The 228,751-nt window shown below is 63.1% G+C and carries 208 protein-coding genes, 2 other RNA genes, 4 pseudogenes and 1 riboswitch (2 of these 215 cut by a window edge); of the genes and pseudogenes, 97 read left to right on the top strand and 117 right to left on the bottom strand.

The genetic code is table 11. The annotated features are described in order from the left end of the window. The 3 genes from RB548_RS11825 to RB548_RS11835 form a co-directional block, all read left to right on the top strand. Window positions 1-798: the 3' portion of a hydroxyacid dehydrogenase gene (locus RB548_RS11825; RefSeq protein ID WP_331371506.1), read on the top strand. The gene continues 234 nt to the left of window position 1, outside the view; 798 of the gene's 1,032 nt are visible here — the last part of the coding sequence; its start codon lies beyond the left edge, outside the window; the stop codon is at window positions 796-798. A 136-nt stretch (window positions 799-934) separates the two neighbouring features. Further along, window positions 935-1,906: an aldo/keto reductase gene (locus RB548_RS11830; RefSeq protein ID WP_331371507.1), complete on the top strand. Its 972-nt coding sequence runs from the start codon at window positions 935-937 to the stop codon at window positions 1,904-1,906. A gap of 188 nt (window positions 1,907-2,094) precedes the next feature. After that, window positions 2,095-2,349 (top strand): hypothetical protein, encoded by a 255-nt coding sequence (locus RB548_RS11835; protein ID WP_331371508.1) that lies wholly within the window; start codon window positions 2,095-2,097, stop codon window positions 2,347-2,349. A gap of 120 nt (window positions 2,350-2,469) precedes the next feature. Here the strand turns inward: RB548_RS11835 and RB548_RS11840 are convergent, their stop codons facing one another. From RB548_RS11840 to RB548_RS11865, 6 genes are all read right to left on the bottom strand, one after another. Further along, complete coding sequence (locus tag RB548_RS11840) at window positions 2,470-3,246, bottom strand: sulfite exporter TauE/SafE family protein (protein ID WP_331371509.1); 777 nt, start codon at window positions 3,244-3,246, stop codon at window positions 2,470-2,472. A 268-nt stretch (window positions 3,247-3,514) separates the two neighbouring features. Next, on the bottom strand, window positions 3,515-4,018 hold the full coding sequence (locus RB548_RS11845) for a GrpB family protein (protein ID WP_331371510.1): 504 nt from the start codon (window positions 4,016-4,018) through the stop codon (window positions 3,515-3,517). Between the two features lie 247 nt (window positions 4,019-4,265). Beyond that, entirely contained in the window at window positions 4,266-5,285 is a 1,020-nt protein-coding gene (gene ilvC, locus RB548_RS11850; RefSeq protein WP_173509929.1) for a ketol-acid reductoisomerase, read from the bottom strand. 112 nt (window positions 5,286-5,397) lie between these two features. Beyond that, the gene (locus tag RB548_RS11855) at window positions 5,398-6,045 is read right to left on the bottom strand and encodes a TetR/AcrR family transcriptional regulator (RefSeq protein WP_331371511.1); all 648 of its coding nucleotides are present in this window, start codon (window positions 6,043-6,045) and stop codon (window positions 5,398-5,400) included. A 160-nt stretch (window positions 6,046-6,205) separates the two neighbouring features. After that, entirely contained in the window at window positions 6,206-7,414 is a 1,209-nt protein-coding gene (locus tag RB548_RS11860) for a ZIP family metal transporter (RefSeq protein ID WP_331371512.1), read from the bottom strand. Beyond that, window positions 7,411-8,544, bottom strand: coding sequence for a multicopper oxidase domain-containing protein (locus tag RB548_RS11865; protein ID WP_331371513.1), 1,134 nt, complete (start codon window positions 8,542-8,544; stop codon window positions 7,411-7,413). Before RB548_RS11865 ends, RB548_RS11860 begins: the two co-directional genes overlap by 4 nt. Before the next feature lie 175 nt (window positions 8,545-8,719). Here RB548_RS11865 and mntR point away from each other — a divergent pair, with 175 nt between their 5' ends. Further along, a complete protein-coding gene (gene mntR, locus RB548_RS11870) occupies window positions 8,720-9,190 on the top strand; it encodes a manganese-binding transcriptional regulator MntR (RefSeq protein WP_331371514.1) in 471 nt (156 codons plus the stop codon). A 24-nt stretch (window positions 9,191-9,214) separates the two neighbouring features. Here the strand turns inward: mntR and RB548_RS11875 are convergent, their stop codons facing one another. Further along, complete coding sequence (locus tag RB548_RS11875; protein ID WP_331371515.1) at window positions 9,215-10,066, bottom strand: LysR family transcriptional regulator; 852 nt, start codon at window positions 10,064-10,066, stop codon at window positions 9,215-9,217. Window positions 10,067-10,151: 85 nt separating this feature from the next. Here RB548_RS11875 and RB548_RS11880 point away from each other — a divergent pair, with 85 nt between their 5' ends. The 3 genes from RB548_RS11880 (at window position 10,152) to RB548_RS11890 (ending at window position 14,123) form a co-directional block, all read left to right on the top strand. Then, entirely contained in the window at window positions 10,152-10,763 is a 612-nt protein-coding gene (locus tag RB548_RS11880; RefSeq protein ID WP_331371516.1) for an isochorismatase family protein, read from the top strand. 145 nt (window positions 10,764-10,908) lie between these two features. Then, window positions 10,909-12,171, top strand: a complete 1,263-nt coding sequence (gene macA / locus RB548_RS11885; protein WP_331371517.1) for a macrolide transporter subunit MacA — start codon at window positions 10,909-10,911, stop codon at window positions 12,169-12,171. A gap of 8 nt (window positions 12,172-12,179) precedes the next feature. Continuing rightward, on the top strand, window positions 12,180-14,123 hold the full coding sequence (locus tag RB548_RS11890; RefSeq protein ID WP_331371518.1) for a MacB family efflux pump subunit: 1,944 nt from the start codon (window positions 12,180-12,182) through the stop codon (window positions 14,121-14,123). A 30-nt stretch (window positions 14,124-14,153) separates the two neighbouring features. On the opposite strand, the gene RB548_RS11895 is transcribed toward RB548_RS11890, so the two are convergent. Beyond that, window positions 14,154-15,119, bottom strand: coding sequence for a hypothetical protein (locus RB548_RS11895; RefSeq protein WP_331371519.1), 966 nt, complete (start codon window positions 15,117-15,119; stop codon window positions 14,154-14,156). 514 nt (window positions 15,120-15,633) lie between these two features. Between RB548_RS11895 and RB548_RS11900 the strand changes: the two genes are divergently transcribed. After that, entirely contained in the window at window positions 15,634-16,077 is a 444-nt protein-coding gene (locus RB548_RS11900) for a TIGR02594 family protein (RefSeq protein ID WP_331371520.1), read from the top strand. A 103-nt stretch (window positions 16,078-16,180) separates the two neighbouring features. On the opposite strand, the gene RB548_RS11905 is transcribed toward RB548_RS11900, so the two are convergent. Beyond that, on the bottom strand, window positions 16,181-16,747 hold the full coding sequence (locus tag RB548_RS11905; protein ID WP_331371521.1) for a transglutaminase-like cysteine peptidase: 567 nt from the start codon (window positions 16,745-16,747) through the stop codon (window positions 16,181-16,183). Between the two features lie 402 nt (window positions 16,748-17,149). On the opposite strand from RB548_RS11905, the gene RB548_RS11910 reads away from it, so the two are divergent. Then, complete coding sequence (locus tag RB548_RS11910) at window positions 17,150-18,214, top strand: hypothetical protein (protein ID WP_331371522.1); 1,065 nt, start codon at window positions 17,150-17,152, stop codon at window positions 18,212-18,214. 444 nt (window positions 18,215-18,658) lie between these two features. On the opposite strand, the gene RB548_RS11915 is transcribed toward RB548_RS11910, so the two are convergent. Then, complete coding sequence (locus RB548_RS11915; RefSeq protein WP_331371523.1) at window positions 18,659-19,450, bottom strand: hypothetical protein; 792 nt, start codon at window positions 19,448-19,450, stop codon at window positions 18,659-18,661. 354 nt (window positions 19,451-19,804) lie between these two features. On the opposite strand from RB548_RS11915, the gene RB548_RS11920 reads away from it, so the two are divergent. Then, entirely contained in the window at window positions 19,805-20,533 is a 729-nt protein-coding gene (locus tag RB548_RS11920) for a thermonuclease family protein (protein ID WP_331371524.1), read from the top strand. A 31-nt stretch (window positions 20,534-20,564) separates the two neighbouring features. Here the strand turns inward: RB548_RS11920 and RB548_RS11925 are convergent, their stop codons facing one another. Then, entirely contained in the window at window positions 20,565-21,449 is an 885-nt protein-coding gene (locus RB548_RS11925) for an aminoglycoside phosphotransferase family protein (protein WP_331371525.1), read from the bottom strand. Window positions 21,450-21,799: 350 nt separating this feature from the next. Between RB548_RS11925 and ccoN the strand changes: the two genes are divergently transcribed. The 6 genes from ccoN (at window position 21,800) to RB548_RS11955 (ending at window position 26,376) form a co-directional block, all read left to right on the top strand. Beyond that, complete coding sequence (gene ccoN, locus RB548_RS11930; protein ID WP_331374947.1) at window positions 21,800-23,452, top strand: cytochrome-c oxidase, cbb3-type subunit I; 1,653 nt, start codon at window positions 21,800-21,802, stop codon at window positions 23,450-23,452. A 1-nt stretch (window position 23,453) separates the two neighbouring features. Continuing rightward, on the top strand, window positions 23,454-24,188 hold the full coding sequence (ccoO, locus tag RB548_RS11935) for a cytochrome-c oxidase, cbb3-type subunit II (protein WP_331371526.1): 735 nt from the start codon (window positions 23,454-23,456) through the stop codon (window positions 24,186-24,188). A gap of 16 nt (window positions 24,189-24,204) precedes the next feature. Next, complete coding sequence (locus tag RB548_RS11940; protein ID WP_331371527.1) at window positions 24,205-24,381, top strand: cbb3-type cytochrome c oxidase subunit 3; 177 nt, start codon at window positions 24,205-24,207, stop codon at window positions 24,379-24,381. Next, the gene (ccoP, locus tag RB548_RS11945) at window positions 24,369-25,271 is read left to right on the top strand and encodes a cytochrome-c oxidase, cbb3-type subunit III (protein ID WP_331371528.1); all 903 of its coding nucleotides are present in this window, start codon (window positions 24,369-24,371) and stop codon (window positions 25,269-25,271) included. The genes RB548_RS11940 and ccoP overlap by 13 nt, the downstream gene beginning before the upstream one ends. After that, a complete protein-coding gene (locus tag RB548_RS11950) occupies window positions 25,268-25,498 on the top strand; it encodes a hypothetical protein (protein WP_331371529.1) in 231 nt (76 codons plus the stop codon). The genes ccoP and RB548_RS11950 overlap by 4 nt, the downstream gene beginning before the upstream one ends. A 104-nt stretch (window positions 25,499-25,602) precedes the next feature. Continuing rightward, window positions 25,603-26,376, top strand: coding sequence for a DUF2189 domain-containing protein (locus RB548_RS11955; RefSeq protein WP_331371530.1), 774 nt, complete (start codon window positions 25,603-25,605; stop codon window positions 26,374-26,376). A gap of 24 nt (window positions 26,377-26,400) precedes the next feature. On the opposite strand, the gene RB548_RS11960 is transcribed toward RB548_RS11955, so the two are convergent. Further along, the gene (locus RB548_RS11960; protein ID WP_331371531.1) at window positions 26,401-27,669 is read right to left on the bottom strand and encodes an NAD(P)/FAD-dependent oxidoreductase; all 1,269 of its coding nucleotides are present in this window, start codon (window positions 27,667-27,669) and stop codon (window positions 26,401-26,403) included. 205 nt (window positions 27,670-27,874) lie between these two features. Further along, entirely contained in the window at window positions 27,875-28,339 is a 465-nt protein-coding gene (locus tag RB548_RS11965; protein ID WP_180938312.1) for an Lrp/AsnC family transcriptional regulator, read from the bottom strand. A 220-nt stretch (window positions 28,340-28,559) separates the two neighbouring features. Between RB548_RS11965 and RB548_RS11970 the strand changes: the two genes are divergently transcribed. Beyond that, window positions 28,560-29,279, top strand: coding sequence for an aspartate/glutamate racemase family protein (locus tag RB548_RS11970; protein WP_331371532.1), 720 nt, complete (start codon window positions 28,560-28,562; stop codon window positions 29,277-29,279). A gap of 310 nt (window positions 29,280-29,589) precedes the next feature. Here the strand turns inward: RB548_RS11970 and RB548_RS11975 are convergent, their stop codons facing one another. Further along, window positions 29,590-29,994 carry a winged helix-turn-helix transcriptional regulator gene (locus tag RB548_RS11975; RefSeq protein ID WP_331371533.1) on the bottom strand — a complete coding sequence of 135 codons (405 nt, stop codon included), beginning with the start codon at window positions 29,992-29,994 and terminating at the stop codon, window positions 29,590-29,592. A 166-nt stretch (window positions 29,995-30,160) separates the two neighbouring features. On the opposite strand from RB548_RS11975, the gene RB548_RS11980 reads away from it, so the two are divergent. Further along, window positions 30,161-31,048, top strand: coding sequence for an SDR family oxidoreductase (locus RB548_RS11980; RefSeq protein WP_331371534.1), 888 nt, complete (start codon window positions 30,161-30,163; stop codon window positions 31,046-31,048). A gap of 119 nt (window positions 31,049-31,167) precedes the next feature. After that, window positions 31,168-31,779, top strand: coding sequence for a 2-hydroxychromene-2-carboxylate isomerase (locus RB548_RS11985; RefSeq protein WP_331371535.1), 612 nt, complete (start codon window positions 31,168-31,170; stop codon window positions 31,777-31,779). 217 nt (window positions 31,780-31,996) lie between these two features. Here the strand turns inward: RB548_RS11985 and RB548_RS11990 are convergent, their stop codons facing one another. The 4 genes from RB548_RS11990 to RB548_RS12005 all read right to left on the bottom strand — a co-directional run bounded on the left by RB548_RS11990 (window position 31,997) and on the right by RB548_RS12005 (window position 34,851). After that, window positions 31,997-32,503: a DoxX family protein gene (locus RB548_RS11990; RefSeq protein WP_408642372.1), complete on the bottom strand. Its 507-nt coding sequence runs from the start codon at window positions 32,501-32,503 to the stop codon at window positions 31,997-31,999. 224 nt (window positions 32,504-32,727) lie between these two features. Further along, complete coding sequence (locus RB548_RS11995; RefSeq protein ID WP_331371536.1) at window positions 32,728-33,519, bottom strand: DNA-binding domain-containing protein; 792 nt, start codon at window positions 33,517-33,519, stop codon at window positions 32,728-32,730. Beyond that, entirely contained in the window at window positions 33,506-34,435 is a 930-nt protein-coding gene (gene bufB / locus RB548_RS12000) for an MNIO family bufferin maturase (RefSeq protein WP_331371537.1), read from the bottom strand. The genes RB548_RS11995 and bufB overlap by 14 nt, the downstream gene beginning before the upstream one ends. Before the next feature lie 92 nt (window positions 34,436-34,527). Beyond that, entirely contained in the window at window positions 34,528-34,851 is a 324-nt protein-coding gene (locus tag RB548_RS12005; protein WP_331371538.1) for a BufA1 family periplasmic bufferin-type metallophore, read from the bottom strand. A 255-nt stretch (window positions 34,852-35,106) separates the two neighbouring features. On the opposite strand from RB548_RS12005, the gene RB548_RS12010 reads away from it, so the two are divergent. Next, window positions 35,107-35,640: a sigma-70 family RNA polymerase sigma factor gene (locus RB548_RS12010; RefSeq protein WP_331371539.1), complete on the top strand. Its 534-nt coding sequence runs from the start codon at window positions 35,107-35,109 to the stop codon at window positions 35,638-35,640. Window position 35,641: 1 nt separating this feature from the next. Next, window positions 35,642-36,280 carry an NrsF family protein gene (locus RB548_RS12015; RefSeq protein ID WP_331371540.1) on the top strand — a complete coding sequence of 213 codons (639 nt, stop codon included), beginning with the start codon at window positions 35,642-35,644 and terminating at the stop codon, window positions 36,278-36,280. A gap of 10 nt (window positions 36,281-36,290) precedes the next feature. On the opposite strand, the gene RB548_RS12020 is transcribed toward RB548_RS12015, so the two are convergent. The 4 genes from RB548_RS12020 to RB548_RS12035 all read right to left on the bottom strand — a co-directional run bounded on the left by RB548_RS12020 (window position 36,291) and on the right by RB548_RS12035 (window position 41,743). Then, a complete protein-coding gene (locus RB548_RS12020) occupies window positions 36,291-36,716 on the bottom strand; it encodes a DUF983 domain-containing protein (protein WP_331371541.1) in 426 nt (141 codons plus the stop codon). A gap of 358 nt (window positions 36,717-37,074) precedes the next feature. Further along, window positions 37,075-38,472 carry an aminotransferase-like domain-containing protein gene (locus RB548_RS12025; protein WP_331371542.1) on the bottom strand — a complete coding sequence of 466 codons (1,398 nt, stop codon included), beginning with the start codon at window positions 38,470-38,472 and terminating at the stop codon, window positions 37,075-37,077. Window positions 38,473-38,614: 142 nt separating this feature from the next. Continuing rightward, complete coding sequence (locus RB548_RS12030; protein WP_331371543.1) at window positions 38,615-40,552, bottom strand: acyltransferase family protein; 1,938 nt, start codon at window positions 40,550-40,552, stop codon at window positions 38,615-38,617. Window positions 40,553-40,990: 438 nt separating this feature from the next. Then, the gene (locus RB548_RS12035) at window positions 40,991-41,743 is read right to left on the bottom strand and encodes a pyridoxine 5'-phosphate synthase (protein WP_331371544.1); all 753 of its coding nucleotides are present in this window, start codon (window positions 41,741-41,743) and stop codon (window positions 40,991-40,993) included. Window positions 41,744-41,938: 195 nt separating this feature from the next. Here RB548_RS12035 and RB548_RS12040 point away from each other — a divergent pair, with 195 nt between their 5' ends. The 5 genes from RB548_RS12040 (at window position 41,939) to RB548_RS12060 (ending at window position 45,965) form a co-directional block, all read left to right on the top strand. Beyond that, window positions 41,939-42,643 (top strand): DUF899 family protein, encoded by a 705-nt coding sequence (locus RB548_RS12040; RefSeq protein ID WP_331371545.1) that lies wholly within the window; start codon window positions 41,939-41,941, stop codon window positions 42,641-42,643. A 245-nt stretch (window positions 42,644-42,888) separates the two neighbouring features. Further along, entirely contained in the window at window positions 42,889-43,998 is a 1,110-nt protein-coding gene (locus RB548_RS12045) for a hypothetical protein (RefSeq protein ID WP_331371546.1), read from the top strand. 391 nt (window positions 43,999-44,389) lie between these two features. Further along, window positions 44,390-45,064 (top strand): MerR family transcriptional regulator, encoded by a 675-nt coding sequence (locus RB548_RS12050; RefSeq protein WP_331371547.1) that lies wholly within the window; start codon window positions 44,390-44,392, stop codon window positions 45,062-45,064. A gap of 290 nt (window positions 45,065-45,354) precedes the next feature. Continuing rightward, window positions 45,355-45,594: a hypothetical protein gene (locus RB548_RS12055; RefSeq protein ID WP_331371548.1), complete on the top strand. Its 240-nt coding sequence runs from the start codon at window positions 45,355-45,357 to the stop codon at window positions 45,592-45,594. A 17-nt stretch (window positions 45,595-45,611) separates the two neighbouring features. After that, complete coding sequence (locus tag RB548_RS12060; protein ID WP_331374949.1) at window positions 45,612-45,965, top strand: CREC-EF hand family protein; 354 nt, start codon at window positions 45,612-45,614, stop codon at window positions 45,963-45,965. Between the two features lie 289 nt (window positions 45,966-46,254). Here RB548_RS12060 and RB548_RS12065 read toward each other — a convergent pair whose 3' ends face one another. The 3 genes from RB548_RS12065 to RB548_RS12075 form a co-directional block, all read right to left on the bottom strand. After that, window positions 46,255-47,115 carry an SDR family oxidoreductase gene (locus tag RB548_RS12065; RefSeq protein ID WP_331371549.1) on the bottom strand — a complete coding sequence of 287 codons (861 nt, stop codon included), beginning with the start codon at window positions 47,113-47,115 and terminating at the stop codon, window positions 46,255-46,257. A gap of 220 nt (window positions 47,116-47,335) precedes the next feature. Next, entirely contained in the window at window positions 47,336-47,962 is a 627-nt protein-coding gene (locus RB548_RS12070; RefSeq protein WP_331371550.1) for a pyridoxamine 5'-phosphate oxidase family protein, read from the bottom strand. Between the two features lie 163 nt (window positions 47,963-48,125). Then, window positions 48,126-49,253 (bottom strand): ATP-dependent DNA helicase, encoded by a 1,128-nt coding sequence (locus RB548_RS12075; RefSeq protein ID WP_153436479.1) that lies wholly within the window; start codon window positions 49,251-49,253, stop codon window positions 48,126-48,128. Window positions 49,254-49,563: 310 nt separating this feature from the next. On the opposite strand from RB548_RS12075, the gene RB548_RS12080 reads away from it, so the two are divergent. The 4 genes from RB548_RS12080 (at window position 49,564) to RB548_RS12095 (ending at window position 52,605) form a co-directional block, all read left to right on the top strand. Continuing rightward, window positions 49,564-50,652 carry an AbrB family transcriptional regulator gene (locus tag RB548_RS12080; protein ID WP_331371551.1) on the top strand — a complete coding sequence of 363 codons (1,089 nt, stop codon included), beginning with the start codon at window positions 49,564-49,566 and terminating at the stop codon, window positions 50,650-50,652. Window positions 50,653-50,883: 231 nt separating this feature from the next. Then, window positions 50,884-51,258, top strand: a complete 375-nt coding sequence (locus RB548_RS12085; RefSeq protein WP_331371552.1) for a COG4315 family predicted lipoprotein — start codon at window positions 50,884-50,886, stop codon at window positions 51,256-51,258. Beyond that, window positions 51,242-51,796: an RNA polymerase sigma factor gene (locus RB548_RS12090; protein ID WP_331371553.1), complete on the top strand. Its 555-nt coding sequence runs from the start codon at window positions 51,242-51,244 to the stop codon at window positions 51,794-51,796. The genes RB548_RS12085 and RB548_RS12090 overlap by 17 nt, the downstream gene beginning before the upstream one ends. After that, entirely contained in the window at window positions 51,793-52,605 is an 813-nt protein-coding gene (locus RB548_RS12095) for an anti-sigma factor family protein (protein WP_331371554.1), read from the top strand. The genes RB548_RS12090 and RB548_RS12095 overlap by 4 nt, the downstream gene beginning before the upstream one ends. 55 nt (window positions 52,606-52,660) lie before the next feature. Here the strand turns inward: RB548_RS12095 and RB548_RS12100 are convergent, their stop codons facing one another. The 4 genes from RB548_RS12100 to RB548_RS12115 form a co-directional block, all read right to left on the bottom strand. Beyond that, window positions 52,661-53,005, bottom strand: a complete 345-nt coding sequence (locus RB548_RS12100) for a nitrile hydratase accessory protein (protein WP_331374950.1) — start codon at window positions 53,003-53,005, stop codon at window positions 52,661-52,663. Between the two features lie 67 nt (window positions 53,006-53,072). Beyond that, window positions 53,073-53,732, bottom strand: a complete 660-nt coding sequence (gene nthB / locus RB548_RS12105) for a nitrile hydratase subunit beta (protein ID WP_331371555.1) — start codon at window positions 53,730-53,732, stop codon at window positions 53,073-53,075. Continuing rightward, the gene (gene nthA, locus RB548_RS12110) at window positions 53,729-54,373 is read right to left on the bottom strand and encodes a nitrile hydratase subunit alpha (protein WP_331371556.1); all 645 of its coding nucleotides are present in this window, start codon (window positions 54,371-54,373) and stop codon (window positions 53,729-53,731) included. Before nthA ends, nthB begins: the two co-directional genes overlap by 4 nt. A 103-nt stretch (window positions 54,374-54,476) precedes the next feature. Further along, window positions 54,477-54,851 carry a GNAT family N-acetyltransferase gene (locus tag RB548_RS12115; protein WP_331374951.1) on the bottom strand — a complete coding sequence of 125 codons (375 nt, stop codon included), beginning with the start codon at window positions 54,849-54,851 and terminating at the stop codon, window positions 54,477-54,479. A gap of 26 nt (window positions 54,852-54,877) precedes the next feature. Here RB548_RS12115 and RB548_RS12120 point away from each other — a divergent pair, with 26 nt between their 5' ends. From RB548_RS12120 to RB548_RS12130, 3 genes are all read left to right on the top strand, one after another. Then, entirely contained in the window at window positions 54,878-55,096 is a 219-nt protein-coding gene (locus RB548_RS12120) for a hypothetical protein (protein ID WP_331371557.1), read from the top strand. Window positions 55,097-55,172: 76 nt separating this feature from the next. Beyond that, window positions 55,173-56,453, top strand: coding sequence for an SDR family oxidoreductase (locus RB548_RS12125; protein ID WP_331371558.1), 1,281 nt, complete (start codon window positions 55,173-55,175; stop codon window positions 56,451-56,453). After that, the gene (locus RB548_RS12130; RefSeq protein ID WP_331371559.1) at window positions 56,453-56,932 is read left to right on the top strand and encodes a DUF2269 family protein; all 480 of its coding nucleotides are present in this window, start codon (window positions 56,453-56,455) and stop codon (window positions 56,930-56,932) included. The genes RB548_RS12125 and RB548_RS12130 overlap by 1 nt, the downstream gene beginning before the upstream one ends. Here RB548_RS12130 and RB548_RS12135 read toward each other — a convergent pair. After that, complete coding sequence (locus RB548_RS12135; protein ID WP_331371560.1) at window positions 56,924-57,517, bottom strand: LysE family translocator; 594 nt, start codon at window positions 57,515-57,517, stop codon at window positions 56,924-56,926. The two genes, RB548_RS12130 and RB548_RS12135, sit on opposite strands and share 9 nt — an antisense overlap. A 370-nt stretch (window positions 57,518-57,887) precedes the next feature. On the opposite strand from RB548_RS12135, the pseudogene RB548_RS12140 reads away from it, so the two are divergent. Next, window positions 57,888-58,615, top strand: a pseudogene (locus RB548_RS12140) (class I SAM-dependent methyltransferase). Window positions 58,616-58,636: 21 nt separating this feature from the next. Here RB548_RS12140 and RB548_RS12145 read toward each other — a convergent pair. Continuing rightward, window positions 58,637-58,867: a hypothetical protein gene (locus RB548_RS12145; RefSeq protein WP_331371561.1), complete on the bottom strand. Its 231-nt coding sequence runs from the start codon at window positions 58,865-58,867 to the stop codon at window positions 58,637-58,639. Between the two features lie 258 nt (window positions 58,868-59,125). After that, a complete protein-coding gene (locus tag RB548_RS12150) occupies window positions 59,126-59,335 on the bottom strand; it encodes a cold-shock protein (protein ID WP_331371562.1) in 210 nt (69 codons plus the stop codon). 442 nt (window positions 59,336-59,777) lie between these two features. Here RB548_RS12150 and RB548_RS12155 point away from each other — a divergent pair, with 442 nt between their 5' ends. Next, window positions 59,778-60,623 carry an aldo/keto reductase gene (locus RB548_RS12155; RefSeq protein ID WP_331371563.1) on the top strand — a complete coding sequence of 282 codons (846 nt, stop codon included), beginning with the start codon at window positions 59,778-59,780 and terminating at the stop codon, window positions 60,621-60,623. A gap of 158 nt (window positions 60,624-60,781) precedes the next feature. Here RB548_RS12155 and ilvN read toward each other — a convergent pair whose 3' ends face one another. Both ilvN and RB548_RS12165 read right to left on the bottom strand, forming a co-directional pair. Then, entirely contained in the window at window positions 60,782-61,354 is a 573-nt protein-coding gene (gene ilvN / locus RB548_RS12160; protein WP_331371564.1) for an acetolactate synthase small subunit, read from the bottom strand. 22 nt (window positions 61,355-61,376) lie between these two features. Next, window positions 61,377-63,155: an acetolactate synthase 3 large subunit gene (locus RB548_RS12165; RefSeq protein WP_331371565.1), complete on the bottom strand. Its 1,779-nt coding sequence runs from the start codon at window positions 63,153-63,155 to the stop codon at window positions 61,377-61,379. Between the two features lie 328 nt (window positions 63,156-63,483). On the opposite strand from RB548_RS12165, the gene RB548_RS12170 reads away from it, so the two are divergent. The 4 genes from RB548_RS12170 (at window position 63,484) to RB548_RS12185 (ending at window position 70,037) form a co-directional block, all read left to right on the top strand. Further along, complete coding sequence (locus tag RB548_RS12170; protein ID WP_331371566.1) at window positions 63,484-65,523, top strand: ATP-binding protein; 2,040 nt, start codon at window positions 63,484-63,486, stop codon at window positions 65,521-65,523. A gap of 277 nt (window positions 65,524-65,800) precedes the next feature. Continuing rightward, window positions 65,801-67,936 (top strand): gluzincin family metallopeptidase, encoded by a 2,136-nt coding sequence (locus RB548_RS12175; RefSeq protein ID WP_331371567.1) that lies wholly within the window; start codon window positions 65,801-65,803, stop codon window positions 67,934-67,936. 10 nt (window positions 67,937-67,946) lie between these two features. After that, window positions 67,947-69,491 (top strand): MBL fold metallo-hydrolase, encoded by a 1,545-nt coding sequence (locus RB548_RS12180; RefSeq protein ID WP_331371568.1) that lies wholly within the window; start codon window positions 67,947-67,949, stop codon window positions 69,489-69,491. 114 nt (window positions 69,492-69,605) lie between these two features. Continuing rightward, window positions 69,606-70,037, top strand: coding sequence for a nuclear transport factor 2 family protein (locus RB548_RS12185; RefSeq protein ID WP_331371569.1), 432 nt, complete (start codon window positions 69,606-69,608; stop codon window positions 70,035-70,037). 51 nt (window positions 70,038-70,088) lie between these two features. Here the strand turns inward: RB548_RS12185 and RB548_RS12190 are convergent, their stop codons facing one another. The 4 genes from RB548_RS12190 to miaA all read right to left on the bottom strand — a co-directional run bounded on the left by RB548_RS12190 (window position 70,089) and on the right by miaA (window position 72,677). Then, window positions 70,089-70,739: a glutathione S-transferase family protein gene (locus RB548_RS12190; protein ID WP_331371570.1), complete on the bottom strand. Its 651-nt coding sequence runs from the start codon at window positions 70,737-70,739 to the stop codon at window positions 70,089-70,091. A gap of 31 nt (window positions 70,740-70,770) precedes the next feature. Further along, window positions 70,771-71,196 (bottom strand): SRPBCC family protein, encoded by a 426-nt coding sequence (locus tag RB548_RS12195; protein ID WP_331371571.1) that lies wholly within the window; start codon window positions 71,194-71,196, stop codon window positions 70,771-70,773. Continuing rightward, entirely contained in the window at window positions 71,193-71,552 is a 360-nt protein-coding gene (locus RB548_RS12200) for an ArsR/SmtB family transcription factor (protein WP_331371572.1), read from the bottom strand. Before RB548_RS12200 ends, RB548_RS12195 begins: the two co-directional genes overlap by 4 nt. A 213-nt stretch (window positions 71,553-71,765) precedes the next feature. Beyond that, on the bottom strand, window positions 71,766-72,677 hold the full coding sequence (gene miaA / locus RB548_RS12205) for a tRNA (adenosine(37)-N6)-dimethylallyltransferase MiaA (RefSeq protein WP_331371573.1): 912 nt from the start codon (window positions 72,675-72,677) through the stop codon (window positions 71,766-71,768). On the opposite strand from miaA, the gene serB reads away from it, so the two are divergent. Together serB and RB548_RS12215 are read left to right on the top strand one after the other, a co-directional pair. Next, complete coding sequence (gene serB, locus RB548_RS12210; RefSeq protein WP_331371574.1) at window positions 72,676-73,563, top strand: phosphoserine phosphatase SerB; 888 nt, start codon at window positions 72,676-72,678, stop codon at window positions 73,561-73,563. The two genes, miaA and serB, sit on opposite strands and share 2 nt — an antisense overlap. Then, a complete protein-coding gene (locus RB548_RS12215; protein WP_331371575.1) occupies window positions 73,560-74,132 on the top strand; it encodes a GNAT family N-acetyltransferase in 573 nt (190 codons plus the stop codon). The genes serB and RB548_RS12215 overlap by 4 nt, the downstream gene beginning before the upstream one ends. A gap of 26 nt (window positions 74,133-74,158) precedes the next feature. Here RB548_RS12215 and RB548_RS12220 read toward each other — a convergent pair whose 3' ends face one another. After that, window positions 74,159-75,073: a LysR substrate-binding domain-containing protein gene (locus RB548_RS12220; RefSeq protein WP_331371576.1), complete on the bottom strand. Its 915-nt coding sequence runs from the start codon at window positions 75,071-75,073 to the stop codon at window positions 74,159-74,161. Window positions 75,074-75,367: 294 nt separating this feature from the next. Here RB548_RS12220 and RB548_RS12225 point away from each other — a divergent pair, with 294 nt between their 5' ends. Further along, window positions 75,368-76,009, top strand: a complete 642-nt coding sequence (locus tag RB548_RS12225; RefSeq protein WP_331371577.1) for an alpha/beta hydrolase — start codon at window positions 75,368-75,370, stop codon at window positions 76,007-76,009. A 58-nt stretch (window positions 76,010-76,067) separates the two neighbouring features. On the opposite strand, the gene RB548_RS12230 is transcribed toward RB548_RS12225, so the two are convergent. The 8 genes from RB548_RS12230 to RB548_RS12265 all read right to left on the bottom strand — a co-directional run bounded on the left by RB548_RS12230 (window position 76,068) and on the right by RB548_RS12265 (window position 82,807). Then, window positions 76,068-77,570, bottom strand: a complete 1,503-nt coding sequence (locus RB548_RS12230; RefSeq protein WP_331371578.1) for a Do family serine endopeptidase — start codon at window positions 77,568-77,570, stop codon at window positions 76,068-76,070. Between the two features lie 250 nt (window positions 77,571-77,820). Continuing rightward, the gene (locus tag RB548_RS12235) at window positions 77,821-78,207 is read right to left on the bottom strand and encodes an ACT domain-containing protein (protein ID WP_331371579.1); all 387 of its coding nucleotides are present in this window, start codon (window positions 78,205-78,207) and stop codon (window positions 77,821-77,823) included. Window positions 78,208-78,213: 6 nt separating this feature from the next. Then, window positions 78,214-78,399: a DUF2065 domain-containing protein gene (locus RB548_RS12240; protein WP_173509813.1), complete on the bottom strand. Its 186-nt coding sequence runs from the start codon at window positions 78,397-78,399 to the stop codon at window positions 78,214-78,216. A gap of 7 nt (window positions 78,400-78,406) precedes the next feature. Continuing rightward, window positions 78,407-79,339, bottom strand: coding sequence for a protease modulator HflC (gene hflC, locus RB548_RS12245; protein WP_331371580.1), 933 nt, complete (start codon window positions 79,337-79,339; stop codon window positions 78,407-78,409). Continuing rightward, entirely contained in the window at window positions 79,336-80,421 is a 1,086-nt protein-coding gene (gene hflK, locus RB548_RS12250; RefSeq protein ID WP_331371581.1) for an FtsH protease activity modulator HflK, read from the bottom strand. Before hflK ends, hflC begins: the two co-directional genes overlap by 4 nt. Before the next feature lie 263 nt (window positions 80,422-80,684). Next, a complete protein-coding gene (locus RB548_RS12255) occupies window positions 80,685-81,233 on the bottom strand; it encodes a dihydrofolate reductase (protein ID WP_331371582.1) in 549 nt (182 codons plus the stop codon). Continuing rightward, window positions 81,226-81,831: a glutathione S-transferase gene (locus RB548_RS12260; RefSeq protein WP_331371583.1), complete on the bottom strand. Its 606-nt coding sequence runs from the start codon at window positions 81,829-81,831 to the stop codon at window positions 81,226-81,228. Before RB548_RS12260 ends, RB548_RS12255 begins: the two co-directional genes overlap by 8 nt. A 181-nt stretch (window positions 81,832-82,012) precedes the next feature. Further along, window positions 82,013-82,807: a thymidylate synthase gene (locus RB548_RS12265; RefSeq protein WP_331371584.1), complete on the bottom strand. Its 795-nt coding sequence runs from the start codon at window positions 82,805-82,807 to the stop codon at window positions 82,013-82,015. Between the two features lie 358 nt (window positions 82,808-83,165). Between RB548_RS12265 and RB548_RS12270 the strand changes: the two genes are divergently transcribed. Continuing rightward, window positions 83,166-83,618 (top strand): DUF2267 domain-containing protein, encoded by a 453-nt coding sequence (locus RB548_RS12270; RefSeq protein ID WP_331371585.1) that lies wholly within the window; start codon window positions 83,166-83,168, stop codon window positions 83,616-83,618. Between the two features lie 138 nt (window positions 83,619-83,756). Here the strand turns inward: RB548_RS12270 and RB548_RS12275 are convergent, their stop codons facing one another. After that, window positions 83,757-84,065: a DUF2853 family protein gene (locus tag RB548_RS12275; RefSeq protein WP_331371586.1), complete on the bottom strand. Its 309-nt coding sequence runs from the start codon at window positions 84,063-84,065 to the stop codon at window positions 83,757-83,759. A 149-nt stretch (window positions 84,066-84,214) separates the two neighbouring features. On the opposite strand from RB548_RS12275, the gene ssrA reads away from it, so the two are divergent. From ssrA to RB548_RS12295, 4 genes are all read left to right on the top strand, one after another. After that, window positions 84,215-84,576: a transfer-messenger RNA gene (gene ssrA / locus RB548_RS12280) on the top strand. Window positions 84,577-84,740: 164 nt separating this feature from the next. Continuing rightward, on the top strand, window positions 84,741-85,253 hold the full coding sequence (locus RB548_RS12285; RefSeq protein ID WP_331374952.1) for an SspB family protein: 513 nt from the start codon (window positions 84,741-84,743) through the stop codon (window positions 85,251-85,253). 17 nt (window positions 85,254-85,270) lie between these two features. Then, the gene (locus RB548_RS12290; RefSeq protein WP_331371587.1) at window positions 85,271-85,495 is read left to right on the top strand and encodes a DUF4169 family protein; all 225 of its coding nucleotides are present in this window, start codon (window positions 85,271-85,273) and stop codon (window positions 85,493-85,495) included. A 100-nt stretch (window positions 85,496-85,595) separates the two neighbouring features. Continuing rightward, window positions 85,596-85,829, top strand: coding sequence for a ribbon-helix-helix domain-containing protein (locus RB548_RS12295; protein ID WP_331371588.1), 234 nt, complete (start codon window positions 85,596-85,598; stop codon window positions 85,827-85,829). Between the two features lie 185 nt (window positions 85,830-86,014). On the opposite strand, the gene RB548_RS12300 is transcribed toward RB548_RS12295, so the two are convergent. The 3 genes from RB548_RS12300 to RB548_RS12310 all read right to left on the bottom strand — a co-directional run bounded on the left by RB548_RS12300 (window position 86,015) and on the right by RB548_RS12310 (window position 92,369). Next, window positions 86,015-86,890: a GGDEF domain-containing protein gene (locus tag RB548_RS12300; RefSeq protein ID WP_331371589.1), complete on the bottom strand. Its 876-nt coding sequence runs from the start codon at window positions 86,888-86,890 to the stop codon at window positions 86,015-86,017. Between the two features lie 254 nt (window positions 86,891-87,144). Further along, entirely contained in the window at window positions 87,145-90,894 is a 3,750-nt protein-coding gene (locus tag RB548_RS12305; protein ID WP_331371590.1) for an AsmA family protein, read from the bottom strand. Between the two features lie 68 nt (window positions 90,895-90,962). Continuing rightward, window positions 90,963-92,369: an FAD-binding oxidoreductase gene (locus RB548_RS12310; protein ID WP_331371591.1), complete on the bottom strand. Its 1,407-nt coding sequence runs from the start codon at window positions 92,367-92,369 to the stop codon at window positions 90,963-90,965. A 570-nt stretch (window positions 92,370-92,939) separates the two neighbouring features. Between RB548_RS12310 and RB548_RS12315 the strand changes: the two genes are divergently transcribed. The 3 genes and pseudogenes from RB548_RS12315 (at window position 92,940) to RB548_RS12325 (ending at window position 94,080) form a co-directional block, all read left to right on the top strand. Continuing rightward, entirely contained in the window at window positions 92,940-93,374 is a 435-nt protein-coding gene (locus RB548_RS12315) for a DUF1772 domain-containing protein (RefSeq protein WP_331371592.1), read from the top strand. A gap of 23 nt (window positions 93,375-93,397) precedes the next feature. Continuing rightward, window positions 93,398-93,552 (top strand): annotated as a pseudogene (locus RB548_RS12320) (transcriptional regulator); the annotation flags it as partial. A gap of 78 nt (window positions 93,553-93,630) precedes the next feature. Further along, window positions 93,631-94,080 carry an arsenate reductase ArsC gene (locus RB548_RS12325; protein ID WP_408642416.1) on the top strand — a complete coding sequence of 150 codons (450 nt, stop codon included), beginning with the start codon at window positions 93,631-93,633 and terminating at the stop codon, window positions 94,078-94,080. Between the two features lie 41 nt (window positions 94,081-94,121). On the opposite strand, the gene RB548_RS12330 is transcribed toward RB548_RS12325, so the two are convergent. Together RB548_RS12330 and RB548_RS12335 are read right to left on the bottom strand one after the other, a co-directional pair. Beyond that, entirely contained in the window at window positions 94,122-97,265 is a 3,144-nt protein-coding gene (locus tag RB548_RS12330; protein ID WP_331371593.1) for an efflux RND transporter permease subunit, read from the bottom strand. Continuing rightward, window positions 97,262-98,455, bottom strand: a complete 1,194-nt coding sequence (locus RB548_RS12335; protein WP_331371594.1) for an efflux RND transporter periplasmic adaptor subunit — start codon at window positions 98,453-98,455, stop codon at window positions 97,262-97,264. Before RB548_RS12335 ends, RB548_RS12330 begins: the two co-directional genes overlap by 4 nt. A gap of 294 nt (window positions 98,456-98,749) precedes the next feature. Here RB548_RS12335 and RB548_RS12340 point away from each other — a divergent pair. The 3 genes and pseudogenes from RB548_RS12340 to RB548_RS12350 all read left to right on the top strand — a co-directional run. Continuing rightward, a pseudogene (locus RB548_RS12340) lies at window positions 98,750-99,196 on the top strand (cyclase family protein); the annotation flags it as partial. Between the two features lie 46 nt (window positions 99,197-99,242). Continuing rightward, window positions 99,243-99,653, top strand: coding sequence for a carboxymuconolactone decarboxylase family protein (locus tag RB548_RS12345; protein WP_331371595.1), 411 nt, complete (start codon window positions 99,243-99,245; stop codon window positions 99,651-99,653). A gap of 113 nt (window positions 99,654-99,766) precedes the next feature. Then, window positions 99,767-102,340 (top strand): ATP-dependent helicase, encoded by a 2,574-nt coding sequence (locus tag RB548_RS12350; protein WP_331371596.1) that lies wholly within the window; start codon window positions 99,767-99,769, stop codon window positions 102,338-102,340. 81 nt (window positions 102,341-102,421) lie between these two features. On the opposite strand, the gene RB548_RS12355 is transcribed toward RB548_RS12350, so the two are convergent. From RB548_RS12355 to RB548_RS12365, 3 genes are all read right to left on the bottom strand, one after another. Then, complete coding sequence (locus RB548_RS12355) at window positions 102,422-102,883, bottom strand: GNAT family N-acetyltransferase (protein WP_331371597.1); 462 nt, start codon at window positions 102,881-102,883, stop codon at window positions 102,422-102,424. 64 nt (window positions 102,884-102,947) lie between these two features. Beyond that, the gene (locus RB548_RS12360; RefSeq protein ID WP_331371598.1) at window positions 102,948-103,595 is read right to left on the bottom strand and encodes a cysteine hydrolase; all 648 of its coding nucleotides are present in this window, start codon (window positions 103,593-103,595) and stop codon (window positions 102,948-102,950) included. Window positions 103,596-103,686: 91 nt separating this feature from the next. Further along, window positions 103,687-104,352 carry a phosphoribosyltransferase gene (locus RB548_RS12365; protein ID WP_331371599.1) on the bottom strand — a complete coding sequence of 222 codons (666 nt, stop codon included), beginning with the start codon at window positions 104,350-104,352 and terminating at the stop codon, window positions 103,687-103,689. 181 nt (window positions 104,353-104,533) lie between these two features. On the opposite strand from RB548_RS12365, the gene RB548_RS12370 reads away from it, so the two are divergent. Then, window positions 104,534-105,781 carry a GGDEF domain-containing protein gene (locus RB548_RS12370; RefSeq protein WP_331371600.1) on the top strand — a complete coding sequence of 416 codons (1,248 nt, stop codon included), beginning with the start codon at window positions 104,534-104,536 and terminating at the stop codon, window positions 105,779-105,781. A gap of 119 nt (window positions 105,782-105,900) precedes the next feature. After that, a complete protein-coding gene (locus RB548_RS12375; protein ID WP_331371601.1) occupies window positions 105,901-106,398 on the top strand; it encodes a CreA family protein in 498 nt (165 codons plus the stop codon). Window positions 106,399-106,466: 68 nt separating this feature from the next. Here RB548_RS12375 and RB548_RS12380 read toward each other — a convergent pair whose 3' ends face one another. The 4 genes from RB548_RS12380 to RB548_RS12395 all read right to left on the bottom strand — a co-directional run bounded on the left by RB548_RS12380 (window position 106,467) and on the right by RB548_RS12395 (window position 110,260). Continuing rightward, a complete protein-coding gene (locus tag RB548_RS12380; protein WP_331371602.1) occupies window positions 106,467-106,772 on the bottom strand; it encodes a hypothetical protein in 306 nt (101 codons plus the stop codon). Window positions 106,773-107,124: 352 nt separating this feature from the next. Further along, window positions 107,125-107,460, bottom strand: coding sequence for a hypothetical protein (locus RB548_RS12385; RefSeq protein ID WP_331371603.1), 336 nt, complete (start codon window positions 107,458-107,460; stop codon window positions 107,125-107,127). A 257-nt stretch (window positions 107,461-107,717) separates the two neighbouring features. Next, entirely contained in the window at window positions 107,718-108,182 is a 465-nt protein-coding gene (locus tag RB548_RS12390; RefSeq protein ID WP_136509137.1) for a chemotaxis protein CheW, read from the bottom strand. A 2-nt stretch (window positions 108,183-108,184) separates the two neighbouring features. Then, a complete protein-coding gene (locus RB548_RS12395; RefSeq protein ID WP_331371604.1) occupies window positions 108,185-110,260 on the bottom strand; it encodes a methyl-accepting chemotaxis protein in 2,076 nt (691 codons plus the stop codon). A gap of 245 nt (window positions 110,261-110,505) precedes the next feature. On the opposite strand from RB548_RS12395, the gene RB548_RS12400 reads away from it, so the two are divergent. From RB548_RS12400 to RB548_RS12415, 4 genes are all read left to right on the top strand, one after another. Next, window positions 110,506-110,664: a hypothetical protein gene (locus RB548_RS12400; RefSeq protein ID WP_331371605.1), complete on the top strand. Its 159-nt coding sequence runs from the start codon at window positions 110,506-110,508 to the stop codon at window positions 110,662-110,664. 131 nt (window positions 110,665-110,795) lie between these two features. Beyond that, entirely contained in the window at window positions 110,796-111,398 is a 603-nt protein-coding gene (locus RB548_RS12405; RefSeq protein WP_331371606.1) for an SCO family protein, read from the top strand. 181 nt (window positions 111,399-111,579) lie between these two features. Further along, on the top strand, window positions 111,580-112,455 hold the full coding sequence (locus RB548_RS12410; protein ID WP_331371607.1) for a 50S ribosomal protein L11 methyltransferase: 876 nt from the start codon (window positions 111,580-111,582) through the stop codon (window positions 112,453-112,455). Between the two features lie 602 nt (window positions 112,456-113,057). Further along, window positions 113,058-114,893 carry an aminopeptidase P family protein gene (locus RB548_RS12415; protein WP_331371608.1) on the top strand — a complete coding sequence of 612 codons (1,836 nt, stop codon included), beginning with the start codon at window positions 113,058-113,060 and terminating at the stop codon, window positions 114,891-114,893. 505 nt (window positions 114,894-115,398) lie between these two features. On the opposite strand, the gene RB548_RS12420 is transcribed toward RB548_RS12415, so the two are convergent. From RB548_RS12420 to RB548_RS12450, 7 genes are all read right to left on the bottom strand, one after another. Beyond that, window positions 115,399-115,638, bottom strand: a complete 240-nt coding sequence (locus RB548_RS12420) for a hypothetical protein (protein ID WP_331371609.1) — start codon at window positions 115,636-115,638, stop codon at window positions 115,399-115,401. A 128-nt stretch (window positions 115,639-115,766) separates the two neighbouring features. Further along, window positions 115,767-116,075, bottom strand: coding sequence for an AzlD family protein (locus RB548_RS12425; RefSeq protein WP_331371610.1), 309 nt, complete (start codon window positions 116,073-116,075; stop codon window positions 115,767-115,769). A gap of 3 nt (window positions 116,076-116,078) precedes the next feature. Next, window positions 116,079-116,798 carry an AzlC family ABC transporter permease gene (locus RB548_RS12430; protein WP_331371611.1) on the bottom strand — a complete coding sequence of 240 codons (720 nt, stop codon included), beginning with the start codon at window positions 116,796-116,798 and terminating at the stop codon, window positions 116,079-116,081. 280 nt (window positions 116,799-117,078) lie between these two features. Then, complete coding sequence (gene panB, locus RB548_RS12435; protein ID WP_331371612.1) at window positions 117,079-117,900, bottom strand: 3-methyl-2-oxobutanoate hydroxymethyltransferase; 822 nt, start codon at window positions 117,898-117,900, stop codon at window positions 117,079-117,081. Window positions 117,901-117,902: 2 nt separating this feature from the next. Then, window positions 117,903-118,778, bottom strand: coding sequence for a pantoate--beta-alanine ligase (gene panC, locus RB548_RS12440; protein ID WP_331371613.1), 876 nt, complete (start codon window positions 118,776-118,778; stop codon window positions 117,903-117,905). A 205-nt stretch (window positions 118,779-118,983) separates the two neighbouring features. Further along, window positions 118,984-119,583 carry an NADPH-dependent F420 reductase gene (locus tag RB548_RS12445; protein ID WP_331371614.1) on the bottom strand — a complete coding sequence of 200 codons (600 nt, stop codon included), beginning with the start codon at window positions 119,581-119,583 and terminating at the stop codon, window positions 118,984-118,986. A 36-nt stretch (window positions 119,584-119,619) separates the two neighbouring features. Beyond that, window positions 119,620-120,366 carry a 3-oxoacyl-ACP reductase family protein gene (locus tag RB548_RS12450; RefSeq protein ID WP_331371615.1) on the bottom strand — a complete coding sequence of 249 codons (747 nt, stop codon included), beginning with the start codon at window positions 120,364-120,366 and terminating at the stop codon, window positions 119,620-119,622. Between the two features lie 105 nt (window positions 120,367-120,471). On the opposite strand from RB548_RS12450, the gene RB548_RS12455 reads away from it, so the two are divergent. Both RB548_RS12455 and RB548_RS12460 read left to right on the top strand, forming a co-directional pair. Further along, complete coding sequence (locus RB548_RS12455) at window positions 120,472-121,401, top strand: LysR family transcriptional regulator (RefSeq protein ID WP_331371616.1); 930 nt, start codon at window positions 120,472-120,474, stop codon at window positions 121,399-121,401. Between the two features lie 117 nt (window positions 121,402-121,518). Then, window positions 121,519-121,923: a VOC family protein gene (locus RB548_RS12460; protein ID WP_331371617.1), complete on the top strand. Its 405-nt coding sequence runs from the start codon at window positions 121,519-121,521 to the stop codon at window positions 121,921-121,923. Between the two features lie 120 nt (window positions 121,924-122,043). On the opposite strand, the gene ligA is transcribed toward RB548_RS12460, so the two are convergent. The 25 genes from ligA to RB548_RS12585 all read right to left on the bottom strand — a co-directional run bounded on the left by ligA (window position 122,044) and on the right by RB548_RS12585 (window position 152,508). Next, the gene (ligA, locus tag RB548_RS12465; protein ID WP_331371618.1) at window positions 122,044-124,197 is read right to left on the bottom strand and encodes an NAD-dependent DNA ligase LigA; all 2,154 of its coding nucleotides are present in this window, start codon (window positions 124,195-124,197) and stop codon (window positions 122,044-122,046) included. Window positions 124,198-124,366: 169 nt separating this feature from the next. Further along, a complete protein-coding gene (gene recN, locus RB548_RS12470) occupies window positions 124,367-126,040 on the bottom strand; it encodes a DNA repair protein RecN (RefSeq protein WP_331371619.1) in 1,674 nt (557 codons plus the stop codon). A gap of 36 nt (window positions 126,041-126,076) precedes the next feature. Beyond that, entirely contained in the window at window positions 126,077-126,943 is an 867-nt protein-coding gene (locus RB548_RS12475; RefSeq protein ID WP_331371620.1) for an outer membrane protein assembly factor BamD, read from the bottom strand. Between the two features lie 265 nt (window positions 126,944-127,208). Then, window positions 127,209-128,162, bottom strand: coding sequence for a UDP-3-O-acyl-N-acetylglucosamine deacetylase (gene lpxC, locus RB548_RS12480; RefSeq protein WP_331371621.1), 954 nt, complete (start codon window positions 128,160-128,162; stop codon window positions 127,209-127,211). Window positions 128,163-128,517: 355 nt separating this feature from the next. Then, window positions 128,518-130,299, bottom strand: coding sequence for a cell division protein FtsZ (gene ftsZ / locus RB548_RS12485; protein ID WP_331371622.1), 1,782 nt, complete (start codon window positions 130,297-130,299; stop codon window positions 128,518-128,520). 101 nt (window positions 130,300-130,400) lie between these two features. Then, window positions 130,401-131,732, bottom strand: a complete 1,332-nt coding sequence (gene ftsA / locus RB548_RS12490) for a cell division protein FtsA (RefSeq protein ID WP_331371623.1) — start codon at window positions 131,730-131,732, stop codon at window positions 130,401-130,403. Next, window positions 131,729-132,658 (bottom strand): cell division protein FtsQ, encoded by a 930-nt coding sequence (gene ftsQ / locus RB548_RS12495; RefSeq protein ID WP_331371624.1) that lies wholly within the window; start codon window positions 132,656-132,658, stop codon window positions 131,729-131,731. The genes ftsA and ftsQ overlap by 4 nt, the downstream gene beginning before the upstream one ends. After that, window positions 132,646-133,572, bottom strand: coding sequence for a D-alanine--D-alanine ligase (locus RB548_RS12500; protein ID WP_331371625.1), 927 nt, complete (start codon window positions 133,570-133,572; stop codon window positions 132,646-132,648). The genes ftsQ and RB548_RS12500 overlap by 13 nt, the downstream gene beginning before the upstream one ends. Before the next feature lie 453 nt (window positions 133,573-134,025). Next, on the bottom strand, window positions 134,026-135,000 hold the full coding sequence (gene murB, locus RB548_RS12505) for a UDP-N-acetylmuramate dehydrogenase (RefSeq protein WP_331371626.1): 975 nt from the start codon (window positions 134,998-135,000) through the stop codon (window positions 134,026-134,028). A gap of 2 nt (window positions 135,001-135,002) precedes the next feature. Beyond that, window positions 135,003-136,412 carry a UDP-N-acetylmuramate--L-alanine ligase gene (gene murC, locus RB548_RS12510; RefSeq protein ID WP_331371627.1) on the bottom strand — a complete coding sequence of 470 codons (1,410 nt, stop codon included), beginning with the start codon at window positions 136,410-136,412 and terminating at the stop codon, window positions 135,003-135,005. Then, window positions 136,409-137,533 (bottom strand): undecaprenyldiphospho-muramoylpentapeptide beta-N-acetylglucosaminyltransferase, encoded by a 1,125-nt coding sequence (gene murG, locus RB548_RS12515; protein ID WP_331371628.1) that lies wholly within the window; start codon window positions 137,531-137,533, stop codon window positions 136,409-136,411. Before murG ends, murC begins: the two co-directional genes overlap by 4 nt. A gap of 3 nt (window positions 137,534-137,536) precedes the next feature. Further along, on the bottom strand, window positions 137,537-138,691 hold the full coding sequence (ftsW, locus tag RB548_RS12520) for a putative lipid II flippase FtsW (protein WP_331371629.1): 1,155 nt from the start codon (window positions 138,689-138,691) through the stop codon (window positions 137,537-137,539). 65 nt (window positions 138,692-138,756) lie between these two features. Continuing rightward, entirely contained in the window at window positions 138,757-140,148 is a 1,392-nt protein-coding gene (gene murD / locus RB548_RS12525) for a UDP-N-acetylmuramoyl-L-alanine--D-glutamate ligase (protein ID WP_331371630.1), read from the bottom strand. 7 nt (window positions 140,149-140,155) lie between these two features. Beyond that, entirely contained in the window at window positions 140,156-141,256 is a 1,101-nt protein-coding gene (gene mraY, locus RB548_RS12530) for a phospho-N-acetylmuramoyl-pentapeptide-transferase (RefSeq protein WP_331371631.1), read from the bottom strand. 172 nt (window positions 141,257-141,428) lie between these two features. After that, window positions 141,429-142,862, bottom strand: coding sequence for a UDP-N-acetylmuramoylalanyl-D-glutamyl-2,6-diaminopimelate--D-alanyl-D-alanine ligase (locus RB548_RS12535; RefSeq protein ID WP_331371632.1), 1,434 nt, complete (start codon window positions 142,860-142,862; stop codon window positions 141,429-141,431). A gap of 1 nt (window position 142,863) precedes the next feature. Further along, entirely contained in the window at window positions 142,864-144,324 is a 1,461-nt protein-coding gene (locus tag RB548_RS12540; RefSeq protein WP_331374954.1) for a UDP-N-acetylmuramoyl-L-alanyl-D-glutamate--2,6-diaminopimelate ligase, read from the bottom strand. A gap of 66 nt (window positions 144,325-144,390) precedes the next feature. Next, a complete protein-coding gene (locus tag RB548_RS12545) occupies window positions 144,391-146,136 on the bottom strand; it encodes a peptidoglycan D,D-transpeptidase FtsI family protein (RefSeq protein WP_331371633.1) in 1,746 nt (581 codons plus the stop codon). Next, a complete protein-coding gene (ftsL, locus tag RB548_RS12550; RefSeq protein ID WP_331371634.1) occupies window positions 146,136-146,519 on the bottom strand; it encodes a cell division protein FtsL in 384 nt (127 codons plus the stop codon). Before ftsL ends, RB548_RS12545 begins: the two co-directional genes overlap by 1 nt. A gap of 6 nt (window positions 146,520-146,525) precedes the next feature. Then, the gene (gene rsmH / locus RB548_RS12555) at window positions 146,526-147,551 is read right to left on the bottom strand and encodes a 16S rRNA (cytosine(1402)-N(4))-methyltransferase RsmH (RefSeq protein WP_331371635.1); all 1,026 of its coding nucleotides are present in this window, start codon (window positions 147,549-147,551) and stop codon (window positions 146,526-146,528) included. A 14-nt stretch (window positions 147,552-147,565) separates the two neighbouring features. Beyond that, complete coding sequence (gene mraZ, locus RB548_RS12560; protein ID WP_331371636.1) at window positions 147,566-148,006, bottom strand: division/cell wall cluster transcriptional repressor MraZ; 441 nt, start codon at window positions 148,004-148,006, stop codon at window positions 147,566-147,568. 412 nt (window positions 148,007-148,418) lie between these two features. Beyond that, window positions 148,419-148,816, bottom strand: an RNA gene (gene rnpB / locus RB548_RS12565) — RNase P RNA component class A. Window positions 148,817-148,895: 79 nt separating this feature from the next. Then, the gene (locus RB548_RS12570; protein WP_331371637.1) at window positions 148,896-150,083 is read right to left on the bottom strand and encodes an NAD(P)/FAD-dependent oxidoreductase; all 1,188 of its coding nucleotides are present in this window, start codon (window positions 150,081-150,083) and stop codon (window positions 148,896-148,898) included. Between the two features lie 194 nt (window positions 150,084-150,277). After that, the gene (locus tag RB548_RS12575; RefSeq protein WP_331371638.1) at window positions 150,278-150,811 is read right to left on the bottom strand and encodes a lytic transglycosylase domain-containing protein; all 534 of its coding nucleotides are present in this window, start codon (window positions 150,809-150,811) and stop codon (window positions 150,278-150,280) included. A gap of 228 nt (window positions 150,812-151,039) precedes the next feature. Then, window positions 151,040-151,804 carry an N-acetylmuramoyl-L-alanine amidase gene (locus RB548_RS12580; RefSeq protein ID WP_331371639.1) on the bottom strand — a complete coding sequence of 255 codons (765 nt, stop codon included), beginning with the start codon at window positions 151,802-151,804 and terminating at the stop codon, window positions 151,040-151,042. Beyond that, window positions 151,801-152,508, bottom strand: coding sequence for a DnaJ family molecular chaperone (locus RB548_RS12585; protein WP_331371640.1), 708 nt, complete (start codon window positions 152,506-152,508; stop codon window positions 151,801-151,803). Before RB548_RS12585 ends, RB548_RS12580 begins: the two co-directional genes overlap by 4 nt. A 324-nt stretch (window positions 152,509-152,832) precedes the next feature. On the opposite strand from RB548_RS12585, the gene RB548_RS12590 reads away from it, so the two are divergent. Further along, window positions 152,833-154,047, top strand: coding sequence for a pyrophosphate--fructose-6-phosphate 1-phosphotransferase (locus tag RB548_RS12590; protein WP_331371641.1), 1,215 nt, complete (start codon window positions 152,833-152,835; stop codon window positions 154,045-154,047). Between the two features lie 159 nt (window positions 154,048-154,206). Here the strand turns inward: RB548_RS12590 and RB548_RS12595 are convergent. Both RB548_RS12595 and RB548_RS12600 read right to left on the bottom strand, forming a co-directional pair. Next, window positions 154,207-156,780: pseudogene (locus RB548_RS12595) on the bottom strand (autotransporter family protein). Window positions 156,781-157,451: 671 nt separating this feature from the next. Beyond that, complete coding sequence (locus tag RB548_RS12600; protein ID WP_331371642.1) at window positions 157,452-158,054, bottom strand: hypothetical protein; 603 nt, start codon at window positions 158,052-158,054, stop codon at window positions 157,452-157,454. Window positions 158,055-158,273: 219 nt separating this feature from the next. Here RB548_RS12600 and RB548_RS12605 point away from each other — a divergent pair, with 219 nt between their 5' ends. Both RB548_RS12605 and RB548_RS12610 read left to right on the top strand, forming a co-directional pair. Then, on the top strand, window positions 158,274-158,906 hold the full coding sequence (locus RB548_RS12605; protein WP_331371643.1) for a LysE family translocator: 633 nt from the start codon (window positions 158,274-158,276) through the stop codon (window positions 158,904-158,906). Window positions 158,907-159,022: 116 nt separating this feature from the next. Continuing rightward, window positions 159,023-160,105: a lytic transglycosylase domain-containing protein gene (locus RB548_RS12610; RefSeq protein ID WP_331371644.1), complete on the top strand. Its 1,083-nt coding sequence runs from the start codon at window positions 159,023-159,025 to the stop codon at window positions 160,103-160,105. Window positions 160,106-160,154: 49 nt separating this feature from the next. Here the strand turns inward: RB548_RS12610 and RB548_RS12615 are convergent, their stop codons facing one another. Next, window positions 160,155-161,522 carry a serine hydrolase domain-containing protein gene (locus RB548_RS12615; protein WP_331371645.1) on the bottom strand — a complete coding sequence of 456 codons (1,368 nt, stop codon included), beginning with the start codon at window positions 161,520-161,522 and terminating at the stop codon, window positions 160,155-160,157. Between the two features lie 177 nt (window positions 161,523-161,699). Here RB548_RS12615 and RB548_RS12620 point away from each other — a divergent pair, with 177 nt between their 5' ends. The 5 genes from RB548_RS12620 to RB548_RS12640 all read left to right on the top strand — a co-directional run bounded on the left by RB548_RS12620 (window position 161,700) and on the right by RB548_RS12640 (window position 167,241). Further along, a complete protein-coding gene (locus tag RB548_RS12620; protein WP_331371646.1) occupies window positions 161,700-162,950 on the top strand; it encodes a DUF3419 family protein in 1,251 nt (416 codons plus the stop codon). Next, entirely contained in the window at window positions 162,947-163,621 is a 675-nt protein-coding gene (locus tag RB548_RS12625) for a class I SAM-dependent methyltransferase (protein WP_331371647.1), read from the top strand. Before RB548_RS12620 ends, RB548_RS12625 begins: the two co-directional genes overlap by 4 nt. Before the next feature lie 200 nt (window positions 163,622-163,821). Next, window positions 163,822-164,607, top strand: coding sequence for a glycoside hydrolase family 25 protein (locus tag RB548_RS12630; protein WP_331371648.1), 786 nt, complete (start codon window positions 163,822-163,824; stop codon window positions 164,605-164,607). Between the two features lie 244 nt (window positions 164,608-164,851). Continuing rightward, window positions 164,852-166,066, top strand: a complete 1,215-nt coding sequence (locus RB548_RS12635; protein ID WP_331374955.1) for a lytic murein transglycosylase — start codon at window positions 164,852-164,854, stop codon at window positions 166,064-166,066. Between the two features lie 236 nt (window positions 166,067-166,302). Then, complete coding sequence (locus tag RB548_RS12640) at window positions 166,303-167,241, top strand: DMT family transporter (protein WP_331371649.1); 939 nt, start codon at window positions 166,303-166,305, stop codon at window positions 167,239-167,241. Window positions 167,242-167,747: 506 nt separating this feature from the next. Here the strand turns inward: RB548_RS12640 and metF are convergent. From metF to RB548_RS12660, 4 genes are all read right to left on the bottom strand, one after another. Beyond that, a complete protein-coding gene (metF, locus tag RB548_RS12645) occupies window positions 167,748-168,683 on the bottom strand; it encodes a methylenetetrahydrofolate reductase [NAD(P)H] (protein ID WP_331371650.1) in 936 nt (311 codons plus the stop codon). A gap of 2 nt (window positions 168,684-168,685) precedes the next feature. Beyond that, window positions 168,686-169,708 carry an ArsR/SmtB family transcription factor gene (locus tag RB548_RS12650; RefSeq protein ID WP_331374956.1) on the bottom strand — a complete coding sequence of 341 codons (1,023 nt, stop codon included), beginning with the start codon at window positions 169,706-169,708 and terminating at the stop codon, window positions 168,686-168,688. A gap of 568 nt (window positions 169,709-170,276) precedes the next feature. Next, window positions 170,277-171,926, bottom strand: coding sequence for an energy-dependent translational throttle protein EttA (ettA, locus tag RB548_RS12655; RefSeq protein ID WP_331371651.1), 1,650 nt, complete (start codon window positions 171,924-171,926; stop codon window positions 170,277-170,279). A gap of 118 nt (window positions 171,927-172,044) precedes the next feature. Continuing rightward, entirely contained in the window at window positions 172,045-172,818 is a 774-nt protein-coding gene (locus RB548_RS12660; protein WP_331371652.1) for a ribonuclease T2, read from the bottom strand. A 268-nt stretch (window positions 172,819-173,086) separates the two neighbouring features. Between RB548_RS12660 and RB548_RS12665 the strand changes: the two genes are divergently transcribed. From RB548_RS12665 to RB548_RS12675, 3 genes are read left to right on the top strand one after another with little or no spacing between them, the layout of a single operon-like run. Further along, window positions 173,087-174,022 (top strand): alpha/beta hydrolase, encoded by a 936-nt coding sequence (locus RB548_RS12665; protein ID WP_331371653.1) that lies wholly within the window; start codon window positions 173,087-173,089, stop codon window positions 174,020-174,022. Window positions 174,023-174,036: 14 nt separating this feature from the next. Continuing rightward, entirely contained in the window at window positions 174,037-174,990 is a 954-nt protein-coding gene (locus tag RB548_RS12670; RefSeq protein ID WP_331371654.1) for a DMT family transporter, read from the top strand. 47 nt (window positions 174,991-175,037) lie between these two features. Then, window positions 175,038-176,684 (top strand): thiamine pyrophosphate-binding protein, encoded by a 1,647-nt coding sequence (locus tag RB548_RS12675; RefSeq protein ID WP_331371655.1) that lies wholly within the window; start codon window positions 175,038-175,040, stop codon window positions 176,682-176,684. A 131-nt stretch (window positions 176,685-176,815) separates the two neighbouring features. Here the strand turns inward: RB548_RS12675 and RB548_RS12680 are convergent, their stop codons facing one another. From RB548_RS12680 to RB548_RS12690, 3 genes are all read right to left on the bottom strand, one after another. Then, entirely contained in the window at window positions 176,816-177,166 is a 351-nt protein-coding gene (locus RB548_RS12680; protein ID WP_331371656.1) for a cupin domain-containing protein, read from the bottom strand. A gap of 67 nt (window positions 177,167-177,233) precedes the next feature. After that, a complete protein-coding gene (locus RB548_RS12685; protein ID WP_331371657.1) occupies window positions 177,234-177,572 on the bottom strand; it encodes a TIGR01244 family sulfur transferase in 339 nt (112 codons plus the stop codon). A gap of 117 nt (window positions 177,573-177,689) precedes the next feature. Continuing rightward, window positions 177,690-178,532: a DUF4432 family protein gene (locus RB548_RS12690; protein WP_331371658.1), complete on the bottom strand. Its 843-nt coding sequence runs from the start codon at window positions 178,530-178,532 to the stop codon at window positions 177,690-177,692. A gap of 318 nt (window positions 178,533-178,850) precedes the next feature. Between RB548_RS12690 and RB548_RS12695 the strand changes: the two genes are divergently transcribed. Continuing rightward, window positions 178,851-180,227: a L,D-transpeptidase family protein gene (locus tag RB548_RS12695; RefSeq protein WP_331371659.1), complete on the top strand. Its 1,377-nt coding sequence runs from the start codon at window positions 178,851-178,853 to the stop codon at window positions 180,225-180,227. Window positions 180,228-180,512: 285 nt separating this feature from the next. After that, a complete protein-coding gene (locus RB548_RS12700) occupies window positions 180,513-181,802 on the top strand; it encodes an NAD(P)/FAD-dependent oxidoreductase (protein ID WP_331371660.1) in 1,290 nt (429 codons plus the stop codon). A 221-nt stretch (window positions 181,803-182,023) separates the two neighbouring features. On the opposite strand, the gene RB548_RS12705 is transcribed toward RB548_RS12700, so the two are convergent. The 6 genes from RB548_RS12705 to RB548_RS12730 form a co-directional block, all read right to left on the bottom strand. Beyond that, on the bottom strand, window positions 182,024-182,743 hold the full coding sequence (locus tag RB548_RS12705; RefSeq protein WP_331371661.1) for a ParA family protein: 720 nt from the start codon (window positions 182,741-182,743) through the stop codon (window positions 182,024-182,026). A 309-nt stretch (window positions 182,744-183,052) separates the two neighbouring features. Then, on the bottom strand, window positions 183,053-184,198 hold the full coding sequence (locus RB548_RS12710) for an iron-containing alcohol dehydrogenase (RefSeq protein ID WP_331371662.1): 1,146 nt from the start codon (window positions 184,196-184,198) through the stop codon (window positions 183,053-183,055). Next, window positions 184,195-185,580 (bottom strand): aldehyde dehydrogenase family protein, encoded by a 1,386-nt coding sequence (locus RB548_RS12715; RefSeq protein ID WP_331371663.1) that lies wholly within the window; start codon window positions 185,578-185,580, stop codon window positions 184,195-184,197. Before RB548_RS12715 ends, RB548_RS12710 begins: the two co-directional genes overlap by 4 nt. A 195-nt stretch (window positions 185,581-185,775) precedes the next feature. Next, window positions 185,776-187,140: a glutamine synthetase family protein gene (locus RB548_RS12720; protein WP_331371664.1), complete on the bottom strand. Its 1,365-nt coding sequence runs from the start codon at window positions 187,138-187,140 to the stop codon at window positions 185,776-185,778. 96 nt (window positions 187,141-187,236) lie between these two features. Then, window positions 187,237-188,784 (bottom strand): amino acid permease, encoded by a 1,548-nt coding sequence (locus tag RB548_RS12725; protein WP_331371665.1) that lies wholly within the window; start codon window positions 188,782-188,784, stop codon window positions 187,237-187,239. 109 nt (window positions 188,785-188,893) lie between these two features. Next, window positions 188,894-189,667 carry an N-formylglutamate amidohydrolase gene (locus RB548_RS12730; RefSeq protein WP_331371666.1) on the bottom strand — a complete coding sequence of 258 codons (774 nt, stop codon included), beginning with the start codon at window positions 189,665-189,667 and terminating at the stop codon, window positions 188,894-188,896. 196 nt (window positions 189,668-189,863) lie between these two features. Between RB548_RS12730 and RB548_RS12735 the strand changes: the two genes are divergently transcribed. The 8 genes from RB548_RS12735 to RB548_RS12770 all read left to right on the top strand — a co-directional run bounded on the left by RB548_RS12735 (window position 189,864) and on the right by RB548_RS12770 (window position 199,238). Further along, window positions 189,864-190,721, top strand: a complete 858-nt coding sequence (locus RB548_RS12735) for a MurR/RpiR family transcriptional regulator (RefSeq protein ID WP_331374957.1) — start codon at window positions 189,864-189,866, stop codon at window positions 190,719-190,721. Window positions 190,722-190,914: 193 nt separating this feature from the next. Then, the gene (locus tag RB548_RS12740; RefSeq protein ID WP_331371667.1) at window positions 190,915-192,018 is read left to right on the top strand and encodes an ABC transporter substrate-binding protein; all 1,104 of its coding nucleotides are present in this window, start codon (window positions 190,915-190,917) and stop codon (window positions 192,016-192,018) included. A gap of 67 nt (window positions 192,019-192,085) precedes the next feature. Next, on the top strand, window positions 192,086-192,970 hold the full coding sequence (locus tag RB548_RS12745) for an ABC transporter permease (RefSeq protein ID WP_331371668.1): 885 nt from the start codon (window positions 192,086-192,088) through the stop codon (window positions 192,968-192,970). Next, complete coding sequence (locus RB548_RS12750) at window positions 192,967-193,755, top strand: ABC transporter permease (protein WP_331371669.1); 789 nt, start codon at window positions 192,967-192,969, stop codon at window positions 193,753-193,755. Before RB548_RS12745 ends, RB548_RS12750 begins: the two co-directional genes overlap by 4 nt. Before the next feature lie 4 nt (window positions 193,756-193,759). Further along, entirely contained in the window at window positions 193,760-194,821 is a 1,062-nt protein-coding gene (locus tag RB548_RS12755) for an ABC transporter ATP-binding protein (RefSeq protein ID WP_331371670.1), read from the top strand. 122 nt (window positions 194,822-194,943) lie between these two features. Continuing rightward, window positions 194,944-195,095: riboswitch (FMN riboswitch) on the top strand. A 92-nt stretch (window positions 195,096-195,187) separates the two neighbouring features. Next, window positions 195,188-195,661, top strand: coding sequence for a 6,7-dimethyl-8-ribityllumazine synthase (locus tag RB548_RS12760; protein WP_331371671.1), 474 nt, complete (start codon window positions 195,188-195,190; stop codon window positions 195,659-195,661). 197 nt (window positions 195,662-195,858) lie between these two features. After that, window positions 195,859-196,743 (top strand): helix-turn-helix domain-containing protein, encoded by an 885-nt coding sequence (locus RB548_RS12765; RefSeq protein ID WP_331371672.1) that lies wholly within the window; start codon window positions 195,859-195,861, stop codon window positions 196,741-196,743. A gap of 287 nt (window positions 196,744-197,030) precedes the next feature. Further along, window positions 197,031-199,238, top strand: coding sequence for a TonB-dependent siderophore receptor (locus RB548_RS12770; protein WP_331374959.1), 2,208 nt, complete (start codon window positions 197,031-197,033; stop codon window positions 199,236-199,238). 201 nt (window positions 199,239-199,439) lie between these two features. Here RB548_RS12770 and RB548_RS12775 read toward each other — a convergent pair whose 3' ends face one another. Together RB548_RS12775 and RB548_RS12780 are read right to left on the bottom strand one after the other, a co-directional pair. Beyond that, window positions 199,440-200,717, bottom strand: coding sequence for a low temperature requirement protein A (locus RB548_RS12775; protein ID WP_331371673.1), 1,278 nt, complete (start codon window positions 200,715-200,717; stop codon window positions 199,440-199,442). A gap of 129 nt (window positions 200,718-200,846) precedes the next feature. Further along, on the bottom strand, window positions 200,847-201,650 hold the full coding sequence (locus RB548_RS12780) for a helix-turn-helix transcriptional regulator (protein ID WP_331371674.1): 804 nt from the start codon (window positions 201,648-201,650) through the stop codon (window positions 200,847-200,849). 185 nt (window positions 201,651-201,835) lie between these two features. On the opposite strand from RB548_RS12780, the gene RB548_RS12785 reads away from it, so the two are divergent. From RB548_RS12785 to RB548_RS12805, 5 genes are all read left to right on the top strand, one after another. Continuing rightward, a complete protein-coding gene (locus tag RB548_RS12785) occupies window positions 201,836-202,915 on the top strand; it encodes an ABC transporter ATP-binding protein (RefSeq protein ID WP_331371675.1) in 1,080 nt (359 codons plus the stop codon). 50 nt (window positions 202,916-202,965) lie between these two features. Continuing rightward, the gene (locus RB548_RS12790) at window positions 202,966-204,126 is read left to right on the top strand and encodes a polyamine ABC transporter substrate-binding protein (RefSeq protein WP_331371676.1); all 1,161 of its coding nucleotides are present in this window, start codon (window positions 202,966-202,968) and stop codon (window positions 204,124-204,126) included. A gap of 216 nt (window positions 204,127-204,342) precedes the next feature. Next, window positions 204,343-205,209: an ABC transporter permease gene (locus RB548_RS12795; RefSeq protein WP_331374960.1), complete on the top strand. Its 867-nt coding sequence runs from the start codon at window positions 204,343-204,345 to the stop codon at window positions 205,207-205,209. Next, window positions 205,209-206,027, top strand: a complete 819-nt coding sequence (locus tag RB548_RS12800; protein WP_331371677.1) for an ABC transporter permease — start codon at window positions 205,209-205,211, stop codon at window positions 206,025-206,027. The genes RB548_RS12795 and RB548_RS12800 overlap by 1 nt, the downstream gene beginning before the upstream one ends. A 4-nt stretch (window positions 206,028-206,031) precedes the next feature. Next, window positions 206,032-206,793, top strand: coding sequence for an SDR family NAD(P)-dependent oxidoreductase (locus RB548_RS12805; protein ID WP_331371678.1), 762 nt, complete (start codon window positions 206,032-206,034; stop codon window positions 206,791-206,793). Between the two features lie 19 nt (window positions 206,794-206,812). Here RB548_RS12805 and RB548_RS12810 read toward each other — a convergent pair whose 3' ends face one another. The 6 genes from RB548_RS12810 to RB548_RS12835 form a co-directional block, all read right to left on the bottom strand. After that, entirely contained in the window at window positions 206,813-208,471 is a 1,659-nt protein-coding gene (locus RB548_RS12810; RefSeq protein WP_331371679.1) for a urocanate hydratase, read from the bottom strand. A 165-nt stretch (window positions 208,472-208,636) separates the two neighbouring features. Next, a complete protein-coding gene (locus tag RB548_RS12815; protein ID WP_331371680.1) occupies window positions 208,637-208,966 on the bottom strand; it encodes a TfoX/Sxy family protein in 330 nt (109 codons plus the stop codon). 12 nt (window positions 208,967-208,978) lie between these two features. Continuing rightward, window positions 208,979-210,076 carry a DUF917 domain-containing protein gene (locus RB548_RS12820; RefSeq protein ID WP_331371681.1) on the bottom strand — a complete coding sequence of 366 codons (1,098 nt, stop codon included), beginning with the start codon at window positions 210,074-210,076 and terminating at the stop codon, window positions 208,979-208,981. Further along, window positions 210,077-211,345: a Zn-dependent hydrolase gene (locus tag RB548_RS12825; RefSeq protein WP_331371682.1), complete on the bottom strand. Its 1,269-nt coding sequence runs from the start codon at window positions 211,343-211,345 to the stop codon at window positions 210,077-210,079. Then, window positions 211,342-212,724: a dihydroorotase gene (locus tag RB548_RS12830; RefSeq protein ID WP_331371683.1), complete on the bottom strand. Its 1,383-nt coding sequence runs from the start codon at window positions 212,722-212,724 to the stop codon at window positions 211,342-211,344. The genes RB548_RS12825 and RB548_RS12830 overlap by 4 nt, the downstream gene beginning before the upstream one ends. Before the next feature lie 31 nt (window positions 212,725-212,755). Further along, window positions 212,756-214,321: an aromatic amino acid lyase gene (locus RB548_RS12835; protein WP_331371684.1), complete on the bottom strand. Its 1,566-nt coding sequence runs from the start codon at window positions 214,319-214,321 to the stop codon at window positions 212,756-212,758. A 106-nt stretch (window positions 214,322-214,427) separates the two neighbouring features. On the opposite strand from RB548_RS12835, the gene RB548_RS12840 reads away from it, so the two are divergent. Further along, window positions 214,428-215,609: a LysR family transcriptional regulator gene (locus RB548_RS12840; protein WP_331371685.1), complete on the top strand. Its 1,182-nt coding sequence runs from the start codon at window positions 214,428-214,430 to the stop codon at window positions 215,607-215,609. An 84-nt stretch (window positions 215,610-215,693) separates the two neighbouring features. Here the strand turns inward: RB548_RS12840 and RB548_RS12845 are convergent, their stop codons facing one another. Beyond that, window positions 215,694-216,665: a GlxA family transcriptional regulator gene (locus RB548_RS12845; protein ID WP_331371686.1), complete on the bottom strand. Its 972-nt coding sequence runs from the start codon at window positions 216,663-216,665 to the stop codon at window positions 215,694-215,696. Window positions 216,666-216,774: 109 nt separating this feature from the next. Between RB548_RS12845 and RB548_RS12850 the strand changes: the two genes are divergently transcribed. From RB548_RS12850 to RB548_RS12890, 9 genes are all read left to right on the top strand, one after another. Further along, on the top strand, window positions 216,775-217,677 hold the full coding sequence (locus tag RB548_RS12850) for a BKACE family enzyme (RefSeq protein ID WP_331371687.1): 903 nt from the start codon (window positions 216,775-216,777) through the stop codon (window positions 217,675-217,677). Between the two features lie 200 nt (window positions 217,678-217,877). Then, window positions 217,878-219,368, top strand: coding sequence for a carnitine 3-dehydrogenase (locus RB548_RS12855; RefSeq protein WP_331374961.1), 1,491 nt, complete (start codon window positions 217,878-217,880; stop codon window positions 219,366-219,368). 243 nt (window positions 219,369-219,611) lie between these two features. Continuing rightward, a complete protein-coding gene (locus RB548_RS12860) occupies window positions 219,612-220,772 on the top strand; it encodes an acyl-CoA dehydrogenase family protein (RefSeq protein ID WP_331371688.1) in 1,161 nt (386 codons plus the stop codon). A 215-nt stretch (window positions 220,773-220,987) separates the two neighbouring features. Next, entirely contained in the window at window positions 220,988-223,051 is a 2,064-nt protein-coding gene (locus tag RB548_RS12865) for an acetate--CoA ligase family protein (protein ID WP_331371689.1), read from the top strand. Window positions 223,052-223,056: 5 nt separating this feature from the next. Continuing rightward, window positions 223,057-223,839, top strand: a complete 783-nt coding sequence (locus RB548_RS12870; RefSeq protein WP_331371690.1) for a carnitinyl-CoA dehydratase — start codon at window positions 223,057-223,059, stop codon at window positions 223,837-223,839. 329 nt (window positions 223,840-224,168) lie between these two features. Then, entirely contained in the window at window positions 224,169-225,758 is a 1,590-nt protein-coding gene (locus RB548_RS12875) for an ABC transporter substrate-binding protein (RefSeq protein ID WP_331371691.1), read from the top strand. Continuing rightward, complete coding sequence (locus RB548_RS12880; RefSeq protein WP_331371692.1) at window positions 225,758-226,861, top strand: ABC transporter permease; 1,104 nt, start codon at window positions 225,758-225,760, stop codon at window positions 226,859-226,861. Before RB548_RS12875 ends, RB548_RS12880 begins: the two co-directional genes overlap by 1 nt. Then, window positions 226,858-227,685 (top strand): ABC transporter permease, encoded by an 828-nt coding sequence (locus RB548_RS12885; RefSeq protein ID WP_331371693.1) that lies wholly within the window; start codon window positions 226,858-226,860, stop codon window positions 227,683-227,685. Before RB548_RS12880 ends, RB548_RS12885 begins: the two co-directional genes overlap by 4 nt. Then, a protein-coding gene (locus tag RB548_RS12890) for an ABC transporter ATP-binding protein (protein ID WP_331371694.1) crosses the window boundary here: on the top strand, window positions 227,678-228,751 show its 5' portion. Its footprint extends 558 nt past the window's final position; 1,074 of the gene's 1,632 nt are visible here — the first part of the coding sequence; it begins with the start codon at window positions 227,678-227,680; its stop codon lies off the right edge, out of view. The genes RB548_RS12885 and RB548_RS12890 overlap by 8 nt, the downstream gene beginning before the upstream one ends.

The following is a 228,751-nucleotide window of genomic DNA, read 5'->3' on the forward strand; positions in this document are numbered from 1 at the left end:
TTCAACGTCGAGACCAACCTGATCGACAACATGCCCTACGAGACGTTGTTCGAGCGCGGCATCCATGTGGTGACGACCGGCGCGGTCTTTGCCGAGCCCGTGGCCGAGCTTGGCCTTGCCATGGCGATCAATCTCGCGCGCGGTATCGTCGATGCCGATCTCGCCTTCCGCGAAGGCGAGGAATTGTGGGGCGGCGACGGCAACCGCACGGCGCGGCTCATCTCCGGCGCCGACGTCGGCATCATCGGCTTCGGCGACCTTGGCAAGGCGCTGAACCGCCTGCTCTCGGGCTTCCGCACCCGCACACGGGTCTTCGACCCCTGGCTGCCGCCGTCGATGCTGATAGAACACGGGGTGGAACCGGCTTCGTTGGACGCGGTGCTGTCGGAGAGCGACTACGTCTTCGTCGTCGCCTCGGTCACCAGCGAGAACCAGGGGTTCCTCGGCGCCGACGCCTTCGCGAAGATGCGCAAGGGCGCCGCATTCATTCTGCTCAGCCGGGCCGGCGTGGTCAATTTCGAGGCGTTGATGGATGCGGTGCGCACGAAGCACATCGTCGCGGCCAGCGATGTCTTTCCGGAGGAACCGCTTGGCCTCGATCACCCCGTCCGCACGCTACCCGGCTTCCTCCGCTCGGCGCACCGCGCCGGCGCCCTCGATGTCGCCTTCAAGCGCATGGGGGATATGGTGCTGGAGGACATGGACCTGATGGACCGCGGCCTGCCGCCGATACGCTGCAAGCGCGCCGAGCGCGAAACCGTCTCGCGCATGCGCTCGAAGCCGGTCGACAGGAACTAGCCCCTGCCCCATGAACAGCCCTCGATGCCGCACCGCAGTGTTTGTTGACTTCCCTTGGCCGAAACCTAGGTAGAAGGCGACCTGCAAACCGATCGTTCCGGATCGACCCGTTCAATCCCATCCTGAGAGAAAAGCCATGCACTACAGAACACTCGGCCGTACCGGCCTCAGCGTCTCCGAAATCGGTTATGGTGCCTGGGGCATCGGCAACAGCGGCTGGCGCGGCGCCGACGACGAGGAGTCGGCCCGCGCGCTCAACCGGGCCATCGACCTCGGCCTCACCTTCATCGACACGGCGCTCGGCTATGGCGAGGGCCACAGCGAGAGGCTGGTCGGCAAGCTGCTTAAGGAACGCCCGGAGACGATCCACGTCGTAACCAAGATCCCACCGAAGAACAGAACATGGCCGGCCCGCCCCGGCACGCCGGTCGAGGATGGGTTCCCCGCCGACCACGTCATCGCCTGCACCGAAACCAGCCTAAGGAACCTCGGCGTCGAGACGATCGACGTGCAGCAGTTTCACGTCTGGTCGGACGAATGGGTCGGCCGCGGCGACTGGCTCTCGGCGGTCGAGCGGCTGAAACGCGATGGCAAGATCCGCTTCTTCGGCGTCTCGATCAACGATTACGAGCCCGAAAACGCCCTCGCCCTCATCGAAAGCGGCGGCGTCGACAGCGTGCAGGTGATCTACAACGTCTTCGAGCAGACGCCCGAGGAAACGCTGTTCCCGGCCTGCGAGCGCCACAATGTCGGCGTGATCGTCCGGGTGGCGCTCGACGAGGGCGGGCTCACCGGCCAGATCCGCGCCGATTCCGTCTTCCCGGAGGGAGACTTCAGGGCCAATTATTTCCGCGACGGCCGCAAGGCCGAGGTCGAAGAGCGGGCACGCAAGATCGTCGAGGACCTGGCGATCGCCCCCGACGCGCTCGCTGAAACGGCGCTGCGTTTCGTGCTCAGCCATCCGGCCGTATCGACCGTCATCCCCGGCATGCGCTCGGTGCGCAACGTCGAGCGCAATTGCGCGATCGGCGACGGACGCGGCCTTCCCGCCGGGCAGCGGGAGAAACTGCGCGCGCACAAATGGCCGCGTAATTTCTATCGCGATTGAACCGTCGATCGACGTTCTGCAACGCTCGAACCGTCGTCTCGTTCAAGGCCGCCGGCGCCCACGGGGCGCTCGTGGCCTGCCCACAAGCTCGCGACAAGCGCCGCCCCGAGGGAACGGAGGTGGCGCATGATGGTTGGAACATCACGTATTGCACGCAAAGTGCGGTCAAGAACATCGGAGGTTCCACCATGCTGAACAAAGTGCTGATTGCGGCTGCCATGCTCACGGCTGTTGCATCGCCCGCCTTCGCGCAGGCCGATATCAATTGCGACCAGACGGCGATGACAAAGCTCGAAACCGACGTCGGCCAAATCACCGACGCAATGAAAAAGGACTACGCCAACAAGGAACTCGCCATGGCCAAGGAGGCGATGAACGCCAAGGACATGGAAAAATGCAAGACGCACATGTCCAACGCCATGAAGGGCAACGAGCCGATGTAAAAGACTGGTAGGCGGCGTGGCGCCAGTCCCTCGGGAGGCTGGCGCTCCCTCCCGCCCTCAGCTTGCTGCGTGGACTGGACTTCGCGCCGCGCCTCTAAATCAGACAATCGAAGGCGGCCTTCAAAGCCATCCGGTTAGTTCGAGCGTTTGGTAGCCGGCCAGAAGCGTGATCAGGGATCCGATCAGCCGCAGCAGGGTCTTCTCCGGCAATGTCTTGACGATCCATCCCGCCAGCGGCGCCGCTAGAACGCCCCCAACGATCAGCCCGCCAACCGATGTCAGATAGTCGCGGAATTCGCCGGCCTGTTCCCAATGGCCGGTTACAAATGTGGCGAGGAAGCTCAGCGACACCGAAAGTGCAATCAGGAACTCGGTCGCATTGACCGTTCCGATGACGAAACGCGGCTGTCCGCCTGCGCCGAGCAGACCCGTGGTGGCGACCGGGCCCCAGCCGCCACCGCCTGCGGCATCCAGAAACCCGGCCACCGCGCCCAGCGGTGCGACAATTCTCAGCTTCACGGGGTTGGTGGGAATGCGGCGAAAAGACCGAAATAAGAGCCAGCTCCCAATGACCGCGAGATAGGTTGTAACGATTGGCTTGACCTGCTCTCCCTCAAACGAGGTGAGTACGAAAGCGCCGATCATACCGCCGACGACGCCAAAGGGGATCAGCCGCCAGAACAGTTTCCAGTCGATGTTGCGATGATAAAGATGGGCCGATCCGGACGCGGCGGTGGTGAACAATTCCGCAGCATGGGCCGAAGCTGACGCTTGCGCCGGCGGCACCCCGAAGGCCAACAGCACCGTCGAAGAGATCACGCCATAAGCCATCCCGAGAGCACCATCGACCGCCTGGGCGAGAAACCCGACTGCCGCGAACAGCAGGAAGTCTTCCATGAGGGGCCCCGTGCATGCATCGTTCGGCGAACACGCACAACGAAGCCTCACATGTGCAGCGGCACAGGGGAAGCTTCTGGCGCGACCAAGTTGCAGTCGTAGCGCTCTTGGCAAGCAGACAAACGGATCACGAGCCCGAGTTGTTCCGTGAATGCAGTCGCTGGAGCGGGATGAGGACAGTGCGAGGAGTCTCCGCACGTCTCCCGCCCTAACTCATTGGAAACAATTGCAGGCTCAAATCGCCCAAATCATGAACGTGATCTGAGTGTCAAGCGGACGCCTGCCGCACGATCCTGGCGACGAAGTCGGATTTTCCGCCCGTGTAGAATTTCCAGTTACCACTTGCCTCCGCAGCCAGTTTGCGCTTCAGCGCGGCATATTCGGCGGCGGCGTCCAGATGATTGCGAAGCCAATCTCGAAACAGGATGCGTTTGACATGTGTGGCGTTTCCCGGCCCGCAGAGGTAAAGGCGAGTGCCGTAAGAGCCATGACCTAACGTGAAGGTCCACATGCCATCCTTGTAGGGATCGCCATGGAAGGTAAGCCCCGCGAGCGATTTCACGCGCTCGACTGCCTCGGGAATCCGCGCTTCGCTCAGAAGCACCACGTCGATGTCGATCTTGGGTTTCGCGCACAGACCGAGGACGGATGTGCTCCCGACATGGTGGATCTCTTCCACCAGGTCGCCGATAAGGTCCAATATCCGGATCTTTTCCCGCTCGAACAGCGCGGGCCATGTTGGATCGTAATCGACAATCTTTATCGCGCTCATGCGTGCAATCAGGCCGCTCGTTTTTCAGTTGCAGCGTGCCCGATTCGCAGACCTCGGGAAAGAAAGCCGAGTCGGCTGTCGGAGATCGTTTGAAAAAAAGAAAGCCGGGGCCGATGCCCCAGCGTCCTTCGCCTCTTGGGAGGTGAGGCGTGCTGCGCCGCGGATGCGCAAAGGACGCAGCAACACCTGAAGTGGCGCATAATCCTTTCCGAAAATCGGTGCGATTTTCGGGGCTATGCGCGTCCGCTTAGTTCTTCGCCTTGTCGACCAGCTTGTTCTTGCCGATCCAGGGCATCATGCCGCGCAGCTTCGCGCCGACTTCCTCGATCTGGTGGGCGTCGTTGACGCGGCGGATGCCCTTGAAGCGGGCGGCACCCGAGCGGTACTCCTGCATCCATTCCGAGGTGAACTTGCCGGTCTGGATGTCTTTGAGAACCCGCTTCATCTCGGCTTTGGTTTCTTCAGTGATGATGCGCGGGCCGGTGACGTATTCGCCCCATTCGGCGGTGTTCGAGATCGAGTAGTTCATGTTGGCGATGCCGCCTTCATAGATCAGGTCGACGATCAGCTTCACTTCGTGCAGGCACTCGAAATAGGCCATTTCCGGGGCATAGCCGGCTTCGACCAGAGTTTCGAAACCGGCGCGGATGAGCTCGACCAGACCGCCGCAGAGAACGACCTGTTCGCCGAAAAGGTCGGTTTCGCACTCTTCCTTGAAGTTGGTTTCGATGATGCCCGAGCGGCCGCCACCGACGCCGCAGGCGTAGGAGAGCGCGAGATCAAGCGCGTTGCCGGAAGCGTTCTGGTGAACGGCAACGAGGCAGGGAACGCCGCCGCCCTTCTGGTATTCGCCGCGAACGGTGTGGCCCGGACCCTTGGGCGCAATCATGACGACGTCGACCGAAGCCTTCGGCTCGATCAGGCCGAAATGGACGTTGAGGCCGTGCGCGAAGGCGATCGCGGCGCCGTCGCGGATGTTGTCAGCGATTTCGCCTTTGTAGATGTCGGCCTGCAGTTCGTCCGGCGTCGCCATCATGATGAGGTCGGCCCACTTGGCGGCTTCCGCGACCGAGAGTACCGAAAGACCGTCGGCCTCGACCTTGGCGGCGGTTGCCGAGCCCGGCTTCAGCGCGATGCGGATTTCCTTGGCGCCGGAGTCCTTGAGGTTCAGCGCATGGGCGCGGCCCTGGCTGCCATAGCCGACGATGGCGACCTTCTTGGACTTGATCAGGTTGAGATCGGCATCACGATCGTAATAGACGCGCATCGAATTTTCCTTCCATTTGCTGGTCTGTTGTTCCACTGGCTGGCCCAAACGCATGACCCGGAAGATCCCCTTGATCTTCGCAAAGGCTTATGCGTCCGTTTGAGACCCGCCGCTACCCTTTCTTGCCGTAGAGCGTAAGAAAGGCGTCGACCGCCCGCTCCGCCCTGCGGCTGAAACCCTTCTTCATCTCGCTTGGATCCTCGCCGAGCAGCATCCGCAAATGCCAGTCGGAAACGACCAGACCGTAGAGCGCACCATAGGCCTCCTCGGCGTCGTCGAAGGCGAGGAGCCCCGCCTTGCGGCCGGCTTCGAGCAGGGCGGCGGCGCGCCGGCCGATCTGGCGACGACCGCGCTCCTGCAGCATGTGGCCGAGCTTCGATCCCTCGCGGCTCGCCTGGCCGATCGCCAACCGGTTCAACGCCAGCGACACGTCGCCGGCGAGCACGTCGAGCAGGTCTTTGGCAAAGGCAACGAGATGCCGGCGCAGGCTCTCCGCATCGAGCGCCCCGGCGGAAACGTCGAGCGTCCTGACCTTGCTCGCCTGGTAGCTGATCATCGCCGAAAGCAGCCCGTCGCGATCGCCGAACCACTTATAGAGGCTTTCCTTTGAGCAATTGGCGGCCCGCGCGATGCCCGCCGTCGTCAGCGCCTTCTCGCCGCCGTCAACAAGCAGTCTCAGCGCCTGTTCGAGCACGGCGCCCTGACGCTCGGTCAGACCACTTCCGGCACTTGCCCCCCTGCTCTCCAAGACACCCTGCACTTCGCCATCGCTCCGTCAGTACCGTACGGTACGGTTCGCATCGTTCTAGTGCGATGGTACGGGAGCGTCAAGGCGATTTTGCGAGGAAATGAATGTGGCAGATGAAAAACGGCCAGCAACTGCAACCGCTGCATTGGCCAGCGCGTCCGTTTCGACGAGGTCAGATCTTCACGAGCATCGCTGTCCCATACATGAAGGCGACACCGGTCGTCAGTCCCGCGATCGTGGTCGGCGCGAGAAGCGCCGTCGACCCACGCCCGTCGGACCGCATCAGATAGGCGGCGACCTCGACCATGACCTGCAGAATGGCTCCCGCCCCGACGGCGAGAGCCAGGGCCGACCACTGTGGCGCGTAGGCAAGGCTGCCGATCCAGAGACCGACGACGGCAGGTCCTCCCGCCAGCAACGCCAGGGCCGCAAAGATCCAGAGAGCCGGCCGCTTCTTCAGCAGCGGCGCCGAAATTCCGATGCCTTCGGTGATGTTGTGCGCCATGAACCCCAACACCAGGAAGGAGCCCAAACCCGCCGCACCTGCCGCGAAAGCCGCACCGATCGCCAGCCCCTCGCCGAGATTATGCAGACCGATGCCGAGCGCGATGAAGGTTGCAAGCGCAAGCCCGCTCGGCGCACCCTGACGTCGCCCGACTGCCATCAGCAGAAGGAAGCTGGCGGCGGCCGCAAGCCAGACCATCGCCTGCCCCTGGAAGATGGCGGCGGACTCGCCCGCAAGCTCGAATGCTTCCGCCGTGGCATCGACGAGAAGGAACGCCAGCAGCCCGACGGTGAGCGCAAGCAGGAAATCCATGCCGTCACGGCCGACGCCACGGAGGGCAGGATAGAACATCATCCCGATCGCCACGGGGACGAGGCCGACAAGGACGCCGAGCAGCCCTTGCGACAGGAGGCTTGTGGCGTTGTGTGCCGTCGTCGGCACGGCGACTGCGATTTCGTGCTCGAACGTCGCCCCCGTGTTGGTGACGATGTTGATCGCGTGTGCCTCGCCCAGCACCCACGGGAAGGGCAAATGAATCCAGGCCGTCGACCCGCGGCCGATCGGCCCTGGCGGATCCTGCGCGAATTGCCAATAGGCGTCGTCGACCTGGACCTGGGCGATCGTCATCGGCTCGGACCCGCCGGCGCGGACGAGGACGCGGATACCGTCATCCGACAGGATCGTCCGCTCGAAGGTCAAGGTCTCGACCGGTGGCGCGCCGTTGCCGAAGCGCGACAAGGGATTCACGGCCACAAGCCAGACGATCGCCAGGCCAAGCGCCGCCATCGGCAGGATGAGCCACAGGAACGCCGCACGGGACTTCCGCGCCGGACCGGCGGTCGGCTCGGCCGCCGCTATGCGGGAGACCTCGTTCATGCGATCGCCTCCACGACATCGAACATGCCCGACCAGCCGAGCTCTGTGAACTCCGACTGATGCGGATGGAACATGTAGAGGCCGGGCTCGTGGTCCTTGAAGGAAAACTCGAGGATGCCGCGTTGGGCCTGAATCTGGGTGATCAGATCGACCGTGCTCAACGTCGGAGTCAACGTCGTTCCTTGCTCGAAATAATTGAAGAAATTGGCGTGCAGGTGGAAGGAGTTGATCGGATCGAACTCGACGACATTGGCCAGATAAATGCGGACCGGCCTGTCCCGCACGATCCGGATCGGGCGCTTCATATAGGCATGCGCGACCGTGTTCACCGCATAGACTTCGTTCTCGTTGTCGAAATTGGTGTCGAAGCCGTTCATCACCATCGCGAACTCCTGCCATTCGGCATTCTCCGGCGTGCCGAGAAGACGGGAACGGGCAATGTCGGTGAGCTCTGGATGCCTGGCGGGATCGGGATCGATGACGAAAAGGCCGTACATGCCCTTCTGGATGTGCCTCTTCAGCGGAAGTGCATGGCAGTGGTAGAGATGGCAGCCGAACGGCCGCGCGTCGAATTCGTACACGAACTCGTCGCCGGGATCGATCAGACCCGCGCCGGGAACGCCGTCCATGCGCGCCGCGTGAATGCCATGAAAATGCATCGAGTGAGGGTGCGAGCCCAGGTTCCTGAAGACGATCCGGAGCCGGTCTCCCTCGGTTGCCCGGAGCGAGGGACCGGGCACGCGCCCATTGTAAGTCCACGCCGGGAACATGATCCCGGGCGCGATTTCGATTTCCTTGTCGATCCCCTCCAACTCGAATGTACGAAGGACCCGTCCGTCGGGCAGTCGGGAGACCGTACCAGTATCCCACTCCGTCAGCAGCTTCGCGGTCTCGAAACCATTGCGCGCTTCATCGACCTCACCGACGGTGATCATCGCTCCATGGGCCGAACCATGGCCCGGCAGGGGCGAAGCGGCCGTATGCGCCGAATGGTCGGCCATATGGTCGGCCAAATGCTCCGATTGAGCGATGGACGATCCGCTCGCACAGATCACGCTCCCGCCGGCGGCCGTAACGCCGCCCCAGAGCAGTCCGCGTCTGGTGATTTCAAACGGCCCCCATCTGGTCATGTGGGCACTCCATCGTTAGTACGATGAAACAAAATAAGCACAAGACAGACAATATAGCAATGGCTAAGTCATGAACAGTGTCCGGCCGATGCGCAGGAGTTGCAGGCGGCGAGACATTTTTAGCCATTTCTATGATTTCGTCGGAGGCCTACGATGTCGTGCAAGGAGCCATGCGATGTCCGACCAAACAGCTCGATCTGAAGAAATCACGATGCCCCTCATCGACCCGGAAACGCAGGTCGAGAGCTTCCGTCAGACCCGGAGCAACCGGCGAACCGAGCTCGTCGAGGACTATGTCGAACTGATTGCCGACCTGATCGACGACAACGGTGAGGCAAGGCAGGTCGAGATCGCGCAGAGGCTCGGCGTTGCCCAGCCGACGGTGGCGAAGATGCTGAAGCGGCTGGCTGCGGAGGAGTTGATCGTCCAGCGGCCATACCGTGGCGTTTTCCTGACGGCTGCCGGAAGGGAAATTGCCGAAAGGTCGAAGGCACGCCACGAGATCGTCGTGTCGTTTCTCCTCGCACTGGGCATCAGTCCGGCCACCGCCCGCATCGATGCCGAGGGCATCGAGCACCACGTCAGCGAGGAAACGCTCGAAGCCTTCGGGCGCTACATCCGCCGCGCGGGCCGCAAGGCGCAGTAACCTCGTCAAAGGATTGGTGTCATCTCAAGATCGCCAGCCGCGCAGCGCCGCCTCCACGAAGGCCGCGACCGCAGCGACGCTCGGCACGCGCGCTCTTTCGGGATGGATCATCAGATAGGCCGGCCGGTCGGCCACGGCCGCCGGTTCGTCGACGATCTCGAAGCGCGGATCATGCCGGGTGGAGAGTTCCGGCAGCATCACCTCGGCGCCGAGCGCAAGCGCCGCCTCGGCCAGGATCTCCAGCTTGTCGGCGGTGAGCACCACCCGGGCCGCCGGCCTTGCTCGGTCGAGCGCCAGCATTTCCGGCACATGCGCCAGCGTATCGCGGTAGCGGACGACCGGGCGCTCGCCCTGCGGAAGGCCGGCGGGGCGGCAGAGCCGGAAACGGATCGCGCCGATGCGCTTGATCCGCGTCGTGTCCTCGCCCGTACGGCCGAGGCGCATGGCGATGTCGGCCTCCCGACGCTCGAAGCTCAGCGCCTGGTCGTCCGCCACGAGGTCGAGGGTGATGCCGGGATGGTTGCGCTCGAGGTCGCCAAGCGCCGGCGCAATGATGTGCGCGAGAACGAAGCTGACGCTCGTCAGCCGCACGTGGCCGTGAAGCTCTGCCGTCGCCCGCTTCAGCGTTGCCATCGACAGCGACGCCTCCTCCGAAATCGCCCGCAGCCGGTCGAGCACCGTGACAAGCACCGGCGTCGGTGCAAGCCGTCCGCCGATGCGGTCGAAAAGCGCCGCACCGATCCGCCGCTCCAGCGCCGCGAGCCGGCGTGTAATGGTCGTCTGGTCGACCCCGAGCGTGCGCGCGGCGGCACTCAGCGTCCCGCCCCGAACGATATGGTCGAGCAATTCGAGGTCAGCCCAGCTCTCTGCAATCATGCAGGTTTATCTCCGAAATGTTCGGCTTCATCCGCGTTTTCGCGGAGCATAGGGTGAAGCATCTGAACAGGCAATGGAGCCCGCCATGACGACCTCGCCCTTCACCCTCTTCTTTCTCGCCGGCCGTGAGCCCATGCCGCCGACGCTTGGCGAAGCCACGCTGATCCTTATTGACTATCAGAACGAGTATCTCTCAGGACCGCTGACACTCGTCCACGCGGAAGCCGCCGTCGGGCGTGCAGGTGCACTGCTTGCCGCCGCCCGGCAGGCCGGCGCGAAGATCATCCATGTCGCGCATAAGGGTGCGGCCGGCGGTCCGTTCGATCGTGCTGCCGAACGCGGCGCCTTCATCGATGCGCTGAAACCGCTTCCCTCGGAAGCGATCGTCGAAAAGCCGCGCCCGAACGCCTTCTCCGGTACCGGACTCGCCGATCTCGTCGGCCCGTCCGGCACGAAGGTCGTGATCGCCGGTTTCATGACCCACAACTGCGTGTCCTCGTCGGCGCGTGCCGCGCTCGATCTCGGTTACGAGATCACCATCGCGGGTGATGCCTGCGCCACCCGCGACCTGCCCTCGCCGGCAGGCGTCGTCACGGCGCGTGAACTGCATATCGCCGAACTCGCGGCACTCGCCGATCGCCATGCCTGCGTCACCGAGGTCGCGACACTCACCGCCGGGAACGGCGACGCAGCCTAAGCTGTTGGTGAAGATGACATTTCGGGCGCCGGCTACCCGCCGGCTCCTCGCCCACATTACAAAAATATAATGATCTCAATGCTTTTCGCCGATCTCGTTCATCTCTATTTTGAGAAGCAATGAACGCCAGCGAAGCGGTGAGGCCATGAGCAAGGCAGCGAATACGATCAGGGACGAGGCGACGGCGCTCAAGCCCGCGCCCGCCAATGTGCGTGTCATCCCGCCAACCGCGCCGCCGGTTCGCCGGAAACGCCGCTCGCGCCTCTGGATCGCCGTGCCGGTGGTCCTCGCCGTGCTCGGCGCCGGCTATTATGCCTGGAGCCAGTACGGGGCCGAGCCGGCGACCGCGATGATCACGCAGGTCGTCACCCGCGGCGACATCGAGGACAACGTCACCGCCGTCGGCACGCTCGACGCCATCAATTCCGTCGATGCCGGCGCACAGGTTTCCGGCCAGCTGAAATCGCTCCATGTCGAAATCGGCGACAAGGTCGAGGCAAACCAGCTTGTCGCCGAAATCGATCCGGCGACGATCGAAAACCGCATCGAGATCGACCAGGCGGAACTCGCCAATCTCGAGGCACAGCTCGTCTCGAAGAAGGCGCAGCTCGTGCTGAAGCAGGCGAACATCGAGCGCCAACGCAATCTGGTCGCGACCAACAGCGTCTCGCAATCGACGCTCGACCAGGCGGTTGCCGACCATGCGGCGGCCGCCGCCGACGTCGACGCGATCTCTGCCCAGATCCGCAAGCAGAAGGCGACGCTTGCCGGCGACAAGGTCGACCTCGGCTACACCAAGATCTATGCGCCGATGGCCGGCACGATCGTCGCCAACCCGGCCAAGGAAGGCCAGACCTTGAACGCCAACCAGACGACGCCGACGATCGTCACCATCGCCGATCTTTCGACGATGACGGTGAAGGCGCAGGTCTCGGAGGCCGATGTCGGCAAGCTGAAGATCGGCATGGACGCCTATTTCACCCTGCTCGGCCAGCCCGGCAAACGCTTCAGCGGCAAATTGCGGCAGATCCAGCCGATGCCGGACACGGAAAACAACGTCGTCCTCTATTACGCCCTCTTCGACGTGCCCAACCCGACGGGCGAACTGATGATGTCGATGAGCGCCCAGGTCTTCTTCGTCGAGGCTGCGGCCAAGGACGTGCTCATCGTGCCGAGCGCGGCGATGCATACGAATGGCGAAGGCAAGGCGCAGGTGACCGTCGTCACGCCCTCGGGCGCGACCGAGAACCGTACTGTCGAGCTCGGCGTCCGCAACCGGGTCAGCGCCGAGATCGTCAGCGGCCTTGAGGAAGGCGACCGCGTCGTCGTCGATACGGCGTCGGCATCGACGGGCGACAGCGCGCGCGGCAGCCGTTCGCGCGGCATCCGCATGCCGCCGATGTTCTGAGCACGCCCATGACCACGCTCCTCTCGCTCAGGGACGTCAGCAAGACCTATTTCAACGGTGATCTCGCCGTCGAGGTGCTGCACGATATCTCGCTCGATATCGAAGCCGGCGAATTCGTCGCGATCATCGGCCAGTCCGGCTCCGGCAAGTCGACGCTGATGAACATTCTCGGCTGCCTCGACCAGCCGACCTCGGGCGAATACCTGATCGATGGCGAACGGGTCTCCGGTTTCGACGGCGACGAGCTTGCGGCGCTGCGCCGCCGCACCTTCGGCTTCGTCTTCCAGGCCTACAACCTGATCCCGACCGCGAGCGCCAGGGAGAATGTCGAGGTGCCGGCCGTCTATGCCGGCGTGCCTGCGCGCGACCGGCACGACCGCGCCGAGAAGCTGCTGAAATCCCTGAAACTCGGCGAGCGGCTCGACCATCGGCCGAGCCAGCTTTCCGGCGGCCAGCAGCAGCGCGTCTCGATCGCCCGGGCGCTGATGAACGGCGGTCGCGTGATCCTCGCCGATGAGCCCACCGGCGCGCTCGACAGCCAGAGCGGCGATGAGGTGATGGCGCTGTTGCGCGCGATGAACGAGAACGGCCACACCGTCATCGTCATCACGCATTCGCGTGAGGTCGCCGAACAGGCCGACCGGCTGATCGAGATCCACGACGGCCGCATCATCGCCGACCGCACGAAAAGGGGGCGCAGCAATCCGGAGGCCGCAGTCGGTCTCGCCCAGCGCACACGCGAAGGCTTCGCCGCGATCGCCGATGTCTCCGAGGCGGTGAAGATGGCGATGCGGGCTTTGCGCGCCAATCTCTTCCGCACCATCCTCACCCTGCTCGGCATCGTCATCGGCGTCGGCTCGGTGGTCGCGATGCTGGCGATCGGGACCGGCGCGCAGGACTCCGTCTTGAGCCGTATCTCCTCGATGGGCTCCGATCTTCTCCTCGTCCGCCCGAGCATGGCCAATTTCCGCGGCAGCGCCGGCGGAAGCAACGTCACGCTGGTGCCCGCCGATGCCGACGCGATCCTGGAGTTGCCGAACGTCGCCTTCGCCGTGCCGGAAATGACGAGCACGGTCACGCTCAGGCGTGGCAATGTCGATTACCAGACGACGGCGAACGGCACGGTGCCGCAGTTCACGGCGGCGAAATCCTGGAGCATGGGCCGCGGCGAGTTCATCAACCGCAACGACATGGAAAGCTACGCGCCGGTCGCCGTCCTCGGCGAGACTGTGGTGAAGACGCTCTTTGCGGACGGCTCCGACCCGATCGGCCAATATGTGCTGGTCAACAAGATCCCCTTCCAGGTGATCGGCGTGATGAGCGAAAAGGGCGCCAGCGCCGGCGGCAACGATCAGGACGACGTCGTCCTCGTGCCGCTGACGACCGGCAGCATGCGCATCTTCGGCCAGCGCAACATCCGCACGATCACCGTCGAGGTGAAGGACGCTTCGGCGATCGACCTGACGCAGGATCGCATCCAGGCGCTGCTCAACGAGCGGCACAAGAAGGAAGACACGCAGATCACCAATATGTCGTCCGTGCGCGAGGCCTTCACCGAGACGTCGAACACGATGAAGCTCTTCCTGGGGTCGGTCGCGGCGATTTCGCTGCTCGTCGGCGGCATCGGCGTCATGAACATCATGCTGGTCAGCGTCAGCGAGCGCACCCGCGAAATCGGCGTGCGCATGGCGACCGGCGCGCGCGAGCGCGACATCCTCGTGCAGTTCATCGTCGAGGCGCTGGTCGTTTCGGCGATCGGCGGAGCGATCGGAGTCGCTGCCGGACTGGGCACCGGCGCTCTCGCCAAGACCTTCGGCATGCCGGTCAGCTTCACCATCGGCCCCGTGGCGCTCGCCTTCGCCTGCTCGTTCCTCACCGGCCTGCTCTTCGGCTTCCTGCCAGCCCGCAACGCCTCCCGCCTCCAGCCCGCGGTGGCGCTCAGCGCGGACTAATCCGGATGCGTCCCCGCGGCCGCCCCGAATTCACACCGAAGGCTCCATCACCGCGACGAATTTCTGCGCCAGGTCCTGCGACGCCGCCTTTCGCGGGTGGAGCTCGTCGTTCCACCGCCCCTGCACGACGTCCTTCAGGCGGACGACCGTGACATTGTCCTGGGCGCGCTCGATCCGCTCGAGCATGTCGTAGAGACGGTCAACGAGGTAGGTGAGAATGCCTTCGATCAGCGCGCCGTCGCCCGTCAGGCTGAAGCCGCGACGGGTGAAGGGCTGGCCGAGCCAAGGGCCGTTCGCCACCGGCTTCGGAACGTCGTAGCCATGGACCAGCATCTGCGTCCGCTTCGGGGTCGACAGGATCGCAACGTCGCGCGCGATCTCGTTATAGCCGTCCTCGAGCGACCGCACCTTGCGGTCGAGGACATCCAGGCGGAGAAAACTTCTCGGATCGCCGGGTGTGCCGGAGGTCCGCGGCCGCAGCAGCTCCGTCAGGGCACCACCGCCGAGGATGTCGTTGCCGCCACCCGAAAAGATGAAGAAGTCGAATGAGGCGGATTTCACCAGTTGGCGGTAATCCTTCTTCTGCCGCATCTGCTCGAACGTATCACCCGGATAGGCGACGTTCTGGGCGTAGTAGCGCCCCTCGAGGATATCGAAGAATGTCGGTGCGTAGCCCGCCAGCGCCGACAGCGGCCAGAGGATGTTGATCCAGGAATCGCCGTCCGCGCAGATGCGGATGCCGCCCGCCTTGCGCGCGTAATTCGTGTCCGCGGGCAAGGCTGAAGATTGCAGCGCACGCACGGCCCGTTCGTCCGTCAGGTAGCGGCCTTGCGCATCCTTGACATGATAGACGAGGCAGATCCCGGGGTCTTTCTCGAGGAAAACCGAGGCGGTGCCGGTTTCGTCCTTGATCGCCTTCCGGCTGCCCTCGCTCACCTCCGCCCCCGCGGTCTTGCCGACGGCCTTGCGGTTTTTTTTCTCCTTCGCGCTTCCCATGCCACGCCCCCGAACAATCGGAAAGAACTAACACATATCCGGGTATTGGAACAGACCGGCGCAATCCTGGATAGATCCGCTGCGGCCGCCCATGGAAGGCCCTCTGGGGTCCGTGACGCGGAGAAATGGCGCGAATGGAGCCATTGCCACAATTTTGCTTCACGCAGGCGGCAAAGTCCGCTCGCTATCCAGCGGATGGCAGGGGAATACCGAATTTTTGTTTCGTTAGAGTTGGGCCAGAACCTCTGGGTTCGCCCGCCTGTTGGGGCCGTGTTGCAGCGTTCGACGCAATACGGGAACGTCACCGTTCTGCGCGCTGGATAGAGAAACAAGATTGAGAGCGGACTCGGCTTGGCCGAGCCCGAGGGTGTGTTATTGCGCGTTCGAGCGAGCGCGCAATGGCGTTCTAGTGCTTTGATTCCAAAGCACTTTACTCGCTTTCAGCGTTTCCGCATAGAGGCGGATGGCTCTCAGCAGTGAACGCACACCGAAAAATGGCAAGGAGACTCAAGCCATGAGGGTTATAGCGTTTCTCGCCGCAATATATGTCGCCTTTACAATGCCGGATACGGCTGCCGCCGGCATGTTGGCCCAGGCCCAGCAATTTACCGGGATGCATGAAGTCAAGCACAACAGGCGGCTGCGCGCCGCCCTCGGCATCAACCCCGCCCGCACGCCGTGGTGCGGCTATTTCATGGGCATGATTGCCCGGAAGGCCGGTCGGCAACCGCCCAAATCCTATAGTTTCGCAAGTTCCTGGCGGCACTTCGGTGCGCCCGTGCGTCTCTCCTACGCGCGTCCAGGCGACGTCATCGTCGTGCGCACCGGCCGCGGCTACCACGTCGGAGTCCTCTCCGCCCTATCCAAGTCCACCGCACAGCTGATTGGCGGCAACCAGTCGGGGCGCGTTCAGCTGTCGCAGTTCAGCCGAAGACAGGTCGTAGCCGTACGAAGATAACCGCGAGAAGGCGCGGCCTTCGAAGTATTGAAGCCATCGCTGCGCGCCGCCGCTGACGTTTGCGCGCCTGCGCGTCTGAAAAGACGCGCGGCGCGGTAATGCCTCAGATCCGCCGCGCACCGTCGATCCGTTCCCAGTAGCGGCCGTTCGATTGAGACTGGCGGGCGAAATAATCATAGGGGGTCCTCGACCAGTCGCGGACCGAATTGGTCATGTTGTCGAGTACGAGGTCTCCCTCGCTGGTGCGCACAGTCAGCACCGTGTGCCCCTGGCCGCGGTAGCGGGCAACCGTCAAGAGCAGCGCCGAGGCGGGCCAGCCGCGCTTGAGCAATTCGCGCTTCTTCAGAATGGCGAAATCCTCGCAGTCGCCATAGGCCGTGGGCACGCGCCAATCGTCGTCCCTGCCGACATTTGCCAGGTCACTCCGCTCTCTGATGCGCGCGTTGACCGCACGGTTGACCTGCTGCAACTCGCTCGCCTTTTCCGGCTGCAGAACCACAAGCTTGCTTCCGCCGCCGGTCCTGCACAGGCGCGGCTCGCTCGTGCAGAACGAGGCGAAGGCCGGTGGCGCAAAGGCCTTGCCACCGGTCCTCATCGTCGTACCGGCATCCGCCACCTGCGGCACTACGAACAGCAACAGAGATGCGGTCTGGGCCATGAAGAATTTCATGAAAATGACCTCCAGCGGCGGGCGTAACGCTCCCGAGACCAACTACAGATAACCAAAGGGGATTAACTCAAGGTTGATTAGCCCGAAATTGGGCGATGTTGTGGCCGAACTACTAATATTTCGTAACTTGATCCTCCAGCGCTTTACGCGAATTATTTATTACTTTTTCAAATATTTATTTTTCGGAGTTGCGTAATGTCTAGATTAAACAAATCCGTATTAAAGATTTTCTTTATCCTCTCCACAGCATCCATAACATCAGTAGTTCTCGCATCGGACGCAGGCGCAGTACAGCGACAGCGTATGACTGCAAAACAATGCAGCTCGCTGACGGAGGATAACTTTGCGGCCTGTTGCGTAGCGCTCAATCGCTCGACGATCCTCACACCTGCACAGATCAAAATGTGCCCTCCCCTGTCGACAGCAACCATAAAGGGTGCCGCGACGAGCGGAGACGAGCGCAGTGATGCCAGCCCGCCCAAAGGCGGTGGCGGTGGAAAAGGCAGCGGTGGCACTGGCGGTAGCGGCGGTACCGGCGGCGGCGGCGGCGGCAGCAGCCCTCCCCCTCCTGGCGGCGGCGGTGACAACGGCGGCGGCGGTGACAACGGCGGCGGCGGTGGTGGCGGCGGCAACGGCGGCGGCGGCGGCGGCGGCAATGGTGGTGGCGGCGGCGGCGACAATGGCGGCGGCGACAATGGCGGCGGCGACGGCGGCGGCGGCGACAACGACGGCGGCGGCAACGGCGGCGGCGGCGGCAACGGCGGCGGCGACAATGGCGGCGGCGACAACGGCGGCGGCGACAATGGCGGCGGCGACGGCGGCGGCGGCGACAACGGCGGCGGCGACAACGGCGGCGACAACGGCGGCGGCGGCGACAACGGCGGCGGCGACAACGGCGGCGGTGGCGACAACGGCGGCGGTGACAACGGCGGCGGCGGCGACAACGGCGGCGGCAACGGCGGCGGCGGCGGTGGTGACAACGGCGGCGGTGGCGACAACGGCGGTGGTGACAACGGCGGCGGCGGCGACAACGGCGGCGGCAACGGCGGCGGTGGCGACAACGGCGGCGGCGGTGACAACGGCGGCGGCGACAACGGCGGCGGCAAGAACAAGGATAAGGCCGGCGGCAAGGGCAAGGACAAGGCCGGCGGCAAGGGCAAGGACAAGGCCGGCGGCAAGGGCAAGGACAAGGCCGGCGGCAAGGACAAGGACAAGGCCGGCGGCAAAGCCAAGGACAAGGGCGGCGACAAGGCACCGGGCAAGGGCGGCGACAAGGCACCTGGCAAGGGCGGCGACAAGGCACCTGGCAAGGGCGATGACAAGGCGCCGGGCAATGGGGGCGACAAGGCACCCGGCAAGGCCGGCGACAACGGCGCAGGTGAAGGCGGGCAAGCCAACAATGGCAAAGGCAACGGCGGCGGTGACGGAATTCCAGGTAATTCCGAGCAAAGCGACGACAACCGTTGATGCATGCGTGGCGCGTTCGAACGGACGCGCCATGCAATGTGCGCACTTTATAAAAGCGCGCGCGGCAGGAAATCCCTCCGCTTTCAGGCCTCACCTGAGCGCGAGGTGACCTGCCGAGACTGGCGGGTTCCCGCAGCCTTCATGCGACTGGAAAGTCGCACGGCTATAAGGGCCCGCCTTCTTTTCCCTCGTCCATCCCGGCGGACCCACGCTATTCTTGCGAGGGGCGCGAACGCCCACAATCAGCGATCGTCAGCAGTTATACGCAGATCGGGAGCCCCCGCCTGTACGCCAGGCCGCCCGTTCGGATTGGGCCTCGAACGACAGGCTCCTACAGCGCCGCGCGTCTTGTCAGACGCGCAAAGGTCGCTGTAGCACTTTGAATTACTGCATGTCTTTGTCCTTAAATCGAGGTCGATTTAAGGATACATGCAGTAGGCTGCTTTAGAACCGAATGGCGACGCCGAGGATCGGTCCGTGCTGGATCACGTCGTAAGTGAAGCCGTCGTCGCTGTAGTCGACGCCCATGGCCCGATAGCCAGCAAGGGCCGAGATCCGATCGTTGACGTTGTAGCCGATCGCCCCGGCCACGTCCCAATCGAGGTCGGCGGCACCGGCGCCGACGAGGCCCCAGCCGGTCACATACCACTCCGGCGTGAACGAATAGACGCCGCGCAAGCCGACCAGTCCGTCGACCCAGGTTGCCCCGTCGTCCCTGGAACGGCCGTCCAGGATGCCGCCGCTGAACGAGATCGTCGTGTCGGCCGACCAGACCCTGGCACCGCCGATCACGTCAAGACGCGCGTTGCTGTCGTCAACGACCGCGTAGCCGGCCCCGACGAAAGCCGTGAATGTTTCCGCCTTAACGTTGACTTTTTCGGCGAGAATGCCGTGCGGCGTAGCCGAATCCGTCGACACCTTCACGTATTCCAAATCCGTGAAGATGCTGAAGCGGCCATATCGCGCATCACCCGCCGCCATGAATGCGAAATCGAGGTCCGAGAAGATGTCGCTGAAACTCTGGTCGATCTCGACCGAAGGCAAGCCGAATGACGCCACGTCCCCCTCGAGCCCGGCCATCCAGAAATAGGGAGCGAAGGAGAACGACCAGCCGTCCGGGCTCTCGTCGGGCTGCGGTTGAGGCGCCAGCGCCGGCAGGACATCCGCCCCGTAAACCGGGCCGTTGGTTGCGAGCGCGAGAAACGGAACAAGAACGCAGATTGACGCAACTCTCATGCTAGCTCCCCCGCGCCGCTTGGCGCCTTCGCTATCTGACCGTCCTCCTGTGGACTGGCCGGCATTCCCTTTTTAGCGCCGTTGCGTAGCTTCAAAGATTCGCAAGGCGAATGCAACGCATTGAATTGCTGAATGATTTTCTCGGCAAGTCGCGCTCGATCCAGCAAATCACAGAGCCGGACTATCCCACAACTACGCAGCCTAGACAAGAATCCGTAGCCGACACACGCACGGGACCGAGCTCATTGTGGCTTCCGTGCACCTCCACCGTGACGCCAGTTCCAGCGAGCGCGATGGCAACCTTTCAGCAACCCCTCGTCCCGATAATGCCGGCGCAATCGAGGACCGAATCGGATGGCGAAGGCGAGTTCAAAGAGGCGGAAGCGCGGCACGAGCCGGAAGGGCCATGGCGGCGGGATGGCGCCGTGGTATGTCGCGGCTGTCCTTATCATCGGCGGTATCGCGGCCTATGACCACCGGGCGAAACTACCGGATCTGCCCGGCGCCTCCGAGATGGTCGCCATGCTTTCACCGAGCGAGACGAAGACAAGGCCGGTGGCCACGCAGACGCGGCCGAAGCCGAAAGAGCATACCGGCTCGATCGACAGGAAGCCGGCGCTTGCAGCCCCTTCGCCGATCGTCGGAAAGCCGGCGCTTGTGCCGCCGGCTCCGGTCGGGCGACCGATGGAGCAGCCGACGCCCCGGTTTGGCGACGCCAACACGTTCTATTTTTGCGGCATTCGCAACGACAATTGCGTCGTCGACGGCGATACCTTCCTCTTCAAGGGCGAAAAGATCCTGATCGCCGACATCGACGCGCCGGAGACGAAAGAGGCGAAATGCGAAGCGGAACGCGCGCGCGGCTTCTACGCCAAGCAGCGGCTGCGCGAATTGCTGAACGCCGGCAAATTCACGCTGGTCGCATCGAGAGGCGGCGGGGGCAAGGAAGGCGGGACTCCCAACCTGGTGATGCGCAACGGACGATCGCTTGGCGACGTTCTCGTCGCCGAGGGGCTCGTACGCAAACGGACGGGAGAACCGTCCTCCTGGTGCGGCCGCTCCGCCGCTCGCGTCTCCGGCTGATCCAATATCACCCCGTCGTTTGGGCGCCCGCTCAGGCGAAGCGTTCGTGATCGGCGAGCACCGCCTCGATCACGCGGCGCGATTTCTCCACTTCGAGGCGATCGGTGCCCGGAACCTCGGCATAGACGATGAGCGCCTTCCAGAGCGTCCAGCCGCGGCCGCGCGCCCAGGTCGCTTCGTCGAGCGGCAACGCGGCGCGGAACACCTCCCGGCTTGCCCCGTGAAAAAAGGTCCAGGCGACCGAGAGGTCGCACGAGGGATCGCCGATGCCGGAGGTGCCGAAATCGATGACGGCGCTCAACCGGCCATCCTCAACCAGAAGATTGCCGGAGCTGACGTCGCCGTGGAACCAGACCGGCGTGCCGCTCCAGGTCGCGGCGAGCGCCGCTTCCCGAACGGCGTGCGCCGCATCCGTATCGATCCTGCCCTCAAGGGCTTCGAGCGCGCGACGCGTTTCCCCGTCATAGACGGTGAGCGGTCCGCCCCGGAAGAAGTTGTGCTGCCCCGGCGGCGGCCCGTCGGTGGCGTCGGCCTCCTGGAGAGCGACGAGGAACCCTGCCAGCGCCGTCGCGAAGGCGCTGAGATCCGTGACAGGCGCATGGGTCGCGACCTCGCCCTCGCGCCACTTGTAGATCGACCACGGCCAGGGATAGCCCTCGCCCGGCCGGCCTTGAGCCAAGGGCACGGGAATGGGAAGCGGCAGGCGCGGCGCAAGCACCGGCAGCCATCGCTGCTCCTTCTCGACCTGAAGCGCATAGGGCGCGGCACTGGGCAGCCGTACGGTCATGTGGCTACCCAGATGAAAAGTCCGATTGTCCCATCCGCCGAACCGGACGGGGCTGATCGGAAGATGCGCCCACCTTGGAAATTGCGCGGCAATCAACCGGGTGACGAGGGATGCGTCGATGGTCATCATATCCACAGTTGCATTTGGCAGCGAAGGATATCGCCCTTGTAGGGCATAACGCAGCAAAGCACAAAACCGCTTTCCGCGCTCGCGCCGCCCTAAACTACGAGAATCCATCACATTTAGGCTCTCAAATCGCTTCAGCAGCTTATTGTCATCGGCGGGTGTCGCGCTAAGATGCGGATGTTCTTTGATACAACCGACCGGCCCTGGGGCGCAGCGTTGACGCTTGCGCTTGCCGAAACAGCCAAAGACATCCTGCCGCGCGTTCGGCGCGCGACGGAGTACCACCGAGACTGCGAGGAAGCCGGCGAAAGAACGAGGCATCACAGGGGAAGCGAATGGGGGCTGAAAGCATGATCAGACAGCTAACCTCGGGCGAGCGGCGATCCGCAGCAACCATTCTTGTCGCGCTGACGATCATTGGTCTGGCAATGGCGGCGGCGGGACGGGCCGACACGCTTGGCGTTCACGGTGCCATCGTCTTCCTCTACAGCCTCGTCCTGCTCTACCTCGTCCTCTCCGTCATCTTCGAGCCCGAACCGGAGCCATCGCGGCTGTCGCACTATTACGACGATCCGAGCAAGGTCGGCATCGTGCTGACGATGATCTGGGCGATCTTCGGCATGGGAGTCGGCGTCTGGATCGCGGCGCAACTCGCCTGGCCGGAGCTCGCCTTCGATGCGGCCTGGTCGAGTTTCGGCAGGCTGAGGCCGGCGCACACGACCGGCGTGATTTTCGGCTTCGGCGGCAATGCGTTGATCGCCACCTCGTTCCACGTCCTCCAACGTACGTCGCGGGCCCGTCTCGCCGACCAGCTCAGCCCCTGGTTCGTCGTCTTCGGCTACAATCTCTTCTGCATCCTCGCCGTCAGCGGCTATTTCATGGGCATCACGCAGTCGAAGGAATATGCCGAAGCCGAATGGTACGCCGACATCTGGCTGGTCGTCGTCTGGGTGACCTATTTCGTGCTCTTCATTCGCACGCTGGCGCGCCGAAAGGAGCCGCATATATATGTCGCCAACTGGTACTACATGGCCTTCATCCTGGTTGTCGCCGTCCTGCATATCGTGAACAACATCGCCGTTCCGGTATCGCTGACAGGTGCCAAATCCTATTCGGTCTATTCCGGCGTTCAGGATGCGATGGTGCAGTGGTGGTACGGGCACAATGCGGTCGCGTTCTTCCTGACCGCCGGCTTTCTCGGCATGCTCTACTATTATCTGCCGAAGCGAGCCGAGCGGCCGATCTTCTCCTACCGGCTGTCGATCATCAGCTTCTGGGGCATCACCTTCATGTACATGTGGGCGGGATCGCATCACCTGCATTACACCGCCCTGCCCCATTGGGTGCAGACGCTCGGAATGACCTTTTCCGTCATGCTGCTCGTTCCGTCATGGGCCTCGGCCGGCAATGCGCTCGCGACCCTCAACGGCGCCTGGCATAAGGTTCGGGACGACGCGACGCTGCGCTTCATCATGGTGGCTGCGGTATTCTACGGCCTCACCACCTTCGAGGGCTCCTTCCTGGCGATCCGGCCGGTGAACGGCCTCTCCCACTACACCGACTGGACGGTCGGCCATGTGCATGCCGGCGCGCTCGGCTGGGTCGCCTTCATCACCTTCGGCTCGCTCTACAGCGTCATTCCCTGGCTGTGGAAGAAGAAGGCGATGTATTCCGCCCGCCTGGTGGAGGTGCATTTCTGGCTCGCGCTCATGGGCACCATCATCTACGTCTTCGCGATGTGGAATTCGGGCATCCTGCAGGGCCTGATGTGGCGCACCTACAATGACAGCGGCACGTTGGCCTTTTCCTTCCTCGAAACCGTCATCGCGATGCATCCCTACTACATCGCCCGCGCCTTCGGCGGCCTCCTGTTTCTCGCCGGCGCCATCGTCGGCACCTACAATCTGTACATGACCATACGCTACACGCCCGAGGACGTGACCGAGAAAGCAGCCGGCGATCTCCCCGTTCCCGGGCGTGGGGAAGCCGTGGTGGCAGGAGAGTGACATGCCCGAGGCTCACAGAAAGCTCGAGCGAAACGCCATCGGCTTCGTGCTCGCCATCATCGTGGTGTCGAGCATCGGCGGCCTTGTCGAGATCGCCCCGCTCTACACGATCGACGAAACGGTCGAGAGTGATCCCAACATGCGGGTCTATACCCCGCTCGAACTCGCCGGACGCAACATCTACATTCGCGAAGGCTGTTATGCCTGCCATTCGCAGATGATCCGCACGTTGCGCGACGAGGTGGAGCGCTACGGTCCCTATTCGCTCGCCGTCGAGTCTAAATACGATCACCCGATGCTCTGGGGCTCGAAGCGAACAGGTCCGGATCTTGCGCGCGTCGGCGGCAAATATTCCGATTTCTGGCATGTCGCCCACCTGATCAATCCGCGCGACGTGGTCGCGGGCTCCGTCATGCCTGCCTACCCGTGGCTCGCGCGCAACCCGCTCAAGATATCCGATCTCGGCGACCACCTCGCGGCGCTCCGCAAGGTTGGTGTTCCCTATACCGACGACATGATTGCCAACGCCTCTGCCGATGCGTTCGGCCAGGCATCGCCGGATGCCTCGCAATCGTCGGGCGTCACCGAACGCTATGGCAATGACACGACGGTTTCTGCGTTTGACGGTGTTCCGGACCGGGTCACCGAAATGGATGCGGTCGTCGCTTATCTGCAGGTTCTCGGCAAATTGACGAAGGCGGCCGAAACCGAGGGCCCCGCCGGACAAGGTGGCTAGAGATGGGAGGCTAGCGATGGAAGTCGACCACAACACACTGGTGGCATTCGCCAAGAGCTGGGGGCTTTTCTATCTGATTGCCTTCGCCATCGTCGTGCTCGTCTACGTGTTCTGGCCGAAGAACCGGAAGAAATTCGACGACGCCAAGAAGAGCATCTTGGATGACAAGGACGACAAGCCATGGCAGCCATAGAACGGGATCCGGTGACGGGCCGGCTGACCACGGGCCACGACTGGAACGGCATCGCGGAACTCGACACACCGATCCCCAAGGTGGTGATCTTCTTTCTCGTCGTGACGTTCCTGTTCTCGCTGGTCTGGTGGGTCCTGATGCCGGCATGGCCGCTCGCCACGACCTATACCAGGGGCGTTCTCGGAATCGACCAGAAGACAGAAGTGGAGGAAAGCATCGAAGCGGCGAACGCGGCTCGGTCGATCTGGCTCAGCGATCTCGCGGGCAAGGACTGGAGCCAGATCCAGGCGGATGGAACCTTGATGGCGAAGGTCAAGGAGACCGGACACCGCCTGTTCGGCGACAATTGCGCGGTCTGCCACGGCGCGAGCGGAAAGGGCGGGCCCGGCTTTCCGGATCTCACGGACGGCGACTGGATCTGGGGCGGCGATCCGGACGCGATCGCGCAGACGCTTCGCGTCGGGGTCAATTCGACGGCCGAGGACACCCGCACTTCGCAAATGCCCGCCCTCGGCCGCGACGGCGTTCTCGACAGGACGCAAATTTTGGATGTGGCGTTCTATGTGCGTTCGCTCAGCGATCCGTCTCTTTCGACGCCAGAGACTGCCGATCGGATCGGAAAGGGCAAGGAGGTGTTTGCGGCCAACTGCGTGAGTTGTCACGGCGAGGACGCAAAAGGCAAGGCGGACGTCGGAGCCCCTAACCTGACGGACAGCCACTGGCTCTATGGCGGCAGCGCCAACCAGATCGTCACCACCATATATGGCGGACGGATGGGGCACATGCCGAACTGGGGGGCACGTCTGGCGCCGGAAGAGATAAAGATCCTTGCACTCTACGTCGCGACCATGGGAGGTGAGAAGCAGTTTACGGGAGAGCAGAGCCAGTGAGTGACACGGCGCTTGATCGACTGTGCCGGCAAGCGGACGAAGGCGGCACGAAGCCACGCCGCCCCTGGTGGGTGCTGCCGCTGCTCTTCGCGGTGCTGGCGATCTTCGCCGGCGCCAATCTCCATTTCATCTATGTCGCGGTCCGTTCCGACCCGGGCTGCGTCGAACATATGAAGGAACGCTCTGGCGTTGACGGCATGTACCGGGCGGCACGATCCGCCTGCTGAACTCCTTGGACCGGCATCGGTTTGAGGCTAAAATTATGCAGCAATTCAAGAGGTTGCGGTGAACTTTGCGCGGAACGACGCGCGGCGCCGCAGGAGGAAGCGGGATGGGACCGAACGACATTGTCGAACCCTATGCATCGCCGCGGGCGCGCCATCTGCCCCCCGCCACCGTGTTCCAGTGGTTGCGCAAGGGATGGCAGACGTTGATCGTCGATCCGGTGCCGAGCCTGATCTACGGCGTCGGCGTCTTTCTCGTCTCGGTCGTGGTCATCTGGACGCTGTTCACTTTCGGCTACGACTACATCCTGTTTCCGGCGCTCGCCGGCTTCATGGTGGTCGCGCCGTTTCTCGCGATTGGGCTTTATGAAAAGGCGCGTCTCACCGACGCCGGCGAAAAGGCAACGCTCGTAAAAATGCTCTTCGTGCGCCCTGCCTCAGGGGCCCAGGTGCTTTTCATCGGCGTGCTCCTGATGCTGTTGATGGCGACATGGATGCGCGCCGCGGTCATCGTTTATGCGCTTTTCTTCGGCGTGCGGCCGTTTCCCGGCCTTGACGATATTGCGCCGATGCTCTTCGGAACGCCGACCGGATGGGCGATGCTGTTGACCGGCTGTGTGATCGGCGGTCTCTTCGCCGCCTTCTCCTTCGCGATCGCGGTCATCTCGATTCCTATGCTGCTCGACCAACGGCTCGACGCCTTCACGGCGATGGGAACCAGCATTGCGACCGCCTGGAACAACTTGCCCGTGATGATCGCCTGGGGGTTCGTCGTGCTTTGCGCCTTCCTCCTCTCGGTTCTGACGGTAGGAGTGGCGATGATCGTGCTCTTTCCCGTCATCGGGCATGCGACCTGGTACGTTTATCAGGACATGAAATAAGCGCGACTTCGCCTTGCCAAGCCGTTACCCGTCGTTGCGCAGCGTCTCCTTTTGTGTAATCAGCCGGGCGCTGTGCTGGCCGCTCAAGTAGATCCATAGCCAGCTCCAGGCGACGGCGAAGCGGCTGCGCGTGCCGATCAGGAAATAGATGTGGGCGATGCCCCAGATCCACCAGGCGAGCGCGCCCTTGAGCTTGATCCTGCCAAAGTCGATGATCGCGGCACGCTTGCCGATCGTGGCGAGGCTCCCCTGATGACGATAGCGGAACAGTCCGGGCGCCGGCTTGCCCTCGAGCCGGGCGCGGATCACCCGGGCAACGTAGGCGCCCTGCTGCTTGGCGGCGGGCGCGATGCCCGGCACCGGCTTGCCCTCCTCCTGCATGACCGAGGCCGTGTCGCCGATGACGAAAACATCGGGCCGCCCGGGAGCGCTCAGATCCTTTTCAACGATGGCGCGGCCGGCGCGATCCGCCTCGATCCCGAGCCAACGAGCGGCGGGCGAGGCCTGCACACCAGCGGCCCAAACCAGCGTGCGGCTCGGCACGAAGACGTCGCCGATCATCACGCCGGCGTCGGTGCAGTCGGTGACGGCAGCCCCGGTGCGCACTTCCACACCGAGTTTTGCGAGTTCCCGGGCGGCATAGGCCGACAGCTCCTCGGTGAAGGCGGGAAGGATGCGCGGCCCTGCCTCGACGAGCACCACCCGTGCCTGTCGCGTATCGATGCGGCGGAACTCGCCCGGCAGCGTCCGATGCGCCATTTCGGCGATGATACCGGCAAGTTCCACCCCGGTCGGGCCAGCGCCGATTACGGTGAAGGTGAGCAATGCATCGCGTTTCGCCGGATCCTCCTCGAGCTCCGCCCGCTCGAACGCGAGAAGCACGCGCCGGCGAATGGTCGTCGCGTCCTCGAGCGTCTTCAATCCGGGCGCCACCGGTGCCCATTCGTCATGGCCGAAATAGGCATGCGTTGCACCGGTCGCGAGCACCAGCGTGTCGTAGGAGACCGGCTTGCCGCTGGCGAGGACCACGCTCTTGTTGGCCGGATCAACGCCGACGACCTCGCCGAGCAGCGTGGTCACCTCCGGCCGGTCACGATAAAGGTTGCGGATCGGCCACGCGATCTCCGAAGTTGCCAGCAGCGTCGTTGCCACCTGGTAGAGCAGCGGCTGGAAGAGATGGTGGTTGCGGCTGTCGACCAGCGTTATCCGAACGGGCGCGCCGCGAAGATCGTTGACGAGTTGCAGCCCGCCAAAGCCTCCGCCGACGACAACGACATGATGTTTTTCCTGCATCGCATTCCGCCTTGTTTCCAAGACTGTCCGCCTTCGGGAGACCGCACACAACCGCTTGTTCGACATGGCTCCCCTGCAACATCGCGTGCCCCGGCCTACTGCATGTTTCTTTAAATCGTAGCCGATTTAAGGATAAAAACATGCAGCAATTCAAAGTGCTACAGCGTCCTTTGCGCGTCTGATAAGACGCGCGGCGCTGTAGACCCTATTCGGCATAACCGACAGGCACGGCCGTGCCGCTTTTCAAGACTTCCATGGAAATTGAGGCGGAAACGTCAAACAGTTCCACCTTTCGAACGATCTGCTTGTAGACGACGTCGTAATGCTCCACGCGCGGCAGCACCACCTTGACGATATAGTCGTAGTTGCCGGTCAGCCGGTGCGCCTCGACGATCTCGGGAATATCGCTGATCGCGCGCCGGAATTTTTCGATCCATTCGTCGGAATGATGCGCCGTCTTGATCAGCGCAAACACCGTGGTCGGTACACCCATCTTTTCCCGGTCGAGCACAGCGATGCGCCGCGCGATATAGCCCGCCTCCTCCAGTCGCTGAATGCGCCTCGAACAGGCGGAAAGCGACAGGTTCACGCGCTCCGCCAGGTCGCTCATGGCCACACTGCCATCCTCCTGCAGGAGCGCCAGCAGCTTCCGGTCTCTCTCATCCAACACGCCAGTGACTCCTCGCTGCCGACCAAGTTGACGCCCATAATTTGCGGAAAATGCGACCGTGACACAAATATTGCGCGCAGATTTCCCCAGATCTCTCCCTTAAAGCAAACACATCCGGTCAAAGCCGCGCCATACTTTTAACAATGGAACGGGATCAGAAGGTGGCAAGACGGCATCTTCTTCGTCCCGCTGTTGATACCTGTCCAAGAACGAGGGGACCATGGAAATGCGCAAGATCGGCCTTATCGGCGGCATGAGCTTCGAGAGTTCGGCGGTTTACTATCGCATGGTCAACGAGGCCGTGCGCGAACGCCTGGGCGCGCTGCATTCGGCCGAAGTGCTGCTTCATTCCGTGGACTTTCAGACGATCGTCGACCTGCAGAAGGCCGGCCGTTGGGACGACGCCGCTCAGCGCCTCTCCGACGTCGCACGCGGGCTGAAGGCCGCCGGCGCGCAATGCGTGCTGATCTGCACCAACACGATGCATCTGATTGCCGATCAGGTGCAGGCATCGGTCGACGTGCCGCTGATCAACATCATCGACGAGTCCGCGGCGCGATTGAAGGCGGCCGGCAGCCGTAAACCGCTGCTGCTTGCCACGCGCTACACGATGGAGCACGGCTTCTATGCCGAGCGCATGAAAAGGCACGGGATCGAAGTGATGGTCCCGGATGCCGATGGCCGCACCTTGACCCACAACGTCATCTTCGACGAGCTTTGCGCCGGCAAGGTGCTGGAGCCTTCACGCAAGGCGCTGGTCGCCCTCATCGAGAAGGCCAAGGCCGAAGGCGCCGACGCGGTCATTCTCGGCTGCACCGAGATCTGCCTGATCCTCGACCCCGCCAATTTGGCGCTACCCGGCTTCGATTCCACCGCCATCCATGCCGAAGCCGCTGTCGAATTCGCGCTTGGCGGTGAGGCCGTGAGCTGCGCCGCGTAGGGCTGCAACACAGGCTCTGCCTCAGGGGCGCGGCCGCCAACGCCGCCCCGAGGCGCGAATACCGCGCCCTCCAGCAAGCACAGACGAGCCCGCTGGCTGCATTTAGCCGGCTAATACGTCAACGATTGCAGGGCGGCGCCTTATCGGCGCTGATACATAAACCCCGCTGCAGCACCGAGAGCGATGCCGATAGTGACACCGGCCGGAAGGTTACCGAGCGCCGATCCCATAACCGCCCCAACGCCGATGCCGATTGCAATGCCCACAGCCATGGGCGGGACAATGCCTCAGGCATGTGGCGATAATCCGCTCACGCCACCTGGTCATACTCCGCCCGCGCCTTGCGGATCGCGTCGTGGTTTTGGAGCGACCAGTCGACGAATAGTTTGAGCGGCACGAGAAACGACCGGCCGAGATCGGTGAGTCTGTATTCCACGCTCGGCGGCTGCGTCGGATAGACCGTGCGGCTCAAGTAGCCGTCACGCTGCAGGTCGCGCAACGTCTGCGTCAGCATGCGCTGCGAAATGTCCGGGATCAGGCGCCGCAGCTGCGAGAAGCGCAAGGGGCCGTCGGCGAGCGACAGGATCATCAGCGAGTTCCATTTGCCGCCGATATTGTCCATCACATCGCGCACCGGACAATTGGCCATATCCATCGGCACGCCGCACACCATCACCACCCGCTTCCCCTTCACTGCGCCCGTCGTCTTGTTCATGGCGGTACCCTTTCCGTAACCACCGCAGAAAAAACTGCCTCCTTTACAGCTCTTAGCAGATTACGGGATAAGAGAAAATCTCAAAAAGAGACCAGCACTCGAAATCATGCCAACGCTCCAGGAGAGACGGCAAGCGGGGCTGGAAGGCGAAACGAAAGGAAAGATCATGTCCGAAACGTTGCTCGTGACCGGCGCCGCAGGTCAGCTCGGTAAGCTCGTGCTCGACGCGCTGCTTGCTTCCGGCAAGGTGAAGCCGGCCGGTATCATAGCGGCCAGCCGCGACAGCACCAAGCTCGCCGCCTACGCCGCCAAGGGCGTGCAGACGCGCGCCGCCGACTTCGACGACCCGGCCTCGCTGGAAAAAGCATTCGCCGGCGCCGACCGCATCCTCATCATTTCGACCGACGCGCTGGGTCAGCCGGGAAAGCGGCTGCAGCAGCACCTGAATGCCGTGGCCGCAGCCAGGAAGGCCGGCGTCAGGCATATCCTCTACACCTCGATGCCGAACCCGGAAACCTCGGTCATTCCCTTCGCGCCCGATCATCTCGGCACCGAAAACGCCATCAAGGCGACCGGCATTCCCTACACGATCCTCAGGAACGGCTGGTATATGGAAAACCTCTTCATGGCCCTGCCGCACGCGCTTGAAACCGGGCAGTGGTTCTCCTCCGCCGGTGCCGGCCGTCTCGCCCACATCGCCCGCAGCGACGCCGCCGAAGCCGCGGCAGCGGCACTCCTTTCCGGCTCCACGGAAAGCCGCACCTATACGCTGACCGGCGCCGAACTGCGCTCGACCGACGAGATCGCAGCCCTCGTCGCCAGCACCACGGGCAAGAAACTCGACGTCGTCCACATTTCCGATGAAGCGCTCGCCGGCGGCCTCAAGGGTGCGGGCCTGCCCGACTTCCTGATCCCGATCGTCGTCTCGTTCGACAGCAACACCCGCGAAGGCCACATCGGGATGGTGACCAGCGATATGCCCGCGCTGACCGGCAAGACGCCCATCAGCCTTCCCGCATTCCTCGAAGCGAGCAAGGCAACGCTCGTTCAATAGTTCGCCGGCACATCAAAGCCCCGGTCACTACCGTCCGGGGCTTTTTGTCGAAGATCGCATTGGCGCGCGGCGTCCGGGCTCTATCTACTTCTCTCGCGTCAAATACGGGAGGAAAAGCTATGACGGCGCCGATCGACTTCTGGTTCTCGATAGGAAGCCCTTACACCTTTCTGGCCGTCATGCGGCTGACAGAAGTCGCCGAACGGGCGGACGTCGAAGTTCGCTGGAGGCCCTTCGACGCCCGCGCGATCCAGCTTGACGCACACGATGTTCCCTTTGCCGACAGACCGCTCAAGGCCGCCTACATGTGGCGCGATATCGAGCGGCGCGCCGCGAGGTTCGGTCTGCCTCTGAGGCTGCCTATTCCCTACCCGCTAACCGAGTTGGAACAGGCCAACCGCGTTGCGGTGCTCGCCGCCGATGAAGGCTGGTGCCCGGCCTATGCGATCGCCACCTACCGCCGCTGGTTCGTCGACCGCGATCCTGCCGGCAGCGAGCCGAACCTCTCGACAAGCATCAGGGAAGCGGGACAGGACCCCGCCCGCGTGCTGAAGCAGGCAAGCTCCCGTGCCGTGGCCGACGCGCTTGACGCCGCTACCAGCGAGGCAAAAGAAATAGGCATCTTCGGTTCGCCCTCCTTCGTCTCAGACGGCGAACTGTTTTGGGGCCACGATCGCCTGGAGGACGCAGTCGAATGGCAGCACAATCTGGATCTGGGAAATCCGGGGTGAAGCAGTGACGACAGTTGAGTTGCTTGCCCCGCCTGCCGGCACGTTCTCCCCGTTCTTGACGGGGAGAACGGCGTATGCCGCGCCCTCCCGCCCATCTTCCCCGCCCTCCCGCCCATCTCCCCCGCAAGCGGGTGAAAAGGGTTTGAGCGGCCGCATCGAATCCCTTCTCCCCACCTGCGGGGAGAAGGTGCCGGTAGGCGGATGAGGGGCGAACCGCTTATACTTTTCCTCTCGCCGACGCGAGCCACCAATCCACCGACAACCTGCCCGCACCCCACGTAGTGACGCCGAGCGCCATCGCCGCCCAGGTCAGATGAATCGGCCATCCGTCCGGAACGGTGAGCTGTATAACGATTGTCATTGCAAGAAGTCCGAGCGCGACGAGGCGCGTCGCCAGTCCCAGGACAACGAGCGTCGGCAGCAGGACCTCCGCGCAGGCGACCACGAAGGCCGTCACCGCCGGCGCCGGGAAGGCATAGGGTCCACCCGGCAGATGCAACTGGAACTCCGACGTGAAAAGCAGCACAGCGACATCGTTGAGCTGTAGGAAGCCGTCCCATTTGCTCATGCCCGAGCGCCAGAAGGGCACGGCAAGCCCCAGCCGCAAGGCAAGCTGGGCGAGAGATGCCGGCGCGACCGCGGCAATCAGGCCATCGATCCGGCCAAGCCAGCCAGTCCCGCCCCAATTTTGCTGTTTGTCGAAGAACTTTGGTACGAGAGTCACCTTCTCATCCTCCCTGGATCACGATGATTTTGGGTCGAATCGACCCAAAATCATAAACGTGATCGATTCTAATGAGTTAAAGCGGGATACGGGCGGAAAACCGTACTTTCCTCATCCCGCTCTAGAGCATCCCGCTTTCAAGTGGAATCACTGAAAGCGGATAAGATGCTCTAGAATCAAAGTGCTAGAGCGTCCTTTGTGCGTTCACTTGAACGCACGGCGCTCTAGCGGATAGCGGCAAAGGCACCGGCCTCAAGCATCACGGCAATGGCAGTTGCGAGATCGAATTCCGGACAGCGCGCGTTTCCCGCCGCGGCAGCGCCTCCAAATGGCTCACCTGCCAGGAGGCTGCCGAGGAAGATATCGGCGCCCGGCGGAAGACGGCGCACCTCGACTTCGAGCATGGGCCGTGTGATCAGCGCGCTTTCCGGCGCCGTGGCTCCTATGCGGCCCACCGGCCCCTCCCCCCGATTTGCCGAAAAGATGGTCACGGCCGGATAGGCGGAGCGAACGATGCGGGTCGCCGGATGCGGCTCCAAGACGACGTCAGCGAGCTCGGCCGGCGCCACCAGGCCCAGCGCATGCGGTGGCATGACTGGCGCATCCGCCGCGTGATAGGCGTCGAGCCAGGCCCGCTCGATACGGGCGACATCGGCGAGCCACGGCATCGACTGGGCATACTCGTAACGCTCGATGAAGGCGGGAAAGTCCCGCCCGTACTCGAAGAGAAGCGGCGACGTCGGCGGCGTCGCCCGCACGTGGAACCGAGCCATGGCGCGAAAGAAGGTTTCGCCGGTAATGCGCATCGTCGCGGGAAATGCTGCGGAAAGCGCTTCGATCAGGCTGACGGTCACGTTGTTGCGATAGACGTTGAAGCGCTTGTCGGCGGCCTTGCCCTTCGGTCCGGCAACAAGAGCGGGCGTGGCGCGGCCGGGATCGAGCAGCGGCGGCACGAAGCCTGTTGGGTAATCCAGCCCGTCGGCAAAATCGTCGGAAATGCTCTCAGCAACGCGCATGGCTCTTCCCCTGCAGGTATGCGCCGGCGTGCCGATCGAGAATCGCTTGTGCCGCGCTCGCCTCGGCCTTCAGCACCGGCCAATCGGGAATGGCGCTGTCCCATTCAATGAGCGTCGGAAGCGGACCGCACCGGCCGATGACGATGTCGAAGAGCGTCCAAACCGCATCGGCGACCGGCCCGTCGTGGCTGTCGATCAGGAGGAGTTCGCCCTCGTCATCCCGCAGGTCGGCGTGACCGGCCAGATGGATCTCGCCGACCTGCTCGAGCGGATAGTCCGCGAGATAGTCGAGGGCGGAAAACCCATGATTGGTCGATGAGACGAAGACATTGTTGACGTCGAGCAGCAAGCCGCAACCGGTGCGCCTGACCAGCTCGCGGATAAACGCCGTTTCGCTCATCGTCGATTCTTTGAAGAGAAGGTAGGTCGAGGGGTTCTCGAGCAGTATCGGCCGCTGGATCGCCTCCTGCACTTCATCGATATGTTCGGCCACGCGCTGGAGCGTGGCTCCGGTATAGGGTAGCGGCAGAAGGTCGTTGTAATAGGTCGTGTCATGCGTCGACCAGGCCAGATGCTCAGAGACAAGCGCCGGCTCGTATCGCTCGATCAGTCGCGCAAAACGGCCTAGATGGGCCTTGTCGAGCGGCTGAGGCCCGCCGATCGACATGCAGACCCCGTGGAGCGACACCGGGTAGTCCTGGCGTATTCGGCTGAGCGCCGCGTGCGGCGGCCCGCCCTCGCCCATGTAGTTTTCGGCGTGAACCTCAAAGAAGCCGCGCCCGGCCGCCTGATCCTCGAGAATGGATGTGAGATGCTGGTGCTTGAAACTGGTGCCTGCCAGCCCGTCGATCCGATGCGCCGGAAAACGAGAGCCTTCCGACGCGCCACGATCCGCGTGAACTACCAATTTGGCCATCGTCGCCTCCGTTTTCCGGCGCTTGTCCAGAGCAATTCCGGGAAAAGTGTGGAACGGTTTTCCGTCCGGAATTGCGTAGTTTCAAAGCTGACTTACGAGGGAAGATCGCGCGACAGCGCTTCCGGCGAGCCCTTGCGGCCCTCCGGCAGTTCCATCGTCGTGCAGGTGCCGCCGTCGACGAATTTCCAGGCATTGCCCTGATAGTCGACGGTCGAGGTTGCCTGGCAGGTCGTGCCCGGGCCGGCCGCGCAATCGTTCTGGCCCTTCAGCGCGACGCCGAAGCACTTCTCCTTGCCGGCATCCATTGCGGCCTTGACCTCGGCCTCCGAAAGCGGCGCGGCGATCGCGAACGACGACACCGCGGCGGCGACCGCACTCGCCAGCATGGCCGCACTGATTGTGGATTTCGTAGACATGATTTCGTCTCCGTGTTGGTTTTCCTCATGTGCCGCCTCTGGCACACAGAGGCTCGTTCGCCGCCAACGGGAGATATGTTACATTCGGCGTATACACGCTTTCGTGAGCCCGCAGTCGCTGCCGGATCACGATGCGGCGAGGAAGAGGATGCGGGCGGAATACTGCTTTACACTCTTGGTCGTCCCATTTTAGCGAAAGATTGATAGCCGAGATGTAACAAGCGGCGAGGACGAGCGAATTGGGAGGAGTGGCACGTGGATGGCGTGGATGACAGGGACCTCGCCCAGCTTTTCCATGCGGCGCTCGATGGCGACGAGCGGGCGTATTGCGACTTCCTGCACGAGGCCGCCCGCCTCGTTCGCGCGTGGGCGCGCCGCAGGGCGTTCGGCGGTCCAGATCCGGAAGACATCGTTCAGGAAACGCTGCTGGCCATCCATGTGAAGCGCCACACGTGGCGCAGCGACGGCCCGGTGGCTCCATGGCTCTACGCGATTGCGAAGCACAAGCTGGTCGATGCCTTGCGACGGCAGGGTCGCCATCCCCGCGTCGGGATCAGCGAGGTGGAAGACCGGCTTGCTGCCGAGGAAACGGAAACGGTCAGGGATTGGGAAATCGGCCGTGCGCTCGAAACGCTCACCCCCGGCCAGCGCTTGGTGGTGACGGCAATATCGGTCGAGGGGCGCACGATAGCGGAGGCGGCCAGGAGCCTCGACATGAACGAAACCGCAGTTCGCGTCGCGCTTCATCGCGGCCTCGCTGCCATTGCCCGGCGATTTGGACGAGATTGAAATGGAGACACACGAACTCATCAAGGCCCTTGCTGCGGACAGCCGGCGAACCGGCGTGCCGATGAACACCGCCTGGCGGGGCGCGGTCGTCGTTGCCGTCATCATCGCCGCAACGGTCTTCTCCGTCCTGCTTGGCGCCCGACCGGATATCGCCATCGCTGCGCAGACGGTCCGTTTTCTCTTCAAGTTCGTCGTGACGATTGCCCTTGCCGCAAGCGCCTTCTTCGTGCTGCGAATGCTGTCGCGTCCGGAGATCGACACGCGCGGATTGCTGCCCTATATCGGCATCGCTCCGGCGCTCATCCTGGCAGGGGTCGCGCTCGAACTCATCGTCGCACCAGCCGACACGTGGTCGAGTAGACTTGTCGGAACGAACAGCCTGGTTTGCCTGACCTTCATTCCGCTGATCGGGATTGGCCCGCTCGCGCTGCTTCTGCTCGCGCTGCGCCACGGCGCCCCGTCCCATCCGACCCTCGCCGGCGCGATCGCAGGGCTTGCAGCGGGCGGCATCGCCGCGACCTTCTATGCCTCCCATTGCACGGACGATTCACCTCTGTTCGTCGCCACCTGGTACACGATCGCTATCGCGATACTGGCATTCGTCGGTGCACTGAGCGGCCGCTACGTCGCCCGCTGGTGACGCGTCGCTATCAAGAGGTCACGCTCGCCTTCGGCCCTTCCGGCGCCTGCGGCAGGGCCTTGCGCACGACCTTGCCCTCTCCCGCCTTGTAGAAGAACTGGCTTGCGACCAGCCAGCCCTTCAGCGGCCTAAGCGGCGGAATGCAGGTGAGCAGCATGAAGGGCCCAGTCGTCAGCAGATGCACCCACAGCGGCGCAGCATACTGCACCTCCAGCCAGACGCCGAGGAAGACGCTTGGCACACAGGCGAAGCAGATAACGAAAAACGCGGGACCGTCGGCCGGATCGGCGAAGGAGTAATCTAGCCCGCAAACCTCGCATTCCCGGCGGAGCTTCAGGAAGCCTTCGAACAGATGCCCTTGGCCGCAACGCGGGCAGCGGCCACGCAGGCCCGTCTGCAACGGCGGAAGGGCCGGCCAATCTTCGTGTGAAGACATTGTCTTTCCTTTCCAGGGTTTCGTCGGCGGCGAGCGCAGCTGCGCAACTCAAATGCGAGACGCGCTCGTTCGGCGCCGACATGCCGGATCGCCTGCGGGCAATCCTCGCCGCGCCGGCTTCTGGAGGAGAAAGCCATACAAAGCATACATTGTCAAATTATTGTATGCATAATGCCTGCGACAATTGCGCCGGCAGCACCGCACCGCGCGTTCAAATGAACGCGCAAAGGACGCTCCACTTGAAAGCAGGATGCTTTACAGCGCCGTGCGTCCTTCAGGACGCACAAAGGACGCTGTAAGTCTTTGATTCTACCCATCATGCTTTCCGAAAATCGATTCCGATTTTCGGGCCGATGCGCTAGACGACGAAGTTTATCGCAGCCGGCGATTGTACGAGCAGATCGGCGATGATGGCGAGGCTGCGCTCAAGCTCCACGCGCGTTTCCGCCGCGCCGAGTCCCAGCCGCACCGCCTCCGGCGGATTGGCAAGCGCAAACGCGTCGCTCGTGACGATACTGATCCCGGCCGTACGCAGACGGGCAGTGAACTCACCGCGTGTCCACCCGGGAGGCAGCGTAAGCCAAAGATGAAAAGCCTCAGGATTGGTAAGGACGCGATCGGCCGGCAGGATCCCGGCCGCGATCCGTTGGCGCCGTCCAGCCTCGGCACGAATGGCGGCAAGCACAGCACCCGCCGTTCCATCCTCGATCCAACGCGTGGCGATCGCCGCCGAAAGCGGCGAGGCCATGCCGGCGGTCGCGCGGATCGCGCCCTCGAGGCGAACGGAACTCACGACATCCGGAACGACGAGATAGGCGATGCGGAGCGCCGGCGAAAGGCACTTGGCAACCCCAGCCACGTAATAGACAAGGTCGGGAGCCAGCGCGGCAAGCGGCGGTACCGGGCTTGTCGGCAATGCGCCATAGGCATCGTCCTCGATGATCGCAACACCATGCCTGCGGGCGATTGCGACGACCGCCTCCCTGCGCTTGAGCGACAGCGTCGCCGTCGTCGGATTATGAAGCGTCGGGTTGCAGTAAAGCGCCTTCGGCCGATGCTTGACGCAGGCGGCCTCGAATGCCTCGGGCAACAACCCCTGTTCGTCCACCGCAACGGCAGCAAGGCCTATGCCGAGATGGGCCGCGAGCGACCGCAGTCCCGGATAGGTCAGCGCCTCGGCGCAGATCACGTCGCCGCGCGCGGCAAGCATGCTGACCGTGGCAAGCAGCGCCCCTTGCGCACCGGGGCAGACGAGCAGGCGCTCCGCCGCCACCTCGCCGAGCCTCGGCCGCAGCCAGGCCGCCCCCGCCGTTTTGTCCGGCAGCGCGCCACCGACCGCCTGGTAGCGCATCAGGAGGTCCAATCCCCGCTCGTTCTCAAGGGCGTCGATACCACCCCACATCCGGGCGATAAGTTCCGGATCGTCGAAGAGCGGCGGCAGGTTCATGCTCATGTCGACGAGCCCGCCGCCGGATGATCGGCCGCCATTCTTTCGTCGCGCCTTGACATAGGTGCCCTGCCCGACGCGGCCCTCGATCAGCCCCCGTGCCCGCGCCTCGTTATAGGCACGGCTGACGGTGGTGAAATCGATGCCGAGCGCGCCCGCAAGCGCCCGCTGCGGCGGCAGGCGCGTTCCCTCCTTGAGCCCGCCGGTCGCGATATCCGCCGCCAACGCATCCGCGATCGCCAGATAAAGCGGCCCGGCTTCCCGACTCAGCGCCGGCACCCAGGAAAAGCCCGCGTGATCCTTGTCCATCGACAACATCCCGTTTTGCACAATGTATGGATATTGCATGGATCTGGTATCCAGCGCAAGTGCGGCGGCCAAGCTTCGAACGGAGCGGGACGCCAGCCATTCGGCGGCGCCATCCTACTGCGGCGACGTCTAGTGGGGGCCATCAACGGTGGCCCATGACATCCTTCATCATCACCGGTACGACAGTCGTCGCACCGAAAACACTAAGGTGGTGTTCGTCGGAGTAGAGCGGAATACCGTCCTTCGCGACCATGCAAGCGGGCCTGCACAGCCACGGAACGGCACTGACTCGCTGCACGCCAGCATCCTTGTCCGCGATTTCAAGCACCCGGTTGACACGCGCGTTACGTGCCTCGACCACGGCCCGGGTCGGCACAGGCGGTAAGGCGGCATCGATAAAGTGGTTGAGTCCGAGAACGCGAGGAACGGACCAGCCGATATCCGGGATATCATCAACAATGATGACCCTACGGCCCGTGCTGCGGATCGCTCGCACAGTCTTAAGCAACGCGCTCTCGAAGATATAGTCCTGCGGGAGGCCGTTTACTCCGCCGCCTTTACGGACAAGCTGCCCCGGCGCCCCTTCACCGGCGGGGTCGCTGTTGACCACTCGCGACCAGCGCGCACTGAGGACGACCACGGGCGCGTCGCGGACCTTCCGGAGCATCGACATGACCGCGGCGTTGAAGTCGGAGCAATCGTGGTCCGGCCCTTTGCCCAGCCGTTCCACGCCAAGAAGTGGCGGGCACCCGCCCTTGAACGCAACCGCGCCCTGTTCGTTGTTCTTCTCGAGCAAAACGTCGAGGCCGGACATGATTGCTCCGGCATGGGAATCCCCCCAGAGCAGAATGCTGTTCTTGCCGCTTGCGCGACCGGCCTCGGCCTCCGCCCCGATGCGGCACAGGCCCTCCTGCGGCGTCTTGCCGCTACAGCGATCGCGTTGCCCGTCGATGTCGTAGGTGCCGGAATAGGCCAGTTGCGCATCGCGCGAGAGACGCCCCGGGAACCCTTCCCACACATTCACTGTGGCCGCCACGAGCGCTACGGCTGCAATGGCGGCCGAAGAAGAGGCAAGAATGAAGTAGCGCGTAAATCCGCTCGGCGCCCGCCGTCGGAACGGCGTTTCGATGAAACGCCAACTCGCGTAGGCGCAGGCAAGTGACAAGGTGATGGCGATCAGCATCTGTTGCGGCGTAATTTCCCCCGTGCCGCCCACCAGTTTGAAATAAACGATGATCGGCCAGTGCCAGAGATAAAGCGAATAGGAGATCAGCCCGATCGCCACCGGTATCGAAGCGGACAGCATCCGGCCGACGGCCGTTATCCTCTGCTCGCCCGACCACAGCAGCGCCAGGGCGCCGAAAGAGGGTAACACCGCGCTGAGTCCCGGTAGCGGCGTTGTATTATCAAAGGAAGCGACCGCTGCCAGTATTGCGCCAAGCCCCAGCAGCGACACCGCCTGGGCAAGCCTTGCACTGCGACAGGGCGGAAAGGCGCCGACGGCAAGGAGCACGCCAAGACCAAGCTCCCAGGCCCGGGTGGGTGCGAGGTAGAAGTTCGCCCGCGCGTAAGCGCCGCTTGCCCAGACGGAAAGCAGGAACGACGCGAGACACAAGCCGGCGAATGCCCGGATCATGGCCCGCCGCGGCAACCGGAAAAACCACCACAGGACCAGGGGAAAGACGATGTAGAACTGCTCCTCGACGCCCAAGGACCAGGTGTGAAGCAGCGGCTCCAGGTCCGCTTCAGGGGCGTAATAGTCCGCATCGGCATGCCAGAACCAGATGTTGGACGAGAAGAACATCGCCGCCAGCGCGGACCGCGCCAACCCGACAAACATGTCCGGCAGCAGCAGCAGTGCCCCCGCAACCAGGCAGGCAGCAATCGCGAAGAAAAGCGCCGGCAATATTCGACGCGCTCGCCGCTCATAGAATGAGATCAGCGAGAAGCGCCCTGCTGCAAGCTCACGATGGAGAATTCCGGCAATAAGGAAACCCGAAACGACAAAGAATACGTCTACGCCAACCAACCCACCGGAAAAACCAGGAACTCCAGCATGGCAGAATACAACCGACGTCACGGCGATGGCTCGCACGCCGTCAATATCCCTGCGGTATTCCACGATAACGCCCCCAAACAGAGCGGGCTTAAATGAATTGGGTAATCAAATTCAGGGGGCTGTCTATACGCCGGCTTTTGGACGCATTTGTGAAACGGGCACCCTCAAATACGGTTGAGCCTTTTTCGATCAGCGCTCCCGCGCCCTGGCCGCTGCGCGCGGTGTCCATTCAGGCGCACAGCGGGAGTAGGAACACCCTGAATTCCTACAGTGATTTCCCCTGAGCGGGCTCCGGGTCGGAGAATATGGAGCCGCTCGGCGTCCCGAAGGACGCGCACTAACCGCTCTTCAAAATCCTGTTACCGCTCGGCCCTCATACATGACGCCCGAAAGTGTGCAGCGGTTTTGGGACAACGACGTGCCGGTTTTGGGACATGCACAGAATCAAAGAGTAAAGGGCTAGACCGACTCACCGCAGGCGCGGCGGAAGCGGCGCACCGTCTCCGCCATGCCGTATTCCAGCGCATCCGCCGTCAGGCCATGGCCGATCGAAACTTCGGCGAGCGCCGGGATGTGTTTAGCCAGCAATGGCAGGTTGGCGACGGTCAGATCGTGGCCGGCATTGACGGCGAGGCCGAGGCCAAGCGCGATCTCCGCGGTGCGGCCGAGTTCCCCGGCGATCCGCTCCGCCTTCTCGGGGTCATCGTAACAGCCGCCATAGGGGCCGGTATAAAGCTCGATCCGGTCCGCCCCGGTCTCCTTGGCGATCTTCAATGCCTCCGGATCCGGATCGCCATCGGCGAAGAGCGAAACACGGAAGCCCCTTTTCTTCAATCGCCCGACCACGTTCCCAAGCAGGTTGTGGTTCTTGCGAAAATCCCAGCCGTGATCGGAGGTCGCCTGCGCCGGATCGTCGGGTACCAGCGTCACCTGCTCCGGCTCGTGCCTTTCGACCAGCTGAAGGAAATCTTCGTTCGGGAAGCCTTCCATGTTGAATTCCGCCTGCGGAAACTCGTCGTCGATCAGGTCGCGGATCGGCTGGAGGTCGGAGAAGCGGATATGGCGCTGGTCCGGGCGCGGGTGAACGGTCAACCCGCTCGCCCCCGCCTGGAGCGCGATGCGGCCGAGGCCGGTGACGGACGGCCAGGGAAGATCGCGCCGGTTGCGCAGCATCGCGACGGCATTCAGATTCACGGACAGTTTTGCGGGCATGTCGAAACTTTCAGAGAGGCCAGGCGTTGCCGAGGTGTTCATTGTGACTATGCCGCTGTTCTACCGCAGATTTTGCAAAACCGGAATCGCCGTTTTGCAAGGTTTCGTCGGCGTTTTGACACGGCCAATATATGTTGATATCAACGTTAATGAGCAGGATGACGGTAAATCGCAGAGAGCGAGAGGAGAGCGATCATGACGACCACACTCATCCCCGCAAACGAGCTGGCGGCCAAGAACCACGCGAGCTTCCCCAACGAAAGCGCCGACTATCGACGCGCACGCAATGCGCTTCTCGCCGAAGAAATCGAGCTCAGGCGCCATATCGAGCGCGTGGCTGAACTGCGCCGCCAATTGCCGCAGGGCGGCGAAGTGACCAAGGACTATCGTTTCGAGGGCGAGAACGGGCCTGTCACGCTCGCCGATCTTTTTGGCGGCAAGGACACGCTCGTCATCTACAGCTACATGTTCGGCCCACAGCGCGAAAAGCCGTGCCCCATGTGCACCTCGCTGATGGGAGCATGGGAGCGCAAGGTGCTGGATATAGAGCGGCGCGTGGCCCTTGCCCTGGTTGCCCGCTCGCCGATCGAGCGGCTGGTGGCTGCGAAGAAGGAACGCGGCTGGACGCAGTTGAGGGTCTATTCCGACGGAGACGGCGCCTTCACCCGCGACTACGTCAGCGCCGAGGATGCCGACGTCCCCGGCTACACGGTCTTCACCCGCCGCGACGGTACCATTCGGCATTTCTGGAGCAGCGAAATGAACGGCAAGATGGCCGACCCCGGCCAGGACCCGCGCGGCGCGCCGGACCTCGACCCTCTGTGGACCCTTCTCGACACCACGCCCGAAGGTCGCGGCAAGGACTGGTATCCGAAGCTCGACTACCGCAACGGGGGATAAAGCACCGCTGCCCCGTCCCCGATCTCGCCCTCGCGATCGGGGAGGCGCTCTCCCGTCACACGCGGCTGGAGAGCGGTCCCGCCGCCCGCCGCGGACTTGAGTCGCGTATTTCAGAAAAAGTGCGATTAATCGTCATCGAACCTGACAACCGCCATTTTTGGGCTTAAGCTCCGAATCAGGTTTAAGTTGTTTCTTCCCGGCAATCTCGATTCCGGCATTCCGCCCGTATCTTTGGAGCTACATCGATGACGCCAGCCGAAAGGCCCTGCGACGAGACGATCCGGCTGGCGCTCCGCCGGATTCTCGACAGCCGCAGCTTTCGGCGGTCAGAAAGGTTGCGCGCTTTCCTCGCCTATGTCGTCGAAAAGGAAGTGATCGGCGAAGGCACCCAGCTCAAGGGATATTCGATCGGCGTCGACGTCTTCGGCCGCGACCAGAGCTTCAATGCCGACGGGGATCCCCTCGTCCGCGTCCACGCCGGCAAGTTGCGCAAGCTGCTCAAGACCTTCTACGACACCGAAGGCGCCAGCGAGAGGTGGCAGGTCATCATTCCGAAGGGAACCTATGTGCCGGAGTATCGCCGCGCGCATGTCGCCGACGCCGGCTCGGTTTCGGTCCGGCAGGAAAAGAGCGGTGGCCAGTCGTCGTCCCGGCGCCGAGCCCCCTGGCAGCCGGCTCCCTTTTCTTCTCCCTGGGCGGTACTCAGCGTGTTGCCCCTGCTCCTTTTCGCCCCCCTGCCCTCGCCCGAAATGACGCTGGATATCGACGCGGAGGCAAAGCTCGTCGAGGGTCCTATGGCTGCTATCCGCGGCCTGCCGTCCGTCAGCGTCGGCGTGTCCGGCCCCGAGCACAAGGGCACCAGGCAATTCGCGAAGGCCCTGCACGAGGCGGCGCTTCGCCACAAGACGCTCGCCAAGGCGAGCGCGGTCGAGGACACAGGCGCGCCCGCCTCCAGCAATCAGGCTCTGGCTTTCTCGATCGATCTCGCCTGGTACGACGCGCCCGCGGCGGGCATCCGCGTGACGCTCTCGCATGACGGTGTAGGCATTCCGCTGCGGCGCGACTTCATTACCGCGGAACGGCTGACGAGCGAGCCGGACATTCTCTTCGAAAGTACGTCGCTTGCCGCGCAGCTTTTTGCGCTCGACGGCGAGATCTACACCCACGCCGCCGCGGAGAGGATCCAGAGCACGCTTATGGAATGCATGACGGCAACGGCGCGCTACCGCCGGCTGCTGACGCGCGACAGCTTCCAGAAGGCATGGGACTGCCAGCAGAAACTCGGTCCTCTCAGGGGCGACGAGCCGCTCTTCATCATTTCCGCCAACAGCCCGCTCAAGGTCATCGGCCATTGAGGCACGTTGCGCGCATGGGATGAATTCGTTTGCTCCTACTGTACGACACTGCGTCCGAAGCCGCATTTTCCCAGCAATATTAAGGACTGTTCATTTGCGTGATTCGCACTTACCGTGAGTGCGTGCGTTGGATTTCATGCCGGGTTGCTCACTGGAGCACCACGCGTTCGGCGAACGCGTAACGGGGTTCCAGCTAGTCGGACCTGCGGCGTCAGGTTTTCGTCGCGGGCATGCACATTGGTCAGCAGTAGCCGCGCCTTTGCGCGCGGACGTGTTCCACGAGCAGCAGGTGTCGAGGCGGGCGACGGGCCGGGTGCTTGGCTGGAGGAGTGATCTCCGCCACAGTCGGCGGGTTGCGACGCCTTCCAGACGCTCGAACGGGGGACATCAGATGTCGCAAGATTCCTGGAAACAAGCGGGCGTCAGGGACGACCCTGTCGGCTTTCTGCCGCAACTGCCCGTACCCTACCGTGGTCCGGACGACCGGCTTGCCATCGCAGAGATGGCGGAGGTTTTCGGGGTGACGCACCGGACGTTGCATTTTTATGAAGAGAAAGGCCTGCTGACTGCCGCCCGCATGGGGCCGATGCGCGTTTATGGCGAGGACCATATCCGCCGTATGGCGGTGATCAATGCCTGCCGGGAAATCGACATGCCGATCGCCGCGATCCAGGAACTGATGGCGGCACTCGATCGGGCTGAAAGCCAGGCGCGGGCAGACGAATTGTTCGATGCAGCCTTGCAGGCGCGTCGCCGTGAGCTCGCTGCCCAGCAATCGATCCTGCGCCGCCAGATGCAGAAGATCGCTGAACTGCTCGAAGCCAGATCGGTGGAGGGCGAAGATGATCCGACGGCCGCGGAGCATGTCCATCTGTCGCCGATCGAGTCCGACTGCCTCGGCTTCATGGCCGAAGGTTATCCCGCCTCCCGCATCGCCCAGGTGATGGACATGGACATGACCGCGGCCCTCACGCTGGAATCCGGGATCATCCGCAAGTTCGCTGCCCATAATCGCTTTCAGGCCGTCGCCAAGGCCGTTCTCGCCGGCGTGATCGCATCGGAGTAAAGTACGAAACGCTCGGGCGGACCACAAACCGATACGGCCTGTCGTAATATTTGACGAGCAGAATAAGCCCTGACAGTTGTCACCGCCGCGGTGCGGCAGTAGTATTTGGCGGCAGCCGAGCACGTCTTTGGCGACGGTCTGCATGTCTTGTCAGCGATATGCTTCTGACAGAGCAGAAGAGCTTCTCGTTATTCGAGATGCATATTCAGAAGCTTATTTCCATCCGGCGCCAGAAAATGGCGCGTCCGCCGATATTTATTGCACACGGGCGGATATACTTGGAGGAAAAAATGAGCAAGGGCACGATAACTCTCATTCTCGCAGGTGGCCTCGCCCTGTCCGGCTGCCAGTCCGCTACGACCTCCAGCACTCGCGCCGGCGAGTTCGGCTGCATCGCCGGCACGGTCGGCGGCGCCGTCGTCGGCGGCGTGATCGGCGCGACCATTGGCTCGGGCACCGGCCAGCTTTGGGCCGTTGGCAGCGGCGCCACGCTGGGCGCTGCGGGCGGCAATGCCTTGACCTGCTATTGATGCGAAGGGCCGGGATGATGAAAAGAGTACTCCTACTGGCGGCCCTTTGTATTGCACAGGCCATCGGCGCCTCGGCGCAGAATCAACCGGCCGCCATGAGCCAGGGCCAAATGGATCGGCTCGACCGCAACAGGAATGGTGCGGTCGACCAGTCCGAGTACGAGTCCTTCATGAGCTCGGCCTTCGCCAGTCTGGACAAGAACAAGGACGGCAGCCTGCGCACCGAAGAAGTGGGCCAGATTCTGAACGCGCAACAATTTGCCGCGACTGACGCCAACCGCGACGGCAGACTCACGCTAAGCGAGTTCCTGAACAGGGTCATGGCCGACTTCAAGGCCGCCGACCGTAGCGGCGACGGCAATCTTCAGTAGGCGCGCCCGCCCGCTGCGTTGCGTGTCTCGCAGAGCGCCGCGCGGATTCTCCGGGCGCACGCTTTGATTTTATCGGATGGGTGCAAGATCCTATCCAGGAGTCATGGAGTTCGTTACTGTTCTGCTTGAGCTTTATCCATGTAAAGCGAACCGAACTCGAAGAATCATCCTCGAGGATGACCAAAAAGCAACTTGCACTCACCTGTAACCGCTTAACGCTAAATCAACGATTTTAGCAAACTCTGGTTGCGCAAGTTACGGGGAAGCGACGCCGTATCTGCAGCAAGCATTAACGCGGCCGCCCCGCCTTTGCCTTGCGCAGAAAACTTTCGAAGTTCTCTGCGGGTCTGCCGACCAGACGCTCGAAATCCGGAAAAACGGCTCCGTAGCGGTCTTCTGAAATCGATCTGCACAGCGACGAAAAGGCGTGCGGCCAAGGGTCCGGCGCCTCGGACAGGAGGCGTGCCAGATAGTCGGCCGGCGCGCAAGGGACGTAACGCATCTTCACACCGAAAGCGGCGCTTGTTGCCGTCGCGATCTCTTCGAAGGAATAAGCCCTCGGTCCGGTCAGATGATAGAGGCCGCCGGGTGTCTCCGACGCAGCCACGTTCGCCAGCGCCTCGGCCACGTCATCGCGCGAGATCGGCGCAACGCGGGCGTCGGCGAGCGGCACGGCGATCTCTCCCGTTTCGCGGGCAGGACGCAGCCAGTTGGAAAGGATGAGATCCGCATAGAGACCGCAACGCAGAATCGTCGCCCCTGTCCCACGTTCGGCGAGCCGACGCTCGGCGTCCCGATAGACGGGCGTGAAATAGAACGCCGATGCCGCATCTATATCGACGATGCTCGTAAAGACGATGTGGCCGACCCCAGCATCGGCAGCCGCGTCGATGACGTTCGCGTGCTGACGCATCACGGCGCGCGCGTCGCCATCGCTGGCGACGAAGACGAGCCGATCGGCACCCTCGAAGGCCCGCTCCAGGCTCGCCCGGTCGTCATAGTTGGCGATCCGTATCGGAACGCCGCCGGCGCGAACCTCGGCCGCCCTGCCGAGATTCCGCACCATCGCGGACACGGGATGCCCCCTTTCGGAAAGCCGCTTCAAAGCGGCCCCGCCGACATACCCCGAGGCTCCCGTCACAAGGATCATGATCACTCTTTGGGCAAAAGTCCGTCCGGAATTGCGCAGGCATAATCGCCTTCCCGCCCGGTATCGCCTGGCGGCTCGCAACAGAACCGACTATTATCGCCGTATCGAGCGTCTTGCCAAGACATGCTCGTCAGTCGCGGTGACGCTGCGGCGCCAAATTCATCGACTGCGCGTAAGCCAGCGTCGACCGGTTGCCGTGAATCGGCTGTGATTGAAGGAATCATGCGGTCGAGCGTTGCGCCTTGAGCCGTTCGATTTCGGCCTCCAGTAGCTCGATCCGCCGGTTGCGCTCGGCAAGTGCGGCCGCGACGTCGGCCGCCTCGAAGCGCTGAGGAATATGCTGGGGGCAATTGGAGTCCCAGGCGGAAACCGTGAAGAGGATTACCTGTTCCGGCCGCGCGCCATAGTCCTGCGGCATCAACCGGGTGATCAGGGCGGCGTCTCCCTCGACCACCCGCGCGGTGCCCCAGATCTTCACCCGCCGCCGATGAGTGTAATCGATCAGGAAGAGATGGGCCTTCGGATTGTCGGCAAGGTTGCCGGCGGTGATGTATTGCCGGTTGCCTGCAAAATCGACGAAGCCGATGGTCCGCTCGTCAACGACCCTGAGGAAGCCGGGCGGGCCGCCGCGGTGCTGGATATAGGGCTGCCCCTCAGCATTGGCAGTGGCGAGGAACACGCTCGTCTGCGCCGCGATGAAGCCCCGGAGATCCGGCGTGATGAGCGTCTGCCAGCCTCCACGCTCCTCCATGCGCTGGTAGGAATGGCGCGAACCCTTGCGACTCTGAATCGCCTTGACTGAAGGCGTGAAGGCGACATCGCTGGAATAGGTCACTTTGCTGTCCATATCCCTCTCCGGGCGGCGGCGAGATCGCGCCTATGTCCGGAGACTAGAAGCTTCCATACATCGTGACTATCCGTCAGAATCGAAAAGCATTCTCTCGAAATTCGAAAGGGCGGCGGGCCCGCCTCGGCATCCCGCCTGCGACCGCTAGCGCCGACAGCCTGCGTCACCGGACGATCGTCAACCGCTCCGCCGCGCGGGTGATCGCCGTGTAGAGCCAGCGTTCGCGCGTGTCGCGAAACGCGAAGCTCTCGTCGAAGAGAACGACATTGTTCCACTGAGAGCCCTGCGCCTTGTGCACCGTCAGTGCGTAGCCGTAGTCGAACTCGTCATAGCGCTTGCGGGTGGACCAGGGGATCTCGCCTTCGACATCCTCGAAGGCGGCCTTCAGGAGCTTGATCTTCGCCGCGCCGCGATCCATGTCGTCGTCTTCCGGGCGGATCATCAGGTTGATGCCCGGCTTCACCGTTTCCTTCGACGAACTCATCACCTGCCAGAGCGAGCCGTTGAGCAGCCCCTTGGCCGGATCGTTCCGAAGGCAGACCAGCTTGTCGCCGGATTGCGGATATTCGCTGGTGAAGCCCTTTAGCTCGCGGAGCCGCTGGTTGTAGCGCCGCCGCGTCCGGTTCGTGCCGACGAGCACCTGGTCGGCCTCGAGCACCAGTTCCTGCGTCACCTGCCCGCGGCCAATCACCTGGGCGGTGCCGTAGTCGCCATGCATGATCTCGCTGCCCTCGCGCACCTGCATGGCCAGTTGGATGATCGGATTGTCGCGCGCCTGGCGGTGGATGTCCGTCAGCAGGTAGTCCGGCTCCTGATTGGTGAAGTAGCCGCCGCCCGAGACCGGTGGCAACTGTCCCGGATCGCCAAGAACGAGGATCGGCGTGCCGAAGCTCATCAGGTCCTTGCCGAGCGCCTCGTCGACCATCGAGCATTCGTCGACGATGATCAGTGCCGCTTTTGCGACGGGGCTCTGCCGGTTGATGGAGAACATCGGCGCGATCGAGGTCTTGCCGGTTTCCTCGTCCTCCACCTCCTCCTCGCCACGTGGCCGGTAGATCAGCGAATGGATGGTCTTGGCATTGCTCGCCCCCTTGGAGCGCAGCACCTGTGCTGCCTTGCCGGTGAAGGCGGCAAACAGCACCTCGCCGTCCACGTGCTCGGCGAAATGGCGGGCGAGCGTGGTCTTGCCGGTTCCGGCATAGCCGAACAGCCGGAAGAGCGGCGAGCGCCCTTCCTTCAGCCAGCGCGAAACGGCCTGCAAGGCCTCATCCTGTTGCGGAGCGAACTGCATGGCCCGCAGTGTCAGGATTCGGGGGCGGTGCGCAAGTGCGGATTTCTTAATCGTGCCCTCTGCGAACCGCCTTCGAGAAAAAGCACCATCCGGCTGTAGCACTTTTTGCAGTGCACCTTGAACCCTGGTCGCGAATGCTTCTACCCTGCGCTGCATTGAATGCGGTGCAGGGCAGCGGCGCCTTGATATCGCGCATATGCTTTTTCCGAAAATCGATTTCCGATTTTCCGGTTATGGGTTACCAACCGCTGCATAGCTGCGCCGCCCTATCGTTCGCCCGCCGCACCGCGGAGAACAACCGGAGAAGCCCTTGAGACCGGAACACCCAGCAACGCCCTCCCCGCCGGAAAACGCAGGGATAGGCCGCTTGCGGCCGGCTTTGCAGTGGTGCGTGCTCGCCCCCCTTTCGGCATTGTTCGCGGCGATCCTCGAGACGATCGGCCTTCCGGCCGGCCTGCTGATAGGCCCGATGCTCGCCGGCGCACTGGTCGGCATGAACGGCGGCACGATCCGCCTGCCGCGCCGGCTCTACTTCTGTGTCCAGTTTATCCTGGCTATGATGATCGCCGGCTCGATGACGCCCGGACTGCTGGTCGCCTTTTCCGGCAACTGGCTGCTCTTCCTTGCCGTCGTTCTCGCGGTCATCGGTGTCAGCACGCTTTGCGGCTGGATCATGACGCAGATGCGCATCCTGCCTGGCACCACGGCGATCTGGGGCTCCTCGGCCGGCGCCGCTTCGACCATGCTGCTGATGGCGGACGCGTATGGTGCTGATGCAAGGCTGGTCGCCTTCATGCAATACCTGCGCGTTGTCTTCGTCGCCAGCGCGGCCACGCTGGTCGCCCACCTGTGGGTCTCCGGTGCCGAGGTCCGCGCCACGACCCCCTGGTTCGCGCCGATCGCCGGCTTCCCCTTCCTGGCAACGCTTGCCGTCGGCCTTGCCGGCGGCTTCCTCGGCAAGGTCCTGCGCGTACCGGCTGGCGTCTTCCTCGTGCCTTTTGCCATCGGTTCCGCTCTCAACATCACCGGCACGCTGACGACGGAGCTGCCGCGATGGCTGATTGCCCTGTGCTCCGTCATGCTCGGCTGGAACATCGGCCTCGGGTTCACGCGTGCGATCCTGATACACGCCCGCCGGGCACTGGTGCCGACGGTCATTTCCATCCTGGCCTTGATGTCCTTTTCCGGATTGCTTGCGGTCCTGCTGATCGTCGCCGCAGGCATCGATCCGCTGACAGCCTATCTCGCCACCAGCCCTGGCGGCCTCGATTCGATCGCCGTCATCGCCACCTCGAGCAATGTCGACGTGTCCTTCGTCATGGCACTGCAGACGGTCCGGGTACTGATCATCACCATGCTCGGCCCGGCCCTCGCCCGCTTCGTGGCCGATCGGGCTTAAGTCGCGGGCGTGTCGCTTGGCCGAGTGAACGAAGACGGCACATCGCATCCATGGCTACGCGTGAATGGCTGCTTCGACAACCATCGCCCCTGCCTCAACCATCACGAGCGCTAGGGAATAAATCCTGCATCCTCCGTGTCTTATCCGCGAACCGAACGCGGTTCCGCTTCAGCGGGGGCGGGGTAAACCCCTCGCCCCGCCGCAGAAACCTATTGAGGAAGGAAGGTCCCCATGAGAACGTTTCCAATAGCCATCGCCATATGCCTTGCCGCAAGCGCTTCCGCCTTTGCCGCGCCGCCGGTCAAGACGGTCGAATCGGAAAAAGGCAATGTGCTGGCTGCAGCGAACGGCATGACGCTTTACACCTACAAGGATGACCACGGTGGCGTTTCCAGTTGCTACGACGCTTGCGCGAAGAACTGGCCGCCCTTCATGGTTGAAGGAGATGCCATGGCCGATGGCGCCTACACGATCGTCGACCGCAAGGATGGCGGCAAACAGTGGGCGAAGGATGGCATGCCGCTCTATTTCTTCATCAAGGACAAGAAGATGGGTGACATTACCGGCGACGGCGTGAAGGGCGAATGGGATGTCGCACGGCCGTGACGGTCAAGAGGGGAGCGCGGGGACGGATCTTTCCGCCCCCGACGCCTTCGAGGAAGGGGTGCTGGCCCTGATGCCGGCGCTCCGGCGCTATTCGCGCAGCCTCACCCGGTCCGATCCGGACGGCGAGGATCTGCTGCAGGATTGCGTCGAGAAGGTTCTGGCGCGCCGCGCACAGTGGCGCGGGGTGAACCTGCGCGCTTGGACCTTCACGATCATGACCAATCTCTACCGCAACACTCACCGGCACAGGGCGCAGCACCCCGAGGTGGAACTCAATGACGAACTCGGTCTCGCCACCGCTGAAGACAACACCGACCCGCTGGAGAAGCTGCGCCTCGAACGCGCGCTCGACAGGCTTTCGGCCGAAAACCGCTCGGTGCTGATGCTGGTGGTGATCGAGGGTTACCGTTACCAGGACGTGGCGGAGATGATGGCGATCCCGATCGGCACGGTCATGTCGCGCCTGTCGCGTGCCCGTCGCCAACTCGCCGAAGCGATGAAGGACGACAACGTGGTTGCCCTGCGGAGACCGAAATGACCGACGAATTCAACACTGTCTCCGAAGACGAACTGCACGCCTATGTCGATGGCCAGTTGAGCCAGCCGGAGCGAGAGCGCATCGAGGCATGGCTCGAAAGGCACCCGGCGCGCGCAGATGAAGTGCGGCAGTGGCAGGCGCAGGCCGCGGCGCTGAAATCGCATTTCGCCAGCTATGCCCGCAGTGACGACGGCGACCGCTCGCTCGTCGCCACGGGCCGGCCGGCGCCCGAGGCCGGGGCGACATCCTCCCGCGGCCTGCTTGGACGCGTTGCCGCCGGCCTGCTGATCTTCGCCGCAGGCGCGCTCACCGGCCTCTATGCACCCGCGATCATCGCCCCCGACGAGCCGCTTCAGATCACGGAAGAGCCCGACACGCTGCCCCGGCAGGCACAATCGGCCTTCCTCATCTATGCGAGCGAGGTGCGCCACCCGGTCGAGGTGGGCGCCGGCGAGCAGGCGCATCTCGCGACCTGGCTCGGCAAGCGGCTCGACTATCAGCTGAGGATCCCCGATCTTTCCACGCTCGGCTTCTCGCTCGTCGGCGGCCGGCTCGTCCCGGTCAACGGCAAGGCGGGCGCCATGCTGATGTACGAGGATGGCACCGGCCAGCGGCTGACTGTCCTTCTCGGTCGCAACACCGAGAACCGCGAGACGAGCTTCCGCATTGCGAGCCAAGGCGGCGTCGAAACCTTCTACTGGATCGACGGCCGGATCGGCTACGCCGTCACCGGCGAAGTGCCGCGCGAGCTTCTGCAGAAGGTCGCCGACGAATGCTACCGGCAGTTCGAGGGCTCGTCAGCGTCGTGAAGAAGCGGGCGATCAAAGGAATGCGGCAGGGCGTCAACTTCGGCTCAGCCCACCTTCACCTCAGCGGATCGTTCTCGATGACGATCGGCCTGCCATGCGGCGTGGCTTCAGCCGCGCGCTGCCACCTTCGGGTGAGTGCGTCGAGCTCACGTCCGGAGGTGATGGAGAGTTCCGTTACCAGGCGGGAAAGCGCGGCCACCCAGCAATCGTAGTAGTCGCTCGCATCGGCCTTGCGGCCGGGCCTGTAGAGTTCCGCCGAGAGTGCTTCCGCCCACTCACTCCAGGAAAACACGCCCTGCTCGTGCAGCCTGATGGTCATGGCGAAAACGGTCGCCTGCCACGGTTCGGCAAAGACCGGATCGCCTTCCGCCGACTTCGGCAGCTCAGCCGAGGCGAGCAGCGGGGAATGGGCGAAAGTGGCCCCCGATTCTCCGCCTGCATTCCCCTCCGACCGTTGCGAGAAGGTTTCATGCGCGCTCAAGATAGCTCTCCCAGGCATCGATCGAGACGGTCAACGTCGGGTCCGCGCCGTCGCCCCAGATGTCGCCGCCGTCGAACACGACCGTATAGACCCACTGCGGATTCTCGCCCTTGCCGTGGGCATTGTCATCCGGAAAGACGAAGCTGCCCTGCACGGCCTCCACCACACCGATCTTGGCGCGGGCATAGCGCGGCAGGCGCGTGTGGGTTTCGGGATTGAAATTCTTCGTGCGCACCCTTTCTCCGGCAGCGAAACGCGGCGGCGTCGCAATCGGTCGGTCGCATGGGCCGCCTTTGGCGAGCACGTCCGCCACCATCTCGGCCCTCAATGTCCGCTTCGGCTCCGTTCCCTTCTCCAGCATGTGGCCGGCATCAAGTTCGGCCTGTGTGAGAAAGCCGTGGCGCTTCAGCAAGGCCTGCAGCGCACGGGTCCAGACCTCGTAATAGCTCGCCGAAAGATACGTCGTGGGCGGCAGGCTTTCGCGCGCATGCCGGCTCTCGTCGATTGTCCACGCGCCGAAAGCGCCGCAGGAGAGCGTCACCCCGAGCGCCCGCTTCTCCCATTCCGCATGAAAATAGGGCTCGTCCTTCTCGGGCGCAATCGGCCCGAGCCCGTGCTGGCCGCCGAGGTCATGCGGTCCGTTCATCGCGCGACCTCCCGCGAAAGCGCAAGACCAGTACCGATCATCGAGTCCCGCGTCACCAGGTCGGCCAGTTCCTCCTCGCTCAAGCCTTCGGTGCCGACCGGCCGCTCGGGTACGACGAGATAGCGCAGCTCCGCCGTGGAATCCCAAACACGGATCTTCTTTTCCACCGGCAGTTCGAGCCCGAATTCGGCAAGGACGCCGCGCGGATCGATGACCGCGCGCGAACGGTAAGGCGGCGCCTTGTACCAGACCGGCGGCAGCCCGAGTACCGCCCACGGATAACAGGAGCAAAGCGTGCAGACGACGAGATTGTGCGTCTCCGGCGTATTGAATACAGCCCGCATGTGCTCGCCTTGCCGGCCGGCAAAGCCGAGGCTCGCGATCGCCGCCGTCGCATCGCGCTTCAGCCAGTCGGAAAACTGCGGATCGCTCCAGGCCTTGGCGACGACACACGCACCGTTCCTCGGCCCCACCTTCGTCTCGTAAGTCTCGACGATCGCGTCGATCGCCGCCGGGTCGATCAATCCCTTTTCCGTCAGCACGGTTTCGAGCGCCTTCACCCGCGCTTCCATGTCGGTGAAATGGTTGTCGTGATGGTGATGATCGTGACCGTGGTCATGACCATGATGATGCTCTGACATTCCACCACTCCTCTGCCGGAAACGACGTCCTTTTTAGTGCATCAGCGCAAAGATCGGAATCGATTTCTGAGCCAAGCGCCACTAAAAGTTGTCACGACAAAGCTCATTCAGCGGAGGCCATGCCGAGGAATTCATGGTCGAGCAACCCCATCATCACGTCGTCGTGCCATGTTCCGTTGACAAACGCAGCCTCGCGCTCTCTCCCCTCCTCAACAAAACCGCACTTTTCATAGGCCGCGATCGCCCGTTCGTTGTAGCTGAGCACACGTATTCCAATTCGATGAAGCCCCATCGGACCAAAGGCGTGCGTCAGAAGAACGCGGATTGCCTCGCTGCCAAACCCACGCCCGAGTAACGAGCGGTCGAAGATTCCGATTGCCATTGAGGCGCGGCGGTCATGTTGGTCGACACGGTCCAGCCTGATCTGTCCGGCGCACGTCTCCTCGACTGACGCCGAACATTTCCGCGATGTCGGGATCGCTCCCCAGGAGAAAACGAGCCTCTATGTCCGTTTCAGACGGGGGCCGGAGCCTGATGGTCGGTCCTTCGAGAATGGGTGGCACCCTTCATCTCCTCATTCGTATTCTCGGCCAGAATATCCCCGACAACGAAAACCGCCAGCCGCTCGCAAGCGCCGATCTATGGATTGACGTTGGCGGCGAGGTTGCAACCGGTACTATCGCGCGTCTTATCAGCCGCGCAAAGGTCGCTGTAGCACTTTGAATTGCTGCATGTTTTTGTCCTTTCATCGCTACGATTAAAGGAAACATGCATTGGCGGTTTCAGCTAAGGTCGTGCCATGAACATCCTGATTCTCGGTGCGACCGGATTCATCGGTTCCGCCATCGCCAAAAAACTCGTCAATGATGGCCACCGGGTGACCGGACTCAGTCGAGACCCTTCGCGCGCCGCGCTGACGATGCCTGCGCTTCAGTGGATCAGGGCCGATCTTGCCGGCATGACGCGGGGCGACTGGCAAGGTGCGCTCACGGGCCACGAGATCGTCGTCAATTGCGCCGGCGCGCTGCAGGACGGCCTTTCGGACGATCTCGTCGCCACCCAGGAAAAGTCAATGCTGGCGCTCTACGAGGCCGCGCGCGACAGCGGACTGCGGCTTGTCGTGCAGATATCGGCGGAAACGGAAAGCGCCGGCAGCGATCTTCCTTTTCTTGCGACCAAGCGCAGGGCGGACGCGGCGCTTGCTTCTAGCGGACTGCCCTTTGTCATCCTGCGCCCGGCGCTTGTGCTCGGCCGCAACGCCCATGGCGGCTCCGCGCTGCTGAGAGCCCTTGCCGCCCTGCCCTTTGCAATCCCGCTCATCCATGCCGGAAGTCCGGTCGCAACGGTCGCGCTCGATGATGTCGCAGGGGCCGTCAGCGCCGCTGTCAACGGCGACCTGCCGGCCGGCTCTGATCTTGCGCTCGGCAACGATGAGCACCTGACGTTGAAGGATCTCGTTCTCATTCATCGCCACTGGCTCGGCCTCCCGCCCGCTCCGGCGATCGCCTTGCCGCCCACTTTGGCGCGGCCGGTAACCTGGCTCGCTGATGTGGCCGGTCTGCTCGGCTGGCGCTCGCCACTCCGCTCCACGGCGATGATGGTCATGTCCGGCGGCATCGCGAGCAGGCCGTCAGCGGATTTCAGGCCGCGCCTGGTATCCGCCGCCGAAAACCTCGCCGCTGCTCCTTCGGGCGTCCAGGATCTCTGGTTCGCCCGGCTCTACCTGTTGAAGCCGCTGATCGTCGTAGCCCTTTCGCTTTTCTGGGTCATCTCCGGCCTCGTGCCGTTTTTCGCCTTCGATGCGGCAAGCACTCATTTCGCGGTCTTCCTGCCGGAGCCGCTTGCCAGTGCGGCAACCATCGCGACCTGTCTTGCTGATATCGCGCTCGGGCTCGCGGTTCTCGTGCGGCCCTGGGCAAGGCGGGCGCTCCTCGGCATGCTTTTGCTGACGCTTGCCTATCTGCTTGCGGCAACGCTCGCCGAACCAACACTCTGGCGCGATCCGCTCGGTCCGCTGGTCAAGGTTCTGCCGTCGATCCTGCTGACGCTCACCGCCCTTGCCATTCTGGACGAACGCTGATGACCTTCGACGATCTCCTCCGGCTACTTCACGTGCTCGGCGCGGCGGTGCTCTTCGGCACCGGCGCCGGCATCGCCTTTTTCATGGCGATGGCCGAGCGGACCCGCGATCCGCGCATCATCGCCCATGTCGGCGGAATTGTGGTTGTTGCCGATACGGTCTTCACTGCGACCGCGGTCGTGCTGCAGCCGCTGACCGGCTACGGGCTGGCGCGCGCGATCGGCTGGCCGCTCACCGAGGGCTGGATCGTGCTGTCGCTGGCACTTTACGTCTTCGCCGGCCTGTTCTGGCTGCCGGTCGTCTGGATCCAGATCCGGTTGCGAGACCTTGCGAAGCAGGCCGTCGTAAGGAAGGCGCCCCTGCCACCCGCCTTCGACCGCCTTTACCGCATCTGGTTTGCCTGCGGGTTTCCCGCCTTTGCCGCGGTAATTGCGATTTTCTGGCTGATGCTGGCGAAACCCGACATCACCCTATTTTAACATCGGCCAGAGGCTGACGACGAGCAGCACGGCCATGGTGATGTTGAACCATTTGAGCCGCGACGGTTCGGAGAGCCATTGCCGGAGTGCCGAACCGAAGCCAGCCCAGGTCGAAACGCTCGGCACATTGACGAGCGCGAAGACGAGGCCGACGAAAAGCACACTCACGAGATAGCTTTCGCTGCTCGTATAGGTCGCCATGGCCGAGACCGCCATGACCCAAGCCTTTGGATTGACCCACTGAAAAGCGGCCGCCTGCAGGAAGGTCATCGGCTGCGCGCTCGCCTTGCCCTCGCCGAGCGATCGCGAGGTCCCGATCTTCCAGGCGATCCAGACAAGATAGACGCCGCCGGCAAATTTCAGCGTGGTGTAGAGGACCGGTACCGAGTGGAGCAGCGCACCGAGACCGAGGCCGACTGCGAGCAGAAGCACGAAGAAGCCGACGCCGATACCGAGCATGTGCGGAATGGTACGCGCGAATCCGAAATTCACGCCTGAGGCAAACAGCATCATGTTGTTCGGTCCCGGCGTAATCGACGTCGTGAAGGCAAACAGGAACAGCGCGAGCAGCGTATCCAGTTGCATGCATTTCCTCCTGCAGCGCAGCGCCGCCGCTGCGACGCGCCCTATCTTCCTGATCTGGTTGCGGTAATCCGACGGAACCGGAATCGGGTCCGGCCAATTTGGGTCAGCCTACCTGACCTAAAGGCAAACACCAGCCAGTATTTGTCATGGTGACAAAACCGGAATTGATGGGCGGTCGCCAGTCATGGAATCGGGCGTTCGACCGTTGCCTTGACAACGTTCCGGGCGCGTGGAAATTGGCCGCCTGCGCTAAGGCATGTCGCTCAAAAGTGTGCAGCGGTTTTGGGACAACGACATGCATGAAAAAAAAGACCTAAATCGCGTCGCATGAGGCCGTTTGAACGCGACGCGCTTTAGGTGGAACGCTCAAATGGCACAAAATATCTACGACAAACCCGAATTCTTCGCGGGCTACAGCCAGCTCGCGCGGTCCGTGCACGGGCTCGACGGCGCCGCCGAATGGCCGGCGATCCGGGCCATATTGCCGGACCTCAAAGGTCTCCGCGTGGTCGACCTCGGCTGCGGCTTCGGTTGGTTTGCCCGTTGGGCGCGCCAGCACGGTGCCGACCACGTCCTCGGACTGGACCTTTCCGAAAACATGATCGCGCGGGCAAGAAAGGATACGGACGACGCGGCGATCGATTATCGGATCGCAGATCTCGATCATCTCGTGCTGCCGGAGGCGAGCTTCGATTTCGCCTACAGCTCGCTCGTCTTCCACTATATCGAGGATTTCGATCGCCTGGTGCGGACGATCCATGCGAGCCTCCTGCCGGGGCGCATTTCGTCTTCACGATCGAACATCCGATCTATATGGCGCCGACCAAGCCGGGCTGGTCCAGCGATGCGGACGACCGCCGGATCTGGCTGCTCGATCGTTATTCGGTCGAAGGGGAGCGACGTACCGACTGGCTGGCCAAGGGCGTCGTCAAATATCACCGGACGATCGGCACCACTTTGAACACGCTCGTCAGGGCTGGCTTCTCAATCCGCCATCTCGAAGAGTGGAGCCCGACGCCCGAGCAGATCGCCGCCAATCCCGATCTCGCGGAAGAGGTCGACCGGCCGATGATGCTTCTGGTCGCCGCCCAGCGTTAAGACAACGCGAACGCAATTTTTCTATATCCGCTTTTGCGCCTTTCGCTTCTCTTTCGGCGCGGGGGCAGGATTTGCTGCCTCCTCGGCGGCTTCTTTTTCCAGCCGCAGCTGCCGGAGACGGGCCGTCTTCTTCTCGCGGGCGATCTTCTCCTGCTCCACGATCGCCCGTGAGGCGAGCGTGGCCTGGTCGGCGCGGTCGGATGGACTCTTCTTGGTCGGCTTGAACACGCTGTTGCTCTGGCTTTCCTTCATCAAGATTCCTCCTTTCCCACTGCATGTTTCCTTAAATCGTAGCCGATTTAAGGATAAAAACATGCAGCAATTCAAAGTGCTACAGCGTCCTTTGCGCGTCTGCTAGGACGCGCGGCGCTGTAGGACAAATAAAAAAGGCCGGGCGAACCCGACCTTCCCTCATCATCTCAACCTGCCAGTGCCAGTACATCCGTGGTCAAAGGCAGGGAGATGATAATCTCGTCTAATGCGATCATGGAGCACAATCGCGTGCACAACTCAAAGGGCGCGCAGGTTTTCTGCGGACGTCTTGCCCGTGCGGCGATCCTGGGCGAGTTCGAAACTCACCTTCTGACCATCCTTGAGAGTGGACAGGCCGGCGCGCTCAACGGCCGAGATGTGCACGAACACGTCAGACGTGCCGTCATCCGGCTGGATGAAACCGAAGCCCTTGGTGCTATTGAACCACTTTACTGTTCCGGAAGCCACGCCGATATCCTTTCAATCGCCCATGGAAAAACAACACCGCGTTTCCGCGATGTATTAAAACCGATTTTGTCAGGATCTTCGTGACGATGCGCCAAGGGCGCAGAAACAAATATCGTCGATCAACATCGATTTGATCTATGTAGGTCAAAATTGTGTCGCTGGCAAGGCGCAGTTTGTTTTTATTTCTTGATGACTTAGCGGTGCCGCCCCGCCATTTTCATTATTGTGCCTGTACGAACGCCGGCGAGCTTCCACCGATTAGCGGCGCTTGTCCTTATGGACTTTCTTCGATCGCATCTTAATCTTGGAGTGCCTACAGCGCCGCGCGTCTTATCAGACGCGCAAAGGACGCTGTAGCACTTTGAATTGCTGCATGTTTTTGTCCTTAAATCGGCTGCGATTTAAGGAAATATGCAGTAGCCAACCCTCAGGGCGATTTCCTATGCACGATGTGATCCCGACGACCGCTTTTCCCGATGGCCGCAAGGTTCCCGTACTTGGCCAGGGCACCTGGCGCATGGGCGAGAACCGCGCAAGGGCGGCGGAGGAAATCCGCAGCCTGCAGGCCGGCCTCGATCTCGGCATGACACTGATCGACACGGCTGAAATGTACGGCGACGGCGGCGCGGAATGCATCGTCGGCGAAGCGATCAAAGGCCGGCGCGACGAGGTCTTTCTCGTCAGCAAGGTGCTGCCCTCCAATGCCAGCCGTTCGGGCACCGTTGCTGCCTGTGAACGCAGCCTCAAATATCTCGTCACCGACCGGATCGATCTCTATCTTCTGCACTGGCGCGGCGGATATCCGTTCGCCGAAACCGTCGCCGCCTTCGAGGCGTTGCGCGCAGCCGGCAAGATCGGCGCCTGGGGCGTCTCGAATTTCGATGTCGACGATATGGAGGAGCTGGAATCGGTGCCGGGCGGCCGGAATGTCGCCGCCAACCAGGTGCTCTACAACCTCGCTCGCCGCGGCATCGAATACGATCTCCTGCCCTGGTGCCGCGATCGTGGTGTGCCCGTCATGGCCTATTCGCCGCTCGATGAGGGCCGGTTGCTTCACAACGCCGATCTGATCCACATCGCCAAGGCGCATCAGGCGACGCCGGCGCAGGTGGCGCTCGCCTTCCTCAAAAACCGCCCGGGCGTCATCTCGATCCCCAAGACCGGCTCGGCCGAGCGCGCCGGCGAAAACCGCGACGCGATGGACATTCACTTCACGGCGGAGAACCTTGCCGAACTCGACCGTCTTTTCCCGCCGCCAAGGAGGAAGATGCGGCTGGAGGTTATTTGAGGAAAGACTGCCGAATAAGGCCCCTCATCCGCCTGCCGGTCCCCTCTCCCCGCAGGCGGGGAGAGGGGACTCGTGGCGTCGCTTTTTATCCCCTCTCCCCGCCTGCGGGGAGAGGGCTAGGGTGAGGGGCAATCGCCGCCAGAACGCAGCATTCCGCCTCACATCCCCTGCGGACCGCGGTTCATCGCGGCGATGCCGGTCCGGCAAACCTCGATCAGGCCGAGCGGCTTCATGATGGCGATGAACTGCTCGATCTTCGACGGCTTGCCGGTGATCTCGAAGACGAAGTGCTCGATGTTGGCGTCGATGACCGAGGCCCGGAAAGCATCCGCGAGCCGCAACGCCTCCACGCGGTGCTCGCCGAAGCCGTGCACCTTGACGAGGGCCAATTCGCGCTCGATCGGCCGGTCGTGGCCGAGGCCGGCGGCGCGAACCGTGAGGTCGACAACCCGGTGCACCGGCACCAGCCGTTCGAGCTGGTTCTTGATCTGCTCCAGCACATGCGGGGTCCCGCGCGTGACGATGGTGATGCGCGACAAATGCGCCTCGTGTTCGGTCTCGGAAACCGTGAGACTCTCGATGTTGTAGCCGCGGCCGGAAAAGAGGCCGATGACGCGGGCGAGCACGCCCGGCTCATTGTCGACGAGAACGGAGAGCGTGTGCGTTTCCGCAAGTTCCGTCTCCTTGGCGATGAAATAGGCGGAGCCCGTCGGCTGAAGATGTGCACTCATTTTGTTCTTTCCTACCTTTTCATCAGACGAGCTGGCGACCCTTGGCGTCGATCGCATTAGCGACCGCCTCGTCCGTCGCCTCGTCGGGCAACAGCATTTCGTTGTGCGCCTTGCCCGACGGGATCATCGGGAAGCAGTTGGCGAGGTTGGCGACGCGGCAGTCGAAGATGACCGGCGCCGGCGTGTCGATCATCTGGCGGATCGCCTCGTCCAGTTCGCCCGGCTTTTCGCAGCGGATACCGACGCCGCCATAGGCCTCGGCGAGCTTTACGAAGTCCGGCATCGCTTCCGTATAGGAGTGCGACAGGCGGTTGCCGTGGAGCAGCTGCTGCCACTGCCGGACCATGCCCATGTACTGGTTGTTGAGGATGAAGATCTTGACCGGCAGCCCGTATTGGACCGCGCAGGACATTTCCTGGATGCACATCTGGATCGAGGCGTCGCCGGCGATATCGATGACGAGGCTCTCCGGATGCGCGACCTGAACGCCGACCGCGGCCGGGAAGCCATAGCCCATCGTGCCGAGGCCGCCCGAGGTCATCCAGCGGTTCGGCTGTTCGAAGCCGAAGAACTGCGCCGCCCACATCTGGTGCTGGCCGACCTCGGTGGTGATGTAGGTGTCGCGGTCCTTGGTGAGCTCATAGAGCCGCTGGATCGCATATTGCGGCATGATGACGTCGTCGTTCGGCGCGTAGGCCAGCGAATTGCGCGCCCGCCACTTGGCGATGCCGGTCCACCAGTCCTCGAGCCGCGCCTTCTCGACGGTCTTCGCCGCAGCGCGCCACAGGCGAACCATGTCCTCGAGTACCGTCGCGACATCGCCGAGGATCGGAATGTCGACGCGGACGTTCTTGTTGATCGAGGACGGGTCGATGTCGATGTGGATCTTCTTCGAGTTCGGCGAAAATGCGTTCAAGCGGCCGGTGATGCGGTCGTCGAAGCGGGCGCCGATGCAGACCATGACATCGCAGTCGTGCATGGCCATGTTGGCCTCATAGGTGCCGTGCATGCCGAGCATGCCGAGCCAGTTCTTGCCGGAATGCGGATAGGCGCCGAGCCCCATCAGCGTCGAGGTGATCGGGAAGCCGGTGAGTTCGACCAGCTCGCGCAGGAAATGCGATGCCTGCGGGCCGGAATTGATGACGCCGCCGCCCGAATAGATGATCGGCCGGCGCGCCGTCTTCATCAACTCGACTGCTTCCTCGATCTTCTTCAGGTCCCCTTGCGTCTTCGGCTGATAGCTCTTCTGGGTCGGGACGGCCGAAGGCGGCGTGTAGGTCCCGGTCGCGAACTGGACGTCCTTGGGAATGTCGACGACGACCGGCCCGGGACGGCCGGACTGTGCGACGCGGAAGGCCTCGTGGATGATGCGGGCGAGATCGTTGACGTCCTTGACCAGCCAGTTGTGCTTGGTGCAGGGCCGGGTGATGCCGACGGTGTCGCACTCCTGGAAGGCGTCCGAACCGATCAGCGGGGTCGGAACCTGGCCGGAGATGCAGACGAGCGGGATCGAATCCATCAGCGCGTCCTGAAGCGGCGTGACGGCATTGGTGGCGCCGGGACCGGAGGTGACGAGCATGACGCCGACCTTGCCGGTGGAGCGGGCATAGCCCTCGGCCATATGGCCGGCGCCCTGCTCGTGGCGGACCAGAATGTGCTCGATCTCTTCCTGCTGGAAGATCTCGTCATAGATCGGAAGCACGGCACCGCCGGGATAGCCGAAGATATGCTTGACGCCGTTGTCCTTCAGTGCCTGGAGAACGATCTCCGCGCCCGTCATCTGGTTTTCTGTTCCGCTCATTGGCCTGCTTCCGTCCCTTTTCAAGGTTTGGGGGTGTGATTAGCTTTTCTCAGGGCATAAAAAAAGGCCCCTTCAGGAGCCTCGTTCAGCGCATGGGTGGCTACTGCCGGATGGTTACACCATCCTGCCCATGCGCCGTCCCACCACAAGAATAACCGCGAAATTTTTCATGGGGCGATTTGATAAACAGAAAAATCCTGCCCGTCAACGCCTTTTCCGACTGCGCGCAAAAGGCGAAAGAAACCGGTATATTTCGATAAACGCGCGAAACCACTTATTAAATCCCCTCCTCTAATCTATCGAGCTAATCGTCGCGTGAGGTGCTGAATTGCTTGACAGTAATCGTCATTCCTCGGTCCTTGCCGGAGAGCAGGATCGCCGTGACAACCTTAAACCCGGCAATCGCTTCCTTGGCCGTGTCGTTGGCTGCAGCGGCTCGCGCGCAACGATCGCCGCAGTTGCCGAAGGCGGCGAAACCGCGCTGACGGAACTGTGGTCCGTCGGTCGCCTGATTTCCATTTCCGTCGGCGCCAACCGCGTCGTGGCGCTCGTCTATGCCATGCAGACCGTCGCCAGCGAATGGGGCGAGCAGACGAACAACACCTTCCGCATCGAGGTCGAGTTGATGGGCGAGGTCCACACCGACCCGGACGGACGCGAGTCGTTCTCCACCGGCATCAGCCAATATCCCTATCTCGGCGCCATTGCCCACCGCATCCGCGCCACCGACCTCGCCCGCATCTACGAGACGACCCAGACGGACAGCTGCGTCATCGGCAAGCTGACCCAGGACGAGAGCCTCGACGCCACGATCCACGTGCCGTCGATGCTCGCCAAGCATTTTGCCATCGTCGGAACGACCGGCGTCGGCAAATCGACCGCTGTCACACTGCTCTTGAACAAGGCGATCGCCGCCGATCCGAAGCTGCGCGTGCTGATCCTCGACCCGCACAACGAGTTCGCCGCCGCCTTCCCGGAGCATGCGGTCGTCATCGATACCGACACGCTCGACCTCCCCTTCTGGCTTTTCCGGCTGGAAGAATTCGCCGAAGTCATCTTTCGCGGACGCGCGCCCGTGCCGGAAGAGCTCGACATCCTCCGCGACGTCATTCCCGATGCGAAGAAGGCCTTCAAGGGCGGCGAATCCGGGCTGATGCGCCGCCAGAACGAGAAGAGTTCGATCACCGTCGATACCCCGGTGCCCTACCGCATCGCCGATCTGCTGGCGCTGATCGATGAGCGCATCGGCCGTCTGGAGGGCAGGACGGACAAGCCGCACCTGCGCTCGCTCAAGATCAAGATCATCTCGGCGATCAACGATCCGCGCTACCATTTCATGTTCTCGTCGAACACAATCACCGACACGATCCAGGACACGATCGCCAAGATCTTCCGCATTCCCGGCGAAGGCCGGCCGATCGCGACCTTTGAGCTCGCAGGTATTCCGTCGGAAGTCGTCAATTCGGTCGCCTCGGTGCTTTGCCGCATGGCTTTCGAAATCGGGCTCTGGAGCGACGGCGGCATCCATATGCTGGTGGTCTGCGAAGAGGCGCACCGCTACGTGCCGGCCGATGCCTCGCTCGGCTTCCTGCCGACCCGCCAGGCGATCGCGCGCATCGCCAAGGAAGGCCGCAAATACGGCGTCTCCCTCGGCATCATCACGCAGCGCCCGGGTGAGCTCGACCCGACGATCCTGTCTCAATGCTCGACCGTCTTCGCCATGCGGCTTGCCAATGATCGCGACCAGGAGATCATCCGCTCGGCGATCTCGAATTCGTCGATCTCCACCACCAGTTTCATCTCCTCGATCGGCAATGGCGAAGCGATCGCCTTCGGCGAGGCGGTCGCTGTGCCGATGCGTATGCGCTTCACCCGTGTCGACGACCGGCGCCTGCCGCGTGCCCACGGCATCACCGACAAGGTGGACGAGGAGGCTGCGCCAAGCGTCGACCTGCGGTCGATCGTCAGCCGGATGCGGGCGGTCTCTGGGCCGGACATTTCAAACTTCCAGCAGAGCTATCTGGCGGCTCAGAACGCCAGGGCGTCGACCTTTGAGGAGGATGTGTCAGTCGAGGAGGTCGCCCATAGCGCCGACCTACCATCCGATGCCGAAGCCTGGCAGAAGCCGGCGTTCGAGCCCTACCGGCCGGACATGCTTCCGCGCCCGGAGCCGGTCAACCCGCAACTCGAGCGCTTCAACCAGATCCGCGAGCAGATCCTCTCCGGTCAAGCTGAACGGGACGGCAGTCCGAAACCGAGTGCCCCGGATCCGCGCCTTGCGCAGCCGACACCCGAGCCGCGCCGCGAGGGCTCGTCGCTACGTGAAAGCCTGCTCAAACGCCCGCTCGGCAGCCTCATCCGCAAATAGGGTCGTGAACGCAACACGGCGGAGATGGCCTCGAAGGGCATTTCTCGCGCCAAATGCTTGCGCGCACTAATTCCCGTAACGAGCACAGGAAGCCAGCCACGGCGCGTCCGCGCCGCGATTGACTCCTCTTCGGCAAATCGCCCTCCGCGCTTGCAATCGTGAGTTGACATTCTTGTCACGCGGACGAATCCTTCCTGTTGCAAATATAAAGGCGGCTGAACTCAAGGAAATGCATCGGCTGGACAGCAAATAGCGGCGGCAATCCCGGGAGGAGCAAATGTCCGTTTTGTCGACCATGCCTCCGCGCAAGCTCCGAATCTTCGCATTCGACCCAAGCATGGGGCGCCGGCACGAGACGCTGCCGCTCAACGAGGTCATCGTTTCGATCCCCTGGGAGATGGACAAGCTAGATCCCGGCGTCCCCTTCGTCGGTCCCGTCGGGGAATATGTAGAGGTGATCGACTTCGACCCGTCGCTCGATCTCGTCTACGCGCCGGTCAACCTGCACGATCCGAGCCTGCTTGCCGACAATGGCCTCAGACCCGCGGAATGGAACCCGCAATTCCACCAGCAGATGACTTATGCGGTGGCGATGAACACCATCGTCAATTTCGAAAGCGCCCTCGGCCGGGTCGCTCTCTGGGCGCCGCACGACCGCGACGAGAAGGGCCGGTGGATCAATCCGCAATATGTCCAGCGCCTGCGCATCTATCCGCACGCGCTGCGTGACGCCAACGCCTATTACAGCCCCGAGAAGAAGGCGCTCCTCTTCGGCTATTTCGCGGCCGGCGAAGGCCAGCCTGGCGCGCCGGCCGGTACGATCATATTCACCTGCCTCTCCCACGACATCATCGCCCATGAAACCTCGCACGCGCTGCTCGACGGCATGCATCCGCGCTTCAGCGAGGCGACCAATCCGGACGTGCTCGCGCTGCACGAAGCCTTCGCGGACATTGTCGCAATCTTCCAGCATTTCTCCTATCCGGACGTCTTGAAGGACCAGATCGCGCGCACGCGCGGCGATCTCGAAAGCCAGAACCTCCTCGGCCAGCTCGCCCAGGAATTCGGCCAGGTCCTCGGCCGAGGAACGGCGTTGCGGGACGCACTCGGCGGCTGGAAGGACGGCGTCTGGCGGGCGCACGAGCCCAATCCGAGGCTCCTGCGCGAGACGGAGGAAGTGCATGACCGCGGCGCCATTCTGGTGGCCGCCGTGTTCCGGGCGTTCCTGTCGATCTATCGCGCGCGCATCTCCGACCTCCTGCGCATCGCGTCGAGCGGCACGGGAATTCTGCCGGCGGGGGCGCTGCATCCCGATCTCGTCAACCGGCTGGCGAACGAAGCGTCGAAATCGGCCCGACACATCCTGCAGATGTGCATTCGCGCGCTCGACTATTGCCCGCCCGTCGATGTCACCTTCGGTGATTACCTGCGCGCGATCATTACCGCCGACCGCGATCTCTACCCCGAGGACGAGCACAACTATCGCGTCGCAGTGATGGAGGCCTTCCTGGCCTGGGGTATCGTTCCGCGCGACATGCCGATCGTCTCGGTCCAGACGCTGCTCTGGCCGACGATGGCCGAAGCAGCCGCCGATTACAAAGCCGTCTTTCCCAGACTGAGCGATCTCAAAGGTGATGTCGCCTATCTGCTTTCGCGGCCACTCGAAATGATCGATGAGCTCAAGACCCGGAGCGATTTCCACGACAGCGAGGGCCAGACGTTCCTGGACGGCCTGGACCGCATCGCACAGGAAATCTTCAACGAGCTGAACAAGGCGATGGGCAACCGCCTGCCGGAGACCGCCAAGCGATCGAAATCGTCGCTCCGGGAAATCCTCGGTCGCAATCTCCTCGAGCTCGGGCTCGAGGCCGACCGGAAGGTCGAATGGCTGGCGCGCGACCTCTACGGACGATTGTTCTGGGGGCTCATCACCGAGGCAAAGAATGCGCCGCTTCGCGACATCATCCGCATCAGGACGGACGCCGACGCGCCGGCGACGGTCCGGCGCAGCAAGATCGTCACCGGCCCGGCGATCGAAGTGCACAGCGTTCGCATGGCCGCACGCCGCGGCAACCGCGATCAGATGGAGCGCGAATATGTCGTCGAACTGACGCAGACCCGTTATGGCTACCTCGACCCGAAGAAGCAGGAGGCGGCGGACAAGGGCAAGCCGCCGAGAGCTCCCCACGACTTCTATTTTCGCCGCGGCTGCACGCTGCTCATCGATGCCGAAACCTTCGAGATCCGGCGCGTCATCCGCACGCCGGGCGACATTTGCGACGACGCGGAGCTCGAAAGAATGCGCGCATATCTGACCAGGCAGGCGCGGAGCCGGGAAAACGCCTTCACCGCCGGCGGGCGCAAGCCGGTTCGACCGGAAGTTTTCGCCCACCTTCACCGACAGGAGAGCTAGGAGGAAGCCCATGCCCAGAATGGAGGCGCCCGAGTCCGGTGTCACGGTGCGCATGTATCGGCAGGGCCATGGCGACTGCTTTCTTCTGGCGACGCGCAAGATGGACGGCAGCGCCTTTTACATGCTGATCGACTGCGGCCTGTGGACGAACTCCGAGATCAAACCCGAACAGACGATCGACAAGGTGATTGCCGACATCGGCGAAGCGACCGGAAACCGGCTGGACGTCGTGCTGGTGACCCATGAGCACATGGACCATGTCAACGGCTTTGCGGCGAAGGACCCCACGACAAGAAGGCCATGCTTCGACCCGATCGAGATCGGCGAGCTCTGGCTGGCATGGACCGAGGGCGATGATGATGCGTTTGCCAACAGTCTGCGCGAACGCTTCCATGACACGCTGCTCGCCCTGATGGGCGCCGACGAACGGCTCGATCGTGCGGGCTTCGGTATCCATTCGCCGAACCGCACGATGCTGCGCGATCTCCTTTCCTTCGAAACAGGGGAGGATGCCGCCGATGGGCTTCGGGAACGCTTCAGGGAAGTCAAGCGGCGCCACCCGGCGCTCTCGACTCGAAGGCAGGGCGCGCTTGCCATCGAAGGGATCACCAATAAGCGCGCCATCAAATATCTGCGCGAACGGATCGCTGGCGACCCGGTTTTCCTGCGGCCCGACCACGATCCTTACGGATTGCCGGGTGTCGAGGGGGTGCGCGTCTACGCGCTTGGGCCGCCACGAGATGTCGAGCTGCTGCTGTCACTGGAGCCTCAAGGCGAAGAAGAGTTCAGGCTGTCGGCCGATGGCGCGACGCTGAGCCTGCTCGCGGCGACGGTCGACGGCGGCCCGGAGAACGCCAGCCGCAGCTTCGACCCGCGCTTCGGCATTTCGCGCAAGGACGTCGAGCGGAGCCAAGATGCGTTCCTGAAGGCGTTCTTTGCCGACCACTATGGCATCAAGGGCAAGCGCGGTCCCGAGGTCTGGCGGCAGATCGACAACGACTGGCTTGAGAGCGCGGAAACGCTGGCGCTCAGGCTGAACGACGAGGTGAACAACACGAGCCTCGTCATCGCGATCGAACTCCCCGCAACCGGCAAGGTGCTGCTCTTCACCGGCGACGCCCAGCGCGGCAATTGGATCTCCTGGGCGGCGCTCAAATGGACGGTCGATGGCAGGATCATCACGGCGCGCGACATCCTCGGCCGGACGGTGCTTTACAAGGTCGGTCATCACGGCAGCCACAATGCCACGCTCGACGGCAGCGTGGGGGCGGACTATGCCAACCTTTCCTGGCTGGCAAGCAACGCCTTCCAGGACGAATTCGTAGCGATGATCCCGGCCAATACGCCCTGGGCGGCGCACAAGGACAAGCCGTGGGAGCACCCGCTCCGTTTTATCGAGGACAGGCTTTTGCAAAAGGCCCGCGGTCGCGTCTTCCGCGGCGATGTCGACCATATTGCTAAACCCGGTGACATCAGCGCCGCCGAGTGGCAAAAATTCAAGCGGATCGAGACCGACCTCTTCTTTGAATACACCGTCGCCGACAGCCCAGCGTAAGCGTATGCGGGAACCCGGCTGATCGCGAATGCCCCGGCGGCGCGTTACAGGAACCGCACCGCACGGGTGCGCGTTTTCATCCAAACCGTTCCAACAAAATTCAGGGCCGCAATCATGGAAGAGATCCTCCGACGCTTCTTCGCGCGATACGAAACCATGGCTAATCGGGTGCTTGCCGCCGAAATGGATGTCGGCGAGACAACCTTCGCTTTCGCCTCGGAGTTCATCGCCGCCTCGCCGGCAGGCGTGCTTGCCGGCAAGAACGACGACAGCCTGAAGGTCTCGATGGCGAGGGGTTATGCCCGCTATCGCGCGATCGGTACCAAGGAGTTGAAGATCCGCAAGACCACCATCACGCCGATCGACAACCAGCATTTCCTCGTCAGGATCGACTGGCGCTCCACCTACGACATGCAGGACGGGCCGGACGTCAACATCGATTTCGAGGTCCACTATCTGGTCCAGGTGCGCAACGACGAGCCGAAGATCTTCGGCTGGATCAGCGGCGATGAGGAAGCCGTGCTGAAGGAGCACGGCATCGGTTGATTGGCGGCCGCCCGCCTTTTCCCGATGGCGGGCAGCCGGCGCCGGCGAGAGCTATTCAGCGGCCGCTGACCCGGCCAGCCTGCCTTCCCAGATGGGGACGAACTCGCGCATTATGCGCGCATAGGAAGGTCGCATTTGCGCTCGTTCCCAATAGCTCACGAGGTTCGGGCGGTCGGCAAAGGGCGCAACCGTCTGGGCATAGTATAACGGCGGGATCGCTGCGCAGTCCGCCATCGAAAAGTCGCCGCAAATCCATTCCTGCCCGGACAGGCGCTTGTCGAGGTGATCGTAGCTCACCTTGATCGCATTGCGGGCGACGGCGGCGTCCCCCTCATTGACGGGTTTGAAGCCAAACTGCTGGAACAGGAGTTCCCGGACCGGATCGTTCAGGTAGAGATCGGCCATGCGATCCATGAAGCGGACCTGCCGTTGCGCGTCACCGCCGCCGGCCGGAATCAGCCGCGGCGTGTCGGGGGACTTGTCGTCGAGATATTCGATGATGATGCTCGATTCCGGCACCATCCAGTCTTCGCTCGGCTTGAACATCGGGACCTTGCAGAGCGGATAGATGGCCGTGTAGGCCGCACGGCCCTCCGGCGTCATCAGATCGACCAGTTCCGGTTCGTATTCGATTCCCTTTTCATTGAAGGCGATCATCACCTTTTGCGAATAGGTGGAAAGCGGATGGTAGTAGAGTTTCATCTTTCTCTCCTTCGTGATCCGGCACGACGCCCTAGCCCTGCCGCAGGTAGCGGTGCAGATTGGCCATGCAGCCCGCCCAACCCTTGGCATGGTTGTCGCGTGCCTCGGCATTTGCGAATTCGGTGTGGATGAGCGTCAATTCGGTGCGGTCGGCGTCAAGCGCGCGGAAGATGAGGTTGACTTCGGTGACGTCCGGATTGCCTTCCCACTGCCAGCTGAAGCGAAGCCGCTCATTCGGGACGATTTCTCGGTATTCGCCGCCGACGATGTGGCGCTTGCCGCCCGGTTCCTGCATGACGATGCGATAGCGTCCGCCGGGTCTAAGGTCGGCAGCCGCCTCCGGCACCGTCATCTCGCCGGGCGCAAACCATTGCCGGAGCTTGTCAACGTCGCACCAGGCAGCAAACACGCGCGCCAACGGAGCCTGCAACACTTCGGATATCCTTAGTTCCTTCATTTCTCCTCCCCTTCAGCGTCGTCCCTGGCGAGCCATTGGGCCAGGCTATCCAGCCGCCGTTTCCAGAATTGCTGGTAGAAGGCCATCCAGTCCGAGGCATCCTCCAATGCCTGCGGACTGAGCGAACAATAATGCACGCGGCCATCTATCCTTCGCCGCAGCAGGCCCGCCTTTTCCAGCACGACCAGGTGCTTGGAGACCGCCGGCAGCGACATCTCGAAGGGCGCCGCCAATTCCGTAACGGACGCCTCGCCACGGGCGAGCCGGGCCATAAGCCCTCGGCGCGTCCGGTCGGAAAGCGCATGGAAAACCTGATCGAGTTGCCGTTCGGCCTTTTCCTCTGAGCGTGCTTGCATCAAAACATTTAACCAATTAGTTTAATATCTAGGTACGCGCTTGCGACCGCGAAGTCAAGCTGCCTTCCTGCTGTGCCTCGTTGGTTGCGGTACGGTACGGCTTCTCCTCCGATCCTCATTCCTGTGACAAGCACAGGGAAGACGGCGGAAAAGCATCCGCCAAATCCGTTACGCTGCTGTCGTGTACTGTGTTCGGTGAAACAGTGGAGTGATCTAGGGTAGTTCGTCCGGCCTTTCGATCCGCCGCCAGCTGTCGTCGAGCTGGTTGCGGAACCAGGTCATCTGGCGCTTGGCATATTGGCGCGTCGCGGCTGCGCCGGCGGCGATGACCTCCTCCTCGCCGATCTCGCCCTTCAGCATCGCGGCGATCTGCTGAACGCCGATCGCCTTCATCACCGGCATGTCGGGCGAGAGGTCGAGCGCAAGCAGCGCACGCACCTCGTCGACTGCCCCGCGCTCCAGCATGGTCTCGAAGCGCCGGTCGATGCGGCCGTGCAGGAGGGCGCGATCCGGCAATACGACGATTTTTTGTGCCTTGTCGGGAACGACGATCATGGGGCCGCGGCTCTGCTGGAAGAGATGGATCGGCTTGCCGGTCGCCTCGATTACCTCGAGCGCCCGAACGATCCGCTGCCCGTCGCCCGGCTGCAATTGCGCGGCGGTTTGCGGGTCTCGCGCGGCAAGCTCCGCATGGAGCGCCTCCGCCCCCTCCTCCTTCAGCCGCGCGCGCAATGCATCGCGGATCGTCGCCGGTATCTCCGGCATATCGGAAAGCCCGCCCGTCAGCGCCTTGAAATAGAGCCCGGTGCCGCCGACGAAGACCGGCAGCCGCCCCTCCTCGCGCACCTGAATGACCAGGGCCTCCGCCTCGCGCAGCCAGGCGCCGGTAGAATAGGCCGCTCCAGCCGGCACATGGCCATAGAGAAAATGCGCTATCCCGCCCATCTCCGCCTCGTCCGGCCGGGCGGTCAGGATCTTCAGCGTGTCGTAGACCTGCATGCTGTCGGCGTTTATCACCACGCCGCCGTGCCGGCGCGCAAGTTCCACCGCAAGCGCGGACTTGCCGCTGGCGGTCGGCCCGGTTATCAGGATCGCGTCCGTGTCTCTTTCAAGGTTCTTGATCATGGCTCTCGTTGCCACGCTTATCGCCAATCCGTCAAATCCTGTTCTGACGCCTGCGCTGGCGGAAGCGGCGGCGACTGCCGTAAACGCATCCGGGGTCTACTGGCTGGCAGACGGCGTCGCCTGCGACATGGCGCTTACGGACGGCACCGATCCGGACGCCGCCGAGGCGCGGTTGCGCGCCGAGGTGAACGGCTTTCCGATCGATGTCGCGGTGCAGGATGCCGAAAGCCGCCGCAAGAAGTTTCTGATCGCCGACATGGACTCGACCATGATCGGCCAGGAATGCATCGACGAACTTGCCGCCGAAGTGGGCCTCAAGGAAAAGGTTGCGGCGATCACCGCCCGCGCCATGAACGGCGAGATCGCCTTCGAGCCGGCGCTGATCGAGCGCGTGGCACTCTTGAAGGGCCTGCCCGGCAGCGTCATCGACGAGGTGATCGCCAAGCGCATCACGCTGACGCCGGGCGGCAAGGAGCTGATCGCGACCATGAAAGCCAAGGGCCACTACACCGCCCTCGTTTCCGGTGGCTTCACCGTCTTCACCGGCCCGATTGCCGCAAAACTCGGCTTTGACGAGAACCGCGCCAACGTGCTGATCGAGAAGGATGGCACGCTCACCGGCGAGGTCGTCCATCCGATCCTCGGCAAGCAGGCCAAGGTCGACGCGCTCATCGACATCTCCGGCAAGCTCGGCATTTCGACTGCCGAGGTGATTGCCGTCGGCGACGGCGCCAACGACCTCGGCATGCTGCAGCTTGCCGGTAGCGGCGTCGCGCTTCATGCGAAGCCCGTGGTCGCCGAACAGGCGAAAATCCGCATCGACCACGGCGACCTCACGGCCCTCCTATACCTCCAGGGCTACCGCAAGACGGATTTCGTGGCGTGATCATCCGCGAGACCGACAGGCTGCGCATTCGCGGCTGGAAGGAAAGCGATCGCGACCTCTTTGCCGAGATCAACAGCGATCCGAAGGTCATGGAATTCTTCCCCTTCCGCCGCAACCGTGCGGAATCCGGTGCGCTGTTCGATCGCATCGGCCGCGGCATAAGCGAGACCGGCTTCGGTTTCTTTGCACTGGCATTGCGCGACAACGACATGCCGATCGGCTTCTGTGGCCTGGCGCTCACCGATCTGGAGCCGCATCTGCCGGACGGCACGATCGAGATCGGCTGGCGTCTCGCCCTGCCCTTCTGGGGCAATGGGTATGTCACCGAGGCGGCGACAGCACTCCTCGACTACGGCTTCACCGAACGACGCCTCGGCGAAGTCGTCTCCTTCGCCGCGCCCGCGAACACCCGCTCCACCGCCGTGATGAAACGGCTTGGCATGCGGCCGGACCCGAACCGCGACTTCGACCATCCTCGCGTGCCCGACGCGCATGCGTATCTGAAGCGCCACGTGCTTTACGCGATCACGGCGGATGAGTGGACGCGCGGCATTCCGGGGCGGGACTAGATACCTGCTCGAGATCCCCCCCTCGGTCAAACGCCATTCCCCGCATCGCCCTTCCGAGCCCGACCGGGATAACAGCGCTCGATCCACGCGACGAAACGTCTGGCGGATTCGGAGAGCGCATCGAACCGCCGCGCAACCAACCAGAAGGCACCATACGGAATGGAAATATCAAAGGCCTGGACGAGACGCCCCTCGCGCAGGTCATCGCGCACATGAGCGCGATCCATGAGCGCGACGCCGTGACCGCGGAGCGCCGCTTGTAGCACAAGCGCCCCATCGGCGAATATGGCGCCGCGCTCGACCCGCACTTCGCCTGCCCCGGCAGCAGCGAACCATTGCTCCCAGAGCGCCCTGGTGTCCTCGTGCAGAAGGCCGTACCGCGAGAGATCCAGCGGCTCGCGCAGCGGCCGAGGCCCGAGTGACGGTGCCATCACCGCGATCATCTCGACATCGGCAAGATGCCTGGCCTCGACACGAGGCCATGAGGTGACCCTCGCGCTGTGCCGAATAGCAACCTCGACGTCGTGGCCGCGAAATTCGGCGAGCCGGGGATCGGCGTCGATGACGAGGTCGATTTCGGGGTTTTCCGCCTGAAACTCAGCGAGATGCGGCACGAGCCAGCAACCGGCCAAGGAGGGCTCGGCGCTGACCGTCAGCGTTCCGGCCCGCTTCGCGCCGCAGAGCGCATCGAGGCTTTCGCCGATCCGGTCGAACGAATGAGTGAGTACCGTCAACAGCGCCTCGCCATCGGCGGTCAGGCTGACGCTGCGATGATGCCGCTCGAACAGCGGCTTGCCGATCAGGGCTTCGAGGTCGCGGATCTGACGGCTGATCGCCGCCTGCGAAACAAAAAGCTCCGTCGCAGCCTCGGTGAAGCTGCCGAGCCGTCCGGCCGCCTCGAAGCTTCGCAATGCCGTCAAGGGCAGTCGGCCGCGCTTCATGCATAACCTCAAGTCATTCGAGGCGGACTGTAAACTCGTTTGAGGAGGGGCGGCAAGTGCGGTGAAATTCTCGGAGTGAAAGGTGCCAGATGTTTTTTCGCCCATCTCCATGCGGTTCTTGGAGTGCCAACAAGTGAGGGCAGGATCATGCGCGAGATCCTCGAAGCCATTCTCGCAACCGTCCGCCTGCTAACCTTTCAGCCTACGGCACAGCCGACGCGGCGACGCTCTCTTTCGCGATGAACGAAAGTTGCTAGAACGTGCTGGGTGAATGCTAGGACTCGGGTGCTTTCCATGCTGCATTCTGCAGGCTTTGATTTCCAGCTTACGGTGAAAAGCTCGGCTGAGCCGCCAATTGTTCTTCTTCATGGCAGCAGTGGAAGAGAGACAGACTGGACGGATTTTGCCGAGTGTGTTGCTGCAAGTTCCACCTGTTTCGCCGTCCGCGGCCCCATCGCCTCGGAGCATGGGTTCACGTTCTTTAAGCGCAACCCGGATCGGAGTCTGAACATTGAGGAGCTAGCGCATCGAGCAGCAAACCTGAGCGCCTTCATAGAAGCAATATCGAGAGAGTACGATTTGGCTCGGGCGCCGGTCATCGCAGGCTATTCGAGCGGAGCTGTCATCGCTGCCGCCGTTGTATGCGGTCAACGCGCCCTTACGTCAGGCGCAATTCTGCTGAGACCGCAGTCACCAGATCCACAAACGCCTTTTCCAGAGCTAAAAGGGTATCCCGTACTGATCCTCGCGGGGGCGGATGACGACCGCCGCGATCACTCCGATGCGCCGGTTATTGCGGAACAATTCCATACGGCTGGGGCGGATCTGACCTATCGCTTGCTGGATGCAGGGCATGGCTGGGAGCAAACCGGACTGGACCGATCACTTTCAGCGCAATGGTTCCAAAACCAGTTTCGATCGCGCAGCAATCCATGAATATCAGCGGCGATCGCGCTTGATTGATCAGGATAAGCCAATCGCGATGCCGAGTACCTTACTCCATCTGCACGGTGACGAAACGCAATTCGCCGGTCTTGTTGGCGATCATCAGAAGCGCGTTGCGGCGGCCGTCGTTCTTCAGTTCCTCGACCCGCGCGGAAACGTCGTCCGGCGTTGCCATTGCCTCCTGGCCGATCTCGACGATCACGTCGCCGGCCGCGACCCGACGCTCGGCCGCGGCTGAATTCGGCTGGACCTCGGTGACCACCACGCCTTCGACGCCCTCGGCAATGCCGAAGCTCTTGCGGCGATCGGCATCGAGCACCGCGAGCTTCATGCCGAGTACGACGTCGCTCGCCGGCAGTTGGGCGGCCGGCGGCTCGTTCGGCTTGGCGCCCTCGCCGTTCTCGTTTACAGGCGCATTTGCAAGTTGCTCGCCATCCTCCAGCCGGCCGAGCGTGACGCGAACCGTCTGTTCCTTGCCGTCGCGAATGATGACCACGTCGACCGCCTTGCCGACGGGGCTCTCGCCGACCACGCGCATCAGGTCGCGGATCTCCGCAACATCCGACCCATCGAAACGGATGATGATATCGCCTGCCTTGATCTCGCCCTTGGCGATCGGCCCGCCTTCGATGATGCCGGAGACCAGCGCACCATGCGGCCTCTCCATCTTCAGGCTTTCGGCGATATCGTCGGTGACCGGCTGAATGCGGACGCCGAGCCAGCCGCGCCGGGTCTCGCCAAATTCCTTGAGCTGGTTGACGACGTTCATTGCCAGTTCCGTCGGCACGGCAAAGCCGATGCCGACCGACATGCCGGTCTGAGAAAGGATCGCGGTATTGATGCCGATCACCTCGCCCTGCATGTTGAACAGCGGACCGCCCGAATTGCCGCGGTTGATCGCCGCGTCGGTCTGGATGAAGCTGTCATACGGGCCGGCATTGATGTTGCGCCCGCGCGCCGAGACGACGCCGACCGAAACGGACACGCCGAGGCCGAACGGATTGCCGACCACCATCACCCAGTCGCCGATACGGATCTTGCGCGAGTCGCCGAATGAAACGGCCTTGAGCGGCTTCTTCGGCTCGACCTTCAGCAGCGCCAGATCGGTCTTAGTGTCCGTGCCAACCAGCTTCGCCTTCAGCGTGGACCCGTCCGAGAAGTTGATCTCGATGTCGTCTGCGTCCTGGATGACATGGTTGTTGGTGACGATGAAGCCGGCCGGGTCGATAATGAAACCGGAGCCGAGTGAATTGACCGTTCGCGGCCGGTTACTCTCGCCGCCTTGCCCCTTGAAGAACTCGTCGAAGAATTCCTGATGCGGCGACCCTTCCGGCACCTGCGGCATGGGTGCGTCGTCATCATCGCTCTTGACGTTCTGGGAAATGGAAATGTTGACCACCGCATCGAGCAGTCCCTCGGCAAGGTCGGCAACGGATGGCGGTCCGGCCGCCGGTCGTGACGTTGCCGTCTCGGCGAGCGCCGTGTTGTTTAGAAGCAGTGCCGTCGCGGCCGCAAGCACCAGGCCGCGGAAGATTTTTGGTCGTGTCGACAAGTCGCTAGGCTCCTATTATTCCTCTTGGACCACGCCGGTCATGGATTGTCGCAATTCATGGATTGTCGCAATCCGGGATCGCCCCGTGATCGATTCCCTTCGACTGCACGATACGCCGCTGCCGCGGGTCCGCACACAAGCGATCTTCCCTTGAAGATACGGCGGAATTCCGCAGCGTCCAAACACGATTTCCTGATCCGCTCCACGAGGCAGCGGGCCGGCATCTCGGGCCAGCGCCACCTTCACGCGCTCAGCCGGTGATCTCGTGCCCGTGATCCTTCAGCGCCTGCACCGCCTTTTCAAGGTCGGAGCCGGCGACGAAGACATAGTCGGTACTGAAGGTCGAATTGGCGAACACGCCGACGCCGGCTGTCGAAAGTGGCCGCAGCACCGAGGACAGGACGCCCGGCACGTCGAAGCTGAAATGCTGCTCGATGCGGAAGCAGCGCCATCCAAGCGAGCTCTGCACGCTCGACGGCACGCGGGCGGCGCGACAGACCAGCGTCATTTCCTCGCGAGAGCTGGACACCGTCCAGAAACCCGGCCCCGGCAGCCACTCCGGTGTAGCGGACCCGACATTCAGACGGGTAATGGCATATTCGGCATCGACCAGCCGGATCAGCAGTTTATGTGGCATTTCGCATTATCCTCGAACCAACCATACAAGTCCGACGCCAGCCGCCACCGAAACGAGTCCGGCCAGTCGGAGCTGATGTTCCGGGACATACGGCAAACGCTTCGCCAATTCCACCAAAACCAAAGGGGCCAGTGCGTACACCAGCCCCTCGATGATCAGGAAGAAACCAAACCCAATCAGAAAATCGGACATTGTCCGCTCAATCTGCGGTGGCAGGCGCCGCCGGCGCGGCCGGGGGCGATGGAGGCGCCGCACCGTCCGCACTGTTGAAATAACGGAAGAATTCCGAATGCGGCGACAGCACCACGGTTGTGTCCGGATTGCCGATGGATTGCGTATAGGCCGTCATCGAGCGGTAGAATTCGAAGAAGCCGGGGTCGCGCGAGAAGGCGTCGGCAAAGACCCTCGTCCGCTCGGCTTCGCCCTCGCCTCGCAGGATTTCCGAATCACGCTGCGCCTCCGCGACGATCTCGACGACCTGGCGGTCGGCGATCGCGCGACGGCGCTGCCCTTCTTCGTTGCCGCGGGCACGGATCAGCTCGGCTTCGGCCAGACGTTCCGCCTTCATCCTCTCGAAGGTCTGCTGCGAGACCTCCTGCGTGAGGTCTGTCCGGCGGATGCGCACATCCTCGATTCTAAGCCCCAACGATTCCGCGTCAGCCTTGAGGTCCGTCCTCACCTCGCGCATCATCGATGCGCGCTCATCCGAAAGGGCCGCCTCGAAGCCCCTCAGGCCGTAGACACGGCGCAGCGACGCGTCGAGACGGGTCCGGAGCCGTGCCTCGGCCGACTCCCGGTCGCCCGAAACGGTCTCGCGGAAACGGCGGGCGTCAGCGATCCTGTAGACCACGAACGCGTCCACCTCGTAGAACTTGCCGCCGGAGACCTGTACGCGGATGTTGTCGAGATCGAAGCGAAGCGCCTGGTCCTCGACAAACTGCACGCGATCGGCGTCCATGAAGGCGAAGGGAAGCTTGAAATAAAGGCCCGGCTCGCTCTTGACGGCGCGGATCTCGCCGAAGCGCACGACGATCGCCTGCTGGCGCTCATTGACCACGAACACCGATGAATAGACGATGAAGAGCACGGCCGCGAGGACGATCAGGATGATTGAACTGCGATTGTTTATCATTGTGTACCTCCCGACTGCGCGGGCCTGCCGACTTGATTGAGCGGCAGATAGGGCAGCACGCCCTGACCGTTCTGTTCGTCGAGAATGACCTTGTTCGACTTGCCGAGGACATCCTGCATCGTTTCCAGATAAAGCCGCCTGCGGGTAATCTCCGGGGCCTCGGAATATGCGCCATGGACCGAGATGAAGCGCCGCGCCTCACCCTGGGCCTCCTTGACGACGCGGTCCTTATAGGCGGCCGCCTCTTCGCGGATTTGTGCCCCCTGGCCGCGCGCCTTGCCGAGCACCTGGTTGGCGTACTGGTTGGCTTCCTCGACGAAGCGGTCCTCGTCCTGTTCGGCGCGTTGCACCTCATCGAAGGCGTCGGCGACTTCACGCGGAGGCGCGGCATCCTCGATTGCGACCGTATTCACAGAAACGCCGGCACCGTAACTGTCCATCGTCGCCTGGATGGTGTTCTTCACGTCGGCGGCGATTGCCTGGCGGTTGTCGCGGAAGATGTCCTGCGCCGGGCGCCGGCCAACGACCTCGCGCATGGCGCTTTCGGCCACCTGCTGCAGCGTGTCGGACGGGTTCTCGACGTTGAAGAGATAGGCCTTCGGGTCGGTTACCGAGAACAGCACCGAGAACTGCACGTTGACGATGTTCTGGTCGCCCGACAGCATCAGCCCGGCACTGGACTGGCCGGCGGAGCGTCCGCCGATATTCTGCTGCTGCTCCGTGACCTTGACGAACTCGACCGTTTCGAGGGGCCAGAAGTGGTAATGCAGGCCCGGCATCGAAATTTCTTCCTTCGGCCTGCCGAAGCGCATCTCGACGCCGCGTTCGTCCGGCTGGACCGTGTAGATCGAGTTGAGCAGGATGAAGCCGACGATCAAAAGACCGACGATGACGAAGACGCCGCCGTTGAAGCCCCCCGGAACCACATTCTTCAACTGGTCCTGACCCCGCCGGATGATCTCCTCGAGATCTGGCGGGCCGCCTCTCCCGCCTCGCGGCCGATTGGGCCCCTGGCCCCACGGCCCTTGATTGCCGCCGCCGCCCCATGGGCCGCCGCCGCCATTCTGATTGCTCCAGGGCATCAAAACCTCTCTTCAAGAAAACTCTCTCGCCGACCACTCGCTGGCACGAGCAAGCGGTCGCGATGTGAAACCGTTATAGGTATCACATGCATTGCTTTCAACGCGATACGGCCGACTTCACCGTAAATGGGTTAAAATAGTTGAGAGTCTCGCTACACGAACAGGTGAGCGCCACATGCGCGTGGAAAACCGCTTCGCATTTTCCTGATCCCGGCTTCTATACCTGAAACGGGATGCGGACGGAAAACCGCTGGCACTTTTCCTCATTCCGCTGTCTCCCGCCGGCGCCAGGTCACGAAATGCATCGCATGGCTGTCCTTCTCGCCGCGCGGCAGCTCCTCCTCGAACACCCGCTCGAAGATAGCCGGATCGATCGCCGGAAAGCGCGTGTCGCCATCGACCTCGGCCTGCACCTCCGTGACGTGCAGCACGTCCGCGACGCCGATCGACTGGCGATAGATCTCCCCGCCGCCGATGACACAGATCTCATCTGCGCCGACCGCCGCCGCATGTCGGCGCGCCAGTTCGAGTGCCGCCTCCAGCGAGGGAACGACCTCGGCCCCTTGCGCCTCGAAATCGCGGTTGCGGCTGATGACGATGTTCGCTCGCCCAGGCAGCGGGCGCCCGAGCGAGGCCCAGGTCTTCCGCCCCATTACGACCGGCTTGCCGATCGTCAGCGCCTTGAAGCGCTTGAGATCGGTCGAGAGCCGCCATGGCAGGTCGCCCTCGCGTCCGATCACCCCGTTGGTCGCGACCGCGACGACGATAACGATCTTCGGTTCAGCGCTCGTTTCAGTCTTTGGTTCAGTCATGGAAACCACTCGGCTTGCTGTCGATCTCGCGCGCTCGCTGCAGGGCGGCCCGGTCGGTCACGACGCGAATGTAGCGGTCGATCACCTCGCTTTCCGGCAGTATCTTGCGCATCCATTGAAGTGCGCTCGCCAGCAGGAGATCGGCGGCGCTCATGGTCTCGCCGAGCAGATAGGTCTGGCGGCTCAATACGCTGATCACGTGGGCGCACATTTCACTGTAGAGTCTTGCGAGCGCCGGATTGTTGACGGTCACGCCGGAAATATGGGCAAGCGCCGTCGGCTCGATGACGCCGGCATAGTAGGCGAGCCAGGAAAGATAGGCGCCACGCTCGGGATGGCCCGGCGGTCGGCCGAGACTGCAGTTCGGATAGAGATCGGTCAGATATTGCACGACGGCGGCCGACTCCCAGATCACCGCTCCGTTGTGCAGAAGTGCCGGCACCTGCTTGTGCGGATGTGGATTATTCTCGTCCGGCCCGCCCGAGCCATCCCAGCGGCGAATGTTGACATAGCGGATCTCGTATTCGGCGTCGATTTCCTCGAGCAGCCAAATAATGCGCGATGAGCGCGACAGCGGCGCATGGATGAGCGTCAGCATCGAACCCTCCCTGTTGCGCCGGTTCGCGGCGCTTTTCCGGGAGCGCCGCCCCCGCGCCCGGAGGAACGCGGGAGGAAGCTTCCGGTTTTCGTTTCAGAACATACTGGCCGCTTCAGGCAGTCACCTGGAGCCGGGCACCCGCACCGACCGGACGCGACCGCAAGGCATCATACCGCTCGCCCTAGACGGCGACCGGCGCCTTGATATGTGAATCCGCTTCGTAGCCAACGAGCGTAAAGTCCTCGAATTTAAAGGAAAATATGTCCTTCACGCCCGGATTGATGCGCATTTCCGGCAGCCGCTTCGGCGTTCGCGTCAATTGCAGCCGCGCCTGTTCGAAGTGGTTGTGATAGATGTGCGCGTCACCAAGCGTGTGGACGAAATCGCCGAGCTTCAGTCCCGTCACCTGCGCAACCATCAAAGTCAGCAGCGCATAGGAGGCGATGTTGAATGGCACGCCGAGGAAGATGTCGGCCGAGCGCTGGTAAAGCTGGCAGGAGAGCTTGTCGTCCGCCACGTAGAATTGGAACAGGCAATGGCAGGGCGGCAGCGCCATCTCGTCGACCAGCGCCGGATTCCAGGCCGAAACGATGTGCCGGCGAGAGGTCGGATTGGTCTTCAAGCCTTCGACAAGTGCTGCGATCTGGTCGACGTGGCCACCCCCGGCCGTCGGCCAGGAGCGCCACTGGTAGCCGTAGACCGGCCCGAGTTCACCCTTCTCGTCCGCCCACTCGTCCCAGATGCTGACGCCGTGCTCCTTGAGATAGGCGATATTCGTCTCTCCCTTGAGGAACCACAGGAGCTCATGGATGATCGAACGCAGGTGCAGCTTCTTCGTGGTCAGGACCGGGAAGCCTTGCGACAGGTCGAAGCGCATCTGGTAGCCGAAGACCGAACGCGTGCCGGTGCCGGTCCGGTCGCCGCGGTCGGTTCCGGTTGTCATCACGTGCTCGAGGAGATCGAGATATTGCCGCATGCTTGCTCGCCGACGATTCGTTGCTTCATCCAAAAATAGGACGAACCCTTCGGCGAACCAATGGCCCGGGCGCGTTTTCCGCAATTTGATGCCTGCGGTAGCCTCGTGCTGCTCTATGCGACCGCTGTCAGGGAACGCAGCAGACCTTCGCAGCGCTCTCGAACAAGACGCGTTTGCCTGTTTCAACCCGCGTTCTCGTTTCACCCGGGCCATATCCATCCGCTAATCCGACGGACTCGCGAATGTTCCGAAATTGTTGCCGGCGCGGATTTCTCGGCCAGCGACGAAACAAACTTGGCCGAGTGGGGTTAGGCCCTTGAGATTGATAGAACGTTCGACCTGCAAGAGAGGTGTGACCATGAGTGCGACCGGCCTCGATGTCTTCGACAAGACCCTGCAAACCACCAATATCTGGCTCGGCGAGATCATGGAGCATCACGGACCGGACCGGAAAGTGGCGTGGCACATATTGAATGTGGTGCTGAGGGCGCTGCGCGACAGGCTTCCTCCCGAGGTGGCCGCTCATCTCGGCGCGGAGCTGCCGCTACTCGTGCGGGGCGCCTACTACGACCAATACCGTCCCAACCATCGACCCGAAAAGGCGATGCGGTCGCTTGATGAATTTCTTGACTGCGTCGCGGACGGGATGAAACCCGGCCGCCCGGTCAATCCCGCGGAAGCCACGAAATCGGTATTCCAGGTTCTCGCGCGGCATATCGACCTTGGCCAGTCGGCGAAGGTGCGCGATACGTTACCGAAGGAAATCCGTGCTCTCTGGCCGGACAGCGTCGGCACCAAGGAGCAGGCGTAGCGCCGGACGGCCGCTGGCGTTAACTTGATCGCCCCGGATGAGTGAAATCGGTATGTTCGTGATCCTGGATTGCTCGGCCAGGATCACGAAAAAGCGTAGCATCCTTGCGCGCCTAATAGGACGCGCGGCGCTGTAGGATCAGAGCGTCTGGAGTTTGCCGAGGTTCTTGGCCACCAGATAGTAGAATGTCACACGTGACTTGGAGCGGTCGTCCGCCATCGCCTTGGCCGTGGCAGCGATTGCCGCATCGGCGTCCGCGCCGCCGACGCCGAGCTTCTTCTCGCACCACTTTTCCTTGACGCGCTCGAGCTCCTTCGGGTCCGAGGCCGAGACAAGGGCGGAATCCTTGTTGCGAAGAGCGATGCCGAGATGGCGCACGATCTTGTTGACAACTGCTTCGTCGGCGCCGCTATCGTATTTCTGCACGTCTGCGAGATAATCGGTCATGATGCCTCCAGTTTGCACTTGCTCTCAAGCTGCCGCCCTTTCGCGAGCTGCGTGCAGCAGCCGGAGTTTTTCACGCTGCTCGGGTATGTCAAGGCGTTTCCGTGCCCGGCGCATGAGGGATAATATATCCGTCACATTTCCCTCGATCGCCTCTTTTCATGGCCGGCGTAAAGACCTATATCAAGCGTGCCGTCTTCGGGCGGCTATGGCAATAAACGGGCGATGCAATAAACCCATTGGACCCGGGGGCGGTACCCGGCGCCTCCACCAAAAACCGGCCTGGAAATCGGACCGGCTTTTGATGGGGGCGAAATAGGATCGACAAGGGCGTAAAGATCGACTTTTTGCTCGGCATTGTACCACCGTTATCGGGCTAAACTTATAGTTGCAAACGACAACTATGCTGAAGCACGTCTCGCTGCCTAACGGCGGTGCGGCACTTCAAATCAAGCCCTTCCGGGTAGCACCGTAAGGCGGGGTCCGAAGGCACCTGGCAACAGAAGCCTTCACCTTCTCCCCTGTCGCGAAATGGTCTATAGATGCTTGATAATTGACTCGTCACAAGCGGACGGGGCAAAGGAGTGTCCGTGCGGCGCTGCACGCCGGCTTTGGTGCGCAAGATCGCAGCGGCGCTTTGACATGCAGCAGTTGAGTTCGAAGGAAGACGGGGATCATATGGGCCAGGACCACATACGCTACGACATTCTGGCGCAGGACGCGCTTCGCGGCGTCATTCGCAAGGTGCTGGCCGAAGTCGCAGCCACGGGTCATTTGCCCGGCGACCACCACTTCTTCATCACGTTTCTGACGGGCGCCCCAGGCGTGCGCATCTCGCAGCACCTGAAGGCGAAATATCCCGAGCAGATGACGATCGTCGTGCAGCATCAGTTCTGGGACCTGAAGGTCAGCGAAGCCGCTTTCGAGATCGGCCTCTCCTTCTCGGACACGCCAGAGAAACTGGTGATCCCCTTCAACGCCGTCCGCGGCTTCTACGACCCGTCGGTTAATTTCGAGCTCGAGTTCGACGTTGCCGCCAGCGAGGAAGAAGAGGAATCTGCGGAGATCACCGCTTATCCGGTCAGCGAAGACGGCAACGAACCTGCCGAGAAGAGCCCGGAAAAATCGGGCGAACCGAAAAATGGCGGTGGCTCGGTCGTCTCGCTCGACTCCTTCCGCAAGAAGAACTGAAAGATACGGAGGCGGCGATGGCCGGCGATGTCGTCAACCTGCGCCAGTTCCGCAAGAAGCAGGCCCGCACGGAAAAAGAGAAGCAGGCCGAGCAGAACCGTATCGCCTTCGGCCGCACCAAGACGGAAAAGTCGCTTACCCGCGCGCTGAACGAGAAAGCTTCGAAGACACTTGACCAGGGCCGACTGGAGACGCCGGCGACAACGCGCTCGGCGGACGGCACCCCGGGCGAGAAGGCGTGACAAGCCGCGCCGCCCACAATCCCGAAAAACGATTCTGCCGCAAAGACTTGAGCCGGGTTCCGGAATCGGAATGCCAACGCCTTGAATCGGTTTGTGAGCGATGACGATCGTCAAGCATTCCGCCACCCTCCACGGCCATCGAACGAGTATTACCCTCGAAGAACCGTTCTGGCAGGAACTGAAATCGATCGCGCAGAGCCGCGGCATGCCGCTCGCTCGGCTGATCGCGGAAGTCGATGACGGGCGCAGCCCCGACGGCAATCTCTCCTCGGCGCTTCGCGTTTATGTACTCGCCTGGGTAAAATCGCGCACCGACGCGACAGAAACGCCCTGAGGCCGCATCTGCAGCGCCGTGCGTCAGACGCACAAAGGTCGCTGTAGCACTTTGAATTGCTGCATGTTTTTATCCTTAAATCGGATCCGATTTGAGGAAACATGCAGTGGGCCGTGCCTCTCCGGCGCAACGATCACAGTAGCGCCTGAACCCCCTTGATTTTGTCGTGAACCGGGCCTCGGAAATCAGCGCCCTGCCAGCCGCGATGCCTGATCGTCGACTCCCGTGTCGACCGGATGCGCGTCGAGCTCCGCAAAACCGCTGCGCAATCGCTCGGCCATGGCGCGTATGCTGCCCGGCATGTGCGAGTGCTCCATCATGCAGACGCAGTTCCGCCCCGCCCTCTTGGCAAGATAAAGCTGGTCGTCGGCAATCTTGAAAATGTCCTCGTAGACGGCCGGATAGGTGAAGAGGGCAGTCCCGATGCTGACGGTGACCGCATGCGCACAGCCGGCTTCCCGCCCGCTATCCTCGGCGACCCCGAGGCGGATGCGCTCAGCCAGTGCGCCGATCGCGACCACATCGGTCGAACGCACGAAAGCGCCGAACTCTTCACCACCGAGCCGCCCAACCACGCCCGCTTCGCCCACCGCATCGCGCAGTACCGCCGCAATGCCGACGAGCGCGGCATCTCCGGCAAGGTGCCCATGGCAATCATTGATCTTCTTGAAATGATCGGCATCGAGGATCAAGAGCGCCGATGTGGGCGGAAAGGGCGTGAGGTCCTGTTTCGCGAAGAAATCGATGACATCGGCGGTGAAGGCGCCCCGGTTCAGACAGCCCGTCAACCCGTCATAGCGGCTCGCCTGGACAAGGAGCCGGTTGGCCAGTGCGAGTTGCTGCATCTTGACCCCGATGAAGGCAAAGAGCGGCACGGCGAGAAGCACGGGGATATAGAAGGCGAGGCTGAGCGTGGTGGCCATGACCTCCGCGCCGAAGTGGGCCGTGCAGCGGTAGGTGATGAGCATCGCGATCGCCGTGCAGCCGACGGTGCCACCGAGGGTACAGTTCACGATCCAGATGACTGCGCGGCGATCTAGCCCCGGCTCAAGCGGTTTCATCTCGCAACCCCAATTATAGGCACATTGTGCCTGAGGGGATGCTAATACGGCTTCAAATGGACCACTAAAATTCTAGGGTTTTTGACGGTTTCGGCACCGGGAGGAAAAAACCGCTTCGCACTTTTCCTCGTCCCAGCTTGCTTGTTTGACCCGGGATGCGGGCGGAAAACCGCTTCGCACTTTTCCTCGTCCCAGCTTGCTTGTTTGACGCGGGATGCGGGCGGAAAACCGCTTCGCACTTTTCCTCGTCCCGCTTATTGCACCGTGATGTCTGGCAGCATGTCGAAGTTCAGCGGGGGGCCGGCGTTTTCGCCGGCTGCGTTGCCGCCGGACGATGGCTGCTGGTTGCCGCGCTGGACGTTTTGCGGCGGCGGAGGCGGCGCTACGGTGCTGCGCGGCGGAAGTTGCCGCAGGCGCAGGCGCAGTTCCTCGGCCGCGCGCCGTTCGGCCGCCGCGCGCGCCTCCGTCTCGGCCTTCATCCGCGCCGCCTCCGCGGCCGCGGCCTGGCGGTGGCGTTCCTCGGCGATCGCCCTTAGGCGTGCAACCTCGCGTTCGGCCGCGCGCGCCTTGTAAAGCGCCACTTCGCGGCGAAGCCGCTGCTTCTCAAGCACATTCGACTGCAACGTTTCCACGCGCCGCCGCTCGCGCTCGAAGGCCCTGAGCGACAGGAAATTCGAAAGGTCGGTGACGTCCATCGAAACACCCGGTGCGTCCAGGAGCCCATCAAAGCCGAAGCGCACGCGCGGTTCGGCGCCGGCGAGCGCCTCTTCGCCCGGCCGGAATGCCAGGTCGATCACGCCGTTCATGCGTTGTTCCGCAAGGTCGAATGCCGCTTCGCCGGTGAACGCGGCGTTGCCGTCGCCCGCCGTGACGTTCTGCGCCCTGGCCCTGCCGCCGGCGACGCTGAAAGGCACCTTGATGGCACCGACGACCGATTGACCGGTAAAGAGCACTTGCTCTGCCGCCTTGCGGACCGCGTCGGGCGAAATCTCGGTCTTCATGGCATCGGCGGCGGCCATCAGCGGCGCCAACGCCGCCGTGTTTATACCGTTGAGCGTCACGCCGTTGAACGTCGCCGTCCCTGACCCGCTCGCCGAATGTGCCATCGCTCGGGGGGTCGCACCCGAAGCCTCCATCGCAACGGCCAGATCGAACCGGCCCGTCGCTACCGGACCGCTTTCGCGTACCCATCCGGCGGCGGCAAGATCGCCGCCCTTGAGGTCGAAGCGCGAGCGCAGGAAGCCCGAGCCATTGGCGTTGCCGACTTGCAGCCGCCCCTCGAGCTTGCCCCCGAGCCATTCGCCGGTGGCGTCGCTCAGCGCAAGCTCGTCGCCCTTCCATTCGAGCTTCCCGGCAAAGCCGGCGACCGGACCGTAGATGCCGGGCCAGAAGCGCTTCGCCGTGACGTTCAACGCCACGTCGAGCCCGGTCCAGGCCGGCTGCGCGACCGGCCCCATCGACAATCCGCCGATTGACGCGTCCTCGAATTGCCCGAGGATGCCCTCGCCGAGCCAAGCGAGATCGAGCGTGTCCAGCGCAAGCTCGCCGACCGCCTTGCCGGCGGTCTTGCGGTCGATCGCCAGCGCGCCGGAAAAGACATTCTGATCGACCTTGCCTTCGATCGCCGAGAGGGCGATTCTTTCCGCATCGGTCGTGATGTCGGTCGACAACGTTACCGGCAGCCCGCTGCCCATCTGCGGCAGTCCGATTCCCTGGAGAAGCAGGAATGGCTCCAGATCTTCCGTCTGCAGCGTTAGCTTCGCCTGCCCTTCGAGATAGTGGTCACGGGCAAGATCGAAGTCCCCCTTGGCGGCCAGCGACGTTTTCTCGGTGGTGAAGGTCAGCGTGCCGTTCGCCTTCGAACCCTCGGTGCTCTGCAGCTTGACCGCCAGGATACCGTTGGCATCCGCATCGAACGGCAGGGGATCGAAGCCCGCCTGCCCGACAAGGACGACCGTCTGCGGGTTTTCGAGTGTCGCCTCCAGCAGCATTCCCTTGCCGGTGAGCGCCTGGGCGACATCGGGAGCCTGGTAGCTTGCGGCGATCTTGCTGCCGTTGGCGGTGCCGATCACACCGAAGGTGACCGGCGCACTGCCCTCGTTGCTACCGGCCGTCAACGTCACGTCCAAAGCGGCGTCGGAATAATAGGGGCCGGCCCTGATGAGCCGTTGCAGGGCCGGATGGGCGACCGTGTGTCGGCCGACCATTTCCAGGAAGGGCGTCAGGTCCTTGGCGGCGAGCTTCATCTTGGCCGAAAGCACCGGCTGGTCGAGGCCGCCGCTCATCCGGCCGGAAAACGCAAGCTGGGCGCCGGATAGCGAGCCGATCGCTACCCGTTCCGCCTGCAACTGCCCGTTCTTGAGCGTCAGGACTGCCTGCACATCACGCGCCTCCTCACCGAAGGCGGAAAATGCCTCGGCGGAGAGATCGGCGGCGATCGCATGCTGCAGCAGCGTCCCGGTCGAGGCATCGCCGGCGACGAGACCAGCCAATGCCTGCAGCGCCTCCAAGTCGATACGGTTGCCCTTGAGCTGCAGCGACAGGCTCGGCTGCTGCTCCGCGAAGGACTGGCGTTCGATACGGCCCCGAAGAGTCGCAGGCCCGGCCGCCACCTCAAGGCTATCGAACTGCTGCAGCGTGTCCGTCAGGTTGACGGTCGCGGCAAAACCGGCCGTCTTCAGCTTGCGGATCGCCGGGTCCACGGACCCCGCCAGCCAGTTCGCCAATCCTGAAGGCTGGTTGGAGGCGACCAGGATGTCGCCGCGGAAGGCGCGCTGTTCCTTGAGGTTCAGTCGCCCGCTGGCCTCCATTTGCGTCCGGCCGGGCAGCAGCGCCACGGCATTCTCGACGATCCAGCCGGCGCCATCCGGCCTGACGTCAAGCCGCACGTCCCGAACCGTCGTGTCGCCGATCACAATCGCGGGCAGCTTCAGGCTGGCGCGGCCCGGCACCTGCGGGATAGGAATGTCGGCGGCGATTGCCAGCATCGCCTCGATCCGCTGGCGCAGCGAAATTGCGGGGTCGCGACCGGTCTTGCCACTGCGGCCGGAATTGCCGATGCGGCTGACGTCGATCTGCTGGCCATCGGCAATCAGCAGGAATTTCTGGTCCTTGCCGGTGTCGAGCGTCGCCTCGCCGGTGACGACATAGGGATCGTCCGGCGGGCCAGCCTCGAAGCGGTATTCCGGGACACGGATGCTCTCGTTGGTGAGCTGGAAATCGCCGTTGATGCGCAGGGCACCACTTTGCTTGGCCTCGTCCGCGGGCCGGTTTTCGGTCAGCGTGAAACGGCCGGCATAAACCGGCTTGAAGTCGACGACCTTGAGATCGCCGTCGAGCTCGACACCGAACGGCCGCTTGTCCGGCGTCAGCCGCGCCCTGAGGCTCAGCGCCCCTTCCTCGTTCACCTGGTTGCTGGAAAAGGCGAAGCTGCCGGCTTCGCCGTCGAGTGCCGCGCGGCCCTCGACCTTCCATGGGCCGGCAAGAGAGCGCGCCGCCAGATCGGCGGAAAGGTCGCTGACGCGGCGGGTCCGCCCCGTCTGCTCGTCCACGAACTCGATCTCACCGTCGACGATCTCAACCTTTTCGAGAACGACCGTACTTGCCGGGATCGACGCGCGGGTCCCACGCGCCCAATCCAGCGTACCGTCCGGCAGGAGGCGGATCCTCGCCTTCGGTCGATCGAGCCGCATGTCGAAGATCAGCGCTTCGCCGCTCAGGAACGGTGCAAGCTCGGCACTCATCGAGAATTGCGCGACCTGGATGATCGGCTGGTCGCCCTCGGTGGGACCGACGCGCACGTCGTTGAGGGTTACCGTCGGGAACGGGAGGATGCGGGCATCGACACTGCCGTGAACGACCACCGGCTTGCCCATGATGCGGCTTGCCTCGCGCTCGAAATCGTTGCGGAAGTTGGTCCAGTCGATGAACAATGGCGCGATCAACGCCGCAAAAAGAGCGACGACAAGCAAACCGCTGATGGTAACCAGAATTCGCGCCAGCACCGTGTCACATTCCCGTCTGTCTCATTCGCGCCCCTACTCGCATCCTTGGGCCGCCGATCCCCGCAGTGTCAGACAAAAATCTTGCCCGGGTTGAAAATATTGTCCGGATCCAGCGCGCGCTTGATCTGTCGCATCAGATCCAGCGCGTCGCCGAGTTCCGCCTCGAGAAACGGCATCTTGCCCTGCCCGATTCCATGTTCTCCCGTACAGGTACCGTCCATCGACAGAGCCCGCGCGTTCAGCCGCTCGACGAAGGCTTCCGCCCGCGCCACATCGGCTGGATCCTTGTCGTCGAAAAGCAGCCCGACGTGAAAGTTGCCGTCGCCCGCATGGCCGACGATCGGGGCGACCAGCCCGTGTGCCGCGCTATCCTCCTGCGTCGCCGCGACGCAATCGGCAAGCCGCGAGATCGGCACGCAGACATCTGTCGAAAGGATCGCGGCGCCGGGCACCAGCCCCTTCTGTGCCCAGTAGGCATTGTGCCGCGCCTTCCAGAGTCGCGAGCGCTCTTCCGGATTGGTCGTCCAGATAAAACCAGTAGACCCCAATTCCGACGCTATTTCGGCGAACTGGCGCGATTGCAGCTCCACGCTCTCGGCGCTGCCATGAAACTCGACGAAAAGCGTCGGAGTCTCCGCATAGCCGAGGTTCGAATAGGCGTTGCACGCCTTCATCTGCAGCGCGTCGAGCAGTTCGATGCGCGCCACCGGAATGCCCGACTGGATCGTCAGGATCACCGCGTTGCAGGCATCCGCAGTGGTCGGGAACGGGCAGACGCCGCCGGAGATCACCTCCGGTATGCCCTGCAGGCGCAGCGTGATCGACGTGACGATGCCGAGCGTGCCTTCCGCGCCAACAAAGAGCCGCGTCAGGTCGTAGCCGGCCGAAGACTTGCGCGCCCGGTGGCCGGTCGAAATCTCGCGACCGCCGGCAACGACCGCCGTCACAGCCAGCACGTTCTCCTTCATCGTGCCGTATCGCACCGCGTTGGTGCCGGAGGCGCGTGTCGAGGCCATGCCGCCGATCGAGGCGTTCGCCCCGGGATCGATCGGGAAGAAAAGACCGGTATCGCGCAGATAGGTGTTCAGCTCCTCGCGGGTGACGCCAGGTTCGACCGTGCAATCGAGATCCTCGGCATTGACGGCGAGAACCCGGTTCATGCGCATCATGTCGACCGATATGCCGCCGTTCGGCGCGTTGACGTGCCCTTCCAGCGACGATCCGGTGCCGAAGGCGATCAGCGGCACGCGGTGTGCGCCGGCGATCTTGACGATCTCGCGCACTTCGGCGCTGTTCTCGGGAAAAACCACGGCATCGGGCAATTGCGCCGGTATATAGGTCGTCGTGTGCGTGTGCTGGGCGCGGACCGTCTCGCCGACCTGGAAGCGCTCGCCGAATCGGGTGGCAAGAAGTTCCTTCGCCGCAACGATACCGCTGTCGTTTCTCGTTCCCGCCTTGATTGCCTTCAACGCCACGAAACGCCCTTTCCCTGCAGCACCTCGCGTCCCGGCCAGTCGCGCAAGGTCACTGTAACATTCTGAATTGCCGCCCGATTTTATTCCCAATTCGACACCGAATTAAGGAATTCCACGGCGGCTGCCTCCACCCGGCGCGCAAGCTAGTGGGTTGCCATGACCTCCAGTCTCAGGCGCACACGCGTCTTTCCGTGATGCCACGTCGGGACGAGACGTCCGGGGCCAGATCGGAAGCGCTGACATTTCAGGGCGCTACTGTGCAAATCGGAATCAATTTGTCCAGAAGTTCACGCAGGTTCAAAGCTTCGCAACGCACAAAATCACAGACGGTGATACTCGCTTGTCACAAGTGCGCCGTTGGGCGGCCACCTCTTCTGGCGGTCGACAGCCGTGCTCCTCCTCGTTTGGCGGCAAGCAAAGCTATGATACATCTACAGCGCCGCGCGTCTGATCAGACGCGCAAAGGACGCTGTAGCACTTTGAATTGCTGCATGTATCCTTAAATCGGCGACGATTTAAGGATACAGTACCGTACCGCCATCCATCGCCCGCTCTCAGGGAGAAGGTCGAATGTTTGGATTGCTCGCCCTGGTCACGGCGTCCGTCTTCTTCGGCGCCGCCATCTATATCAACGTGGCCGAGCAACCGGCACGGCTCGGCCTCGATTATCGCTCGGCGCTTGCCGAGTGGGGGCCAGCCTACCGGCGCGGCTTCGAGATGCAGGCTTCCCTCGCCATCGTTTCAGGGCTCCTCGGCGCCGCGGCATGGTGGCAGACCGGCAATCCGCTCTGGGGTCTCGGGGCCGCGGTCATCATCCTGAACTGGCCCTACACCCTGCTCGTCGTCATGCCCGTCAATCGCCGCCTGGAGGCGACCCGCCCGGAAGAGGCAAGCGATCAGACCCGCGCGCTGCTAACCCGCTGGGGCAAGGTCCATGCCGGCCGAAGCGCGCTCGGCGCGATTGCGGCGGCGATTTACCTGCTCGCCGCGCTACGCGGGTTCTAGCCGTCATCACACTGTCGCAAACAGCAGGCCTCGTATACGCCGAACGCGAAGGGCGGGAAGTACGTTACGTCGCCGACATGACTGGCTTCGGCGGCCTCCTCGCCTATCTCATGGAGGACTGCTGCAACGGCAATCACGAACTTTGCCGCTCGCCATCCGGGCTGTCACCTGCAATTGCTTAGGAGGATCAATCGTGAGCGACCACAGGCCATTCAACGTTCTCTTTCTTTGTACAGCAAATTCGGCGCGCTCGATCATGGGCGAGGCGATCCTCAATCGACTCGGCCGGGGCAAATTCAAGGCGTTCTCGGCCGGATCACAGCCCAAGGGGAAAGTTCATCCTCTCGCCCTGGAACTGCTGCAGAGTCTCGACTACGATACGTCCTTCGCGCGTTCCAAGAGTTGGGACGAGTTCGCCGGCGCTGACGCGCCGAAGATGGATTTCGTCTTCACCGTCTGCGACGATGCGGCCAACGAAGCCTGCCCCGTCTGGCCGGGGCAGCCGCTATCGGCACATTGGGGCGTGCCGGACCCGGCCGTGGCCGAAGGCAGCGAACCTGAAAAACACTTTGCCTTTTCCGAAGCCTATCGGATGCTGAATAATCGGATATTGGCCTTCACCAGCCTGCCGATGCCCACCCTCGACAAGCTAGCCCTGCAGCAGCGCCTCGACGAGATCGGCCGCGATACGCCGAACGCGGGCTGACAACGAAGGCAAGCGCATTCGCTGACGCGGTGCGATCTGACCTATCGTATTTCGACCATCGCTGAAGCCGCGTCCATCTCCTCGTGCAGCTTGCGCTCCTCGTCGGCATGCGGCTTCGTGAAGCGCGCGATGACGAGATAGGCGACCGGAGTGAGGTAGAGCGTCACGATCACCGCGAGGCCCAGCCCGCCGACCAGCACCCAGCCGAGTGCGATGCGCGCCTCGGCCCCTGCCCCGCTCGCCAGAACCAACGGCAGAGCGCCAACGACGGTGGCGATCATCGTCATCATCACCGGCCTCAGGCGGATATTGGCTGCGTTCTCGATGGCGCTGCGCACATCCTGGCCGCGATCGCGCAACTGATTGGCGAACTCGACGATCAGGATGCCGTTCTTCGCCATGATGCCGACCAGCATGACGAGCCCGATCTGGCTGTAGATGTTCAGCGTATTGCCCGTGATGATCATCGCGAAGACGGCGCAGGCAAGCCCAAGCGGCACCGTCGACATGATGATGAGGCCGCTGACGAAGCTCTCGAACTGTGCTGCCAGCACCAGGAAGATGATAACGATCGCGAAGCCGAAGGTGATGAAAAGGCCATTGGCGTTTTCGTTGAGCGTCGCCGCTTCCGCAAGCGGCATCACGCGCGACCCCGGCGGCAACAGCGGCTCGGCCATCTCCTCCACCATCGACAGCGCCTCGCCGAGCGCGAGGTCCGACTTGAGGCCGGCCGAAAGCGAAACGGCGCGAAGCTGCGACTCGCGCGCCAGCTGCGGCGCCACCGCCTTTTCCTCGATCGTCGCGATGGTCGACATCGGCACGATCCGGCCGTCACGCGCCTTGACGAAGATGTTCTGCAGGTCCGTCGGGTCGTTGAGCGGTGTCGTCGAGGAAAGCAGCTTGACGGGATAGGCGTCGCCCTCGACGAAGATATCGACGACGCTGCTGCCGTCGAGCATCGCCTGAAGCGCCCAGGACAACCCGCTGATGTCCACGCCGAGGTCGGACGCGCGCTCGCGATCGATGGTGATCGAGAGTTGAGCCTGGTTGGCCTCATAGTTGAGCCGCACGTTCTCGAAACGGCCGCTGTCCTCGATCGCGCGGACGAGCTTGGCCGCCGCGTCGCCGAGCTTTCTGTAGTCGTTGCCGACCAGCGCCACCTGAAGGCCGCTCCCGGCACCGCGAATGCCAAGACTGTTGGACTGGATGGCGAAGGAGCGGACGGACGGAATTTTCGCGGTCACGTTGTTGATGTCTGCGACGATCTGCTGTTGCGTGCGCTCCCGCTCTTCCCACGGCGCAAGCGTCAGCACCATGAAGCCGCTATTGGCCGAGCCACCCTGCCCCGAGATCGAAAACACGTTGCTGATCTCTCCCGATTTGACCAGCGGCTGAAGGCCCTCCTCGATGCGACGCATCTGCGCCTGCGTATATTCGAGTGAGACGCCCTGCGGCGCGTTGATCCTGAGCATCACCTGCGAACGGTCCTCGTTGGGGGTCAGTTCGGACTTGAGCGTCAGGAAACCGGCGGCGCCCGCCGCGGTGAAGAAGGCGGCGACGACGAAGACGATAAGCGGCGCATTGAGGCAGGCGCGAAGGGTTACCCGATAGAACGCCGCGGCCCGCGCCCCGAGCCGACTTATCACGCCCTGATGCGCATGCGCCTCTTTCGTCAGCAGACGCGAGGCGAGCATCGGGCAGAGCGTGAGCGAAACGAAGGAGGAAAGCAGGATCGAGAAGGCGAGCACGAAACCGAACTCGCGGAAAAGCCCGCCTGTCTGCCCCGGCAGGAAGGAGAGCGGCACGAAGACCGCGGCAAGCGTGGCCGTCGTCGCCAGCACGGCGAAGAAGACCTCGAGGGTGCCATGCACGGCGGCCGCGCGTGGCCCGAGCCCCCCCGCCCGGCGGCGCACGATGTTTTCGAGCACCACGATCGCATCGTCGACGACGAGGCCGGTTGCAAGCACGATCGCAAGCAGCGTCAGGATGTTGATCGAGAAACCGGCGAGATAGATCGCCGCAAGCGTGCCGATCAACGCGATCGGCATCGAGATTGCCGGAATCAGCGTCGCACGCCAGTCGAGCAGGAAGAGATAGATGACGAAGGTGACGATGAATACGGCGACAAGGAGCGCGATCTCCACTTCGTGGATCGCGCCATTGATGAAGACCGCATCGTCACTGGTGATCTTGAGTTCCGTTCCCTCAGGCAGGATCTCCGAGGAGATCGTGTCCACCACCTGGTGAACACCCTCGGAGATATCGACCGTGTTCGACTGGGCCTGACGGACGATGCCGAGGCCGATGCCCTGCCGACCATTGGAGCGCAGCGCCGACGTGCCCGTATCCGGGCCGAGCGTCACCGTCGCGACGTCCCGCAGCCGCACATTGTCCCCGATGATGAGATTTTCGAACTGCTCGGGCGTCTGGAGGTCCGCCGTCGCTCGAACGGTAATGTCCTGGCTGGCGCTGGTGAGCGAGCCCGCCGGCACGTCGTAGGATGCGTTGGAGAGCGCTTCGCGAAGATTGGCCACCGTGACCCCACGCCCGGCGAGCTTCGCCTGGTTCAGGTCGATGCGGAAGATCTTCTCCTGGTCGCCGTAGACCGTTACATCGGCGACACCCTCGACTGCCGCGAGCCGGTCGCTGATCTCGTTCTCGACCAACAGCGTCATGTCTTCCATGGTCATCGTGTCGGAGGTCAGCGCCAGCCGCATGATCGGCTGGCTGTCCGCGTCCGCCTTGACGATGATCGGCTCGTCTGCATCGTCCGGCAACTGGCCGGCAACGCGTCCGAGCGCATCGCGAATGTCATTCGCCGCCTGGCCAATGTCGGTCGTGTCGGAGAATTCGAGCGTCACGCGGCTGCGCCCGAGGGAAGAACTCGAGGAAATGCCCTTGAGGCCCTGGACGCGCGATACCGCGCCTTCGACGATCGAGGTCACCTCGCGGTCGATCGTTTCCGGCGAAGCGCCTTCGAACCATGTCGTCACGGAAACGACCGGCTGGTCGACCTGCGGCAGTTCGCGCATTTCGATTCCGTTCCAGGCGGCGAGGCCGGCAACGACGATCAGCGTGTTGACCACCAGCGCGAAGATCGGCCGACGGATGAAAAGCGCGGTAAAGCCGGTCTTTCCCCCCTGGCCTCCGCCCTTGCCGTGATGGCCGCCGAACCCGATGTTCATTGCGCCTCTCCCGCGACCTTCTGCTCTGGCTCGCGCCGCTCTTCGCCGGCAACGCGCACCGCGCCGCCATCGCGCAGGCGCTGCACGCCTTCAGTCACGATACGGTCGCCCTCCACAAGAGCGGCGTCGACAAGCACCTTGTCCGGATTGCGCTGGATGATCTTGATCGGCACCCGCTCGCTGCGATCGCCTTTGACGCGCCAGATATAGGATCCGTCCGAACTCCACTGGATCGCCAGCGGATCGACCGTCGGATAACGGTCGCCGTCGAAGGCCATGGTAACCGAAAAAGACATGCCCGCCCGAAGCATGTCGTCGGGATTTTCAAGCCTTGCACGGACCCGGAGCGTCCGGCTCGCCTGATCGAGACGGTTGTCGATCGCATGGATGACGCCTTCGAGCTGCCGCCCGGGCTGCGCGATCGCATTCGCCGTCACCGGCTGGTCGACGAAAATCTTGCTGGCGAAGCGTTCCGGCACCCAGAAATCGACAAGAATTTGCGAACGGTCGTCCACCACTGCGATCGGCGTTGACGTCGTCACGTAGTCGCCGGCATTGACGGTGATGATACCGACTACACCTTTCGAGGGCGCGACGATGTCGCGGCGTTTGAGATCGAGCTCTGCCGTCCTCAGCGCCAGCTCGGCCGCCTGCAGCACGATTTCCGCGTCGCGAACCTCCACCGCCGTCACCGCCCGTGCGCTGCCGAGATTGCGATAGCGTGCGAGCTTTTCCTCAGCACTGTCGCGCGTCAGCCGCGCCTGTTCCGCCGCAACCTTCTGGTCGTCGCTGTCAAGCCGCGCGATGACCTGGCCCTCGGCGATCCTGTCGCCGGATTTTACCAGGATTTCGGTAAGGTTGCCCGTCGCGGTCGGCGTCACCGTGACGGAATGAATCGCTTCGCCATTGCCGATGGCGTTGAGCCTGTCGTTGACGATCGCGCTCGCCGACGGCCTGACGACAACCAGCGCCGCATCGCCGAAGCCGCCCTGGCCACCCTGCCCGCGTTCGCCGTTGCGCCGCCCGCCTTGACCTTCGCCGCCCTGCGACTTCGACAGCGCATCGATCAGCGGGTGCGAAACGCCGATCGCCGCCAGCGTTTCGCCGGCGCCGGGCGCAAAACGTACCCAGGCAGCCGCCCCCACCACGAGCACAACGACGCTGACCGCCAGTTGCTTCCAAAGCCGCATTCACATCTCCAAATGAAAAGCGCGCTCCAGCGGCCCCCGTGCCGGCGGAGCGTTCCGATTTGCCCCCGAGTATCATTGTTTGCCTGCCTTCGGGCAATCTCGGAATGCCATCATTACGCAATTGTAATAAAAGCCGAATTTGTTGGCGGCATGATGGCGCCCATCGCCGTTCGCCGATTGCACAGTATTTTACTGGACAACCAGTGTTTACAGCCTCGGCGGCTGGGCTATTCTGCATTCCTCGGGCACCATTCCGATCGGTTTCGATGTTCAACTCATGTTGGGAGAAGAACGATGTGCGACGCCTGCATCATGGAATCGGTAAAGCAGCGAATGCTGTCGCGGCGCGGCTTTTTCCGCGCGGCTGCGGTCGGCACGGCCGGTATTGCCGCCGCCAGCATGGGAATAGCGCCGGCGGCGCTCGCCGCCGGCCATACCAGCGTCACAGACCTCACCCATGAACTCTACGAGGAGTTCCCGACCTACTTCGGCCAGCAGCAGTTCTTCCGCGAGCAGAAGTTCAGCTACGCCAGCACGCATGTCGACGCGCCGCTGCATTTCTCCGCCGACGGTATGTCGGTCGCCGAACTGCCGGTCGAGAAGCTCATCGTGCCGCTCTGCGTCGTCGATATCCGCGAAAAGGCAGCGGGAAATGCCGACGCCCAGATAACGCCGGACGATATCAAGGCATGGATCGGCGCCAATGGCGACATTCCGGAAAACGCCTGTGTCGCCATGCTCTGAACAACCGATCGCGCAAAATTCAATATGAGTTCAAGGAGAAAGCATGAGCACTGTCGTCCCGCCGCCCGATCCGGAAGCCGACCCGCGCGTCAAGGCAGTTTTCGATGACATCCGTGCCACACGGAAATCGGACTTCGTCAACAATATGTGGCTCTGGCTCGCCTACGACGCGGACCTCCTGGAGCGGACCTGGGCGGAGGTGAAGGCAGTCATGGCGACGCCCTCCGCCCTCGACCCGCTCGTGAAGGAAATGCTCTATATTGCCGTTTCCGTCACCAACGGCTGCGGTTATTGCATCCACTCCCACACGGCATCGGCCAAGGCCAAGGGCATGACGGCGGCAGAGCACGCCGACCTCCTGCGCGTCATCTCGCTCGCCGCCAAGACCAACCAGCTGGCCACCGCGCTGCAGGTCCCGGTGGACGCGGCTTTCGACGCGACGGGCGAAAATTGATGACTTCGAAATACGCTATCTTTCCACAGGCTTGCCTTCGCGCTTGAAGAGTCCGGAATAAAAGAAGAACATCCTTTCTGGCCTTTCGGTCCCGAATCACTACATTGGGCCGCATGAGCAAAGGTTTTGACGACATTCCCTTCTTCGACGAAGAGCCGGCGCCGCGCAAACCCGCGCTCGCCGCCGGCGGTATCGCTGCGCGCGCCATGGCCGCCCGCGACAAAGCCAAGCGCCCGGATTATCTCTCCGGCCTCAATCCCGAGCAGACGGAAGCCGTCGAAACGCTCGAAGGCCCGGTGCTCGTGCTCGCCGGCGCCGGCACCGGCAAGACCCGCGTCCTGACGACCCGCATCGCCCATATCCTTTCGACCGGCCGCGCCTTTCCCTCGCAGATCCTCGCCGTCACCTTCACCAACAAGGCTGCGCGCGAGATGAAGGAGCGCATAGGCGTGCTCGTCGGCCATGCTGTCGAAGGCATGCCCTGGCTCGGCACCTTCCACTCGATCGGCGTCAAGCTGCTCCGCCGCCATGCGGAGCTCGTGGGCTTGAGGTCCGATTTCACCATTCTCGACACCGACGATGTCGTGCGGCTGATCAAGCAGTTGATCCAAGCCGAAGGGCTCGACGACAAGCGCTGGCCGGCAAAACAATTCGCCGGCATGATCGACACCTGGAAGAACAAGGGCCTCGACCCCTCGCAGATCCCGGAGGGCGACGCGCGCGCCTTCGCCAACGGCAAGGGCCGCGAACTCTACGCCGCCTACCAGAACCGGCTCCTGACGCTCAACGCCTGCGATTTCGGCGACCTGCTGCTGCACCCGATCCGGATGTTCCGCGCCAATCCGGACGTACTCGGCGAATATCACGACAAGTTCCGCTACATCCTCGTCGACGAGTACCAGGACACCAACACGGCGCAATATATGTGGCTGCGGCTCTTGGCGCAGCGGCCACGGGCGTCTGAGCGATCTGTCGCAGGAAATCCGGGCGAAGCCCAAGCCAGCCAAGGCTGGCCGGACGACGTTTCGTCCGCCCCCGCGGAGCGCAGCCGCGCAAGCGGCGACAGCGTGAGCGCGAAGAAACCCACACAACAAATCAACATTTGTTGTGTGGGCGATGACGACCAGTCAATCTATGGCTGGCGCGGCGCGGAGGTGGACAACATCCTCCGCTTCGAGAAGGATTTCCCCGGCGCGAAAGTCATCAAGCTGGAGCGCAACTACCGCTCGACCGAACATATCCTCGGCGCCGCTGCGCATCTGATCGCGCACAATGAAGGCCGCCTCGGCAAGACGCTCTTCACCGAACGCACCAATCCTGACGACGAGAAGGTGCATGTACATGCCGCCTGGGATTCGGAGGAGGAAGCCCGCGCCATCGGCGAGGAGATCGAGCAGCTCCAGCGGCAGAAGCACAATCTGAACGACATCGCGATCCTGGTGCGTGCCTCGTTCCAGATGCGTGAGTTCGAAGACCGCTTCGTCACGCTCGGCCTCAACTACCGCGTCATCGGCGGGCCGCGCTTCTACGAGCGGCTCGAAATCCGCGACGCCATGGCCTATTTCCGCCTTGTCTGCCAGCCGGCCGACGACCTTGCCTTCGAGCGCATCGTCAACACGCCGAAGCGGGGCCTGGGCGACACCACGGTTCGCACGCTGCACGACTATGCCCGCGCCCGCGACATACCTATGTTCGCCGCCGCGAGCGACATCATCGAGACGGACGAGTTGAAGCCGAAGGCGCGCAAGGCCCTCTTCGACGTCGTCACCGATTTTCGCCGCTGGCAGACGCTGCTCGAAACGACGCCGCATACCGAGCTTGCCGAGCAGATCCTCGACGAAAGCGGCTACACCGCCATGTGGCAGGCCGACAAATCGGCGGAGGCCCCGGGACGGCTCGAAAACCTGAAGGAACTCATCCGCTCGATGGAAGCCTTCGAGTCGATGCGCGGCTTTCTGGAACATGTCGCGCTCGTCATGGACGCCGAGCAGAACGAAGACATGGATGCCGTCTCGATCATGACGCTGCATTCGGCCAAGGGCCTGGAATTCGACACGGTGTTCCTGCCGGGCTGGGAGGAAGGCCTCTTCCCCCACCAGCGCGCACTCGACGAGGGCGGCCGCGACGGCCTCGAGGAAGAACGCCGCCTCGCCTATGTCGGCATCACCCGCGCCAAGCGCCGCTGCCATATCTGGTTCGTCTCGAACCGCCGCATCCACGGCCTCTGGCAGTCCACCATGCCGTCCCGCTTCCTCGATGAACTGCCGATCGATCACGTGGAAGTGGCTGAGCAGGACGTCTCCTATGGCGGCTACGGACGCGGCGGTTACGGGCAGTCGCGCTTCGACAAGGCCGATCCCTTCGAGAACTCCTACCAGACCCCCGGCTGGAAGCGCGCCCAGCAGCACCGCTCGGAGGCCACCCGCGACAATTGGGGCACCCGCTCCGGCCACGCCGTCGAGCGCATCGGCTACGGCGAGTCCGGGCCGCGTACCCGCATGATCGAGGGCGAACTGGTCGCCAAGTCGACCACCTCGGAACCGTCCCGCTTCAACATCGGCGACCGCGTCTTCCACCTCAAATTCGGCAACGGCAACATCGCCGCGATCGAAGGCAACAAGTTGACGATCGATTTCGATCGGGCCGGGCAGAAACGCGTGCTGGACGGGTTTGTGGAGCGGGTGTGATCAGGCCGATCTTTTTTGGGGACTGGTTCGCGGCCATAGATGCCAGCAACCTCGGCGGAGCCGATCCGGCCGACGAGACACTCAAATCATCATCTTATACATCACGAAACCGGACTTCTGCGCCACTTGGTCGTAGAGCCGCATCGCCTTGACGTTGCTCTCGTGTGTCAGCCAGTAGACGCGCGGTGAGCCTGCCCGTCGCGCCGCGTCGAAGACACCGTTGATCAGCGCCTGGCCGACGCCCTTCCCGCGCGCGGCTTCGTTGATGAAGAGATCCTGGAGATAGCAATTCGGCTGGATCGAGATCGTGCTGCGATGGAAGATGTAATGCGTGAGCCCGATCAGCCGGCCCTTGCTTTCAGCAACCAGCGCGTGCATCGGTTCATAGGCATCGAAGAAGCGCGACCAGGTCATGAGCGTGATGTCCGGCGTAAGCGCGGCCTCGCCCGCACGGCCATAGAAGGCATTATAGCCTTCCCAGAGCGGCAGCCATCGCTCGTAGTCACCGCGCACGACAGGCCGGATCGAGAGGTCTTCGGTCATTTTTCGAACCCACCAATAAAGACCTTGAAGAGCGCGAGAGGATAAACCCTGACATCAATCCGGTCTATGCGGCAGCGGCGTGTCCGCTCATCGCCTGGACGATCCCCTCGACATCGCCCAAGATCGCATCGCCCATGTAAGCGATGTTGTCGAAGGATCGCTCCGCCGCCTCCTGATGCCCCGCCCCGCAGGCGTCGCGGATGACCACCGGCACGAGGCCGAGATCTGCGCCGTGGCGCACGGTCGGATCGATGCCGATCTCCGTGGCAATACCGCAGATCGCGAAGGAGGTAAGGCCGAGATCGCGCAGGACGATCGCAAGCGGTGTGCCCTCGAAGGCCGAGAGGGTGATCTTGTCGAGGATGGCTTCGCTTTCGCGTGGCGCAAGTTCGGGAACGATTTCGAAGCCGGGCGTGCCGCGCAGGAACCATGGCTCGACCGCATCAGGATCATCGGTTCTCTGCCACGCCATCGCCTGGCGAAGCTGGAACGCTCCCATAAGCGCGCGCGGCATCGACATGTGACGGAGAAAAATGACCGGATAGCCGCCGCGCCGGGCGGCATCGAGGACCTTCAGGACCTTGGCCGTGATCTCGGCACCATCCTTCATCTGCCGGACGATGCCGGCCTGCATGTCATAGACGACGAGCGCCATCTGATCCGGGCGGCAAAAGTCCCGCAGTGTTTTCCCAATTCGCAGTCCAGCGACCATCGCCCTCTCCTCATGTTTGTCAAAGACATGAGGCGGGCGCACGAAAATTCAATGCCACGAAAAAGGGAATGTCGGCGCGGGCACTGATTGCTCACCGGCCGTCGCCCCTCGCCTCCTTCAGGAGTGCAACCACCTCCGCGTCCGTCGTCTGTTCGAAATCGTCGTAATAGATACTGACTGCATGGAACGGGCTGGGGCTCGCAAGGCAAACCATCCGATCGACCTCCCGGCGCAGGCTGGTAACGGCGCTCGGCGGTGCAACCGGAACGGCGAGCATCAGGGCCGCCGCCCCTTCCTTCCGCAGTGCCTGGATCGCCGCCTTGGCCGTGCCGCCGGTGGCAATGCCGTCATCGACGACGATGACATTGCGCCCCTTCGGCGAAACGCGCGGTCGGTCGCCGACGTAAAGCGCCCGGCGCCGCGTCAGTTCAAGCCGCTGGCGTTCGGTCTCCGCCTCCACATAAGCCTCGGGCGGATGCACGAGACGCATCGCTTCGTCGTTCAACACAAGCTGCAGCTCTTCGCCGTCGACGAGTGCGCCGAGGCCGAATTCGGCATGCCCGGGCGCACCGATCTTGCGGACGATCAGGAGTTCGAGCGGCGCGCCGAGATGGGCGGCGACCTCGAACGCCACGGGCACGCCACCGCGGGGCAACGCCATCACCACGGGATCGGCGAAGTCCTCACGCTCGATCGCGCGAGCGAGCTTCCGGCCCGCATCAACCCTGTCTGCAAAAGGTATGCTTTCACCGGGCATCGCATCCGCTCCCGCCGGCTCTGCGCGCGTCGGCATGCACAACCGAACCGCGGCAGACCAATCGCTAAAATTGCAACAAATTTTGCCGGCTTTCGTTAATGCGCCACAGGTACCAATTGACGTCGCATATTGGCTGGAACGCAAGCCGCCTTTCTATTTTAGCATGACAGGCCGTTTCGAAATGAGCTTTCTCCCTGCCATATCGCTCCTGGCGCTTTTGATGATGCTGCCGATGCTTTTGGCGCAACGGCAGTCGACGGTGGCCGGCATGCAGTTTTTTTGCGTCGGCTGTGCGCTTTCGGCGGTCGCAATCGCCTCGATGATGGTTGCGGATATGCTCCGGGCCTTTCTTCCGGTCGTGCTCGGCTACGCCGCGCTGATATCCGCATGCCTCTTCATCCTTCTGGGGTTCCGCGGTCTTCTCGCGCTATCCGTTCCCGCTTTCCTGTTGCCGGCGCTGGCGCTCGCCGCCGGCATTGTCGGCCTGGTCGTCTCGTTGAACGATTACAGCAGCCTCGGCGCCCGGCTGCTGATTGCGGTCGGTCTTGCCGCCGCCCTTCTTCTCGTCGCCGGCCTCGCGGTAGTCAATCGCTGGCCGAAGGCGCGGCGCGCGTGCCACGCGCTCACCGTCTCTTCGGCTGCGCTGGGCTGCGCTGCGCTGGTTTATGCGCTCAGCCCCCTCCATCAGGAGATGGGGGCTTCGGCTTCCCACAGGGCTGTCGCCTTCGAGTTCGCCGTTGCGGCAATGCGGGTTGCCTTTCTGCCGATCCTGTTCCTTGCCGTGATCTTCACCGTCCAGAGCCGCATCATCGCCGGTCTGAGGACAACGATTGCCCGCGACGGACTGACCGGCGCGTTGTCGCGCACGGCGCTGATCGAGGCGGGAGAACGGATTTTCGCGGACTGCCGTGCCCGGCACCGACCGCTTGCCTTCCTGCTCCTCGACCTCGATTATTTCAAGCAGATCAATGACCATTACGGCCACGCCTGCGGTGATATAGCGCTCAAGCATTTCGCCGAGACAGTGTCCGACTTCCTCGGCGGCCGCGGCGCCTTTGGCCGGATCGGCGGCGAGGAATTCGGCCTCATCCTGCCGGACCACACCGAGGAGCAGGCGACCGCGCTCGCCGAGGCAATCTGCCGAACCGTGCGCGAAACGCCCGTCACCCGCGTCCACCAACGCATCCGGCTGACCGTCAGCATCGGCATCGCGACCGCGGCGCCGGGTGACACGATTACCGAGGTGATGATCCGCGCCGATCTGGCGCTTTACGATTCCAAGGCGGACGGCCGCGATCGCTGCACGATCGCTAAACAGCGCCAGATCGACGCCAGCGCCCGCGCGCTCGCGGCGGCAGCGGCGCAGTTGCGCCAGTCGGAGCCGGAAGAGGCTGCTCCGCGTCGTGTGACGCGCCGGCATCGGTCTTGACATTCAAGCCGCCACGACAGCGCTGGATGCTTGTGCAAACCAGCCACGGGCCAGCGACTCGCCTTGCATTGCCGCGTCCGCCACCTATCTCAACGCTGCAATCCATCGGAGAGTATTTCATGTTCCGCCCCATCCGCATCCTGCTCCTTGCCGGCCTGGCCGCCTTTGCCGCAGCGTCCCTCCCCGCGCGCGCCGAAACGGTCGGCCAAGTGGGCGTCGACTGGCTCGGCAACGACATCAAGATCGACGCCGTCCGCGACCCCAAGGTCAACGGTGTCACCTGTCACGTGACCTATTTCGATCGCAGCGTGATCGACCGCCTGAAGAACGGCAACTGGTTCGAGGATCCCTCCAACAATTCGATCGCCTGCCGGCAGACGGGGCCGATCGCCATCGGGGACATCGACCTATCGAACGAAGGGGAAGAAGTTTTCCGCTCCGGCCTGTCGCTGATCTGGAAAGATCTGCTGGTGACCCGCATCTACGACAAGGCCAATGACACGCTGATTTACCTCGCGCATTCGCGACAGCTGACGGATGGATCGGCCAAGATGTCGATCACCACAGTGCCGCTATTCGGCCAGACGGTAACCTGGGAGAAAGGGCGCCCTCAATAGCGCCCTCAAAAATCAAGGCGGGTTGTCCCGCCCCGCCTTGAGAGAAAATTGTTTACGCGACGCGAATGTCAGGGTGTCGGCGCGATGATACCGCGATAGTATTCACCTTCACCGGTCTGATAGCGTTGCTGATAGGATCCGCCGCTCGGATATAGGACCCGGCCGTTGTCGATACTGCCTGTCGGCGTTTGGTCAACCGTGGCCGGCGTGCCCACGTTCTGCGGCAGCACCGCGGCTCGCCTCTGGTTCTGCGTGCCCGGAGGGTTGTTCGGGTCGATGCCCTGATAATAGGAGTCCGCAAAGGCTGGCGCCGCGGCGCCAAGTACGGAGGACAGGGCAAATGCAACAACTGATGTTTTCAACGAAACTTTCATGACATTGGCTCCTATGTTCATTCAGCATCCGGCCTCCAACGGATGCTGAAAGCATAACATCTTTTGAGAGCAGTTGCTCCTTGCAAGCGGTGACGTTTTGTCACGAATGACTCATGCAACCGTGATGGAACATTACGCGACTGTAACTTGACGCGACTGTAACTTGACGCCGCTCTCGCCGGGCCCTGAATTGCACGTGCACGTGTCAAAGATTGGGTGCCGATCGAGGACAAACCGCTCCGCGCGCAGCGGCGATAAAGATCTGTGGTCGCCAACGCGCACACACCGGTAGCGCTTCACGCGCCATCCAGTGCTCTCCAATGTATCGGCAAAATCCAGACTATGCTGTTACTCAGGGAACCGGTGCCGGGGGCATGATACCCTGGTAGTAGTCGCCTTCACCGCCACCCTGGTATTCATTCCGATAGTGTTCACGCACGCGACCGGGGGCTCCACTAACGCTACCTGTCGCCATGGGATCGACATAGATGCTGCCCGTGGGCATTTCATCGACGTAGTACGGGCCTCTTTGCATGGGTACTAACATCGTTCCTCTGTTCTGAGTCCCAGGAGGATTATGCGGATCGATGCCCTGATAGTAGCTGTCGGCAAGGGCCGAACCCGCAACGCCTGCAAGGGCAGACGAGAGGACAAATGCGGCCAAGGATGTCTTCATGGAAACTCTCATGGCATGCTCCTTATCCGTAGCAGCATCCCGCCTCCCGAGGGATGCTGTGATTTTGCAGCATAGGAGTCCTTCCCATGCTGTCAGGGTATAACGCCTTCGCTGCGCTCGTGTTCCTGCAAAGCGACTGACCATCGGGGCACCCTTGCCCGTCGAACTTTGAAACGCCCGGCGGAAAACCGAGACAGATCTGCATCGTCGTCATGCGAAAAGGCCCGCCGAAGCGGGCCTTTTGCAGTAGGTCAGCGCCTGCATTCAGGCTATGCCGCCTGCGCCAGCTCGTCGGCGATGACGGTATCGAGATTGAGGAAGCAGACCATCGTCTTTTCGAGCGCAACGATGCCCCGGCAGAAGGCGCGCTGTGCCTCCGGAATGATCTCCGGTGCCGGTTGCAGGTCTTCGCTGCGGATCGTCATCATGTCGGAAACCTGCTCGACCAGGAGGCCGACGAGCTTGCCGTTGATGTCGGTGACGATAATCGCCGAGCGTTCGGACGGCTCGGTCATCTTCATGCCGAGACGGCAGGCCATGTCGATCACCGGGATCACGGCGCCGCGCAGGTTGATGAGGCCAAGCACGTAAGGCGGCGTATGCGGCATCGGCGTGACCGGCGCCCAGCCGCGAATTTCGCGAATCGCCATGATGTCAATGCAGAATTCCTGGTCTCCGAGGTGGAAGGAGACGATTTCGAGATAGGCGCCGGACTGCTTGATAGCGTTGCTCATGATCAGAATTCTTCCCAATTGTCGCCGGAGGCCGTAACAGAAGGTACGGAGCCCGGCTTGTTGCCGAAAGCGCCCGCCAGCTTGCCCATCAGGGCCTTGGCGGGAGATGGAGCTGGACGGGTGGATGGCTGCGCTGCCGCGGGTTTGCGCAGCGGCACGGGCCTTGCGGGAGCCGCTGCGCTGACCCGCACCGAGGCCTTGGCCGGAGCGCCGGCCTTGACGGAGGGCTGCGACGGAGCGGGCGCTGCCCTTCGGAACGCTGCCTCGCTCACCTGCCCGTCACGGAACTGGCCGACGAGCTCGCTGAGCTTCTCGGCGTCCTGCGCGAGCGTGTGGCTCGAAGCGTTGGTCTGTTCCACCATCGCAGCATTTTGCTGCGTCATCTGGTCGAGCTGGCCGACCGCGGTGCTGATCTCGTTAAGCCCCGTCGACTGCTCCCGCGCCGCCATTACGATCGAGCTCATATGTTCGTTGATGCGCGCGACGTCCGCGCCGATGCGGCCAAGCACCTCGCCGGTCGCCTGCACCAGCTTCACGCCGGTTTCCACCTCGTTGCCGGAGCGCGTGACGAGCGCCTTGATATCCTTCGCCGCGCCCGCCGCCCGCTGGGCCAGTTCCCGGACCTCCTGGGCAACGACGGCGAAGCCTTTGCCCGCCTCGCCCGCCCGCGCCGCCTCGACACCGGCATTGAGCGCCAGAAGGTTTGTCTGGAAGGCAATCTCGTCGATGACGTTGATGATCTTGCCGATTTCGTTGGAGGCGCCCTCGATGCGTGCCATCGCGGAGATCGCCTCGCCGACGATGCGTCCGGACTCTTCCGCCTTGGTACGCGTCTCGTCGACCATCCGGCTTGCCTCGTCGGCGCGCTCTGTCGCGGTTTTCACCGTAACGGTGATTTCTTCCAGAGCGGCCGAGGTCTGCTCGAGCGACGCCGCCTGCCGTGCCGTCCGGCGGGCCAGATCGTCAGCGGCGCTGCGCATCTGGCGGCCGTTCGTTTCGATCGAAACGGCATTCTCCTTGACACTCGAAAGAACGTGGCTCAGCCGTTCGACGGTGTTGTTGAAATCGCGGCGCAGCGTATCGAGATCACCTGCGAAAGGTTCGCGGATCGCGACTGCCAGATTGCCCTCGGCAAGCTGGTTGAGCGCCCGCCCAAGCGCATCGACCGCGGTCTTGATGCGGACGACAGCCCGCTCGCGCTCGGCCTCCTGGCGCTGACGCTCCTCCTCGATTTCCTTGCGGCTCGCCACCGCGTTCTGCTCCAGCGAGCGCTTTTCGATCGCCGAGGCCCGGAAGAGCTCCACGGACCGGGCCATCTCGCCAATTTCGTCACCGCGCCCGAGCCCGGTCACGCTGGAGTTCAGGTCGCCCGAATGGATCCGCTGCATGCCGTCGCGCAAGCCGAGGATACCTCGGCGCAGCGTGTTGCCGTGGAACCAGATCAGCGCCAGCAAGCTACCCATCGCCAGCAGGCCGGCGGTCGCCTGCAGGATGAGTGCGTTCGTCGACGCCGCCTGCGCCTCACCGATGCGCGCGGATGCAACGCCGGCGGCCGCTTCGCTCAACTCAGCGAGGGCGGCGCCAAGACGCTCTCCGCCACTGTCGATCGTATCGTCGATGCGGGCGAATTCGTCCGCTTGCGCTCCAGCCTCCACCAACGCCTTCAGATCCACCTCGCTCGCCTTGCGCAGTTCGGCAAGATCGGCATCGAAATTGGAGAGGACTTCCCGTTTGCCAAGCAGACGTGCCAGCGCCTCGACATCGGCTTTCCGGCTTTCGAGCGCTGCCAGCGAGGCTTTGATTTGGGCGGCGCGCTCGGGCAGGATCTTGCCCTCGTCGCGATCGACGATCGTATCCATCGCAGCGAGCACCAGCTCAAGGCCGGCAAGCCGCATTTCCTCGGCCGTTCTCATGCCCCGCTGGGCAGCAATCGCCTTTTCGAGCGTCTCTTCCGATCGCCGCTCCTGGTACAAACCGACGGCGAGCACCGAGCCAAAGCCTAAGAAGGCAGCGGCTGCAAGCGTCGCCAGTCGCTGGCTGACCGAGAGGGTACGTCCGACGGATGGAGAGGTGTTCATTGACTGGCAGTCCATGGCAATGGACCCGCCGCGGCAGGCGAGGTCCTCCGTTGCGATCGATGCGGAAGGCCGGGCTCGATCAAAACCGGATGACCTCATGTCATTTCGAAGTGGTGCACTTCTCCGCTTTCGGCGACACTGGCAAACAGACCTTAAACATTCGCTAAAACATGGCTACCAGCTCTGCGGATCAACCGCTTGTCCTCGGCTCTTTCCTTGTCGCCTTCGAGTGCTATGATCCTCCCATGCACACGGACACGAAGAAATCGCTCTCCCCCCTCGTCCTCGCGCTTGCCGTGGGTGCATTCGCGCTCGTCGCGCTCCTGGCTTTCCGGGGCTGGATCGCACACGGCGCCGACATCTTCCTGTCGCTTGCCCAAGCCGGCATTTCCTGGTGCTTCTGACGCCCTACTTCGCAAGCGGCCGCATGAACCGCCTGCGGCAATTCTCCCTTTGCTGTGACGGTGGTGACGCGGTATCAAAACGCCACGTTCATTGACGGCCCCTACGAAGGCCCAGAAAACCGGTAGCAGAGATGAAAACTATACGCATCGTCCTTTGGGCCGCCATCCTCGTCATGGTGGCGATCCTCGGCTGGCTCACCTACGACATGACGCAATCGAGGCAGCAGCAGGCATCCTCCGGCCCGTTCGGCGTGCCGTTCACGCTCGTCGCGCAGGACGGCAAGCCGATCACCGAACAGGCGTTCGCCGGCAAGCCGACCGCGCTTTTCTTCGGCTTCACCCATTGCCCGGAAGTCTGCCCGACCACGCTTTTCGAGCTGAACGGCTGGCTTGAAAAGGTCGATCCGGACGGCAGCAAGCTGCAAGCCTATTTCATCACCGTCGATCCGGAGCGCGACACCCCGGAGGTCCTCGGCCAGTACGTCTCCAACGTCTCCAAGCGCGTCACCGGCATTTCCGGGCCGCCGGACAAGGTGCTGGAAATGGTCAAAGGCTACCGCGTCTACTACAAGAAGGTGCCGGTCGACGAAAAGAACCCGAACGGCGACTACACCATGGACCACACAGCCTCGGTGTTCCTGCTCGACGCGAACGGCCAGTTCAGCGGCACGATCGCCTATGGCGAGAACCCGGATACCGCCGTCCAGAAGCTCGAGAACCTGACCAAGGGCTGAGCGACCGGTTCACCTCACATTGTTGAAAGCACCGGCCTACAGCGCCGCGCGTCTTATCAGGGCGCGCAGAGAGCGCTGTGTCGCTTTGAATTGCTGCAGGGGAACCTGCAGCAGCCGGCGCTTTGCGTTTCGGCCTGATCCGTGATAGCGGCGAGGCCAGCCACAGCCTAAGGACACACCGTTGAGCGAGATAAGACTTTTCGTCACCAGCACCGAGAAGCAGGTCGAGGCCGTGCTCGATGTCATGAGCACGATCTTCGAGGACGAAGACTTTGCCATCGCGACGATGGAGATCGATGAGAAGCGCGACGTCTGGGAAGCCTCGGTCTACATGATGGCGGACGAGGAGGAGAGCGCCAGGGTGCGGCTCGTCGAAGCGCTCGCCGCGGATTTCTCCCATCTTCCGATCGAACGCGAGGTACTTCCCGATATCGACTGGATCGCCAAATCGCTGGAGGGGCTCGCCCCGGTGCGCGCCGGACGCTTCGTCGTCCACGGGTCGCATGACCGCGACAAGGTAAGGACCGGCGAGATCGCGATCGAGATCGACGCCGGCCAGGCCTTCGGCACGGGCCACCACGGCACGACGGCCGGGTGCCTCGAAGTTCTCGCTTCCGTCGCGCATACGCGGCAGGTCCGCAACGTCCTCGACCTCGGAACGGGCAGCGGCGTGCTTGCCATCGCCGCGTGGAAACTCCTGCATGTACCGGTGCTCGCCACCGACATCGATCCGATCGCGACCCGCGTCGCGAGCGAAAACGCCCGCCGCAACGGCGTCGTCACCGGCATGACCTTCGCCACCGCCCCCGGTTTCCACTCGACGGCCTTCAGCGCCAACGACCCCTTCGACCTGATCATCGCCAACATCCTGGCGCGGCCGCTGATGAAGATGGCGCCGCAGCTTGTCGCCAATCTCGCCCCCGGTGGCTCGGTCATTCTGTCCGGCATCCTCGCCGAACAGCGCTGGAAGGTGCTCGCCGCCTATAACGGCCAACGCCTCAAGCACGTGCGCACCATCTGGCGCAACGGCTGGGTCACGATCCACCTGACGAAATAGCGGCTGTTCGCCAGAGCGTGCTCCGCTTGAAAGGAGCACGCTCCTGCAGAAACAGTCCGCAAGGAACGCCGCCATCCGCGGCATTTTTTCCGATTGGTCGGAGCGACCGCGGTGGTCGAGTCCGCGCCATAAGGTCGAGAAGGCCAGAAAACGAAAAAGGCCACCCAGTCCATCATGACGGGTGGCCCTTTTCGAAACAAAGGCGATGCCAGAGGCATCGCCTGTGCCCGCGAGCCTGAGGAGGAGGAGCGCTCGAGCGGGCTTCTACCGTTCTGAAATTGGCCACCCTTGAGGGAGGAGGAGAACAGAATGACCAACTATTCTCAGAACCGCAGCTTCTTGAACCACCGGATGTTCGTCCGTGTTCGTTGAGCGCGCTTATAAACCATTATTCCGATAGAGATAGATGCCTTGCAGCATGGGTGCCATGCATGTGACGCATATGTCCGCGGAATGGGCAAATGCCCTCTTTGACGGACGGATATCCGCAGCCCATCCGCCTGTTCACGGCCGGATATCGCCTCTTTCCTCGCAAGCGGCCTTTCCGCTAACATGACGATCATCCCAGTCGCGGTTCTCCGCCAAATTGCCGGAAATAATCCATGTTTCAGTCCTTCGAAGTCACCTCCACGCCTCAGTTCGGCAAGGAGCGCACCGCCGCTTTGCGCGCCGCCTTCCCGGCCCTTGGCATTGACGGCTTCCTCGTGCCGCGCGCAGACGAATTCCAGGGCGAGTATGTGCCGGCGTCGTCCGAGCGCCTTTCCTGGCTGACGGGCTTCACCGGCTCCGCCGGCGTCGCGCTTATCACGCAGCGTGAAGCGATCGTCTTCGTCGATGGACGCTACGTGACGCAACTCAAGGAGCAGGTCGACGGCAGCGTCTTCACAGGCGGCGACCTGATCGGTGAGCCGCCGCATGTCTGGCTGCAGGGCCATGCGCCGAAAGGTTTCCGCCTCGGCATCGACCCGTGGCTTCATACCGGCGCCGAGGTCCTCAAGCTGCAGAAAGCGCTTGCGGCGATCGGCGGCACGCTCGTCTTCCTCGATCACAATCCGCTCGACAAAATCTGGACCGCCCGGCCCGCCGCTCCCCTTGGCCGGGTGACGATCCAGCCGATCGAGCACGCCGGCCAACTGGCGAAGGACAAGATTGCCGCGATTGCCGCCGGCCTCGAAAAGGCGAAGGCAGCCGCCGTCGTCCTCACCGACCCCTCCTCCGTCGCATGGACCTTCAACATTCGCGGCAGCGACGTGCCGCACACGCCGCATCCGCTCGCCCGCGCGATCATCCATGCGAATGGTCGCGCCGAGATCTTCCTCGACAAGCGCAAGACCGGCATCGAACAGGAAGCCTACCTGACCCAGCTTGCCGATATCGCCGCGCCCGCAACTTTCGAGGACCGGCTGGTGGCGTTGGCGGCGACCGGCGCAGCGATCATGATCGACCCGGACCTTGCTTCCTTCGCCATCGGTGAGCTGATCCGCGCGAAGGGTGGCTCGGTCGTGGGCGCCGTCGATCCGGCCCGCCTCCCCCGCGCCCGCAAGAACGCCGCCGAGATCCAGGGCTCGCTTCGCGCCCATCTGCAGGACGGCGCCGCGATGGTGGAATTCCTCGCCTGGCTCGACCAGACCGAGCCCGGCAGCGTGACCGAGATCGCCGCGACGGAAAGACTGGAGGCCGTGCGCGCGACCGTCGGCGAGCGCATGCAGAATCCGCTGAAGGACATTTCCTTCGACACGATCGCCGGCGCCGGCTCGCACGCGGCGATCATGCACTACCGCGTGACGACGGATACGGACCGGACAATCGAGCCCGGAACCATGTTCCTGATCGATTCCGGCGCGCAATACATCAACGGCACGACCGACATCACCCGAACGGTCGCGATCGGTGCCGTTCCGGATGAGCAGAAGCGCTTCTTCACGCTCGTACTGAAAGGCATGATCGCGATCAGCACGGCGCGCTTCCCCAAAGGTTCGCGCGGAGTCGATCTCGATCCACTCGCCCGCATCGCCCTCTGGAAGGCGGGCGCCGACTATGCCCACGGCACCGGACACGGTGTCGGCTCCTATCTTTCCGTGCATGAGGGACCGCAGCGCATCGCCCGGCTTTCGACGCAGGAACTGCTGCCGGGCATGATCCTTTCCAACGAGCCCGGCTACTATCGTCCGGGCGCCTTCGGCATCCGCATTGAAAATCTCGTCGTAGTTCGGGAAGCCGCGGAGATCGAAGGCGGCGACCTGCCGATGCACGGCTTCGATACGCTGACCTACTGCCCGATCGACCGACGCCTCGTGCTGGCCTCGTTGTTGACCGACGAAGAACTGGCCTGGCTGAACGCCTATCATGCGGAAACGCGCGAGAAACTCATGCCGCTCATCGCCAGCGACGAGACGCGCCGCTGGCTGGAGGCTGCTACGGAAGCGATCGCACGCTAGAGCATCCCGCTTTCAGGTGGAATCACTGAAAGCGGATAAGATGCTCTAGAATCAAAGTGCTAGAGCGTCCTTTGTGCGTTCACTTGAACGCACGGCGCTGTAGTTTCACGGACAGCCTGTCGAACCAGAGCGTTTTTCCGCGCAACCGGCATGGCGCGCAGGTCTTCCGTGACAATGAAAGGGCGCGGGGGAGGCCCGGCGGCGTAGGTTGGGGGCTACAGGGGGGCGGCCGGGCCTCCGTTGGGAGGTACGATGTCTCTACCAACGACAATGTTATATTTCCCGCGCCGCTCCCGTGTAACCCGGAAATTTTACGGGATTGCGCGTTTGATTTGAGAATCGTCAGTCGACCAGGCCTGAAAGGTGCAGCAACGCCGCTTGCCGCACCGCAAATCCTTGGGGAGCCGGCGTGCAGATTCACGCCGATGAGCACGGACATTCGCGGGCTTGACCGCGCTTCAGGTTGCAGCTGGAAGACCGTGGGTGCACCTCCCGGCTCTTCCATTCAGATTCCCAGCATTTTCTTCGCCTGGCCAAGCGCTGCCTCCGAGCCAGCGTGATCGCCGGACTGGTGCAGTTGTTCGCCCTGCTGGCGCAACTGTTTGACCTTGGCCATGTCGGCTTCGGAAAGGGAGGCGTTCGGCAGGGCCGCGTCTATCGCCGCCATCATGGTGGGGCACTGATTGGCGAAAGCCGTCACAGGCGCGAGCGCCAGCAAAAGCGCAATCGAAATCCTGATAATCATGGGTCGCTCCTCCAAGGCCGGAGGACCGATGCCTCTCCGGCAACCACTGGATGATAGCCCAGTATCGATCCCGCGCCAATGGCGGGCTGCCCCGGCTAACACCGCCGGTAGCGGCCAGGACGAGAGATCTACAGAATCGCGTGCCGAATCACCATTACGACGACCCAGCCGACAAGCAGCATGCGCAGCGTCGAGAAGCGCAGCCCAATTGCGAAAGCGACGAGCATCGCCGCAGCAACGTCGAAGCCGCCATAGACGAAGGCCGGCGCAACCAGGGTCGTCAACACCGCCGCCGGGACGGCGTTCAGCGCCGCCTCGAGCCGCGGCGGAATGCGCTTCAATTGGGTGATCAGCACATAGCCGCCGAAGCGGGTCGCGAAAGTGGCGAGTGCGGCGGCGACCATCAGGTAGATCAGGTTGAGGTGCTGTGCATCCACGGCTCAGGCCTCCTTTTCCACGGGCGCGTGCTCCTGCCGCAGGCGATGCTCCGGCGGAAGGACGGCCGCGAGCAGAATGCCGGCAAGCGCGCCGATGCTGACATGCCACGGCGAGCCGACGAAGTGCATGGCGGCAACGGAGGCGACGGCGCTGGTGGCGACCACCGGCAGGAAGCGATCGCGCTTGCGGAAGCCGAGCACGAGCCCGAGGAAATAGATCGGCAGCAGCACGTCGAGGCCGATCGCCTTCGGATCGCCGATCAGCTGGCCGAACAGGGCACCGATCAGCGTGTTGAGGATCCAGGGGAAATAGATCACGAGGCCGAAGCCGAGGTACCAGGAAAAGGTCACCGGCAGGCCGCGCTCCGCCCGCCTCTCGCTTTCGGCATATTGCGGATCGACCAGCAGGAAGAAAGCCAAGAGCTTCTGAACGAGCGTGTAGTGGCGGATGTGCTTTGCGATCGAGGCCGAATAGAGCACGTGGCGGAAGTTGACCGCGAAGACCGAAAGCACGACCAGCCACGGCTGGACGTTGTTGCCGAAGAGTTCGATGCCGACCATCTGGCTGGCGCCCGCATAGACGGTGGCGCTCATGAACACGGCGTCAGCAACCGAAAAGCCGTTGTCGACCGCAAGCGCCCCGAAGAGCGCGCCGAAGGGCGACGCGGAAAGCATGACGGGAAAGCCGCCGCGAAGGCCCGCCCGGAAATCGTCTCTGTTCATGATCATCCTCCGCCGAAACCGGAGGCACGTCCGCGAACCGGCATGGGGGACAGATAGGCGCTGCCACACGCCGCGACAATTCAATTGCGCTGATGCAGTGATTGATTCTTCTGATGGTTAGGAGTGTCGCCACTCTTGTTCCGACGACGGGAGCAGCGACCCTTGATCCGATCGCTCTGCGTCATTCGGTTCCGCGGCCCCTCATCCCGCTGCCGCGACCTTCTCCCCGCATGCTGAGAGAGGGCCAGGGTGAGGGGCAAGGTTACGATCGTCCGTGCGATCAGCGTTTCACCTGGAATGTATGCTCGATTCCCGGGAAGGTCCGCGCCTTCACCTCGTTGGCATACTCCTCGACCGCCTTCGAGATCGCCGGGGCGAGCTCGGCGAAGTGTTTGACGAAACGTGGCTTGAAGTCGTTGAAGATGCCGAGCATGTCGTCGGACACGAGGATCTGGCCGTCGCAGGCGGGCGACGCGCCAATGCCGATGGTCGGCGAACGCAGGGTCGCGGTGATCTCGCGGGCGACCGGCTCCACCGTGCCTTCGACGACGATCGCGAATGCCCCGGCATCGTCGATCGCCTTGGCGTCGCGGCGGATCTTCGCTACTTCCTTCTCGTTGCGGCCGACCGAGCGGTATCCGCCCGTGGTGTTGACGAGCTGCGGCATCAGGCCGACATGGCCAAGCACCGGAATGCCGCGGCTGACGAGGAAATCGACGGTCTCGGCCATTTCCGCACCGCCCTCCAGCTTCACCGCGCTGCAGCCGGTTTCCTTCAGGATGCGAGCGGCGCTGCGGAAGGCCTGCTCCTTCGATTCCTGATAGGAGCCGAAGGGAAGATCGATGACGACGCAGGAGCGTTCGGAGCCGCGCATCACCGCCTGACCATGCGCGATCATCATGTCGAGCGTCACGCCGACTGTGGTGTCGAGGCCGTAAAGCACCATGCCGAGCGAATCGCCGACGAGCAGGAAATCGACATGCGGATCGAGCAGGCGCGCGATCGGCGTCGTATAGGCAGTGAGGCTGACGATCGGGCGTTCACCCTTCAGGGCTTCGATATTGGCGGGGCTGAGCCGCCGCTTCGCGGTGTGTACGCTCATTCTCAGGCTACCTTTGCAAAATGGGCAGATTTCGGTGCGATAACGCGGTTATCGAGCAGCTTCGTGGTGCCGAAGCGGACGAAAAGCAACAGCAGAACCGGCTTCTCGCCGATTTCCTCGATCGGCTCCAGCGTCTCCGGATCGCGAAGCGCAACGACCTCCGGCCGCGCCAGCGGTTCCGTGGACAGAAAATCGAGAACACCCTTCTCCAACGCGGCAGGCTCGGTCAGGCCACCCGCGATCAGCCGTTCGGCCTCGTCCAGCGCCTTCGGCACGATCGCGGCGGCGCGACGTTCGTCGGCGGTCAGATAGACGTTGCGCGACGAACAGGCGAGGCCATCGGTCTCGCGCACTGTCGGCACGCCGATAACCGAAACGGGCTGCGCCAGATCCTCGACCATGCGGCGGATGATCTGGAGTTGCTGGAAATCCTTCTCGCCGAAATAGGCGCGGTCCGGCTGAACGATGTTGAAGAGCTTGGTGACGACCGTCGCGACGCCGGCGAAATGGCCCGGCCGGACCGACCCCTCGAGTTCCGAGCCAACCTTCGGCACGTCGACCACGGTCTCCATTGGACGCGGATACATGTCGGAAACGCCGGGTGCGAAGAGAAAATCGACGCCGCCGTCGGCAAGCATCGCCTGGTCGCGGGCAAGATCGCGCGGATATTTGGCAAGATCCTCGTTCGGCCCGAACTGCAGCGGATTGACGAAAATGCTGGCGACGACCACGTCGTTCTCACTGCGCGCCCGGCGCACAAGCTCCATGTGGCCGACGTGAAGATAGCCCATGGTGGGGACCAGACCGATGCTCTTCCCCGCTCGCCGATGCTCGACGAGAGCCGCGCGCAGTTCGGCGATGGTGGTGATCGTTTTCATCTTCGGACCCTCCAATCCGCCGGGGCAGCGGTGTGGCGCGCCCCGTTTCGCTGATATGGCCCATGGCGAGCCCCGCGAAAAGGCAATTGCACAAATTTTGGCTGCACAGCTCTATCTTGTGCAGCGCAAAAAGACAAATGGAAATGGTGCGTGAGAGAGGGTCGCCGGGTTCAAGAAGCAGGCCGGATCGCCGGCCTGCCTCATTTTAATCGAACTTGACGAGATTGAGCGCAGGCAGCGGACCACCGGGAAACTGGGCGAGCTTTCCGCCGACCGAGAGCGGGCCGAGATCGATGCCGAAGAAGCCGAGCCGGTCGATCAGCCCACCGACTTTCCCCTTGGCGGCGGCGTCATCACCGGAGAAGAAGAGCACGCGGCGGCCGCCTTCTGCCTTCGGATCGCCGGAAACGAGGTGCGGCTGCAGATGGTTGAAGGCCTTGACGACGCGCGCGCCGGGGACGAGGTCGGCGAAGACCTCGCTTGAAAGCCGCCCGCCGAGCTCGGCGGGCTTGAAGAGCGGCGCCTCGATCGGGTTGTTCGCGTCGATGACGATCCGGCCGTTCCAATCCGGCAGACCGGAAAGTGCCTTGGGAAGCTTCGACCAGTTGACCGCGACAAGCACGATGTCAGCGCTTGCGGCGTCTTCGCGCGTCCCGGCGGCGATGTAAGGGGCGAGCTCGCCGGCCAGCTCTTTCAGGCTCTCCGGCCCGCGGCTGTTGGAAATGACGGCCGGGATGCCCGCCCGGGCGAGCGCCCGGGCAAAGGCCGATCCGATGTTGCCGGATCCTATAATACCGATGGACATGGCGACTTCCTTTCAATGTTGCGAGTCGCTCCGACCTCAGGCGGTGAAGCCACCGTCGGCGACGATGTCGGCACCAGTAACGAAGGCGGCCTCGGGGCTCGACAGATAGGCGACGACGCTCGCGATCTCGTCCGGCTTGCCATAACGGCCGATTGCCATGCCGGGACCGACGATCTTGGAAACCGGCCCGCCATCAGGGTTCATGTCGGTGTCGGTCGGTCCGGGATGCACCGTGTTGACGGTGATGCCACGTGGCCCGAGGTCGCGCACCAGGCTGCGGTTGAAGCCGGCGACCGCACCCTTGGTCAGCGTGTAAAGCGAGGCGGTCGGAAAAGCGGCGTAGCGCACCATCGAGCTGCCAATGTGGATAACGCGTCCACCCGCCTTCATGTTGCGCACCGCCTCTTGCGTGGCAACGAAGACGCCGGTGACATTGACCGCAATCATTCGATTGTAATCCGCCTCGGTGATCTCGTCGATCGGACCGCCGAGCGCGATGCCGGCATTGTTGACGAGGATATCGATCCCGCCGAACGTCTTGACGGTCCCGACGACCGCGGCGCGCACCGCCGCAGCGTCACCGGCATCGGCCCTGATGGCGAGGGCCCGGCCGCCCTCGGCCTTGATCGCGTCAACCACGGCGGCCGCCTTCTCGGGCGAGCCGTGATAGGTGATGGCGACGGCGGCACCGTCGCCTGCAAGGCGCTTGGCGATGGCAGCGCCAATCGAGCGGGACCCGCCGGTGACGAGGGCGACTTTTCCCTGAAGGTTCTGGCTGGACATTCTCTTCACTCCGTTGAGGTTTCGATGGAGTGGATATTGCCATTTCATTCCGCTAAAATTAGTCGGCAATCGCTTTCATCATCTTCAACGATCACTTGAGATTCCATGGAAACGCTGGTCAACCTCGAATCCTTCGTCCGTAGTGCCGAACAGGGCGGCTTCGCCGGCGCTGCCCGGCGACTCGGCCTGACACCGGCGGCCGTCAGCCGCAACGTCGCGATGCTCGAAAGAAACCTCGGCATTCGCCTTTTCCATCGCTCTACCCGCAAGCTGACCCTGACGGAGGACGGTGAACGCTTCCTGGCGGCAATCCGCGATAATCTCGAAGGACTGCAGGCGGCGATCGGCGAAGCGGCCGGCGAACGGGGGGAGCCTGCGGGCGTGCTCAAGGTCAGCCTCAGCCCGACCTTCGGCACCGACCACATCCTGCCGCTGCTGCCGGTTTTTTTGAAAAGGTATCCCGGGATCCGGATCGACTGGCAGTTCGACAACCGGCAGGTCGATCTCGTCGCCGAGGGGTTCGACGCAGCAATCGGCGGCGGCTTCGAGCTCTCGCCCGGCATCGTCTCGCGCGTGCTGGCGCCCGCCCATATCGTCGCCGTCGCCTCGCCCGCTTATGTGGCCGGCCGAACTCTGCCGCTCGATCCCGCTGGCCTCGCCGAGCTTGACGGCGTCGTCATGCGCTCGGCGCGCACCGGCCGCGTCCGCCAATGGATGATGCGCAACGCCGCCGGCGAGGAAATGGCCGCAGCACCCAAGGAGACGATCGTCATCAATGATCCGGCCGCTATGTGCCGTGCAGCCCTCCTCGGCCTCGGCGTGACTTTGATAGCCGTGCCGGACGTATTGCCCCATCTGGAATCCGGCGCGCTTATCCGGCTCGTTCCCAAGTGGTACGCCGATGCCGGCCCGATATCGGTCTATTACGGCAGCCGCACGCTGCTGCCCACCAAGACGCGCGTCTTCATCGATTTCGTCGCCGATCACTTCAAGCGGCAGCGACTCGCAGAACGTTTTGCCGGCAGCCTCGGCTGATCCGCGCTTGAAAGCCGCCGCCCGAACTCCAGTTAAAATTCGTCTCCGCCTGTCGGCTGGCGAAGCCGCGCTTCGTCCTTGCCACGTAGCAATAAACATTCTCACGAGGAGCATCCCATGCGCATGATTTTCGTAAACCTGCCGGTGAAGAACCTGGAAGCCTCCCGGACCTTCTTTTCAGCCCTCGGCTTCACCTTCAACGAGCAGTTCTCGGACGACACGGCCGCCTGCATGGTCATCGACGACAATATCTTCGCCATGCTGCTGACCGAGCCGAAATTCCGCGATTTCATCACAGGCGAGATCAGCGACACGGCCAAGGGCACGGAAGTCATCACCGCCCTGTCCGCGGCGAGCCGCGCCGAGTGCGACGACATGCTCGCCAAGGCGCTCGCCGCCGGCGGCAAACCATGGAAGCCAGCGATCGACTACGGCTCGATGTACGGCATCAGCTTCCAGGACCTCGACGGCCATGCCTGGGAGTTCATGTGGATGGACATGTCGGCCGAGCAGGCGGCGTGACCGGCTGAACCGGCGCGGAAGAGCACCCAGCCGGAAATGCTTGCGATCTCAAGATTCTCTCCGCGGCGCGTCTGCGCCGCGAAAGACGCAATCGCTTCAAAGCCTCAATAGGGCGGCGGATCACCCGCCGATCAGCGCCAGCCACTCGTCCTCATCCATGGTCTGGACCCCGAGTTCGCGGGCCTTGTCGAGCTTCGAGCCGGCACCCGGACCGGCGACGACGATGTCGGTCTTCTTCGAGACCGAGCCCGCGACCTTGGCGCCAAGGCTTTCCGCTTTCGCCTTGGCCTCGTCGCGCGTCATCTTTTCGAGCGAGCCGGTGAAGACCACCGTCTTGCCGGCGACCGGGCTGTTGGTTGTGACGGGCATCTCGGCGCTTTCCGGCGTCACTTCTTCCAGGAGCCGCGAGACGACCTCGACATTGCGCGGTTCCTTGTAGAACTCGACGATCGCACGGGCGACGACCTCGCCGATGCCGTCGATGCTGTTGAGCTCGTTCCAGGCGTCGCCGGCAAAGCTGCCAGCCTCGACCATCGCCGCGCCAAAGTGATCGTAGCTGCCATAGGAGCGCGCGAGCAGCTTCGCCGTCGTCTCGCCCACATGGCGGATACCGAGTGCATAGATGAAACGGTGGAGCGCAATCGAGCGTCGATTCTTGATCGCATCGAAAAGCTTTCTGACGCTGACCTTTCCAAAGCCCTCGATGTTTTCCAGCTTGGTGAGCGAGGCCTCCTGCCGACGCTCAAGCGTGAAGATCTCTGGCGCAGTGCGAATCCTCAGATTCTCGTCTTCGCTTTCGAAAAAGAACTCGATCTGCTTGGATCCGAGCCCCTCGATGTCGAAGGCGTTGCGCGAGACGAAGTGCTTCATGTGCTCGACTGCCTGCGCCCGGCACACGAAACCGCCGGTGCAGCGACGAACCGCATCGACCTTGCCGGTTTTTTCGTTGATGTCGCGCACCGCATGGCTGCCGCAGACAGGGCATGTGGTCGGGAATTTGTAGGGCTCTGCACCTTCGGCACGTTCGTCCATGACCACGTCGACGATCTGCGGGATGACGTCCCCTGCCCGCTGGACGATGACCATGTCGCCGATGCGGATGTCGCGCCCTTCGCGGATCGGTTCGCCGCTATTGCCGATGCCGCGGATATAGTCCTCGTTGTGCAGGGTCGCATTGGTGACGACGACGCCGCCGACGGTGATCGGCTCCAGCCGCGCGACCGGCGTCAGCGCGCCGGTGCGGCCGACCTGGATGTCGATGCCCTTGAGCCGCGTGAAGGCCTGTTCAGCCGGGAACTTATGCGCCGTCGCCCAACGGGGCGAACGCGAGCGGAAGCCTAGGCGCGCCTGCAGGTCGAGCTGATCGACCTTGTAGACCACGCCGTCGATATCGTAGTCGAGATCGGGCCGCTCGCGCTCGATATGGTGATAGTGCTCCAGCAGCTCGTCCGCGGACGAGAAACGCTGCATCAGCGGATTGACCGGGAAGCCCCACGCCTTGAAGGTCTCGACCATGCCGAGCTGGGTGTCTGCCGGCATCGCCGAAATCTCCCCCCAGGCGTAGGCGAAGAAGCGGAGCTTGCGGCTCGCCGTCACCTTGGCGTCGAGCTGTCGGAGCGACCCGGAGGCGGTGTTGCGCGGGTTGACATAGAGCGGCTTGCCCTGCGCCGCCATCTCGGCATTGAGCGCGGCAAAGTCCGACTTCGCCATGTAGATCTCGCCGCGCACTTCGACGACATCCGGGGCGTCGGCCGGAAGCCTCTGGGGGATCATGCCAATCGTGCGGACATTGGCGGTGACGTTCTCACCGGTCGTGCCGTCGCCACGTGTCGCGGCCGTCACAAGGCGCCGGTTTTCATAACGCAGCGACATCGAAAGCCCGTCGATCTTCGGCTCGGCGGTAAAGGCGATCGAATGATCCGGAAGCCGCCCAAGGAAGCGATAGACGCCGGCGACGAAATCGCGGGCGTCTTCGTCCGAGAACGTGTTGTCGAGCGACAGCATCGGCCGCGCGTGGACGACCGGCTGGAAGGTCAGCGAGGGGGCCGCGCCAACCTTGCGCGAAGGGCTGTCCTCGCGGATGAGCGCGGGGAACTGCGCCTCGATCAGGTCGTTGCGCCGCTTCAGCGCGTCATAGTCCGCATCCGAGATTTCGGGGGCGTCCTGCCCGTGATAAAGTGCATCGTGACGGGCGAGCTCCGCCGCAAGAAAGGCAAGCTCTTCGGCCGCTTCCGATTCGGTCAACTGCTCGACGGGTTTTCTTTCACTCAACATGGGCGACGACTCCGAATTGGGAGTCGTTTTTACTGCATGATTCCCGAAATCGGAATCGGATTTGAGGATAAAATTCCGCAGCAATTCAAAGTGCTACGGCGACCGTTCACGCGTCTGTTGGGACGCGCGGCGCTGTAGAGAAATCTGCGGGGAGGAAAAGCAGCTACAATCAGCCGTTGCCAGCCAGCAAGCGAGCCGCCGCCGCCCTCGCCTCCTCGGTGATCGAGGCACCGGCAAGCATGCGGGCGATCTCCTCGGTGCGCGCCTTGTCGTCCATGCGGGCGACGCGCGTGGCGATCGTCTCGGATTTTTCCGCCGACGGGCCCTTGGAAATCAGGAGATGCGTCGCCGCGCGAGCCGCCACCTGCGGCGCATGGGTGACGGACAGCACCTGAACATTCCTGGAAAGCCGCTTCAGCCGCTGGCCGATGGCATCCGCCACCGCCCCGCCGACACCGGTGTCGATTTCGTCGAAGACGAGCGTCGGCGCCGAGCCGCGATCGGCAAGCGCCACCTTCAGCGCCAGCAGGAAGCGCGAAAGTTCGCCGCCGGAGGCGACCTTCATGATCGGTCCCGGCCGGGTGCCCGGGTTGGTCTGCACATGGAACTCGACGAGATCGATACCGTCAGTGGTCGGCGAGGCCGGGTCGCTCGCGACCTCGACCATGAAACGCGCCCGTTCGAGCTTCAGCGCCGGCAGTTCCGCCATCACCGCGGCCGAAAGCGCCTCCGCCGTATGGTGGCGCTTCTCGGAAAGCGACCGGGCCGCCGCGTCGAAAGCCGCCCTGGCCTCCCCGACCTGCACTTCCAGCTGCTTCAGCTTCTCCTCGCCGGCATCAAGATCGGCAAGGTCGGCGATCATCCGCACGGCAAGCGCCGGCAGCTCCGCAACAGGAACCGAATACTTCCGGCTTGCGGCACGCAGCGCGAAGAGCCGCTCCTCGGTGCGTTCCAGTTCCTTCGGATCGAATTCGGTGTTGCGCAGTGCTCGCTCAACCGCCATCTGCGCGTCCGAAAGCTGGTTCAGCGCCCCATCCAGAAGCTCCACTGTCTCTTCGAGCAACCCCGGGGCCTCATGGCTCTTGCGCTCGAGCCGGCGGACCAGCGAGGCGATCAATGGCACCGGTGAGGTATTGCCGTTCAGAAACTCGGATGCCTCGCTGATATCGCCGGCGATCCGCTCAGCCTTCATCATCCGGGCCCGGCGCTCGGCCAGTTCCTCCTCTTCGCCGTCGCGCGGCGAAAGCGTCTCCAGCTCTTCGACCGAAGAGCGCAAATAGTCGGCTTCGCGTGCTGCCACCTCGACACGCTCGCGGTGTTTCTTGAGGTTGCGTTCCGCGTCCCGCCAGCCACGGTAAAACGCGGCAACCTCTTCCGCCGCCTCCGACGTGCCGCCGAAAGCGTCGAGCAACGCGCGATGCGCGTCGGTGTCGACCAGCGCACGGTCATCATGCTGGCCGTGGATTTCGACGAGCGTCTGGCCGAGCTGCCGCATCAGCTGCACGCTGACCGGCTGGTCGTTGACGAAGGCTTTGGTACGGCCGTCGGTCGACTGCACGCGGCGGAAAATCAGGTCGCCATCGTCGTCGATGCCGTTTTCGCGCAGCATCAGCCGCGCCGCGTGGCCGGCCGGGACATCGAAGACCGCGGTCACCTGCCCCTTGTCCTCGCCGTGGCGCACGAGCGAGCCGTCGCCACGGCCGCCGAGCGCCAACGAGAGGCTGTCGAGAAGGATGGATTTGCCCGCGCCGGTTTCGCCGGTCAGCACGGAAAGCCCGGCATCGAAGGTAAGGTCAAGCCGTTCGATCAGGACGATATCGCGGATCGAGAGCTGCGCGAGCATCCGGGTTCATATCTTCCTTGTCGAGCGCCGAGCAGGTCAGGCGCCGATGAGCCTCTTGCCTGCGCGCGCAATCCAGGACGTACCGCTTTCGCGCGGCTCAAGCCCGCCAGACTGCAGCAGTTTGAAGGAATCGGCATACCACTGGCTGTCCGGATAATTGTGCCCGAGCACCGCCGCCGCAGTCTGCGCTTCCGTTGTCACGCCCATGGCGTAATAGGACTCGACGAGTCGGGCAAGCGCTTCTTCGACCTGGTTCGTGTTCGGATATTGCTCGACGACGACGCGGAACCGGGAAACGGCAGCAAGATATTCCTTGCGCTCCAGATAGTAGCGGCCCACCTGCATTTCCTTGCCGGCGAGTTGGTCGCGAGCGAAACGGATTTTCGCCTGGGCATCCTCGACGTAGTCGGAGTCCGGATATTTATCGATGACCGCCTGCATCGCGTCGATCGCCTTGCCGGCCGCTTTCTGGTCCTGGGTTACCGAGGGAATCTGCTTCGTGTAGGCGAGACCCTGAATATATTGCGCATAGGCCGCATCTTCCGACTGCGGGTAGAGGTTCAGGTAGCGGCTGGTGGCGTTGATCGCTTCCTGATACTGACCGTTGCGGTAGGAGACGAAGGCGTTCATCACCAGCGCTTTGCGCGCGTATTCGGAGAACGGGTGCTGCTTGTCGAGCGCTTCGAACTTGCGCGCCGCTTCCGTCGTCTTGCCGGCATTGAGGTTGGCAAGGCCCTGATTGTAGAGAACCTCCGGCGGATCGGTTTCCGCCGTGAGCTTGGTGATATCGATATCGGGGTCGTTCTGGCAGGCCGTGATCAGGCTGCTGCCAACCACAGCCGCAACAACGACCGCGGCGACGCGCACCGATTTTCTCATGTCGAGCGAAACTGCAAGAACCATCGAATATTCCCGTTCATTCGGCGGACCGCATCCCGCCAGACCTGCGCGTTTTAGAGCAAGTTGCCTCAAGATCGCAATGTCATGATCAGCAATTCATGCAAATTTGTGGCGGTATGCAGTGCTTTGCACGTTTTCCACGGATGAAAGCCACCCAATACTTGGCGTGGAAGCATATCTCGGGCCTCAATTCGGCTTCCGGGAATCACGTCGCACAATGAAAATGCCGGCCTTTCGGCCGGCGACTGGAGAAAAACTGACTTTATTGTTATGCGGACCAGGGCGCAAAGCCCGGAGCGGCGACGGCGACCATGTCGCGCGAGCGGGTGCGCTGACGCGGCGTGGCCGTTTCGACGACCTCGTAGGCGGTGGGGTCGCTGAGCAGAGCCTTCAGCGCGTTCGCGTTCATCTTGTGGCCGCCGCGATAGGAGCGATAGCAACCGATGAAGGGAGCGCCGGCCAGCGAAAGATCGCCGACGGCGTCGAGGGTCTTGTGGCGGACGAACTCGTCGGCATAGCGCAGCCCCTCGACATTGACCACGGTGTTGTCGTCCGAGATCACCACCGAGTTTTCGAGCGACGAGCCAAGCGCAAAGCCGCCGGCCCACAGCCGTTCGACGTCGCGCATGAAGCCGAAGGTGCGTGCCCGCGACAGTTCGCGCTTGAAGACCGAAGGCGTCATATCGCCCTTCCAGGCTTGACGGCCGATCAGCGGGCAGTCGAAGTCGATCTCCACCTCGAAGCGCATGCCGTCATAGGGCGTGAACTCCGACCAGGAAGCGCCCGAGTCGATGCGCACCGGCTTGATGATGCGGATATAGCGGCGCTTGACGGCCAGTGCCCTCAGGCCAACCTGTTCGATCGCGTCGATGAAGGGCTCGGAGCTGCCGTCCATGATCGGCATTTCGGCGCCGTGAACCTCGACGAGCAGGTTGTCGAGGCCGAGCGCGTAGATTGCTGCCATCACATGTTCGACCGTGGCGATCGACGTCGCCGGCGAGAAGCCGAGAACCGTGCAGAGGTCGGTGTTGCCGACCTGCGACGAGACGGCCCTGAACTCGGCGACGCGGCCGCCAGCGAGAACGCGCTGGAAAACGATGCCTGCGTCGGCCTCGGCCGGATGGAAGGTGATCGACACTTCCGTGCCGGAATGGACGCCAATTCCCTTCAGCGTGACCGGGTTCGCAATCGTCGTCTGAAACCCGAGGAGTTCAATTCCCATTCTCGTCTTCACTTTCACTCGATAAGGCCCTGGCGCTCAATAAGGCCCTTGGCCAAACACACAAAGGATGCACCGATGTTCAAGGCGCAAGTCCGAACCTCGAGAATCCGCACCTATTGGCCGAACCCTCGACTCTTCGAACTAACAGCGCCCGATCGAATCGTATGCGTCCCCAATTCCGATGCTGAAAATAGGATTTTGGAGGCACCATTCCAAATCACTGTTCGTTTCGCATTGTTACGCAATTGTCATGTGCGCAACACAAATTGCAAGCCATTGAAATAACAACTAAAATTGAAAAATGCCCGGGCGGTCGCCCGGGCATTCGGCAAGGTGAAGGAACAGTCCTTCAAAATCAGTTCGACTGGCGGCGAAGGAATGCCGGGATTTCGAGCTGATCATCTTCGTGCGAGCGCGCCTGCGGCGAGACGCGGCCGTGATCGTCAAGCTGACCGCGACGCGGTGCATAAAGGCTCGCTTCCGGCGACAGCGGACGGCGTTGCTGGGATGCAGCACTCGGTGCTGCCGCCGTCATGTCGGCCGAGACGCCGTGATCGTCATCGTCGCGACGGGAAAGCGAATTGGTGATTCGCTTCAGCAGCCCCATCGGTCCGCGCTCCTCCTGGTGAGCGGGAGCGGCTTGCGCGCGGTGATCGATCTCAGCCTTCACGACCGGCGGGAAGTCCTCGACCTTCGGCATGCGCACCGGTTCGGCCTGCTGGCGCATGACCGGAGCCGGCTCGTGTCGGACCGGCTGCGGCTGCATTTGCGGCTGGACCTGTGCCTGCACCGGCATCTCGACCGGACGCTGCACCGGCGGGGCCTGACGCACTACGGGAGCGGCCTCCACCGGCGCGGCGCCGGCGAAAAGCTTGCTTTGGGGCCGAAAGGCTTCTTCCTGCACCTGCTGTACCGGCTGCACCGGCGCGGCAACCTGGGCGCGGGTGGCGATATCGAGTTCGCGTTCCATCTCCGCTTCGCGGATTGCGAGAGCGATCTGATCGACCGTGTTGTGCTGCTGCACAGGCTGAGCGACCGGCTGCGGCTGCGGTGCCGGCTGCTGGTGGTGGGCGACAGGCTGCGGCTGGGCCGGGATTGCGGCGGACGGGCGAACGATCGGCTTCGGCGCTACCGGACGAAAGTCAACAGTGCGACCGGCCACCTCCGCAGCCGTGCGATCGATACCGGTTGCAACGACGGAAACGCGGATCAGGCCTTCGAGTTCTTCATCGAAGGTGGCGCCAAGGATGATGTTGGCGTCGGGATCCACTTCCTCGCGGATGCGCGTTGCAGCCTCGTCGACCTCGAACAGCGTGAGGTCACGACCGCCGGTGATGGAGATGAGCAGGCCCTGAGCGCCCTTCATCGAGGTTTCGTCGAGCAGCGGGTTGGCAATCGCGGCCTCTGCCGCAGCCATTGCGCGGCCTTCGCCCGATGCTTCGCCGGTGCCCATCATGGCGCGGCCCATCTCGCGCATCACCGAGCGGACGTCGGCGAAGTCGAGGTTGATAAGGCCTTCCTTGACCATGAGGTCGGTGATGCAGGCGACACCCGAATAGAGGACCTGGTCGGCCATGGCGAAGGCGTCCGCGAAGGTCGTCTTGTCATTGGCGATGCGGAAAAGGTTCTGGTTCGGGATGACGATCAGCGTGTCGACCGACTTCTGCAGTTCGGCAATACCCTGATCGGCAAGGCGCATGCGGCGCTGGCCTTCGAAATGGAAGGGCTTGGTGACGACGCCGACGGTGAGGATGCCCTTGTTGCGGGCGGCCTGGGCGACGATCGGAGCCGCGCCTGTGCCGGTGCCGCCGCCCATGCCGGCGGTAACGAAGCACATATGCGTGCCGTTCAGGTGATCGATGATCTCGTCGATGCACTCTTCGGCGGCTGCGCGGCCGACTTCCGGCTGCGAGCCGGCGCCGAGACCTTCGGTGACCGCAACACCCATCTGGATGATGCGTTCAGCCTTGGTCATGGTGAGCGCCTGCGCATCGGTGTTGGCGACGACAAAGTCGACGCCCTGCAGTCCCGCGGTGATCATGTTGTTGACGGCGTTGCCGCCGCCGCCGCCGACGCCGAAGACCGTGATGCGGGGCTTCAGCTCGGTAATATCCGGCTTTTGCAAGTTGATGGTCATATCACTGTTCCTTCTCGTTTTCTGGCCGCCTTGCCGAGCCGGCCAAATCCTTCAAAACTCAAACACCTGTTACGTCCGACGCCCTGCGGCATCGGCGAAGCTCAGAAACTCTCTTTCAGCCACTGCCCCATGCGGGCGATACGGCTGTTGCCGCTGCCGAAGGTGGAGAACATGCCGCCGTGGGCAGCATGGGTCTCGAGATCGGCGACCTGCGGATAGATCATCAGTCCGACTGCCGTGGAGAACGCCGGCCCCTTGGCGGCGGCCGGCAGGCCGGACACGCCGAGCGGGCGGCCGATGCGGACGTTGCGGGCGAGAATGCGCCGCGCCGCTTCCGGCAGGCCGGTCAGCTGGCTGGCGCCGCCGGTCAGCACGATGCGCTTGCCGACGATCGGGCTGAAACCGGAGCGCTGGATGCGATCGCGGATGAGCTCAAGCGTCTCCTCGATGCGGGCGCGAACGATGCGCGAAACCAGCGCCCGCGGCACATGGGTCGGCTGGTCGCGATCGTCCTCGCCGATCGGTGGGACGGAAACGATGTCGCGCTCGTCGGCGCTGTTCGGCAGCGCCGAACCGTGCACGACCTTCAGCCGCTCGGCATCCTCGATGCGCGTCGAAAGTCCGCGTGCAAGATCGGTGGTGACATGGTGGCCGCCGAGGCTGACGGCATCGGCGTGAACCAGCTTTCCTTCGGCGAAGACGGAAATCGTCGTCGTGCCGCCACCCATGTCGATGGCCGCGCAGCCAAGCTCCACCTCGTCATCGACGAGTGCGGCAAGACCGCTGGCATAGGGTGTCGCAACAATGCCCTCGACCGAGAGATGGGCGCGGTTGACGCAAAGCTCGAGGTTCTTGAGAGCCGCCCGCTCGACCGTCAGCACGTGCATATCCACGCCAAGGACATCGCCGAACATCGCCAACGGATCGCGGATGCCACGCTCGCCGTCGAGCGAGAAGCCGGTCGGCAGCGAATGCAGGATCGCCCGGTCGGAGCGCAGCGACTGCTGGCCCGCGGCGGCGAGGACCTTCTTGAGATCGCTCGCATCGACTTCCTGGCCGCCGAGATCGATCGTCGCGGTATAGACGTCGCTCTGCAGGCGGCCGGCGGAAACATTGACGATCATGCTGTCGATCGTCAGCCCCGCCATCCGCTCCGCGGCATCGACCGCAAGGCGCACGACGCCTTCTGCGGCGTCGAGATCGGCGATGACGCCGTTCTTCACCCCGCGCGACTTCTGATGGCCGATGCCGATGATTTCGATGTTGTGGGTGCGACCGGGCAGGATCTGGCTCTCGGCGCGCGGCGTCAGCCGGCCGATCATGCAGACGATCTTGGTCGAGCCGATGTCGAGCACCGAGACGACATGCGACCGCTTGGAAGACAGCGGCTTCAGACGCGGAAGACCGAAATTGGAAGAACCGAACAAACTCATATCCGCTTCTCCTGGGCTTTCAGCATCTTCTCCCTCGCCTTCAACGCGACTTCGCGCCGGGCAACTGCTTCCGGCGTCAATTGTACTGTGGTGCGGTCTTCAAGCCTCAGGTCGACAGCGGCGATGTCGCGCTCGAGAAGCTGATGCTTCTCCTCCATCGCGGAGAGAACCTTCATCGCCCGCGCGATGTCGTCCTCCGGAAGCTTGACGATGATGCCGTTGTCGAGGCGCAGATCCCACCGCCTGCTGGAAACGCGCACAAAGGCCTTCACGCGCGAGCGGAACTCCGGCCAGCGGGAGAATTCGTCGTAGAAGCCGGCGGCGGCCGTCTCGGCATCGCGGCCGACGAACAGCGGCAAGGCGGCGAACTTGTTGTCGCGAAGCGGCGCGATGACGCTGCCGCTGCGCTCGATCAGCGACAGGTCGGAACCGTGCTGCCAGATGCCGAAGGCCTTGCGCTCCTCGAGGTTCACCTCGATCGTGCCCGGATAGACCTTGCGCACCGTCACGTTCTGCACCCAGGGCAATTCGCTGATCAGCCTGCGCGCCTCGGCGATATCGAGAGCCACGAGCGACGTCGTGCCATCTAGCCCAAGCTGCTGGAGAATATCGATCTCGGAGGTCTGCTCATTGCCGGAAACCCGCACGTCCTCGATGGCAAAGCCAGCCGCGGTCGTCGAGGCCTGCGCGAAGTTCTGCGTGTGGCCGCCGAGCGACATGCCGTAAAAGCCCGTCGCCGCGAAGAAGACTGCAGCCGACAGCGTGCCGGTATGCGCCGGAAAGCGGATCCGGCCCGTACCGAGGCTGACCAGGAAACGGACGATCTTGCGCAATGGACGCGGCAGCACGAACGTCTCGTCCGTCTCAGCGGCGACGCCGAGCGGGTGACGCACCCTTCTGCCCCTTCTGCCCCTCAACGCAAACACGATGCGTCCTCCACCATCCACCTGAGAAACTCACCAAACTGAAGGCCCGCATGCTGCGCCATCTCGGGCACCAGGGAGGTCGGGGTCATACCGGGCTGGGTATTGATTTCCAGCCAGATCAACTCGCCTTCGCCAGGACCGCGATCATCGAAGCGGAAGTCGGATCGGCTGACGCCGCGGCAACCGATTGCCTGATGCGCCTTCAAAGCGAGTGTTTGTATTTTTTGGTAAATATTTGGTGAAATTCGTGCCGGAATGACGTGGCTTGAACCACCTTTTACGTATTTCGAATCATAATCGTAGAAGGCATGCCCTTGCGGAATGATCTCGGTGACACCAAGCGCGACATCGCCCATGACGCCGCAGGTCAGCTCGCGGCCGGCGATATAGCGCTCGACCATGACACGATCGCCGTAGCGCCATTCGCTCGAGGTGATCACCTGCGGCGGATGCGACTGATCCTCCTTGACGATCACGACGCCGAAGCTCGAACCTTCGCGAACCGGCTTGACCACATAGGGCGGCTTCATCGGGTGCTCGTTGCCGAATGTCCGCCGATCCATGATCAGCGCCTCGGCAACCGGAATGCCTGAGGCCTTGGCGACATGTTTGGCTTGCGCCTTGTCCATGGCGAGCGCGGAGGCGAGCACGCCGGAATGCGTATATGGAATCTCGAGATATTCCAGAATACCCTGGATCGTGCCGTCCTCGCCGAACGGACCATGCAAGGCGTTGAAAGCGACATCCGGGCGAAGATCGGCGAGAACCGCAGCCACGTCGCGACCGACATCCACGCGCGTGACGCGATAGCCTTCGGCCTCGAGGGCATCGGCGCATGCAGCCCCGGAAGACAGGCTCACCGGCCTCTCCGAGGAAAATCCGCCCATCAGGACAGCAACATGCCTGCCGCTCATCAAAACCCCCAAACAACGCGCCACTATCACAATGCTTGCTTGCGCCTGGCTGATTCCGGCTGCCGAGTCGCCGGCGACCGAACAGGGTCACTAGAACGGCATTATGGTTAATGAAGTGTTTACTTTGGTTAACTCTTCTCATGAAGAGCATCAGGTTTGGCGCCGGAAACCGCCTGGCGAAACAAGGCATTGAGGCGGAAAATCAGCGGCTTGCGCGACCGCGTTAAGAAACGGGTGCAGAAGTCGGAAAATAATGGCTTCGGGGCTCCCCAAAGGCGACTGCGCCTTCTGCGAGGACACCCGCCTCAGCCGTTAAACAGAGCTCAGCCGTTCTTTCAGGCAATTCTTGATGACCGTCTTCTCGCTTCCCTGGGGCACGGCTGACGGCAGCTCCAAGCAAAGAAAAAGGGCCGCGACGGTAACCCGCCGCGGCCCTCTCCGTTACTGCCCGGCTCAGGCGATGCCGCGGCCGAGGAATTCCTTGATCTCGTAGCCCGGCATGAACTTGCCGACGCGCTTGATCTCCCACTCCAGCTTCACGCCGGAATGCTCCATCACGCGGGAGCGCACCGTTTCGCCGAGATATTCGAGCTCGTAGCCGGTCGCCTGCCCCGTGTTGATCATGAAGTTGCAATGGAGCGGCGACATCTGCGCGCTACCGATCATCATGCCGCGGCAACCCGCCTCGTCGATGAGCTTCCAGGCGGAATGGCCTTCCGGGTTCTTGAAGGTCGAGCCGCCGGTCTTCTCACGGATCGGCTGCACCGTCTCGCGATGCTGGCGCACGGCGTCCATGTCGGTGCGGATCTTGTTCTTGTCCTCCGGATAGCCTTCGAAAATCGCATGCGTGAAGATCAGGTCCTTCGCCGCCGCGGTATGGCGATAACCATAGCCCATGTCGGCATTGCTCAGCACATGCGTGTTGCCCTTGCGGTCGACGGCGTGCACCTCCACGACCCGCTCGCGCGTCTCGCCGCCGTTGGCGCCGGCGTTCATCCGCAGTGCGCCGCCGATCGAGCCCGGAATGCCGTAGTAGAAATAGAAGCCGCCAATGCCGTGATCGAGCGCCATGGCAGCGATGTTCTTGTCCGGGCAGATGGCACCCGCCTTGATGCGGTTTTCGCCGACGAGTTCAAGATCGCCAAAGCCCTTGGCCGAAAGCCGGATGACGACACCCGGTATGCCGCCGTCGCGCACGAGCAGGTTGGAGCCGACGCCGATCACCATCACCGGGACATCCTCCGGCACGAGCTTCAGGAACGTCACGAGATCGTCCGTGTCGTGCGGCTGGAACATGAGTTCGGCGAGCCCGCCGGCGCGAAACCAGGTCACGCGGTCCATCGGTGCATCGGGCGTGATGCGTCCGCGGACTGCGCTGACGCCGCTTCCGAGCGCTTCGAGAAGTTTCTGGCCGTTAACCTGTTTCATGCTCAAATTCCTGAAATATTCGCGAGTTCCTTGGGAAGGGCCGCAGCCCAATAGGTAATGCTGCCAGCCCCCAAGAGAACCACAAAATCGCCCGGCTGCGCAATGTTCGAGACGATCGGCGCGATCGCCTCCTGCCCGGCGACGTTACGCGCGTCGCGATGCCCTGCCGCCTTGATGCGGTTGACCAGCGCTTCCGAATCCACTCCGTCGATCGCGTCTTCACCCGCGGCGTAAACCGGCGCGATCAGGATCGTGTCGGCATCGTTGAAGCAGGAGGCGAAGTCCTCGAAAAGGCTCGAGAGACGGCTGTAGCGATGCGGCTGGTGGACGGCGATGATCCGGCCCTGGCAGGCCTCGCGCGCCGCTCTCAGCACCGCCTTGATCTCGACCGGGTGATGACCGTAGTCGTCGAATATACGCGTGCCGTTCCACTCGCCGGTGAGCGTGAAGCGCCGCTTGACGCCACCGAAGGCGGCGAGCCCCTTCGCGATATCCTCCGGCTTGATGCCGAGGCGCTGGGCGACCGCGATGGCGGCCGTGGCATTGGAAACGTTGTGGCGGCCGGGCATGGGCAGCCGCAGGTCCTTCATCGTGATGACCTGGCCGGTACGGCGGCGGCGGATCTCGATATCGAAGACCGAGGTCGCGCCGTCCATGCGGATATTGTGATAGCGCACGTCCGCCTGCGGGTTCTCGCCATAGGTGACGACCTTGCGGTCCTCGATCTTGGCGACCATCGCCTGCACCTCGGGGTGGTCTAGGCAGAGCACGCCGAAACCATAGAACGGCACGTTCTCGACGAACTGCCGGAAGGCAGCGCGCACGGCGTCGAAATTGCCATAGTGGTCGAGGTGTTCGGGGTCGATATTGGTGACGACTGCGATGTCGGCGGGCAGCTTCAGGAAGGTGCCGTCCGACTCGTCCGCCTCAACCACCATCCATTCGCCGGCACCCATGCGCGCATTCGTGCCGTAGGCATTGATGATGCCGCCATTGATGACCGTCGGATCGAGCCCACCCGCATCGAGCAGCGCCGCGATCATCGAAGTCGTCGTCGTCTTGCCGTGCGTGCCGCCGATCGCGATCGCGTTGCGGAAGCGCATGAGTTCGGCCAGCATTTCGGCGCGCCGCACCACGGGCAGGAACTTTTCGCGCGCAGCAATCAGTTCGGGATTGTCCTTCTTGATGGCCGTCGAGACGACGACCACCTCGGCGTCACCGAGGTTTTCGGCCTTGTGGCCGACGGAGATCTTGATGCCCTTCTCGCGAAGTCGCTGCACGTTGGCGCTGTCCGACTGATCCGAACCCTGCACCCGGTGCCCGAGATTGTGCAGCACCTCTGCGATGCCGCTCATGCCGATGCCGCCGATACCGATGAAATGTACGAGCCCGATCGTCTTCGGCATTTTCATGAGCGTGTTTCCTTGAATTTCTCGACTGTCAAACCGCTGGCAATAGCCTCTACGAGGGACGCAAGCAAGCGCGCGGCGTCCGGTTTGCCGGTTTCGCGGGCTCTGGCGGCCATCTGCGCCAAGGACTGTGGATTGTTCATCGCATCGGCGAGGATACCCGAAAGCCGTTCGGCGCTGAGCTCGGCCTGCGCGATCACCCGGGCACCGCCCTTGGCCGCGAGTGCGGCCGCATTCGCCGCCTGATCATGATCGAGCGCATAGGGATAGGGCACGAGGATCGCCGGCCTGCCGATCACCGCAAGCTCGGACACGGTCGATGCGCCCGAGCGGCAGATAACGAGCTGGGCGGCTGCTATTCGCGCCGCCATGTCGTTGAAGAAGGGAGAGACCTCCGCCGGAACGCCGAGTTTGTCGTAGGCCGCGATAACGCCTTCCCGGTCCTCGGGACGCGCCTGCTGCGTGACCCGCACCCGCTGGCGCGCGTCGTCGTCGAGACGGCAGACCGCCTGCGGGATCGCCTGCGAGAAATATTGTGCGCCCTGGCTGCCGCCGAAGACGACCAGATGGAACGGCGCGTCGTTCGAGGAAACCGCATAGGGCATGCCCGCCGCTTCGAGCACGGCCGGACGAACGGGATTGCCGGTGGTCACCGTTTTCGTCGCGAAAGCCCCGCTGCCCTCGGGAAGAAAGCCTCCGGCGATCGCCTGCACGCGCGAGGCCAGCATCTTGTTGGCCCGCCCCATCACGGCATTCTGCTCGTGGATCATCGACGGGACACCCATGCCCGTCGCGGCCAGCAGCGGCGGCACCGTCGGGTACCCCCCGAAGCCGATCACCGCCTTGGGCTTCAGGCGCGCGATCAGCCGGCGCGCAGCCCGCAAGCCGGTCCAGAGTTTCCAGACGGATCGCGCCAGCTTGATCGGGTTCTTCGAGCCGATCGTCGCCGAAGGTACAATGTGCATATCGTCGGCCGGAAACCTGCCGGCAAAGCGCTCGGCGCGGCTGTCCGTCACCAGATGCACGGTGTAGCCGGACGCCTTCAGCTCATGCGCCAGTGCTTCCGCGGGAAAAAGGTGACCGCCGGTGCCGCCGGCGGCAAGGAGAATGATGCCTTTGCTCATGACTTACTCCGCCGGCAGTCCGACGCCGGATCGAAAGAGGCTGCGCTCCACGGCGCGCTTCTCCGGCCGGTGACGGGTCAATGCCAGGATGAAACCGGCCGTCACGCAGATCGCCACCATCGAGGATCCGCCATAGGAAATCAGCGGCAGGGTCATGCCCTTGGCCGGAAGCAGTTCGAGGTTCACGCCGATATTGATCATCGACTGGATGCCAAGTTGCAGCACCAGACCGGCAACGGCAAAGCGGTTGAAATCGTTCCGCTCGCGGAAGGCATGGCTGAGACCACGCATGACCAGGAAGGAAAAGATCAGCACGATGGCCATGCAGAAGACGATGCCGAACTCTTCCGCCGCGACGGAAAAGACGAAGTCGGTGTGGCTGTCGGGGATGATGCGCTTGACGACGCCCTCACCCGGACCGCGACCGAACCAGTCGCCACGGATGATCGCTTCGCGTGCCGTGTCCACCTGGAAGGTATCGCCCTCGCCGGTCAGGAACCGGTCGATACGGCCGGCGACGTGCGGCAGCATGGTGTAGGCGACGAAGAAACCGCCGACCGCGGCGCCCGCAAGCACGATGATCCAGAGCCACGGCATGCCGGCCATGAAGAACATGCCGCCCCAGACCGCCGTGGTCAGGATGGTCTGGCCAAGATCCGGCTGGGCGACAAGAAGCGCGCCGACAATGCCGAAAAGCAGGATGGCGAAAAGATTACCTGGTATTTCCGGCTGCCGTGCATGCTCGGAGAAAAGCCAGGCGCAGACGACCACGAAGGCCGGCTTCATGAATTCCGAGGGCTGAATCGAAATGCCGGCGATCGATATCCAGCGCAACGAGCCCTTGACCTCCTGACCGACGAACAGAACCAGCACCATCATCCCGAGCGAGACGCCGAGCAGGATGATTGCAGCGCGCCTGACCTGGCGTGGGGAAAGGAAGGAGATGCCGACCATCACCGCGAGCGACGGCAAGAGGAAGAGCGCATGACGCTTGACGAAGTGGAAGCTATCGAGGCCAAGCCGCTCGGCAACCGGCGGGCTCGCAGCGAAGGAGAGCATGAAGCCGACGCCCATCAGGAGGATGAAGGTCGCCAGAAAAAACCTGTCGATCGTCCAGAACCAGTCGGCCACGGGGCCACGTTCGGCTCGGCTTACCATCTGTCTGTCCCCTTTTCCGGCGCAGGTCAGCGCCAAGGTCAATCGTTCAGGCCCGACTCCGCTCGTCAGACGAGCATGGTCACGCCTTCGAGTGCCGCCACGTGCCCGACAAAGGCATCTCCACGCACCTCGAAATTCTTGTACTGGTCGAAGCTTGCGCAAGCCGGGGAGAGCATCACGGCCGAAGGCCCGTCCTCGTCTTTTGCCGCATCCGCCGCCGCACGGGCGACCGCCTTCTCCAGCGTTCCGGAAATCTCGTAGGGCACGGCCTCGCCGAGCGTCGCCGCAAAGGCCGGTGCGGCCTCGCCGATCAGATAGGCCTTGACGATCTTCGGGAAGAACGGCGCAAGCGACGAGATGCCGCCCTCCTTCGGCAGACCGCCGGCAATCCAGTAGATCCGATCGTAGCTCGACAGCGCCGGCGCCGCGGCGTCCGCATTGGTCGCCTTGCTGTCGTTGACGAAGACAACGTCGCCCTTCTGCCCGACCGGCTGCATCCGGTGCTTGAGACCCGGGAAGCTGCGAAGCCCATCGACGATGTCCTTTTCGTCGACGCCAACCGCAAGACAGGCTGCAATCGCTGCCGCCGCATTCTGGGCGTTATGCCCACCGCGCAGCGTCTGGACCCCGTCAAGATCGGTGAACAGCGAAGACGTGCCGCCGCTGGCGCGCATCAGCTGCGAGCCCTCGGCATAAAACCCGTCGGCAAGCACTTGCCGGCGCGAAATGCGCACGACCCTCGTTCCGGCGCGCTCCACGCGGTCGGCGATCAGGCTCGAGAAGCTGTCATCCACGCCGACGATCGCCGTGCCGCTTCCGGCCACCAGCCGCTCCTTGATATTGGCATAGTGCTGCATCGTGCCGTGCCGGTCCAAATGGTCGGGGGTGAGGTTAAGCAGCACTCCGGCCGTGGACTCAAGCGTCGGTGCAAGATCGATCTGATAGGAGGAGCATTCCACCACGTAGAAACGCCCGGCCTTCGGCGGATCGAGCGTCAGCACCGCGGTGCCGATATTGCCGCCAAGCTGGGTGTCGCGCCCGGTTTCTTTGAGGATATGGGCGATCAGTGCCGTGGTCGTCGATTTGCCGTTGGTGCCGGTGATGGCGATGAACGGGCAATCGGGGGCATGCACCCGGCGCTCACGCACGAAGAGTTCCACATCGCCGATGATCTCGACGCCGGCCTGGTGGGCCAGATCGACCGTCCAATGCGGCTTCGGATGCGTCAGCGGCACGCCTGGAGAAAGCACGAAGGTGGCAAAGGCAGACCAGTCGACGCCACGCAGGTCGGCCGTCGAAATCCCCGCTGCCGCAGCCTTGGCGACGCTGTCGGGATTGTCGTCCCAGGCGACGACCTCCGCCCCGCCGGCGACCAGCGCTTGCGCCGTCGCGAGGCCGGAACCGCCGAGCCCGAAGAGTGCGACCTTCTTATCCTTGAATGTGGTGACCGGGATCATCGCGCAATCACCTGAGCTTGAGCGTCGAAAGGCCGATCATCGCGAGGATGACGGCGATGATCCAGAAGCGGATCACCACCTGGCTTTCCGTCCAGCCCTTCTTTTCGAAGTGATGGTGGATCGGCGCCATGAGGAACACGCGGCGGCCCGTGCGCTTGAACCAGAAAACCTGAATGATCACCGATAGCGTCTCGATGACGAAGAGACCGCCGATGATGATCATCACGACTTCATGCTTCGTGGCGACGGCAACCGTGCCGATGAGGCCACCCAGCGCCAACGAGCCGGTATCGCCCATGAAGATCGCGGCGGGCGGCGCGTTGAACCAGAGGAAGCCGAGGCCCGCGCCGATTACGGCGCCGAGGATCACGGCGAGTTCGCCGGTGCCCGGCACGAAATGGATCTGCAGATAGTTGGCGAAAACGGCGTTACCGGCGAGGTAGGCGATGAGCCCGAAGGCGGCGGACGCAATCATCACAGGCACGATGGCAAGGCCGTCGAGGCCGTCGGTCAGGTTCACGGCATTGCCCGCGCCGACGATGACGAAACCGCCGAAAAGCACGAAGAAATAGCCGAGATTGAGCATCAGGTCCTTGAAGAAGGGGAACGTCACCGAGGAACCGAAGGTGGAGCCGGCGGTCCCTGCCGAAAGCGCCGCCTGCATCATGAAGAAGACGGCGATCGCGGCGATCACGAATTCGATACCGAGACGCGCCTTGCCGGAAAAGCCCTTGTCCGACTGCTTGGTCACCTTGAGATAGTCGTCGTAAAAGCCGATCGCGCCGAAGCCGAGCGTCACCAGGAGAGTCGAAACGACATAGACGCTGGAAAGGTCGGCCCACAGCAGCGACGAAACGACGATGCCGGCGAGGATCATCAGGCCGCCCATGGTCGGCGTACCAGCCTTCTTGAAGTGGGTCTGCGGACCGTCGGCGCGGATCGGCTGGCCCTTGCCCTGGCGGATACGAAGCGATGCGATCATCGCCGGGCCGAACAGGAAGACGATCAGGGCGGAAGTGAAGAGAGCTGCACCCGTGCGGAAAGTGATGTAGCGAAAGAGATTGAAAAATTGAAAGCGGTCCGCCAGTTCCACGAGCCAGATCAGCATAAGGGACCTTTCCCCAAAGGTTTAGAATCGGACATCGTCCAACAGAATCATCTGAAAGACGTTACCCGCTTGTGGTCGACTATGTTAAGGCCATATCCCCTGGCCGAAGGCGGTATCCACCAGCACGACAGCGCCGTGCGTCGTTTCAGACGCACAGAGCTCGCTGTAGCACCTATGCTTCCCCGCCCCTCGCCGCCTCTTCCGGATAGGCGTTGAGAAGAGCCTGGACGATCTTCGCGCAGCCGGTTCCCTTGGACGACTTGACCATCACCACATCGCCGGCGGCAACCGCTGCGAGTGCATAGTCCGTGAGATCGTCGACAGACTCGCGATAGACGGTCGAGACCTCCGGCGGCAGAGCGTCGCGCAGATACGCCATCTCGGGCCCGGCGAGCCAGACCTCCGCGATTCCCGCCTCAACGATCGGTTCCGCAAGAGCGGCGTGAACCTCGGCGGCGTGCTCGCCCATCTCCAGCATGTCGCCGAGGATCGCGATCCGGCGCCCTCCGACGGGTGGCTCGGCGTCGCGCAGCAGCGAGATCGCTGCGCGCATCGAGGCCGGGTTGGCATTGTAACTCTCGTCGATGAGCGTCAATCGACCCGCGCCGACCTTCAGGCGGTGCTGCAGTCCCCTGCCTTTTTCCGGCCGCATCGTCGCAAGCGAGGCCAGGACCTGATCGAGATCGGCGCCCGCGAGCCTCGCCGCCGCGATCACGGCCAGCGCGTTCTCGGCGATATGGCGCCCCGGAGCGCCGATCGCGACTTCCAGCGTCCTGCCGCCGATTCCCGCCCAGAGCACCGATCCTTCCGAGCGACCGGCGAATTCGACCAGCCGGAACTCGGCTTTCGGATTGGCGCCGAAGGAATGGATGTAACTCACGCCGGCGGCACCAGCGGTCCGCTCCAGGAGGGTGTATTGCGGGCTGTCGATGTTGAGGACGGCGTGGCCGTCTTTGACGACACCTTCGAAGATCTCGGCCTTTGCCGCCGCGATCTCGTCGAGGCTCTCAAAATTGCCGAGATGGGCGGCAGCGATGCTGGTGACGACGGCCACGTGCGGGCGAACCATCTTCGTCAGCGGCCGGATCTCGCCCGGGTGGTTCATGCCGATCTCAAAGATGCCGAAGTCGGTCGCCTCAGGCATCCGCGCAAGGGTCAGCGGCACACCCCAGTGATTGTTGAAGGAGGCAACGGAGGCATGCACGCGGCCGAGCGGGGACAGCACATGTCTCAGCATTTCCTTCGTCGTGGTCTTTCCGACCGATCCGGTGACGGCGATAACCTTGGCCGCGCTGCGATCGCGCGCGGCGCAGCCGAGCCGGATCAACGCCTCCAGCACGTCATCGACGACGATCATCGGCGCGATCAGCCGGCCGAGGGCGGGAATCTTACCTTCGCTGACGACAAGAAGGGCGGCTCCATTGGCAAGCGCGATCCCGGCATAGTCATGGCCATCGACACGATCGCCCTTGATCGCGAAAAACGCCTCACCCTTGTTGATCGTTCGGCTGTCTATCGAGATGCCGGCAATGCCCTCTGGCAGATTTCCGACCGGACGGCCGTTCATCGCAGCCAGAAGATCGCTGCTTGTCCAGAGCCAGTTCAAGTCATAGCCCTCCCAATGCCTTGCGTACTTCCTCGTGGTCCGAGAACGGCAGGGTCACGGAACCGATCGTCTGCCCTTCCTCATGTCCCTTGCCGGCGACGATCAGCGTGTCGCCGCTTTTCAGCATGCCGACCGCCGTGCGGATCGCCTCGGCGCGGTCGCCGATTTCGGTTGCGCCCTTGGCCGTGGCCATGATCTCGGCGCGGATAACTTCCGGCACTTCCGAGCGCGGGTTGTCGTCGGTGACGATGACCACATCGGCAAGCCGCGTGGCGATCTCGCCCATAATCGGCCGCTTACCCTTGTCGCGGTCGCCGCCGCAGCCGAAAACGACAATGATCCGGCCGGTGGTGAAAGGACGAACCGAGGTCAGGACATTCTCCAGCGCGTCCGGCTTGTGGGCATAATCCACATAGGCGAGCGCGCCATCCTTCGTGTGCCCGACGAGTTCGAGGCGCCCGGACGCGCCCTGCAATTTCTCGAGCGCCGAAAAGGCCGCCTTGGCGCTGATGCCGGTGGACATGGCAAGGCCGGCGGCAACCAGCGCATTGGCAATCTGGAAGTCGCCGGCAAGCGGCACGTGGATCTCGAAAATATCGTCACCGACATGGACCTCCGCCGACTGCTTGTGGCGGAAATGCTCGACGCGCTTCAACGTGAGGAATTCGCCCTTGCGTCCAACAGTGCGCACATCCTGGCCGGCCTTGCGGGCGGCGGCGATCGCCTGGTCAGACCATTGGTCGTCGGCGAAGATCACCGCCGGTGCGCCCTTGGGCAGGAGGGTCGAGAAGAGGCGCATCTTCGAGGCCATGTAGTGTTCGACCGTCGGATGATAGTCCATGTGGTCGCGGCCGAGATTGGTGAAGGCCGCGGCGGCAAGCCGAACGCCGTCGAGCCGGCTCTGGTCGAGGCCGTGGCTGGAGGCTTCCATCGCCGCATGGGTCACGCCGGCATCAGCGAGTTCCTTAAGCAGCTTGTGCAGCGAAACCGGGTCCGGGGTGGTCAGCGATCCGTAGTCGTTGCGGCCCGGCGCCACGACGCCGGTCGTTCCGATCATCGCGGCGGCAAGGCCCGAATGCGCCCAGATCTGCCGGGTGAAGGAAGCGACGGAGGTCTTGCCCGCCGTCCCGGTCACCGCCACCATGGTCTCCGGTTGGCGCCCATAGAAGGCGGCGGCCGCCTTCGCCAGGAAACGTCGCGGCTCCGAGAGCCCGAACACCGGCACGTCGGCCCCGGTATCCGTGCTATCCGCCGCGACCACGGCCGCAGCGCCGCGCGAAAGGGCATCAGCGATGTAGGCGGTCCCATTCGCCTTCGTCCCGGCGACAGCGACGAAAAGATCGCCCGGTTTGACCTGCCGGCTATCGGCCGTAATGCCGGCGATCTCGATATCCGAGGAAACGCCCTTCAGTTGCGCCGAAAGTTCCGGGAAAGCTGCTCCCGCCAGGTCCTTGATCTTCATGAACTGCATGTCTCGCATCGATATCGATCCGCCGGATCGCGAATCGTTCGCATTCTCATTTCACGGTCAATAAGACACAAGCAAGGCAGAACCGTCTTCTCCAAATTTCGGTTCGACCCCGAGAAGCGGCGCGGAGCGGCTGATGATGTCGCGCACCATGGGCGCTGCGTTGGAACCAGCGGTCCGCCCACCGCCTTCGCCGGTCTTCGGCGCATCGATGAAGGTCAACACGATGTATTTGGGATTGTCGATCGGGAAGGCGGCGAGGAAGGCGTTGAAGTTCAGGTCGCTGGCGTAACGGCCGTTGACCACCTTGTCGGCCGTGCCGGTCTTGCCGCCGACGTTGAAGCCCGGGACGAGCGCCCGCTTGCCAGAACCGGCGATGCCGTTCCAGCGAAGCAGGAAGCGCATGTCCTCGCTGGTGCTCTTCTTGACGACCGCCGTCGCCAGTTCGTTCGCCTGCTCCTCTGTGCGCGGCAGGAAGGTCGGCGGAATGAGCTTGCCGCCATTGACCAGCGCAGCCCCGGCAACCGCCGTCTGCAACGGCGTCGTGGAGACGCCGTGGCCGAAGGAGATGGTGATCGAGTTGATCTTCTTCCATTCGCGCGGCTGGGACGGTGTCTTGACCTCCGGAAGCTCCGTCGGCAGCTTCGACAGAAGCCCGATGCGCGTGAGGAATTCCTTGTGGCCGGGAATGCCTATGAGGTCGGCGATCTTGGCCGTGCCGATGTTCGAGGAGTACTGGAAGATCTCCGGCACCGTCAGCACGCGGCGCTTGCCGTGAAAATCCTTGATGGTGAAGCCGCCGATGCGGATCGGCGCCGACGCATCGAAGCTGTCGTTGAGCGTCACCTTGCCGGAGTCGAGCCCCATCGCGATCGTGAAAGTCTTGAAGGTCGACCCCATCTCGAACGTGCCGTTCGACATGCGGTTCATCCAGCCTTCCTCGGCGCCTTCCGCCGGCTTGTTCGGGTCGTAGTCCGGAACCGAGGCCATCGCCAGCACCTCGCCGGTATGGACGTCGAGCACGACCGCGCCGGCGGCGATCGCCTGGAAATTCTTCATGCCGGCATCGATGACGTCGCGCACGATGTTCTGGACGCGCACATCGATCGAAAGCTTGACCGGCTCAAGTTTGGCATCGCTGGTCATGCCGATCGCGGCCAGATCGGCAAGGCCCTGGCCGTCGATGTAGCGCTCCATGCCGGCAACGCCGCGGTTGTCGATATTGACATGGCCGAGGATATGGGCGGCGGTCGGACCACCGGGATAGAAGCGCCGCTTTTCCGGTCGGAAGCCGACGCCGGGAATGCCGAGCGCCAGGATTTCGCTCTGCTGCTTCGGCGTCAGTTGCCGGCGCAGCCATTGGAAACGCGACTTAGACTTGAGCTTGTTGTAGATCTCGCGGGCGTTGAGATCGGGTAGAACCGTCGCCAGGCGCTCCACCGCTTCGTCGGCATCGACGATCTTGTGCGGCTCGGCATAAAGCGACACCGTGCGGATGTCGGTTGCGAGAATTTCGCCGTTGCGATCGAGAATGTCGGGGCGCGAAGCCATCAGACTGTCGGCGCGCCCGATCGAGGAAACAGTCTCCGGCTGCGCCATGCCGTATTGTGCAAGCCGCCCGCCAATCACGGCATAGACGATTCCGAAGCTGGCAATGACGATCGCCACCCGGTTCTTCGCCTGGCTGGCGCTCTTCTTGCGTGCTCCCTGGATCGTGACGTTGACCCCATCGGATGGGCGGTTGTTGCCGCCCGCCGAGAAATGCGCCTTGCTCTTCAGTACCATGATACGGGAGAGAAACGACATCAGCGCGCCACCGATCCTGTTGCCATACCGTCTGTCTTGATGACGGCGGCAATGCCGTCCTCAGCCGCCTTGTCGCCTTCCGGCTGCGGCAGGTCCGCTTTCAGCATCGGAAGCTCCTCGGGCCGCGCGAGTTGCGTCGAAGGGGTCGGCGCGAGCTGCAGGTCGGCGCCGAAGGCGCCCACGAGGCGCTCGAGCCGGTTCGGCTGTGTCAGCAGCGCCCAGTCCGCCCTCAAGAGATCGATCGTGTCTTCCTCGAGCTTGATGGCAGCGTCGAGCCGGCGAACTTCTTCCCGCTTGTTCTCGGCCTGATGCTTGATCGTGTAGGTGACCGTGGCAGCTGCCGTCATGACGACGATCAGGACAATGTCGAGCGTTCGCAGCATCTTCTCTTAGCCCCCCAGTTTCGCAAGGCTCGCCAGTTCCGGCAGGTTGAAAATGGACAGATCGTTTCCCGGCGACGGGGCCTCCGTGCGGATGCCGGCCCTGAGCTTGGCGGACCGGGCGCGCGGATTGCGGGACGCTTCTTCCTCGCTGGCCGCAATCATAGGCTTGCCAACTGGCGTGAAGGTTGCGGCGCGTGCAGCGACCATCGGCAGGTGGCGGGATCCAGCCGCCTTGCCGGACCGATCCTGGAAGAACGCCTTGACGATCCTGTCTTCGAGAGAATGGAAGGTGACGACGACAAGGCGCCCGCCGGGCTTCAGCACCCGCTCGGCAGCAAAAAGCGCATTGGCGAGTTCCCCGAGTTCGTCGTTAACGAAGATGCGCAGCGCCTGAAAGACGCGGGTCGCGGGGTGAATCTTGTCCTTGGCCTTGCGCGGCGTCACGATCTCGATGAGGCCCGCGAGGTCGCGCGTCGTTTCGAACGGCGCTTCGGCGCGGCGCTTTTCGATGGCCCGGGCAATGCGGCCCGCCTGCTTCTCTTCGCCGAGGAAACCGAAAATGCGGATGAGATCGGAGACCTTGGCGCGATTGACGACATCGGCGGCAGAGACACCGGCAGCCGACATGCGCATGTCGAGAGGCCCCTTCTTCTGGAAAGAAAAGCCCCGCTCGGCCTCATCGATCTGCATCGAGGAAACCCCGATATCGAGCACGACGCCATCGAGACCTTCTGCCGGCGTATGTTCTGCGAGTTCCGAAAAGCGGGAATGAACGAGCTTGAGCCGCCCCTCGGAGGCGGCGACAAGAGGCTGACCTGTGGCAATCGCCGTCGGATCGCGATCGAGCGCAATCACGTCGGCACCCGCCGTCAGGATGGCGGACGTATAGCCGCCGGCACCAAACGTGCCATCGAGAATGATCTTGCCAGGTGCAGGTTCGAGGGCAGCGAGCACCTCGCTCAACAGGACGGGAATGTGACGAACCGGTCCGCCGTCGGCTTCAGAATATCCGCCGCCTTGATCCGTCACCATTCCGCCTCTCCGTTCTATTCCGGACGCAACCCCCGTTGCTTGCGCCCTTCCCGGGCCTCCGCCTGCGCCCTCGCAAACGCCTGCGGCTCCCAGAGCTGAAAATGATCGCCCCGTCCAACGAACGTCACGTCGGTCGAGATGCCGGTGAAGTCGCGAATGAAATCCGTCACCATCAACCGGCCCTCCGGGTCGAGCTTTACGAAGACGCCGCCCCCGTGAACGAGGAGCGACATCTGGTTGGCGGCATCCGAAAACGGATCCTCTGCCGCCATCTGCCTCTCGAACCGGTCCAGGAGCTCCGGCCCACCGACGCTGATCGCCGGAAAGACGAAGTCCTGAAAGCAGTATAGCTCCCGGATGCCCCCATCCGAAAGCACGGCGCGGAACGCCGAAGGCACGGACACCCGCCCCTTTGCATCGATCCGGTTCGTAGCATGTGACAAGAAGCGGTTCATGACGCGAAACGGCCGCCTCCGACTGACGGGCCACGATCATTGGCCCGCGCAAACACCTGCCCCCGCGCACAAAAGACCCCCGCCGGACACAAGCGTGCCCGCCCGACCCTTCCGAGGAAGGAACCTTGGAATTTTGCGATGATGGGCCACGACGCGGCCCTTGCGCAGTACCATTATGGGATAACATGGGACCATATGGGCGTCAATGGGAGAAGCTCGCAATAAGCCTCGCGGATGATCAAATATTGATAGGTTGTTAAGTTTAACAAAGGGTTACGATCGAGGCCCTAATCCCTTGGAATCTCCGGCGAAACCGCGCCACGGCAGCAATAGTCGCGGGAACAATCGGCTGCTGATTCGTTTGAGAAAAGGTGGTCCGCTTGAACGCGACTGCGTGCAGCACGGGAAGAAAAAAGCCAGTTGGCCTGTAAGCCGGGTTCTGTATGGCCCCGCCCCCGAAGGAACGGAACGTGGCAGCCATTCATCTGGGACTGCGCTTGCGCGCAGCCTCTTGCAACCCACCCGGATGACGCGCCTGGAAACCGGCTGGGCGCTCGCGCGCCCGTGTCATCCCTATTCGGTCTTGCTCCCGGTGGGGTTTGCCGTGCCGTCCATGTCGCCATGTCCGCGGTGGGCTCTTACCCCACCCTTTCACCCTTACTCCGCAAGCGGAGCGGTTTGCTTTCTGTGGCACTTTCCCTGGGGTCGCCCCCGCCGGACGTTATCCGGCACCGTGTTTCCGTGGAGCCCGGACTTTCCTCCCCCCGCGGCCTTTCGGCACTTGCGGGGCGCGGCTGCCCGGCCAACTGGCAGAGGGGTCATTAGCCGACCGAAGCGGCAAGCGCCAGAAAAATCGGTAATAATTTCAGCCTGCGCTTGCGCGGATCGATCAACGGTACGAAACCGCAAAGTCGGTTTCATATTCTGGGGCATCGAGGTGCCCTTCCATGACGAGCGCAGCACCAAGCCGCCCGATCTCGTCTGAACTCTTGGCGGCCTGTCCGTTGCCGCCGGTGACGACAGCGAGGCGATCGCTGGCAAAGCCAATATAGGGATAACCGTGCCGCGTGAACGACGTGACGCAGGGCGCAAAATGCGTCGCAACGGGCTGAAAGCCCGGCATCACCTCGGCAAGCAATCCCCGCATGTGATCGGCCGCCGGCGCATTGCCGCCACTGCGGAACCATTCCCTCACCGCCGGTTCGCTCGCGAGCACCCGGTCGATCGGGTCGCCGCCGATCTTGATGTAGTGTTTGCCGTCTGCATAGGCAACCGGCGGCAGCAGGTAATAGCTGCGTTCCTGTTCCGGAGCGGCACCGATCAGCGACGGCATGCCCGCGAAGCCAACGAGATCCTCGGCACCGACCTCGGCGAAAAGTACCGTACGCGCCTTCACGGTGAGATCGATCGGCCGCGGCAGCAGCGCGTTCGACAGCGAGAAGCCGCCGGCCGCAACGAGGACGCGCCCCGCCCGAACTGCTTGACCGTCGACGGTCGCCACGGCGACGTGATCCGAATGTTCTTCGACGGAAATTACCTCGGAACGGATGCCCCGCGCGCCCGACCTTTCGGCGAGGATCGTCTGCGCCTTCACCAATGCCCGGGGATTGATGTGACCCGCGCCGCGCCTCTCATGAATACCGCCATAACCCCAGGGAAAACGGAACCAGGGAAAGCGTCGAACGAGATCATCGCCAGAAATCGGCGGCGCCTCGACGCCGAGCCTGTCGCGGGCACGCGCGACCTTCTCCAGGTAGTCGAATTCGCCACCCGGCGCCTGTGCTGCGATCAGGCAACCGACTTCCGCGTAGAAGTCGATGCCGCTCTCGCCGGCGATCTCCGGGTAGCGGTCGATCGAGCGGCGGGCAAGACGGGCCCAGACCGGATCTTCGTCGATCGTGCGGGTAATGCGGGCGTTGTCATAGTGGCTGGCAAAGACGCCGCCGTGGTTGGCCCAATCTTCCGGCTCGTCCGGGCCGATGAGCGCGACGCTTGCTCCGGCAACGGCCAGATGCCGCGCGGCCGCAGCCCCCATCATGCCCTTGCCGACGACGGCGAAATCAAAGCTTACCGACATGCCACTCCCCGATGGTTCGCTTCGCCGTGGATAACATGCCGCATAAGCAATGACACCGGATTCCTTCGGGAATTAACGGTATGCCGGAACGCGAGACCTTTCCGGCAACAGCCTTGGACCGGGAACGATCCAAGGCAAGTCATGTGTCAGTCGGGGGACGGAACCGCCCCCCCCGAAACCGACGATTTAAGTCCTTAGTTCAGAATGCTCTGGACCTTGCCGCAATAGCGCTTCGACACCGGATTCATCCGCTTGGCGGCGTGGCCGGCGTTGTATTTCAGGATGGTGCCGCAGGTTGAGCCGTCCGAAAGCTCCTGCGCCTTCGCGAGATACATCATGCCGAACTTGATGTTGGTTTCCGGATCGTAGAGGCCCTTGGCCGAGCCGGAATAGCCCATCATGCGGGCGGTGGCGGGCTTGATCTGCATCAGGCCGATCTCGCCGGCGCTGCCGCGCGCATCCGGGTTGAAGTTGCTTTCGATTTTAACGACGGCGTGAGCGAGGCCGGCGGGAACGCCATATTGCTTGGCGTAGGACTGGATGAGGATCGTATATTGCGAGCCGGTCGACAGGGACAGGTCAGGCTTCGGGTACCCTGTTGTTCTGGTCACTGACTGAAGCGAAGAGGTCTTGATGGTCTTGTCGACATCCCCTGCATACGACATACCCATCCCGGCGAAGGACATGCCGAAGCATGCCGCCACCGCAGCAACAGACGATATTCTCATTTAGTTTGAAGTCTCCGGTCTGGGGAACCGCTCGCGGCAGCGCACCCCGCCGCCACGACCGAATTTCCCGATCGTTTTTATTGACAAAAGAGCGGCGCGGTCGCGCTGCATCCCCTGCAGTTGGTGCAGGGAAAATGAAGGGGCCATCATGGTAAACATGTGGCAACACAAAAAAATCGCGCAGGAAAGTGGTGAGCGCGCTAAATTAGCGCACCCAAAAATCGCCGCCTAAACGCTGAGGTTCGGAAGTGCGGAAAGCAGGCGGTGAAGCGTGTCGATGGTCGAAACATCGGCGATTCCGTCCACCCTCGCCTGACGGAAATGGCGCTGGAATGCGGCCACCGCGCCCTCCGTCTTCTCACAGAAATCGCCTGTTACTTCAATACTATAGCCATAGAGAGACAGCAAAGACTGGATCGCCTCGACCGGCTGGCCGCGGTCGCCGCGCTGGAAAAACCGGCCGCCGCCGACCGGCGCCGGTTCCACCCAATGGCCGACCCCCTTGGCGTGCAGCACATGCCAGGGAAATTTTTCTCCCGGATCGACCTTGCGAATTGGTGCGACATCGCTATGCGCAAGCACCCTTTCCGGGGCGATGGACCAGCGCTGGCCACAGTCCCGACACAATTCGACGACCGCTTCGATCTGTGCCTCAGGGAAGTCCGGCAGCCCGCCCGGATGGCCGGCATTGGCGATCTCGATTCCGATCGAGCAGGAGTTGATGTCCGTCTCGCCTTTCCAGGAGCTCTTGCCCGCGTGCCAGGCGCGCCGCTCCTCCGCGACGAGCTGGTCGACGCGGCCATCCTCATGAACGAAATAGTGGCTGGAGACCTGGCTCTCTTCGCGACAAAGCCAGTCGAGCGCCGAAGCGGCCGTCTCCATGCCGGTGTAGTGCAGCAGGATCATATCGGGATTGCGCCCCCCGGCGCGCTCGCCGTGATTGGGCGACGGCAGCAGGCGCGCACCTCGAAAATCGCATGTCCTCGCTGTCATGCGGCGCGGCGTTCTTTCTCGATCGCCTCATAGGCTGCGTTGAGCGCCGCCATGCGATCGTTGGCGATCGCGTGAAATTCCTTCGGCACGCCCCGCGCCACCAGCATGTCCGGATGGTTCTCGGACACGAGCACGCGATAGCGCCGGCGGATCTTGGCGAAATCGTCCTTCGGCGAAACGCCCAGCACCTCATAGGGATCGCGCCCCGTGAGATGGACATGGCGCGCCATGATGCGCTGGAAATGCTCCTCGTCCATCTTGAAGATCTCCGCGACGCGCATGAGGAACGCGAGTTCCTTCTCATGTACGGCGCCATCGGACTTCGCGATATGGAAGAGCCCATCGATGATATCCTCGAGGATCGGGCAGTTCTTTTCGCAGGACGAGCACAGCGACGCCATTTTTTCGGCATAGGCCTCGTAGCCCGCAACGTCCTGACGCGCGAGGTTGTAGAGACGCGCAACATTCTGCGCCTGGTCCGCGGGAAACTTGAAGATATCACGGAAAGCGGCAACCTCGGTCTCGCTGACGATGCCGTCGGCTTTCGCCATCTTCGCCGAAAGCGCGATCATCGCGACCGAAAACGCGACCTTACGCCGTGTTTCCGGATCCCCTTCAAAGAGGGTGCGAACGGCCTCGACTACGCCCGCGAGCGCATTGCCTGTGGCCGTGACGATTTTCAGCAGGCTGTCCCAAAATGACATGTGTGAGATTTTTCCCTGTCCACCAAGCAGCATGACCTGATGTGGTGGCAAATTGCAAGCGGCCGGTCGCCGGAAACGCCCCGAATGACGTACTTGTGATGGCCCTCAATAAATCATATCGCCGTAAATCTCAACCCATATCGACGTGTACCCGCGTCGATCGATTCGGCATCAGACGGCCCGCAACTTTTGAAGCATCCACAGGCCTGTCATTTAACTTCCATCGGATTTGCGCTAGACCACGGTGTCCTTGAATGAGCAAGGAACATGAACATGACCGGCTCTGCTGAGCCGTTGCCAGTGCCGAATCGCCGAGGAGGAACCATGGCCAAGAAGAAAGTCGCAATGCTGACGGCGGGCGGGCTTGCCCCCTGCCTTTCATCCGCTGTCGGCGGCCTGATCGAACGGTACACGGACATCGCGCCTGACTACGAACTCGTCGCCTACCGTTCCGGCTATCAGGGCCTGCTTCTCGCCGACCGCATCGAGATCACCAAGGACATGCGCGAGAAAGCGCATCTCCTCCATCGCCACGGCGGTTCGCCGATTGGCAACAGCCGCGTGAAGCTTACCAACACAGCCGACTGCGTGAAGCGCGGGCTCGTCAAGGAAGGCCAGAACCCGCTCCGGGTCGCCGCCGAAAGGCTGGCGTCGGACGGAATCACGATTCTGCATACGATCGGAGGTGACGACACCAATACGACGGCGGCCGATCTTGCCGCCTATCTCGGTGCGAACGGCTACGACCTGACTGTCGTCGGCCTGCCGAAGACGGTCGACAACGACGTGGTGCCGATCCGCCAGACGCTCGGCGCCTGGACGGCTGCCGAATACGGTGCACGCTTCTTCGACAACGTCGCCAACGAGCAGAGCGCAGCGCCGCGGACCCTCGTCGTCCACGAAGTGATGGGCCGCCATTGCGGCTGGCTGACGGCGGCAACCGCGCGCTCCTATATCCAGATGGCCAAAGGCAAGGACTATGTCGACGGCTTCATGATGAATGCGCAACTGAAGAACATCGACGGCCTCTACCTGCCGGAGATGAAGTTCGATCTCGAGGCCGAGGCCGAACGGCTGCGTGAAGTCATGGATCGCGCCGGCTTCGTCACCCTGTTCGTCAGCGAAGGCGCTTGCCTCGACGCGATCGTCGCCGAACGCGAGGCGGCCGGCGAGACGGTCAAGCGCGATGCTTTCGGTCACGTGAAGATCGACACGATCAATGTCGGCAACTGGTTCTCGAAGCAGTTCGCCGCCCTTCTCGGCGCCGAACGCTCGATGGTGCAGAAGTCCGGCTACTATGCCCGCTCCGCGCCCGCCAACGGCGACGACCTGCGCCTGATCCAGAGCATGGTCGACCTCGCGGTCGAGAGCGCGCTCAACAAGGTCTCCGGCGTCACCGGCCATGACGAGGACCAGGGCGGCAAGCTGCGCACGATCGAGTTCCCGCGCATCAAGGGCGGCAAGCATTTCGACACGTCGACCAAATGGTTCGGCGATGTCATGGACGTCATCGGCCAGAAGTGGCAGGCGGCGGACTGAGCGCGGAGCTGCATTGCCCTCGGCTTAGGCTCCTTGCCGAAGCTCGCTCTACGTGACCGTTCACGGCCATGATTGCGATCGTTCCGATCCGAAGTCATGGCCGTGATTGTTTTGATGCATGTCTTTGTTCCAATATTGCCGCTCGCTTTTCGGCCTGCTTTACCATTTCACGCTCAGGCCGATATTGCCCTCCAGAACGCGCGTTTTCTCGCCGCCGAGATTGGTCGTGTAGTCGGGCCACGATGCCGCCGCCGATCTCCAGCGCCGTTCCGCCGGTCTCGGTGACGATCGGCTCGGTGCCGAAGGTGACGCGCTGGTCGGCATCGAAACTGTGCCAGAGATTGGCCTTCAGGTAAGGCTGGAACGTTGCCGTCTCGGTCGGCAGATCGCCTTGCAGGCGGAAGCCCAGACGGCCGGTCACGGCGTCGTCGGAATCGAAGTTCACCGTCGAGAAAGCGTCTCGCTGCTCGTCGAGCGACAGGTGCTGCCAGATCAGCTGCGCCTGCGGTTCCAGCGTCCAGCTCTCGGTCAGCGCGATCGGGTAGCCGCCTTCCAGCGAGACAATGACGCCGGTTCCGTCGATGTCGATGCCGGCCCCGGCGCGGGAGGTCGCGTCGCCGCCAAACAGAGTCCCCATCAGGACGGCGTCGAGATACCAGCCGTTGGGGCCGATATGCGTCCAGTAGCCGCCAAGGCTCGTCGCGTCGACATCGACATCGCCGACGGCGAGGTCGTTCCAGCCAAGCGCTTGGCCGGTAACGTCACCATCTGTCCGCGCGTGGGCAAAAAAACACCGACGCGATCGATGTGGCCCGTACCGCTTTCCCAACCGAGCAGGTCCTGGCCGGCCTGGAAACCATAGAGATTACCGTCGAATCCCGGCGCGACCGTGCCGTCCCATTCGAATTCGATATCCTGGCCGAAGACCCGGCCCCAAGTCGTCGGCAACGTGCCGGCGCCCTCCAGCAGCGATTGCTCGCCGCGCCGCTCGTGGAATGTGCCAAGGCTCGCGAGGCCGAGATACTGCGCGATCGGCTGAACGGCTGAGTAGGTCGGCGCCTCGATGCGGTAGAGCGTGATGGCCGGACCGGTCACTGGCGTCGCGCCCGGGGTCGGCGCCGCCGTTCCCGGTAGCGGCAATGGCGGCGGCATCGTCGGCGTTGCCGGCGTTTCCGAAGGAGGAGTCGGCGGCGTGACGGGCGGCGGAGGCTGCGGCGTGACCGGAACCGGGGTGCCCGGGAGGACCGGCGCCGGATCGTCAACCGGCGGGGTCGTCGGCGTGCCGTCGTCCACGGGCGGTGGCGGCGTCGTCGGCGGGATCGGGGACGGCGTTACTGTTTCCGGTGGTTCCGGCTCGAGGTTGGGTGGCGGCGACAGCGGCGGAGGCGCGGGTGCCGGTGGCAGGGTCGGGATCAGCGTCGAGCGCAGGTACCAGTTTTCTTCCGTGCCGGCGGAAACGCCGCCCTTGAACAGGAAATATTCGTGCGCGCCTGCCGCCACCCTGCCGCCGAGCGCGAAGGCACCGGCTGCGGTGGTGCCGCCACTGACGGCCTCGACGACGAGGATGCCGTCCTGCACCGTGTCGGCGCCGGTTCCACCGGCGTTGACGATGCCGATGCTCGTGCTGCCGGAGGCGACGCCGCCGGCAATCACTAGCTTGTCGGAGGCGGACGTATCGTCTCCAAGCACCGTGTCCAGAAACAGCGCGCCGCCATCGCCCGCATAGTTGCCGTTGATCGTAAACGTCTCGCTGGCGCTCGCGCCGCCATTCGTGAGATCGATGCGGCCGGCGTTGACGACGTTTGCGAACTGCCCGACGGCGAAGGCCGACACTGCGGCGTTGCTGCCGCCGCCGAAGAGCGTGCTCGTGGCATCAACGTTCAAGGCGCCGCTACCGCTTCCGGCGTCACCCAGCACCAGATCGCCGTCGAATGTCAGTTCCGTGTCGTTCGTTGCGCTGATCGTCTCCCACTCCCGGAGACGGGCCACGCCTGCAGTGGTGACGTTTTGCAGCGTCAGAGTATCCGAGCCGAGTCCGCCGGTGATCGCATCCGTTTCGCCGAGATTGCCGTTGGTGAGATTACTGAGCGTTGCCGTATCGTTGTCGTCACCGAGATCGATCACGCCGAAAATGATGCCGCCGCCGTCCCAGGTGAAGGCATCGGCGCCAACGCTCATCAGCACGCTGCCACCGACGGAGCCGCCGGTGACCGTCACGCTGTGGGTGCCGCCGCTGACGCTGATACTGCCGCCGATCGTGCCATTCGAAAGAATGATCGTGTCGTTGCCGAAGCCGGTGACGAGATTCCTGTCAATGATGCCTCCGGACATGTCGAACAGGCTGTCGTCGAGCTTCATATTGACGCGACCGATGCGACCGCCGGTCATGACGGCGTGATCGCCGTCTTCGAAGGCGTCGATGATCCGCCCGCCCGACATGAGGAACGTGTCCAGCCCATCGCCCTGAGCCAGCGACTGGATCTGGCCGCCGGTCATCCGGAAATCGTCGATGCCGTTGCCCTGCTGCACATCGCCGGTGATCGTTCCGTTCGACAGGGCGAAGCTGTCGGCACCCGCACCCTGATCGAGGGCGCCCGCAATCGTGCCGCCCTGCATGGTGAAAATGTCGGCGCCATCGCCCTGCAGGACGTTGCCGGTCACCGTGCCGCCAAGCATCGTCATCGTATCCTGACCGGCGCCGAATTGTACCGCAGTGCCGTTGCCGCCAATGATGGTTCCGGAGTTGGTGACCGAATTGTTGAAGGCCCCGTTGAACAGCAGCCCCGCGCCGGAGACGCTTTCGATTGTGCCGGTATTGTCAATGGACGCCGGCGCATTGGCGGATTGAACACCCTCCGTTTGCCCGTGAATGAGTCCACCCGTCCGATTGATGATGGCGCCGCCGCCATTCAGAATGACACCCGCCAGCCCAGTTGTCTGAATCGTGCCGGCGTTGTCGATCGTTGCCCCGGCGCTGGAGAATATACCGAACGCGCCGCTGGAGATCGCGGCGCCCGCCGTGTTGGTGATCGTGGCAGCCTTGTTGATGACAATGCCGTTGCCCGACGCCGTGATCGAACCGGTGTTGAGGATCGGCCCGACGGTTGCGCCGGAGCCGTTGCTCTCGATGCCGCTGGCGTTGGCACCCGTTGTGGTGATGGATCCGTTGTTGGTGATCGATATACCATTGCCGAAGGCGAAGATCCCCGTGCCGCCATTGCCCGTCGTCGTGATGGTTCCGTCATTTGTAATTGTCGAGGTGTCGGAGTTCTCGACGGACATCGCACGGCCATTGGTGGCGGAGACGATAATCGTCCCTGCACTGGCATTGAGCAGGGTGTTGCCGCCGCTGCCGCCGTTGGCGTGAAGCGCACTGAAACCAGTCGCCCCCGCCCCCATCGTGATCATGCCGGCATTGGTGAGAGTGTTGTTGCTGCCCCGAACGACAGCAGCCCGTGGGAACCGCCGTCGATTTGAACCACGCCGCCGACGCCGTTGACCATGGTGTTGCCGCTGCCGGTCGTGAACATCGCCTCCGATTGGTTGCCGGTCGTATGGATCAGGCCGGTGTTTGTCGCGGCGTTGCCGCTGCCCTGCAACGAGAAGCCGTCGAACGTGTTGCCCGTGACGAGGATCGATCCGGCATTGTTGATGGTGCTCTGGTTGCGGACGAGTACGCCATTGTTGGTGCCAGGGGCTGGAGCGTCGCGCCGGCGGCGATGTTGACGGTCACATTGGTGCTGCCGGCCTGCGCCTGAATGGGCGTCGTCACCGGAACCGGATCCGTGCTGCACGTGGTCATCTCGCCGGTGTTCGGCGTGAAATTGTCGCAAGCGGCCCGCGCGGGCGAGACAAGCAACAGAGGGCCGAGGATGCCGGGCACGATCGTCGTGCTCGATAGAAGTGCGGCATTCAAACTCAAAACGCGTCGCGACATGCTGCACCTGTCGTTCCGTCGAGCCACCCAGCCGGATTGAACGCAGCAATTTTCTATCGGTCAAGCGCACTCAACCCTTCCGACTCTCTCTTTTGATCCAACATGTTGCTTGCATGCCGCAATATAAAGCGAGGCTGGCGAAGCCTTCATCTTTCCTATGCCGCGCAAAATGCTTCCCTCGCGGAGGCGGCCGACTAGACATTGCAGCTGAAGTTAATGGTTGACGGCTTTGCATTTGCGTGGATCCCTCTGCGCCATTGCAGGAGCCATTCAAGCGAGGAGCCTTTTCATGTCCTTCGAACACTGGTTTGCCTTTGCGGCCGCCTCGGCGGTGCTGCTCGCCATCCCCGGTCCAACCATTCTCCTCGTGATTTCCTATTCCCTCGGCCACGGTCGCAAGACCGCCGGCGCGACCGTCGCCGGCGTCGCTCTCGGCGACTTCACCGCCATGACCGCCTCGATGCTCGGCCTCGGCGCCCTGCTCGCCACATCCGCCGCCATCTTCACGGTGCTGAAATGGGTCGGCGCCGCTTACCTCATCTGGCTCGGCATCAAGCTCTGGAAGGCCCCTGTCGGCGGCGAAGAACAGGACGCCGATGGCGCCTCGGCGGAAAGGCCGCGGCGGATCTTCCTGCACGCCTATGCCGTCACCGCGCTCAATCCGAAGAGCATCATCTTCTTCGTCGCCTTCCTGCCGCAGTTCCTCGATTTGTCGCGGCCGCTCTTTGCCCAGATGGCGATTTTCGAGGCGACGTTCCTTATGCTCGCGACACTCAATGCAGCCCTTTACGCCTTTCTCGCCTCGGCCGCGCGAAACACGATCCGCAAGCCGAATATTCGCCGCGTGGTCAACCGCACCGGCGGCTCGCTGTTGATCGGTGCTGGCCTGCTGACCGCCGGTCTGAAACGGGCTGCGTCGTGAAAATCGCCCCCGCGCTTGCCGCAACTGGCGGCATAGGTTAATGGAGATTCAAGCGCGGTGGTTGGCATCCACTGATTTGCAGGGGCTACGGGGCCCAGAAGCACGAAAGTGACACCATGGCGATATTCCGTATCCCCCTCTCAAAACGGGCGTTCACTGCCGCTGCCCTGGCATCGGTGGCCATTGCCTCGGGGTGCTCCACGGTCGAGCATACGTCGCTTGAAGAACTGACCGCCGTGCAGACAGTCACCCCCATCGCGAAGCCCGGAACGGAGATGACGGCCTATGCCCTGCCGACACCGGACGGGGCGGCAACCGTAGCTTCGACAGCCCTCGCTTCCCAAACGACGCCCGGTGAGATGACACCGGGCGCAACCGCTGCAACTCCGACGGCCACTGCGGCGGCTGCCGTCGCATCGACAACCACGACCGCCGCAACCGAGACCTCTCCGACAACGGCCACCGCCGCGCCGGCGATCGCAACAATGCCGGCGAGCGACGCGACTCTGGCCTACGCAGCGCCCCAGAGGGTTGCGATTCCCACGGCCAAGCCCGGTCAGGCGTTCGAAGTGGCGATGGCAGCACCAGTCACGCCGGCGACCACATCGGCCGAGCTTGCAGAAAAGACGGCCGGCGCCGAGCCCGCTGCCGTGCCCTTCCTGGGGGTTGCCGCCGCAATGGAATCGGATTTCGATACGGGCGAACCGGTCGGTCTCGAAACGCTGGTCGCCAAGCGGATGATCGTTCCGACCGCACGGCCAAACACCGGTGTGATCGGCTCCGCCGTCGGCGCTGTCGCAAGCGTCATTCCCGACTCACTGAAGTTCTCAAAGGCGCCGACCAGTTCGCGTCCCGAACTCGACCGGCTGATCAAATATTATGCCGAGCTGAACGGTATTCCGGTGGAGCTCGTGCACCGGGTCGTCAAGCGCGAGAGCAACTACAATCCCCGCGCCTACAGCAAGGGCAATTACGGCCTGATGCAGATCCGCTATAACACCGCCAAGGGGCTTGGTTATGAGGGCCCGGCCGAAGGCCTGTTCGACGCGGAAACCAATCTCAAATACGCGACCAAGTACCTGCGCGGCGCCTGGATGGTGGCCGACAACCAGCATGACGGCGCGGTGAGGCTCTACGCCAGCGGTTACTATTATCACGCCAAACGCAAGGGCCTGCTCGACGATCTCGACATGCGGTAGGCGCCCGGGCGCTCTCCCGCAAACAGCGTGGAATTGATATCCGAGGCGCTCAATCGAGCGCCTCTATTATTTTTGCATTCAGCTTCTGCACGTCGTAGCCGGTGCGCGACGGTGTGAGGCCGAGGCGGACGACCGCGAGCCGCAGCGAAGGAACGATCATGATCGCCTGTCCGTCGTGCCCGAGCATCCAGAACGTATCCGGCGGGAAGTTGCCTGTGCCAGCGCGAATGCCGTTTTCCTGCAGCCACACCTGGGCGGAGCCATAGTCGCCGTCGGACGCGGCCGATGGCGTCCGCATGAAGGAAACATAACCCTCAGGCAAAATCCGCCTGCCCTTCCAGCTTCCGTCCTCGAGCAGAAACTGCGCGAAGCGCGCCCAGTCCTGCGCCGTCGCATACATATAGGAGGAACCGACGAAGGTGCCGCTCGCATCCGTTTCCATCACGGCGCTCGTCATGCCGAGCGGGGCGAAGAGCGCCTTGCGCGGATAGGCCAGCGCTTCGGCCGGATCGTCGAACGTCCGCATCCACAGCTGGGACAGAAGATTGCTGGTGCCGCTCGAATAGCGGAACTTCGCGCCCGGCTGCGCTTCCAGCATCTTGGACGCCACGAAGCCGGCCATGTCGCTTTCGAGATAGAGCATGCGCGTGACGTCGGTAACGTCGCCATAGTCCTCGTTGAACGCGAGCCCGCTCTGCATCGCCAAGAGATCGGCGAGCTTGATCCGCGACCGATCATCGCCGCTCCAGGCCGGCAGCAGATCACTCCGGGCGACATCCATCTTTCCCTCGCCGATCCGCACGCCGATCAGCGCCGCAGTCACGGATTTCGTCATCGACCAGCCGAGCAGAGGCGTCTCCCGATCGAAACCGGGGCCGTAGGTCTCGGCCACCAGCCGACCGTCCCGCACGACGGCGATCGCCCGTATGCCGGGGCCCGCCAGGCCGGCATCCTCGATGACGCCCTGAATCGCCGGATCGATGTCGGCCTTGCCACCGTCGGGCCAGCCGATGGCCGCGTCGCGAGCCCCGGATGCTCCCGGCTCGGCCCCTGCCTTCCTTGCCGAACCCGCAAGCGCCTGCGCGCCGCTGTCATCGACATTGGTGCAACCAAATCCCGGCCTGTGGACCGCTCGGCCAGGTGCGGCAAAGCCGAATATGCGTGCCGTCACGCTCTCCTTTTCCCGATCGACTGAGACGCGGACGAACTTCAAGAGCGGATGGCCGGGCGCCTGCACGTCTTCCGCAAGAACGGCTTGCGGATCGCGTTTGGCAAGGAAGACATTGGAGCAGACGATCTTGGCGGCATAGCCGTCGCCGACCTTCAGAAGCTCCGGCGGAAACAACGCCAGCCAGCCGCCGATGCCCGCAAGTCCGACAACCACCGCCCCGGCGATCGTCTTCAGCAACCGTTTCATGCGCGTCCTCCCGGCTCCAGCACCGCGACGCTTCCGCCACGCGGCAGACGCGAGAGAAACAGGATTCCAGAAAAAGGAAAAGCCCTTGGAAGCCCCGCGCCTGTGCGAAACCTCGTCATCAAAGTGTAGCGGAGTCACTTTAGAAGCGGCTAAGTTTCAACTGGATGACAGGCAAAGATGACCGAACTCGCCCCCGATGCCGGTTTTGGCAGGAAGAATCCGAAGCTGAAAAGCGCGCTGCTGCAGCACAAGCCCCTCTCGCTCGCCGGTCTGTCGGAACGCCTGTTCGGGCTGCTCTTCTCGGGGCTTGTCTATCCGCAGATCTGGGAAGATCCGATCGTCGACATGGCGGCAATGCAGATCCGTGCCGGACACCGCATCGTGACGATCGGCTCAGGCGGCTGCAACATGCTGACCTATCTCTCCGCCGGCCCCGCCCATATCGATGTCGTCGACCTCAATCCCCACCATATCGCGTTGAACCGACTGAAACTCGCCGCCTTCCGCCACCTGCCAAGCCACAAGGACATCGTGCGCTTTCTCGCCGCGACCGACACGCAGTCGAATGTGCAGGCCTTCGACCTTTTCCTTGCCCCGAAGCTCGACGCGGCGACCCGCGCCTACTGGAACGGCCGGGCGCTCGACGGACGCCGCCGCATCGGCGTCTTCGGCCGCAACATCTATCGCACCGGCCTGCTCGGCCGCTTCATTGCCGCCAGTCATTTGCTCGCCCGTCTCCACGGCATCAACCCCGAGCAGTTCGTCCAGGCGCGCTCGATGCGCGAACAGCGCCAGTTCTTCGACGACAAGCTCGCACCGCTGTTCGACCGTCCGGTCATCCGCTGGATCACCGGCCGCAAAAGCTCGCTTTTCGGCCTCGGCATCCCGCCGCAGCAGTTCGACGAGCTCGCGAGCCTGAGCGAGGAGAAGTCGCTGGCCGCGGTGCTGCGCCACCGCCTTGAGAAGCTCACCTGCCACTTCCCGCTTCGCGAGAACTATTTCGCCTGGCAGGCCTTCGCGCGGCGCTATCCGCTGCCGCATGAAGGCGAACTGCCAGCCTATCTGCAGGCCGAGAACCATGAAGCGATCCGCAACCATGGGGACCGCGTCGAAGTCCACCACGCAAGCTTCACCGAATTGCTGGCCCGCAAGGCGGCGTCGTCCGTCGATCGTTACGTCCTCCTCGACGCGCAGGACTGGATGACCGATCGGCAGTTGAACGACCTTTGGACGGAGATCACACGCACCGCCGACAGCGGCGCCGTGGTGATTTTCCGCACCGCAGCGGAAGCGAGCATCCTGCCGGGGCGCGTTTCCGCGGCTCTGCTCAACCAGTGGCACTATGACGCCGATGCCTCCATCAAACTCGGCGCAGACGACCGTTCGGCCATCTACGGCGGCTTCCACGTCTATCGGAAGAAAGCATGAGCGCCGCCCAACCCTTGGAAAACAACCACGCGCGCCTGATGGACCAGATGTACCGCTACCAGCGCTACATCTATGATTTCACGCGGAAATATTACCTCTTCGGACGCGACACGCTGATCCGGGAGCTTGATCCACCGACTGGCGCCTCGGTGCTCGAAGTCGGCTGCGGTACGGGCCGTAACCTCGCCATGATCGGCGAACTCTATCCCGGCAGGCCCCTGTTCGGCCTCGATATTTCCGCGGAGATGCTAGCCACGGCGAGAGCGAAGCTGCGGCGTCACCGCCTATCTGGCGTAACTCTGCGTGTCGCCGATGCGACGAATTTCACGCCCACCGCCTTCGACCAACCGGGCTTCGACCGTATCGTCATCTCTTATGCGCTGTCGATGATTCCCGAATGGGAGAAATCGCTCGATGCCGCGATCGCGGCGCTCAATCCGGGCGGCTCGCTTCACATTGCCGACTTCGGCCAACAGGAAGGATGGCCCGGCGGCTTCCGCCGCCTGCTCCAGGCGTGGCTCAGACGCTTTCACGTGACGCCGCGCGAGACTCTTTTCGAGGTTATGCGCGAGAAGGCGAAGAGAAACGGCGCGATGCTCGAATTGCAGTCGATCGGCCGCGGATATGCCTGGCTTGCCGTCTATCGCCGCCCGGATCGGAACGGCGCCTGATAACATTCTGCGCGGCGCCGGCGGACGCCTGCTCGCGCAGGCAAGCGTCGACCTGTTCGCCCCTGCCGCAATTCCCGCTTGAGCTAACTCAATTTTTACGATGATATGGTGAAAATGGGGCACGCCTCCGAGGGGAAAATCATCATCATGGAAGCCATCGCGTGAGGCAGGATCGTCGATCGTCTCGAAACGGGAACCCCATGCGCCGGCTTCTCCTGGCTTTGCTGCCTGTTGCAACCCTTCTTTCCGCCTGCACCTCAACTGACTACGACCTGGTACAGACCGCATCGATATCGCCGCGGTTCCACGATACGGACCCGCAGGATTTCGGCGGCCGGGCGCCGCATCGCCACAACATCCACGGTATCGACGTTTCCAAGTGGAACGGCGACATCGACTGGGCACGGGTCAAGAATTCAGGCGTCTCCTTCGCTTTCATCAAGGCAACCGAAGGCAAGGACCGGGTCGATACGCGCTTCAACGAATACTGGCAGCAGGCGCGCGCCGCCGGAATTCCCTATGCACCCTACCATTTCTATTACTTCTGCTCCACCGCGGACGCCCAGGCCGACTGGTTCATCGCCAAGGTGCCGAAAAGCGCAGTCTACCTGCCGCCCGTGCTCGATGCAGAATGGAACGGTGAGTCGAAGACCTGCCGCTATCGCCCCTCGCCCGAGACCGTGCGCGCCGAGATGAAGCGCTTCATGGACCGGCTCGAGGCGCATTACGGCAAGCGGCCGATCATCTACACCTCCGTCGACTTCCATCGCGACAATCTCGTCGACCAGTTCAAAGACTATCACTTCTGGGTGCGTTCCACCGCCAAGCATCCGGGCGAGGTCTATGTCGAGCGCCGCTGGGCCTTCTGGCAATACACCAGCACCGGTGTCATCCCCGGCATCCAGGGGAGCACGGACATCAACGCCTTCGCCGGCTCCGCGAGAAACTGGCAGAAGTGGGTCGCGGCGGTCTCCCGCGGCAGATAGACGGGAATTGTAGGTCAGATTGCTCGCACAAACCCCACGTTTCTTCATTCGGTCATAATGCTCTGAGAGAGCTTCGGCAGACTTCTTACAGCGCCGGCGTCTCTCAGACGCATAAAGGTCGCTGGGGGCATTTCGAATGGCAGCCTGTTTCTCAAATCGATGCGGGTCTGAGAAAACAGGCGTGAGACAGATTGCACGCTCGCCGGCCTACCCGGGGGCCGCGCGGCGACGGAAAGGAATTATGATGACTGGCACAGCCCGCAAAGCTCTTTTCACCCTCGGACTGCTGGCGCTCGCCGGCACGTCGGCACTGCCGCAAACCCAACCGCAAACGACGCCACCCGTGGCCTGCGGCGGTGATCTCGCCACGTTCCTCGAGGGCGTCAAGGCCGAGGCTCTTGCCAAGGGTATTCCGGCCGATGTCGCCGATCGTGCGCTCGCCGGCGCTGCGATCGACCAGAAGGTGCTGAGCCGCGACCGCGCCCAGGGCGTGTTCAAGCAGACATTCACCGAGTTTTCCAAGCGCACCGTCAGCAAGGCCCGGCTCGATATCGGCGCGCAGAAGATGAGGGAATATGCCGACGTCTTCGCCCGGGCGGAAAGCGAATTCGGCGTGCCAGCGCCGGTCATCACTGCCTTCTGGGCGATGGAGACGGATTTCGGCGCGGTCCAGGGCGATTTCAACACGCGCAATGCGCTGGTGACCCTGGCACATGACTGCCGGCGCCCTGAAATGTTCCGGCCGCAGCTCCTTGCTGCGATCGAAATGGTGCAGCATGGCGACCTCGACCCGGCGGCGACCACCGGCGCCTGGGCCGGCGAAATCGGCCAGGTGCAGATGCTGCCGGAAGACATCATCGCCTACGGCGTTGACGGTGACGGCGACGGCCACGTCAATCTGAAGAAGAGTTCGCCGGACGCCATCCTCACGGCGGCAAAGTTCATCCAGAGCCTCGGCTTCAAGGCCGGCCAGCCCTGGATCCAGGAAGTCAGCGTCCCGGAAAACCTGCCCTGGGAGAAGACCGGACTGCAATCCGGCATGACGGCGGGCGACTGGTTCGCGCTCGGCGTCGCGCCACGTGACGGCAACACCGCGAGCAGCGGTCTCGAAGCATCGCTCGTGCTGCCGCAGGGTCGCAAGGGCGTCGCCTTTCTGACCTATCCGAATTTCAATATCTATCTCGAGTGGAACCAGTCGTTCATCTACACGACGTCGGCCGCCTACTTCGCGACCCGCCTTGCCGGCGCGCCGCCCTATCAGGCCGGCAATCCGGAGCCGGGCCTCGGTGACGTCGAGATGAAGGCGCTGCAGACACGACTCCAGGCCCTCGGCCACGATGTCGGCAAGATCGACGGCATTCTCGGCTCCGGTACGCGCACCGCATTGCAGAAGGAGCAGCTGAAGCTCGGACTGCCCGCCGATGGCTGGGCAACGCCGGGGCTCCTGAGCGCGCTCTGATCCACTGCATGTTTCGTGAAATCGGACCGATTGAAGGACAAAAACATGCAGTAATTCAAAGCGTTACAGCGACATTTGTGTGTCTGACAAGACGCACGGCGCTGTAGCATTCGCCTGTCATCGGACAGCCGTGACGGGCTGGAAAACGTTCGAATACGAGCAAGAAGCGGGTGGCAACACCCGCTTCTCTATATTACGGCTTGCGCATCACTTGCAGAATGGCACAGGCACGACCCATGAGTTCACCGGCAAAGGCGATCAACACACAGATGACGATGCGCAATTGGGCGCTCCTGACCCTGCTTGGCCTTATCTGGGGTGGTTCCTTCTTCTTCGCGCGGGTTGCTGTCGCCCATGTGCCGCCCTTCACGCTGGTTCTCCTGCGTCTCGGTCTCGCGGCGCTTGCTCTCCACATCTACATTCGCGGGCGCTACGGCATCTATCCGGCGATCAAGGAACGCTGGCCCGAATTCATGCTGATGGGATTGATCAACAATGCCATTCCGCACGCCTTCATCTTCCTCGGCCAGACCCATATTGGCGCCGGGCTCGCCGCGATCCTGAACGCGACGACGCCGGTCTGGACCGTCTTGATTGCCAACATGGCAACGGACGACGAGAAGCTGAGTGCCGCCAAGATCAGCGGCTGCCTGCTGGGACTGGCGGGCACCATCGTGCTCATCGGGCCGAGTGCACTTTCGGGCCTTTTCGGCCATTCGTCTACGATCCCGCTTTGGGCGCTGGTCCTGCCGGTGCTGGCCGCCGTCAGCTACGGCCTGGCGGCAACCTACGGCAAGCGCTTCCGCAGTCTGGCGCCGCCGGTGACGGCAGCCGGACAATTGACGGCGTCGACACTGATGATGATACCGATCGCCGCCCTTGCCGATACGCCCTGGATGCTGCCCATGCCCCCGGTGGCCGCCGTGCTCGCGATCCTTGGCCTTGCGCTCGTCTCCACCGCCTACGGCTATATTCTCTATTTCCGGATCATGGCGGAGGCTGGGGCGACCAACGCTTCGCTCGTGACGCTGCTCGTGCCGCCGAGCGCCATACTGCTTGGCTATCTCTTTCTCGGCGAGACACTGCAGGCGGTGGACATCGCTGGCATGGCGCTCATCGCAGCCGGCCTCGCCGTGCTCGACGGGCGCGCCCTGAAGCTCCGATATTCGAGCTGAAACAGAATCAAAAATGGCTTCGCCATCGCCTTCCGAGACGCTCACGCAGCATTACAAGCGGTTACATTAACCCGCGCGAAGCAATTGTGAAAAAAATGTGGCAAGATGAAAAATTCAACAATTTCCGTTGCTTATACCTGTGAACAACATTTTGTGATGCTCCGTCTTTCGCAGCGCAGCACAAGTTTCGCTTTCACACGCCGTTTTTTCGCCCTATGTTTTACCCGTCAACGCAGGGAGGATCAGCTTATGGGACTTACACATTCGTTGAATGTCCTCATGATCAGTGCAGCGTTCGCATTCGTGGCCGTAATGCTTTTTGTCTGAGCGAGGCCGCTGAAAAGTCCAAACCGAGACAGGGACTTTAATTTCCGGAAAACCCATTTGCAGCAAGATTTGTCAGGCAGGCCACTCGGAGAGTATCCGGTCTACAGGCTGCGATAACAACCAAAGCCCATGAACGCCGATCCGTTCATGGGCTTTATCTTTGCTCGAACTTGGCGGGTCTACGCGCTCGCGACCGCCCTGATCGGAAGCTCGACAGCAGTCTCCTGCACCGGCCTACGCTCAAAGCCGACAAGATCGCAGACCGCCGTGACAAGCGGCGAGCGGTTCATCGTGTAGAGATGGAAATCGCGCACGCCGCGCCGGGCGAGATCGACAATCTGTTCGGCGGCGATATGGGTCGCCTCCTTGAACCGCTCCGCGGGCTGGTGTTCAAGATGGGCGAGCCGCGAAACGACCGCCTCGGGAACCTGCGCACCGCACAATCCAGCGAATTTCTGCACCTGGGCGAGATTGTTGATCGGCAGGATCCCCGGCACGATCGGAACCTGGACGCCGGCCTTTCGCACCCGCTCCAGATAGCGTTCGAAGTCGTCGTTGTCGAAGAAGAACTGGGTGATCGCCCGTGTCGCGCCGTTGTCGACCTTGCGCTTCAGCATGTTGATATCGGCGGCGACGTCCGGGCTCTCCGGGTGCTTCTCCGGATAGGCCGAAACCGAGATTTCAAAGTCGCCACGGGCGCGCAAGGCCTTTACAAGGGCAGCGGCGTTTTCATAACCGCCCGGAAAGGGCTTATAGGCGCTGCCGATGCCGCCCTGCGGGTCGCCCCGGAGCGCCACGAAATGCCGGACGCCGAAGGCCAGGAACTCCTCGATCACCGCATCGACTTCGGTTTTCGGTGCGCCGACGCAGGTCAGATGCGCCGCCGTGTTCCCGATGCTCATTTCGCCGATCATGCGCTTCACGGTCGTCAGCGAGCGGGCCTTCGTCGACCCGCCGGCGCCGTAGGTCACGGTGACGAAGGCAGGATTGAAAACGGAAAGGTCGGCCGCCGTCTGGAAGAGTTGTACTTCCATTTCGTCGGTCTTCGGAGGAAAGTACTCGAATGACAGCCTGAGATTGCCGCGCTCGGCCGGATAGAGCGTCCGTGTCGTCATTCCTAAACTCCCCCTGCCTGAACGCGCTGACGCGGCATATCGGCGATGTGATCGGCGACGCGCTGATCGCGCGCCAGCCAGATCGTCACTGTCAGTTTGCCCTCGTCCGCGCCTTCCGGCGCGAGGTCGGTTGTTTCCTCGAGCGCGAGGCCGGCCTTCTGCAGCCACTCGGCCATCGCCTGATGGGAGAAGCCGAGGCGCGCATGGGCATGCTCGTCGCGCAGATATTCGAGCCCGTGCGGTGCGAAATCGATGATGACGAGCCGGCCGCCGGGCGCAAGCATACGCGCAGCCTCGGCAATCGCCGCCTCGGGCTCCTCCAGGAAATGCAGCACCTGATGGATCGTCACGAGATCGAAAGCCTGCCCGTCGAGCGGCAGGTTGAAGATATCGCCGTGGCGGATGGAAGCCTTCGTGATCCCCGCCCTGTCGAGGTTGGAGCGCGCGACGGCAAGCATGTCGCGGCTGGCATCGACGCCGATGCCGCGCCGGTAGATGCCCTCGAAAAGCTGCAGGATACGACCGGTGCCGGTGCCGAGATCGAGCAGGCTTTCGACCGGTTCCTCGCCGACCATCGCCTTCAGCGTGGCTTCGACATCGCCTTCGCTGACATGGAGCCGTCGAAGTTCATCCCATTCGGCGGCATTGCGGCTGAAATAGGCCTGCGCCTTCTCGGCACGCTGGCGTTTCAGCACCGCGAGCCGCGTCGCATCCTTGGCAAGGATGGCGTCTTCGGCCGCGGCTGCTGCGAGCAGTTCGCGCACCAGCGCGACGCGTCCTCCCTCCTGCCGCAGGCGGAAATAGGCCCATGCCCCTTCCTGATAGCGATCGATGAGCGCCACTTCGGCAAGCAGCTTCAGATGCCGGGAGATACGCGGCTGCGATTGCCCGAGAATTTCGGTAAGATCGGTCACGGTAAGATCACTGGCGGACAGCAAGGCAAGCAGGCGCATCCGCGTCGGCTCACCCGCCGCCTTCAGCACGTCGACCAACGCGTCCAATCCAAGCGTTCCGCGGCTCACTATCGCCTCCCCATCAACACATAAAGATATCTTTATGTGATTTGCGAGACGTGCGCAAGCGAATTTGCGCGGAAGGACAAACGAATGACGCTTAGAAAACAAAGCCAAGCGGCCCCGGCGCCATCGGACAGTTGGGACGCCGCACCTCTATCCTCGGCGGCCTAAGCCGCGCCGTTCGCTCCTCATTCCTGTGCTCGTCACAGGAATCCACTCACGGCGCGTCTGCGCCGTGAGTGACTACTGCATGTTTCCTTAAATCGTAGCCGATTTAAGGATGAAAACATGCAGCAATTCAAAGTGCTGCAGCGTCCTTTGCGCGTCTGATAAGACGCGCGGCGCTGTAGCGTGGAGGAGGAAAAGCGTGCGCGACTTTCCGGACGCATCTCGCGCTACGGGGCAACAGGACGTCCCCTGCGCCCGAGGACTCGGACGCACTGGTCCTGTGACAAGCACAGGAATGAGGGCGGGCAAAACGCAATGATCCGCTGCCCTGCTGCGGCGTCCTTTGCGCGTCTGATAAGACGCGCGGCGCTGAAGGCAACCCACCCATTAAAGGCCGCTCGGCGGCGCCTTACCGCGTCAGGCGCTTGTAGGTCACCCGCTTCGGATTGACTGAATCGGGGCCGAGGCGGCGGATCTTGTCCTTTTCGTAATCCTCGAAGTTGCCTTCGAACCACTCGACATGGCTGTCGCCCTCGAAGGCGAGGATATGGGTCGCCAGACGATCGAGGAACATGCGGTCGTGGCTGATGATGACCGCGCAACCGGCGAAGTTTTCGAGCGCGTCCTCGAGTGCGGCCAGCGTCTCGGTATCGAGGTCGTTGGTCGGTTCGTCGAGCAGGACCACGTTGCCGCCGGATTTCAGCATCTTGGCGAGATGCACGCGGTTGCGCTGGCCGCCCGAAAGCGTGCCAACCTTCTGCTGCTGGTCGCCCCCCTTGAAGTTGAAGGACGAGCAATAGGCGCGCGAATTGACCTCGTGCTTACCGAGCTTGATGATGTCATTGCCGCCGGAGATTTCCTCCCAGACGGTCTTGTTGCCGTCGAGTGCGTCGCGGCTCTGGTCGACGTAGCCGAGTTGGACGCTTTCGCCGATGCGGAATGCACCGTCGTCCGGCTGCTCCTGGCCGGTGATCATGCGGAAGAGCGTCGTCTTGCCGGCGCCGTTCGGGCCGATGACGCCGACAATGCCGCCCGGCGGCAGCTTGAAGCTCAGGCCTTCGATCAGCAGCTGGTCGTCATAGCCCTTGGAGAGGTTTTCCGCCTCGATGACCACCTGGCCAAGGCGCTCGCCAACGGGAATGATGATCTGCGCGTCGCCCGGACGCCGGTCTGCCGCCGCCTTGACCAGCTCGTCATAGGCGCGGATACGCGCCTTGGACTTGGCCTGACGGGCCTTCGGGCTCGACGCAATCCACTCCTGCTCGCGGCTGATGGCCTTCTGGCGGGTTGCCTCCTCGCGGCCTTCCTGCGCCATGCGCTTGGCCTTCGCCCGCAGATAGGCGGAGTAATTGCCCTCGTAGGGAATGCCCCGGCCGCGGTCGAGTTCGAGAATCCAGCCGGTGACGTTGTCGAGGAAGTAGCGGTCGTGGGTGATCATCAGCACGGCGCCCGGATATTCGCGCAGATGCTTTTCGAGCCAGGCGATCGTCTCGGCATCGAGATGGTTGGTCGGTTCATCCAGCAGCAGGAGATCCGGCTGCGCCAGCAGGAGCTTGCAGAGCGCGACGCGGCGCTTCTCGCCACCCGAGAGATTGGTGACCTCCGCGTCGCCCGGCGGGCAGCGCAGCGCGTCCATCGCCATTTCCACCTGGCTGTCTAGGTCCCAGAGGTTCTGGCTGTCGATGATGTCCTGGAGCTTGGCGCCCTCTTCCGCCGTCTCGTCGGAATAGTTCATCATCAGTTCGTTGTAGCGGTCGAGGATCGCCTTCTTGGCGGCAACCCCTTCCATCACGTTCTCGAGCACTGTCTTCTCAGGGTCGAGCTGCGGTTCCTGCGGCAGATAGCCTACGGTTGCGCCCTCGGCGACCCAGGCTTCGCCGGTATATTCATGATCGAGGCCCGCCATGATCCTGAGGACTGTCGACTTACCGGCGCCGTTGGGACCGAGAATGCCGATCTTCGCGTCCGGGTAGAACGAAAGATGGATGTTCTCCAGAACCTTCTTGTTGCCGTAGGCCTTGTTGAGCCCGGCCATGTGATAGATGAACTGACGTGCCATAAGGGAATGCTCCGCATCGGAAGGGAAATTTGCCCGCTATGTAGGCGAATTATGGTGGCGGGGCAATCCGCCAAAGGCCTGCCCACGCCAATCCCTTCCGGCAAGCAACCCTCGCGGATCAACCGCGGCCGGCGGCGTCGACGATCCCCTTGGCGCATTTGAACTCGGTCGTCCCGGCCGCCCGGATCAGGCTCTCAAGACTGCCCTTGCCCGAGAGGTCGCCGGAAAGTCCGATGGTGAAACCGGTGATGACGCTGCGGCCGTTGACCGACTGGCAACGCATGCGCACCCGGTCGCCGGCCCCGGCACCGAAGCTCTGGTCGAAGGCGTGCTTGATCTCGCTTTCGTCGATCTCGGAGCCGAGTTTGTCGGCAAAGAGATCCTGTACAGCGGAATTGTTCAATTCACCGAGCAGGCGCAGTTGCAGCCTGAAATAATCTTCCGCCTTTGCCGTCTGGCACGTGCCGCTCTGCAGCCACTGGTGGCGATCGAGGCCGGACTTGACCCCCGGCATGGCAACAAGCAGACGCGCAGCTGTCTCGTCGGCCATGGCAAGCTTCGGCAATTCCAGCCAATCGCCCTTCCGGTCGCGCGCCTTGAGCTCCGCCTCGACGCCGCAATAGCTCTTCTTCAGCGGCCAGAGGCCGTGAAGCGAGAAATGCGTGGCATCAAAGCGATCGGCCGTCTGATCCGCGCATTCCTTGCGGTTCGGCCGCGTCTCGCAAAATCCCGGCTGCCAGCTGACCGCCAGCACATATTGCGTCTTGCCGGAGCCTGCCGCTCCCGCCGTTTCGACCGACGACACCTCCTCGGCTGCGGCAAAGGACGAGAGTCCCAGCCCCAGAATGAGTGTCGCAACTCTCGCAAGATTCGTTTTCGCCCTCGCCCGCATTTCAAATAGCCTCCTACAGGAAAACAAAACGAGAACAAATATCGACGAAAGCGCGAAAATTGCAACCCCTAATCCTCATTTCCGGATTCGTTGTGACCTTATGCGCAACAAGCAACAAGCAGCGATTGCCTTTGCGGCGCAAATCGATTTGATATCGGCCGGTGCATTTTCCGCTGAGAGCGTCTTGGAAAGTGCTTCCGGTTCGCGCAACGGACGCTCCGTTGGCAACCCGCACGCGAGAGTCTGACGATTGTTCCGGGGGCATGGCATGTTCGGGCAGGTGAGGACGCATCAAAGCCCGACGGGTGCTACGCTCGGCTGGCGACACTTCGCGGCCTCCACCGAGCCGCTGGGCATCCTCATCGTCTGCCATGGGCTCGCTGAGCACTCCGGCCGGTATGCGCGTTTCGCCGAGGCGATGGCGGCACACGGCTTCCATGTCTATGCACACGACCATCGCGGCCATGGGGAGAGCCGGGCGCCGGATGCCCCGCTTGCGACCTTCGCGCAGCGCGATGGGGCGGCCAAGGTGATCGCGGACGTACGGGCGATGCGCGACATGGCGGTTGCCAACCACCCGGGCCTGCCGGTTGTTCTCTTCGGCCACTCGATGGGCGGCCTGATCGCGCTCAACGCCGCCGAAGCCGATCCAGGGCTTTATGACGCCCTCGCCGTCTGGAACTCCAATTTCCGCCCGGGCCTTGCCGGCCGAGGCGGTCAGGCAATACTGGCGATCGAGAGGATGCTGAAGGGCTCGGACGTACCGAGCCCGCTGCTCTCGAAGCTCACCTTCGGCGTCTGGGCCAAAGCGATCGCCGATCGGAAGACCGATGCCGACTGGCTGTCGCGCGACGAAAGCGAAGTCGCCAAATACGTGGCCGATCCGCTCTGCGGTTTCGATGCGACCGTATCGCTTTGGATCGACGTGTTCAAATTCGCCTTCGCCGGTGCGCGCGCGGATCGGTTGGCGCGATTGCCCGTCGACCTGCCCGTCCATCTCGTCGGCGGCAGTGCGGATCCTTCGACGTTCAACGGCGGCGCCCTTCGCTGGCTCGCCGAGCGGATGAAGGCGCGCGGCATGACTGACGTGACGATTACAATCCATGACGGGATGCGCCACGAGACGCTCAACGAGATCGGCCGGGAGGAGGCAACCGAAGACTTCGCCGCCTGGTGCCTGAAGGCGGTCGATAGGAAGCGCTGACGAGACGGAAGACCATGACCGACCTCTCCCTGCCCAGAACCGCCGCCGGTCACGACCGCATTTCTTACGGCCTGACGCTGATGGTCATCGCCGTTCTGATCTCGCCGCTGATCGATATTTTCGCCAAGCTCGCGATCGCCACGGTTCCGTCGGCCGAGATCACCGCCGTCCGCTTCCTGCTGCAGGTGGTCTTCATCCTGCCGGTCGTCCTCGTCCGCCGCACCCTCTTCGACCTCACCTGGCGCAAGAGCGCGCTGCATGCGCTGCGCGGCGGGCTTCTGGTGCTGACCATGCTCTCCTTCATCACCACGCTGAAGGTGATGGAGGTGGCCGACGCGATCGCCATCTTTTTCGTCGAGCCGATCATCCTCACGATTCTCGGCAGCATCTTCCTCAAGGAAACGATCGGCTGGCGGCGCTACACCGCCTGCGCCGTCGGCTTCTTCGGTGCGCTGCTCGTCATCCAGCCGAGCATGCAGGAGGTCGGCCTGATCGCGCTTCTGCCGATCGTCGCCGCCTTCGGGCTAGCCGTCTTCCTGCTCGTGACCCGCATGGTCGCGCAGAACGAGGACCCCTGGTCGATGCAGTTTCACGCCGGCATCTGGGGCGGTCTCTTCTGCCTTGTCCTGCTCTCGTTCGGCGAAGGCAGCGGCTCGAGCGTGTTCGATCCCGTCTGGCCAGAGGGCAACGCGTGGCTATACCTGCTCGGCGTCGGCGTCACCGCGACGATCTCGGGCGTGCTCGGTGTCTATGCCTATCGCGCCGCCCCGGCTTCGGTGCTCGCGCCGCTGCAATATCTCGAAATCGTCTCGGCGACGATCTTCGGCTGGCTGGTCTTCGGCGATCTGCCGGACGCGCTGAAGTGGTTGGGCATCGCGATCATCATCGGCTCGGGTCTTTATATCATCTGGCGCGAGCGCAAGGCCGAGAAGACGGCAAGCATCGCACCGGTCTCGCCGGCGATCTGAGGCGTCTGTAAACGGATAGGATAAGAAGAGCATTGGGAGGTGTTTGGATGAAAACGGGTGGTCAGCTGGTTGTCGAGGCGCTGGTCGCAAATGGCGTCAGGCGCATCTCGTGCGTGCCGGGAGAGAGCTATCTGGCGGTCCTGGACGCACTCCACGACACCGACATCGAGGTCATCGTCTGTCGGCAGGAAGGCGGCGCGGCGATGATGGCGGACTGCTGGGGGCGGCTCACCGGCGAACCCGGAGTCTGCATGGTGACCCGCGGCCCCGGCGCCACCAACGCCTCGGCCGGGCTTCATGTCGCCAGGCAGGATTCGATCCCGATGATCCTCTTCATCGGCCAGGTGCAGCGCGACGCACGCGAGCGCGAGGCCTTCCAGGAGATCGAGTATCGCCGCGCCTTCACCGAGGTCGCGAAATGGGTGGCAGAAATCGACGACCCGGCGCGCATCCCTGAATTCGTGACCCGCGCCTTTGCCGTCGCGACGTCCGGCCGGCCGGGCCCGGTGGTGCTGACGCTTCCGGAGGACATGCTGACTGAGAGCACCGAGGCCCCTCTGGCTCGCGCCTACCAGCCGGTCGAAAGCCATCCGGGCCGGGGCCAGATCGCCCGGCTCGAGGAACTGCTTGCAGCCGCGAAACGGCCGATTGCCATCCTTGGCGGCACGCGCTGGTCCGCCGAAAGCGTGACTGGGTTCCAGCGTTTCGCGGAGCGATGGAGGCTGCCGGTCGGCTGCTCCTTCCGTCGCCAGATGCTCTTCGATCACCTGAATCCGGTCTACGCCGGCGATGTCGGCATCGGCATCAGCCCCGCGCTGGCGAAGGAAATCAAGGAGGCCGACCTCGTCCTGCTCGTCGGTGGTCGCTTTTCGGAGATGCCCTCGTCCAGCTACACGCTGATCGACGTCCCCTACCCCAGGCAGACACTGGTCCATGTCCATCCGGACCCCGCGGAACTCGGCCGCGTCTATCGCCCGGATCTGGCGATCGCCGCGAGCCCGCGCGATTTCGTGGCGGCGCTCGGCGACCTCACACCTGCGGGCGAACCTACGTGGTCCGCGCGCACCGCGACCATGCACGAGGCCTATCTCAAATGGTCGACGCCGCCCGAAAAGGGTCCCGGCGACGTGCAGATGGGGCCGATCATGAACTGGATCGAGGCGAATACCGCGCCGGACACGATCTTCACCAACGGCGCCGGCAACTACGCCACCTGGCTGCACCGTTTCCACCGCTTCCGCCGTTATGGAACCCAGGCCGCCCCCGCTTCAGGCTCGATGGGCTACGGCCTGCCGGCGGCCGTCGCGGCCAAGCAACTCCACCCGGAGCGCGAAGTCGTCTGTTTTGCCGGCGACGGCTGCTTCCTCATGCACGGGCAGGAGTTCGCAACCGCCATCCGCTATCAGCTGCCGATCATCGTGCTCGTCATCAACAATAGCATCTACGGCACGATCCGCATGCACCAGGAGCGCGAATATCCCGGCCGCGTCAGCGCGACGGATCTTACCAACCCGGATTTTGCGGCACTTGCGCGCGCCTATGGCGGCCACGGCGAAACCGTGGTGCGGACCGAAGAATTTGCCGACGCATTCCTCCGGGCACGCGCCAGCGGCAAGCCGGCCATCATCGAGATCAAACTCGATCCGGAAGCGATTACGCCCACGCGAACGCTCACCGAAATTCGCAACGGTTGAGGGGCCGGTCGGCCTGCATTACCACACGGCGGAGACCCGCGTTGCCTGGGCGGCGCGGGGACACGATCGCGGCTTGACGGCGTTCTCAGCGCTCGAAGAGAGACGATCCGCCGAGGATCGGTCCTTCCCGCCTACTCCAGCCACTCGGTGGAAAAGCTGCCGCTCACATGAAGATCGGTGGTCTCCAGCCGACCCGGCCCGAGATTGGCGAACTTGTGTGGAACGTTTGCGGGCGCAACGACGATCTGCCCCGCCTCCGCTTCGATCGTCTGGTCGCCGACCGTGAAGAGCGCACGACCGGAGCGGACGATGAAGGTTTCCGGATAGGGATGGCGGTGCAATTTCGGGCCGCCGCCGATCCGGTCGGTTGTGTAGAACATGACCGAAACGCCGGCTCCGTAAGGGCCACCCTCGAATTCGCCCTGCCACACGTCGGGCTTTTCGGCCCACTGGTCACGGTTGATCAGGTATGCTCCGGTCATGCGGCATCCTCCCAATCTCGCGTTCGCGCGCCGGCGGTCCGCGGCGGCAGGCGGCAAGGCGATCCTGTCAGCTGCGGATATGCTGCGTCTGCTGATAAACTGCGGTGGAGCGGGCGCCGGAACGGCAATAGCCGAGCATCGGGCGCTGGAACTCGTCGAGTGCATCGACCATGCGGGTCACCGCATCGGCGGTCACGCCCATCGGACCCACGGGAATATGCGTGATTTCCAGACCCAGCTCGGCGGCGCGCGCGGCGATCGCATCGAAGGTCGGCTGATCAGGGACCTCGAAATCCGGGCGGTGGCAGACGATGGACTTGAACCCGAGCGCCTTGATCTCATCGAGGTCCTCGACCGTGATCTGGCCGGAGACCGAGTATTCATCGTTGATCTGGCGAATGTCCATGATGATGCTTCCTCTGAACGGTGTTGCCTTGATTTAGGCCCGGCGTCAGGCGGCGTCAATCGCAGGAGCGGTAGGGAAGGTGTTTCCGCCCGCAGCCCACTCTGGCATTGCGATCGATCAGGACACCGCGAAGGCGAGCGCATAGCCGCGCGCCTGGCCTGGCTCGATAACGCCGAGTTCGCCCGATGCCGCCAGCTCCACTCGCTTTGCCAGGCGATGCGACGCCGGTTCGATGCTGATGACATTGGCCCCGCCACGCTGGCAGCGCCACATCTGCAGGAACGGCAGCGTGTCCACACGAAACCGAACGGCAAGCCGCTGCCCGCCGAGCCCCGGCAAGGGTGCCAGCGATACCTCCGACCAGCCGTCCTCGTCATGCGCCGGAATACAGAAATGGGCGCTCTCGCCCTCGCCGAACTGCCAGCAGAGCGATCCACTCTCGAGTGAAGGACTGACAATATGCGTTTCCGGTCCGAGCAGCCGGCCGCCGATATTCATGTGATACATCATCATCGGCGCGAAGGCCGAGGCACCGATGTTCGTCACGCGGTCCTCTAGCATTACGCTTTGCCCGTTCTCGCTCACAAACCATCGACGCTCGACCGCCGCCTTGCCGCCACAGGCAAGAGCCACCTCGATCAGAGCCTCGCAACATGTGCCGTCTGCGGACATCTCCGCCCGGATGACGGATGTGCCTGCAAGCGAACCGTGCAGAGGGTAGCGCGTTCCGTCGTCGCGGCCTTCGACGGGTTCGGGATGGCGGATGTGATCGGGACCGCAGGTAAAGAGAAATCCGGCGAGCGCATGATCGATCCGCGGGTCACCATCGGACGGAATCGCTGAGCCTGGAGAAAGGTCAGTTCCATCGACCACAAAGGCGGCAATATCGAGCGCCGATGAGCGATCGAACAGGAGGTGGCAAGGGACGCCGTTACGCGTGCTGGTCAAGGTCGTTTCCATCCGTTGCCCCGGCTGGCACACGCGAATCGCGCGCGGCTGCAAATGCATGATAAGGCAAAACAAAACGCTCCGAGCATGATAATTTCCGGCTGAACAATCCGGCTTCGCGAGCGTTACCGACATAGATGGAGGAGGAATGCGGCGCGAGGATCCCTTCTAGGCCCTTGTCTGCTCATTCTTCCCGGTTGAAACAGACGCCAGACCGATCTAACTACGGTTAACCGATCAGTCAGGATGAATTTTAACCAACCGTTCACGATGGATTCACTTTTTTCACATTAACGTCCAAATCGGCATGTACCGCCCGGATCAATCATCATGAAAACAGGTTCTATCGTGACGACTGCGACCCGCACCGGCCTCTCGCTTCTCGCCGCAGCCGGCCTTTTGGCCGTGGAGCTTACGCCTGCCGCTGCCCAGGAAGGTTATTATCGCGGCGGCGGCGACGTGATCCTGGTCACCCCGAACGGCGAAATTCTCGACTATATGCCGGGACAAGACGAGGTCCGCGCGATGCGTGACCACCGTGGCCGCACTGTGCTCGTCGATCCCTGGGGCAATGTTGTCGCCACAGTGATGCCGTCGGACGGCTACGGCAGAGCCCGCCGCCGGCAAAGTGACGTCGACGTCTATTCGAACGACGGCTACCGCGACCGCGGCTACGGCTATTCCGAGCCCGGCGAGTTTACCGGCACGGTCCCGGACTACGGCGAACCGGCTCCGGTGGAGCGCGAGGAACTACGGGACAACCTGCCGGGCCTGATCGATGGCAGCGAGCAGGCAGCCTACGATCCCCAATATGACGATCCGCTTAGGCAGCCGATGCCGCCGGCGATCTCGGTGAAGGGCAAATCGCGTGCGGAGATCACCGCACTGCAGGTGTTTCTCGACCGTGAAGGCTTCTCGCCAGGCGTGATCGACGGCAAGATGGGTTCGAATGTTACCAAGGCGATCGAAGCCTGGCAGCAAGCAACCGGCGAGACGCTCGATCCGAACAACACCGAAGACATTCTCGAACGGTTGCGCTTCAACGGCGGCCTGCCGATCACCACCTATACGATCACCGCTGCCGACGCGGCCGGGCCCTATGTCGCGGCGATCCCGGAAGACTATGCCCACAAGGCGATGCTTCCGCATCTCTCCTTCACGTCCACGACCGAGATGCTCGGCGAGAAGTTCCACATGGACGAGAACTACCTGCGCGAACTCAATCCCGGCGTCGATTTTTCCATTCCGGGTACGATTATCAAGGTCATCAATCCAGGCCCGAACAAGGCAGGCAAGGTCGCGCGGATCGTGGCCGACAAGAGCCGCAAGCAGGTGCTCGCCTACGATGAGGCCGACAAGCTCGTTGCAGCTTATCCTTCCACGATTGGCTCGTCGGACACGCCTTCGCCATCCGGCATCGTGTCGGTCGAGCGTATCGCTTTCGATCCGGGCTACACCTACAACCCGAAGATCAACTTCCAGCAGGGCGCGAACGACAAGATCCTGACCCTGCAGCCTGGACCGAACGGTCCCGTCGGCACGGTCTGGATCGCGCTGTCGAAGCCGACCTACGGCATCCACGGCACCCCGGATCCGTCGAAGATCGGCAAGACGCAGAGCCACGGCTGTATTCGCCTCACCAACTGGGACGCGACCGAACTCGGCAAGATGGTGAGCAAGGGCGTGACGGTCGAGTTCGTCGATTGATCCTGTAACGCGCCTGCCACGCGGCGAAAGGCACACTCTCTTTTCTCGTCGTCCTGCAGGACGACTTATTCAAGAGGGCGTGTGCAGGCGGTATTCCTGATCGCATTTTGCAGCGGCCAACCGGCATTGCACGACTTCATGACCTCATGAAACATTGTCATGAAAAACTTCGCGACAATGGTTCTATCACTGACGAAGAATTTTCCATCACGATCAATCGGTGCAGGATAGAGAGGGAGTTTCCGGCCTTCCTTATCCCGCTCCGAAGGCAAAGGAATGTCCGCAATGGCAACGGAGCGTGCTCTCCCCAACCTCTGGCATGCGACGGCACCGGCCGCGCCTGAAACCGGCCCGCTTCAAGGCGAACTGACGACCGAGGTGGCGATCATCGGCGGCGGTTTCACGGGTCTCTCGTCCGCGCTGCACCTTGCGGAAAAGGGCGTGAACGCCACCGTGGTCGAAGCGCGGATGATCGGTTTCGGCGGCTCCGGGCGCAATGTCGGACTCGTCAATGCCGGCATGTGGGTAAAACCGGACGATCTCGTGGCAACCCTCGGCGCCGATGCCGGAAACCGGCTGTTGAAAGAACTCGGCGACGGTCCGTCGCTGGTCTACGACCTGATCGCGAAACACGGGATGCAATGCGAAGCCGTGCGCAACGGCACGCTCCACATGGCTGTCGGTGCCGAGGGCCTGAAGGACATTGAGGATCGCGAGGCGCAGTGGAAGAAGCGCGGCGCACCGGTCGAAGTGCTCTCCGCCGACAGGACGCACGCGCTTTCCGGCGCCGAGGGCTTTGCCGGTGCGCTGCTCGACCGTCGCGCCGGAACGGTCCAGCCACTCGCCTACGCACGAGGGCTGGCACGCGCAGCCCTCGCCGCTGGCGCCAGGATCTTTACCGACACCCCGCTGGTTGCCGCCACGCGCCAGGGCGATCTGTGGAAACTGAAGGCCGGCCAAGGCAGCATTACCGCCCGCCACGTCATTCTGGCGACCAACGCCTATGGTGACCTCGTTGCCGACGTGCCGTGGAAAGCGCATACGCGGGAACTGACGATCCTCCCCTATTTCCAGTTCGCCACCAATCCGCTTCCCGAAAAGGTCGCAACGCGAATCTTGCCGGAGCGTCAAGGCGCTTGGGACACCGGGCTCGTTATGACCTCGTTCCGCATGGACCAGCAGAACCGGATGATCTTCGGTTCGATCGGTCGGCTCGATGCCATCGCTGAGGGCACGCATCGCGCCTTCGCGGCCCGTTCGCTGCGCAAGCTCTTCCCCTATATCGGCGACTTCCGCTTCGAATACTGGTGGGACGGCAGCATCGGCATGACGACCAACAACCTGCCCGCCATGCACGTCCTCGCGCCGAACGTCGTTTCGGTAAGCGGCTACAATGGCCGCGGCATTGCGCCGGGAACAGTCTTCGGACGGGCGCTCGCCCAACACGTCATGGGCGATGCCTCGGCGATCCCGCTCGCAGAAACGCCGATCACGCCCGATCCGTGGCGGACCGTAAAATCCGCCTTCTATCAGGCCGGCGCGCATGCAAAGCACTTCGTCGACCGGCGTTTATGAGTGGCGTCGTCGTCTCACGCGCCTGTCTGTTGGCGGTTCTCTCGTCCGTCATCCCACCGCCCGCCACAGGGACCAAGGGGGGCCTAAGCCGCCTGATAGCCCGATGCGCCGCTGGCACGAGCATTATGCGCGACAGCCATTCGCCGCATATGCGGCAAAGATTCAACCGGAACTGACGAACGTCAATTCCGGTTGAGTTTGGGAGCAAGCCAAAAACATCGCTACGCGGCGCGCAACTGTGCCCAGGACGGCACCCGCGAAGTCCAGGAGCGCTGCGGACGAGCAGGCAAAAGCGCCTGGACCTCCTGAGCTAGCGTAAGAGCATTCTCGCGCGCCTTGTCGAGATTGCTGACACGACCCGCGTCCATCGTCTGCAGCGTTCCGCCGCATTCGAAAATTTCGCGGTATGCAACGCGTTCCACGATCGGCGTTTCGAGCATTGCAACACCGCGCGACGCAAGCAGCGTCTTGATCGTCTGGAGCGCACGGGTGGTCACCAGAGAGTTGACGCGCGTGAGCACCACTGAATGCTTGATGCGCACCCTCGCCTTTTGCTCGATATGACGGATCAGTTCGAGGATCTGGACGGCGCCCTGCGCGTCCATCGCGCAGCCCTGGACCGGGATCAGCACCTGATCGGACAAGCCGAGCGCCAGCGCAACGATCGCATCCTTGGCGCCAGCGAGGTCGATGACTATGAAATCGGCGTCGTCTTTCAGTGCGCGAATATGACAGGGCAGCGAAGCCGGCGTGATGTGCGAAATCACTTCGAGATTGGCGACATGGCCGGAAACTTCCGACCACCGCGTGATCCAGCGCTGCGGGTCCGCATCGAGCACCACCACTTTGTTGCCCTGCCTCGCCAGCTCCGTCGACAGGATCAATGCCGCCGTCGTCTTGCCGGCGCCGCCTTTTGCGTTGGCAAATGTGATGACCGCCATCTTCCACCTCATTCCGTCATTGTTTCGAGGCTCCGACCGATGCGTGAGCAGGCCGCGCCCTTAACAGAGCCTTACAGAACATGGTTAACGAAATGGAAATTTTGGCGGGCAAAGATTAACCGCACGCCCAGGCGTCGACGGCGATGAAATAAGAAAGCCCGGAAAACCTACTGCATGTTTCCTTAAATCGTAGCCGATTTAAGGACAAAAACATGCAGCGATTCAAAGTGCTCCAGCGTCCTTTGCGCGTCTGATAAGACGCGCGGCGCTGTAGGTCTTCCGGGCTTCAGAAAAATTAACGGATTCGGCTCAGATACACTCTCTGAAGAGTTTCTTCGCCGCGTCGAGCGTCAACTCCACCGGGTTGCCGCCGGCCGTCGGGTCGACGATCGCCATTTCCGCCATTTCATCGATCCGATCGGTACCGACGCCGAGCGCGGAAAGCTTGTCCGGCACGCCGAGTTCCTCGCGCAGCTTCAACACGTAGTCGTAGAAACCGTCGAAACCGCCGGCGATCCCGAGATACGCGGCCGCGCGCACGATCTTCTCCTCAATCGCCGGCCGGTTGAAGCGCAGCACCGGGGGCATCACGACCGCATTGGTCATGCCGTGATGGGTGTTGTAGATCGCGCCGACCGGATGGGAGAGCGAATGGATCGCGCCCAGTCCCTTCTGGAAGGCGACGGCACCCATCGCCGCTGCGCTCATCATGTTGGCGCGGGCTTCGATGTCCGCGCCATCCTTATAGGCGCGCGGCAGGTATTCCTTGACGAGCCGCATGCCTTCGAGCGCAATACCCGCCGACATCGGATGATAAAAGGGCGAGGAATAAGCCTCCAGGCAATGGGCAAAGGCATCCATGCCCGTGCCGGCGGTGATGACTTTCGGCATGCGGACCGTCAGTTCCGGATCGCAGATCGTGACACCCGGAAGGAACCTCGGGTGGAAGATCACCTTCTTCACGTGGCTCGCCGAATTGGTGATGACGCTGGCGCGCCCCACTTCCGAACCGGTGCCGGCGGTCGTCGGCACCGCAACAATTGGCGCGATGCCCTCGACGCTCGCGCGCGTCCACCAGTCGCCGATATCTTCGAAATCCCAGACCGGCCGCGTCTGGCCGACCATGAAGGCGACGCACTTGCCGAGATCAAGGCCGGAACCGCCGCCGAAGGCGACGACGCCATCATGGCCGCCGTCTTTGAACGCCCTTACCCCGGCTTCCAGGTTCTTGTCATTCGGGTTCGGGTCGACGTCGGCGAAGATGGCGCGGCCAAGGCCGCCCGCCTCCAGGATGTCGAGCGCATTCTGGGTGATCGCCATCGGCGCAAGGCCACGGTCGGTCACGAGCAACGGCTTCTTCATGCCGAGCGCCTTGCAATGGTCGGCAAGCTCCTTGATCCGGCCGGCGCCGAACTTGACGGCGGTCGGATAGCTCCAGTTGGCGGTGATCGTCATGCTGTTACTTTCTTCAGATGATAGGATTTCGGACGGGTGAGATTGTGGAAGCCAAGGATCGAAAGCGAGCCGCCGCGGCCCGTTTCCTTGACCCCCGTCCAGCAGAGCGCCGGATCGAGATAATCGGCGCGGTTCATGAAGACGGTGCCGGTTTCGAGATTGCGGCCAATGCGCGAGGCGCGTTCGGGGTCCCTCGTCCAGAGCGAAACGGTGAGTCCGTATTGGCAATCGTTCATCAACTCGATCGCCTCGCCGTCGTTCTTCACCTTCATGATGCCGACCGCCGGCCCGAAGGTTTCCTCGCGCATGAACTCCATCGAATGATCGACATCTACGAGGATCTGCGGCGCGAGATAGGCGCCGCCGTCATCCTGCGGGAAAAGCTTGGGATCGATCAGCGCCTTGGCGCCCTTCGAAACAGCATCGGCGACCTGGTGGCGCACGGTTGCGGCGAAGCGCTTGTTGGCCATAGGCCCCAGCGTCGTTTCGGGGTCGAGCGGATTGCCGAGCTTGTAATTGGAAACCCAGGCCACCGACTTCTCGACAAAGGCGTCATAGAGCGATTCATGCACATAGATGCGCTCGATGCCGCAGCAGCACTGGCCGGAATTATAGGTTGCGCCATCCATCAGCGTGTCGACGGCGGCATCAAGGTCCGCATCCTCCATCACATAGCCCGGATCCTTGCCGCCAAGCTCGAGGCCAAGGCCGGTGAAGGTGCCGGCGGCGGCACGTTCGATCGAGCGTCCGCCTTCGACCGAGCCGGTGAAATTGATGAAGTCGAAGCTCTTGGCGGCAATCAGCGCCGCCGTCGTGTCATGATCAAGGAAAAGGTTCTGGAACACGTCCGCCGGCACGCCCGCCTCGATAAAGGCGCGCACCATGCGTTCGCCGACGAGGATCGTCTGGCTCGCATGCTTGATGATGACGGTATTGCCGGCCATCAGCGCCGGGGCGACCGTGTTGATCGCGGTCATGTAAGGGTAGTTCCACGGCGCAATGACGAAGACGACGCCATGCGGCTCGCGCTCGATGCGCCGCTCGAAACGGTCGCTCTCTTCGACAATGATCGGCTTCAATGCATCGGCGGCGATCGAGGCGACATAGTTCGAACGCTCGTTGAAGCCCTTGAACTCACCTCCATAGCGCACCGGCCGGCCCATCTGCCAGGCGAGCTCTGGCACAACCTCGTCGACCATCTCGTTGAGCCGCGCGACACCCGCGAGCACGAGCTTGACGCGCTCCTCGACCGGGCGCTTCGCCCAGCTTTTCTGCGCCAGACGCGCGTGGCCCACGGCCTGTTTGGCAAGTTCCAGCGGCATCGCGGGGCGTTCGGCGTAAACTTCCCCGTTCACCGGGGAAATGCATTTGATCATCGTCATGATCGTCATCCTGCTTTTGCTTTTAATCTGAAATCCATCAGTAGTTTCCCCTCCCCAACCCCTCCCCACAAGGGGGGCTTTTGCCCTGCGGCACCGTTTTGCTCCAACTCGACGTTTCAGCAAGTGGCGACGCTTCAGGTCGGAGGTGAGGGGGCGGCAACGTGGCCCCTCCCCCTTGTGGGCAGGGGTAGCCCGCTACGCCCTTTCGAAACCGCGCGCGACCTCCCAGTCGGTGACGCGCCGGTCATATTCCTCCTGCTCCCACCGCGCCGCGCGGGTGTAGTGATCGATGACGTCATCGCCGAAGGCGGCGCGCAGCATCTTCGAACCGGTCAGCGCCTCGGTAGCGTCCCTCAGCGTGTGCGGGATCTCGCGTATGTCCGTGCCGTGATAGGCATCGCCGACGAACGGCGCTTCGAGTTCCATCTTGCCTTCGATGCCTGATATGCCGGCGGCGATCAAAGCAGCAAACGCAAGGTATGGGTTGAGGTCGGAACCGCCGACGCGGCACTCGATGCGGATCGCCTTGGTGTCCTCGCCGCAGAGGCGATAACCCGCCGTGCGGTTGTCCTTGCTCCAGATCGCCTTGGTCGGCGCGAAGGTGCCGGCCATGAAACGTTTGTAGGAGTTGATGTAAGGCGCCAGGAAATAGGTGATCTCGCTCGCATGATTAAGCAGGCCGGCCACGTAGTGCCGCATCAGGTCGGACATGCCGTGGCGCGCGTTCTTGTCGAAGAAGAGCGGCGTCTCGCCGTCGGCGCTCCAGAGCGACTGGTGGATATGCGAGGACGAGCCGGCAGCCGAATAGTTCCACTTGGCGAGGAAGGTGATGGCCTTTCCGCGCTGCCAGGCGATTTCCTTGCAGCCGTTCTTGATGATCGCGTGGCGGTCCGCCATGGTCAGCGCGTCGGCATAGCGGACGTTGATTTCCTCCTGGCCGGCAGAGGCCTCGCCCTTGGAATTTTCGACCGGGATACCGGCGCCCTGAAGGCCGTTGCGGATCGCCCGCATCACGTCCTCTTCCTTGGTCGTCTGGAAGATGTGGTAGTCCTCGTTGTAGCCGCTGGCGAGCTGCAGGTCGCGATAGCCGGACTGGCGCGCATCGTCGTAGGATTGGTCGAAGAGGAAGAATTCCAGCTCGCTCGCCATGAAGGCCTTGAGGCCCATCGCTTCGAGACGCGCGACCTGCTTCTTGAGGATGGCGCGCGGCGAATGCGGTACCTCTTCGTGCGTGTGGTGATCGAGAACGTCGCAGAGCACCAGCGCCGTGCCTTCGAGCCACGGAATGCGGCGGAGCGTCGCGAGATCCGGCTTCATCGTGTAGTCGCCGTAACCTTTCTCCCAGCTCGTCGCCTTGTAGCCGGAGACCGTCTCCATCTCCATGTCGGTCGCAAGCAGGTAGTTACAGCTGTGCGTTTCCTTCCACGCGCTTTCGACGAAATATTCCGCATGGAAGCGTTTACCCATCAGGCGCCCCTGCATGTCGACCTGGCAGGCGAGCACCGTGTCGATGCGGCCGGCAGCGACGTCCTCTCTCAATTCCTCGAACGAATAGCTCATGAAAGTATCATCCCATGTTTCGGTGCGGCCGTTCCCGTGGCCGCAAAAAAATGAGGCGGAAGCCGCAGGCGCGGCCCCGCCCCTCCTGTTGTTTGATCAACGTTGGCCGACGGCCTTTTCGGCCGCGGCGATTTCGGCCTGCCGGCGCGCAACTTCCTCACCGATCGGCGGCCCGCGGAAACGGCGGCTCTCGAAGCCGAACCAGACGATGCCGGTCACGACCAGGAAGCCGACGGTGATGTAGAGCGCCCAATCGTTCGGCGGCTGGATGCCGATAACGAAGATCAGCACCATCGCGATGATCGACAGGATGGCAAAGAGCTTGAACATGCCCTCGCCGAGATCCCACGGACCCATCTTGTCCCACTTCGAGGTTCCCCAGGCGAAAAGGCCGAGAGTGATCGGGATCGCGAAGGAGAAGAACAGGAAGATGACCGTGCACGAGACGACGATCGTGTAGACCGGCGTTTCGCCGATCGAGACGAGCGACGCGCCCCAGACGAAAAGCACCGAAAGGATCGAGCCGGTCCAGATCGCCGCGACCGGCGTACGATAGTTCGGGCTGACCTTTGCGAGCGCCTTCGAGGCCGGCAGGCCGCCGTCACGCGAGAAGGCGAAGATCATGCGGGAGACCGATGTCACCGTCGCAAGACCACACAGCCACTGGCTGACGAAAATGGCGAGATAGAGAATGTCCTTGATGACCGGATTGAGCTGCGCATCCATCGCCCAGAAGAATACGTTCCAGCCCTGCTTGGCGGCTTCGTCCATGTTCGGGATCATCAGCACGAAGGCGCAGAGCATGATGTAGCCGAAGAGCGCGGACCAGAGGACCGACGAAACCATGCCGCGCGGCACGGAATGCGCGGCCTTGACCGTCTCCTCCGACGTATGCGCCGAGGCGTCGTAGCCGGTGATCGTGTAGATCGGCAAAAGCAGGCCGAGCAGGAACACCCAGGTCCCGGACGTCTGCGGCCAGACGCTACCGCCGGCTTCGCCCGAATAGTTCGAGAAGGTGAAGAGCCTGCCGATCTCGTATGAGTCGGCAGCCGCCAGGCAAACAACCGCGAGCAGGATCGAGGTCACGAAGATCAGATAGCCCGAAAAGTCGGTCAACTTCGCCGTCAGCCCGATACCCATGTGGTTCACCAGTGCCTGCGCGCCGGTGATGATCGCCAGGAAGACGATGCGGGTGGTGGTCGTGTCTTCCAATCCGAAATACGGCGCGCCGAACGAGCCCATGAAGAAGTAATAGGTGCCGACGTTGATGGTGCCGAGGACCGTTACGAGGCCGAGCAGGTTGAACCACGCCGTCAGCCAGCCGGTGAAGCGGTTACCGAGGATCGAGCCCCAGTGATAGAGGCCGCCGGCGGTCGGATAGGCGGAGCCGATCTGCGCCATGGCGACGGCGAAGACGAGCGAGATGAAGCATCCAAGCGGCCAGCCAATGCCGATCGCCGCGCCACCCGCACCGGATGTCGCCTGCGCCAGCGAGTTGATACCGCCCGACAGAATGCAAATGATTGAGAAAGAAACGGCAAAGTTCGAGAACTGGCTCATGCGCCGCTCGAGCTCCTGGGCGTAGCCCATCGAATGCAGGACCTGCATGTCCTGCTTCTTATCGACATCGGTATAGTCTGACATCTTCTGTCCCCTGTTTTCTCCTTGACCTCGCGCGCCATTGCAGGAGGCCCCATCACACCCGCTCCGGCACCGGAACGGGACCGCGGCCTTGCCGCTCCCCAGGGTCTTTTTATCGTCCAGGAAGGGCGGCCCTACTCTTGACGAGCAGCCCTTCCAGATAATCAGCCATGACCCTCTGGCTAATCTCGTCCCGAATGAGATCGTTTCTGATTTCGATCATCACGTTCGGCAGTCCGTTTCGCACGCCATACTCTACCAGACTGTGCGTTACGCCGTCCGCCGGCCCATAGGGCTTGTTGCGGCGGATGTCGTAGGCGACTTCTCCGTCCGTCGCGATCGCGAGCATGCGGTCGGCAAGCCTGCTGTCGGCGTCGTGCAGGATGCCGATTTCGACGGCGCGCGGCTCGCCGAAATAGACCGGCGTGAAACTGTGCATGGTGACAAGGAAAAGGCGCCGTCCGGCGGCCTTGCGCTCGGACACGAACCGCGCCACGGCATCACGAAACGGGAGATAGATCTCCTCCACCCTCGCCTGCCGCTCTGCGGCCGACATCGCCCTGTTGCCCGGCACCTCGAAGATTTCGCTGACGGCCGGCATTGCGGCATCGGACTCGGGCGGTCGGTTGCAGTCATAGGCAAGGCGCGAAAAGCGTTGATGGATGAGCGCGCTGTCGAGCCTCTCGGCAAGTTGTCTGGCGACCGCCAGCGCGCCGGGATCCCAGGCGATGTGGCTCTCCAGTGCCTCTTTTGAAAGACCGAGCGTCCCCAGACGCTCCGGCAGGCGGCGTGACGCGTGCTCACAGACGAAGAGGAAGTCTCCCTTCCCGCTCGCATTGTCGATGGCGACCGGATCTCCCTCTGCCTGCGTCAAAAGTCCCGTCAAAACTGGCACCCCCAATTTGCCTTGTCAGACGATCTTGATGAAGAGAATTCTTCACGAATCAGGGAGTGTCAACGGGAAATCTGAAACGATCTCTTCAAAAAGCAGATTGACTCCGATTGTGACAGCGGGGTTTAATTCGTCACAAGCTGGCGCAGACCAGTTCAGGGGCACGGCATTGACCAGCAAAGCGGCATCCATGACGGTGTCGGATGTGATCAACGCACAATTCGCGGCGCTGACGCGCGCCGAAAAGCGATTGGCGGAGACACTTCTCGACAACTATCCCGTCTCCGGACTCGGTTCGATCACCACGGTCGCCGAGAACGCCGGCGTTTCGACGCCGACCGTGGCGCGCATGGTCCAGAAGCTGGGCTTCCGCGGATTTCCAGACTTTCAGGCAAGGCTCCACCAGGAGCTCGAGGCGACGATCTCCAATCCCATAGCCAAGCACGATCGTTGGGCCGCCAGCGCCCCCGGCACGCACACACTCAATCGGTTCGCCGATGCAGTCATGGGAAATATGCGCCAGACGTTGTCCCAGATAGAACCGCGCGATTTCGACCAGACCGCCACCCTGATCGCCGACTGCAAACGCGATATCTATCTTGCCGGCGGGCGCATCACCCGCTCGTTGGCCGACTACTTCTTCACCCATCTCCAGGTCATCCGCACCGGCGTCACCCAGATCGCCGCCAACCCGAGTTCCTGGCCGCACTACGTCTTGGACATGAGGCAGGGCGACGTTCTGATCCTGTTCGATATCCGCCGGTACGAACAGGAAATGGAAACGCTCGCCCGCATCGCCCGCGATCGGGGCGTCGAAATTGTTCTCTTCACGGACCAGTGGGGTTCGCCCGTCGCCAAATCCTCTTCCAAGGTCTTCCGCGTGCAGATCGAGGCGCCCTCGGCCTGGGACAGTTCGGTCATGCTGCTCTTTCTCGTCGAGGCGCTGATCGAAGCCGTGCAGGACATGAACTGGGACGAGACACGGGACCGGATGAAGATGCTCGAGGGCCTGTTCGATTCGACGCGCATCTTCCGCAAGCCGGTCTAGGGAGGAACCGGCAGTTTTATGGACCGAGCCCTACCGGCTGTTTGCGCAGATCAGGACGACCGCCGTCCCGCGACCGACACGTATGGCGCGAACGGGACAGAGCCTGTCACACAGGTTTCATCGCGCCTCTTTAACAGCATCGCCGAAATTACAACGAACGCTTTCAATTGAAAGCACAATAAGGAGAACGTCAGTGATTTCAAAGACTCAACGCCTGCTCTCGCTTTCCACCGCCATGCTGCTCGCAACGTCGGCGATCGCCGTCGCCGAGCCGAGCGAGGAACTTGTCGCCGCCGCCAAGAAGGAAGGCACGCTGACCACGATCGCTCTTCCGCACAACTGGTGCGGTTACGGCGACGTCATTGCCGGCTTCAAGGCCAAATACGGCATCGAAGTCAACGAACTGAACCCGGACGCCGGTTCGGGTGACGAAATCGAAGCCATCAAGGCCAACAAGGGCAATACCGGTCCGCAGGCACCCGACGTGATCGACGTCGGCCTCTCCTTCGGCCCGTCGGCCAAGGCCGAAGGCCTGATCCAGCCCTACAAGGTCTCGACCTGGGACTCGATCCCGGATAGCGCCAAGGACGCCGAAGGCTACTGGTATGGCGACTATTACGGCGTTCTCTCGTTCGTGGTGAACACCGACATCGTCAAGGACGCGCCGAAGGACTGGGCCGACCTCAAGAAGTCGGATTATGCGAACGCGGTCGCGCTCGCCGGCGATCCGCGCGCGTCCAACCAGGCCGTCCAGGCCGTCTATGCCGCCGGCCTTTCCGCCGGTGAGACGGATGCCGCCAAGGCTGGCGAGGCTGGTCTCGGTTTCTTCGCCGAGGTCAACAAGGCCGGCAACTTCGTTCCGGTCATCGGCAAGTCCGCCTCGCTCGCCCAAGGCTCCACCCCGATCATCATCGCATGGGACTATAACGGTCTCGCCTGGCGCGACAGCCTGAACGGCAACCCGCCGGTCGAAGTTGTCGTTCCGGCTTCGGGCGTCGTCGCCGGCGTCTACGTCCAGGCGATCTCCGCCTTCGCGCCGCATCCGAATGCTGCCAAGCTCTGGATGGAGTACCTCTATTCCGACGAAGGTCAGCTTGGCTGGCTGAAGGGCTATTGCCACCCGATCCGCTTCAACGATCTGGCCAAGAACGGCAAGGTCCCGCAGGAAATGCTCGACAAGCTGCCGCCGGCAGCGGCCTATGAAAAGGCCGTCTTCCCGACGCTCGAGGAGCAGGAGGCCGGCAAGACGGCAATTACCACCAAGTGGGACAGCGTTGTCGGCGCCAACGTCCAGTAACGAAAAATCGGCCTCCCCTCCGCACGGCGGGGAGGCTTCCTTTGACGCCGGGACGGCCGGAAACGCGATGAGCACGACAACAGCAACAGCAGCACCTCGGATCAGCAAACGGGCGATCATCGATTGGCTCGGCATCGCGCCGTTCATGATTTTCGCGCTGATGTTCCTGATCGTCCCGACGCTTTATCTCGTGACCGGCGCCTTCCTGACGCCAGAGGGCGAGCTCACTTTCAAGAACATCGTCGACCTCTTCACGCCGTCGATTCTCTCGGCCTACTGGATCTCGATCCGGGTATCGGTCGCCTCCTCGCTCGGCGGCGCGCTGATCGGCTTCTTCCTCGCCTGGGCGATCGTGCTCGGCGGCGTCCCCACCTGGGTCCGCTCCGGCCTTCTCACCTTTTCCGGCGTCGCCTCGAACTTCGCCGGCGTGCCGCTCGCCTTCGCCTTCCTGGCGACCCTTGGGCGCACCGGCCTCGTCACGGTTTTCCTGCGCGACTGGTTCGGCTTCAATCTCTACTCGACCGGCTTCAACCTCCTGAGTTTCTTCGGTCTCACCATCACCTACATGTATTTCCAGATCCCGCTGATGGTGCTGATCCTGACGCCGGCACTCGACGGCATGAAGAAGGAATGGCGCGAGGCCTCCGAAATCCTCGGCGCCTCCACATGGCAATACTGGCGGATGGTGGCACTCCCGATCCTCTGGCCGAGCCTGCTCGGCACAACGCTGCTGCTTTTTGCCAACGCTTTCGGTGCAATCGCCACGGCCTACGCCCTCACCGGCAGCTCGCTCAACATCGTGCCGATCCTGCTCTATGCGCAGATCCGCGGCGACGTGCTGCACAACCCGAACCTCGGCTATGCGCTGGCGCTCGGCATGATCGTCATCACCGGCATTTCCAACATTCTCTATATCTGGCTGCGGATGCGCGCCGAACGGTGGCAGAAATGAAAGCACAACGCCTCGGCGCCTGGATCGCCATCGCCATCGGAACGGGCTACTTCATCATTCCGCTGCTCGGCACGCTGGAATTCTCGCTACGCATGCGGCGCGGCCAATATTCGTTCGACGCCTACGAGTCGGTCTTCTCCGATATCCAGTTCCGCGAGACCTTCGGCTATTCGATGCTGATGGCGCTTTTGACCATCATCTTCGGCATGCTGCTCGTCGTGCCGACCGCCTATTGGGTGCGGCTGCGCCTGCCGCAAGTGCGGCCGGTTGTCGAATTCATCACGCTGCTGCCTCTCGTCATCCCGGCGATCGTCATCGTCTTCGGCTACTTGCGCCTTTATAATTCCTCGTCGGTACTGCCGCTGACCGGGTCGACCTCCGGCACGAACGCGCTCCTGATGTTTTCCTATATGACGCTGTCGCTCCCGTACATGTATCGCGCGGTCGATACCGCCATGCGGGCGATCGACGTCAGGACGTTGACGGAAGCGGCCGAGAGCCTCGGCGCGAAATGGCCGACGATCCTGTTCCGCTGCATATTCCCGAATGTGATGAGCGGCGTGCTCTCCGGCTCCTTCATCACCTTCGCGATCGTGATGGGCGAATTCACCATGGCGGCGCTGCTCAACCGACCGGCTTTCGGCCCCTACCTGCAGCTCGTCGGCGCCAACAAGGCCTATGAACCTTCGGCACTGGCCGTCATCGCATTCGCCATCACCTGGCTCAGCATGGGTCTGATCCAGCTCGTCTCCCGCTTCCAGAAATCCGCTCCGGCCAAGGCTTGATCACATGGCGTTCCTGACACTAACCAATATCCAGAAGTCCTTCGGCCCGGTTCAGGTCGTGCACAACTTCAACATGGGCATCAACAAGGGCGAGTTCGTCTCCTTTCTCGGCCCTTCGGGTTGCGGCAAGACCACCGTCCTGCGCATGATCGCCGGCTTCGAGACGCCGTCGGGCGGCTCTATCGTCATCGAGGGCAAGGACCAGGGCGCGCTGAAACCCAACCAGCGCAATATCGGGATGGTGTTCCAGGCCTATGCACTGTTCCCGAACATGAACGTGCAGGACAACGTCGCCTTCGGCCTCAAGGTGGCGGGCGCTCAGAACGCGGAAATCGATCAACGGGTGAAGCAAATGCTCGGTCTGATCAAGCTCGAGCACCTGGCGGATCGCTATCCCTATCAGCTGTCGGGCGGTCAGCAGCAGCGCGTGGCGCTCGCCCGCGCACTCGCCGTCAAGCCGCAAGTATTGTTGCTCGACGAGCCCCTCTCCGCGCTCGACGCGAAGATCCGCGTTTCGCTGCGCGAGGAGATCCGGCAGATCCAGCAGCAGCTCGGAATCACCACCGTTTTCGTGACGCATGACCAGGAGGAGGCGCTGTCGATCTCCGACCGCATCGTCGTCATGAATGCGGGCCACGCCGATCAGATCGGCACCCCCTTCGAAATCTACAACACGCCGGCAACGCGTTTCGTCGCCTCCTTCGTCGGCACGCTGAACATCATCGAGGGCAAGGTTGCGGACCCTGCCAGCGGCGCCGTCACCATCGGCGGTCAGCGCGTTTCGCTGAAGGGGCCGATCGCCGGCATGAAAGGCGGCGACAGCATCTCGCTCGCCTTGCGCCCCGAGGCGGGCTCGATTGTCGACGGCGCCAAGGGCGACACCGCACTTGCGGGCGAAGTTGTCTCCACAAGCTTCCTCGGCTCCGTCATCCGCACCAAGCTGCGCGTCGGCGGCGACACCATCTCCTTCGATATGTTCAACAATCCGGGCATCACGCCGCCGGTCTCCGGCGAAAACGTCACGCTGCGCTTCGCCGCCAAGGACCTGCTCGTCATCCGCGAATAGGTCCCGCTGATCGGCGGAAAGTTTTGTTGCGACCAAGCGCGGTTGCGGAAAAATCTGTCGCGATTTCCCGTTTTTCCGTCGCAGCGCGCGTTTGATCGCGCCCCGCCGGCCTATATAGTCGCAAGCGTTCTCAGGGCGGGGCGAAATTCCCCACCGGCGGTAGCGATCATCCGATCGAAGCCCGCGAGCGCTTCGGAACCCTAACTCCCGAAGGTCAGCAGATCCGGTCGAATTCCGGAGCCGACGGTCACAGTCCGGATGGAAGAGAGCAAGCAGCCGCGTCCCCTTCCCGGGGGGTCTTCGCGCGCATGCATGTTCGCCCGACGGGATCATTGGAAAACGCCAAACCCTGAAAGGCTTGAGACCATGACCATTCTTTCCCAACCCGCCGCCAGGATTGCGATCGTCCGTGCCCGCTGGCACGCCGACATCGTCGACCGGTGCGTCGATGCTTTCGTCGCGCAGTGGACCAAGCTCGGCGGCAACGCCGCCGACGTCGAGATCTTCGACGTTCCGGGTGCACTCGAAATCCCGCTTCACGCACAGACGCTCGCCCGGACCGGCCGCTATTCTGCGGTTCTCGGAACCGCCTTCGTCGTCGATGGCGGCATCTACCGCCACGAGTTCGTCGCCGGCACCGTGCTCGAGGGCATGATGCGCGTACAGCTCGACACCGATGTGCCGGTCCTTTCCGCCGTGCTTACCCCGCATAATTTCCAGGAAAGTGAACCGCTGATTGCCTTTTTCCGCGATCATTTCGTCATCAAGGGCGAAGAGGCCGCCAATGCCTGCGCCCAGATCCTCGACGCTCGCGCCAAGCTGGCCTTGATCGACGCCTGAGGATTCGTTCGAACAGACATTTCGAGGGGCACGACCGATACCGGTCGTGCCCTTCTTTTTTTGCAAACCGCGAATGGCTGCTGCGTGATCGGCGCAATTGAAAATCGCGGTGCACTGCGATATCAAAAACTTGACTATAAAACGAAAGATTAAGTGCTTCGTCGGGCCGGGAAGGCCAGCGAGCCGGGGACGTGACGATGACATTTCAGCCGCGCATGCAAAACAAGATCAGCGGTTTCTCTGTCATAGGCGGACTCCGCCGGCGTCATTGGAACGGTGTCGTCGCGGACGTGTGGGACGTCGAATGCATTCCTCACGCCGGCGGATACTACGTCGCGGAAGACCCGCGCATGTTCATCGTGCTCGACGCCAAGGGCGGCGGAAATTGCCGCGTCAAACTCGCCTCGAACGGCAGCGGCGCCGTCCAGAACTATCACCGGCAGGCCCTCTCCTACATCCCGGCCGGCGTGGAGCTCTGGACCGACGTCGTCGATATCCAGTACCTGCGGCACCTCGACCTGCATTTCGACGTCAATGCGCTCAGCCGGCGGCTGATGGAGGATCTCGACCCCAGCGCGATCGAGACGCCTCGGCTGATGTTTCAGGACCCTCGTTTTCTCCATCTTGCGGAATTGATCGTGGCCGAATGCCTCAACCCGCAACCGCTGCATGACCTTTATGGCGATGGACTGACACTGGCGCTGTTCATCGACCTGATGAAGATCAACCGAAGCGTGAGCCGCAAACGCAGCCAGCTGGCAGCCTGGCAACTGCGCAGGGCGGTCGACTACATCGGGGAAAACGTTGCCCGCAACGTCCGGCTCGAAGAGTTGGCGAGCCTCACCGGCCTGTCGCAATCGCATTTCAGCCACGCCTTCAAGGCATCGACCGGCGTGGCGCCGCATCAGTGGCAGACAAATGCCCGGATCGAACGCGCAAAAGCGATGCTGCTTGGAAGCAACGCATCGCTGACCAGCGTTGCAGCCGAAACGGGCTTCGCCGATCAGGCGCACTTCACCCGCGTGTTCAGGAAGACGGTCGGTACGACACCGGCGCTTTGGAAAAAGAGCCGCCTCTCGTGACCGCGGTCGGCGGCCCGCTACTGCATGCTTCCTTAAATCGTAGCCGATTTAAGGACAAAAACATGCAGCAATTCAAAGTGCTACAGGGTCCTTTGCGCGTCCGATTGGACGCGCGGCGCTGTAGTCCAGCGCGGAAATTTGCCCAGGATCGTTCAATTTTCCCGGATCCGGACAAGCCCGGGCGATATACCTGAGATAAACACTCATCTTATCAACAGGGCGACTGGCCACGTTGCGTTCTCCGGGGGATGGAGCGCCGCATGGCCCATTTTCGGGGCAGAGATACGATGCAGAACAATGGCAACGGGGTGCGTTTGAAGGACGTATTGGCGGGCGGGATGGCATTTGCCGCACTGCTGCTCGCCGGGGCGGCGCAAGCGCAGGACGGTAGTGCCTCGGCGCTTGAAAGACTGGTGGTCGAAGGCGGCACACCTGCGAACGGCAGCGCCACAGGTCCTGTCGACGGCTACGTGGCCAAGGCGACCTCGACCGGATCCAAGACGGCAACGCCGGTCACCGCCATTCCGCAATCCGTCTCCGTCGTCGGGCGCCAGGAGCTCGACGATCGCGGCGTCGTCAACAAGATCGACGAGGCTTTGCGCTACACGCCCGGCGTTGCCACCGAGCCTTTCGGCACCGACGCCGACACGGACTGGTTCTACATTCGAGGGTTCAATGCGAGCCAAACGGGCGTGTTCCTCGACGGGCTGTCGCTCTACAGCTTCGGCTTCGGCGGCTTCCAGATCGATCCCTTCATGCTGGAACGAGTCGAGGTGCTGAAGGGTCCGGCATCGGTGCTCTATGGCGGCGCCAATCCGGGCGGTATCATCAACCTGATCAGCAAGCGGCCCCTGGACGGGCCTTTCCACTATGCCGAAATCGGCATCAACGACGACGGCAATGCCTTCACCGGCTTCGATCTCAACGACAGCCTGACAGAGGACGGCACTGTTCGCTATCGTTTGACCGGCAAGGTCGCGGGCGGCGACAATTATTCCAACTTCTCCGAGGATCTGCGCGGCTTCGTCCTGCCGCAGATCACCTACGCCCCGGACGATGCCTCGAGCCTGACCGTCTACGGTCTCTTGCAGGGGCTCGACCAGGTACATGTCGGCAATGGTTTCCTTCCCTATGTGGGAACCGTCGTCGATGCGCCGTTCGGCAAGATCGACCGCGACGCATTCTACGGAGAGCCCGATCTCGACGAAGGGACCTACGCCCAGCAGATGATCGGTTACGAGGCGAAACACGAGCTTGAGAGTGGTTGGACCTTCACCCAGAACGCCCGCTACGCCCATCTCCACAAGCACGAGCAAGGCCCCTACACTTTCGGCTATGTCGGCGGCACGCCGACCGGTCCCGACTACCTCCTCAACCGCATCGGCTTCGAGGCAACGTCGAAGGTCGACAGCTTCGCGATCGACAACCGGGTGGAGAACGAATTTGATCTCGGCGGCACGAACCACGCTTTGCTCGCCGGCCTCGACTACAAATATTACCGTCTCGACCACATCCAGGCATGCTGCGGGGCGACGCCGATCAGTGCGACCGACCCGGTCTATGGCGTGCCGCAGGGGCCGAACTTCGTCTACCTGAACCAGGTCGTGACGCTGCAGCAGCTCGGCGTCTATGCGCAGGACCAGATTCGCTTCGGCGATGGCTGGCTCGTCACCCTTAACGGCCGTTACGACTACGTCGATACAGACATCAAGAATGGCACTACCGCCTTCTCCGGCCCCTCCAACTTCTCGTACGATGACGGCGCACTCAGCGGTCGCGCCGGTCTCGCTTATGAGTTCGAGAACGGGCTTACGCCCTATGTAAGCGTTGCCACGTTCTTCAACCCGCTCATCGGCAACCGCGACGCGAACCCCGATCCGGCAGTCGTGACGCTGGTGCCGTTGAAACCGGAAGAGGGTTACCAGTATGAGGCGGGCATCAAATATGCACCGACATTCATCGACGGGCTGTTCACTGCCTCCCTCTTCGAGATAACCAAGCAGAATGTCCAGGTGACAGATATCCTTGGTCTCTCCACGCAGTTCGGCGAGGTGCGCTCGCGCGGGATCGAGCTCGAAGCCAAGGTCAACCTCGACGAAAACTGGCGGCTGATCTCGGCCTTCAGCTATACCGACCTCGAGATCACGGAAGACACCAACCCGTCGCTCATCGGCAAAACGCCCTATATCGTCCCCGAAACGCAGGCGGCGGTATGGCTCGATTACACTCTCACGAGTGGCGTGCTCGAAGGCATGAGCCTCGGCGCGGGCGTGCGTTACCAAGGAGAATCCTGGGCTGACGCGGCTAATACGAAGAAGGTGCCGGACGCCACGCTCGTCGATGCCGCCATCCGCTACGAGAAAAACGACTGGGCCGCCTCCCTCAATGTCGCTAACCTCTTCGACAAGGAATATGTCAACGGATGCCAGGGTCTCGAGACCTGCGGCTACGGCGAAGGCCGGACGATCACGCTGAAGCTCAGCAAGACGTGGTAAGCGGCTCTACAGCGCCGCGCGTCTAATCAGACGCGCAAAGGACGCTGTAGCACTTTGAGTTGCTGCATGTTTTTGTCCTTAAATCGGGTACGATTTAAGGAACATGCAGTAGAATCATCTCGTGAAGCGCCTGGATCGGATCGTCAGGCGCTTCACGCAAAGCCTTGATGCGACTCGACAACTGCGTGCCTAGGCATGCCCTCAATGCGCGCCCTGCTCTCCCCCGAGCGCGCGTTCGAGCGATCGCGCCTTGTGGCGATGGCCGGCGCGTTCGTAACCAACGATGGTGATGACCGGCGCGAACATCAGAATGATGAGGCAGACCGCCATGTCGATACCCGCCATCGCAGCCCCCACGGAGGCGGCCAGCACCAGGACCGTGGCACAGAACTGCCAGATGTGCCGGCGCTCCATCGCCCTGACCAGATAGACGTACATGGCGTAAATCGAGCCTATGTAGACGGCGACGGGAACGGCGACGGTCAGCACCGCGGCGACGGACGAGATATGCGCCTTGTGCTCGATATAGTAGGCAGCGACGTGCAGGCCTGCGCCCGTCGCAACGATGGCGGCGAAGATCACCATGTGCCCATAACTCCAGACGAAGGCGCGCTTGCGAAACTTGTGAAGGATTTCCGCGCTCGGGAGCGTGAAGTAGATCCACCACATACCGAAGGTCAGCCCGGTGCCGGCGACGCAGACCAGCACCACGTCAAGGTTCCAACCGTGCCCTTCGACGACGGCGGTCACTGAGGCGACGGTTCCGACCACGCCTTCGCCGAGCGCGATGATCGCAAGCAGGCCGTAGCGCTCGGCGATATGGTGCGCGTGCCAGGGCGTACCGCCCTGCAGCGACTCCGCGATCACCGGACCGGCCATCTCGACCATAGTCAGGACGATAACGAAGGCAAGCGTCACAAGCAGGGAGAAATCGATGAAGATCAGCACTGCCCAGCCGATCTGGGCAATGGAGACTGCCGCCGCATAGGTGGTGCAGGCCTTGCGGCGGAGCGGATCTTCCCGCGCGGCCCTCAGCCATTGGAACACCATGGCGACCCGCATCACGACATAGCCAAGCACCATGATGCCGTTGTTCAGATTTTCGCCCTTGTCGATCGACTCGAACATCGGCGGTAGCCCGATGGCGAGAATGAGCACGCCGGCCATCTGCACCATCGTCACGCACCGAAACACCCAGTCGTCGGTGTCGTAGGCGGAAGCGAACCAGGAAAAGTTCACCCAGGCCCAGCAGATCGCGAAGGTCGCAAAGCCGAAGCCGATCAGCCCGGCCTTGACATGCCCCTCGGCAAGGAGATGGGCAAGCTGCGCGGCAGCAAGACTGAAGGCGATGACGAAGGTCAGGTCGAAGAGCAGTTCCAGCGGCGTGGCAGCGCGATGCACCTCGTGCGGATCCCGCCCGCTCATCCTGGCAACATGATGCGCAAGCGAATGCGGGTTGGCTGGCGGGGTCTCGGACATTGAGGGGCTCCGGCTTGTCGAGGATATGCAGGCATCCTCAAATATTCATCGGAAGCCAGTCAAGGCCGCACCCTTCACACAAACAGCCAAACGGCAAGAAGCACCGCTCGGCTATCTTCGCGAGAGGTCCTACTGACCGAGATTCTTGATGTAGAGCGAAAGAAGCTGGGTCTGAGAGGAGATGCCAAGCTTGCGATAGACGTTGCGTCGGTGAACCTTCACCGTGCCCGTCGAGATGCCGAGCCTGAGTCCGATCGACTCCGACGAATGCCCCTGAAGCACCAATTCGATGATCGCCGCCTCCCTTTCGGTCAGGTTCAGGTGTTGCCAGACGCCATCGGCGGGCGGATGCGCCGCCTTCCGCCGGCCCCGCCCTGTCTTCGCCAGCGCCACGTCGAAACGGCGGCCGAGATCGGCCCAGTGATGACGCACCAACGCCGCCACCAGCGGCTCCCCCTTCTTGAGCAGAGCAAATTCCGCCGCGCTGAAGGTGCCCGTCGCCTCGCGCCGCATCAGCGAGAGGACGACAGTGATTTCATCGCTGATCGGCACGAAGAAGCCGACCTCTTCCGCAAGCCCGGTCTGGACGTAATAGGTGCGGTAGTATTCGCTGGAGAAAAAGCGATCCGGCGCCAGTTCCCGCATGCGCCAGACGCCAGGCTTCGGCGCACAAGCGGCATGATAGAAGGGATCGAGAAGGTACGGCCCGGCCTGATAAAGGCTGACAAAAAGAACGTGATCCTTCGCGTCGAAGGTGCTGTAGAGATCGATCGGACGCTCCTTGCCGCGATAGGCGAAGACAACGACATAATCGAAGTTCATCAGGGTCGACATCAGCCGGCGAAATGCGCCGCCGACGGCCTGATCCTCCAGCGGTCCGCCGTCGACCAGGGGCGCCAGCGTCTGAAAAAGCCCATCGAGGTTGATACTCAAACCGCGCTCCCCACCCGATTTTCCCTCTTCGGGGTATACTCCTTCCACAGGGCAACCCGGGTTGAAATACCTCTCTTGGGGTATATACCAGCGCGACGGCATTTGACTAGGCTGCCTGCTAGTAGCGGCGGGAAGAAGCGGCACAAGAACCGCAATCGATCCAAAGACAACCGCAGGGAACAGACGTGACATCCGCTTCGACGAACGACATCGAATTCCGTTCGGTCGCCAAACGCTATGGCAGCGTGACGGCGGTCTCGGACATCAACCTCGCGGTGCCGAAGGGCGCCTTCGTGGCGCTGCTTGGCCCTTCCGGTTGCGGCAAGACCACCTGCCTGCGCATGATCGGCGGCTTTGAGCAACCGAGCGAGGGCACCGTCTATATCGGCGGCCAGCCGATGAACGGCGTGCCCGCCTATCGCCGTCCGGTCAACATGGTGTTCCAGCAATATGCGCTGTTCCCGCATCTCGATGTCGAACAGAACGTCGCCTATGGCTTGAAGCAGATGCGCCCGCGCATCGCCGCCGCGGAAATCGCCCGCCGGGCGCAAGAGGCGCTGGAGATGGTTCGCCTCGGTGGCTTCGGCAAGCGCCGCATCCACGAAATGTCCGGCGGCCAGCAGCAGCGCGTGGCGCTTGCCCGCGCCATTGTCAACAAGCCGAAGGTGCTGCTTCTCGACGAGCCGCTTGCCGCTCTCGACAAGAAGCTGCGGACGGCCATGCAGATCGAGCTCCAGAGCCTGCAGCGCGAACTCGGCATCACCTTCGTTCTCGTCACCCACGACCAGGAAGAGGCGCTGTCGATGAGCGACCTCGTCTGCGTCATGAGCACCGGCCGGATCGTCCAGATCGGCCCTCCGCAGGAGATCTACGATCGCCCGGCGAGCCTCTTCGTCGCCGACTTCGTCGGCAAGACCAACCGTGTCGCCGCAACCATCGACGCCGGCACGAATTCGATCCGGCTGGCGAACGGCGTCGGCGTTGCGAAACCCGTGAGCGCCAACGGCACGGTCGGTGCGGCCATGGTTGCGCTTCGCCCGGAGGCGATCAGCCTCGTCCGCGACGGCGCGGCGATGCTTCAAGGCACCGTCACCCACCGCATCTTCCTCGGTTCGTCGGTCGAATATTCGGTCGAGGTCGACGGCCTTGGCGATTTTCTTGTCACCGCCGACCGCCGAAGCCTCAACGAAAGCGACCTCGCGGAGCCCGGCGAACGGATCGGGCTCGCCTTCGACCCCAACGCGCTTCACGTCTTTCCGGCCTGAGGGCCGGTCTTGCTGCCATCACTGCACGTCAACGATAAGGGAACAGCATCATGACCAAGTGGTACAGAGAGAATGCCCCGATTACCGCCGACAAGCTTGCTGACGAGCTGATGCGCCTGAAGCGCGGGTCGGTCACCCGCCGCCACTTCCTCGGCGTCACCGGCCTCGGCCTTGCGACCGGCGTCTTCGCGCGACAGCCCGGCCTCTTCAATTCCACTGCCTTCGCCGGCGACCTTGGCACGCAGATGTCGATCGCGACCTGGCCGAATTACCACGACCCCGCCACTTTCGAGGCCTTCACCGCGGCAACTGGCGTTGCCGTCGAGGTCAATGTCTTCGGCTCGAACGAGGAAATGCTGGCAAAGCTCCAGGCGGGCGGCACCGGCTGGGATCTCTTTGTCCCCACCAACTACACGATCTCGACCTATGTGAAGCTCGGCCTGATCGACGAGCTCGATATGTCGAAACTGCCGAACTACGACGCCTCGACCGAGACCGCGCGTTTCACCAACGAAGGCATCGTCGACGGCAAGACCTATGCCGTGCCAAAGAACTGGGGCACGACCGGCATCGCGGTGAATTCCAGCAAGATCAAGGCGCCCGTTACGAGCTGGAAGGAGTTCTTCGACGTGGCGATGACCGAGGCCGACGGCCGCGCCATGGTGCACGACTATCAGCTCACCACCATCGGCAATGCGCTCGTCTCGCTCGGCTATTCCTTCAACTCCGTCAAGCCGGACGAACTCGCCAAGGCCGAGGAGCTGCTGATCAAGGTGAAGCCGCATCTTTATGCGATCAACAGCGACTACCAGCCGTCGATGCGCGCGACCGACGCCTGGATGACCATGTGCTGGACCAATGACGGCGCGCAGCTCAACCGCGACATGCCGGAAATCCAGTTCGTGCTCGACAAGGACGGCGGTGAGATCTGGTCGGACTTCTACGCAATCCCGAAGAGTGCGGCCAACAAGGCCGCGGGCTACGCATTGCTCAACTACCTGATGACGCCGGAAAATGCCGTCAAGGAGCACATCGCCAACGGCGCCCCGACGACCGACAGCCGCGTCTTGAAGCTGCTGCCGACCGAGGTCACTTCGAACAAGATCGTCTATCCGGACGACGCGGCGCTGACGCCGCTCGAATTCGGCGCCGCCGTGACGTTGACCGATCCCGGTCGCGCCGAGCTGATGGCGCGTTTCAAGTCGGCGTGATTTCGAAGTCTGCCCCTCACCCTAGCCCTCTCCCCGCATGCGGGGAGAGGGGACAAGGAAGTGCCACTCGTCGCTTTCTTTCGCCTCATCGCTGCAGATGAGAGGAAACGAAGCGGGCGCCGCGAGTCACCTTCTCCCCGTCAAAACGGGGAGAAGGTGGCCGGCAGGCCGGATGAGGGGCAGATCTTGAACGTGCATTCTAACGGACAGAACCTCATGCAAGCGCCGATGAACACGAAGAGGAATCTGGTGACGGCAGCGCTGGTCGCACCGGCGGCGGCGTGGCTTTGCATCTTCCTCGTGCTTCCCTTCATCGCGATGCTGGTCTTCGCCTTCGGCGAGCGCGCGCCGGAGGGCGGGTATCAGGCGGCCTTCACCTTCGCCCAATTCGCCAACCTGCCGACGCGGGCGGCCGCGTTCTGGAACACGCTGGTGCTCGCGCCCGCCGGCGCCCTGCTCTGCCTGCTGGTCGCCTATCCCGTCGCCTATTACCTCGCGGTCAGGGCGAACCCGCGCTATCGCCTCATCCTCGTTTCGCTCGTGGTCGTGCCGTTCTGGACGAGCCTGCTGGTGCGGACCTATGCCTGGATGTACATCCTCGGGTCGCGCGGCATTCCCAATCTGCTTACGATGATCGGCATCGAGGATGTGCGGATGTTGAACACGCCCGGCGCCGTGCTGCTCGGCATCGTCTATGGCTACCTGCCGCTGATGATCATGCCGATCTATGTGAGCCTCGAAAAACTCGACCGTCGACTCCTGGAGGCTTCCGCCGATCTTGGCGCCAAGCCGGTCTCCACCTTCTTCGGCGTCACCTTGCCGCTTTCCCTACCCGGCGTGATGACCGGTGTCGCGCTCGTCACTATCCTGCTCCTCGGCGAGTACCTGATCCCGCAGCTTCTCGGCGGCGGTAAGGTCTTCTTCATCGGCAATGCGCTCGTCGATCTCTTCCTGCAGTCACGCAACTGGCCGTTCGGCTCGGCGATCGCCGTCACCCTCGTTGCCGTCGTCGTCGTGGTGCTGATGGTGGCGATGCGGATCGCTTGGAAAGTCGCGGGCACAAGACAGGTGGATCTCGTCTGATGCGCGCCTTCATTTCCTCCGTCTATCTCTTCCTCTACGCCCCGATCGCGCTGGTCGTGCTGTTCTCCTTCAATGCCGGCCGCAATGCGAGCGAGTTCACCGGCTTTTCGACCGCCTGGTACGGCAAGGCCCTCGGCAACACGTTCCTGGTCTCGGCGCTGCAAAACAGCCTGATGATCGCCTTTACGAGTGCGGCGCTCGCTGCCGTCTTCGGCACGATGGCTGCACTCGGCATGGAGCGGCTCGGCACGCGCAAGCGCGCCGTCTTCGATGCCTTGTTCGCTGCGGCGATCGTCGTGCCGGGCGTCGTCATTGGCATTGCCACCCTGGTCGCGCTCGTCGCCCTCTTCTCCTTTGTCAATCCGGCGCTCGCGACGATCTGGCCGGGCGACCAGCCGCCGCAACTCGGCCTCGGCTATGGCTCGATTATCGCCGCCCACGGCCTTTTCTCGATGGCGCTCGTGACCATGATCGTCAAGGCGCGGATCGCAAGCCTCGGCGGCGATATCGTGGAAGCGTCGAGCGATCTCTACGCGACGCCGCTCACCACTTTCCGCCTGATCGTGCTGCCGCAGATCCTGCCGTCCATTCTTGCCGGCTTCCTGCTCGCCTTCACCTTCTCGTTCGACGATTTCATCATCGCCTTCTTCGTCGCCGGCTCGAAGACGACCCTGCCGATCTATGTCTTCGCCTCGATCCGCCGCGGCGTGACGCCGGAAATCAACGCGATCGCGACCCTGGTATTGGTCGCCTCGCTGCTCCTGATCCTCACAGCGCGCCTTCTGATGCGTGAAAAGAAAAGCAAATCCGGGGAGTGAAACAATGATCCTCAAAGACCGGGTCGCGGTCGTCACCGGAGCAGGCTCCGGCATCGGCCAGGCAGGCGCCGCCATCATGGCGCGCGAAGGCGCCCATGTCGTTGTCGTCGACCGCAGCCGGAAGGCCGCGGAAGCGACCGTGGCCGCCATTGCCGCCGGGGACGGCAGCGCAGAGGCATTCGGCCTCGACGTCACCGACGATGCCGCGCTGTCGGATGGCATCGCCGAAGTGCTCTATCGGCACGGCCGCGTCGATATCTTGCACAATCACGCGGGTGCCCAGGTCGCGGGCGATCTCGAGGGTGTCGACGTGGCGGGCTTCGACCGTTCCTGGAATCTCAACGTCCGCGCTCATTTCATGGCCGCCCGCCTCGTCATGCCGTCGATGAAGGCTGCAGGGCGCGGCGTGATCGTCAATACGTCCTCCTCCTCCGGCGTGCTCTACGATCGCGAGATGATTGCCTACACGACCACGAAGCACGCGGTCATCGCCATGACCCGGCAAATGGCCGGCGACTATGCGAAATACGGCGTGCGCGTCAACGCGCTCTGCCCCGGCTGGGTGGATACGCCCTTCAACGAGCCCTTCATTGCGCAAATGGGCGGGCGCGGCGCGATCGAGGCCTATATCCGTGAGAAGGTACCGCTCGGCCGCTGGGCAAGCGTCGACGAAATCGCCGAGTCGATCCTCTTCCTCGTCTCCGATCGGTCGTCCTACATGACCGGGCAGATACTTGTGGTCGATGGCGGGGAGACGGTCGTCTGATACGCCATCGCGGCTCCCCTCACACCTTCACATGCCCGATGCCTTTTGCCGCGATCTCTTCGAAGGATTCTTGGTAGCCCGCGTCTGCATAGCGGATGACTCCGAGCGACGTGTCGTTGGTCAGCGCATGGTCGAGCCGTTCGTCGGCGGCCGGGGTACCATCCGCGACGACGGTGACACCGCAGCTCGTCATATAACCGGCATAGCCGCCCCCGCCCGAGTGGACGACGACGAGATCGGCCATCGAAGAGCAGAGCAGCATGGCGTCGAGGAGTGGCCAGTCGGCGATTACGTCGGAACCATCCTTCATCCGCTCCGTCATGATGTTCGGATGCGCCATCGCGCCGGCATCGAGATGATCACGTGAGAAGGCGATCGGTCCCTTGAGTTCCCCGCTGGCGACCAGTTGATTGACACGCCGCGCAAGCGCCGTGCGTTCGCCGTGGCCGAGCCAGGCGATGCGCGCCGGCAGACCCTCGAAGGGAATGTGTTGCCGCGCGAGCCGGATCCAGTTGGTGATGATGCGATTGTCCGGAAACATTTCGAGGAGCAGGTCGTCGATCAGGGCGATGTCGCTCTCTTCGCCGGAAAGCGCCATCCAGCGGAACGGTCCGATGGCCCGGGCAAAGAGCGGACGCAAATAGGCTTCGGTGAAGATCGGAATGTCGAAGGCGTTGGCAACGCCCCCTTCCCGCGCCTGCGTGCGGATCAGGTTGCCGTTGTCGAAGACCTCCGCGCCCTTTTTCTGGAAGTCGAGCATGGCCTTCACGTGCTCGACGATCGAGGCGCGGCTTGCTGCCATCAGTTGGCCCTGCCCGTCCTCGCGCAGCGACCGCACCTGATCGAGGCTCATGCCCTTCGGCACGTAGCCGTAGACGAGATCATGCGCCGAAGTCTGGTCTGTCACCACATCCGGAACGATGCCGCGCCGGGCGATCTCGGGATAGATTTCCGCGGCATTGCCGACGAGGCCGACGGAGAGCGCGCGCTTCTCTTTGACCGCCGCATTGATCATCGCGAGCGCCGCGTCGAGGTGAGGCGCGATCTCCTGAAGATAACCGACCTGCTGGCGCTTCTTTGCGCGTTCCGGATCGATATCGACGCAGAGGATGGCGGCGCCCGCCATGCGGCCGGCAAGCGGCTGCGCGCCCCCCATGCCGCCGAGCCCGGCGGTCAGCACGAAACGGCCGGAGAGATCGCCGCCGAAGCGACGCTCGGCTATCCGCATGAAGATCTCGTAGGTGCCCTGGACCACCCCCTGGCTGCCGATATATTGCCAGGCGCCTGCCGTCAGCCCGCCCCAGCAGATTAGCCCCTTGCGCTGCAGCTCGTAAAAGACCTCGGCCTTCGCCCATTGGCCGACGATGTTGCAATTGGCCATGATGACAAGCGGCGCCTTGGCATGGGTCTTCAACAGGCCGACCGGCTTGCCGGACTGGATGACCAGTGTCTGGTCCCCATCCATCTCGATGAGCGTCTTGACGATTGCCCGATGGGACGGCCAGTTGCGCGCGGCTTTGCCCAGCGCCGCGTAGACGACGAGATTGTCCGGATCCTCGCCGACCGACAGTACGTTTTCGAGCAGCCGCAACAGCGCCTCCTGCCGCCAGCCCTTGGCACGCAGCTCCGGCCCGCCGGGAATCGGAAAGTTCGGGTGACGGGGATTGGCCTTCGGCATCGTGGTCGTTCCTTTGTTAGGCAGAATTTGCCCCTCACCCTAACCCTCTCCCCGCACGCGGGGAGAGGGAACATCGCATCCCGCCGACGTCCCTGTCAGCGGTGGCGTCATCCCCTCTCCCCGCTTGCGGGGAGAGGGCTAGGGTGAGGGGCAAACCGCCCTTTTTCACTTCGGCGGCAGCGTTTCGACGAAGCCCATCGCCGCATCCAGCAGGCGTCGGCGCAAGGCGTCATCGCCATAGGCCTCCGCGCCGGCGCGCACCCAGCCGTGCATCCGGCGCTCTCCCATCACCATCTGCACGATGCCGGGCAGCGCCAAGGCCCAATCGTCATTGCCCTTGCCAAGCCGCACCAGCATCCCGTCCTCTCGCGCGCCACAGAGCAAATTGCCGTTCAGGAGAAAGGCCAAACCACCGAACATCGGCTTTTCCGAAAGTCCCGGCCGGTCGCCGAGGTCTTGCCTCACCAGCTCCTCGAGCCCCGCGTCGCGTGCCATCTTTTCCTCCCGTCAACGCTTCCCGGCCAGCGCGTAGCGCGCAATCTCGATCCCCATCGCCTTTTCGACCGGCGGATAGACCGACGGGTCGAGCACGCTGGAGGCGAGCGGGATCACCGACTTCGGCACATGCAGCACGAAGACCGTCATGCCCACCTGCAACTGCCCGACACTCAAAGGTTCGCCCTCCGGCGACAGTGTGGTGATGACATCCGGGAACGTGGCAAGGCGCACACCGTCCGGCGTTTCCACAGCCATGTACTCGTTCATTACATGGAGTACCGTCGAGTCATCGCCCTTCCCGAGCGTGACCGTGCCGATGTCGAAGGCCTCCTTGGTATAAACCACGGATTTATCGGTGATCGTTCCCTCGGCAAGAATGGAACCGTTGGTGGCATTGACGATCGCGTCGATGATCGCGCTGCCGCCCTTGCCTTCCGCAGCGATAATCGCCTCGCCCAGAGTCAGTGCCATGGAGATGCCGCCGAGCGCGGCATTAGCCTTGACGTAGGACGCACGCATCGGGTTGCGGCAGGAGGCGATGAAGCCGCCGGACATGTCGGCCGCGGTCCTCAGGATCGGCGACACCTTGGCTGTTGCGCCCCGGACCACGAGTTCGATATAGCGGCTCTCCTCGCGGTTCCCCCCGACCGCCGTCTGGATCATCGGCTCGGGCGAACCGGCGAGACCGATCGACCCCATATCCCCCGTCGGATGGGCACGGATATCGCCGACGGCATCCACCACCTTGGTGCCGAGGATCGCCGAGGGCAGCCAGCCATTGAGCGTCGAAGATTTGCCGTTCTGCCCAATGATCAGGCCGGACAGCTTTTCGCCGAGTGCCTCCTGCAGCAATTGAACGGCTTTCACGTAGTCGACGCCGCGCATTTCCCACGGCGTCGTCGAGGCTGGCGCACCGATTGCAGCGGCGGTCGCCACCCAATCGTCCGGCTTCAGCTCGTTGATCGAAACCAGTTCCGGCTTGCCGACGGAGACGGCGGCGTATCCGAGCATGCGTCCGTGGTCGGCCCAACCACCGCCGCCCGCCGCATAGACGGAGCCGCCCTTGACCGCCGCCTCGACATCCTTTTCCGTCAGTATCCGGCCCATCTATTTCTTCTCCTGCAATTGTCCGTCGAGCCGTCGCACGGCTTCGAAGAGCACCGCCGCGCCAAGCGCGATGTCGTCGTTTTCGGCCCACTCCTCGGGCGCATGCGACCGGCCATCGCGACAGGGAATAAAGATCATCGCGGCTTTCGTTATCCGGCCCATCCAGGCCGTGTCGTGGCCGGCCCCGGAAGCCATCAGCCGGTGACGCGCGCCGACGCGGTCGCAGGCCGCTTGCAGCGTCGAAAGAACCAAGGGATCGCCGGGTGTCGGGTGATTGTCGGAGATCACCTTCGGCGGCGTGATCGTGATGCCGGTCTCCTCGGCGATGCGGGCGGCAAGCGCCTCGCCCTCGGCGATGAACACCTCCATCTGCGGCCGCAGTTCGGCGCGGGCATCGATCAGCAGCCGCGCCCGCGAGGGCACGACATTCGCAGCATTGGGTTCGATCTCGAATTCGCCGACGGTCGCGGTGAAGTGGCCCTCACCTGCCGCATGGGCAAAGCCCAGCTTCTCGATCTCCAGCACAAGCCGCGAGGCCGCGACCAGCGCGTCGCGACGACGCCCCATCGGCGTCGTCCCCGCATGGTCCGCCTGTCCCTCGACGACAATCTCGATGCGCGTGATCCCGGAGATCGCGGTGACCACGCCGATGTCGAGGCGCTCGGCCTCGAGTACCGGTCCCTGCTCGATGTGCAGTTCCAGGAACGCCTTGACGTCGGAGCGCTTCGACGAGGGCAAGCGGGAAGGATCCCCACCGGCCTCGACGATCCCTTGGCGGAGCGTCAGTTCGCCGTGCGTACGGCTCAGCCAGCCATCCGGAATAAGCCCTGCCATGCCGCGGCTGCCGACGCAGGAAACGCCGAAGATCGATACTTCCTCTGCAAGAAAATCGACGATCTCCAGATCGTGGTCGAGCTCGATGCCCGCGTCAGAAAGAGAGCGCGCCACTTCAAGCGCCGCCGCCACGCCGGCGATCCCGTCGAAGCGGCCGCCTTCCGGCACCGTGTCCGAGTGCGAGCCGAGCATGATGGTGCCGAGCGCCGGCTTGCGGCCCTTGCGCCGGCCGATGAGATTGCCGGCCGCATCGATCCTCGTATCGAGGCCCGCGGCTTTGAAACACTGCTCCAGGAAAGCGCGACCTTCGAGAAAGAGCGGCGTGAAGGCGCGGCGGGTATAGGGTCGATCGGGCTCAGTGATGCGCGCCAGCCCCTTGACGATATCTGCGATGCGGCGTGCATCGACCGACAGATTGGTCTGCGTTGCGCTCATTGCCGCGGCTCCCGAAGCGGCAGGCTCGGAAGCGGCCGCACGAAGGCACCAGTGCCCGGCTCTGCAACGACGCGACGGCCGTCGAAGGCGAGCTTGCCGCGCAGATACGTGGCGGAAACCCGCCATGGCAGCCGAATGCCGTTATAGGGCGACCAGCCGACGACATTGTTGCCGCTTTCGGCCGCGTCATAGACATAGGCTTCCGGTGTCATGACGATGATATCAGCGTCCTTGCCGGCTTCGAGCGCTCCTTTGCAATGGTCGAGGCGGAAATGCCGCGCGGGGTTGAGCGCCATCAACTCGGCGGCCCGCGTCAGCGGGATGCCGCGCTCCAACGCACCTTTGACGAAAAGCGGCACCATCACCTCGAGACCGGGCACGCCGGAAGCATTGTCGAGCATGTCCGGATTGGTCTTGCGGTCCTCCGACCAGCTCACGTGATCTGTGGAAACCAGCGTCACGTCACCGTCGGCCACATGCCGCCAGAGTTTTTCGACCTCCGCGCGCGGCCGAATCGGCGGGTTGATCTTGGCCTTGCCGCCGAGGCGGCGCACGTCGTTCTCCTCGTCCAAAGTTAGATAATGGATACAGCACTCGATCGTCGCCGCATGGCCCTGCGCCCGATAGGCGGCGGCAATTTCGTAGCCGCGACCGAGCGAGCAATGCACCACATGCGCTGGGCAGCCGGTTACCGCGCCGGTTTCATAGATCTGGTTGGTGGCAAGAAGCTCGGTCAGCGGCGGCCGCGAGAGCCCATGCGCGCGATAGTCTGTGATGCCAGCGGCCCTGACCCTGTCGATCGCCGCCCGCACCACCTCGTCATCCTCGTTGTGAACGCCGGCGGTCAGCCCCGTCGGGGCGATGGCCCGAAAGCACTCCTCCAGCAGTGCGGCTGGAATTCGCGGAAAACGTTTCGGATCCGTTCCGAAAGTCGAGAACTTGAAGGCGGCGACACCGGCCTCCACCATCTCGCCAATCCGCGACGGCCCCTCTTCGGGATCAATGGTGCCGTAAAGTGCAAAGTCGACGCGGGCCTGCGGAGCGGCATGGGCGACCTTGCGCCCGACTGCTTCTGCCGAGCAAACGAGATTGCCCTCGTCATAGGGCATGTCGACGATCGTCGTCACGCCACCGGCGGTGGCCGAGCGAGTCGACCAGATGAAATCTTCCTGGTCCTTCTGCGACAGCGAATGCACCTGGGCATCGATCGCGCCGGGCAGGATCAGCGCCTTGCCGAGATCGTGCCGTTCGTGAGCCGACGGGGCAGCACCCTGCCCGACATGCACCACCTTGCCGTCGCGGACGGCCACATGCCCGCCTTCGACGATCCTGTGCGGCAGGATGACGGTGCCTTTCAGAACGAGATCGAAGTCGGACATTGCTCTTTTCCTTCCCGTTCATTCTGCCAGTTCATTTGGCCAGCGCGAAGAAGTCGTCGAATTCCGGCATTGGCGCCGTCTCGACAAAGGCGCGCAACAGGTCGTGATCGGTGAAGGCTGCCTGCAGCGCCTCGATCTCCTTCGAGAGCGGCCGGTCCTTGAGATACATCGGGCTGACCGAGCGGGTGCGCTCATAGGCTAGACTGACGACGCCCTTCGGTACGTCGCCGACGAGATCGATCGCCTGTGCCGACAGCATCGCCTCGATCGCGGCCAACTGACGAAGGTCGCGAACCTGCGCCTCCATCCGCTCGACGATCAACGGCAGGAACGTCGCCTCCTCCTCCAGCCCGCCGGCCACCACGATCGATTGCGCCGACAAGGGTACGGCAAGCGACTGGACACGCATGTAGAGTTCGACCGCGAGCTTCATTAGCGGCCCGAGGCCGGTCGCGACCTCCCCGGGCGCGACGAGATTGACCGAGAGATTGCGCCGACCGCCGTTGGAAAGCAGGATGCAGCGGTTCAATACATTGCGCGCCACATGCGAAAAGGCGATCTGCGCCGCCTCGATATAGAGCGTCGTCGTCAGCGGCAGCGACGCGCCGGATGAATGCACCTGCCCGCCGAGCACCACCGGGTTGTCGTCCGAGAGATATGTTGCCTCGACAAGCCGGCCCGCGGCTACCAGCAGGGTGTCGACGACGGCACCGAAGACCTGGGCGGTCATGCGGAGGCTCAGCGGATCGTGGATCGCGGTCGGCAAGGGCCAGTCGGTGATGCCCGACTGGCCGTAGAGCCAGGAGCCGACGAGCGCCTCGCCACGCGTCGAAAGCGTCGCCGCGACCAGCCACGGATCGGCCGAGGCGCCGAGAGCGCGCGACGACATGACGCCGGTGACAAGCAGCACGCGGATCGCCGCCGCCGCCTCGCGCAGGACGTCGCCCGCCGCCGCGTAGGAGATCGCATTGACGCTGAGTGCAGCGAGCGCATCGCGCGGCCGCATGACGAAAGGCGTCAACCCCGCCTCTTTCAGGGCCGATTCCGCCGTCATCAGCTGACCGTTGAAATAGGCATCGCCGACGCCGGTCAGCACGGAGGCCACCTGGCCCATCAGTCCGATATCGGCGCAGCCCATCGATCCGTGGCGGCGCACGGCCGGGACGATGCCACGCTCCAGAAGCGCGACGAAAGCATCGATGAGTTCCGGGCTGCAACCCGTATGCCCGCGCATCGCGGTGTTGACGCGGATAGCGATCGCCTTGCGAATGACCGGCGCGGCGAAGAATTCGCCGGTGCCGAAGTGGTGGGCGCGTACGAGCGACGTATTAAATTCGTCGAGGTCGTCGGCCGTCCACAGCCGGTCCTTCATCGAACCGACGCCGGTGTTGGAGCCATAGACCGGCAGGCCCATGGCAACGCGGTCGGCGACCACCTTATGGGCGGCGGCCACCCGCTCCATGCCGCTATCATCCGCAACCGGCCGCGCCAGTCCGGAGCCGATCTCTTCGAGCACCCCGAAGTCGAGCGGTTTTCCGCAAAGCACGATGGTCTTGACCGATTGCAGCATGCCGAAACGAACCTCTTTTGCGAGCATGCTATGCGCACAGTGCCAATGCATGATATATCCCAAATTCGGAACGAATGATGCCGGAATCCGAACGATCGGACCGACATCCCTGTTCGAAGCGCGGGTAGATTTCGTGGATATTGCAACGATCGTCCTTGTCGACGCGACGCTGCGTGAAGGTGGGATACGGCGTGCGGCAAAGCTCAGCGGCCGCCCGCCATCGAGTGTCAGCGCCGCCGTCAGGCGCTTCGAGCAAACGATTTCCGTACCGCTACTCCGTCGCGAGGGCGCCATGCTCGTGCCAACGCTTGAGGCCCAGGCGCGCATCGCCGACATCGCGGAGGCGGCGGAGACAGCGACAGTGCTCGCCGGCGGCGTGGGGAGCCCAGCGGCAGCCCAGATCCCTCCCGTCAGCCTGGCTGCGCTCGACCGTTTCGTGAAAATCGCCCGCAACGGCAGCATACGCTCCGTCGCTCGGGTGCTCGGCCTTGGCCAACCCCAGCTTACCCGCCAGATGGCGGATCTCGAGCGCCATCTCGGATACCGGCTGTTCGAGCGCGCCTATCACGGCGTCGTTTGTACCGAGGAAGCGCTCGCCGCCATCCCGCTGGCGGAAAAACTGCTTCAATGCTGGGGACGCCTGACACGCGCATCGGATGACCGCTTTCGCCGCGATGCGACGACGTGGCGCCTCGGTGCGGTAATGCCGCTCGGGCCTGAGAGCGAGATTGCGCGCATGCTGGCAGCGCTGACGGCCGCCTGGCATGCTTCCCGCCCCCGTCAGCACCTCTTCATTTCGAGCACGACGGCGGACGAACTCATCGCCGGGCTGAAGAGCCGGCGTTTTGACGCCGCGCTCCTCGACATCGCCGACTTTCCCAACGAATTCGACGGCCGGCTCGTATCGGAAACGCCGCTCGCGCTCGCCGGCGCCGCGGCAACGCTCTCGGAGATGGGCGGCGACTTCGCCCGCCTGCTCTGCACCTCCCCGATCGCCGTCCCGAGTGCCAAGAGCGGCCTGAGGCGCGAGGCGACGCGTTTTCTGGAAGATACGCTCAGCGAAAGCGAGCGGCGGCGTGTCACCCTGATCGAAGTGGACTCAATCCCGGTGATCATCAATCTGGTCAGCCACCACGGCTATCTCTCGATATTGCCGGAAAGCTCGCTCGCCCGCGTCCATCGCCCGCCCGCGATGATCCGGCTCTCGCCCCGGTACAAACAGTCCCTGACCCTCGTCTGGCCCAGGAAGGCGCTTTGGGCCCAGGCCGGCGAAGCCATCTTCAGGATGATGAAGACCGGAACGGTGCGAACCTGAATCACTACCTGATGAGATCACACCAAACCGCTGATTCGAATCGCTAATCTGTCGCCGCCTGAAGCTCCGCCTGAAGCTCTTGAATCAGCTCTTGAGCTTCAGGCGCCGGCGCGTTTCGCTGGGGCTTTCGCGGTAGTGGGCGCGATAGCTGCGTGAGAATGACGACGAGGAATTGAAGCCGGCGATCGCGGCGATATCGGCAAACTCCATTCGCGTCTCGATCACCTTTCGGCGCGCAGCGTTGAGACGGAGTGCGAGATAATGCTCGTGCGGAGCGACACCCATCGTGTCCTTGAAGAGGTCCTGCAGATGCCGGGCGCTGACGCCGACGCGGCGTGCGAGCCGCGCCAGCGTCAGCGGTGCCTCGACGGTCTCCTCCATCAGCTTGACCGCCGTACCGACCCGCGCGTCGAGAATGCGCATGTTACCGATCGCCGGCACCTGCAGCAGGTCGCCACGCGTGCGCTCCTGCTCGTAGATGAACAGGCGCGAGACCTCGAGCGCCAGCGAGTAGCCATGCGCCCGCCGGATCAGTTCGAGCATCAGGTCGAGCGTCGGCAACGAGCCGCCGGTGGTGATGCGCTTGCCATCGATGACGAAACGCTCGCGCACCATGGTCACCTGCGGATAGGCGGCGGTGAAATCCTCGAAGTCCTCCCAGTGGGTCGTGGCGGCAAAATTGTCGAGCAGGCTGGTCTCTGCAAGCAGCCACGAGCCCGATTCGATCCCCGCCATGACTTCCCGGTGCCGCGCCGTCTGCGACAGGAGCATCTTGAGTTGCGAGGTGGCGCTGCGCTTCCAGTTGTAGCTCGAAATCACGAAGAGCGGCGCTATCTCCCGCTGCGGCCGGAACGGGCCGGAGACCGGAATCGGAATGCCGCTCTTGGTCTCGATTGCCCCGCCGTCAGGGCTGAAGATCGTCCAGCTGTAAAGCGCGCGGCCGGCGATGCGGTTGGCGGCGCGCAGCGGCTCGATCACGGAAGCGACGAGGATCAGGTTCGTCTCCGGGAGGACCAGCAAGTCGATGTGCTGCACCTGCGAAACAACCTGATCCATGGGCAAACTTCCTGCTCGTGTTGCCGATAATGTATAGAATACAACCGATAATGAAAAGCAGAGCCGACCTTTCTGGCCCGTAATAGCTCCCAACAAAAGGGAGACAGCAATGCCGCTCAGCATGAACCGCGAGGTATTCATCACCTGCGCCGTCACCGGTTCGGGAGACACCGTTTCCAAATCCGGCCACGTCCCGATTACGCCGAAGCAGATCGCCGAAGCCGCGGTCGAGGCCGCCAAGGCAGGTGCGGCAATCGTCCATTGCCACGTCCGCGATCCGGAGACCGGCGCACCGGCCCGCCGCCTCGACCTCTACAGGGAAGTGACCGATCGCATCCGTTCCGCCGACATCGACATTGTGCTGAACCTCACTGCCGGCATGGGCGGGGACCTTGTTTTCGGTAATGTCGAAAGCCCCTTCCCGGTCAATGAGAAGGGCACCGACATGGCCGGCGCCACCGAACGTGTCGCCCATGTTGCCGAATGCCTGCCGGAAATCTGCACACTCGACTGCGGGACCATGAACTTCTCGCTCGGCGACTACGTGATGACCAACACGCCGTCGATGCTGCGCGAGATGGCCCGCCAGATGACCGCGCTCGGCGTGCGTCCCGAGATCGAGGCCTTCGACACCGGTCATCTCTGGTTCGCCAAGCAGCTCGTCGAAGAAGGCCTGATCGAGGATCCGGTGCTCATCCAGCTCTGCATGGGTATTCCGTGGGGCGCGCCCGACGACCTCAACACCTTTATGGCGATGGTCAACAACGTGCCGTCGAACTGGACCTTCTCTGCCTTCTCGATCGGCCGCAATGCGCTCGCCTACCCGGCCGCGGCGATCCTTGCGGGCGGCAACGTCCGCGTTGGCCTGGAAGATAACCTCTATATCGGCAAGGGCCAGCTCGCGACCAACGGCCAGCTCGTCGAAAAGGCGGTCTCCGTCATCGAGGGCATGGGTGCGAAGATCATCGGGCCGGCAGAGGTTCGCGAGAAGCTGAAACTTACGAAGAGATAAGACCCCTCCCCAACCCTCCCCACAAGGGAGAGGGCTTAACCCCACCGCCGGCCGCTGAGAGGTCCAACTGGACAAGCGGCGCGGCAGCGAAGGGCAAGCGGGGCGAGAGAGGATCCGGAGCCTCCCATCCCTCCCCCTTGTGGGGAGGATGGCCCGAAGGGCCGGGAGGGGTTCCGATGCAACAGTTGATGGGAGAGGGAATGAGCATCATCACCAAGGCCGCCTGCGTCGGCGGCGGCGTCATCGGCGGGGCCTGGGCGGCGCGTTTCGCGCTTGCCGGCATCGACGTCAACATCTTCGATCCGCATCCGGAAGCCGAGCGCGTCATTGGCGAGGTCATGGCCAATGCCGAGAAGGCCTATGGCATGCTGACCATGGCGCCGCTGCCGCCACGGGGCAAGTTCACGTTCTGCAAGACGATCCAGCAGGCGGTCGAAGGGGTTGACTGGATTCAGGAAAGCGTTCCCGAGCGGCTGGAGTTGAAGCGCGGCGTCATCACCGAGATCGACGCTTTCGCCCGTCCCGACGCGCTCATCGGCTCCTCGACCTCCGGCCTGCTGCCCTCGGACCTGCAGGCCGACATGAAATACCCCGAACGCATGTTCGTGGCGCATCCCTATAATCCGGTCTATCTCTTGCCCCTGGTCGAGCTTGTCGGCGGCAAGAAGACGTCCGCACAAACAATCAAGCGGGCAGAAGAAGGCGTTGCCGAAATCGGCATGAAGGGCGTCGTGATCGCCAAGGAGATCGAGGCCTTCGTCGGCGACCGCCTGCTCGAGGCTCTGTGGCGCGAGGCGCTGTGGCTGGTCCAGGACGACATCTGCGATACCGAGACGCTCGACAACGTCATGCGCTATTCCTTCGGCATGCGCTGGGCGCAGATGGGCCTGTTCGAGACCTATCGCATCGCCGGCGGCGAAGCCGGCATGCGCCACTTCCTCGCCCAGTTCGGCCCCTGTCTCAAATGGCCCTGGACCAAGTTCACCGATGTCGTCGACCTCGACGATGCGCTCGTGGAGAAGATCGGCGCGCAGTCGGATGCGCAAGCTGCCGGCCGCTCGATCCGCGAGCTCGAGCGCATCCGCGACGAAAACCTCGTCGGCATCATGCATGCGCTGAAAGCCGGCAATGGCGGCGAAGGCTGGGGCGCGGGCAAGCTGCTCGCCGATTTCGAGAAGCGCCTTTGGGCGAAGGGAGGCGATCAGGCGAAGACCTATGACGCCTCTGGTCCGCTGCACCTCCTCGACACCAAGGTCAATGCAGCCTGGGTCGACTACAACGGCCACATGACCGAGCACCGCTACCTGCAGCTCTTCGGCGACACTTCCGATGCGCTGCTGCGCCTGATCGGCGTCGACTTCGCCTATGTCGAAGCCGGCCACAGTTACTACACGGTCGAAACCCATATCCGCCACCTGGGTGAAGCCAAGCTCGGTCAGGCGCTCTACACGACGCTCCAGCTTCTCGCCACCGACGACAAGCGGATCCACTTCTTCACGAGGATCCAAGATGCCGCATCGGGCGACGTCATCGCGACCGCCGAACAGATGATGCTGCACGTCGACGCCAAGGCCGGCAAGTCGGTACCGGCGCCGGCGGAAGTGCTGGCGAAGCTGAAGCCGATCGCCGAAGAGCATGCGAAGCTCGCCGTGCCGGAAGGTGCGGGCCGGCATGTGGGGCAGAAGCGGTGAAGTGCTGAAGCGGATGATCACCCCTCATCCGCCTGCCGGCACCTTCTCCCCGCATGCAGGGAGAAGGGACATGCGGCAACCGCTCGCCTTTCCATGGCGAAGGAGGCGAGTAGCCAACATCCCCTCTCCCCGCGCGCGGGGAGAGGGTTAGCGTGAGGGGCAAAGCTACACCCGCGAAGCCTGCGGATCGATGGGGAGATCGGTCCGAAAATGGCGAGAGCGAAAGAAATACGAGGGAGAACAATGAATTTCGCACTGACCGAAGAACAGCAGATGATCGTCGACACGGTCCGCAACTTCGTCGAGACCGAGATCTATCCGCATGAGAACGAAGTCGAGCGCACGGGCGTCGTGCCGCGTGAGCTCGGCCAGGAAATTGCCCGCAAATGCAAGGAGCTCGGCTTCTTCGCCTGCAATTTCCCCGAAGAAGTCGGCGGCGCCGGGCTCGATCACCTGACCTTCACGCTCGTCGAGCGCGAGCTTGGCCGCGGCTCGATGGGACTGACTGTTTTCTTCGGCCGCCCCTCCGGCATCCTGATGGCCTGCAATGACGAACAGCGCGAGCGCTACCTGCTTCCGGCCGTCAAGGGCGAAAAATTCGATGCGCTTGCGATGACCGAGCCGGACGCCGGCTCGGACGTTCGCGGCATGAAATGCTTCGCCAGACAGGACGGCGACGACTGGATCGTCAACGGCACGAAGCACTTCATCAGCCATGCCGACATCGCCGATTTCGTCATCGTCTTCATCGCCACCGGCGAGGAGCAGACCCCGCGCGGGCCGAAGAAGAAGATCACCTGCTTCCTCGTCGATCGTGGCACCCCGGGCTTCCAGATCCGGGAAGGCTACAACTCCGTTTCGCATCGCGGCTACAAGAACTGCATCCTGACCTTCGACGACTGCCGCCTGCCCTCCTCGCAGATCCTCGGCGAGGTGCACAAGGGCTTCGACATCGCCAATGAATGGCTCTACGCGACGCGCCTGACGGTCGCCGCCACCTCGGTCGGACGGGCGCGGCGCGCCTTCGACTACGCGCTTTCCTACGCCGCCGAGCGCAAGCAGTTCGGCAAGCCGATCGGTGCCAATCAGGGCGTCTCCTTCAAGCTTGCCGACATGATCACCGAGATCGACGCCGCCGACCTGCTGACGCTGTCGGCCGCCTGGCGGCTCGACCAGGGTCTGCCGTCGAACCGCGAGATCGCCTCTGCCAAGGTCTATGCCACGGAAATGCTCGCGCGCGTCACCGACGAGGCGATCCAGATCTATGGCGGCATGGGCCTCATGGACGACCTGCCGCTCGCCCGCTTCTGGCGCGACGCCCGCGTCGAGCGCATCTGGGACGGCACCTCGGAAATCCAGCGCCACATCATCAGCCGCGACCTGCTGCGGCCGTTGGGGGCGTGAGGGATGATGCACGGCTTTCGGCTAGGCTATTTGCCCCTCACCCTAACCCTCTCCCCGCATGCGGGGAGAGGGGACGCCGTGCTGCGCGCGCTTCTCCTGTCGGTGAGGCCTGGCAAGCGGGGGCGGCAGGTCCCTTCTCCCCGAGCTACGGGGAGAAGGTCGCGGCAGCGGGATGAGGGGCATCACCTCGCTGCGTTGGGGGAGTGCACGGCACAATGACCACCCCTCCCCGCTCCCTCGACCGCCTCATCCGCCCGCGCTCCATCGCCGTCTTCGGCGGCAAGGAGGCGCGACGCGTCATTGAACAATGCGACAAGATGGGCTTTGCCGGGGAGATTTGGCCGGTCCACCCGCGCGAAGATGAAATTCTCGGCCGCCGTTGCTACCGCTCGGTGGCGGACCTGCCGGATGCGCCCGACGCCTCCTTTGTCGGCGTCAACCGGGCACTGACGATCGAGATTATCCGCGACCTCGCGGCATGCGGCGCCGGCGGCGCCGTCTGCTATGCTTCGGGCTTCCGCGAAGCAGCAAGCGAGCTTGCCGACGGCAAAGATATGCAGGAGGCGCTGGTTGCCGCCGCCGGCGACATGCCGATCGTCGGGCCCAATTGCTACGGCTTCATCAACATGCTCGACGGGGCCCTGCTCTGGCCGGACCAGCACGGCATGCTGCGCGTCGAGCGCGGCGTCGCGGTCCTGACGCAGTCCTCCAACATCGCCTGCAACATCTCCATGCAGACCCGCGGGCTGCCGCTCGCCTATATCATGACCGCCGGCAACCAGGCGCAGACCGGGCTTTCCGACATCGCCTGCGCCGTGCTCGAAGACCCACGCGTCACTGCCGTCGGCCTCCATATCGAGGGCTTCGACAGCATCGAGGCGCTGGAGCGGCTGGCGACCCGCGCCCGCGATCTGCGCAAGCCCGTGGTGACGCTGAAGGTCGGCAAGTCGGAAGCCGCGCAACTTGCGACCGTCTCCCACACCGCTTCGCTCGCCGGCAACGACCGCGTTTCTTCGGCACTGCTTGCCCGCCTCGGCATCGGCCGGGTCAACACGCTGCCCGAACTCCTCGAGACGCTGAAGCTCCTGCATCTTCATGGGCCGCTTGCCAACGCCGACGTTTCCTCGATGAGCTGCTCCGGCGGCGAGGCCTCGCTGATGGCGGATGCGGGTGTCCGGCGGAGGGTCAACTTCCGGGCTTTGCGCGAGGAGCAGCGCCAGCCTCTCAAGGAAAGTCTCGGCGAGATGGTGACGATCGCCAATCCGCTCGATTACCACACCTTCGTCTGGGGCAATCGTGACAAGCAGACGGCCGCCTTCACCGCGATGATGAAGGGCGGCTACGCCTTGAACCTCATCGTGCTCGACTTCCCGCGTCGAGACCGCTGCGACGCCACCGATTGGGCGACGACCTGCGAGGCGGTCATCGCCTCGGCAAGCGTGACCGGCGCCGCGGCGGGCATCGTCGCAAGTCTCGGCGAGAACATGCCGGAAGAAACCGCCCTTTCGCTGATGGCGGCGGGTGTCGTTCCCTTCTTCGGCATCGACGAAGCGCTCGCCGCTGTGGAGACTGCGGCTGAGATCGGTGCCGCCTGGGCAAGACCTGCCCCGCCGCCCCTCCTCAAGGTCCGGGCCGAAGCAGGCGATGCCGTCACGCTGACCGAGGCAGAAGCCAAGGTCGAACTCCTCGAATCCGGCGTCGAAGTGCCTCGGGGCAAAACGGCCGCCACGGCCGAGGAAGCGGCTGATACAGCCGAAGCCCTCGGCTTCCCCGTGGTGCTCAAAGGCCTCGGCGTCGCCCACAAGACCGAAGCCGGCGCGGTCAAGCTCAACCTCGCCAGCCGCGACGAGGTCTACGCCGCGGCAGAAGCGATGGCCGCGGTCGCTTCGGGTTATCTTGTGGAAAGGATGGTCGCCAGACCCGTGGCGGAACTCATCATCGGGGCGATGCGCGATCCCGTTGCCGGCCCGGTGCTCACCATCGGCGCGGGCGGAATCCTCGTGGAATTGCTGGATGATTCCGCGATCCTGACGCTTCCGACCACCGAAAGGGCGATTTCGGAGGCCGTCGACAGCCTCAAGATCAGAAAACTGCTGGACGGCTATCGCGGCGGCCCGAAGGGCGATGTCGCGGCGCTGACCAGAACTGTCGCCGCAGCGGCATCCTATGTCGTTTCAAACGCTTCAATGCTCGACGAACTCGATATCAATCCTGTTATGGTGTTACCGGAAGGCCAAGGAGCTATCGCCGCTGACGCCCTGATCCGCCGGAGGAAATGACGCCCATGACCGGACCGATCCTCACCCGCCGCGAAGACGGCATTCTCGAAGTCACGATCGACCGGCCGAAGGCGAACGCCATCGACCTGAAGACCAGCCGGGTCATGGGCGAAATCTTCCGCGAATTCCGCGACGACCCCGTATTGCGGGTGGCGATCGTCACCGGCGCGGGCGAAAAATTCTTCTGCCCCGGCTGGGACCTCAAGGCCGCCGCTGACGGTGACGCCGTCGACGGCGACTACGGCGTCGGCGGTTTCGGCGGCATCCAGGAACTGCGCGATCTCAACAAGCCGATCATCGCCGCCGTCAACGGCATCTGCTGCGGCGGCGGTCTGGAGATCGCGCTTTCGACCGACATCATCCTTGCTGCCGAACATGCGACCTTCGCGCTGCCGGAAATCCGGTCCGGAACCGTCGCCGATGCCGCTTCGATCAAATTGCCGAAGCGCATCCCCTACCACATCGCCATGGACATGCTGTTGACCGGACGCTGGCTCGACGTCACCGAGGCGAACCGCTGGGGCTTCGTCAACGAGATCCTGCCGGCTAATCGCCTGATGGAACGCGCCTGGGAGCTTGCGCGCCTGCTCGAAAGCGGACCGCCGCTCGTCTACGCCGCAATCAAGGAAGTGGTGCGCGAGGCGGAAGGCCGCGACTTCCAGACGACGATGAACAAGATCACCCGCCGGCAGTTCAAGACGGTCGACATCCTCTATTCGAGCGAGGACCAGTTCGAAGGAGCACGTGCCTTCGCCGAGAAGCGCCATCCCGTCTGGAAGGGGCGCTGAGACGATACGGCCGCCGATGGCCGTGTGATTTCCAGCCGGCGAGAACCGGCATTCGACGTGGCATGCCGCGAGCACCGGCGCATGCGGGAATACCGCTCATCCATAGGCTCGGCTTATGGAAAAGATTTACAATTTAGGACGTTACAAGCCTGCTTCGAACGACTAGCCTTATGGATCGGAACAGCTGTATCGCCACCGCAGATCGCAAGGGAAGGAGAAAACAGACGACATCACGCAAGCTTTGAAACCATTTCAGACGATGGTGATACGCAACAGTCTCTACCAATCACAACAAACGGCGAATGCCGACGTAAGAAGGGAACAGGGGAATGAGCGATTACAAAGACTATCTGACACGACAGGTCATGCTGGGCAAAATGAACCGGCGTGAGTTTCTCGGACGCGCGGCCGCTTTCGGCATCGCCGCTTCGACCGCCGGCACGCTTTTTGCAACGAGTGCCGCGGCGCAGGAGCCGAAGCGCGGCGGGCACCTGAAGCTCGGCCTCGAAGGCGCAGCTGCGACCGACTCGAGGGATCCGGCAAAGGCTCTCTCGCAATTCATGTTTGTCGTCGGCCGCAACTGGGGCGACATGCTTGTCGAGAGCCATCCGACGACCGGTGCGCCAGTTCCGGCACTCGCCGAATCCTGGGAGCCGTCTGCTGATGCCGCTACCTGGACCTTCACGATCCGCAAGGGCGTCAAGTTCCATGACGGCAAGGAACTGACGGTCGACGACGTGATCAAGACCCTGCAGCGCCACACCGACGACAAGTCGGAATCGGGCGCGCTCGGCGTGATGAAGTCGATCACGGGCATCAAGGCGGATGGCGACAAGCTGGTGCTGACGCTCACCGAAGGCAACGCCGATCTGCCGCTGCTGCTTTCCGACTATCACCTCATCATTCAGCCGAACGGCGGCCTCGACAACCCGGACGCGATGATCGGCACCGGTCCGTACAAGGTGGCGAGCTTCGAACCCGGCGTGCGCGCCACTTTCGAAAAGAATGCCGACGACTGGCGGACGGATCGAGGCTATGTGGACTCGATCGAGCTGATCGCCATGAATGACGCGACCGCGCGTATCGCGGCGCTTTCCTCCGGTCAGGTACACTACATCAACCGCGTCGATCCGAAGACGGTCGCCCTTCTGAAACGGGCACCCACCGTTGAGATTCTCAACACGTCGGGTCGTGGCCATTACGTCTTCATCATGCATTGCAACACCGCGCCGTTCGACAACAACGATCTGCGCATGGCGCTGAAATTCGCGATGGATCGCGAGACCATGGTCCAGCGCATCCTCGGCGGCTACGGCAAGGTCGGCAACGACTTCCCGATTAACGACACCTACGCACTCTTCCCGGAAGGGATCGAGCAGCGCGCCTATGATCCCGACAAGGCCGCCTTCCACTACAAGAAATCCGGACATAGCGGCCCAGTCCTGCTGCGTACGTCCGATGTCGCGTTCCCGGGCGCCGTTGATGCCGCTGTTCTCTATCAGGAGAGCGCCAAGAAGGCCGGCATCGAGATCGAGGTCAAGCGCGAGCCGGGCGACGGTTACTGGACCAACGTCTGGAACGTGCAGCCCTTCTCGACCTCCTACTGGGGCGGCCGTCCGACCCAGGACCAGATGTATTCGACCGCCTACCTCTCGAACGCCGACTGGAACGACACCCGCTTCCAGCGTCCGGATTTCGACAAGCTCCTGCTCGAAGCCCGCTCCGAGCTCGACGAGGCCAAGCGCAAGGACATGTACCGCACCATGGCAATGATGGTGCGTGACGAGGGCGGCCTGATCTTGCCGATGTTCAACGACTTTGTGAACGCCGCGACCAAGCAGGTAAAGGGTTACGTGCACGACATCGGCAACGACATGTCGAACGGCTATGTCGCAACGCGCGTGTGGCTGGACGCCTGATGATGGAAAGCGGACCAATGACTGGTCCGGTTCCGACGGATGGGACCGCGGGTGAGCCCCCGCGGTCTGCCGACCTTTCCGGAGTACCAGCAAAACCCAATCCCACCGGCGAGATCGGTGGCACCTTCTGGCGGCGTTTCGTCTTTCGCCGTCCTCTCGCGGCGCTGATCCTTCAGCGCCTCGGCTTGAGCGTTGGCTTGCTTTTCGCCGTGTCGCTGATGATCTTCGGCGGCATCGAAGCCTTGCCCGGCGATTTCGCCACCACCTATCTCGGCCAGTCGGCGACACCGCAGGCGGTCGAAAACATCCGCAAGGACCTCGGCCTCGATCGCCCCTGGAGCGAACGCTACCTCAACTGGCTCGGCGGCGCCGTCCAGGGTGATTTCGGCACCTCCTGGGCCAGCAAGAACTCGGTCAGCGAGCAGATCGGCAATCGGCTCGGCAATTCGCTCTTCCTCGCGTTTTTCGCCGCGCTCATCTCCGTGCCGCTCGCCGTCGGGCTCGGCATGCTGGCGGTGCAGTTCCGCAACCGAATGCCGGACAAGATCATCAACGTGATATCGCTTGCGGCGATCTCGCTGCCGGAATTCTTCATCGGCTATCTGCTCATCATGTTCTTCGCCGTCCAATGGGGCGTCGCCACCTTCCCGGCCACGGTCTATGCCAGCATGAGCTTCACCGAACGGCTTTCGGCGATCGCGCTTCCGGTCGCGACCCTCGTCCTCGTCGTTCTTGCCCATATGATGCGCATGACGCGGGCGGCGATCCTCAACGTCATGTCGTCGGCCTATGTCGAGACCGCCGAACTCAAGGGGCTCAGCACGTTCCGCATCATCGCCCGCCACGCCGCCCCCAACGCCGTGGCCCCGGTCATCAATGTCATCGCGCTGAACCTGGCCTATCTCGTCGTCGGCGTCGTCGTTGTCGAAGTGGTCTTCGTCTATCCGGGGATGGGGCAATACATGGTGGATGCGGTGACCGTGCGTGACATGCCGGTCGTCCAGGCCTGCGGCCTGATCTTTGCGGCCTTCTACATCTTCCTCAACATGGCGGCAGACATTCTCGCCATTCTCGCCAACCCGCGACTGAGGCACCCGCGATGAACCTGAGATCTATCCCCTTGAGCGCTTGGGTCGGCATCGCGGGCATCGCGATCGCCATTCTCTGCGCGATTTTCGCCCCGGTGATCGCGCCCTATGGCGAGCGGGATGTCGTCGGCGATATCTGGCTTCCGGCCGGCGGCGACTTCCTGCTCGGCACCGACAATCTCGGGCGCGACCTGCTCTCGCGCCTGATCTATGGCGCCCGCACCACCATCCTCGTCGCGCTGGCGGCAACCGTGCTCTCCTTCGCGCTCGGCATGATCCTGAGTTTTGCCGCCGCGGTCATGGGCGGTTTCGTTGACCAGCTCTTCTCGCGCTTCAACGATCTGATGATGGCGATTCCGACGCTGATCTTCGCTCTCGTCGTGCTCGCGGTGTTGCCGCAGCATCTCTGGATCCTGATCCTGGTGATGGCGGTGCTCGATTCCACCCGCGTGTTCCGCATCGGCCGTGCCGTCGCGCTCGACGTGGCGGTGATGGAGTTCGTCGAGGCGGCCCGGCTGCGGGGCGAAGGCTCGCTCTGGATCATCTTCCGCGAGATCTTGCCGAACACGCTGTCGCCTCTCTTGGCCGAATTCGGCCTGCGCTTTGCGTTCTCGATCCTGTTCCTCTCCACCCTCTCCTTCCTCGGCCTCGGTATTCAGCCGCCGGCCGCCGACTGGGGCGGCATGGTCAAGGACAACAAGGACGGCATCATCTTCGGCATTTCGGCGGCGCTCGTGCCGGGTGCGGCGATCGCGACACTCGCCATCTGTGTCAACCTCGTCGTCGACTGGCTGATGAAGCGGACCTCGAGCCTGAAAGGAGGGCGCGGCGATGCCTGAGCTTCTTTCCGTCAAAAACCTGAAGATCGAGGCGACAAGCTATCCGCCGGGCGAACCGCCCAAGGTCGTGACCCTGGTCGAAGGCGTTTCTTTCGACTTGCAGAAAGGCAAGGTGCTCGGTCTCATCGGCGAGTCGGGCGCCGGCAAGTCAACGATCGGCCTCTCGGCACTGGCCTATGGCCGCGGCGGCTGCCGCATCATCGGCGGCGAGGTGCTGCTCAATGGCCGCGACATCCTGAAGCTCGACCGTTCCGGGATCAACTCGGTGCGCGGCGCCCAGGTCTGCTATGTGGCGCAATCCGCGGCGGCTGCCTTCAACCCGGCCCACAAGCTCGGCGACCAGGTCATCGAGGCCTCGCTCCGGCACGGCATCATGACGCGGGATGAGGCCGAGAAACGTGCACTTTATCTCTTCCGGGTACTTGGCCTCCCCAATCCGGAAGCCTTCGGCGACCGCTTCCCCCACCAGGTTTCGGGCGGCCAGTTGCAGCGCGCCATGACCGCCATGGCGCTCTGCCCCAACCCGCAACTGATCGTCTTTGATGAACCGACGACCGCGCTTGACGTCACCACCCAGATCGACGTGCTTGCGGCGATCAAGCACGCGATCGAGGAAACGCATACGGCGGCGCTCTACATCACCCACGATCTCGCTGTGGTGGCGCAGGTGTCCGACGACATCATGGTGTTGCGCCATGGCAAGACCGTCGAATACGGCACGACCAAGCAGGTGATCGAGGCACCGGCGGAAGACTATACCCGAGCCCTCGTCAGCGTCCGCCAGACGAAACGCGACGAGGCGACCGACCAGTCGGGCGCGCTCCTAAAGATCGAGGGCATCCATGCCGGCTATGCCAATGGCTTCAAGGTACTGCACGACGTATCGATGCATCTGCCGAAGGGCCAGACGCTGGCAATCGTCGGAGAGTCCGGCTCCGGCAAATCGACGCTCGCCCGCGTTATCACCGGACTCTTGCCGCCGAGCGAGGGCCGGATCACCTTCGAAGGCAAGGAGCTGCCGAAAGCTTTGAAGGGCCGGACGAATGACGAGTTGCGCCGCATCCAG

The sequence above is a fragment of the Sinorhizobium chiapasense genome (assembly GCF_036488675.1).
GTDB classification, from domain to species: Bacteria; Pseudomonadota; Alphaproteobacteria; order Rhizobiales; family Rhizobiaceae; genus Sinorhizobium; species Sinorhizobium chiapasense.

What these genes read in the sequence shown, in the direction of transcription:
- RB548_RS12295 (WP_331371588.1), top strand. Translation starts at nt 85,596, where the DNA reads ATGACGATCGTCAAGCATTCCGCCACCCTCCACGGCCATCGAACGAGT.
- RB548_RS12090 (WP_331371553.1), top strand. Translation starts at nt 51,242, where the DNA reads ATGTCGCACGGCCGTGACGGTCAAGAGGGGAGCGCGGGGACGGATCTT.
- RB548_RS12760 (WP_331371671.1), top strand. Translation starts at nt 195,188, where the DNA reads ATGACCATTCTTTCCCAACCCGCCGCCAGGATTGCGATCGTCCGTGCC.
- RB548_RS12190 (WP_331371570.1), bottom strand. Translation starts at nt 70,739, where the DNA reads ATGAAACTCTACTACCATCCGCTTTCCACCTATTCGCAAAAGGTGATG.
- RB548_RS12620 (WP_331371646.1), top strand. Translation starts at nt 161,700, where the DNA reads ATGACCGAACTCGCCCCCGATGCCGGTTTTGGCAGGAAGAATCCGAAG.
- RB548_RS12255 (WP_331371582.1), bottom strand. Translation starts at nt 81,233, where the DNA reads ATGACTGAACCAAAGACTGAAACGAGCGCTGAACCGAAGATCGTTATC.
- RB548_RS11940 (WP_331371527.1), top strand. Translation starts at nt 24,205, where the DNA reads ATGGAAGTCGACCACAACACACTGGTGGCATTCGCCAAGAGCTGGGGG.
- RB548_RS12015 (WP_331371540.1), top strand. Translation starts at nt 35,642, where the DNA reads ATGGAGACACACGAACTCATCAAGGCCCTTGCTGCGGACAGCCGGCGA.
- RB548_RS12690 (WP_331371658.1), bottom strand. Translation starts at nt 178,532, where the DNA reads ATGGAAACGACCTTGACCAGCACGCGTAACGGCGTCCCTTGCCACCTC.
- RB548_RS12885 (WP_331371693.1), top strand. Translation starts at nt 226,858, where the DNA reads ATGAACCTGAGATCTATCCCCTTGAGCGCTTGGGTCGGCATCGCGGGC.
- RB548_RS12585 (WP_331371640.1), bottom strand. Translation starts at nt 152,508, where the DNA reads ATGTCATTTTGGGACAGCCTGCTGAAAATCGTCACGGCCACAGGCAAT.
- RB548_RS12045 (WP_331371546.1), top strand. Translation starts at nt 42,889, where the DNA reads ATGACGCCAGCCGAAAGGCCCTGCGACGAGACGATCCGGCTGGCGCTC.
- RB548_RS12380 (WP_331371602.1), bottom strand. Translation starts at nt 106,772, where the DNA reads ATGAAAGTTTCGTTGAAAACATCAGTTGTTGCATTTGCCCTGTCCTCC.
- RB548_RS12795 (WP_331374960.1), top strand. Translation starts at nt 204,343, where the DNA reads ATGCAAGCGCCGATGAACACGAAGAGGAATCTGGTGACGGCAGCGCTG.
- RB548_RS12200 (WP_331371572.1), bottom strand. Translation starts at nt 71,552, where the DNA reads ATGCAAGCACGCTCAGAGGAAAAGGCCGAACGGCAACTCGATCAGGTT.
- murC (WP_331371627.1), bottom strand. Translation starts at nt 136,412, where the DNA reads ATGAAAATGCCGAAGACGATCGGGCTCGTACATTTCATCGGTATCGGC.
- RB548_RS12835 (WP_331371684.1), bottom strand. Translation starts at nt 214,321, where the DNA reads ATGCTCGCAAAAGAGGTTCGTTTCGGCATGCTGCAATCGGTCAAGACC.
- RB548_RS11880 (WP_331371516.1), top strand. Translation starts at nt 10,152, where the DNA reads ATGACGACCTCGCCCTTCACCCTCTTCTTTCTCGCCGGCCGTGAGCCC.
- RB548_RS12860 (WP_331371688.1), top strand. Translation starts at nt 219,612, where the DNA reads ATGAATTTCGCACTGACCGAAGAACAGCAGATGATCGTCGACACGGTC.
- RB548_RS12025 (WP_331371542.1), bottom strand. Translation starts at nt 38,472, where the DNA reads ATGGACAAGGATCACGCGGGCTTTTCCTGGGTGCCGGCGCTGAGTCGG.
- RB548_RS11840 (WP_331371509.1), bottom strand. Translation starts at nt 3,246, where the DNA reads ATGGAAGACTTCCTGCTGTTCGCGGCAGTCGGGTTTCTCGCCCAGGCG.
- RB548_RS12175 (WP_331371567.1), top strand. Translation starts at nt 65,801, where the DNA reads ATGTCCGTTTTGTCGACCATGCCTCCGCGCAAGCTCCGAATCTTCGCA.
- RB548_RS12265 (WP_331371584.1), bottom strand. Translation starts at nt 82,807, where the DNA reads ATGCGGCAATATCTCGATCTCCTCGAGCACGTGATGACAACCGGAACC.
- serB (WP_331371574.1), top strand. Translation starts at nt 72,676, where the DNA reads ATGGCTCTCGTTGCCACGCTTATCGCCAATCCGTCAAATCCTGTTCTG.
- metF (WP_331371650.1), bottom strand. Translation starts at nt 168,683, where the DNA reads ATGACGACACGGACGCTCTATCCGGCCGAGCGCGGCAATCTCAGGCTG.
- RB548_RS12135 (WP_331371560.1), bottom strand. Translation starts at nt 57,517, where the DNA reads ATGCAACTGGATACGCTGCTCGCGCTGTTCCTGTTTGCCTTCACGACG.
- ligA (WP_331371618.1), bottom strand. Translation starts at nt 124,197, where the DNA reads ATGTTGAGTGAAAGAAAACCCGTCGAGCAGTTGACCGAATCGGAAGCG.
- rsmH (WP_331371635.1), bottom strand. Translation starts at nt 147,551, where the DNA reads ATGGTGACGGATCAAGGCGGCGGATATTCTGAAGCCGACGGCGGACCG.
- RB548_RS12035 (WP_331371544.1), bottom strand. Translation starts at nt 41,743, where the DNA reads ATGCCCGCAAAACTGTCCGTGAATCTGAATGCCGTCGCGATGCTGCGC.
- RB548_RS12725 (WP_331371665.1), bottom strand. Translation starts at nt 188,784, where the DNA reads ATGTCAGACTATACCGATGTCGATAAGAAGCAGGACATGCAGGTCCTG.
- RB548_RS12735 (WP_331374957.1), top strand. Translation starts at nt 189,864, where the DNA reads ATGACGGTGTCGGATGTGATCAACGCACAATTCGCGGCGCTGACGCGC.
- RB548_RS12460 (WP_331371617.1), top strand. Translation starts at nt 121,519, where the DNA reads ATGCGCATGATTTTCGTAAACCTGCCGGTGAAGAACCTGGAAGCCTCC.
- murG (WP_331371628.1), bottom strand. Translation starts at nt 137,533, where the DNA reads ATGAGCAAAGGCATCATTCTCCTTGCCGCCGGCGGCACCGGCGGTCAC.
- RB548_RS12880 (WP_331371692.1), top strand. Translation starts at nt 225,758, where the DNA reads ATGATGGAAAGCGGACCAATGACTGGTCCGGTTCCGACGGATGGGACC.
- RB548_RS12770 (WP_331374959.1), top strand. Translation starts at nt 197,031, where the DNA reads ATGCAGAACAATGGCAACGGGGTGCGTTTGAAGGACGTATTGGCGGGC.
- RB548_RS11925 (WP_331371525.1), bottom strand. Translation starts at nt 21,449, where the DNA reads ATGATGACCATCGACGCATCCCTCGTCACCCGGTTGATTGCCGCGCAA.
- RB548_RS12625 (WP_331371647.1), top strand. Translation starts at nt 162,947, where the DNA reads ATGAGCGCCGCCCAACCCTTGGAAAACAACCACGCGCGCCTGATGGAC.
- RB548_RS12130 (WP_331371559.1), top strand. Translation starts at nt 56,453, where the DNA reads ATGACCTTCGACGATCTCCTCCGGCTACTTCACGTGCTCGGCGCGGCG.
- RB548_RS12355 (WP_331371597.1), bottom strand. Translation starts at nt 102,883, where the DNA reads ATGACCGAAGACCTCTCGATCCGGCCTGTCGTGCGCGGTGACTACGAG.
- RB548_RS12155 (WP_331371563.1), top strand. Translation starts at nt 59,778, where the DNA reads ATGCACGATGTGATCCCGACGACCGCTTTTCCCGATGGCCGCAAGGTT.
- ilvN (WP_331371564.1), bottom strand. Translation starts at nt 61,354, where the DNA reads ATGAGTGCACATCTTCAGCCGACGGGCTCCGCCTATTTCATCGCCAAG.
- RB548_RS12545 (WP_331371633.1), bottom strand. Translation starts at nt 146,136, where the DNA reads ATGTCGTTTCTCTCCCGTATCATGGTACTGAAGAGCAAGGCGCATTTC.
- RB548_RS11975 (WP_331371533.1), bottom strand. Translation starts at nt 29,994, where the DNA reads ATGAACAAGACGACGGGCGCAGTGAAGGGGAAGCGGGTGGTGATGGTG.
- RB548_RS12865 (WP_331371689.1), top strand. Translation starts at nt 220,988, where the DNA reads ATGACCACCCCTCCCCGCTCCCTCGACCGCCTCATCCGCCCGCGCTCC.
- RB548_RS12415 (WP_331371608.1), top strand. Translation starts at nt 113,058, where the DNA reads ATGTTTCAGTCCTTCGAAGTCACCTCCACGCCTCAGTTCGGCAAGGAG.
- RB548_RS11875 (WP_331371515.1), bottom strand. Translation starts at nt 10,066, where the DNA reads ATGATTGCAGAGAGCTGGGCTGACCTCGAATTGCTCGACCATATCGTT.
- RB548_RS12235 (WP_331371579.1), bottom strand. Translation starts at nt 78,207, where the DNA reads ATGCCACATAAACTGCTGATCCGGCTGGTCGATGCCGAATATGCCATT.
- RB548_RS12810 (WP_331371679.1), bottom strand. Translation starts at nt 208,471, where the DNA reads ATGCCGAAGGCCAATCCCCGTCACCCGAACTTTCCGATTCCCGGCGGG.
- RB548_RS12125 (WP_331371558.1), top strand. Translation starts at nt 55,173, where the DNA reads ATGAACATCCTGATTCTCGGTGCGACCGGATTCATCGGTTCCGCCATC.
- RB548_RS12815 (WP_331371680.1), bottom strand. Translation starts at nt 208,966, where the DNA reads ATGGCACGCGACGCGGGGCTCGAGGAGCTGGTGAGGCAAGACCTCGGC.
- RB548_RS12450 (WP_331371615.1), bottom strand. Translation starts at nt 120,366, where the DNA reads ATGTCCAGCCAGAACCTTCAGGGAAAAGTCGCCCTCGTCACCGGCGGG.
- hflC (WP_331371580.1), bottom strand. Translation starts at nt 79,339, where the DNA reads ATGATAAACAATCGCAGTTCAATCATCCTGATCGTCCTCGCGGCCGTG.
- RB548_RS12055 (WP_331371548.1), top strand. Translation starts at nt 45,355, where the DNA reads ATGAGCAAGGGCACGATAACTCTCATTCTCGCAGGTGGCCTCGCCCTG.
- RB548_RS11960 (WP_331371531.1), bottom strand. Translation starts at nt 27,669, where the DNA reads ATGCAGGAAAAACATCATGTCGTTGTCGTCGGCGGAGGCTTTGGCGGG.
- RB548_RS12335 (WP_331371594.1), bottom strand. Translation starts at nt 98,455, where the DNA reads ATGCGGCTTTGGAAGCAACTGGCGGTCAGCGTCGTTGTGCTCGTGGTG.
- RB548_RS12180 (WP_331371568.1), top strand. Translation starts at nt 67,947, where the DNA reads ATGCCCAGAATGGAGGCGCCCGAGTCCGGTGTCACGGTGCGCATGTAT.
- RB548_RS12285 (WP_331374952.1), top strand. Translation starts at nt 84,741, where the DNA reads ATGGGCCAGGACCACATACGCTACGACATTCTGGCGCAGGACGCGCTT.
- RB548_RS12615 (WP_331371645.1), bottom strand. Translation starts at nt 161,522, where the DNA reads ATGAAACGGTTGCTGAAGACGATCGCCGGGGCGGTGGTTGTCGGACTT.
- RB548_RS12570 (WP_331371637.1), bottom strand. Translation starts at nt 150,083, where the DNA reads ATGTCGGTAAGCTTTGATTTCGCCGTCGTCGGCAAGGGCATGATGGGG.
- RB548_RS11835 (WP_331371508.1), top strand. Translation starts at nt 2,095, where the DNA reads ATGCTGAACAAAGTGCTGATTGCGGCTGCCATGCTCACGGCTGTTGCA.
- bufB (WP_331371537.1), bottom strand. Translation starts at nt 34,435, where the DNA reads ATGGCCAAATTGGTAGTTCACGCGGATCGTGGCGCGTCGGAAGGCTCT.
- RB548_RS12345 (WP_331371595.1), top strand. Translation starts at nt 99,243, where the DNA reads ATGAGCACTGTCGTCCCGCCGCCCGATCCGGAAGCCGACCCGCGCGTC.
- RB548_RS12085 (WP_331371552.1), top strand. Translation starts at nt 50,884, where the DNA reads ATGAGAACGTTTCCAATAGCCATCGCCATATGCCTTGCCGCAAGCGCT.
- ftsA (WP_331371623.1), bottom strand. Translation starts at nt 131,732, where the DNA reads ATGAGTTTGTTCGGTTCTTCCAATTTCGGTCTTCCGCGTCTGAAGCCG.
- RB548_RS11830 (WP_331371507.1), top strand. Translation starts at nt 935, where the DNA reads ATGCACTACAGAACACTCGGCCGTACCGGCCTCAGCGTCTCCGAAATC.
- RB548_RS12630 (WP_331371648.1), top strand. Translation starts at nt 163,822, where the DNA reads ATGCGCCGGCTTCTCCTGGCTTTGCTGCCTGTTGCAACCCTTCTTTCC.
- RB548_RS12290 (WP_331371587.1), top strand. Translation starts at nt 85,271, where the DNA reads ATGGCCGGCGATGTCGTCAACCTGCGCCAGTTCCGCAAGAAGCAGGCC.
- RB548_RS12275 (WP_331371586.1), bottom strand. Translation starts at nt 84,065, where the DNA reads ATGACCGATTATCTCGCAGACGTGCAGAAATACGATAGCGGCGCCGAC.
- murB (WP_331371626.1), bottom strand. Translation starts at nt 135,000, where the DNA reads ATGAAACAGGTTAACGGCCAGAAACTTCTCGAAGCGCTCGGAAGCGGC.
- RB548_RS12610 (WP_331371644.1), top strand. Translation starts at nt 159,023, where the DNA reads ATGGCGATATTCCGTATCCCCCTCTCAAAACGGGCGTTCACTGCCGCT.
- RB548_RS12500 (WP_331371625.1), bottom strand. Translation starts at nt 133,572, where the DNA reads ATGAGCGGCAGGCATGTTGCTGTCCTGATGGGCGGATTTTCCTCGGAG.
- RB548_RS12315 (WP_331371592.1), top strand. Translation starts at nt 92,940, where the DNA reads ATGTTTGGATTGCTCGCCCTGGTCACGGCGTCCGTCTTCTTCGGCGCC.
- RB548_RS12365 (WP_331371599.1), bottom strand. Translation starts at nt 104,352, where the DNA reads ATGCCCGGTGAAAGCATACCTTTTGCAGACAGGGTTGATGCGGGCCGG.
- RB548_RS12805 (WP_331371678.1), top strand. Translation starts at nt 206,032, where the DNA reads ATGATCCTCAAAGACCGGGTCGCGGTCGTCACCGGAGCAGGCTCCGGC.
- miaA (WP_331371573.1), bottom strand. Translation starts at nt 72,677, where the DNA reads ATGATCAAGAACCTTGAAAGAGACACGGACGCGATCCTGATAACCGGG.
- murD (WP_331371630.1), bottom strand. Translation starts at nt 140,148, where the DNA reads ATGATCCCGGTCACCACATTCAAGGATAAGAAGGTCGCACTCTTCGGG.
- RB548_RS12095 (WP_331371554.1), top strand. Translation starts at nt 51,793, where the DNA reads ATGACCGACGAATTCAACACTGTCTCCGAAGACGAACTGCACGCCTAT.
- RB548_RS11865 (WP_331371513.1), bottom strand. Translation starts at nt 8,544, where the DNA reads ATGACCAGATGGGGGCCGTTTGAAATCACCAGACGCGGACTGCTCTGG.
- RB548_RS11920 (WP_331371524.1), top strand. Translation starts at nt 19,805, where the DNA reads ATGGCGAAGGCGAGTTCAAAGAGGCGGAAGCGCGGCACGAGCCGGAAG.
- RB548_RS12850 (WP_331371687.1), top strand. Translation starts at nt 216,775, where the DNA reads ATGCCGCTCAGCATGAACCGCGAGGTATTCATCACCTGCGCCGTCACC.
- RB548_RS12660 (WP_331371652.1), bottom strand. Translation starts at nt 172,818, where the DNA reads ATGCGGGCGAGGGCGAAAACGAATCTTGCGAGAGTTGCGACACTCATT.
- RB548_RS12065 (WP_331371549.1), bottom strand. Translation starts at nt 47,115, where the DNA reads ATGATCCTTGTGACGGGAGCCTCGGGGTATGTCGGCGGGGCCGCTTTG.
- ettA (WP_331371651.1), bottom strand. Translation starts at nt 171,926, where the DNA reads ATGGCACGTCAGTTCATCTATCACATGGCCGGGCTCAACAAGGCCTAC.
- RB548_RS12680 (WP_331371656.1), bottom strand. Translation starts at nt 177,166, where the DNA reads ATGACCGGAGCATACCTGATCAACCGTGACCAGTGGGCCGAAAAGCCC.
- macA (WP_331371517.1), top strand. Translation starts at nt 10,909, where the DNA reads ATGAGCAAGGCAGCGAATACGATCAGGGACGAGGCGACGGCGCTCAAG.
- RB548_RS12060 (WP_331374949.1), top strand. Translation starts at nt 45,612, where the DNA reads ATGAAAAGAGTACTCCTACTGGCGGCCCTTTGTATTGCACAGGCCATC.
- mntR (WP_331371514.1), top strand. Translation starts at nt 8,720, where the DNA reads ATGTCCGACCAAACAGCTCGATCTGAAGAAATCACGATGCCCCTCATC.
- RB548_RS12020 (WP_331371541.1), bottom strand. Translation starts at nt 36,716, where the DNA reads ATGTCTTCACACGAAGATTGGCCGGCCCTTCCGCCGTTGCAGACGGGC.
- RB548_RS12605 (WP_331371643.1), top strand. Translation starts at nt 158,274, where the DNA reads ATGTCCTTCGAACACTGGTTTGCCTTTGCGGCCGCCTCGGCGGTGCTG.
- RB548_RS12870 (WP_331371690.1), top strand. Translation starts at nt 223,057, where the DNA reads ATGACCGGACCGATCCTCACCCGCCGCGAAGACGGCATTCTCGAAGTC.
- RB548_RS12820 (WP_331371681.1), bottom strand. Translation starts at nt 210,076, where the DNA reads ATGGGCCGGATACTGACGGAAAAGGATGTCGAGGCGGCGGTCAAGGGC.
- RB548_RS12300 (WP_331371589.1), bottom strand. Translation starts at nt 86,890, where the DNA reads ATGAAACCGCTTGAGCCGGGGCTAGATCGCCGCGCAGTCATCTGGATC.
- RB548_RS12075 (WP_153436479.1), bottom strand. Translation starts at nt 49,253, where the DNA reads ATGCAGTTCGCTCCGCAACAGGATGAGGCCTTGCAGGCCGTTTCGCGC.
- RB548_RS11845 (WP_331371510.1), bottom strand. Translation starts at nt 4,018, where the DNA reads ATGAGCGCGATAAAGATTGTCGATTACGATCCAACATGGCCCGCGCTG.
- ilvC (WP_173509929.1), bottom strand. Translation starts at nt 5,285, where the DNA reads ATGCGCGTCTATTACGATCGTGATGCCGATCTCAACCTGATCAAGTCC.
- RB548_RS12675 (WP_331371655.1), top strand. Translation starts at nt 175,038, where the DNA reads ATGAAAACGGGTGGTCAGCTGGTTGTCGAGGCGCTGGTCGCAAATGGC.
- lpxC (WP_331371621.1), bottom strand. Translation starts at nt 128,162, where the DNA reads ATGGGAATTGAACTCCTCGGGTTTCAGACGACGATTGCGAACCCGGTC.
- RB548_RS12325 (WP_408642416.1), top strand. Translation starts at nt 93,631, where the DNA reads ATGGGCGAGGCGATCCTCAATCGACTCGGCCGGGGCAAATTCAAGGCG.
- RB548_RS12455 (WP_331371616.1), top strand. Translation starts at nt 120,472, where the DNA reads ATGGAAACGCTGGTCAACCTCGAATCCTTCGTCCGTAGTGCCGAACAG.
- RB548_RS11910 (WP_331371522.1), top strand. Translation starts at nt 17,150, where the DNA reads ATGTGCCCTCCCCTGTCGACAGCAACCATAAAGGGTGCCGCGACGAGC.
- ftsL (WP_331371634.1), bottom strand. Translation starts at nt 146,519, where the DNA reads ATGCTGCGAACGCTCGACATTGTCCTGATCGTCGTCATGACGGCAGCT.
- RB548_RS12705 (WP_331371661.1), bottom strand. Translation starts at nt 182,743, where the DNA reads ATGGCGGTCATCACATTTGCCAACGCAAAAGGCGGCGCCGGCAAGACG.
- RB548_RS11860 (WP_331371512.1), bottom strand. Translation starts at nt 7,414, where the DNA reads ATGAACGAGGTCTCCCGCATAGCGGCGGCCGAGCCGACCGCCGGTCCG.
- RB548_RS12765 (WP_331371672.1), top strand. Translation starts at nt 195,859, where the DNA reads ATGACATTTCAGCCGCGCATGCAAAACAAGATCAGCGGTTTCTCTGTC.
- RB548_RS12590 (WP_331371641.1), top strand. Translation starts at nt 152,833, where the DNA reads ATGGCCAAGAAGAAAGTCGCAATGCTGACGGCGGGCGGGCTTGCCCCC.
- RB548_RS11955 (WP_331371530.1), top strand. Translation starts at nt 25,603, where the DNA reads ATGGGACCGAACGACATTGTCGAACCCTATGCATCGCCGCGGGCGCGC.
- RB548_RS12665 (WP_331371653.1), top strand. Translation starts at nt 173,087, where the DNA reads ATGTTCGGGCAGGTGAGGACGCATCAAAGCCCGACGGGTGCTACGCTC.
- RB548_RS12220 (WP_331371576.1), bottom strand. Translation starts at nt 75,073, where the DNA reads ATGAAGCGCGGCCGACTGCCCTTGACGGCATTGCGAAGCTTCGAGGCG.
- RB548_RS12050 (WP_331371547.1), top strand. Translation starts at nt 44,390, where the DNA reads ATGTCGCAAGATTCCTGGAAACAAGCGGGCGTCAGGGACGACCCTGTC.
- RB548_RS12775 (WP_331371673.1), bottom strand. Translation starts at nt 200,717, where the DNA reads ATGTCCGAGACCCCGCCAGCCAACCCGCATTCGCTTGCGCATCATGTT.
- RB548_RS11995 (WP_331371536.1), bottom strand. Translation starts at nt 33,519, where the DNA reads ATGCGCGTTGCTGAGAGCATTTCCGACGATTTTGCCGACGGGCTGGAT.
- RB548_RS12390 (WP_136509137.1), bottom strand. Translation starts at nt 108,182, where the DNA reads ATGAGCAACGCTATCAAGCAGTCCGGCGCCTATCTCGAAATCGTCTCC.
- RB548_RS12005 (WP_331371538.1), bottom strand. Translation starts at nt 34,851, where the DNA reads ATGTCTACGAAATCCACAATCAGTGCGGCCATGCTGGCGAGTGCGGTC.
- RB548_RS12875 (WP_331371691.1), top strand. Translation starts at nt 224,169, where the DNA reads ATGAGCGATTACAAAGACTATCTGACACGACAGGTCATGCTGGGCAAA.
- panB (WP_331371612.1), bottom strand. Translation starts at nt 117,900, where the DNA reads ATGAGCGTACACACCGCGAAGCGGCGGCTCAGCCCCGCCAATATCGAA.
- RB548_RS11970 (WP_331371532.1), top strand. Translation starts at nt 28,560, where the DNA reads ATGGAAATGCGCAAGATCGGCCTTATCGGCGGCATGAGCTTCGAGAGT.
- RB548_RS12475 (WP_331371620.1), bottom strand. Translation starts at nt 126,943, where the DNA reads ATGGTTCTTGCAGTTTCGCTCGACATGAGAAAATCGGTGCGCGTCGCC.
- RB548_RS12640 (WP_331371649.1), top strand. Translation starts at nt 166,303, where the DNA reads ATGAGTTCACCGGCAAAGGCGATCAACACACAGATGACGATGCGCAAT.
- RB548_RS12185 (WP_331371569.1), top strand. Translation starts at nt 69,606, where the DNA reads ATGGAAGAGATCCTCCGACGCTTCTTCGCGCGATACGAAACCATGGCT.
- RB548_RS12040 (WP_331371545.1), top strand. Translation starts at nt 41,939, where the DNA reads ATGACGACCACACTCATCCCCGCAAACGAGCTGGCGGCCAAGAACCAC.
- RB548_RS12855 (WP_331374961.1), top strand. Translation starts at nt 217,878, where the DNA reads ATGAGCATCATCACCAAGGCCGCCTGCGTCGGCGGCGGCGTCATCGGC.
- RB548_RS11900 (WP_331371520.1), top strand. Translation starts at nt 15,634, where the DNA reads ATGAGGGTTATAGCGTTTCTCGCCGCAATATATGTCGCCTTTACAATG.
- RB548_RS12715 (WP_331371663.1), bottom strand. Translation starts at nt 185,580, where the DNA reads ATGACGATGATCAAATGCATTTCCCCGGTGAACGGGGAAGTTTACGCC.
- RB548_RS12400 (WP_331371605.1), top strand. Translation starts at nt 110,506, where the DNA reads ATGCACACGGACACGAAGAAATCGCTCTCCCCCCTCGTCCTCGCGCTT.
- RB548_RS12445 (WP_331371614.1), bottom strand. Translation starts at nt 119,583, where the DNA reads ATGTCCATCGGTATTATAGGATCCGGCAACATCGGATCGGCCTTTGCC.
- RB548_RS12790 (WP_331371676.1), top strand. Translation starts at nt 202,966, where the DNA reads ATGACCAAGTGGTACAGAGAGAATGCCCCGATTACCGCCGACAAGCTT.
- RB548_RS12270 (WP_331371585.1), top strand. Translation starts at nt 83,166, where the DNA reads ATGAGTGCGACCGGCCTCGATGTCTTCGACAAGACCCTGCAAACCACC.
- RB548_RS12165 (WP_331371565.1), bottom strand. Translation starts at nt 63,155, where the DNA reads ATGAGCGGAACAGAAAACCAGATGACGGGCGCGGAGATCGTTCTCCAG.
- RB548_RS11890 (WP_331371518.1), top strand. Translation starts at nt 12,180, where the DNA reads ATGACCACGCTCCTCTCGCTCAGGGACGTCAGCAAGACCTATTTCAAC.
- RB548_RS12700 (WP_331371660.1), top strand. Translation starts at nt 180,513, where the DNA reads ATGGCAACGGAGCGTGCTCTCCCCAACCTCTGGCATGCGACGGCACCG.
- RB548_RS12120 (WP_331371557.1), top strand. Translation starts at nt 54,878, where the DNA reads ATGTCCGTTTCAGACGGGGGCCGGAGCCTGATGGTCGGTCCTTCGAGA.
- panC (WP_331371613.1), bottom strand. Translation starts at nt 118,778, where the DNA reads ATGAAAACGATCACCACCATCGCCGAACTGCGCGCGGCTCTCGTCGAG.
- RB548_RS11980 (WP_331371534.1), top strand. Translation starts at nt 30,161, where the DNA reads ATGTCCGAAACGTTGCTCGTGACCGGCGCCGCAGGTCAGCTCGGTAAG.
- RB548_RS12825 (WP_331371682.1), bottom strand. Translation starts at nt 211,345, where the DNA reads ATGAGCGCAACGCAGACCAATCTGTCGGTCGATGCACGCCGCATCGCA.
- RB548_RS12420 (WP_331371609.1), bottom strand. Translation starts at nt 115,638, where the DNA reads ATGATTATCAGGATTTCGATTGCGCTTTTGCTGGCGCTCGCGCCTGTG.
- RB548_RS12375 (WP_331371601.1), top strand. Translation starts at nt 105,901, where the DNA reads ATGTTCCGCCCCATCCGCATCCTGCTCCTTGCCGGCCTGGCCGCCTTT.
- recN (WP_331371619.1), bottom strand. Translation starts at nt 126,040, where the DNA reads ATGCTCGCGCAGCTCTCGATCCGCGATATCGTCCTGATCGAACGGCTT.
- RB548_RS12370 (WP_331371600.1), top strand. Translation starts at nt 104,534, where the DNA reads ATGAGCTTTCTCCCTGCCATATCGCTCCTGGCGCTTTTGATGATGCTG.
- RB548_RS11895 (WP_331371519.1), bottom strand. Translation starts at nt 15,119, where the DNA reads ATGGGAAGCGCGAAGGAGAAAAAAAACCGCAAGGCCGTCGGCAAGACC.
- mraY (WP_331371631.1), bottom strand. Translation starts at nt 141,256, where the DNA reads ATGCTGATCTGGCTCGTGGAACTGGCGGACCGCTTTCAATTTTTCAAT.
- nthA (WP_331371556.1), bottom strand. Translation starts at nt 54,373, where the DNA reads ATGTCAGAGCATCATCATGGTCATGACCACGGTCACGATCATCACCAT.
- RB548_RS12695 (WP_331371659.1), top strand. Translation starts at nt 178,851, where the DNA reads ATGAAAACAGGTTCTATCGTGACGACTGCGACCCGCACCGGCCTCTCG.
- ftsW (WP_331371629.1), bottom strand. Translation starts at nt 138,691, where the DNA reads ATGGTAAGCCGAGCCGAACGTGGCCCCGTGGCCGACTGGTTCTGGACG.
- RB548_RS11915 (WP_331371523.1), bottom strand. Translation starts at nt 19,450, where the DNA reads ATGAGAGTTGCGTCAATCTGCGTTCTTGTTCCGTTTCTCGCGCTCGCA.
- RB548_RS12070 (WP_331371550.1), bottom strand. Translation starts at nt 47,962, where the DNA reads ATGGACAGCAAAGTGACCTATTCCAGCGATGTCGCCTTCACGCCTTCA.
- ftsZ (WP_331371622.1), bottom strand. Translation starts at nt 130,299, where the DNA reads ATGACCATCAACTTGCAAAAGCCGGATATTACCGAGCTGAAGCCCCGC.
- RB548_RS11905 (WP_331371521.1), bottom strand. Translation starts at nt 16,747, where the DNA reads ATGAAATTCTTCATGGCCCAGACCGCATCTCTGTTGCTGTTCGTAGTG.
- RB548_RS12575 (WP_331371638.1), bottom strand. Translation starts at nt 150,811, where the DNA reads ATGAGAATATCGTCTGTTGCTGCGGTGGCGGCATGCTTCGGCATGTCC.
- RB548_RS12260 (WP_331371583.1), bottom strand. Translation starts at nt 81,831, where the DNA reads ATGCTGACGCTCATCCATGCGCCGCTGTCGCGCTCATCGCGCATTATT.
- nthB (WP_331371555.1), bottom strand. Translation starts at nt 53,732, where the DNA reads ATGAACGGACCGCATGACCTCGGCGGCCAGCACGGGCTCGGGCCGATT.
- RB548_RS12685 (WP_331371657.1), bottom strand. Translation starts at nt 177,572, where the DNA reads ATGGACATTCGCCAGATCAACGATGAATACTCGGTCTCCGGCCAGATC.
- RB548_RS12720 (WP_331371664.1), bottom strand. Translation starts at nt 187,140, where the DNA reads ATGAGCTATTCGTTCGAGGAATTGAGAGAGGACGTCGCTGCCGGCCGC.
- RB548_RS12350 (WP_331371596.1), top strand. Translation starts at nt 99,767, where the DNA reads ATGAGCAAAGGTTTTGACGACATTCCCTTCTTCGACGAAGAGCCGGCG.
- hflK (WP_331371581.1), bottom strand. Translation starts at nt 80,421, where the DNA reads ATGCCCTGGAGCAATCAGAATGGCGGCGGCGGCCCATGGGGCGGCGGC.
- RB548_RS12710 (WP_331371662.1), bottom strand. Translation starts at nt 184,198, where the DNA reads ATGACGATCACCGCCAACTGGAGCTATCCGACCGCCGTCAAGTTCGGC.
- ccoO (WP_331371526.1), top strand. Translation starts at nt 23,454, where the DNA reads ATGCCCGAGGCTCACAGAAAGCTCGAGCGAAACGCCATCGGCTTCGTG.
- RB548_RS12540 (WP_331374954.1), bottom strand. Translation starts at nt 144,324, where the DNA reads ATGAAGATCAAGGACCTGGCGGGAGCAGCTTTCCCGGAACTTTCGGCG.
- RB548_RS12750 (WP_331371669.1), top strand. Translation starts at nt 192,967, where the DNA reads ATGAAAGCACAACGCCTCGGCGCCTGGATCGCCATCGCCATCGGAACG.
- RB548_RS12635 (WP_331374955.1), top strand. Translation starts at nt 164,852, where the DNA reads ATGACTGGCACAGCCCGCAAAGCTCTTTTCACCCTCGGACTGCTGGCG.
- RB548_RS12360 (WP_331371598.1), bottom strand. Translation starts at nt 103,595, where the DNA reads ATGGTCGCTGGACTGCGAATTGGGAAAACACTGCGGGACTTTTGCCGC.
- RB548_RS11985 (WP_331371535.1), top strand. Translation starts at nt 31,168, where the DNA reads ATGACGGCGCCGATCGACTTCTGGTTCTCGATAGGAAGCCCTTACACC.
- RB548_RS12580 (WP_331371639.1), bottom strand. Translation starts at nt 151,804, where the DNA reads ATGACAGCGAGGACATGCGATTTTCGAGGTGCGCGCCTGCTGCCGTCG.
- RB548_RS12405 (WP_331371606.1), top strand. Translation starts at nt 110,796, where the DNA reads ATGAAAACTATACGCATCGTCCTTTGGGCCGCCATCCTCGTCATGGTG.
- RB548_RS12330 (WP_331371593.1), bottom strand. Translation starts at nt 97,265, where the DNA reads ATGAACATCGGGTTCGGCGGCCATCACGGCAAGGGCGGAGGCCAGGGG.
- RB548_RS12395 (WP_331371604.1), bottom strand. Translation starts at nt 110,260, where the DNA reads ATGAACACCTCTCCATCCGTCGGACGTACCCTCTCGGTCAGCCAGCGA.
- RB548_RS12195 (WP_331371571.1), bottom strand. Translation starts at nt 71,196, where the DNA reads ATGAAGGAACTAAGGATATCCGAAGTGTTGCAGGCTCCGTTGGCGCGC.
- RB548_RS12225 (WP_331371577.1), top strand. Translation starts at nt 75,368, where the DNA reads ATGCTGCATTCTGCAGGCTTTGATTTCCAGCTTACGGTGAAAAGCTCG.
- RB548_RS12670 (WP_331371654.1), top strand. Translation starts at nt 174,037, where the DNA reads ATGACCGACCTCTCCCTGCCCAGAACCGCCGCCGGTCACGACCGCATT.
- RB548_RS12845 (WP_331371686.1), bottom strand. Translation starts at nt 216,665, where the DNA reads ATGGATCAGGTTGTTTCGCAGGTGCAGCACATCGACTTGCTGGTCCTC.
- RB548_RS12755 (WP_331371670.1), top strand. Translation starts at nt 193,760, where the DNA reads ATGGCGTTCCTGACACTAACCAATATCCAGAAGTCCTTCGGCCCGGTT.
- RB548_RS12800 (WP_331371677.1), top strand. Translation starts at nt 205,209, where the DNA reads ATGCGCGCCTTCATTTCCTCCGTCTATCTCTTCCTCTACGCCCCGATC.
- RB548_RS12240 (WP_173509813.1), bottom strand. Translation starts at nt 78,399, where the DNA reads ATGTCCGATTTTCTGATTGGGTTTGGTTTCTTCCTGATCATCGAGGGG.
- RB548_RS12830 (WP_331371683.1), bottom strand. Translation starts at nt 212,724, where the DNA reads ATGTCCGACTTCGATCTCGTTCTGAAAGGCACCGTCATCCTGCCGCAC.
- RB548_RS12145 (WP_331371561.1), bottom strand. Translation starts at nt 58,867, where the DNA reads ATGAAGGAAAGCCAGAGCAACAGCGTGTTCAAGCCGACCAAGAAGAGT.
- RB548_RS12430 (WP_331371611.1), bottom strand. Translation starts at nt 116,798, where the DNA reads ATGAACAGAGACGATTTCCGGGCGGGCCTTCGCGGCGGCTTTCCCGTC.
- RB548_RS12745 (WP_331371668.1), top strand. Translation starts at nt 192,086, where the DNA reads ATGAGCACGACAACAGCAACAGCAGCACCTCGGATCAGCAAACGGGCG.
- ccoP (WP_331371528.1), top strand. Translation starts at nt 24,369, where the DNA reads ATGGCAGCCATAGAACGGGATCCGGTGACGGGCCGGCTGACCACGGGC.
- RB548_RS12385 (WP_331371603.1), bottom strand. Translation starts at nt 107,460, where the DNA reads ATGAGAGTTTCCATGAAGACATCCTTGGCCGCATTTGTCCTCTCGTCT.
- mraZ (WP_331371636.1), bottom strand. Translation starts at nt 148,006, where the DNA reads ATGAACCGCTTCTTGTCACATGCTACGAACCGGATCGATGCAAAGGGG.